Genomic DNA, 228498 nt, shown 5'->3' with positions numbered 1-228498 from the left:
CGGCAAAGGCAATCGAGGCACTGCGCGCCGCAGGCGCCATCGTGTACACCGACGGCGCCGGGGTGCCGCTGCCTCCGGCCCGGCCGGTGAGCGGTTCGGTCCGCTGGCAGATTTCCCCGGACGAGGCCCGCTGGGTGCCGCCGGTGGCCGCGGTAGCGGCCGCGGTGCGTGCGGCAGGCAGTATCGGCCGTGCGTCCGGCAGTGTCAGCAAGCCGCATGTGGTCGAGATGGCGTGCTGAGCTGAAGCCCACTGCCTGAAGCCCACTGCCTGAAGCCCACTGCCTGGAAACCATTGCCTGGAAACCACTGCCGGAGCGCGCTTCCGAGGTTGTCAGTGCAGGTAGGCCGCGCTCTGGGCGGCAACCAGATCCACCAGATCCCGCTGTGCGAGATTGAAGTCGAGCAGGTGCAGTCCCCAGGTGTCGTTCGGGAGTGCGGGCAGCAGTGCGGCGCCCGGCCCCGCGACCATCAGTACGTGCGGTCCGGCTCCACTGGTGCACTGGGCGGTGAATCCGCTGATGATGCCGTGGATCGGGGCCTCGAGATTGTCGTGCAGGGCGGCCGGATCGGTGCACAGCACCTCGTAATCCGGTCCGTACGGCAGACTTCCGCGGACGGCCGAATCATCGGGGACCTGCGGCGCAACGCCGAAGCGGGTATCGGCCGGCGGCGTTTTCGAGAAGGACGAATACGCGATGACGCAGCCGATCTGATGTGGATCGGTGCACGCCGGAACGGACGCGAAATCGCCGCCGGACGTCGATCCCTTCCGGACCAGTACATTGCCGCCCAGCAGCACCGCCGAAATCAGTTGTGACTGCACAGGTTTCCCGTCGATCCGATTGTGGATCAGGGTCCGCAGCATCCGGGCGCCCTGTGAATGCCCGATGAGCACCACCCCGCGCCCATTGTTGTGGTGGGCGAGGTAGTCGTCCCACGCGTTTTCGACGTCCTGATACGCAAGGTCCGACGCCGCGCTGCGGTCCTGCACGGATCCGGTGAACAATGCGCGCAGCGTCGCCTGCCGGTACACCGGAGCCCACACATTGCAGTCCGCGCCGAACGGCCTGGCCTGTGCCCGGGCGACTTCCCGCAGTTCCGGCGAGGGGTCGAAGTTCGCGTTCGTGGTCTGCTGCAGCGAGGCGGTGGGATAGACGTAGAAGCAGTCGACGGGTGCGGCCGAACGGCCGCCGCACGGGTCCCCGGCTTGGCCGGGGCTGCACAGCCAGGTGGTTTCCGGTGCGGCCGCTGCGGTGGGCGCGACCGCGAAACCGGTGACAACCGCGAGGACCGCGCTACACCAGAGCGCCGCCGAGACCGGGATGCGAATCAATTGCGAAACTCCTTGCCGTAGTGCCCGAGATCTGTGGTGAGACCCGGCACGGGACCAAGTACGCCGTCAGTTTAAGCGCGCAGGTGTACTAGCTTGCCGGCATGAAGTTTTCGCTCCCGGCATTGGCCGGTGCTGCCGTGGCTGCGCTGACTGCCGCTGCCGCACCGGTCGTCCATGCCGATCCCGGCGCGGGCTCGTCCGATATCGCGGGCGGGTGTTCCTGGTCGATGGAACTGTCGCCGCGCACCCTGGGCACGCTGAACTTCGCCTACCCCGACAGCGGTGCGTCGTACTGGATCCTGCCCTACCAGATCAGTCCCACGCTGAATATCACTGTCTCCGGCCAATTCCCGGATGCGCGATACATGTCGTTCGATACCTACGACGGTAGGTTCAGCAGCTTCACCGCCGCGGGCATCGATTCCGCGCTGCCGGACGACCACATCGCCCCCGCCGCCGATGCGGTCAACCCGTGGCAGCGCGCGGCCGCGCCCGGCGGCGACTACAGCATTACGGTGCGCGCGGATGCGAGCCCGGGACAGCCGAATGTCCTGCCACTCGCCCCGACCGGAATCGGCAGCGGGATCGGATATCTCATCTATCGCGTGTATTTGCCCGTCGGTGGTCCTGACGCGGTGTCCCTGCCCAGCGTGACCCTCACCGATCACGGAACGTCGAACACCCTGCGCCCCTGCGTCGGCGGCGTGGCGGGCGAGGCGATCGGGAAGGCGCTCGGTGCGGCCGATGATCTCATCGCGCTGCGTTCGAAGCTGCCGTCCGCACCGTCGGCGCCGACCGGTTTCCGGCGGGTCACCGGTGCGGGTGCGTTCCCGAATGTCGACAATGCCTATCTGGCCGATGCCCTCGATCGGCCCGCGGACGGCCAGGTGCTGGTCATCCGGGGCAAGGCCCCGGCCGTTCCCGCCGGCCCGCATCCGGCGCCGTGGCCGAATTCGAGCGCCGCCGTCCGCTACTTCTCGCTCTGCGTCAACCTGCTCGACCTGCCGGGCCCGGTGGTGCGGAACATATTGTCCGACAACACTGTTGATGTCGGCTGCCGTAAGGACACCGATACCCGGATCGACCCGAGCGGTGACTACACCTACGTGATCGGCACCGAGCAGCAACGCTCCGCCATCGAGGCGGTTCCCGGTGTCACCTTCGTGCCCTGGTCATCACAGAGCCCGAATGCCCGGCATGCGATCCTGCTGCGGAATATGCTGCCCGACAGCACCTTCGGCGAGGCTGTGCAGCAGGTGGCGCCCAACTCCGATCCGGCGGCCGCCGCCGCGGTCATGGGCGACTACTACCCGCGTACCGCCACCTGCACCCTCGAAGCGCTCCAGGCCGGCGGCTGCTCGGCCTGAAAGTCCCACGGTGCGGATTCGGTACCCGCCGATCGGCAGTCTCAGCTGACGCCGCGATAGATCTGCGCGACGCGCCGGGGCGACCGGTTCTCCCACGGTGCGCGCCGATGGGCTGGACCATGGAGACATGGTGACTATCCGGAAGTGTCAGCGTTCTGCCTGTACAGCGACCGTTTTCGTAGCCATGGGCGCCGCTTTGGCGTTCACCGCAGCGCCCGCGCTCGCCGCGGGCACCATCCAGATCGCCGGTGCCGCGGCGGACGAGGTCGGGGTCCGCTACACCTGTGATGCTGCCGCGGGAGTGGCGAGCATTCAGGTGATGGCCGGGGATCCCAATGCCAGCAGCGCGGCGGCCACCGGCGCGCAGAACAATCCGACCTGTGACGGCGCCGAACACACCGGCACCGTCACGCTGTCCGCGGTCGCCGACCAACCGCCGCTGGCGAAGGGCCAGAGTGTGCAGGTACGGGCCGCCCTGGTCGATCAGAGCGAGACCGTCATCTCGGGCACGGCCGCTGTAATCACGCTGGACTGATCCTTCGGTTCAGGGGATCAGAGGCCGCAGCTGGGCCACGCCGTCGGTGAGTGCCGCGCCGGCGGCGGACCAGCTGATATCGGCGGGCTGGGACGTCAGCACCACCACGGCGTAGCGCAGCGGCTGCAGTGGGCCCAGGCCGACCAGTCCGGAGGTGTCCAGCGTGGTGGAGCTGTCCAGGGACATCCAGCCCTGTTTGACGGCCCAGTCGTCACCGTTGAGCCCGTCCGGAATGCCGAAGTACTGATCGGTGCCGTCGGCGGAGATCTGCGTGGTGCCCCGCAGCGCCGTGAGGATCAGGTTGCTCGCCGAGGGCGGGGCCTGCGTGGTGAGCCACTGGTAGAGCGTCACGACATCCTGTGGGGTGGTGAGGGTTTCGCCCCATTCACTGGAGTCCTCCGGCGCGACCGTGCCGGGCATGCCGACAAGATTCGCCATCCGGTTGACGATGGCGTCGCCGCCGTCGGCATCCCACAGCGAATCGGCGATATCGTCGTCACTGGTGGCGAGCATCTGCTGCAGCTGCGCGGTGGTACCCGAATCGGGTTGCCAGCCCTGGCTTTGCATATCGTCGAGAGCGATCAGAACCTTGACCACCGATGCCGTGTAGAACTGCTGATCGGCATTCAGGTTGGCGAGCACCGCACCGGTCTGGGTATCGACCACATCGATGCCCACGGTGGTGCCGGGTGAGGCGGCCTGAATGGCCGACTGCACCTGCAGGGCGATCGCCTGCGGGGACGGGCCGGGGAGGCCGGGGGCGGCGGCCACGGGCGCCGCTGTCGTCACCGGGGGAGCGGTGACGGGTTGCTGCGTTGTGGCGATCGGGGGGTGGACGGTGGCGAGCGCGTTGGGTGCTGCGCACAGGGCCACGGTGACCGCGGCGATGATGACGCCGATGGTAATCCACAGCCACCGTACCTGCGGTGATCGAGACTTGCTCTGGCTCATGCTCAATTAATCGCCGTGAAGCTTGGCGGCCTTGGTGACCGAGCTGTCAATTCGCTGTCAATCGTTTGACCGGGCGTAATAGGCGGTGTGCATGAGTAAATACCGACGGGTCTCATTTCAGTGACGCATGGGTTCAGTTAACCAATAGCGAACTAGCATCACTGGTAGGTCGGGGTCGACCAGTTGGAGGCAGTGATGCATTCACGCCGCAAAACCATTCGAAATGCCCTGGTTAGGTTTCTCGCTCTCGCCGGACTGGGCGCAGCTTTTGCACTCAATCCCTTCACCGCGCCCATTGCGTCCGCGGATGCCGATTACGGCGGCGGCTGCGTCCTGTACGACGGGAACCCTGCGGCAACAATTGACTCACTGCGTTTTCGGTGTGGCCCTGCGCAGCAGGACAATATCTTCCGCGATGCCGCGCAGGGGGCGGTACCGATGGGAGTGAAGAACGGCTGGGTGATCCGGCCGCTCGATATGGCGGCCTGGACGCCCGCGGTGTGGATCGGCAAGACCTTCTACACCGGTCCGGACGGCGGTTATCTGATGAACCGCATCACCCCGGCCGGTATCGAGGGCTGGCCCGCGAATGTGTACAGCGCGCCGGCCATTCTCGACGGCCGCCCGACCTGGGCGCTGAACTACGCACCCTCGCCCACCCCGCAGATCTACGACGAGATTCGTGAGATCACGCCGGGCGTCTGGTTCGGCTACTCGTGGTCGCGTGATCCGGGCGGACCGGTGGCGCTGCTGACCTTCGCGCTCGCCTGAGCGTTCAGAGGTGTGCCGACACCACGCGCGGCATGGCCGCCACGGTGCCCGGGCACGGTGCGGGGCACGTGGCTCCGGCCAGTGCGGTGTGCGGACTGCGATGTCGCACGGAACCGACCATGGCGATGGTTTCCAGCGCGATAACGATCGCGCCGTAGGCGTACGTGGTGGTGGCCAGGCCCAGCCGGGTCTGGCACAGCCCGGCGACCACGGTGGGCACGCTCAGTGCCAGATAGGAAACCACATAGATCGCCGTCACCACCTCGGCGCGATTCTCCGCGGGGGACAGGCCGGTGAGCAGCCGCAGGGCTCCGGAGAAGGACGGTCCGAAGCCGATCCCGGCGATAATGCTGGCGGCGAAGAACAGTGCCGCCGAATGTGCCGCCACGCCCAGCATTGCCACGGCGACACCCGTGATCAGCAGCAGCGGCCCCCGCCGCAGCGCCTGATCGATGGTCCAGTCGCGCGCCAGCAGTGCGGTGACCGCCGAAGTGCCCTGCAGTGCAACAACTACCAGCCCTCCGGCGAGCGGGCTGGAGAGATGGAACTGCACCCGCATGAGGGCGCTGCCGAGGGCCAGATACAGTCCGCCCAGCGCCCAGGTCGCGGTGATCGACGGGAGCAAGGTGATGAAGGCGGCTCGAACCTGCGGTGGCACCGAAACTTTCGGCCGGAGCGAGGCCAGGGCGCGGCCGTCGGGCGCCACGGTCTCCGGAATCGCCAGCACGCCGAGGGTGATCACCACGAATGCCGCGGCCAGCAGCCAGTACACCAGGTGTGTGGGCGCGGGAGCGTAGGAGACCAGCAGCCCGGAACAGATTGCGCCCAAGGCCAATCCGCCGCCCGCCGCGACATTCGTCATCAGCGCCCCCAGCCGCGAATCCGCGGGTTGCAGATCGATGAGCGTCGCGCTGATCGCGCCCGTCGCCATACCCGTGGCAATGCCCTGCAGAATGCGAGCCGCGAAAAGCCATGACACCGAATGCGCTTCGGCGAATACCAGGGTCCCGGCGAGCTCGAGCAGCACCGCTCCCACCAGCACCGGTCGCCGTCCGACATGATCGGACAGCGATCCGGCGAACAGCAGTGTCACCAGCAGCGCCAGCGCATTGACCGCGTACACCGCCGTGGAGACCAGCGGCGAGTAATGCCACATCTGCTGATACACCGGATACATGGGCGAGGGCGCCGCCGAGGCGAACAGCAGCAGTGCCAGCGCCGTCGACAGCAGCCAGAACGCGGCGGACTGCGATATCCGATAACGCTCCGAAGCCCGCACGGCCCCGGCTCTCTCAGGAAGGTCTTGCATCGCCTCAGACTTCCAGAGTTTCGGGCAATCGGCCGGGTATCGCGCTACCGGCCGATCACCGTTGGGGCCTGAAGGAGCGACAAACTCTGCCCGGCAAGGGAATAGGATCCGGGGTCCGGGGGTTGACTGCGGGCATGACTTACGCATTCGATCCGGAGCTGGCGCCGTGGGTGGATCGGCTGCGGCCGGCGGACTATGGAGATGTTCCGGCGGCGCGCGCTCAGATGCGGGAGCTGTTCGCCGGGCGACCGCAGGTGGCGGTGCCGGATTCGGTGCGGATCCGCGATCTGGTTGCTCGCGGTGACGATGCCGCGATAGAGGTGCCGGTGCGGGTTTATACGCCGGTGGACGGGGCGGAACCGTTGCCCGCGCTGCTCTACGTGCACGGTGGCGGGTTCGTTCTGGGTGACCTGGAGATGGTGCACGCCAAGATGATTCGGTTCGCCGCCGAATTGGGCATTGTGGTCGTGTCGGTGGACTATCGGCTGGCGCCGGAGCATCCGTTCCCGGCCGGGCTGCAGGATTCCTATGCCGCGCTGCAGTGGGCGGTGCGGGAGGCGGGCGAACTGCGGATCGATATCGCGCGGATCGGGGTGGCCGGTGACAGTGCGGGCGGAGCTATCGCGGCGGGGCTCGTTTTGTTCGCGCGGGATCAGCACGGGCCCGAATTGTGCTTCCAGCTCTTGGATTTCCCGGCGACCGACGATCGCCTGCAGACTCCGTCGGCCACCGAATACGACGACACCCCGAATGTGGACGGGCCCAGTCTGCAGGTGATCTGGCGGCACTATCTGGGTGCGGACGTCGAACCCGGCAGTGCGGAAGTGTCCCAGTACGCGGCCGTTGCGCGGGCGACCGATCTGTCCGGTCTGCCGCCGACCTACATCTCGACCAGCCAGTTCGACCCGGTTCGTGATGACGGCATCGACTACGCCCAGCGCCTGGCCCGGGCCGGGGTGCCGACCGAATTGCATTTGTACCCGGGCACTTTCCACGGTTCCGGGCTCGTCGCCGATGCCGCGGTGAGCCGTCGCGCCGCCGCCGATCAGCTCGACGCACTGCGCCGGGGACTGCGGGTGGGGGCATCATCCTCCGAGCACGCCGGGGTGTAGCAGTACTCGGTCGCGCCGGGTGTTCTGCTACGCCAGCGGCGTGCATCGGCCCGGCACTCCGGGGGAGTTCGGCCCCGCCGTTCTACTCGGTGAGGGTGCGTACCGACAGCCGCGCGCATTCAGCCGCGAGTTCGGCGGTGGACAGCGGCAGGCTGCCGTCGAGCCAGCCCTCGATCAGCTGATTGACCCCGCCGGTGATGAACAGCGCCGCGCGGCGCAGTGATTCGGGGTCGTCGACAGGTGGCCGTCGCGTAGCTGCACGGGAGTCAGTGGTCGCCGGAGCCGTCGCCCTGGATGCGATGGGTTTCCAGGGCCAGGTACATCTCGGTGGCCGCACGCGGTTCGGTCAGCCGCCGCCCGGTCAGTTCGGCGACGCGATTGAGCCGGAATCGCACGGTATTGCGGTGGCAGAACAGGGCAGCGGCAATGGCCGACACCTCGCCGTCGTGCGCGAACCAGGTGCGCACGGTGTCCAGCAGCACCTCGCGGTCGTGCTGGGGCAGGGCGAGTATCGGGCCGAGTACCGCGCGGGCGAGCGCGCTCGCGACCTCGGGCGATCCGGCCAGCAGCACCGGGATCAGCGCCTCGTCGTAGCGCAATACCTGCTTCGATCCGGATTGAGTTGCGGCGCAGGCGAGTTCGGCCTGTCGCAGCCCGGTGACGGCCTCGGTCAGCGGACCGAACGCAGCGCTGACACCGGCCCGCCCCACACTGCGCTCGGCCAGCAGCGCCTGCAACCGCGCTTCGGTGAATCTGGTTGTCAGCGCGACGATTCCGATATGACTGTCGGCCCGGACCCGCCAGGCCGACGCGACGCCGAGCACGGACAGCGCCTCATCCACACCCGGCAGCGCCTCGGTGGCGGCGGTCCCGGTGGTGGCCGCGACCACCACATACGAACCCTGCGCGGGCAGCCCGAGAGTGTGGGCGCACTCCCACAAACGCGCGCCGTCCACCTGCCCGCTCAACAGTGCGTCGAGCGCGGCATCGTGCGCGCGAGCATCGCGACGCACCTGCTCGGCCACGGTCTCCTGATACCCGTCCGTCAGCGCCTGCGAGTAGTCGTCGACAAGCTTCCACACCAGCGAGGCGATATTGAGCAGCTCCCGCCCAGCCGTCGGATCGTCACCGGCCATGGCCAGCAACTCCTCCCACACCACGCCGGAGCCGATGCGGTAGGCCCGCAAGACCGCCGGCAGCGGAACGCCGGTCTCGGCCCGGCGGTGCCCTGTGCTGCGTGGCGCGGCGGTACCGGCTTCGGGATGCCCGGACAGATGGCTGAGGATGGCCTCCAGATTGGCGCGATTGGTGCGGCGCAGTTCCTCGGGCGGGACCCCGCGAGAACTGCCGTAAACCGGTTCCGCGCGTTCGATTTCCGCGGCTACCCGATCGACCACCTCGTCGAGGCGCTGCAGCAGTGCGGTGCTGGCGCGGGTGACGAACCCTTCGGGCCGGGTGCGCGGGGTGCTCATGGCAGACGATCGTACTGTCCGGCATTGTCGCTGTGCACAATGACGTCACAACCCGAGCTGCCGTCTCATGGAATTTTGCCGCTTCCATTGTGCTGAAGCACAATCTGGTCCGGAATCCGAGGCGAACTGTGTATCGGTTCCGAATGTGCGGTTGCCCCAGTCGAATCCGTCCTGCGGGCGTGTCGCGAAGAAACACTCGCTGAGCGTGTCCCCAAGGGGTAGCGCACAATTGGGATGCTTCGCCGGGTGCTAGTAGGGGATGGTTATGAAGGCATACAAAGGGCTGATGATGGGCCTACTCGCGCTCGGATTGTCGGTGGCGTGTTCGACGCACCCCGCAAATACTGTGGCGCAGAATGTTTCGCAGGGACCCGCGAAACAGGACGTGCCATCATCCATACCGGTCGGTCCGGGTCCGGTCCAGTACACCGTGCAGCAGCAGCCTGCTCCGGGTAGTTGCCACTACGGTAAAGCCGCTGACGGGCAGCCACTTCCGGATAGGACGTGCACACCGGGTGCGACGAATCCGAAGGTGACGGCCGCAGACCTGTCCGACACCATCTGCAAATCCGGTTACACCGGCGGGATTCGGCCGAATTCGAATATCACCGGCGCTGAGAAGGCCGCGAATATCAAGTCCTACGGCTACACCGGCGATCCGCGCGATGCCGAGTACGACCACCTGATCTCGCTCGAACTGGGCGGAGATCCGGACGATCCGCGCAATCTCTGGGTGGAACCGCCGTCCCCGGGCCACAAGCAGGGCGGCGGCACCGCCAATCCGAAGGACACCGTCGAGAACCAGCTGCACTCGCTCGTCTGCGGCAACAAGGTCGGCCTCGTCGATGCGCAGGTTGCCATTGCCACCGACTGGACCACCGCCCTGGCCAAGGTCGGACACCCCGACGGTAAGTGACTACCTGTCCTCGGGCGTGCCGCACCGAAACCGGCTCTGCACGCCCGGCTTCAGGCTTACCATCGACGCATGTCAGCCCCGCAGAACGGCTCGACGATGATCGAGGGTCGGGTCGTTCACAAAACCTCGAACGCTCTGAAGATCACCTTCCGAGCCGGGCCCGGGGACCCGATGGCGGTCGGGGTGCAGGGCGCCGGTGACGGGTTCGGCGGGAAGATGGCCATGCTCTTCGGATTCAAGAACGGGGGGACCGGCCGGCACTCGATCACCTATGCCGACGGCACCGTGGTCTGGGTGCAATCGAAGGATTCGGCGCCGACCGTGCTGAGTCGCGCCGACGGCACCGCCATCGGAACCATTACCCGCTCGGACACTTCCACGGCCGTGGGTTCCACCGCGGGCACGCTGCTGCACTTCGTTGCCACCGACGATGCGAAGACTCCGGAGCTGTTCCGCATGCGCATCCTGGACCGCATGGGCGAGGAATTCGGCCGCCTCGATGTGGTGCGCACCGTCGGCGGCTGGACGCTCGGCCATATTGCCGATGAGCTGTACAACACCTATATCTGGTGGGACCACGCCGGGCAGCCGCTGCCCGTGCCGCTGCTCGGCACGCGGCTCATCCTGAAGCGCAGCCCCGATGCGGTGGAACGTGATGTCCTACTGGGGGCCTGCGTCGACATCACCCTGGGTCTGCGGCCATATGTCACGGCCATGCGCTGACTGCCACGGCCATGCGCTGACCCGGGGCGGTGTCGCTGCGATCAGTCGGCGACCTTGATGACCAGCTTGCCGAGATTCTTACCGGTGAGCAGCCCCTGGAATGCCTCTACCGTGTGATCGAGTCCGTCGACGACGTCCTCCAGATAGGTGAGCCGCCCGTCGGCCAGCCAGCCCGTGACCTCGGGGTAGAACTGGCCGAACTGATCGAGGAATTCGGTCTGGATGAAGCCGCGCAGCGTCAGGCTCTTGCGCAGGATCAGCGACATGAGCAGGCCCATGCGATCGGGTCCCGCGGGCAGCGCGGTGTCGTTGTACGAGGCGACCAAGCCGCAGACCGGGATCCGGGCGAACTTGTTGAGGCGGGGGAGCACCGCGTCGAGGACCGCACCGCCGACATTTTCGAAGTAGACGTCGATGCCGCCGGGTGTCGCGGCGGCGAGCTGTTCGGCGAAATCGGGTGCGCGGTGATCGATGGCGGCATCGAATCCGAATTTTTCGGTCAGCAGGGCGACCTTCCGCGGTCCACCGGCAATGCCGACCGCCCGTGCGCCCTTGATCTTCGCGATCTGCCCGACTGTCGCACCGACCGGACCGGTGGCTGCGGCGACCACCACGGTCTCGCCCGGCTGCGGGCGGCCGATGGTGAGCAGTCCGGAGTACGCGGTGAAGCCGGGCATACCGAGTACGCCGAGTGCGGTGGTCAGGGGCGCTGCGGTGGGATCGAGCTTGCGCAGGTACCGGCCCTGTTCGACGGAGTGCGTCTGCCAGCCCGCGTAACCCAGGACGAAATCGCCGGGATGCAGTTCCGGATCCGCGGATTCGAGCACCCGGGAAACGGTGGCGCCGCACATGGTCTCGTCGACCGCCACCGGTGGCGCGTAGGACGGCGCGTCACTCATGCGCCCGCGCATATACGGATCCAAGGAGAGATACAGCGTCTGCAGCAGCGCGTGACCGGGTTCGAGCGGCGGCAATTCCGCCGTCTCGGTGCGGAAGTTCTCCTGCTGCGGCATACCGGCCGGGCGGGAGGCCAGGACGATTCGGGTGGTCTTCATCGGTGCGGCGACCTTTCGATGGGCGACCGCCCCATTGTGGGTCACCGCAGTGCCCGCTATGCCGGATTGCTACGCGTGTCCTGGTGAGCGGTGCTCGGCGCGCCAGGTATCGAAACTGGTCATGATGTGATGCCGCACCGTGCTCCACTCCGGGACCAGGCCCGCGGCGGCGGGTACCGACGAGGTCAGCAGCACCCCCGCGATGGTGATGACCGTGATGCGCAGCCAGTCCCGGGCGCCGGGCAGATCGGCGAGCTCGCCGAGCACCTGGCGGGCCACCTCGAAGATCGTGGTCTCGATATGTTCGACGAGATGCGCCACGGTATCGGCCATTTCGGGATCGGTGCGCGCGGTGCCGAGCAGCTCCAGGCCGACGCTGATCGGTGCCAGTTGAGCCAGCGACCACAGCTCGTCGACCAGTTCGGCGACCCGTTCACGGTCGGTTCCCGTTATCTCCGAATAGGTTTCGACGACGGCCTGGGCGCTCTGATCGGCCATCCGCCGGACCGCGGCGTCCAGCAGTTCGCCGCGGGTGGGGAAGTAGTGCTGCACCGCGCCCTGGCTCAGGCCCGCTCGCTCGGCCACGCCACGCGTGGTGGTGGCAGTCTGACCGTGCTCGATCAGGCTGGCGATGGTGGCGTCGAGGATCGCGATACGGGTGTCCGCGCGCTGTTGCGCCCGGCTGCGTTTGCTTTTTCCCGCCGTGACCGACACTCGCCCACGATACCGGTCGGGCCACGAACAAGTCACACGACTTGTCAAGTCGTCCGACTGGTCAATACGCTTGTGGCGCAGCCGATATAGAGCACAAAGAGGTGATCGGCCATGAATACTCGCGCCAAAGCGCATCAGAATGCCCGCATCTGGCGGCGCGGTCCCGCGCCCACCCCCGCCGGGCTCGATGAGAATCACGATTACGGCTACTTCGGCCCAGGATCCCAGGTGTGGCGGGTGCTGTTGCATCCGGCCGTGACCGCTTTCCTGGCGCCGGTGACCGCACTGCTCGAACTGCCGCACATTCCGCTGCAGGCGGTGATTCTCGATCACGATCCGCTGGCCGTCACCGGTCGCCGCAGCCGGAGCATGAGCCCGATCATGGCCGTGCGGCGGGCGCAGCGCACCGTCGGTGTTCCGGTCCCGATCATCCTGGGCGATAAGGCGACCGCCGATCGGGTGGCGGCACACCTGCGCCGCTATCACGCGCCGATGACCGGCACCGTTCCCGGCACCGGCGAGCCCTATGCCGCGCAGGGTCCGGAACTGGTGCTGTTCGCACACGTCACGATCATGCAGGCGGCACTGCTGGTCTATGAGAACTTCGCCTTCGAAGGGCTGCGCCCACCGCACCGGCTCACGCCCCGTGATCGCGACCGATTCTGGTGGGAGGCCAAGCAATTCGGCGTCCTGATGGGTGCGCGGCCCGAGGAGGTGCCGACGACCTGTCGCGGAGTGGCCGAGTACTACGCCGGAATCGCCGATACCTACGGTGTCATCGACGGATTCGGCGCCGATCTGGTCGTGCGTCCCACGCTGGCCATGATGCGCGGATTCGCCCTCACCCACCTGCCGGAGCTCGCGCCGATGCTGCTGGCCGGTGTGCTCACCCCGCAGCTGGTCGCCATGCTGCCTCGCCCGGCACGCCGAAACCTGGGTGTGCCCGCGGTTTTGGATCCGCTACTGAACGCATCGCTGTGGTTCACGCGTCCGGCCGCCCTGGTCTTCACGGTGCACCGCTTCGCCGATGCCGTCGAACGCCGCATCAGCGGACCCGATGCCATGTCCCTGGTGGCGCACGCCCGCCGACTTCAAGCGACTGCGGCATAGCGTCTTTCGGCCACCCGGACTTTTCGGGTAGCGGTCTGTCCCTCGGCGGCGAGACAATTTCGCTCATCGGCATGGTCGTGCCGGGCGCGAGAGCGAGGACCTGCCATGCCGGATCGACAGCGATACGCCGATATTCATGTTTGACCGATTACGCGCACGCCTGGCCGCGGACGGACTGCTGTCCGTCCTGCGCGATATCGGCTTCGTGAGCCTCGGAAATTACGGGCAATTCCTGGTCACGGCCGTGACGGTACCGCTCACCGCGCGCACGCTCGGCGTCGGCGGTGTCGGGTTGCTGGCCATCGGAATGTCCTCGTATTTCCTGGGTTCGCTGCTGGTCGATCTGGGGATCAATACCTTCCTGGCGGCGCTGCTGGACGAGGAGGGCCTCGATGAGTTGCGCGGCAGTTATCTGGCGGTGCGGGCGAGCATTCTCGGCGTGATCGCCGTGGCGCTGGCCGCGGGACTGAGTTTCGGGGCCGGGCCGCATCTGCGCATGATTCTGCTCGGGCTGTTCGTCGGCGGGTTCCTGTCCATGTCCGAGGACTGGCTGCTGGTGGGGCAGGGGCGTTTCGGTGCGTCCACGTCGTATCAGATCGCCGGGCGCGTGGTGTATCTCGGACTTCTGGTGGTGCTGCTGCCGCGACTGCCGAATCCCTCGATCGTGCTGCTGTGCCTGCTGCTTTCGTCCACCGTGACGGTCGCGCTGACCTGGCGGGACGCCCTGAAGAAGTACGGGCGCCCGGCCCGGCCGGCGCGGATCGCGGTCATCCTGCGCAAGGGCGGGCCGGTGCTGGCCTCCCGATTGCTGGTCACCAGTTACGGGCAGGGGACCGCGACGGTCTACTCCTCGGTCCTGGACGCCGCCTCGCTCGGGTTGTATTCCTCCAGCGACAAATTGGTGCGTGCCGTGCAATCGCTGCTCGATCCGATCGGGCTCGCGCTGCTGCCCCGGCTCGCGCGTGAGCGCACCGATTCCCGCTTCTGGCGGCACGAAATGCGCGCGCTGGCAGCCTGTGTCGCGGTGGCGGGAGTCGCGGCAGCAGGGGTGTGGATCACCGCACCACTGGCCGTGCACCTGATCTTCGACGACGACTTCCGCGGTGTGGTGCCGATCCTGCGGGTGGAGGTGTTCATTCTCTTCGCCACCGCCACAACATCATTCATCACCACGGCCACCCTGCCGGTCCGGCAGGACACCGTGGGAATCATGATCGGTGCGGTCATCGGGACGGCGGTGGCGGCCACCGCGTTGCTCATCACCCTGGGCACCCACTCGGTGTGGACCCTGGTGTGGGGCACGGTGGGCGCCGAATTCTCCGTCGCCGCCTGGTATCTGGTGCGCACCGCGCAATTGGCCGCCCGGGAGCGAGCGCAGCGCGCAACAGTTCCGCTGATGTAGAGCGTCCCCTAGTGCAGGGCGCTACCCGCTACCCACTGATCCCACGGCAGTCCCCAGTCGCCGTTCTGCCAGACATCGAGCGTCGGGCCACCGGTATTGCGTACCTCGACCACATCGCCGGGCTGCGCGAAGTTGAAGAACCACTGCGCATTGTCGGCATTGAGATTGAGGCAGCCGTGCGAGGTGTCGGTATTGCCCTGCGCCCACACGGTGGTGTCCAGCTCGTGCAGATAGATGCCATCGGTACTGATGCGGGTGGCCCAGGAGATGGCCTCCTTGTAGCCCAGCCGCGAATTGATCGGCAGGCCGTAGCTGGAGGAGTCCATGATCACCGGATTGGCCTTGTCCATCACGGTGTAGACGCCCGGCTGGGTCCAGAAGTAGAAGGTCTTGCCCGCGATGACCTCACTGCCGCCCCGGCCCATGGAGGTGGGCATGGTGCGGATCAGATTGCCGTTCTCGAACACCTGCACCTGGTGGGTGTTGTCATCGGCGATCGAGACGTGCGACGCCCCGATGGTGAAGGAGGTCTTGCTGTCCTCCTGGCCGAAGAGCCCCGGACCGACCTCGATGCCGTAGATGTTCGCCGCGACGCTCACCTTGGTGCCCGGTGCGTAGTACTCCTTGGGCCGCCAGTGTGCGTTCTGGCTGTCCATCCAGTACCAGGCACCGTCGACCGGCGGGGTCGTGGTGACGGTCAGATGCTTCTCCGCGGCAGCCTTGTCCGGGATGGGCTCGTCGAAGTGGGCGACCACGACCGTGCCGACACCGTAGGTGCCGCCGTTGGCGAGGGCGGCCCCGCCGGTGGTGTTGAGATACACCTTGGTCTGATTGCCCGGCTTGATGGTGGTGAAGCTCGAGGTGGCCGGGCCGGTGGGACCGGTCACATCCATACCCTCGGCTTTGAGGGTGTAGGTGCGGCCGTAGCCCAGCTGCTCGTTCGGCTTCCACGCGGTCTTGTCCGGGGTGAAGGTGCCGTCGATGACCTTGCCGTCGTCATTGGTCAGCGTGACCGTGCTGAGCACGCCGCTGGCCGTGGTGACCTGAACCGGGGCGGCCGGATCGACCTTGTCCGCACCCTGGACCGGCGCGATGGTGATCGGCGACGGAACGGGCGGCACACTGCCGAGTGTGCTGCTGATCGTCGAGGACGACGAGCATGCCGTGACCACCATGAGTAGCGCCGCCAATAGGCTCACAGCGGCGGAGGATCGAAAACGGTGGAGTGGCAAGGCTCTCCCTCCTGTAATCGCCGTGCGCCGCACTGCTGCACAGCATCTTGTACCAGCTCAGCGTAGTAGATTACCCGCAATAATCCGCGCCTTCGCACGCGCGGTGGCAGGGCCCCGGCGCGGCGGCCCTGACACGGCGTGTTTCCTCATGTCAGCGGCTGGTCCTTGATCGCCAGCTGCTGCTGTCCGCGCTGGTGGGTGACCTCACGAATGCCCAGCGCAGCGTGCAATTTGCCGGCGGGCAGCGTCACCGGTTTCGGCGCCGGGCCGTCGCCGGGCGCCGGCAGCGGATAGGCGGTGGTGGTGCCGCTGTAGAAGGTGACATTGCCCTCGGTCTTCGTGAACAGCTGGTGCACATGACCATTCAGGCAGGTGACCGATGCGAAACGGGCGAGATAACTCAGCATCTGGGTGGCATCGTCTGTGCCCCAGCCCCATTGCGGATACATGGCGAACAGCGGGATATGGCTGAACACGATGATCGGTGTGTCGCTGGACAACCCGGACACATCCTTGCGGACGAAGTCCAGCTGATCCTGGCCGAGGTGACCCAGCGCCCGCAGATTCAGTGTATTGACCAGTCCGATCACATGCACGCCCGCGATATCGAAGCTGTACCAGCCGTCGCCGCGGGTGCCCTTACCGAACGCCGAGCGATAGCGCTGGCCACCGTCGTCACTCGAATCATGCTCTCCCGGAACGGTGAACACGTGCGGGGTGTGCAGTCCGCCCATGAGCTGTTTGACCTGATCGAACTGCTCCGGTGTGGCCAGATGGGTGAGATCACCGGTGTGAATCACGAAATCGGGGGTGTACCCGAGCGAATTCACCTGTCCGATGGCCTCGGTGAAGGTGTCGGTGACATTGGCGTTCGCCGCACCGGTGAAACCGATGTGACTATCGCTGACCTGCGCGAATCGCAGGGTCGGGCGGCCGGTGGCGGCCGCGGCGGTGCCCGCGATATGCGAGACCACCTCCCCGCCCACGACCGCCAATCCCACCGCCGCGCCGAACCAGGCGCTGTGCCGCATGAGCTGGCGGCGGGTCATGGCCTGCGGATCGCGTGGATCCATCTCCCGGCTCATCCCGTCACCACCACGGTGCCGTGCATGAACGGGTGGATCGAGCACACGTAGGCGAAGGTCCCCGCCTTGGTGAACTTGAACGTGTACGTGGCGCCGGTGCCCATATTCGGTGATTTGAAGCCGCCGGTGGCCGGGGAGATATTGTGCGGCTCCTCATCGCGATTGGTCCACGTCACCGTGGTGCCCACCGGGACGGTCAGGGTGGCGGGGGAGAACGCGAAATTGGTGATGGTGACGGCGTTCGGACCGGCCGGTGCGTCCGCAGGCGCCGTTGCCGGTGCGGATGTGCTCGGCATGGTCATACCGGGCATGCTGGGCATGGCCGATCCGGTGCCGTCCGGCACCATACCGGGCGTATCGGTGCCGGAAGCGAAAACGAAAGTGGGAGCGGCATTGTCGGGTGCGTTACCGCCGCTGCCGCACGCACTCACCGACAGCAGCGCTGTCGCCGCGGCGGCGACGGCGAGCGCCGTCCGCCGCGGGCTGCGGATAAATCTCATGGGTCCGGGCCTCCATCCGGGATGTGTCCGTCCGCTGCTGCGGGACCGGTCACATGGAGATAGCGACCCGGGTTACACGGTCGGCGCGAAAACCTCGATGGCGCCGTTGTTTTCCCGCACCTGCAGGTGCGGGAGCGGTGCGGGGGAGATGGGCAGCTGATGGGACAGCACGGCCCCGCTGATGGAGAAGGAGGTCGAATGGCAGGGGCAGCGCAGCCGATCGGCCGGAGCGTCCAGCCACAGTTTGCAGCCCTGATGGGTGCAGATCCCCGAGACCGCCACCGGAATTCCGTTGGCGCGCCGCACGAATCCGTTGAGGGTGCCGACATCGAACGAGACCGTGCCGCCCTCGGGCAGGTCGGCGCTGGCCGCGATGGGCCGCCACGAGCCGTTGGTGGGCGTCAAGGTCGACTGTGCGGCAGGCGTATTCGGCTCCGCCTCATGGGTGATCATGCGATCGACGACCACTCCGGCGGTGGCGGCCGCCGCGGCGGTGGCGGTGCCGATGAGCACCTGCCGCCGGCGGGTGGTCCCGCGGTGCGGAGGCGACTCTTCTTGCGGCTCAGCCATTTCGGCCGCGAGCCGCTGCTGCAGTCCGGACAGGAAGTCCGGGCTGGGCGCGGTGCTGCCGAGCCGGGCGGACTGCAGCCCGATGGCGGTGCGCATCTCCTCGGCATCGTTCTCATCGGGCCGGAACGCGCGCGGTCGGCGCCCGGCCAGGAGCTCCTCGACGTAATGCCGCACTTCCCGCTCGCTCACCGCGCACCTCCCTCGTTCAGCCGCGCCGCCATCTGCAACGCCCTGTGCTGCAACACCTTCGCATTGGCGACGCTGACACCCAGGTCCTGCGCCGAATCCTTGACAGACAGGCCCTGCAGGAATCGCAGTTCCAGTATTCGCCGATAATTCCCGGACAGCTGCTCGAGCACTGCGCGCGCCCGCAGCTCGGCGCGTCCGTCCGATACGCCGTCGGGCGGATCGTCCGCGAAATCGTCATCGATCGTGGTGATCTCACGCCCCATGCGGGTACGCCAGTAGCCCGCGAGCACCGTCCGCGCGGTCGCTCGCAGGTAGGCCCGCACCTCCGGCACGGAAGCCGAGATCCGCAGTGGCTTGAGCGCCACCGTGAACACCTCGGCCGTCAGATCCTCGGCATCGGGCCGGTTGCCGACCTTGCCGAACATCAGCGCATACACCCAGGTGACATTGTCTCGATAGAGCGCTTCCCACCCGGAGTACCCGTCACCGGACACCAGCCGCAGCTCCCGGCCGGAGCTCACGCCTTCGTCCGCCCGCGAGCGATCGGACCCTGTCCGACGCACCATGAATCGACGCTCCCCGAATCCACCAACGACGTGTCTTCACGTCTTTCAGTAGATAGCGAGCGGGGTTACACCGCGCCCGTTTTCGGGATCCTCATTCGTGCGCCTCGACCGGAGCGGCCTGCTCCAGCTCGGCGGCAACCGTCTCCGGGAAGACGAACTTGCGCATGGCCCACCAGCGGAATGCCGTCGCGAGCAGGGTGCCGAGCACCGTGGCGCTGATGAAATCGGCGATATTCTCCACCAGCAGCGACACATGTGGCGTGCAGAGCAGGAACACATACCGCGACACCCACAGCGGCAGCACCGTGATCCCCGCGCCCAGACCGGCGACCACGAAGAACAGCGTCGCCTCATGCCTGCGCTGCCGCCCGCCCCGCGCGGTGAAGGCCCACTCCCGGTTCAGCACATACGACACCACGGTCGCGATGACAGTCGCGACGATATTCGCGGTAATCGGCTTCTCGTGCAGAATCGTCCACTTCAAGCCGAAGAAGAGCGCCGTCGTGGTGACGAACGCGATGCCGCCGACGGTGAGAAACTTCAGCAACTCCGCGTTCCGCACAAACACCGACAGCATTCGTCTCGGGAGCCGCGCGGCAACAAATTCGACCATGAACACCGAGTCAGGCTAGCCGAGCCCGCACAACGCCAACCACCCGCCAGAAGCGGGGGTCTCAGGACGCCCGCCCAGGCACCCAGCTGTTCCCGGGCTCCGTCCACCCCCGATTCTTCACCATCTTCCGGGCGGCCCGCCTGTTCCGGCCGATGAGTCGTTGCAGGTAGAGGTGTCCGGTGAGGTGGTCGATCTCATGCTGAAAGCAGCACGCGAGATAGCCGCGGGCCACCACGGCAACAGGCTGCCCGGCAACATCGACCCCGGTGACCCGCGCTCACTCCGCCCGTCCGGTGGGAAACCACTCACCGGGAACCGACAGACACCCTTCGAGATCGTCTTCCGGGTCGGGCATCATCTCCGGAATCTCCGAGGTCTCGAGCACCGGATTGATGACATGCCCGCGGTGCCGGACTCCGGAGTCGATCAGGTCGTACACGAATACCGCCCGCGGATCGCCCACCTGGTTCGCCGGAGTCGACATCCGCCCCGACCCGGTAGATCTCGCCCTCGTAGTCAGCGCCGACCTCGACCGCACCCTCCTCCGCGGCTACTTCGAAGACCGTGTGGCCGCCCTCCAAGCAAGAGTCTCCAGAATCAAACACCACCCGGACCGTCAGTCCCCCAACCAAACTCGCGCCGAAGACCTCATAGTCGACCACGCCCGAATGCGCCTGCAATCCGAGATCGTCTGGCACCAAAAGGTTCTCGCGGACATAGAAACCTTGGAACTGACCGCCGAGCGCGTTTCTTCATCGGAGTAGACGTCGCTGCTGCCCTGGCAGCCGGGCTTCCAGTGGGAAGGCTGCTGTGGTCCCGTTCTAGAGAAACAAGAGAGCGAGGTACAAGAGATAAAAGATGCCTGGACGAGAAGGAGAGAAAACGGCAAAAGAACAAGACGGAAAAGAGCAAGAGGTGCGAAAGAGGCTGGTCGGTCCGTCGGTCTGAATATTCTTATATCACAACATGATTCGCCTTTCCTGGCCTATGGTGCGGCGGTAGGATAGGGGTATGAATTCAGGGGGAGAATCCGCGAATACCGGCAGTGCCCGTGCACTGTCGGTGGCGGTCGATCACCTCCTGAACGCTTGCCTGGTTCCGTTGCAGGATGATGAATTCATCGCGGTGATGCGGGAAGTGGAAACGTGTAAACGCAAACTCGAAGCCGTGCAGACCCGTTTCGTTGTGGAGACCACCAGCCGTGGGTTGGCTCAGCGTGGTGGTGTTGCGTCTGCGAAGGTGTTCCTGCGTCAAACCTTGGGTATCTCCCGCGCTGATGCTGCGTCCCGGGTGGGTATCGCGGTGGAGACCGGTCCGCGCATCGTCTCGGGTGTGGAACTCGAACCGACCCTTGCGCATGTGGCTGCCGCGCATCGTGAGGGGGTGATCGGTGTGGATCATGTGCGTCGGATCATGACGGTGATGAACCGTTTGCCCGGCAGCCTCGACGCCGATGTGCGTGAGGCCACGGAGTTGCAGTTGACCGAGTTCGCGCCCACCGGTTACCCGGAAGGGTTGCCCGTCATGGGGGAAGTGCTGCTCGCGGGTTTGGATCCGGATGGTTCGTTGAGTTCGGAGGCGGATCGGGACCGGATGCGCGGGCTGACCCTCGGGGCCGAGCGTGCTGATGGGATGTCGCCGTGGAACGGGGAGATCAACCGCAAGCTGCGGTCGGTCCTCGAGCCGATGTTCGCCAAGCTCGCCCGCCCCGGTATGTGCAACCCGAAGGACCCGCAGAGTCCGTGGGTGTCGGACCACAAGCTCAGCGCACAGGAGTTGGCGGCGTGTGTCGAGCGTGATACGCGTTCTCCGGCGCAGCGTAATCATGATGCGTTGCTGGCGTTTTTGCGTCCGGAGTTCGGTGGCCCGGCCAAGCTGGGTAAGCATCGGGGGTTGCCGGTGTCGGTGATCGTGACGATGAGCGTGTCCGATCTGGAAGCCGAAGCCGGTGTGGCCACGACCGCCTCGGGTGGGATCGTGTCGATCCCGGAAGCCTTGGAGTTGGCGGTGAAGTCGAACAAGTATCTGGCGGTGTTGAATCCGGTGGGGTTGCCCCTGTATCTGGGTCGGGGTGAGCGGTCGGCGGATCTGGAGCACACCCGCAGTTCCTCGGGTATCGAGAGCGGCATCGCGGGTGAGTCCCGTTCGGGGAGCCCCGATCCCGGTGCTCGTTGCGCGAGCCCCGAGCGTGTTTCGCGGGCCGGCGGTTCCGGCCACGACCTGTGCTTGTTCGGCACCGCGTGTGAGTCCTGCTCGACCACCCTCGACCACGACTCCCACTCCTCGGGTACCGAGCGGTGCACCGAGCGTAAGTCTGGGTCGGCGGGCCTCGGTGCAGGCACTCGGCCCGCGTGTTTGGTGTTCGGTCCGCGAACCTTCGGTGCCGACCCGGTTCCCCGGCTGGCCAGCCCCGCTCAACGACTGGCGCTCATCGCCTCCGAAAAAGGCTGCACCCGGCCCGGGTGTGACGCCCCGGCGACGATGTGCGCGGTGCACCACATCACCGAATGGGCCCAGGGTGGGCCCACCGATATCGACAACCTCACCCTCGCATGCGATCACTGCCATGCCCAGGTGCACGACGGGCCCGGAGGGTGGAAAACGGTTGTGATGGGACCGGATTCGGAGTTCGCGGGGCGGACCGGATGGATCGGGCCCCCGCACATCAACCCGACCGGGGAACCACACGTCAACCACCTGCACCATCCGTTGGAGCTGAAAGCTGCTGCGCTGGCGCGGATCCGGGCCCGCAACGAACGAGAATGGCAGCACAACCGGCAATAGGCCGCCACCCACCCGCCAAACACCTGTTCCACCGCCGGGGCTCCTGCCCGCCGGTGCTACAGGTCGTTGTGCGGGCAGGCGTTTCGGGTTCTCGGTCTTCGGGTTCTTGGTCTTTCGGGTTTTGTCTTTTCGGGTTTCGTCTCTGAAACCGGACCACAGCCGGTCGACCCTGCTGGTACCGCAGGTTCCTCCCCTGCCGGGGAGCCAAGGTTGGAGCCAAGGTCGGGTACCCCACCCGACGCCACCAGCACGGCCATCCCGGGCCCTGCCCGCACCCCGGGGACCCAACACCGCCCCCTCGGCGCACGCAACCCAGGTGCACCGGCCTCATCTCGGCCTCGAATCCACCCGAAGGGCATCACACCTGCTGCCCGACTTGGCTTTTCGGATTCCCAATCCTCGATCCTCCGCCGAGACCGACCATTCCCTCCGAATGATCCGGAAGGACCGCGGAAGGCCTCAGCGGATTAGAACCGTTGAGGCCTTCGGCATTCCGGGGGTCAGGGGGCGGGGTGGAAGAGGGTGCCGTGGTAGATGCCGCGGAGGGTGTGGAGGGCTACGAGGGCCCAGGCGGTGAGGAGGAGGGTGAAGAGGGCTACTGCGGTGATGGCGAAGATATTGGCGCCGGTGTGGGTGTAGAGGACGGTGCTGCCGGTTACGCAGGTGCCCAGGGGGAAGGTGAAGCCCCACCAGGTCATGTTGAAGGGCATGGTCTTTCGGGTGTGGTAGGTGACGGCGATGGCGAGGGAGAGCCAGAGGAGGGCGAAGCCCCAGGTGGGGACGCCGAAGATGAGGGCGAAGACGTCGAGGCCTGCCGATTCGCGGTCGGGAAGTGCGGTGGGGGCCACGTTCGCGAGTTGGCCTGCGGCGGTGACGGATTGGCCGAGGGGGCCGAGAACCAGCCAGACAGTGGCGACCATGCCCGCGGCGGGGAGACCGTGGTGCAGCAGCCGCGACCAGATCACGGTGATGGTGGCGATGGCGGCAATGAGGCTCAGTCCGAACATGGCCAGACAGAGGAACAGCATGGTCATTCGGGGCTGGCCGGCGGGGATGTGAGGGATGAGCAGGGCACCGGTGGCGGCCGAGACCATGGGAGGCACCACGGGCATGAGCCAGCCACCGAAGGCTGCATCGGCGTCGAAATTGTGGCGGGTCATCATCCGGAAGGGAATGGCGCACGCGGCAAGCAGCCCGAGCGCCGTGCCCACCGACCACAGCACCCAGTCGATGGCCACGGCGGCCGGCATTCCGATCACATCACTGCCGAGCACAAGGGTGCCCGCGCCGACGGTCAGCAGCGCCATGGGAGGAGCCCCGTAGAACTGCATCATCACCGGATGCGCCCCGTGCGAGCGAGCGATCTCGGGGTACCGCCGCCAGTGCGCCACCCATGCGACGGACAGCACAACCAGCAGCAGCGCGGCCAATGCCCACACCACGGTGGCAGCGGCCCGCAGGCCGGGGAACTGCAGCGGGAGGGTGGCGGCGGAGTTGGCGACAATGCCGGTGCCCATCACCACGGCGAACCAGTTGGGTCCCAGCGAACGCAGGGCATCGCCGGGTGCAGGGGAGGGGCGGACAGCATTGCGCGACTGCACAGGCGTACGCGCGGCGGCAACCGAGGAGACGGTATCGGTGCTGCGGCGGAAGGTCACTGTGGTCATGTATCCAGCATCGGCCCGGCAAGGATTCCCCGGTACCGGCCACAGCTCGATGGATGCATAGAACTGTTCTATGTCCACCCGAAACTCGCTCTATACCCCTTTCAGCGCTGCGGTCGCCAATGTCTCGGTGAATATTCCGAAACCGCAGCTTATGAAGTTTCGTGTCCTCGTGGCGGCCACAGGCATTCTCGGCGCGGTACTGCGGGCGCAGTGTGGTGTCCGAGCGTCCGGACAATGCCGGTCTGCTCGCACTCGAACTTCTCGACCGCATCGATGAGTTGGTGAGCGACTTCCTTGTCCGGCACCGCTTCAGCTGACGACCGAGAACCGCCGGGGGACGGGCGTGGTCCGCACCTGCCGCGCCAGGCCGAGATCCGTCGGCTGGGCACTGCGAGTGTCGAACCGCTCGAACACCGCGGCCAATTCCGGCGACCAGCGCGCGAATTCACCGCGCACCGGCCCTTCGGTATCCAGCTGGCACACCACACCGACAGCGGTGAGCAGCGCGCGGGCGAAGGGCGTGACGTAGGCCGGAATGCTCATCTGCCGATGCGCATTCGTCAGCCGCAGATCCATGACGTGCCGTACCCGATGCCGCAACCATTCGGTGCTGAATCGGAAATCGTGCTGTGTGAAGGGTTCGGTGGTCACCGCGATCCCCTCGGCGATGGTCGCCACATCGTAGGCGCGATCGGCCTCGACGAACCCGTGCCGCCGCAGCGCGGTATCGAGATCGGCCATGGTGCCATTGAGCGCGGCGTCCATGACCTCACTGACCAGATCCTCGAATCCGACCGCCGGCCAGACGACACACGCGCCGAAGTCGACAACCCCGAGCCGACCGTCCGGCAGCACCCGGAAATTACCGGGATGCGGATCGCAGTACAGCAATCCGGTGCGCGTCCAGGACGACAGCAGGAATCGCAGAATGAGCATCCCGACGCGACTGCGCTCCTCCGGCGCCCCGGATTCGATAATGCGCGAGACCGGTGTGCCGTGCAGCCATTCGCTCACGATCACATTGCCGCGCTGGGTAATGACCCTGGGCACCACGAAATCTGGATCGTCGGCATAGGCATCGGCGAAGACACGCTGGTGTTCAGCCTCGGCGGCATAGTCGAGCTCCTCGGCCACGGAGGTGCAGATGGCCTCGGTCACCGCCGGCACATCGGCGCCGGGCACAAGAACGGTGGCCAGCACCGACAGTCGCCGCAACTGTTCGAGATCATTGAGCACGGCCTCGTGCGCGCCCGGGTACATGACCTTCACCGCCGCCTGCCGCCCGTCGCGCCACACCGCTCGATGCACCTGGCCGATGGAGGCTCCCGCTGCCCGCCGATCGTCGAACTCCCGGAAGTTCCAGCGCCAGCTCTCGCCCAGCTCCGCGGCCATGGCCTCGTGCACCCGGGACGGCAGCATGGTCGGCGCCGAATCCTGCAGTTGCGCCAAGGCCTTCCGATACGGCTCGGCCAGATCCGGCGGCAGCGCGAGTTCGTACAGCGCGAGCAGCTGTCCCAGTTTGGCGGCGCAACCCTTGAGTTCGCCGAGCACCTCGAAAATGTGCTGCGCCGTGCGCATTTGGATGTCCTGGCTGACCTCGGCGGAAGATCTGCCCCGCGCCCGCTGCGCGACACCCGCCGCCCGCCGCCCGGCGAACGCAATGGGCAGGGCGGCGATTTTGGCATTGCGAACCGCGGTCCGAACCGGCGGCGTGCCACCGGTACCCCTTGAACGACTGCTGGTTCGCCGCTTGGTCATTGCTCACCTCATTGTGTACGCGGCGCGCGGCGGTTTCCGTGCAGCCCGCCGCGGTGTGCGCACGTGCAGTTTGGCATATGAGAGCCTAAACTGTCTGGGACGTATCCGAAAGTTGTCGAAAGGTGACAGGATGGGTGCCCAGACGGTCGTCGCGGATGTCGCCGACGAGCTGGCTCGCCGCGTCGCGACCGGGGAATACGCGCCCGGTGATCTGATGCCGTCCGTTCGCCAGGTCGCCGAAGAATTCGGGATGAATCGGGCAACTGCACAACTGGTGCTCGGCCGCCTGGAGTCTTACGGATTCGTGGACGCGCACCGCGGCCGCGGCTTCACGGTGCGGGATGTGCGCCGTGCCGGCGGGCTGGACGTCTACCGCCGGTTGTTCCGGCTTTCCATGCACGCACCCGAGCTGGCCGCCGATATGTTCCGCAATATCGTTGCCGCCGAACGGGTCATCGTGCTCGAGGCGCTGCTGGACTACACCGAGGGTGACGGCGGCGTCGACCCGGTGGCGCTGTACGGCGCCATCGATGAGCTGGAGTCCCTGGCCCGCGGCGAGAATCCCGATCATGCCGCCATGCTCACCATCGAAATCGGTCTGGTGCGCACCATTCTCACCGACCTCGGGCACAGCGTGCAGCGCGCGGTCCTGAACTCGGTCGGCGAAATGCTGTTCGAGGTGCCGGCGGCGGTGCGGGCGTATTTCGCGGCCTCGCCGGATCTGCATGTGCTGCTGTGGCGCTCGCTGCTGGCGGTCTGGGAGTCCGATTCGGGCCCGTCCGAACCGCAGTTGTCGCTGTTCGAGGACCTGTTCGCGCTCTACCACGAGAAGGTGGTCGCGCACTTCGAGGAATTGGTCGGCGCCGGCGCGGAGGTTGCCGGAATTTCTGCGTGACAAGCCATTTGACCAACCGTCTGAGACACTCTAGTCTTCGATTCGTGTCCCCGGGGACATGCTCTGTCACCCTCGCCGCGGCGAGTAATGGCGATACGAATCGAGGAACCATGGCGGGCAAGAGACGAACCGGTCTGACCCGGTCGGCGAAGATCGCGGCACTGCCGATGGGCATTATGGCCCGGCGCATGACCGCCACCGGCAAAGCCATCATGACCGGCGCCGATCGCGGCACCATCGACGACGCGCTGATCGACAAGGCCGCCGATGAGGTCTTCCGGGTGCTCGGCGAACTCAAGGGCGGCGCCATGAAACTCGGGCAGGCGCTCAGTGTCGCCGAGGCCGCGGTGCCCTCCCGCTTCGCCGATCGCTATCGAGATGCCCTGTCGCGCTTGCAGAATCAAGCGCCGCCCATGCCGACGGCGCAGGCGCACCGCGTGCTCGATGAACAGCTCGGCACCCGCTGGCGCGAGCGCTTCACCACCTTCGAGGACGAGCCGGTGGCGGCGGCGAGCATCGGCCAGGTGCACCGGGCGGTCTGGAAGGACGGCCGCACCGTCGCGGTGAAGATCCAGTACCCGGGCGCGGATATCGCACTCATGTCGGATCTCAAACTGCTGCAGATGCTTTCGGGCACCTTCGGGGTCTTCATGCCCGGCGTGGACGTCCGCGCGCTGATCGACGAATTCGTCGCGCGCACCGAGGATGAGCTCGACTACCGGCTCGAGGCCGATCATCAGCGGCACTTCGCCGCCGCCTATGCCGGTGACCCGAACTTCTTCGTACCCCGGGTGATCGCGAGCGCGCCCAAGGTCATGGTCACCGAGTGGATGGCGGCCACCCCGTTGTCGAAGATCATTGCCGAAGGCACTGCGCAGCAGCGGAATCGGGCCGGAGAGCTGCTGGTCGAATTCGGCCTGAGCTCACCCAAGCGGGTCGGCGCCCTGCACTGCGATCCGCATCCGGGCAACTATCAGCTGCTCGACGACGGCAGGCTGGGCATTATCGATTTCGGCGCCACCATCGCCCTGCCCGACGGTCTGCCGCCGGCGGTGGGGGAGCTGGCCCGGCTCGCGGTCGCCGAGGATTACGACGCGCTGATGGCCGCCCTGCACGCGAACGGTTTCGTGCGCCCCGGCCATCACATCGACCTGGAGCCGATCAAGCGCGTGGTGGCGCCGATCGTCGCTGAATTGCAGGGAGATCGGCTGCGCATCACGCGGGACCTGTTGCAGGGTCATATGTCGCGCGCCATGGAGATGCGGAACATGTCGGTGAACAACACTTTCGCGGTGCGCACGCCGCCGGAGCTCCCCGATCTGGTCATGCTCGGCCGCGTACTCGGCGGTGTCATCGCGGTCTGCGCGCAGCTGGATGCCGAGGGGGCCTACCTCGGATTGGTGGAGCGCTGGCTGCCGGGCTACCTGCAGGAGGGCGAAGCCGCCTGAACGACAGACGATTTCGGCCTGGCGCACCCCGCTGCGCCAGGCTGCCATGGCTGTTCAGCCCCGGCGAGGCGGTTGTTCAGCCCCCGACGAGCGCGGCAGCCGCGATCAGCGCCGCGATCACGGTGAGGGCGAGCGCCGTCAGAATCACCAGGTTCCGGGGAGTGGGCGGCTCGGCTGGGGGAGTCGGTCGATCGGCCATCGGGTTCATCTCCTGATCGGTATGGGTGGTGGCGGGTCATCGTATTCCGGTGGTTCCCAATAGGTTTGCAGTCCGGGGCGCTGCGGCATGAGCTCGGCGGCCTCCCGGGCCACCCCGACGAAGCCGGGGTGATCGATGACGAAGCGCACCGCCCGCTCCACCTCGGGCCCGCTGCCCACTCGCATGAGCGCGCGGGTGAAATTGGGGAAGGCGCGGGTGAAGTAGTAGATCAGCCGCGATTCCGCGCGCAGGGGCAGCATGGCCCGATCGGTGGCGGCCGCCTCGACGATCTTGCGGCCGGCCTTGTCCGGATGCATGCCCAGCAGCGTCATCCCCTTCACCACGATCTGCCGGGTGATGGCGACCTGCTCGGTGCTGAGGGTGGCCAGCGTGGCGGTCGCGGCCAGATTGGTGGCGATCAGGCCGGGGCACACCACGGTGACACCGATTCCGAGCGGCGCCATTTCGACCCGCAGCGTTTCGCTGAGATGCTTCACCCCGGCCGCGGTGAAGCCGTAGGGCGTCCCCATCCGCATGGGCGCGAAGGCCGCGACGGAAGAGATGTTCACCAGTTGCCCGCCGGTGCCGCGCTCGGCCATCTGTGCGCCGAACAGCCGGCACCCGTGCACGATCGCGGTCAGATTGACATCGACAATGCGCTGCAGATCAGCGGGCCGGATATCGAAAAATGGCCCGCCGACCACGATTCCGGCATTATTGACCACCACATCGGGCACACCGTGCGCGGTCTTCACATGGTCCGCCAGCGCTTCGAGCGAGAGCGGATCGGCCACATCGAGGGCATAGGGAAAGGCCGAACCGCCCGCCGAACGGATCAGTGCCGCAGTATCTTCAGCGGTCGCGAAGTTGATGTCCGCGACAATGACCTCGGCCCCGCGAGCCGCGAGGGCCTTGGCGGTGCCGCGGCCGATGCCACTGCCCGCCCCGGTCACCACGGCGAGGTGCGGGTGGAACGGTTTCATCTGTGGTCTACTCCTCCGCTGGAGAGTTGGAGTGTACACTGTCTGGGACAGTAGGTGGAAGTATGAGAACGCAGCGCCGCAGCCGCGGAATCAGGGGACCTCACATGGCAGGCTTCGAGAACGAGGTTGTCGTCATCACCGGTGCCGGTGGCGGTATCGGCCGCGCGGTGGCGCAACGCTTCGCGCGTAAGAAGGCCATCGTCATCGCCGCCGATCTGGATAAGGCGCGGGCCGTGCACACGGTGGAATCCATCGAAGCATTCGGCGGTTTCGCCACACCTTATGCGGTGGACGTCGCCGATGGAGTGGCTATGGAATCATTCGCCGAGGACATTCACACCGAATTCGGGACGCCGAGGGTATTGGTCAATAATGCCGGATATGTCACGGCCGGTCCGTTTCTGGAGCACACGCTGGAGGATTGGGAGCGGCTACTCGGCGTCAATGTGTGGGGATTGATTTACGGCTGCACCCACTTCGGACGGCAGATGGTCGAATCCGGGCGCGGCGGGCGCATTATCAATGTGACCTCGGTGGCGGCCTTCACGCCGATTCCACTGAGCACCGCGTACTGCGCGAGCCGGGCGGCCGCGCAAATGCTCACCGAGGGATTGCGCTTGGAGTTCGCCGGCACCGGTGTGGGTGTGACGGCGGTCTGTCCGGCCCTGGTGCACACCGGAATTTACGAGGACGGTGACACCGACCCGGAGAACATTGCGCGCACCATCGTCCGGGTGGCGGCCCGCAATCCCGCCGTGGTGCCGACGCCGATCGAGGCGCGAGCGCTGTACCTGGCAACGCGCGTCTCGCCCGGCGGCGCGCGCCTGGCCGCACGAGTTCTGCGGCCGGACAGGCTGACCGGATTGCGCACACGCGTGCTCCGGCCGTCGGTGCTGACCAGGATCGACGACTATCTGGCGCGGAAGCTGGAGGGTCCGGACCGCCGGTAGCCCGGCGCGGGATCCCGGCGGGCGCCGGGATCCGCACGGCCGCGGCCACTCAGATGCGAGAGGCCAGACCCTTGATGCCGAGGCGGGCGAAGGGCCGGATGAACGGTGCGGCCCAGCGCAGCGGCAGGAACGACCCGATACGAGGCTGGAATGCGATGGTCCAGGTCAGGCGGGTGCCGTCCGCGGTCTCGGTGAGCCGGTAATCCTCGGCGAATGCCTTGATCAGGATCGGAATCGAGATCTTGGTGCCGGAGACGGTGAGCTGCTGGTTCGGCGCCATGATGATCACCCGCTCCTGCACGGCGAACAGCAGTCCGTCGAAGGTGCGCAGCGCGCCCTCGCGGCGGTAATCATCGCGATAGCGAATGCCATTGATCAGCGGGATCCAGGAGAAGGTCCCGTTGAGCTGCAAGGCGTCCCACACCTTGTGCGGCGGGAACGGGAAGTCGCGACCGGCGGTGACGGTGAAGGCGGCGCGTTCGATGAATTCGCCGGCCTCCGCCGAGCTGACCGGCCGCACCTCGAATCCGTTGTCCGCCAGCACATCTTTGGTCCACAAGCGCATGAGCAGTGCGGTGATGCCGCCTGCGATCGCGCCGAGGACGACGATGACCGCCACGACGATGATGACTGTGACCATGACGTTGTTTCCTTCTCGACGAACGGCGAATGGGCGTCAGAACCGACTGGTGCCGTGGGGATTCCGGCGCGCGAAGATCCGGGCGGCGCTGCCCACGGTGGCGGCCGCCGAGGCTGTGGCGCGGACGGTGCGCATGCGGTGAATCTGCCAGATTCCGACCAGCGCGGCGATGCCGGCGGGAATCAGTATGAGTGCCGAGGTGGTCAGCAGGGCTGCCCAGTTCGGCATCCACTGTGTGAACAGCTCGGTCAGGAAGCGGAAGAAGTAGATGGTCCCGTAGGCTGCCGCGACGAGCGCGAAACCCAGTGCGGCAAGCGCGATTACGCCGCGGGCCACTTCGGCGGCCAGAAATTTCCCGGCCCGGTAGAGCTTCGGACCGAGCCAGGCAGCCAGCTCGGCCGGTAAAATTCGGACAATCTGCTCGATCGGGCTCGGTTGCGGTTTGAGCGCCGTGCTGTAGCCGGAGTGATCGGTAGCCATCCGCGGCCCCCTCGGTGGATGTGATCATCGGCGACCGCCTGCCGCCGGAACTGTCGCATCCTAACATGGTCGCGTAGATTGTCTCAGACGGCAGATTTCTTCCGAGGAGTGTGACATCGCATGGCCAATGTGTTCTCGGCCGGGACGACTACGGCGAGCCTTCCGCTCATCGCACGGCGCTGGACCATCGACGACATCCCCGACCAGACCGGTAAGACCGCGGTGGTCACCGGCGCGAACAGCGGTCTGGGTCTGCGCACCGCGGAAGCCTTGGCCGCCAAGGGCGCTCACGTGCTCATGGCCTGCCGTAATGAACTCAGGGCCGCCGCGGCGCTGGAATCGGTGGCCGCCGCCGCGACCGGCCCCAAACCCGAAGTGCTGCCGCTGGATCTGGCCGACCTGACCTCCGTCCGCCGCGCCGCCGACCATCTCGACGTGCGCGGCAATGCCATCGACGTGCTGGTCAACAATGCGGGTGTGATGGCGCTGCCGCGGAATGTGCGGACCGCCGAGGGGTTCGACGCGCAATTCGGCACCAACCATCTGGGTCACTACGCGTTCACCGGTCTATTGCTGCCCGCTCTACTGCGTGCACCCGACCCGCGGGTTGTGACTGTCTCCTCGATCGCGGCGTGGGGCGGCGTCATCAACTGGCCCGATCCGAACTGGCGAGTGCTCTACGTTCGCTGGCTCGCCTACAGTCAGTCCAAACTCGCGAACCTGCTCTTCACCGCGGAGCTGAATCGCCGTGCGCGCGAACACGGTGCCGCCCTGATCGCGGTATCCGCGCACCCCGGCCTCTCCGCCACCAACCTCTACGATTCCGAAGCCGAGAAGGGGGTGGGCGGCCGCCTGGCCGCCCTGCAGCAGCGGGCCCTCGTCGGTCTCGCGCAATCCGATCGCATGGGTGCGCTGCCCCAGCTCTATGCCGCCACCATGCCGGGCCTCCCCGGCAACTCCTACCTCGGCCCGGCCTTCGAGACCTTCGGCTATCCCCGGCGAGCGTTCCGAAACCCATTGGCGTGCAGCCGAACTCAAGCGCGAGCGCTCTGGCGCCTGAGTGAATCCCTCACGGACGTGAACTACCCCTGGCCCCACTGAAGCTGCTCGGCTGAACTATTTCTTGCTCGACTGAGCAAACAGCAGGCCGTTCATGCTCGTCGCGGCCCGGGCGGTGGTGACCGCGAAGGTCGGCGCGGCGGGCGCCCAGGAGTGGGAGGACCGCTGGCACGCCGAGGCCGGCTTCCGCAGGCACATCCGGGTTCTCACCGCGGTGTGGGGCGCGGGTTTCGCCCTCGACGCCGTGGTGCGGGTCGTGCTGGCCCAAACGCTGCCGATCGATGCGGTGCCGCTGGTGACGGGTCTGCAATGGGTGGTCGTGCTCGGTGTGCTGTTCGGTTTCCACGTCTTGTACTCCGGGTCCCGCGCTGGATCGGCGGTTGAGCGAGCTCGCCCGGACCGCCGTCCGCGGCCTCGAGCACGGCACCGCGGAGCATTACCGGCGCACGGTGTCGCTGGACGGTGATCCGGGTGTTATCGAAATCAGCGTGGACCCCTCGGGTCAGCCGCTGCTGCTCGCGCACCTGCCGCGAATCGAAGGTCTGCTGCATGTGGTGGCCCGGGTGCAACGGCTGCTCGGTGGCCAGGCGTGGGATCCGCACGAGGCCGGTGTCCGAAATATGGTGACGGACAGGGTCGGCGCGGCGGCCGCGCCCGGCGTGCTCGCCGAAATCGTCGAACGGCACGGCGTCCCGATCGAGGGATTGGGTCGATTCGGCCTGACCCACCTGTTCCCCACATCCGCCGCTCTCGCCGATGCCTACTCGGGAACCTGATCTCCCGACCAACCGGCGGCAGCGGGGCTACCGTGCGAGAATCTGGCTGCTTGATTGCTCGATTGCCCCGATAGTGCGCGAGGAGACATTGTGAGTGTGAGGTTTCTGATCGGTTTGCCCGCGGCGGTGCTGGCGGTGGCGCCGGTGTTCGCTCTGGCCGGGACCGCGCCCGCGCAGGCGCTGCCGTCACACCCGGGTATTGCGGTCAACTACAGCTGCACCGCGCAGACTTGGGCCGGGGATCCGCTGCCGACCGTATCGGTGACGGCGACCCAGGGTGTGCGCCAGGCGCAGGGCCAGGCGAAGACCATGTGGAGTGGAACCGCCAAGTTCTCGACCATCACCTGCACTCCGGTCTGAGCTGCACTCTCCGATAGTGCGGCGCTGACACCTTCAGATGGCGCGGCGGTGGTTCAGGTAGGCGAAAGAGGCCAATCCCAGCGGGATCTGGAACCAGAAGGTGAGTAGCCGGAACCCCAGGGCCACCGCGACCGCCACTCCGCCGGTCAGTCCGGCAATGGCCGTGAGTCCGGCAGCGAGGGTGATCTCCTTCGCCGCCACCCCGCTGGGGGAGGGCAGCAGCGGGCCCAGCGCCACCGTGACCAGCTGAACCACGAAGGTATCGGCCAGGCTCAGATCGGCGCCGACGGCATGCAGCACCGCCCAGAGTGCCACCACCATGAGCAACGGCTGCACCAGCGCGGCAACCCACAGCGGTGCGGCGCGGCCGGGCCGGAGCGCGGTGGCCGCCACCGACTTCCACGCGAATTCCGCATCCGTCCGTCCGGAACGGACCCGGTGCGCCAGCTCCCGCCAGCCACCGCGGGCCGCCACCCGGCGACGGACTGTCACCACTCCGAATGCCGCCAGCGCGCCCACGACGACGAGTATCGCCGCCACCACCGCCCCTGTGCGCCAGGGACTTTCGGTGGCGTGATGCCACCACGCCGAGGTCCGCGCGCCCAGATCGTGCCAGGGCGACTGGGACCCGGTCCGCCGCACCAAACTGGGTGTGGCCAGCAGTGCGATGATCACCAGCGGAATCCGCACCACCAGCGCGGCGAAGCCCAGCAGCGTCATCGAGGCGACCGCGGCACTGTGGCTGAGACCTTCCCGGCGCAGAAATCGGAGCCGGATGAGCAGCGAGGCGGCCGGTACCAGTCCGATCGCGGGCACGGCGAGTTGGAGTGCGAAGAGCCGGCGTGCGGAGGGCTGTGCCGGAATGGATCCGCGCAGCATCCACACCGAGGTGGGCCAGAGGCCGAGGGTGGCCAGGGCCGCCAGCGCCAGCCAGCGCGGATCGGCGCCGAGCAGGGCACGCATGCCCGCCGCGACCGTCGCGTGCTGCCAGATCGCGGCGGCGATCACCACGACCGAGAAAACGACTGTGGGGAGCGCCTTTCTCGCTGATGCGGGAATGGCCGGGACCATCTGCTCTCCTTGGTTCGCGGACGCGGGAATCGAACTGTGCATCGCAGAGGTGATGCCCGAGGTTAACGTGCCCGGGGCGCGGTCGGCCACCCTTCCAGCGCAACAGGGGTGCTGCCGGACCGGAGGAATTGGGTGGACCGTCCCCGATTGCCCGGAGTCAGTGGCAGGAAACCTCCCAAAATGGACGACTCATACCGGGACGTCTGCGGTCGCCGGGCGCACCGGCGCTGGGTGATCGTCGAATTCGGCGAGTCCGATTCGCGCATGCAATCGCTTGGCCCACCGCGGCGCCCACCAGGCGGTATGCCGCCGGTGCTCATCCAGATCGGGTCCACCGAGGTACTGCGCGCCGATGCCGACAAACTGGCGGAGCGCTGCGCGTCGGCCGGGGTCGAATGCCGGGTACAAGTCTGGGACAAGGGAATCCACGTCTTCCATGCCGCCGCCGATATCCTCCCCGATGCCCGCGAGGCCATTCGGGAGATCGGCCGATTCGATCAGCGGATCGGGCACGGTGAGGTGGCCGCCTGGCTCGCACCGTGGCCGCGGCTGCGGGATCGGGTCCGGCGCCGGCGCGTTGCTGCATAACGGTCGTCTTGTTCCAGGGCCGGGCGGCCGAGGCACGATCCGGGTAGGCTCGCGGACAACGGATTCGGCCGTCAAGTGCAGACAGAGGACCACGCCTGTGGCGAAATCCATGACCCCGGTGCAATTACTCTCCGAGCTCGAGCCGGTTGCGGAAGCAAACCTGAACCGGCACCTCTCCCTCGCCAAAACCTGGCATCCGCACGACTATGTGCCCTGGGGTGAGGGCCGCAATTTCGCGGCCATGGGCGGAACCGATTGGGGCCCAGAGCAATCCAGGCTCAGCCCCCTCGCGCGCGCCGCCATGGTCACCAATCTGCTCACCGAGGACAATCTGCCCTCCTATCACCGGCTGATCTCGGAGTCCTTCTCCCGCGACCGCGCCTGGGGCACCTGGGTGGATCGCTGGACCGCCGAGGAGAACCGGCACGGCATTGCCATCCGCGACTATCTGGTGGTCACCCGCGGCGTCGATCCGGTCGCGCTGGAGCACGCCCGGATGATCTGCGTTTCGCAGGGTGTCGACGATCCCACCGGCACCGGCGATAACGCCGTTCTGCACGGCGTCGCCTACGTGACCTTCCAGGAACTGGCCACCCGCGTCTCGCACCGCAATACGGGCCGCGTCTGCGAAGACCCGATCGCCGACCGCATGCTGGCGCGCATTGCCGCCGACGAAAACCTGCATATGGTCTTCTACCGCAATATCTGCGGCGCGGCCCTGGACCTGGTCCCCGATGACGCCATCGAAGCCATCGCCGAGGTGATCCGGAATTTCCGTATGCCCGGCGCGGGCATGCCAGACTTCCGCCGCAATAGCGTGCTCCTCGCCAAACACGGCATCTACGACCTGCGCCAGCACCTCGACGAGGTGATCATGCCGGTCCTGCGCCAATGGAACCTGTTCGACCGCACCGACTTCACCGCCCGCGGCGAACAGATCCGCGAGGACCTGGGCGCGCATCTGGATCAACTCGCCAAGGACGTCATCCGCTTCGAGGAGCAACGCGACCGCTCGCTGGCCCGCGAAGCCGCCCGGCGCGACCGCGAATCCGCCTGACCCACCGCTACAACGAGCACGGGTGGGCTCCGGCGGTGGCAGCACGCCGAGAGAGCCCACTGCCGAAGCCCACTCGACGACGGATCCCGACGATCCGACGTGTCGGCGCTCATGCTCCGTGCGTACTACGGCGCCGGTTGGCAGCTGGTCGGCTGATCCGGCTGTGGATAGCGGGTTGGCTATCCACAGATTCGGTTTGGGCCGATCGGGCGGGGCGCGATCGGATTAGGGTTGAGCTCGACAGAAGGGGGGCTCATGGGGGATATGTTGCGTGCCGATGTGGAGGCGCTGCGGGCTATGGCGGCGGCGGTGCGAATGGAGGCCGAGACGATTGCGGGGATCGATCCGGTGGGTGTGATCGCGAAGGTCGGCCGGGCCATGCCGAACTCGGCCATTGGCGCGGCGGCGGCAGGGGTGGGGGAGCCGTTGCGGTCCGCGCTCGGGGGGATGGCCGCTCGACTGGTCGAGCTGGTCGAGGTGTCCGAGCATGGGGCGCGCAGTTATGCAGAGTCCGATGCGGCGTTCACGGGTCAGCTCGACAGTTATCTGCAGGGGAGGCCGTAGGTCCTCGGAGGGGGTTGCAGGCGGGGAGGAGCCGGGAGGGAGCGTTGTCGAGAGCGACCATGTCACAGGTGCGCGGGTGGGATCCGGCGGCGGCCGGAATCGCGAGTGATGCTGTGGTGGAAGGGAATCTGCGTTTCGGGGGCGCCATGCGGGCGGCCGGCCGTCATGTGGATGCTGCCGTCTCGGGGTGGCGGGGTGCGGCGGCTACCGCGGCGGCCTTGCACGCACTGAGCTCCCAGTTGACCGCGAACCATATCGGGGCGGCTGCGCTCGATATCGCTGATGCGCTCGCCGACGCTGCCGCACTGGCGGGAGTGTGCGCGACGGTTCGCGATATCGATGACGAGGCCGCGGCCAATGGATGCGTGATCGCCGATGACGGGACGGTCACGGCGCCGCATGCCGATACCGGCAATGCCGTATTGGATCTCGTATTGCAGGCCTGCTTCGACGGGAAGGCACTGGCTCTACAGGCACGGCTGCTGCCGCTGCTGGACTGTGCCGGAGAGACCGACCAGTCGATCGGGAAGCGACTCACCGCTGCCGTCGAGGCGCTGGTCGCTTTGCGCGGTGCGCCGCAGGGCGGGCCGATCAGTACGCGGGTGGCCGCCGTTCTGGACGGTGATGCCTTCCTGCCCGAGGACCCGAAAGCCCTGCGCGCGCTGTGGGAGTCGCTCGCACCGGCGGACCAGGACGCACTGTTCGCCTTCGACCCCGCGATCGGCAATCGGGACGGTATTCCGGCAGTCGCCAGGGACTGCTACAACCGGATGGATCTCGAACGCCTCCGTGCGGCCGCGGAATCGGACCTGCGCGGCCTGGACGCACAGCATCCGGACTGGGCGCGCCGGGAGAACCTCCCGGACACCGCACATGACTGGATCGCGCTGCACCGCTGGGACGCTGAACGTCAGCAGATCCACACGCAGTTGGCCGCATACACGGCCGCCGCCGATGCGGCGGGTGGCGCCGGGCGCTATCTGCTCGGTGTCGACAATGACGGGCACGGGGCGATCGCCCTCAATAATCCGGACGCCGCGAGCAATATCGCCACGTTCGTCCCCGGCACCGGCGCGTCGCTCGACGGCATCGGCACCGGAACAGGTCGTGCTCGCGCTCTGCTGGCCGCCGCTACCAAGGCCGACCGGTCGGCCCGTACATCCGTCATCGCCTGGTACGGCTATGAATCGCCGCCCGGACTGGGAAACGCGCTCTCGGGCCGGTACGCCGACGAGGGCGCTGTGGCCCTGGGCCGCTTCGAATCGGGCCTACGTGCCACCCATGCGGGCGTGCCCGCCGACCTCACCGTGGTCGGGCACAGCTACGGCACCACGCTCATGGGAATTGCTGCCGGGCATGGCAATTCATTGGCGGCCGACAATCTGATCTTCGTGGGCAGTCCGGGCGTGGAGGTCCACGGTGTCTCCGAGCTGCGACTGGACGGCATCCCCGTGGAACACAATCACGAGCATGTCTACGCCACCGCGGATCCGGCCGATCCGGTGTCGTTCTATGCGCGCTGGATCCACGGCACCGATCCGGTCGATCCGGATTTCGGCGCGACCGTCTTCCCCTCCGCGGGCGCGAAGCTGAATCTACTGCTGCTGCATGCGCTGCCCTACGGATCGCTGCTGCCCTTCGATCCGTGGGCGCACGGCAATTACTGGGGAAACGGAAACCCCGGTCTGGAGACCCAGGGCGAGATCATCACCGGACGCTATCGGCCCTGATATTCGGCGACTCGATGGACGGCCGCCAGGGGTGCGCATATGTGTTGCGGATGCATAGCGGAAGTGCGGGTCAGGGCCTATCTGGCCAGGTGACCAACTGGATTTGAAACGGTTGGGTTCATGCTAGGGTTCCCGGAAGTATGGCGGGAAAGCGGGGATAAATGCGCACCGAGGACATCAACAGGAAGTTCAAACTGCATGACGAGCGCCGGGCCGCGGCGCAGCTTCCGGACCAATTGCAGGGGCTCGATGTTGTCGGATTTGTTAGGACCGACGAGTTCCCTGTGAAGTTGCTGAGTGCATTCGGAGAGTTCGCGAGCGCTGCCGTGCCGCCGCATACGCGCATCTATCGCAATGCGCAGCCCAATCGCATCGACGCCTGGTTGCTGGACCTGCTGCGCCAGGCTCGAATCGGTGATCGCTTCTTCCTGCGGACCGGTCTGGAATACTTCCCGTGGGCCGATTGCCGCGTTCTCGACCACCGCTGGCTGGAGTCCCTGCGCCGCGTGATCGGCCCCAGTCAAGGCTTCATCGCCGCGGACAAGGACTCGGTGGTCATGACCATTGGCGCCCAGTACGAAATGCTCGGCTTCGCGAGCCCGACGCCGCCCGCGACCATGCCCGATTCGGTGCGCACGGAGGACACCGCGCTGGGGCTGACCGAGGTCATCGCCTCTACGCGGCCCGAGGCATCTACTTCCGCGCACACGATCGATCAGGTGCCGCTCGCCGATAGCGCACGGCCGAATGAACCTGCGCCGCACAGTGAGCCGGCTATGATGGACGATCACGCTCAGCAGAGCGATGCGGCGACGACGGTCATCAGGCGGTCGGCTCCCGAGCGGCCGGACGATGCCGAAGCCACCGTGCTCATGACGCGAGTGCAGGCGCCGACCCCGCCGGTCGGCCCGGAACACGGTCCCGACGGCAGTCCGGCGCGCAACGAACAGCTGTAGTACACCGCCTCTGTGGTACACCGCGTCGAATATCGGCGCACGGGCGAACCCACAGCGCTCCCCATACGTGTCCTGACTGACAACGGACCGAATCGGGGAGTCGAATGTCGACAATCAGTGGGTTGCCCGCACACGTATTGCTGGTGCACGCCATTGTCGTTCTTGTGCCATTGACGGTGATACTGCTTATCGCCTGCGCACTGTGGCCCGCCGCGCGCCGTCGGTGGATCTGGCCTGCGGTCGGCCTGACGGTGCTGGTGGTCGCCCTGACTCCGCTGACCACCGAGGCGGGGGAGTGGCTGCAGCGTCGACTGGGTTCGACGCCGGCCATCGATCATCACGCCGGCCTCGGCAGGGAAATGCTGTATTTTGTTGCGCCGCTGCTCATTCCGGCCGCACTGCTGGCCTGGACGCAGGTGCTGGAGGGCCGGGGGAACTCACTCGGCCGAGCGGTGAAGGTGCTCGTCGCGGTGATCGCGCTGGCGGCGGGAGCCGCAGCGGTGCTGCAGACCTATCGCGTCGGAGATTCCGGGGCGCATGCGGTCTGGGGCGGAACCGTCTCGTAGCGCACGGCGGCTCGGGGTGAGTGTCGTGACCCGGCGCCCGGTCTGCGGGCGGGCGCCGGGCCACGGCAGTCCGGCACGGTCAGATCTTGCGAATGACCGTGACGACCTTGCCGAGAATCTGGGCGTCATTGCCCGGAATCGGCTCGAACAGGGGGTTGTGCGGCATCAGCAACACCGTGGAACCGGTGCGCTTGAACGTCTTGACGGTAGCCTCGCCGTCGATCATGGCGGCCACGATATCGCCGTTCTCGGCGACATTCTGCTGACGGACGACCACCCAGTCACCGTCGCAGATGGCGGCGTCGATCATGGACTGGCCCACGACCTTCAGCAGGAACAGCGAACCGTCGCCGACCAGTTCGCGCGGCAGCGGGAAGATGTCCTCCACCGCCTGCTCGGCCAGGATCGGACCACCGGCGGCGATGCGGCCCAGTACCGGTACGAAGATGGGCACCGGACGATCGGCCGAGCTCTCTACCTCCGCCGGGACCGAACGTAGCTGCGGCGCACCGGCTGCGGCGCGCATGACGGTTTCGTCCAGCCCGCGGACATCCACTGCGCGCGGGCGATTCGGATCGCGGCGCAGGTAGCCCTTGCGTTCCAGCGCACGTAGCTGATGCGCCACCGAGGAGGTGGAGGTGAGGCCTACCGCATCACCGATCTCCCGGATGCTGGGCGGATACCCGCGGTCGCTGACCGAGCTCCGGATGACATCCAGCACTCGCCGCTGGCGGGCCGTGAGATCCGCCCCCTGGCTGGATGTCTCGGTGCCGTCCCCGATTTGGTCGGCCGGACCGTTGTCACCCTCCACAGCGCTGTGTTCGCTCACCGCCGCAGTCCTCCGTTCACTGCTGTGTCTCACCGGAATTCGTCCCCGGGCGCTGTTTGCCGAACGTCCGGGAAGCTCGTGACTGACTGTAGTCCGAGACTCCGGACTGATCAAACATCTGTTCGACGCATGTCGCGCAAATACGCGACATTGTCGGTCGGCCGTGGTAGAAATTCGAACATCAGTTCTTCGAACACATGAGCGAGTCAACTGTCCAGAGTTATCCGGCAAGCCCAGCATGGAGGATTCTTCGATGCGCACTGTGACCAGCGATTTCGACACTCGTGCAAGCGATTTCGGCTTCAGCGGCATCCCGTGGGAGCTGCGCGCCGACCGTGCCCCCGCCCCTGTCGCACACGGCGTCTGGCGGCCCGCGGCAGACCGGCAGCCGTGCCGGGCGCGGCTGCAACCCGTACCGCGTGATCGCGCGCGTGCCGGGCGGGCGCACATCGTGGCGCGCCGCGCCGGGCGCGCGCGTGGCGCGCACCCGATCACTCGCGTGCAGCGCGCGCAGCTCGGTTTCGCTGCGCTCGCGGTAACCGCCCTGATGACAGCGCTGGCCGTCGCCGGTCTGATTGCGCTGGCGCAGTTGCGGTCCGGCGACTTCGGTTCGCAGACCACGTCGGTGGTCCAGGTCGCGCCCGCCCCGCCCCGCTAACCGATTGCCCTTCGGTGGCCACGGAGCGGTGGCGCGGGGAAGCGTCGCGGCCCGAAGCTTCCGAAGTGCCGTTCGCCCGGCGATAGCCGGGCATGGAGTAGGGATGGTCGGCCACGGGGATGGCCGAAAAAGTAGATTGAAAACTGAAACACGTTGCTACGGTGCCCTGAGATGTGACGGAGGTTACTCCGAAACAGCATGTTCCTGCACCACAAGCGTCGGTGTGGGACACGGTCCAACCCCCGTGCCGAAAGGCGTTGCGGGTAGCCGTGACACACATGAATCTTCGCTGTCCGCTGTTCCAACGCTGGACAGCAGGAGATCTATGTAGACGCTACATTCGTGCCGGCCCCGAGTGGACCGGCGTGCATTGCACAAGGGGGCACAATGGCGCAGGGCACCGGCGGCACGCGACAGTGCGCGAGCAGGCCACTCCCACGAGGCGCGCGCGGACCGTACTCGCGCGGTGCGGCCGGGCCGTACCGCGGCCAGAGTCTGATCCGACTCGCCGGGCTGCTGACCTGCCTGGTGCTGGGATTGGTCGCGGTACCGGCGGCACACGCCGAATCCACCTACGCCGCCTATCTGGATCTGCCGTCGGTCAATGGCGACGGTTCCGGTGGGGGCGGCTTGAATCCGGCCCTACCGCTGGACCCCGCACAATTGCGCACCGCCCTCGACGAAGCGCGGGCCGCGGGTGTGGCGCCGCGGCATTACGCCACACTGCTGCACCAGTATTGGCTGACCGTCGCCACCCGGAATGCCGATATCGATCTGGCCGCCTGGGACCCGGCGCGCGGCGTGGCGGCGAACTCGCGCACCTTCATCCAGGTGTACGTGAACTACCTGCGGCTCAATAATCAGCACCCGGATTTCTACTGGACCGGGCTGGCCGGGCTCGCGGGCGGATCATTCGCCTCGGGCTTCTTCGATATGGGTGATGTCGCGAATATCGTCAGCGTCCCGGGTATCCATCAGGTGGGCGGTGCGGTCGCCGATCTGCTGCGCGGCACGCCCGCCGATCTGCTGAATCTGCTGCCCGCCGATATCAAGGCGCTGGGCACCGAGGGTGAGCGGCTCACCGCCGCCGATCTGACCTGGTACCAGACCCGGCTGATGATCATGCAGAAGCACATCTTCATCGATCAGGTGCCCATGCACGAGGCCTATGTGGCAGACGGCCTGGCCGGAGTCGAGGAGATGTTCCAGGCCGGCGTACTCGACGACAATGCCGTCACCGCCTGGCGCGAGCTCGACGGTCGCACCCCCGCCGGACTGGCCGATGCCGCCTATCGCATGACCGACCGGGAGCAGAATCAGATCATCGCCGACCAGTGGGATGCCACCTCCTCCGGTCGCGGCGTCATGGGACGGGTCATGACCTATGTGAGCACCGTCGCCGGTAAGGCCGCCGTCCCCGGCGTGCGAGCCCCGGGTGTGTTCGCGCCCACCACGCTCACCGCGGGCGCCATGTCGCTGCGCACGCCGCTACCGAATTTCAACTGGGCCGACCGCGACACGCGGTGGACCTACATAACGAATGATCTACTGCCTCGTTACCTGGAGCTTTCCGCGAATCAGGTCGTTGCGAGACCGGTGCTGGCGGAGCCCTTCTCGGACAAACTGGCCGAAGGAAGGCTGCTGCGGCGACTGCCCGATCTGCTCGGAGATCTGACCGCTGAGTGGCAGCTGACCACCTGATCTGGGCCGCTCGCACGGGCGGACGCACGCCGATCGCCGCAGTCCGGGTATCCTCGAGATTGCTGAGGAGCCCAGGCCCCGACGAAGGATCACGGATGCATTGCCCGTACTGTCGCCACCCCGATTCCCGGGTGGTCGACTCGCGTGAAGCCGAGGAAGGCAGCGCCATCAGGAGGCGTCGTGCCTGTCCCGAGTGTGGGCGACGGTTCAGCACGGTGGAAACCGCGATTCTCTCGGTGGTCAAGCGCAGCGGAGTGAGCGAGTCGTTCAGCCGCGAGAAGGTTATTCGCGGTGTGCGCCGCGCCTGTCAGGGCCGCGAGGTCGATGACGACGCCCTCAACCTGCTCGCGCAGCAGGTGGAGGATGCGGTGCGCGCCAAGGGTGCTCCCGAGGTGCCCAGCCATGAGGTCGGTCTCGCCATCCTCGGCCCGCTGCGCGATCTCGATGAAGTCGCCTACCTGCGCTTCGCCTCGGTCTACCGATCCTTCAGCTCCGCCGAGGATTTCGAGCAGGAGATCGCCTCACTGCGCCAACACCGCGCCGAACACGCGGTGGGCGTCGCAGCCGAGTAGCTGATTCACCCACGGCGCGATCAGCGTTTGGCGGGTGGCTTGCGCGCGGCGTCGATCGCCTTTTCGATGCGCTTGGCGGAGACCGCATAGGGCGTGCCGAGCTGCTGGGCGAAGAGACTGACGCGCAATTCCTCGATCATCCACCAGATTTCGGTGATATCGCGGCCGGTGCGGCGGCCCTCGGGCAGCAACTCGAGCAGGCGGTCGTAGGCGGCGTGCACCCGATCGAGTTCGGCCATGCCCGCTCGGTCGCGGTTGGCGGATGCGGGCAGGGCTTCCAGCCGCAGTTTCGCCGCTTCGAGATACCGCGGCAGTTCGCGCAATCGCACACTGCCCCATTCGGAGACGAAGCCGCGGAAGACGAGATCGTCGAGCTGGTGCGTGACGTCCTGTGCGGCTTCACGATCACGGGAATCGGCGAGGGCGGCACGTACCCGGTGCGCTTCGGCGAGCACGGGCACCACCAGTCGCACGATCTGTACGACGGCGGAGGTGAAGTCGGGTCGCACCTTCTCCACGAGCGCCTTGAACTGCTCCGGACTGCGCACCGGCCCACCCGCACTCGTGATGAGCTGATCGGCGGCGCAGGCCCGGCAGTCCTCGATCAGCGCGTCGAGCGAACCGTACGGATTCTGGCTCAGCGCAAGGCGATCGGCCGGCGGCAGCCCGGCGGTGACCGCTCGTGCCGAACTGGGAAGCGCATTGAGCAACAGCGTGCGGGTACCGGTGCGCATGGCCGCGGCCTGCTGCGCCAGTGAGCTCAGCACCCGGACCGCCACCCCGTCGCCCTCGGGAACCAGTGCGGGATAACCGGTAATCGTCTGCCCGCCGACCTGCCTGCGCACCGTCGGCTCCAGCGTGCCGAGCGATTCTGAGGTCCACACCGCGGCCGGGGCGCGCTCGGCGGCGGCGGTCGCGCGGGCCACCGTCTTCGACACCTGGGTCGCGAGACGGGATTTCAGCTCGGCCAGATTCTTGCTGCGATCGATCAGGGTTCCGGCGGCGTCCGTCGCGGCGAACGTCATGCGCAGGTGATCGGGCAGGGCGACCGGGTCGATATCGGCGGGTGCGATGGTGACCGAGCCCAGGCGCGAGAGCTCCCGTGCCAGGGCGGTGCGCAGTGGTTCGGCACGCGGAGTCAGCTGTGCCAGTGCGGCTTTCGCGAAATCGGGGGCCGGAACGACGGCGCGCCGCAGCTGTTTGGGCAGCGTCTTGATGAGTGCGGTGGCCAGCTCCTCGCGCATACCGGGCACCAGCCAGTCGAAGCCGACGGCCCGCACATGCGCCAGCTGCGCGATCGGAATGTGCACGGTGACACCGTCATCGGCATTGCCGGGCTCGAATTGATAGGTGAGCGGGAAGATCAGCTCACCCTGCCGCCAGCTGTCCGGGAACGCGGTCGGATCCAGCAGCGCCGCATCCTCGTTCACGACGGTGGCGGCCGTGAAGTTCAGCAGCGTCGGATCCTGCCGCTGCGCCCTGCGCCACCAGCTGTCGAAATGCCGCACCGACACCACGTCGGCGGGAATACGGCCGTCGTAGAAGTCGAACAGCACCTGATCGTCGACGAGAATGTCGCGCCGGCGCACTCGATGCTCCAGATCGGCCACATCGTCGAGCAATTCGCGATTGCGCTCGAAGAATTCGTGCCGGGTCTGCCATTCGCCCTGCACCAGCGCATGCCGGATGAACAGCTCGCGCGACAGCTCGGTATCGATGCGCCCGAAATCCACCCGCCGCTGGGTGACCAGCGGAATCCCGTACAGCGTGACCCGCTCGTACGCCAGGGCGGCGCCACGCTTGGAGGACCAATGCGGTTCGGAGTAGGTACGTTTCACCAGATCCCCGGCCAGCCGCTCGGCCCACTCCGGCTCGATCCGCGCCGCCGTCCGCCCCCACAGCCGCGAGGTCTCCACCAGCTCGGCCGCCATCACCCAGCGCGGCGCCTTCTTGGCCAGCGAGGACCCCGGAAAGATCATGAACTTGGCATTGCGCGCGCCCAGGAATTCCCGGCTCTCGGCCTCCCGCACACCGATATGCGACAGCATCCCCGCCAGCAGCGCCTGATGAATCGACAGCGAATCCCACGGCAGCGCCTCATCGGCGGTAGCCGCCAGCGCAGCAAGCCGCGCAGCCGAATCGGCCCCGCCGGACGCACTCCCACCGGATTGCCCACGCCCACCGCGTACGGCCTTGCCCGCTGCGGAGGTCCCGCCACTCGCGGAGGTGCTGCGCATAGCTGAGCCTCCGCCGGACGTCGCGTTGCCGCCGAACGTGGCAGTGGTGCCGGACGTGGATGTCGGGCCCGTGCCCTGGGTGGAAGCCGCAGCGCCCCTACCGGAGTCACCGGAATTCCCCGCGGCATTTCTCCCTGCGGCGCTGGTATTTCCGCCGCTGTCCTTGCCTGAGGCGGCGACGTCTCCGCTGCTGCTTCCGGAGTCGGCAATGATGCGACCGGTGGCGACTCGGCTCGAGGTCTCTGTTCCGGCGGCCCGGACGGATGATGTTGAGCTGTCAACTCTTTCGCCGCCGCGTCGGTTTCTGCCGCGTCGGCGCGAATTGCCGCGGGCGTCGGAGCCAACCGATTCGGAATCGGTTTCGGGGGTGTCGTTTTCGGACGATCCCGAGTCGGTCGACCAGCCGAGGCTGCGGGTGATCGTGCGGAGCTGGCCGTGCAGGTCCTGCCATTCGCGTATGCGCAGGTAGTGCAGGAACTCGTCGCGGCACATGCGCCGGAACTGGTTGGAGGACAGCGATTGTCGCTGCTCGCCCAGGTAGTCCCAGAGTTTGAGGTAGGCGAGGAAGTCGGAGCCGTCGACGTGGAAGCGGGCATGCTTGGTATCGGCGGCCTGCTGGAATTCCACCGGCCGCTCGCGCACATCCTGAATCGACAGTGCCGCGACAATGATCAGCACCTCGGCCAGGCAGCCGGTGCGGTTCGCCTCCACCAGCATGCGCGCCATGCGCGGATCCACCGGCAGCTGCGACATTTCCCGGCCGATCGCCGTGAGAGTCAGTCCGGCATCGGGGATTTCGGAGCGATCGGCGTCGTCGCTACGCCGAGCCAGCGCGCCGAGCTCCTCGAGCAGCGAGATGCCGTCGCGAATGGCGCGATTGTCCGGGGCCTCCACAAACGGGAAGCTCTCGATATCGCCCAGTCCCAGCGCGGTCATCTGCAGAATGACGGCGGCGAGATTGGTGCGCAGAATCTCCGGTTCGGTGAACTGCGGCCGTGATTCGAACTCGTCCTCGGAGTACAGCCGAATGGCGATACCGTCGGCAACACGACCACAGCGCCCGGAGCGCTGCCGCGCCGACGCCTGCGAGATAGGCTCGATGGGCAGCCGCTGCACCTTGGTGCGCAGCGAGTACCGCGAAATGCGCGCGGTGCCGGGGTCCACCACATAGCGAATGCCGGGCACCGTCAGCGAGGTCTCGGCGACATTGGTGGCCAGTACCACCCGGCGACCGGCGTGGTTGCTGAACACCCTGTGCTGCTCGGCCGCAGAGAGCCGCGCGTACAGCGGCAGGATCTCGGTGCGCGGCAGTTTCATATCCCGCAGCGTGTCCGCGGTATCGCGGATCTCACGCTCACCGGATAGGAAAACAAGGATGTCGCCGTCGCCCTCGTCGAGCAGTTCGCGCACCGCATCGCCGATGGCATCGGTGGGATCGCGGTCGACGACCTGGGTGTCCTCGTCATCGGGATCATCGGAGGTGAGCGGAACCTCCAGTGCCAGTGGCTGATACCGGATCTCCACCGGGAACGAGCGGCCGGAGACCTCGACAATCGGTGCCGGAGCGCCGTTCTCGTCACTGAAGTGCCGGGCGAACAGCTCCGGATCGATGGTGGCGGAGGTGATGATGAGCTTCAGATCCGGCCGCTTGGGCAGCAGCTGCTTGAGATAGCCCATCAGGAAGTCGATATTGAGACTGCGCTCGTGCGCCTCGTCGATAATGATGGTGTCGTAGCGGCGCAGTAGCCGGTCCCGCTGGATCTCGGCGAGCAGAATGCCGTCGGTCATGAGCTTGACCAGGGTCCGATCCGAGGCCTGATCGGTGAATCGGACGGTATAGCCGACCACATCGCCCAGTTCGCCGCCGAGCTCCTCGGCGATGCGCTCGGCCACCGTGCGCGCGGCAATGCGCCGCGGCTGGGTGTGCCCGATGGTGCCGCGAATGCCGCGCCCCAGCTCCAGGCAGATCTTGGGTAGCTGGGTGGTCTTACCGGAGCCGGTCTCGCCGGCGACGATCACGACCTGGTTCTCGGCGATCGCCTTCGAGATGTCCTCGCGGCGCGCGGAGACCGGTAGCTGCTCCGGATACCTGATGGTGGGTAGCGCGGCGCGACGGGTGTCGACGCGCCGCTGGGCGGCGTCGATTTCGGCTTCGAGTGCGCTGAGGTCGCCGCCGCGGACCTGGTCGAGGCGTCGACGTAAACGATATTCGTCGCGGATCGAGAGGTCGGCCAGGCGGGAACGAAGCTCGCGAACGGTGGCGGCAGTCCTGGTCATTGCACCGTCAAGCCTAGCGAAGTCCTGACCCGGCCGGTCGGCGTGGTGGCACAGATCGTCGTAGCGAGGGTTGCCTGAAGTGTGCTGTATCGGCGTATCGTCCGCGTTTCGGGCTGCTCCCGTGCGAATATCAGGCCATGAACAGCACTGCCGGACCGCCCGCGTGGATTCGAGCGCTACGCATTGCCTTCGGTGTTTTCGGCATCGTCGCGCTGGTGTGGATCCCGATCGAGAACATCGGCGTCGCGGGGTACTCCGAAGCCAATTACTTCAGCTACTTCACCATCCAGTCCAATATCGTGGGCGTGGTGGTGCTGCTGGTGGGCGGACTGCGTGCGCCGATCAGCCGGGGCTGGCAGCTGTTCCGCGGCGCGGGCACCCTCTATCTGGTCATCACCGGCATCATCTATGCGCTGCTGCTGTCGAATATCGATGTCCAACTGGGCGAGCACTGGACCAACACAGCACTGCACCGGGTGATGCCTATTGTCGTGCTGGCGGATTGGCTACTGGTTCCCGCCGCGATCAAGCTGAGCGCGCGGCTCATCGGCATTTGGCTGATCTACCCGGTGCTCTACGGCGTGTACACACTGGTCCGCGGTCCGATCGTGGACTGGTATCCCTACCCCTTCATCGATCCGCGCCATCAGGGCTACCTCGAAATGTCCTGGAAGCTGGCGCTGATGGTGGTGTTCTTCGCGATTCTGGCCGCCGCCGTGGTCGCGCTGAACGGTTTCCTCGCGCGCTTCTGGCGCGAAAGCCGTACGCACACGTCTTGATCCGGCTCAGCGTGATCCGGCTCAGAGCGTCCGAGTCATGAACACGCTGTGCGGATCATCGGTGTACTCCGCGAACGGTCCGCACAGCGCGAACCCGTGCCGCTCGTACAGCCGGACCGCGGGCCGGTAGAACTCCGAGGACCCGGTCTCCAGGCTCAGCCGCGTATATCCGCGCTCGCGTGCCACGCCGAGAATGTGCTCCAGCAGCAGTGTCGCCACGCCCCGGCCGCGCCACGTCTCGACCATCCGCATGGATTTGATCTCGCCGTGCGTCGGATCGAGTTCCTTCATCGCTCCGCAGCCCGCGATATCGTCGCCCTCCCACACCGACCAGAGCGTGATCTCCGGCTTGCGCAGCGCGTCCACATCCAGCGCGTGCATGCTGTCCTCGGGGGAGTTGTCCAGCATTTCGGCCACATGGGTCTGCAGCAGTTCGATCACCTCGGCACCGGACAAATCGTCCACCACAATCCGCATACCCCCAGGCTATCGATGCCGGTCAGTCGGTTGTCTGGGTGGTGCGAATGTCCTGATTCCGCGCCGGTCGGAGCCAGGAATTCACTGATGGGCGCCGGAAATTCAATGGCTTCGGCGCAGCGCCGAACCTAGCCAGAGACGACCTTGCGGCAATCGGAAAGGATGCCTTGGAAGCGACAGTGATGGTGACCCCGGATCAGTTGCCGGAGTTGCTACTGCCCGTCGCGGTGGTGCGCCCCCGCGGCCCGGTCTTCCGGATGCGCTGAGCGGCGGTGGAGCTGAGCGCCGGTGAACTAGGCAAGTCGGGCGGGGCATGGCACGATCGGTGAGGTGACCAGCAGTCCATCCGGGGCAGAGCGTCTGCGCGATCTCGCGCGGCTGCGCCGTGTGCGCGACCGTATCGACCGGGAGTACGCGCAACCGCTGGATGTCGAGGCGCTCGCCCGGGATGCGCACATATCGGCCGGTCATCTCAGCCGGCAGTTCAAGCTCGCGTACGGCGAGTCGGTGTACTCGTATCTGATGACACGCCGTATCGAGCGGGCGATGGCCTTGCTGCGGCGCGGCGATCTGAGCGTCACCGAGGTCTGTTTCGCGGTCGGCTGCTCGTCGCTGGGCACTTTCAGCACGCGTTTCACCGAATTGGTCGGGGTTCCGCCCAGCGTCTACCGGCGTGAGGCGACCGCGACCTCGGGCATTCCCTCGTGCGTGGAGAAACAAGTAACCAGACCGATCAGGAATAGAGAAGCGGCGGCTACCGAGTCGCAACTAGCCTGATCTTCATGGACATCACCATTCACGCGAGTTTTCTCCCGCAGGACGATCCGGAAGCCGCGCTGGCCTTCTATCGCGACACCCTCGGTTTCGAGCTCCGGAATGACGTCGGATACAACGGCTTGCGCTGGCTGACCATCGGCCCTCCCGGACAGCCCGATACCTCGATCGTGCTGCATCCGCCGGCTGTCGATCCCGGCCTCACCGAGGACGAGCGGCGCGCCATTACCGAGATGATGGCCAAGGGAACCTATTCCAGCATCCTTTTGGCTACTAAAGATCTGGACGGCCTTTTCGAGCGAGTGCAGGCCAGCGACGCGGAAGTCGTCCAAGAACCGACCGACCAGCCTTATGGCGTCCGGGACTGCGCCTTCCGCGATCCCGCAGGCAATATGGTCCGCATCCAGCAACTGGGCTGAGCCGTCCGGCATTCCTCCGCCACCGACCCTGAATCACGGAGACACGATAAGCATGGCCACCAAGAGGACGCCCGCGCCCGCATCGCATGCCGCCGATAGTCACGAGCTGATTCGCGTGCTCGGCGCGCGGGTCAACAATCTCAAAGACGTCAGCATCCAGATTCCCAAACGCCGGTTGACGGTGTTCACCGGCGTATCCGGATCCGGGAAGAGCTCGCTGGTCTTCGGTACGATCGCCGCGGAATCGCAGCGGCTGATCAATGAGACCTACAGCTCGTTCGTGCAGGGTTTCATGCCGACGCAGGCGCGGCCCGAGGTCGACGTACTCGAGGGGCTCACCACCGCGATCCTGGTCGACCAGCAGCGGATGGGCTCGGACCCGCGCTCCACGGTCGGCACGGCCACGGATGCGAATGCCATGCTGCGCATTCTGTTCAGCCGGCTCGGGAAGCCGCATATCGGTTCCCCGCAGGCGTTCTCCTTCAATGTCGCGTCGATCAGCGGTGCCGGTGCGGTCGCGATCGAGCGCGGTGGCAAGACGGTGAAGGAGCGCCGGAGCTTCAGTATTACCGGCGGTATGTGCCCGCGCTGCGAGGGCCGGGGTTCGGTCAATGACATCGATCTGACGCAGTTGTACGACGACACCAAATCGCTCAATGAGGGCGCGCTGACCATCCCCGGCTACTCCATGGACGGGTGGTTCGGCCGGATCTTCACCGGGTGCGGGTTCTTCGATCCGGATAAGCCGATCAAGAAGTTCAACAAGCGCGAACTGGCCGATCTGCTCTACAAGGAGCCGACCAAAATCAAGGTCGATGGCATCAACCTGACCTACGAGGGCATTATCCCGCGCATTCAGAAATCCATGCTCTCCAAGGATGTCGATGCGCTGCAGCCGCATATCCGCGCGTTCGTGGAGCGGGCGGTCACCTTCGATATCTGCCCCGAATGCCACGGCACCCGGCTCAGCGAGGGAGCTCGGTCCTCGAAGATCAAGAAGGTCAGCATTGCCGATGCGTGCGCGATGCAGATCAGCGATCTCGCCGAATGGGTGAAGGGGCTGGACGAACCGTCCGTCGGGCCGCTGCTCGAGACGTTGCAGCGGACGCTCGACTCGTTTGTCGAGATCGGGCTCGGCTACCTCGGTCTGGAGCGCACGTCGGGCACGCTGTCGGGTGGTGAAGCGCAGCGCGTCAAGATGATTCGTCATCTGGGGTCCGCGCTCACCGATGTCACCTATGTTTTCGACGAGCCCACCGCGGGGCTGCATCCGCACGATATTCAGCGCATGAACGATCTGCTACTGCGTCTGCGGGACAAGGGCAATACGGTGCTCGTCGTCGAGCACAAGCCGGAGACCATCGCGATCGCCGATCACATTGTCGATCTCGGGCCCGGTGCGGGTGCGGGTGGCGGCACCATCTGTTTCGAAGGCTCTGTCGATGGGTTGCGGGGCAGCGGCACCATTACCGGCAAGCATTTCGACGATCGGGCCGCGCTCAAGAAAACGGTGCGAAAGTCCACCGGGGCCTTGAAGATTCGTGGCGCGAAGACGCACAATCTTCGCGGTGTGAATGTCGATATTCCGCTCGGGGTGCTGGTCGCCATCACCGGTGTCGCGGGGTCCGGAAAGAGTTCACTCGTGCACGGATCGATTCCCGCCGGTGAGAATGTGGTCTCGGTCGATCAGGGTGCGATCAAGGGTTCGCGACGCAGTAATCCGGCGACGTACACCGGACTGCTCGAGCCGATCCGCAAGACGTTCGCGAAGGTCAATGGCGTGAAGCCGGCGCTCTTCAGTGCCAATTCCGAAGGCGCCTGCCCCAATTGCAATGGCGCGGGTGTCATCTACAGCGATCTGGCGATCATGGCCGGCGTCGCCACCACGTGTGAGGTGTGCGAGGGCAAGCGGTTCCAGGCGGCGGTGCTGGACTACCACCTCGGCGGCCGCGATATCAGCGAGGTGCTCGCCATGTCGGTGAGCGAGGCCCTGGAATTCTTCGCCGCCGGCGAATCGAAAATCCCCGCCGCACATGCCGTCCTCGAGCGGCTCGCCGATGTCGGTCTCGGCTACCTCACCATCGGCCAGCCCCTCACCACCCTGTCCGGCGGCGAACGCCAGCGCCTGAAGCTGGCCACCCATATGGCAGACAAGGGCGGCATCTACATCCTCGACGAGCCCACCACCGGCCTGCACCTCGCCGACGTGGAACAGCTGCTCGGCCTCCTCGACCGCCTCGTCGAATCAGGCAAGTCGGTCATCGTCATCGAGCACCACCAGGCAGTCATGGCTCACGCCGACTGGATCATCGACCTCGGCCCCGGCGCCGGCCACGACGGCGGCCTCATCGTCTTCGAAGGCACCCCCGCCGACCTGGTGGCCGAACCCGCCACCCTCACCGGCGAACACCTGGCGGCCTACGTCGGCAGCTGACCGAGGTCCTCGGAGACCTCGCGAGGCCCCTCACCCGCAGCCGAGTCACCGCACCGTCGAATTCGACCGACAGGTGCGGTGATTCGCGTTGTGTGCGTGAGGCGTCCTGAATTATGCGAGTGAGTCGCCCTCGTCATCCGGCATGCGAACCCCGTCATCCCGGCATGACCTTGGCCGGGATCCACACCCGCAGCGTGTCAACGGTTTCCGTGGATCACGGCCAGAAGCGCGCCGGGATGACGGGCGGTGTGCTCGACGGCGGGCCGTCGCAGTCGCCCTGCCGATTTCTCGCGCCTTCCCATCTCGTCCGGTCGCGCTGTCCAGGCGGGAGCCTGTGCCGGGATCAACCGAAACGTGGGGGGTGCCGCAGAACACCGCTGCTGCGTGGCAGCTGCCTGCTGGTTTGCCGCGGAGTGGCGGTGGGATGACCTTGGTTCGGCAGGGTAAGGGCGGTGCCGACGGGTGGGGGCGGTGCCACTATGGAGGGAGGCAGGACTCCGCGCTGAGAGGTGGTGGGGCATGGCGGGATTCGTGCAGGACAGCGGGATGCTGCGGTGGCTGGTGGTGGCCGGATTCGTGATGGCTGCGGTGATTGTGGTGGGGCGGCTGGCCGCGGTGCGGCCGGTGGGTGGGGGAGAGGTGCTGGCGGGGAACGGGTTTCGGGTGGATCAGGAGTCGGATGCGGCGCATCTGCTCATGTGCCTGGTGATGCTGGCCATGCTGGTGTTTCCGGCGGCGGCCGATCCGCGGGCGCTGCGCGGTGTGCTGACGGCGATGATCGTGGTCTACGCCGCAGTTCTGATGGGTCGAATCCTGCGGTGGCGCAGTGTGAGTGTCGCGACGTTCGCCTATCACCTGCTGGCGGCGGGGGCGATGTTGTACGCGATGAGCGGGCATGCCGAGCGCGGGATGCATATGCACATGGCGGGTGGGCCCGCCCCGGCGCCGATGCTCGTGCTGGCCGCACTTTTCACCGCGGATGCGGTGGTCATGGCGGTTCCGGCGTCGCGGCGTGCGCTGTGGCACATGTTTCCGCATGCGGTCGGCACCGGTTCCAAGGCGGTGTTTCCGCATCTGGTGATGGATCTGGGCACCGCGTACATGCTCGTGCTCGCCGCGGCGGGCTGACACCTCGAGTGCCGGGGGCCGTTCGCGCTGCTCCGGGCGGTGATGGTGTGATGGTGTGGTTGGTCGACATGCCCGGAAAGTGGCAGTCGGTGTCGGTGTGACGGAGGTGCGGGATGGGTTCGCTGTGGCATGGCTTCGCCGATATGGGTGCGGTGGAAGACGGCGGTGCGTTCGTGGTGGCGCGCGGCGACGGCGCTTATATCTGGGATGAGGGCGGCACCCGGTACCTGGATGCCACCGCCGGACTGTGGTTCACCAATGTCGGGCACGGCCGCCGCGAGATCGCGGATGCGGTGGCCGCGCAGCTGAGCAATCTCGCGCACTATTCGAACTTCGGTGATCTGGCCTCCCCGGTGCTGCGCGATCTGGCCGAGCGGCTCGCTGCCATCGCGCCGGTGCCCGGCAGCAAGATCTTCTTCACCTCCGGCGGGTCCGACGGCATCGATACCGCGGCCAAGCTGGCGCGCCGCTACTGGAACGTCGTGGGCAAGCCGGGTAAGACCATTATCGTCGGCCGTGAGAAGGCCTACCACGGCATGCACGTGGCAGGCACCTCGCTCGCGGGCATTCCGGTCAACCACGAGGGCTACGGCGAGTTCATGCCCGACGCCCGCACCATCGGCTGGGACGACCCCAAGGCACTGCTCGCGCTCATCGAAGAGGTCGGCGCCGAGCGCATCGCAGCCTTCTTCGCCGAGCCGATCATCGGCGCCGGCGGCGTGTACCTGCCGCCGGAGGGCTACCTCGCCGAGGTGCGCCGCATCTGCCGCGAGAACGACATCCTGTTCGTGGCCGACGAGGTCGTCACCGGCTTCGGCCGCATCGGCGGATCCTGGTTCGCCTCTTCACGTTTCGACCTGCAGCCGGACATCATGACCACCGCCAAGGGCCTGACCTCCGGCTACGTGCCGATGGGCGCGGTGTTCATCGCCCCGCGGATCGCCGAGCCGTTCTTCGCCGGCGGCACCTGGTTCCGCCACGGCTACACCTACGGCGGCCACGCCGGCGCCGCGGCCGCCGCCATGGCCACCCTCGACATCATGGAGCGCGAAAACCTGCTCGACGCCAGCAAGAACCTGGAATCCCTGCTGCACAAGCACCTTTCGCCACTGGCCGAGCACCCCCGGGTGGCCGAGGTCCGCAGTGGCCTGGGCGCGGTCGCCGCCATCCAGCTCGCCGATCCCGCCGAGGCCATGCCGTTCGTGAAAACCCTGCGTGCCCAAGGCATCTCGGGCCGCGCGGCCGGTCAGGGCGCCCTGCAGATCTCCCCGTCCTTCGTCATCACCGAGGAGCAGGTCGCCGAACTGGCGGCGGGCTTCGCCCGCGCACTGGGTTAGTCCTACCTGGCGGCCAGACGGTCGGCACGGGAATTGAGGTAACGCTGCTGCGGGACGGTTCCCGTCAGCTGAGCGGCGTGGCGGTAGTCGGAGATCGCGTCCGAGTCGGCTCCACTCAGTTCCCGCAGATGTGCGCGTACGGCATAGAACCGATGGTCGGCACCTAGCCGGCCATCGGTTTCCAGTTCTGCGAGCATGGCCAGCCCGGCCTCGGCGCCGCTCGACATCCCCACCGCGACTGCACGATTCAATGCCACTACCGGGTTGTCGGTGAGTGCGTGCAGTGCCGTGTAGAGGGCGGCGATCTGCGGCCAGTCGGTGTCCTCGGCGGTGGCCGCCTCGTCGTGCACGGCCGCGATGGCGGCCTGCAATTGATACGGTCCCGGCGGATCGCCGCGTGGCAGTGCCAGAGTGATCAGTGCGATGCCCTCGGTGATGAGGCTGCGGTCCCAATGCGATCGATCCTGTTCGGCCATCGGAATCAGTTCGCCGTGCGGCCCGGCGCGGGCCGGTCGGCGGGCATCGGTCAGCAGCATGAGGGCGAGCAGGCCTGCGACTTCGTCATCTTGGTCGAGTAGGCGATACATGATGCGCGCCAATCGAATTGCCTCGGCGGACAGGTCTGTGCGGTACAGGTCGGGTCCGGCCGTGGCGGCATAGCCTTCGGTGAAGATCAGGTACAGCACGTGCAGTACGGCCGCGAGCCGGGCGTCTCGCTCCTGTGGCAGCGGCATGCGGAAGGGTGTGCCTGCCGATTTGATCGTCCGTTTGGCCCGGCTGATGCGCCGGGTCATGGTGTCCACCGGTACGAGGAAGGCGCGCGCGATTTCCGCGGTGGTCAGGCCGCCGACCGCGCGCAGAGTCAGCGCGATCTGGGAGGCGGGGGCCAATGCCGGATGGCAGCACAGGAACAGCAGGATCAGGGTGTCGTCGGCGTCCGCGACGCGGTCCTCGACGGCTGGGAATGCCCACTGGTCGGACGGAAGTGCCTGCGCCACAGCATCTTCGCGGCGCCTTCGCGCCTGCTCGGTGCGCAGCAGGTCGATGAGTCGCCGGGCCGCGACGGCGATCAACCAGGCTTTCGGATCGTGCGGCACACCCGTCTCGGGCCACTGTGCGGTCGCCGCGACCAGGGCCTCCTGCACCGCATCCTCGGCGGTATCGAAATGCCCGTAGCGCCGCACCAGCGCACCGAGGACTTGCGGTGCGAGTGTGCGCAGCAGCTCCTCGGTGCGGGTGTCGGTCATCAAATCTCCAGGGAATCAGCGCTTTCCGTGATCGGCCGCACATCCACGTAGGCGCGCGCGGCTATCGCCGCGGGGCCGGGGCATTCGGTGATTTCCGCCGCGATCTCGGTGGCCCGGTCGAAGCTCTCGCACTCCACGATCCAGTATCCGGCGAGTACCTCCTGCGTTTCCGCATACGGTCCGTCGGTGATCACCACGGGCAGGCCCGCGCGGGTGCTGCCGCTGATCCTGCGGGTGTGGACGGGATCGACGAGGCCGCGGGTGTCCACCAGCTCTCCGGACGCCTCGAGCTTTGCCGTGAAGTCCCGCATGAACTCGGTCACCGCGGCGAAGTCGCCGGGTGACCAGGCGTAATCGCCCGTCGCCTTGCCGGTCATACCGTCGTAGTCTCGCTGCGAACCGTAGGACAGAATCATGTACTTCATCGGTCTCACCTCCGTTGTCGGCGCCTCGGTGGCGTCTGTACCCGAGACGTCGGAGCCACTGCACCGGATCCGGACATCCACTCCGAAGAATATTTTCCCGCGCCGCGACCGGCGGCCGAAGCGGTCAGATGACGACCGGGTGATCCTCGACAACGCGCCCGCCCAGCCGCACCCAGCCGTCGGAGTCCCATTCGGTGAACAGCTGCGAACCCGCGCCCTGGGTGATGTACAGCCCGCGCTGTAGTTTGGCCGTGAGTGCGATGGCTGCCGCTCCGGTCGCCTCGTCCTCGGCAATTCCCATGGCGGGGGCGAACATTCGGGTGCGCACCTGACCTCGGGCCTCGTCGTGCCAGGTCCACGCGTAGTGCGAGCCCTCGGGGAAGTCGGCCGGGTCCAGCGTGGCCAGCAGTTCGGCACTCTCGATTTCGTGAAAGGTGAAGGCGGGGGCCCATTCCGAGCGCGCACGCACCCACGCCATACCCTCGGTGACCGAAACGTCCACGGGTCCGGCGGGCACATCGATCACCGAGACCGGACGGCCCCGCAGGTACAGCCACCAGCCGGTGCCGACGGTCGGGTGCCCGGCGAACGGCAATTCCACCGACGGCGTGTAGATGCGCATGCGGACCCGGCCGTTGTCCGGCTCCTCGAGGACGACCGTCTCGCTGTAGCCGACACGTGCGGCCAGGGCCTGATGGTCGGCGCCGGCCACATCGGCGGCGCGCGCGATGCCGAGCGGATTGCCGAAGCGGCCCGTCGCATCGGTGAATACGCGAACCACTTCGATCTGTGCGCCATCGCTTTCCGGGGTGCTCATAGGTGCCGAGCTTACCGCTGGTTACCGCGCAGGGGGAGGTGAGCATGCTCCCAGCATGTCTGCCAGGGCGCTCTTCTCGGTGGCCTGTACGGTGAGTCCCCAGCGGGATTTCACGGCCACCCAGCGACGTGCGTACTCGCACCAGAACTGTGCGCGCGGACGCCACTGATCCGGGGTCTTCGAGCCCTTGTCCTGATTGGCCTGCTTCTGCACGGCCAGCAGATTGCCCACGTCATTGGCGAAATACTGGCGGCGTTCCGCATCCCAGTCCGAGGCGCCGGACCGCCAGGCGTCGCCCAGCGCGACCACATGGTCGATCTCGATGTCGGAGGCCTGGAACCGGTCGTAGGGCAGTTGCTCGCCCGCGTACGGATCGTTCAGTACGCCGGACAGCACCATGCACGAATTACTCTCCGCCAGTTTGACTTCCGTCAGATCCCGCTTCATCACGTCCTCGCGGGCGGTGCATCCGTCGGAAAGTACGGGCTCACCGCCGCGCCCGGACCAGCCGGGCCCGAAGGCATTGCGCTCGTAGGATTCCCAGTTCCGATTCCAGGCGATGGTGAGCCGGTCCAGGTCGGCCTGCGCGTGCTGCAGGTCGGGGAGCGGCGTGCTGGTGGGATCGGCCGCGGCGGTGTCGGTGTTCTTGTGCGCCGGTTCCTGCCGATTGCTCCAGAGCGCGAGCCCGGTCGCGGCCACCGCGACGAGGACGACGGAGGTGGCGAAGAATCTGCGCCAGCGGCGCCGGGCGGTGGTCCGGGAACGCTCGGGCATGCGGGGGAGTCTAGGGGTGGAAACCGGATGAAACGGGCAATGTTGCCGACCGGTGACCTGATTTCAGCTAACTGATAGCAAATAGAAACAGGGGTGGTGCACCGAATCGGTGCACCACCCCTGTCAGCAGTGCTTCAGATCGAAAAGCAGGAGATCAGACCGCGGCGGCAGCCAATGCCTCGGTCGAGGCCACGGCCTGGCCGACACCGGCAACGATCGCGGCGGCACGCAGTGATTCGAAGATCACCTCACGGGAGACGCCCGCCTCGCGCAGGGTGTTCTCGTGCGCCTCCAGGCAGTGCTGGCAGCCGTTGATCGAGGAGACCGCGAACGACCACAGCTCGAAATCGGCCTTGTCCACGCCCGGTGTGCCGATGATCTGCATGCGCAGACCGGCCCGCAGGTCGTCGTACTTGCCGTCCAGGAAGGCCTTGCCGCGGTAGAACACATTGTTCATGCCCATGATCGAGGCGGCGCCCAGCGCGGCGTTGTACGCCTCGGCCGACAAAACGTCGGCGGCCTCCTCGGCAATTTCGCGCAGCGTGGTGGCCGACCGGGTGGCGGCGGCCGATGCCAGCAGTGTGCCCCACAACTGCTGCTCGTTCAGCACGGTGGTGCGAGCGATCGAGGACAGATTGAGCTTGAGGTCCTTGGCGTACTCGGGTAGCGAGTTCTTGAGGGTCTCAATGGTCACAGTGCGAAATCCTTTGTATCAGAGCCGAATTGGAAGTGTTTAGACCGAAGCGGTCATGAGCTCGCCGGCCTTGATGGTCGGGTCGCCCTTCTTCCAGTTGCAGGCGCAGAGCTCGTCGGACTGCAGGGCGTCGAGCACCCGCAGCACCTCGTCGACATTGCGGCCCACGGAACCGGCGGTCACCGAGACGAACTGGATCTCATTGTTCGGATCGACAATGAAGGTGGCGCGGTCCGCGACGCCGTCGGCATTGAGAACACCTGTGGCGGCGGCCAATTCACGCTTGAGGTCGCTCAGCATGGGGAACGGGAGGGTCTTGAGCTCCTCGTGCTGCGCACGCCACTGGAAGTGCACGAACTCGTTGTCGACGGACGCGCCGAGCACCTGTGCGTCACGATCGGCGAACTCTTCGTTCAGCTTGCCGAAGGCGGCGATCTCGGTCGGGCAGACGAAGGTGAAGTCCTTCGGCCAGAAGAAGACGATGCGCCACTTGCCGGCGTGGTCGTCGCTCGAGATCTGGGTGAAGTAGTCGTCGGGCTGCTGAGCGTTCACCTTCGAGAGATCACCGCCGATGACCGCGGTCAGGTTGTAGGCGGGGAACTGGTCGCCGATGGTCAGCAGTGCCATGCTTGCTCCTCTGTGTAGTCGAATCGATCGTGTCGTGACTGCTGTAAACGATCTTGCCCGAACCTCGCTTAAAGGCAAAGGTGATGGGTCGCACTAGACTGATAGGCGTGACTGATCAAACTTATCAGCCGACCCTGTCGCAGCTGCGTGCGTTCGTGGCGATCGCGGAATATCGCCACTTCGGCACCGCGGCGGCCCGGCTGAGCGTGAGCCAACCCACGTTATCGCAGGCCCTGGCATCACTGGAAAACGGACTGGGTCTGCAATTGATCGAGCGCAGCACGCGCCGGGTGCTGGTCACGCCCGCGGGCAAACGGCTACTGCCGCAAGCCATGGCGACGCTGGAAGCCGCTGACCGTTTCGTCGCTTCCGCGGCCGGATCCGGGCTCGGTGGAACCATGCGATTGGGCATCATTCCGACCGTCGCCCCCTATGTACTGCCGCGGCTGCTGCCCGAGCTGCGCACGCAGCTCCCCACACTGGTGCCGCATGTGATCGAGGATCAGACGGCGCGACTGGTGGACGGGCTGCGCTCCGGCGTCCTCGATGTCGCGGTGCTGGCGCTGCCGGCCGATGCCACCGGACTGGTCGAGATTCCGCTCTATACGGAGGAATTCGTCCTGGTGGTGCCGCGCGGGCACCCGTTGGCTCGCCGCACTGATCTGAAGCCCGCCGATCTGGACGCGCTACCGCTGCTGCTGCTCGACGAGGGGCACTGCCTGCGTGATCAGACGCTGGATCTGTGCCGCTCGCACGATGCCCATCCCGGCGCGGTCGGCGATACCCGTGCGGCCTCGCTGGCGACGGTGGTGCAGTGTGTGGCAGGCGATCTGGGTGTCACCTTGATTCCGGAGATGGCGGTGGAGTCCGAAACCTCGCGTGGCACTCTGGATATCGCGCGTTTCGCCGCACCCGCGCCGGGGCGCACGCTCGGACTGGTCTATCGCACCTCGACCGCGCGCGGTGAGGATTACGAGCGTCTCGCGGAGATCATCCGAAGTATTCGGCCGCGCTGACCGCAGTGTCGGGTGAGGTCTGGAGCACCCCCAATTGACCGGTTCGTGCACGTCTGGGACGCTCGGCTCCATGCGCATTCACCAATAGATCTGGCAACTCTGTACATCGGCAACTCAGCACGTAGGCCAACTGCATTCGTAGGCGACTGGATACTTGGGGCAAATGAGAATTCACCATCTGAACTGCGGCACCATGGCCTTCGGCCTGGTCGACCACTGCCTGCTCGTCGAGACCCGGACCGAACTCGTGCTGGTCGACACCGGATACGGGCTCGGTTGCGTGCGGGAGCCGGGAAAGATGCTGGGCGCGAGCCGATTCGTGATGGGGCCCAAGCTCACCGAGAAGGAGACGGCGATCTGGCAGATTCAGGCGCTGGGCTACGACCCCCGTGATGTGCGGCACGTCATTCTCACCCATCTCGATCTCGATCACTCCGGGGGCCTGTCCGACTTCCCGGAGGCGACGGTGCATGTGCACGGTCCCGAATTCCGGGCCGCCACAGCGACACCCACACTCTCCGAACGCCTGCGGTATCGCGCGGCGCAGTGGGCGCACGGACCCAAGTGGATGGTGAACGAGGTCGAGGGCGCGCAGGAGTGGTTCGGTTTCACCGCGGTGCGTGACCTACCCGGCCTGCCCCCGGAGATCCTCGTGGTGCCGCTGGCCGGTCACACCCGCGGTCATGCCGGTGTCGCGATCGACAGCGGCAACGGCTGGCTGCTGCACGCCGGAGATTCCTTCATGCTGGAAAGCTCCATCGACCCCGAGAGTCCGAATACTCCCTTGTGGCTGCGTATGTACGAACAGGGAGCAATAGTCCGCGATGCGTATCGGGAGAATCAGCGTCGTCTGCGCGAACTCAGGCGCCTGCACGGCCATCAGATCAGCGTCGTCAATTCCCACGACGCGGCGCTCTTCCATGGGATGACCGCCCGGTGAGTCCCTGGCGCCGGGCCCGCCCCCTCCCCTCCGGCCCCGCCCCGCTATTCGTTTACGGCACCTTGCAATTCCCCGAGGTGCTGATCGAATTGCTCGGCCGCGCACCGGAATTGGAGCCCGCCCGAGTGCTCGGGCAGCGTGCGGCAGTCCTGCCCGACCGGGTGTATCCGGGACTCACCTCCGCCAACGGCAGTGTGACGCAAGGTTTTCTGCTCAACGGGCTCACCGCCGACGAGTGGCAGATACTGGATACCTTCGAGGACGACGAATACGAACTACGCCCCATCCCCGTACACACGGGGAATCGGCACACCTACGCGTGGACCTACGCCTGGACCGATGCGGTGACACCGGGGGAGTGGTCGGCGCAACGTTTCGCCGCCGATCACCTCGCCGATTACATCGCCCGATCCGCAACATGGCGCCGAGACCTCTTGCAGGGCAGCTAGGTTCGCAGCCCGTCCAGGATAGCGAGTACCGCCGCCTCGGATTCGATTCGGGCGGCGGCCGGATCATCGGAGCTCGCTATGAGCAGACCGGCCTCGCCCAGGGCGGCGATGATCATGTGGGCGAGGGGTCGCAGCGGCACGTCATTGCGCAGGGCTCCGGAATCCACGCCCAGTTGCAGAGTCGCCGCGACCATGCCCAGTGCGTACTTCTCGTCGAGGGCGCGCCACTCCTGCCAGCCGAGGACCGCCGGCCCGTCGATCAGGCAGATGCGGGTGCGTTCGGGTTCCATGCAGGACTGCAGGAACATGCGCAGTGCGGCCTCGAAGGCGGTGAGCGGATCGGTGGTCTCGGTCCGCGCCAGTTCGTCGGCGATCTGCTGCATGAGTTGCTGCTGGATCTGCTCGTATACCGCGCGGAAGAGCTCCTGCTTGTCCTTGAAGTGGTGATAGAGCGCGCCGCGGGAGCTGCCGGCGTGCTCCACGATCTCGGGGGTGCCGACGGCCGCGTAGCCGCGCGCGGCGAACAGTTCGCGCGCCGCATTGATCAGGCTGGTGCGGGTCGTCTCGGATCGGGCGGCTTGCCTGCTCATCGGTGCTTTCCGTTCGGGTGTCCTGGGCATGACTCATCAACACTTACAAACAGGCAGACTGTTTGTTATTGTCGGTGCTGTAGCTATTGTCGCTGAATCCAGGGGGTTCCAGATGATCGACTCGACTACTACCGCACGCGCATCCTGGCGGGCTGCCGATCTGGGTGCGCGCCGCGAGATTTCACTACCTCAGGGCCGAATGGCCGTGTTCGAGTCCGGAACCGGTCGTCCGATCGTGTTCGTGCACGGGCTACTGGTCAATGCCAATCTGTGGCGGCGGGTGGTGCCGCGGCTGGCCGGTGAATTCCATTGCGTGACATTGGATATGCCGTTCGGGTCACACGCGCTGTCCATGCCGGGGGCGGATCTCACGCCGCCGGGGATGGCGGAGTTGGTATGCACCGCGATCGAAGCGCTCGAACTCGGTCCGGTTGTGCTGGTAGGCAATGACAGTGGTGGCGCTCTGTGTCAATTGGTCGCGACGAGTCGGCCGGACCTGGTGGAACGGCTGGTGCTGACCTCGTGCGACGCCTACAAGAACATGCCGCCACTGCTGGTGCGCGCTATTCGGCTCATCGCGCGTATTCCGGGCGGGTTGGGCCTGCTCATGTCCGCGCTGCGGTTGCCTTGGGTGCGCAACTCGCCGATTGCCTTCGGCGCGTTGTCGATTCGGCCGATCGAACCGCAGGCGGCTGAGTCGTATGTACTGCCGGCCGGGATCGCCCGGGATATTCGGGATGATCTGCGTCGTGCGCTGTTCGGACAGCATCGACGCCATACCCTGAGTGCGGCAGCATATTTCGCCGAGTTCGACCGTCCCGTGCTGATCGCCTGGTCGGGTCGTGACCCCATCTTCCCGATGGCCCATGCGCTGCGGCTGGCGACCGATTTTCCCCATGCTCGGCTCGAGGTGATACCCGAGGCGCGGGGATTCTCGCCGGAGGATCAACCGGTTCGGCTGGCGACCGCCATCGCGGAATTCGCGGCTGTGTCGCGTTCGGCCGACGTCCGATGAATATCGAGCGCATGCCCGAGTTGCCCGGGGTCGAACACCACTTCATCGATGTCCGCGGACTGCGTATGCACGTCGCGGTCGCCGGGAGCGGGGAGCCGCTGGTGCTGTTGCACGGCTGGCCGCAGCACTGGTGGGAGTGGCGTCGGGTCATCGGGCCACTCGCCGAGCACTATCGGGTGATCTGCCCGGATCTGCGGGGGCTCGGCTGGACCGGCGCTCCACCGGAGGGTTATCGGCCCGAGGTGATGGCCGACGATATCGCCGGATTGCTCGACCGCATGGGGGTGCACAGGTTTCGCCTGGTCGGCCACGATTGGGGTGGTCTGGTCGGCTATCAGCTCGCGCTGCGCAGTCCGGATCGGGTGTCGCACTACATCGCGGTCAATACGGCGAGCCCGTTTCTGCGGCCCACGCCGCGGGTGCTGCTCAATGGGGTTCGGGTATGGCATATTCCGCTCAATGCGGCGCCGTTGATCGGTCGCCGTATGTCCGGGTCGGTGGTGCCGAGGTGGGCATTGCGGCATTGGACGTATCGCTCGGCGGCGTTGACCTCCGAGGATGCCCGGATCTTTCTGGCGCAGTTCCGGGATCCGGCTCGGGTGCGAGCCACCGTGTCCTACTACCGGAACATAGTGCGGCGCGAACTGCCGCTGCTGCTGGTCGGCAAGTACCGCTGGTCGCGGCTCACTGTTCCGGTGCTGGTGCTGTCGGGGGATCGTGATCCGCTGCTGTCTGCCGGGCAGATGACCGGATTCGACCGGTGGGCAACGGATTTGCGGGTGGAGTCGATGGTGGATGTGGGGCACTTCCCGCCTATCGAGGATCCGGACAGTTTTGTGGCCGGGGTGCTGGGGTTCTGTGGGGATCCTGCTGACCGGGACTGCGTGACGCCGGACACAGTTTTGGGGTAGAACGTGTTGGCATGGAGACAGCTGGTGTGGTTGCGGCGGCGCGTAGTCAGGCGATAGGGGATCTGTTGCGGCGCAGTGCTGCTCGGGTTCCGGGGAAGACGGCGCTGGTGTGGCGGGGGCGGCGGGAAAGTTTCGGCGGGCTCGACGAGGCCGTCAATCGGGTGGCGCACAGTTTGGCTGATCGTGGTGTGGTGCAGGGGGATCGGGTTGCGGTGTTCTCGCATAATTGCCGTGAGTTCGTGCTGTTGTACTTTGCGCTGGCGCGGCTCGGGGCGGTTTCGGTGCCGATCAACTTCATGCTCACCGCTGAGGAGGTCGCCTACATTCTGGGGCATTCCGGAGCTGTCGGGCTGATCGCCGAGGATGCGCTTGCCGGAGAGGCCGAGGCGGCGGTGAAGCAGTTGGGGGACAACGGTATTCGATTGTTCGGCTGGATCGGACTGAGTGGGCAGCCGGTGGCCGCGGGGTGGGAGGATGTCGCGGCGTGGGAAGAACATGCCGAAGCTTCCGAACCCGCGGTGCTCATCGGTGATGACGATCCGGTGCAGCTGATGTATACCTCCGGCACCGAATCGCGGCCCAAAGGCGCGATCATGTCCCATCGCGGGCTGATCGCACAGTATGTGAGCGCGATCGTGGACGGGCGGATGACCGCCGAGGATATCGAGGTGCATGCGCTGCCGCTCTATCACTGCGCTCAGCTGCACTGCTTCCTCACGCCCGACATCTATTTGGGTGCGACCAGCATTCTGTTGCAGGGGCCCGACGCGGCCACCATTCTGCGGACTGTCGAAACCGAGCGGGCCACCAAGCTGTTCTGCCCGCCCACCGTGTGGCTGTCGCTGCTGCGGCATCCGGACTTCGACAACTATGACCTGTCCTCGCTGCGCAAGGGGTACTACGGGGCGAGCATCATGCCGGTCGAGGTGCTGCACGAGCTGGCTGAAAGGCTGCCCGTGGTCGGGCTGGTCAATTTCTACGGGCAGACCGAACTCGCCCCGCTGGCAACGGTTCTCGCACCGGAGGATCAGCTGACCAAGCCCGGATCCGCCGGGCGGGCGGCGCTGAATGTGGAGACCCGCGTGGTCGATGACGACGGTGTGCCGGTGGCTCCGGGGGTCATCGGCGAGATCGTGCACCGGTCGCCGCATGCCATGCTCGGGTACTGGAACGATCCGGAGAAGACGGCGGAAGCCTTCCGCGACGGCTGGTTTCACAGTGGGGACCTGGGTGTGCTGGACGCCGACGGGTACCTCAGCGTCGTCGATCGCAAGAAGGACATGATCAAGACCGGCGGTGAGAATGTCGCCAGTCGTGAGGTCGAAGAAGTGCTCTACCAGCACCCCGATGTTTCGGAAGCCGCCGTGGTCGGCATTCCGCGTCCGCACTGGATCGAGGCGGTCACCGCCGTGGTGGTCACCCGTGCCGGAACCGCCCCCAGCCCGGCGGCCATCATCGCCCACTGCAAACAGCATCTCGCCCCCTTCAAGGTCCCCAAGTTCGTGACCTTCACCGAGGCGCTGCCGAAGAACCCCAGCGGCAAGATCCTCAAACGCGAATTGCGTTCGGAATATGCGACTCTCGCCGATCAGCCGAACTAGTCGGCGATCCGGTCCACATACTCGACGTTCGCGATATCGCCGGGGTCCGCACTCGCAACCCCGGCGAACCACGCGTCCAGAATCTCCGTGAGCAGCGCCCGCGAGGTCAACCGCAAACTCAGCGCCAGCACATTCGCATCGTTCCACCGCCGAGCGCCACCGGCCGTATACCCGTCCACACACAAAGCCGCCCGAACCCCCGCCACCTTGTTCGCCGCGATCGAGGCCCCCGTGCCGGTCCAGCAGCACACCACGGCCTGCTCAGCCCGCCCGTTCGCGACATCACGCGCCGCCGCGGCGCTGGCCCAAGCCCAATCATCCCGCTCATCCGGATCCAGTGCCCCATGCACCGTCACCTCGTGCCCGCGCCGCCGCAACTCCTCCACGACCGCCCCCGCGACACCGGTGTCCTCGTCCGCCGCAACCGAAATCCGCATACAGCGATTGTGCCTACTCGAAGATTTCCGCTATTTCGGCCGAGGTCACTGCCCGCCGAGCCCACACCTCGAGTTGATCGACATCCGTACAACCCTCGATTCGACCGCGAACCTCAGCGGAAACTACGAACCCCCGCGCATCAAGAATGGCTTCCAGAATGCGGACCTCTCCATCGAGCCGGCCCCGTTCCAGCCCTTCTTCCAGCCCTTCTTCCAAGCCTTGCTCGCGGCCTTGCTGTAGGCCCTCTTTCACGAGATTGCGGAACGTATCGCTCAGATACTCACGACGGGCCGCGGTAGTCATCATCGCCTCCAAGCATGATCGGGCCGCACGGTTCAGGGTCGACGTCACGAGGTCGTAGTACACGGTAGCCCGCTCGGTCCCGCGACTTCCGGGTTCGGCGGCGAGCTTGTCGAGTGCGGCGAGCGTCGCACCGAACACCTTGGCGCGGTCGCTGTGTTCCTGGTGAGCGATGGCGGACAGCACGGAAAGTTCGGGCAGGCGGACCGCACTTTCAGGGTCTGTGACCACCGGGATCTGTTCCGGTCCCAGGACGACGGGCCGCACGGTGGCGACTCCAAATCCCAGATCGATAGGCTTGGATGCCCACATCGTTGTTCGACTGTCCGGGGTCAGCACCAAGAGCACCGTTGGGCAGCGTAGCCGCGCTCGGAGCGTGGCCACATACACCGGCCAAGTCCAGCGTTTGTCCGTGTCCGGGCGCAACTGGACCTCGACGACCACCGCCAGCACCGGTTCCTTCGAATTCGAGAGCACGATCACCGTGTCGGCGCGGTATTCGGTCGGTGCTTTATCGGTGAGGTCGGTGCAGGCGGTATTCGCCTCCTCGTACTCGGGTAGGTCCCAGCCGAGCGCGGACAGCAGGCTGGCCGCGAGGCCGGGTTGATTCGTGAAGAGCTCCAGCAACACCTCATGCAGTGCAGATGGCATGGAGTGACGGTATGTAGCCCGAGCGATATGTGTTGCTGGATTTGGTGATTCGCTCCGAATTTTCAGAATTCGGTGGTGACCAGGGGTCTATTTCCCGGCCGCTCGGGCCAGGTGTTCCGGGTAGCGGGCGCCGGCGATGGATTCGGCGGGGGCGGCGGCTTCTATGGCGGCCAGATCCTCGGGGGTGAGGGTGATGTCGGTGGCGGCTGCGTTCTGCTCGAGGTAGGTGCGGCGTTTGGTGCCGGGGATCGGGACTACGTCGTCGCCGCGGCTCAGGACCCAGGCGAGGGCCAATTGGCCTGCGGTTACGCCCTTTTCGTCGGCCAGTTTGCGGAGGGCGGTGACGATGGCGAGGTTGCTGTCGAGGTTGCCTTCGGCGAAGCGGGGGAGATTGCGGCGCATATCGTCGGCGGGGAGGTCGGCGGTGGAAGTTATTGCGCCGGTGAGGAAGCCGCGGCCGAGGGGGGAGAAGGGGACGATGCCGATGCCCAATTCGCGGCAGGTGGGCACGATTTCGGCTTCGAGGTCGCGGGTCCAGAGTGACCATTCGCTCTGCAGTGCGGTGATCGGGTGCACGGCGTGTGCGGCGCGAATCGTTTCCGCGGAGGCCTCCGAGATGCCGAGGTATCGGACCTTGCCCGCGGTCACCAGGTCCGAGAGTGCGCCCCAGGTCTCCTCGATCGGCGTATTCGGATCCACCCGGTGCTGGTAGTACAGGTCGATATGGTCGACGCCGAGCCGGGCCAGGGACTCATCGCAGCTCTGCTTCACGAAGGCGGCATCACCACGCGCTCCCATCGACCCGCCCTCGCCCCACACGATCCCGAACTTGGTGGCCAGCACCACCCGATCGCGCCGATCGGCAATGGCCCGCCCGACCAGCCGCTCATTGGTCTCCGGCCCATACACATTCGCGGTATCGATCAGTGTGACGCCCAGATCCAGCGCCCGATGAATGGTGGCAATCGATTCGGCATCATCGGTGTACACCCCGTACGCGGAACTCATGCCCATGCAGCCGAGACCTTCCGCGCCAACGGTCAGCTCGCCGAGTTTCCTGGTAGCGATCATGCTGGGATTCCTCCTAGGGTCGCACTCGATGTCAGGTGAGCGACGCTCACCACTCGAACCTACGACCTGGAGCGCACTCCAAGTCAACTATCGAACGCCCCGGACCGTGCGGCAGCCTCGAATACATCCCAGTCGACCGGCGCGAACACCAGCGCCGGGCCGGAGGGGTGCTTGCTGTCGCGCACGCCGACCTACGCCCTCGCTGAGGACGACCTGCACGACGGTGGGGCGCGCTGAGCGAGTGATCAACGCCTGCCTGCGAATCCGGATGCGCACGCGAGCTGCGATCTCGGCGTCGTTCGCTTCAGGAACGGTGTCACGTGTCAAAGCGCGTGCGTATTCCGGCGTTTGCAGCAGCCCCGGCACCAGGTCGGGTTGATACGTCGTCAGTCCTCGCGCGCCGGCTTCGAGGCCCAGATAGATGCTGAAGTTTTCGGGAATCAGATCGCCGAACTCGTGCCACCAGGACTTGACCGCGGCTTGCGGGGCAAGTCCTACCATCGCTGTGGTCATCGCCTCGTCGAACCCGTAAATCGTGCACAGTTCGCGCACATCGACGATTCGCACCCGATCGGATTGTCCGGGCTCCAGTGTGCTCTTGCCCCACTGCAGGAGGTCTGCGGCCGCGACAATCGTGAGCCCCATCGTCTCCCGTCCTTCGCGCAGGTACCGGCCTAATTGCCGGCGCGGGAAAGTGCTGTCGACGGTATCGGACGTGCTCCCACCCTGAAGTCGTCGTGGTGACCATCCTGGGAAAAGTGTGAGCCCAAAAAGGGAGCCTTGCACGCAGTTTCATGCAATTTCTCTGGGTTCCCGGCAGGGTCTCCCAGTTCGGCGCGCTGCGGGTGTGCTCTGGTGTTGCGCCCGAACGCGCTCGCCGGGCACGTCACCGAATCCGCAACTCGAATCCGAGGTGATCGAGATGTCTTGGGATGCATGGGCACTGCTGTCGATATTAGTACTGTGCGGTTCGGTTATCGTCTGGTCCTGCTGGGGGTTCTATCGTGAAAGTCAGGCGAGACGTGCGGAGCTACTTCTGCTGGAAGGCGGGGGATGCCTGGTTGTTCGTCGTTCGAATGGCGCTCCAGCGGGCGGCACAGGGCTGATCAGAGGTAGAAGTGATTGGCCTGCACAGCATCTCAGTTTTCGCCGGTCAATTCCCGAAAGACCTTGGCAGCCACCAAGTTCCAGCTTGGAGACGAGAGCAGCACCTGGTCGGTCCCGCTGCCAGGTGAGGCTCAGCGTCCTCTCAGCGAATGTGTGACAGCTTGTGGCACGTACGTCCGCCCGCGAGAAAGTTCCCGATGTCGACCTTCAACAGTCTCCCGGCCCACATCCTGCTCGTGCACTTCATCGTGGTGCTGGCCCCGTTGACGGCGGTGCTGCTGACCATGTCGGCGTTCTGGCCGACGGCGCGCCGCCGTCTGGTCTGGCTGAGCCTCGCGCTGGCCGTGATCGTGGTGATCCTGACCCCGGTCACTACCGATGCGGGGGAGTGGCTGGAGAAGCGCGTCGGGCGAACTCCCGATCTGCGCACGCACACTGACCTCGGCGATACGTTCATCTATTTCGCACTCGGGTTGCTTATGGTGGCGGCTCTCGTGGCGTTCGTTCACGTACGCGAGGCCCGCGGTCGCGCGCTGTCTCGATTGCTTGTGGGCGGCGTGGCGGTCCTCACCCTCGCCGCGAGCGTGGCGGCGACGGTGCAGGTGTACCGCATCGGAGAGTCCGGCGCCCAATCGACCTGGCACGGTGTGTCGGCACAGCCGCCGAGCACCCACCTCACCACGACGAAGTGACCAGCGCAGATTGAAATGATCACGACCAGGAACTGAGGGCGGCAATGGTCGGGAAGGGCCGCCACCGGTTCCTGGTCGGTGTTACTCACCTCAGTCCTGCAGTGCGGCGGATTCCTCTCGCGCCCTGCGCAGGTTCTCCTCGACCTCGACGGTCCAGGCCTCGTTCGCCTTGGAGGTGTCGACCTCGAATTCGAAGCGCTGCGTCGACTTGGGGTCGATATCGGCGACGTCCACGTAGAACTGGTCGTACCAGCGGCGCAGCTGGTAGACCGGGCCGTCTTCCTCGGTGAGCAGTGGGTTGTCGATCTTGGACTTGTGCTTCCAGATCTCGACGTCCTGCAGGAAACCCTCGCTGATGCCGTCGGCCAGTTGGACCGCCATATCCTGTGATGCGTTGTCCGGCAGGCCCTTCGGCTTCTCCAGCGAAACACCCCACTGCAGGACGAACGAATCCTGCGTGACCGGGTAGTGGCAGTTGATCAATACGCTCTTGACCTCGAATCCGCCGTAGATGTTCACCAGCGGATTGACCATGTACGACGGGCCGAAGTACGAGGCCTCCGAATTGACCATCGTGTCGCCGTCGATATCGGCGGCCATCCCGATGTCTTTCCGGCCCACCGACTCCAGGTACTGAGTGGCGACGTGGCCCTCGAAGACGTTCTTGAAGAAGGTCGGGAACGTGTAGTGGATGTAGAAGAAGTGCGCCATATCCACGACGTTGTCGATGATCTCGCGGCAGTTGGCGCCCTCGATCAGCATCGAGTTCCAGGTCCACTCGGTCCACTCGCCGGACAGTTCCTCGAGCGGGTTGCCCTCGGCGTCCTTGTAGGCGCCGTCGATGTAGGGAATCGTCACCTCGTCGGTGGGCTTGCTGCCCTCGTGGTCGTGCCACACGAACAGCTGTCCGTTGCGCTCGAGGGTGCTCCACGAGCGGGTGCGAGCCAGCGGGGGCACGCGCCGGGCATACGGAATGCCCGTGCACTTGCCGTCGCCGCCCCAGCGCCAATCGTGGAACGGGCAGGCGATGGAATCGCCCTTGACCTCGCCCATGGACAGGTCCCCGCCCAGGTGGCGGCAGTAACCGTCGAGGATCTTCAGATCGCCCCTACTGTCGGTGAAAACGACCAGCTTGGTGCCGAAAGCGTTGACCGCGTGCGGCTTGCCATCACGGAAGGTGCTGGCGAGACCCAGGCAATGCCAGCCCCGGGCGTAGCGAGTGGGCGCCGCGCCCACGTCGATCTCGCGAACCTTCCCACGGGGCCCCGGTGGGGTTGTCGACATTGTGATCCTCCTCTGGAAGTACTAGAACAAGTTACAAAGGAGAACGAACTGATGCCAGTCGAGTGACCGCAGGCTGGGATAAGAGCCTGTGGGGCAAGCGGATTGATGCGCCGAGGCAGCACGTCAGGATCAGGGCACCCAGAGATACCACTCCGCCCACTGGCTCTGAATGGGTGCGGTGTTCGCGAAGAGTTTGGCCAGGCCCATGCCGACCCAAAGGTCAACGGTGACAGTGGCGCCCGCGTGGGGGCCGTCGGAGTGCATGTATACGTCCTGGGAGCGGCCGCCCGCTGAACCCAGCCAGCCCAGTGACACGTGGTTGCCGCACGGGCCGTTCAGATACCCCAGCGGCGTGACCTGCGCCAGCACATGGCCGGGCATGTGCGGCGTGGCCTCCAGCACGACATTGATCATCCCGGCGCAGAAGTTCGCATCACCGAAGGTGAAGAGGGTGGTCCCGAAGGGCGCCCACTGTGGCAGTGGATCCGCCTGGGCCGGTGTAGCACCGATTCCGCATACCAGCGCACCGATTCCCGCCGATGCCAAGACCCCCGCCATCCATCGCCGCACCCTCATCAGCCGATGTCCTTCCCGCGTAATGAAACTCGCGGCCGTACCACCGAGCAGCCATACGGCCTCGGACGGACTCCAACGACATCGCAGCGGTGCGCAGCTGGAGTCGTTCCACCTTTCAGCGTATCTATCCACCCAATTCGGGGGGTGGGTCGAGCGGTTCTCGCCGCCGGACCGTTGCCTGTGTTCCACTGGTAGCGGCGCAATTTCGGGCGAAGGAGCATGCCGTGACCGACAGCCATCAACCATTCTTCGATCAGCTCGATTGGTTCGACGAGCAGCACTGTGCCCGGCTGGACGAGGAATTGACATGGGCCCGCGCGCAGTGCCCGGTCGTCCACACCGGCTTCGGTGGCGGGATGCATATCGTCACGCGGTACGAGGATCTGGTCACGGTGGCGTCGCATCCCGAGGTGTTCAGTTCGACCATGCCCGGACTCGCCACCGTGCCGGTCGCGCTCCCGCCGATCGACGCCGATCCGCCGCTGCACAGTGACTTTCGGGCGTTCTTGAACGGCCCGTTCACGCGGGCCGCCCTGGCGCGCTACGAGCCGGTTCTGGAAATGCATGCCGACGCGCTGATCGACGGGTTCGTGGCGGACGGGCAGGTCGAGTTCGTCAGCCGCTTCGCCGTTCCCTTCAGTGCGGGTGCGCTGGCGAAGGTGGTGCTCGACGACGACAACGAGGAACGCTTGCAGCGCGCGGTCGATGCGGTCACCGCGGTCTCGGTGCAGAACACGCCCGAGAGTTTCGCCGCCGTCGCCATGCTCGCCGCCGAGCTGATGGCCGAACGCGAGCGTGAACCGCGCGACGACTTTTTGCAGTCGGTCGTCGATGCCACGGTGGAGGGCGGGCGGCCGCTGACTCAGGAGGAGCGGCTGGGTGTGGTCACCGTGCTACTTCTGGGTGGTCTGGACACCACGCGCGGAGCGCTGTCCTACATCGCGAAATTCCTGACCGAGGAGCCGGGCCTGGAGGCGCGTCTGCGCGAACCCGGCTGGGCCAAGGGCGATTTGGATGAACTGCTGCGGTACACCTCGACGGTGAGCGTGATGGGCCGGGTGGTCATGGCGGACAACGATCTGCTGGGAGTGCCGCTCGCGAAGGGCGATCGTGTCGCGGTGCACTGGCGTTCGGGCAATCGCGACACCGCGAGGTTCGAGCATCCCGACAGCCTCGACTTCGACCGAAATCGCAACCCGCACTTGGCCTTCGGCATCGGCATCCACCGCTGCGTGGGCCGGCACTTCGCCCGCCTGCAATTGGAGATCGGCATCAACCGTCTGCTGGCCCGGCTGACGAACTTCCGCCTCGTACCGGACTCGGACGTCCGCGCGGCAGTGGGTATCAGCGTCGGCGCGCCCGAAGAACTCCACCTGACCTTCGATCAGATAGGCGCACCGGACACCGCAGCACCGTAAAGCCCATCACACGACTGTGCCCGCACAGATCGGGGATCTGTGCGGGCACACCGCGGGTGGAGAGGTTGGCTAGCCGACCGTTGCGCCGACGCGCAGGGCGTGCGGCTCGATGGCGCCGCGGATCAGCGCCTGCTCGTCGATGGTCTCCGCCTTGTAGGGGAGGGCCGAGAGGGTCGCGGTCATCTTGGCCACCGGGTCTTCGATCTTCTTGACGACGCCGAAGATGAAGGTCCACTCGTGCTCGTCGCTGACGTACGGGACGACGGTTTCGAACAGGTTGTGGAAGCGGGACCACGAGCGCTTGAGAGTCTCGTTGCGCCACATGGTCTGACAGCCGGCCTGCGCCGCCATCACGCCGCCGTCGGACAGCAGTGCCTTACATCGATTGAGGAAGTCATCCTCGTACAGGCGGTTGTGCTGGGCATCCTCGACGCGCTCGTCCGGCAGATCGATGATGATCATGTCGTAGCGCACGCCCGCGGCCTCGGCCTTGGCCAGGAAGTCCCAGCCGTCGGCGTAGTGCATCTTGATCGGGCCGGTCTGCGCGACCGCCTCGGCCAGATCGGCCTGCGAGTAGCCGTAGGGGAGGTGCTCGGCGCACAGCTCCACCTCCAGCTGATCGATGTCCACGTGATCGACGAGCGACGCGCCCGCGGCCACCGACATCTGCGAGGCGACACCCTCACCGGAACCGATGATGAGCACCTTGTCCAGCTTCTCGGCCAGCGCGTACCCCGGGACCAGCATCGCCTCGTGGTAGGTGAGCTGCGAGAACTCGGTGGACTGGCGATCGTCGTCGGAGAACAGGGACAGGCCCTGCTCGGTGCGCGCGATGATCATGTGCTGGTACGGGGTATTGGTGTCCACCACGACCTCGGACATGTTCCACACCCGGGTCAGACCGTCGCCGACCGGCTCATGGATCCGGCGGGCGCTGTGGCCGCGCTGGATGACCTCCATATTCACCGACTTCGGCGCCAGCTCCTGCTGCAGCAGCTCGACGGCCTTGGTGGCGCCGGCGCCGATGCTCCCGCAGGTGAAGACGTCGACGAAGATGTCGCCCGATTCGGGATAGGTGTGGATCGAGGCGTGTGACTCGGCCAGTAGAGCCAGGATGGTGACACCCTGCGGCTCGAACTGCTTGCGCACGACATCACAGATGGTCACCCCCGCGGCGACCAACGATTTTCGAAGTGCGGCTTCGAGTCGTTCGAGGTCGTCGCAGAGGGCCGCGTCGACACCACCGAACTCGGCCAGCACATGCCAGCCGGTGAATTCTGCCGTCATGGCTAAACTCACTCTCGCTCAGCGCCAGTGACATGAACAGTCAAAGGCGGAAAACCGTTGAAGGACACCGACGAATAACTCGCCGTATAGGCACCGGTCTTGAGGATCCGAACAGGATCACCGGCTCGCAACGTGGTCGGTAGAAGGACCCGCGTGCGCTGATACAGTACATCGTCGCCGTCACAGGTTGGACCGGCGACCACCGCCTCGTCCATCGGATCGCTGTCGCGGTCGGTCTGGAAGCGGTAGGCGATGTACTCGTTCTCGGTTTCGGCCATGCCGTTGTAGCGGCCGATATCGAGGTATATCCAGCGCCGTCCGTCCGGCGCCTGGCGAACATTCACCACCTCGGCGTGAATCACACCGGTGTTACCCACAAGGGCGCGACCGGGTTCCACGATGAGTGCGGTGTGTTCCGGGAGATGGCGGGTGGCGGCCGCGGCGATGACCGCGCCCAGCTCGTCCACGCCGGGGGCCGCGTCGGCATACGAAATCGGTAGTCCCCCACCGATATTCACCGTCGATACGGCAATATCCTTGACCGCCAGCACTTCCGCGATCTCGCCGGCCTGTTCGATACCGATCTGCCAGGCGATGGGATCGAGCTGCTGTGAGCCCACGTGGAAGTACGGTCCGCCGACCTTCAGGCCCAGATCGTGCGCGCGCACCAGTAGCTGCGCGGCTTCGCCGGGGGCGCAACCGAACTTGGCGCCGAACGGCGTCTGCGACTGCGGCGCCGAAGCCAGGAATCGGACCTCGACCTCCGAGCCCGGCGCCTGCTCGGCAATGCGTTCCAGATCGCCCTCGGAGTCGGAGGCGAAGCGCCGCACCCCGGCCGCGTACGCGGCGGCGATGTGGGAGGCCTTCTTGATCGGGTTGCCGTAGCACATGACCGCCGGATCAACCCCCTGCGCGAGGCACAGGTCGATTTCGCCGACGCTGGCGACGTCGAACTCGGCGCCTTCGTCATTGAGTAGCCGGATGATCTCCGGTAGGGGACTTGCCTTGACGGCGAAGCGAATTCGCGCTGCGGGTAGCGCGGCATGCAGGGCGCGGTAGTTGGCACGCACCAGGTTCAGGTCGATGACGAGACGGGGCGACTCGGCCGAGTTTGAAACGGTCAATCTAAGGGAACTCCCCACTGTTCGGGCCGCCGAAACGGCCTCGGGCAACAGCCAGCGAGAATAGCAGCGGTTGGCCCTGGAAAACGAACTGGCGAAGGTTCGATTACGTCACCTTAACGCGGCGGACCCGCTGTGAACGGGCCCGCGACCTTACGAGAGTGTGACCGCTGCGGCGTGAGCGTGCGTCCGCGGCAGTGCGAACGTCGTCAGCCCGCTACGACCGTCACTTCGTCGAACACCACTTCACCCGCGGCATCGGATTCGGCCAGATCAACGACCGCGTCGATGGACCAGCCGTGGTCGCCGGCCGGATCGTCGAGCACCTGGCGCACATGCCAGAACTCGCCCCGCTGCTCCACCTGGAACAGCTTCGGGCCGCGCGCGTTCGGGCCGGTGCGAATTTCCTCGTACTCGTCGAAGTACGGCTCGAGTTCGGTCTCCCAATCCAGCTCGTCGCCGAACTCCTCCAGCGCGTTCCAGCGTTGCAGCGCGGCCAGATCGACCCGGCGGAACAGGGCATTGCGGATGAGCACCCGGAAGGCGCGCTCATTGGCCGAGATGGGCCGGACGGTCTCCGCGCCGAAGGCGACCTGTTCGGTATCGGTCTCCGCGCCCGGATTGGTGAGTTGCTCCCATTCGTTCAACAGGCTCGAATCGACCTGCCGGATGAGCTCGCCCAGCCATTCGGTGATGTCGTCGAGCTCCTCGGTGCGCGCCTGCTCCGGCACGGTCCGCCGCAGCGCGCGGTAGGCGTCGGCGAGGTAGCGCAGCACCACGCCCTCCGAGCGCGCCAGCTCGTACTGCGAGACCAGTTCGGCGAAGGTGAGCTGACGTTCGACCATCTCCCGCACCACCGACTTGGGGGAGGGCTCGAACTCCGAAATCCACGGATGACCGGCCTTGTAGGTCTCGTAGGCCGGGTAGATGAGCTCCTCGCCGAGCGGCTTGGGCCAGGTGACCTCCTCGAGGAGCTCCATACGCTCCTCGTATTCGATCCCGTCGGCCTTCATCTCCGCGACCGCCACACCACGCGCCTTGTGCTGCTGTGCCATGAGCAGCTGCCGCGGGTCTTCCAGGGTCGATTCGATGAGCGAGATCACATCCACGGTGTAGGTGGGCGACTCCTTGTCGAGCAGTTCGAACGCGGCCAGCGCGAACGGCGACAGCGGCTGATCGAGCGCGAAATCGCGCTGCAGATCCACCATGAGCCGGGCATGCCTGCCGAACTCGTCGGGCTCGTCGAGCTGCTGCACGACCCCGGCATCGCGCAGTGCGCGATAGAGCTTGATGGCCTTCAGGATGTGCTTGCGCTGCGCCGCCCGCGGTTCGTGGTTGTCCTCCAGCAGATGCCGCATGGCGTAGAAGCAATTGCCCTTGCGCGCAATGACATTCAGCAGCATGGCATTGGTCACATTGAAGCGGGAGACCATAGGCTCCGGCGCGGCCGCGATGAGCCGGTCGAAGGTCTCCTCCGACCAGGACACGAAACCCTCGGGCGGCTTGGTCTTCTGGACCTTCTTGAGCTTCTTCGGATCATCGCCCGCGCGGGCGATGCGGCGGGCGTTCTCCACCTCGTGCTCGGGCGCCTGCACCCAGACGGTGCCCATACTGTCGAATCCGGCGCGACCCGCGCGGCCCGAAATCTGATGGAACTCACGGGCATTCAGGCGGCGGGTGCGCACACCGTCGTACTTGGTGAGCCCGGTGAACAGCACGGTACGAATGGGCACATTGATGCCGACGCCGAGAGTGTCGGTGCCGCACACCACCTTCAGCAGTCCGTCCTGCGCCAGCTTCTCCACCAGCCGCCGATATTTGGGCAGCATGCCCGCATGGTGGACGCCGATCCCGTGCCGGATGAACTTCGAGAGGGTCTTGCCGAATCCGGTGGCGAAGCGGAATTCGCCCAGCGCCTGGGCAATCGCGTCCTTCTCCGCCTTGGACGCGAAGTTCACGCTCATCAGCGCCTGTGCCCGCTCCATGGCCGAGGCCTGGGTGAAGTGCACCACGTAGACCGGGGCGAGGCTGGTGGTCACCAGATCCTCGAGGGTCTCGGTGATGGGGGTCTTCACATACGAAAAGCTCAGCGGCACCGGTCGTTCCGCGCCGGAGACAATGGCGGTATCGCGTCCGGTGCGGCGCTGCAGATCCTCGCCGAAGAATTCCATCTCGCCGAGAGTGGCGGACATGAGCAGGAATTGGACGCCCGGCAGTTCGATGAGCGGCACCTGCCACGCCCAGCCGCGATCCGGATCGGCGTAATAGTGGAACTCGTCCATGATGACCTGGCCGACATTGGCGCTAGAGCCCTCGCGCAGGGCCAGATTGGCCAGGATCTCGGCCGTGGCGCAGATGATCGGCGCATCCGGATTGACCGCCGCATCGCCGGTGACCATGCCGACCTTGTCCGCGCCGAAGACCTCGCACAGCGCGAAGAACTTCTCGCTGACAAGTGCCTTGATCGGCGCGGTGTAGTAACTGCGCTGCCCGCGATTGAGCGCGGCGTAGTGCGCGCCGATCGCGACGAGCGACTTACCGGAGCCGGTCGGCGTGGCCAGAATGACATTCGCGCCGGTGAACAGCTCGAGCAGCGCTTCCTCCTGCGCCGGATACAGGGTCAGACCCTGCGACCCGGACCACTCGGAGAAGGTTTCGTACAGCCAGTCCGGGTCCACATCGGGTACGGCTTGGTCGGGGACGAGTTCGGATAACTGCACGGGGCACTACGTTACTGGGCGGTCTGCCCGACTTCGGCCGCCACTACCCGGCGTCGGCCGGCAATTGCTCAGCGCGGTTCGCCGGCCATTGCCGAGCGCGGCTCGACAACGGCTCAGCGCGGCTCGCCGCCGTCGGTGCTCTCGCCCTCGGTGAACCCGGACTGCTCGGCCAGGAAGCGTTCGAACTCCGCGCCCAGCTCATCGCCGGTGGGCAGATCGGCATCGCTGGCAAGCAGGCTGGACTGCCGTTCCTGCGCGGTCACGAAGCTGTCGTATTGCCGCTCGAGCGCCTGCACGACATTCTCCACCTCGGAATTTCCGGAAATGTGCTCGTTGACCTGCTCGCGCACCCGCGCGGCCGATTCGCTCAGCGCCGCCAGCGGAAGTTCCAGGCCCGCGTTCTCGGCCACATTCTCCAGCAGCGTCTGCGCGGCCTCGGGGTAGGCGGTCTGGGTCAGGTAGTGCGGCACATGCACCGAGAAGCCGACCGACTCGTGTCCGTGCTGAGCCATCCGGTACTCCAGCAGCGAGGACGCACTGCCCGGAACCTGCAGCTCGCCCGGCCAGCGCTGGTGATCACCGATCAGATCGCTATTGCTGGCGTGCGCGGTGACCCCGAGCGGACGGGTGTGCGGAATGGCCATGGGGATGGCGCTAAGGCCGATGGTGCGGCGCACGCCCAGCTGCTCGGACAGCAGGCGCACCGCGGTGACGAACTTCTCCCAGCGCAGATCCGGTTCCAGCCCGGACAGCAGCAGGAACGGGGTACCCGCCGTGTCCTTGAGCGCCCACAGATTCAGCTCGGGCTCGGTGTATTCGGAGAAGTGATCGGTCTTGAACATCATCAACGGCCGGCGCGAGCGATAGTCCAGCAACTCGTCCATATCGAACGAGGCGACCAGTTCGCTCTCGAGGCTTTCCCGCAGATGCGTGGTGGCCAACTTCACGGCGTGACCGGCGTCGGTGAAACCCTCCAGCCCGTGCACCAGTACCGGACCAGCACCGTCGGCGGACGACAGCTGCGGAGCGGGGAACTCCAGCTCGTACATTCGCGACTCGTAGTCCATCGCGTGCTCCTTCCTGCGTGGCCCACATGCGCGACCTAGAAACCATTGTCCCTCATGCGCCGAGCGGTCGTGCACTGCCCGCACCGGGAGTGCAACGCGTGACACCGGGACACGCATTCCCGGCAGGCTCGCCGCGCGGCGTGGCATTCGCTGTGATCAGCAGAAATTCGGCATAGTGGACACGTGATCGCGCCCTGCCGCAGGCCTGCCCACCCGCTGTGCCGAAGGCCTCTCCGTGCCCTCGGGGTCGCGATTGTGGGTGTGGCGCTGGCGGCCTGCGGGACCACGGTATCGGGCCATCCGGTCGGTAACAGAAATTCGGTGACAACAGTGCAAACCGATAGTGGACTGGCTCGGCTACTGCCGGAAGCGTCCCAATTTCCCGCCCGCTACACGGCGGTGACGCTGCCGATCGATGCCGCCGGCCAAGCCGCAGGCGATCTGGACGGCATTCTGCCCGGGGCTCAGATCGATCCGGCCACCTGTGCGCCGAGCGCCCCGACCGCGGGACCCGCTGTCTCCGTCGGCACCGACGATTCCACCCGCGCGACCCTCACCGTCGAATTGGTGCGCACCGATCAGCCGCTGTCCACGCTGCGAGATCAATTGCAGCGCTGCGGGACCGTGCGCGTCGGCCACTCCGGAACCACCGCGACCATCACCACCGAACTGGACCCGCCGCCGCCGTTGAACGCCGACGACACCCTCGCGCTGCGGCGCACCGTCCAATCCGAGTCCGGCAGTGCGGGTATCACCCGGCATATGCAGACGCTGCTCGGTCAGATCGGGAATGTGCGGATCAATGTGACCTCTATGTCGTTCACCGACGGCAAGGCCGATACCGAGGCCCTCGATGCCCTGTTCACCATGGCGGTGAGCAAGGTGCGCAAGGGCTGAATCCCGGTCGGGGACAAGCGCGGATGTCCCCCCCGGGGAGGAGCCGACCCCCTGCCTGTTCCGGCTCCCGCGTACCGAATCAGCAGGCGGAGCCGCTGCCGGCCGAACCGCTGCCCGCGGATCCGCTACCCGCCGAACCGGTTCCGCCCGACAGGCTGGAAGAACCGCTGCCGCCGGAACCACTCGCCGAACCGCTGCCGGCCGAACCGCTGGGCAGCCATGAGCAGGCCGAACCGCCACCGCCGACGAGATAGCTGACCGCCGACGAGGAGGTGCCCTGCGTCGCTCCGACCATGACCGGGCCCGGGCTGGTCGGGTGCCAGGCGAAGGTCGCGGTGACCACGCCGGAATTCGCTACCGGCGTGGCGGATCCGACGACTGCGCCATTGATCAGGAATTGCACCTGGTCGTAGCGGTTGTTGCCGGACACCCCGGCGATGATGGTGCAGCCGTCCGTCACGGTGCACTGCGATCCGGGGGTGACACCGACCACGCTGACATCGGTGATATCGGCGGCGGCGGGTCCGGCCAGCAGGGTGGGCCCCGCGAGTGCGGTGAGCACGGCGGCAACGCTCGCGGTGCGAAGTGTTCTCGTCATTGCGTACTTCCTTCCGGCGCCTCCGACAGGCGCCGGGCGGACTGTAACAGCGAGTGAGCCTGATATTTCGTGAAATGAAAAGTGCTGCAACATAATTCGGTTATGGCATGACCGTGGAACGGGCGTCTCGCGGCAGCCGGTAGCGCTCCGAGAGTTCGGTGCCCAGCCGGGCCAGTTCGGCGCGTACCGACTCCGGCTCGGTCACTTCCAAAGCCGTTCCCCAACCGGCCAATTGCTGGGCGATCATGAGCGGCGTGGGCGCGGTGATGCGTACGCTCACGCGGCCGTCGGGTAGGGGACCGTCCACCACGCAGTGCCGCCCCTGCTGGTGGCGCAGCACCGAAAGCAGCGTGGTGGGTACCAGCACGGTGGCGGACAGCGTCGACCGGTGCTGCTCCACCTGCTCGACCACCTCCGACCAGGCGGCGGAGAGATCGAAATCCGCAGGGCGCTGCGCGGATTCGGCGGTCACCTCGACGTCCGTCATGCGGTCCACGCGAAAAGTCCGCTGCCCCCGGTCGGTTCCGGCCACGAGGTACCAGATGCCGTCCTTGTCGACCAGACCCCACGGGTCGACCGTGCGCTGGGTGCGAATGCCCGCACGCCCGTAGTCGAATCGCACCCGGCGCCGGCGGACCACCGCGGCCTGCAGTCGATCGACCGGTGGTGGGGCCTGTTCGTCGCGTTCGCCCCAGCGCGCCGGATCCACGATCACCGCGCCGGCGGCCGCCTCCGCCTCGAGGCGGAACGGTGGTGGCAGGGCGCGCAAGAGTTTCCGCAGTGCGGATCGGGTGGCAGGGGTGGCGGTGACCATCGGGCCCAGGAGCAGGAACAGGGACTGCGCCTCGGTGGCGGTCAAACCGCTCAGGTCCGTACGCGCTCCGCCCACCAGTGCCCACCCGCCGCCGCGCCCCGGCTGCGGGTACACCGGAATCCCGGCCGTGGACAGGGCTTCCAGATCGCGGCGGGCGGTGGCCACCGAGACCTCCAGTTCGGTGGCGACCTCGGCGGCGGTCACCCGGCCGCGGGTCTGCATGAACAGCAGCGTGGCTACCAATCGATCGGCTCGCATGAGAGAAATTCTCCCAATAAAAGTGCTCATTCAGTGAGCACTTTGCGGCCGATGATGGATGTATCGACCAGCGGAACCCAATGAGGAGATCGACATGCTGCGTGGAATGGCCACCGTCAACTACTTCGCCGACGACCTGGAGGCAGCCAAGGACTGGTACAGCGAATTCCTCGGCGTCGCACCGTATTTCACCGTTCCCGGCGGGTACTACGAGTTCCGCATCGGCGACTACCAGGCCGAACTGGGCCTCATCAATCGCAAGTACGCGGCCACGACGCCGGACCGGCCGGGCGGTCAGATCGTGAACTGGCATGTCGATGATGTCGCGGCCACCTTCGAACGGCTGCTGGAAATGGGGGCGAAGGAGTACGAGCCGATCACCGCGCGCGGCGAGGGCACCGGATTTGTCACCGCCGCGGTGGTGGATCCGTTCGGCAATGTACTGGGCATCATGACCAATCCGCACTACCTCGAGATCCTGGCCGCCGCGCGTCCGGAGTAACTTCCGAGCGGGACTGTAGCAGCGGGGTGAGGGGCGATCGGGTGAAATGAAATGAATATGTTTCATTTCTTCCGATCTGCCCGCACGGTAACAACGGGGTCCGACAGATATCCGCTGCCGGGCTCCGCGCCACGCCGAATTACGCACGGCGCGACCGGTTGTCCACAGGCCGGGCAAAACCGCTGGTGGATGTCGCGGTGGTGACGGCGCCGCCGCGCACGCTCGACTCCATGACCACTCCCGCCGAACCAACGCCTCCCGGCCACACCGATCCCGAGCACGGCGATCCCGGCCTCATCGGTCCGGAGCACACCGATCCTGAGTACACCGATTCTGACCGTATCGGTCCCGAGCACAGCCATCCCGGTCATAGCGAGCGTGACCATGGCGATCCCGAATTCATCGATCCCGCAGACGGATCCGAACCGGAGCCGCATCTGCGGAATCCGGGCGACTTCATCGCGGCGGTGCCCGCCATGCTCGGATTCATGCCCGCCCGGTCACTGGTGGTGACCGTGCTGCGGGAGGCGGTGGACGAGCCCGGCACGGCCACAATCGATGTGGTGGCCCGGATGGATCTGGACAGTCCCGGCCGCGCGGCCACCGGACAGCTCGTCGAACGGGTCGCGGGGGTCTGCGTGCGCGATACCACCGCCGCGGTGCTGGCCCTGATCGTCGACGATCGCGCCACCGCGCCGGTCGAACGGCACCGAGGGGTGCGGTCGCGCCGGCATCGAGATCTGGTGTGTGCGCTGGAACATCGCCTGGACGCCGCGGCGGTGCCGCTGGCCGGGGCGTGGGCCGTGCGCGCGATCGGCCCGGAGCTGCCGTGGTGGAGTCTGCTGGGTCCGGCGCGGCGCGGTCGGCAACCGGATCCGGCGACTTCGCTGGTCACCCTCCGGCAGGTGCTGGCGGGTCGGCCGCTGCGCGGCTCCCGGGCGGAGCTGACCGATGTGGTCGAGGTGGACGCGGCTGTCCGGGAACGATTCCGGCCGCTGCTGGACGCCGCCGCCGAGGCCGCCGCGCATCGGCTCGCCGAGGCCGTGCGGCGCGACGAACCGGAGTCCTACGGCCGCGCGGCCGTCCGGAACGTGCTGAGGTGGCTGTCTGCCATCGAGGCGGGAACGCTGCCGAATACGCGGGAACTGGCAGAAATGGCTGTCGCACTGCGTGATTCGACGGTGCGCGATATTCTCTTCGGTCTCGTACCAGGTCCGCATGCCCGCGCCGCCGAAACCCTGTGGCTGCAATTGACGCGGGCGCTGCCCGATCCGGATCGTGCCGAGGCGGCCATGCTGCTGGGCTACGCCGCCTATGCGCGCGGGGAGGGTCCGCTCGCCGGTATCGCCCTGGAAGCCGCGCTGAATTCCGATCCCGCGCACCGCATGGCCAACCTGCTGGATATCGGATTGCAGACCGGTATGCCGCCGCAGCGGCTGCGCCGGCTCGCCGATGCCGGCCGCGAGGCCGCCGCGGATCTGGGTGTCGATCTGCGTTCCGAGCACCCGTGAGATCCGCGGCGCCGCGCGGTGATTCGGTGCTAGCGGGCGCTGTGCGCGCGATTGCCGAGCGAGCGCAGGAACTCCCACGCGTCGGCGACGATCTCGTCCAGATCGGTGTGCTCGGGTCGCCAGCCGAGTTCGGCCGTGGCCAGCGCACTGGAGGCGACGAGCACCGCCGGATCGCCAGCCCGGCGCGGCGCCTCCACCGAGGTGATCGGCAGGCCGGTCACGCGCCGGCAGGAGTCGATCACCTCGCGTACCGAGAAACCGGTACCGCTACCGAGATTGAAGATGCGGTGCTTGCCCGGCTGTGACTGCGCCAGCGCCAGCAGATGCGCCTGCGCCAGATCGCGAATGTGAATGTAGTCGCGCACCGCGCTGCCGTCCGGCGTCGGATAGTCGGTGCCGAAGACCGAGATCGATTCCCGATGGCCCAGCGCCGTCTGCAGCACGAGGGGGATGAGATGGGTTTCCACCATGCGGTTCTCGCCGAGCCCGGCGTACGCGCCGGCCACATTGAAATACCGGAGGCTGGTGGCCGCCAGCCCGTGCGCCGCGGCGTACGAGGTGATGGCGTAGTCGATCGAGAGCTTCGACGCACCATAGGGATTGGTCGGGCGCTTGGGCGCGTCCTCGACGATCGGCACCTGCTCAGGTTCGCCGTACACCGCCGCGGTGGAGGAGAACACCAGGCGCGGGGTGCCCGCCTCGCGCATCGCCTCCAGCAGTGCCAGGGTCTTCACCACATTGCCGTGCCAATACTTCTCCGGCTGCACCACCGACTCGCCGACCAGCGATTGGGCCGCGAAATGCAGCACGCCGTCGAAGGATTCGGACCCGATCAGCTCGACGCCCACCGTGGCGATATCGCCCTCGATGAACTTCGCACCCCCGGGAACCCCGTCGGCATTACCGGTCGAAACATCATCGACGACAACCACCTCATGGCCGTCTTCGAGCAGAACCTGCGCGCAGACGCCACCGACGTAGCCCGCGCCTCCGGTTACGAGAAGTTTCACGGATCAGACCAACTTCACCTGGACGGCATGCGCCATCTCATCGGACAGTTCATAGCCTTCGTGGCCCGGAACCAGAATGACGACCGAACCCGGCCGGGTCTCCACATTGACGCGGGCGTCGGGCACCACGCCCGCTTCGCGCAGCTGGCCGATGACCTCGGGATCGGTCTGGATGTGCTCGGACAGACGGCGCACGACCACCGCGGCGGCCTGGCCCGAGGGCAGGTCCGAGAGGCGGATCAACTTCTCCTCGGCGCCCGAGCGGGGCGGCACGCCCAGTTCGTCCAGTCCGGGAATGGGATTGCCGTAGGGCGAGGTGGTGGGGTTGTTGAGCACCTCGACCAGGCGGCGCTCGACCTCCTCGCTCATGACGTGCTCCCACCGGCAGGCCTCGGCGTGCACGTTCTCCCAGTCCAGGCCGATGATATCGACCAGCAGCCGTTCGGCCAGCCGGTGCTTGCGCATGACGGAAACCGCCATGCCCCGGCCCTTATCGGTCAATTCGAGGTGGCGGTCACCGGCAACGGTCAGCAAACCGTCGCGCTCCATCCGCGCGACTGTCTGGCTCACCGTCGGACCGCTCTGCTCGAGGCGCTCGGCAATGCGAGCGCGCAGGGGCGTGACACCCTCCTCCTCGAGGTCGTAGATGGTACGGAGGTACATCTCCGTGGTGTCGACCAGATCCTTCACCTGTTAACCCCTTCGTCGGCACGAATTCTACCCATGCGCGGCGGCTACACCGGGCTGCAGCTTATTTCGCGAACTCCGAGTCAACACCGAGGACGGCCTGCGTGTTCCCCATGGGTTTCCGGCGTCACAGTGTCCATAGCCTCCGAGTGCAGCGGACGCACTAGCGTGGCAAGTATGCCTGGCCGCGCGCGTGAAGACGGAACCGTCATATGGACCGATCGGTTCCTCGATTACACGTGGACACCGGAGCACCCGATGCGGCCGGTCCGGCTGCAGTTCACCATGGCTCTGGCCCGCAGTCTGGGACTGTTGGAGGGGGTGGAGACCCTGACCCCCGTCGCGGCCGGGGATGCGGAACTGCTGCGGGTGCACACCCATGACTACATAGAGGCCGTCAAGCACGCTCAGCAACCGGCGGGCGTTATGCCCGCCGCACCGCCCTACGGGCTCGGCTCGGCCGACAATCCGGTCTTCCCGCATATGCACGAGGCGGCGTCGGTGATTGTCGGCGGCACCCTCGCGGCGGCACAGGAGATCGCGGCCGGCCGCACCCGCCGGGCGGTCAGCATCGGCGGCGGCATGCATCACGCCATGCCGGATTCGGCGGCCGGATTCTGCGTGTACAACGATGTGGCGGTGGCGATTTCGTGGCTGCTGGACAATGGCTTCGATCGCATCGCGTACCTCGATGTGGATGTGCACCACGGTGACGGCGTGCAGCGCGTGTTCTACGGCGACCCCCGGGTATTGACGCTGTCGATCCATCAGCATCCGGCGACGCTGTGGCCCAATACCGGATGGCCGGAGGAGACCGGCGCGGGCGCGGCCGAGGGCACCGCCATCAATCTGCCGATCATGCCCGGCACCCGGGACCCGCTGTGGCTGCGCGGTTTCCATGCGGTCGCCCCCGGCGCGCTGGCGGCCTTCCGGCCGCAGATCGTGATCAGCCAGTGCGGTGTCGACACCCATCGGGAGGACCCGCTCGCCGATCTGGAATTGAGCGTCGACGGGCAGCGTGCGGCCTTCATCGCCATGCGTGATCTGGCCGATCGTTATGCCGAGGGCCGCTGGCTCGCGGTCGGCGGCGGGGGATACGGGCTGATCCGGGTGGTGCCGCGGGCCTGGACGCATCTGCTGGCCACCGCGCTGGACCGGACCATCGATCCCGATACCGTGATTCCGCGGGAATGGCAGGAACTGGTCGAGGCGTACGCGCCCACTGTCGCGCCGCCCGGCACCATGGGCGACGGCGCCGATACCGGTTTCGAACGCTGGGACGGCCCCGGCGGTGGCCGGGAGACCGGCGATGAGCGGACCGACCGCGCGCGGCGCGCCCTGGACACATCCGTATTGGCAACACGCCGCGCGACTTTCGGGCTGCTCGGCCTGGATCCGGAGGATCCCCGTGACTGAATCTGCCGATCCGGCGGTCCCCTCGACCCCGCCGCTACTGCCCGCGGACACGCCCGGCACACCGGCGAATCCGCCGCCGCCCCCGCAACATTGGTTCGCCGCCGTGCTGGCCTCCGACGGCGGCGTGGTGCGGCTGCGCCCGATCACGCCCGAGGACGCGGCCGGTCTGGAGCGCTTTCACACGGGGCTCTCCGACCGCACCCGCTATCTGCGCTACTTCGGGCCGTACCCGCGGATGACGCCGAAAGACCTGTACCGCACCACCCATGTCGACTACCGCGACCGGGTGGGCCTGGTCATCGAGCTCGGCGATGACATCATCGCGGTCGGCCGCTACGAGTATCTGCCCGATCGGCCAGGGCCGCGTTCGGCCGAGGTGGCGTTCGTGGTCGCTGATCACCATCAGGGCCGGGGTCTGGGTTCCATCCTGCTCGAGCATCTCAACGGGGCTGCCGCGGAGAACGATATCGAAACCTTCGTCGCCGAGGTGCTGGCCGAGAACAACGCCATGGTGCAGGTGTTCCGTGATGCCGGATATCAGGTGCAGCGCAGTCGCGACGGTTCGGTGCTGCACCTCGAATTCGCCATCGACCCCACCGAAGCCCTGCAGTCGGTGCGGGATTCGCGCGAACACGCCTCGGAGGCGCGCAGTGTCGGCAATCTGCTGACGCCGCGCTCGGTCGCGGTCATCGGCGCGACGCCGTCCGGCACCCGGGTCGGCGGCGCGGTGCTGGCCAATCTGCTGTCCGGCGGCTTCCAGGGCCCGGTGTTCCCGGTGAATCGCACGCGCACCGCGGTGCGTGGGGTACGCGCCTATCCGACCGTGCGCGATATTCCGGACGAGGTCGATCTTGCCGTCATCGCGGTGCCCGCGGCCGAAATCGGTTCAGTGCTCGACGACTGTATGGCCAAGGGCGTCAAGGGATTGGTGGTGCTCACCGCCGGTTTCTCCGAGACCGGCCCGCACGGCTTCGCCGCCGAACGCGAACTCGTCGATGCCGTGCGCGCACACGGCATGCGGGTGGTGGGGCCCAGCGCGCTGGGGATCGCCAATACCGATCCGGCGGTCGCGCTGAACGCCACGCTCGCGCCGGTGCTGCCCGGGCGCGGGCGCATCGGATTCTTCTGTCAGTCCGGACCTTTGGGTGCGGCGATCCTCGGCGAGGCGGCGGCGCGGCAGCTCGGGCTGTCCACCTTCGTCTCGGCCGGTAATCGCGCCGATGTCTCCGGCAATGATCTGCTGCAGTACTGGGACAGCGATCCGGGCACCGATGTGGTGCTGCTGTACCTGGAGACCTTCGGCAATCCGCGCAAGTTCTCCCGCATCGCCCGCCGGGTGGCGCGCACCAAACCCATTGTGGCCGTGAGCAGTGGCCGCAATGTGGTGCGGGTGGAGGGGGAGCAGGATCTGGATCGCTCGCTGGTGCGCAATCTGTTCGCGCAGGCCGGGATCATTCAGGTCGACTCCATTACCGAACTCTTCGACTGCGCCATGCTGCTGGCCTATCAGCCGCTGCCGGCGGGACCGCGGCTGGCGGTGATCGGCAATAGCGCGGCTCTGAACTGGCTCGCGGTTGATGCCGGACGCAGTGAGGGGCTCACCGTGCAGGAGCCCATTCACCTGGGGCCGCAGGCCGGTCCGGCGGACTTCCTGACGGCGGTGGCGGCGGCGGTCACCGATGGCGCGGTGGATTCGGTCATCGTCGTCTACTCGCCGCCGGTGCCGGTCGCCGTGGCGGCCTTCGCCGAGGCCATTCGCGCGGGCGCGCAATCCGATCCGGCGACACCGGTTCTCACCACCTTCGTCGCCGATCAGGGCATGTCCAATCTGCTCGCGACCCGTGGGCCCGGCGGCATGCTGGAGCGCGGATCCATTCCGTCCTACGGTGATCCGGAGCGTGCGGCGCGGGCGCTTGCCCGGGTGCGCCGCTACGCCGATTGGCGTACGCGGCCGGTATCGCAGGTCGCCCGCCCCGGCGGTGTCGACACCGTCCGGGCTCGTGAACTGGTCGCCGCATGGATGTCCTCCGAGACCGATCACTGGCTCGCGGATCTGGAGGCCGCGGAGCTGCTGGGCTGCTACGGAATTCGCATTGTCGAATTCCGGGAGGTGCTCGATGCCGAGACCGCGGTGCTCGCCGCCGAACAGTTCGGATATCCGGTGGCGGCCAAGGCGACCGGCGAGATCTGGCGCAATCGGCCCGACCTGACCGGGGTGCGGCTGGATCTGTGGCGTCCGGACGAGGTGCGGCGGGCCTTCACCGAACTGGCCGAGATCTCCGGCAATCCGGTGCACATTCAGCGCATGGCCACCAAGGGTGTGGGCTGTGGCTTCCGGGTGCAGGACGATCCGTCGTTCGGCTCGGTGATCAGTTTCGGCCTGTCCGGCACCATTATCGATCTGCTCGGTGACCGGGTGTACCGGGCGCTGCCGCTGACCGAGGACGAATCGGCGGAGTTGATCGACGCACCGCGTGCTGCCCCGCTGCTCTCGGGGACCGTGCGCGGCCGCGATATCGGCAAGCCGGTGGACAAGGATGCGCTCGCCGAACTGGCACAGCGCATCTCGGCGCTCTGCGATGACCTGCCCGAGGTGCGGGAACTGCAGTGCGAGCCCATTATGGCCTCACCGGAGGGCGCCGCGGTGCTCTACGGGCGGGTGCGCATCGGGCCGGAACCCAACAGGTTCGAAAGCGGTCCGCGCCGGATGGGTTGAGAACAGCACGGACCGAGAACAGCACGAATGGGTTGAGAACCAACAAAATTCGCTGTGTGGAGAGGTGAACGTAGTGCGAGAAGATCAGATCGAGACGGCCACCGCGCCGCTACGCGACGATATCCGGTTCCTGGGCGGGATTCTCGGGGACACCATCCGCGACCATGAGGGTCCAGAGGTCTTCGACCTCATCGAGCGGGTCCGTGTGGAAGCCTTCAAGGTGCGCCGGTCGGAGGTGGAGCGCAGTGCCGTCGCCGACATGCTGCGCGGGGTCGATATCCATACCGCCATTCCGGTGATCCGCGCCTTCAGTCACTTTCTGCTGCTGGCCAATCTGGCCGAGGATCTGCAGCGTGACCGGCGCCGCGCCGTGCATATCGCGGCGGGGGAGTTGCCGCAGGATTCGAGCTTGGCGGCCACCTACCGCAAGCTCGACGCCGCACCGCCTGCTGCCGATACGGTCGTCGATCTGCTGACCGACGCCCTGGTCTCGCCGGTCATCACCGCGCATCCGACCGAGACCCGGCGGCGCACCATCTTCGATGTGCAGTCGCGCATCACCGAACTCATGCGGCAGCGGCAGCGCTACAGCGAGCACGAAACCGAGTTCGCCGTCATCGACACCGATATCCGGCGGCAGGTGCTGCAGCTCTGGCGGGCGGCGCTGATTCGGTTGGCGCGCTTGCGGATTCAGGATGAGATCGAGGTCGGCCTGCGGTACTACGACCTCACGCTGTTCGAGGTCATTCCGAAGATCAATGACGAGGTGCGGGCGGCGCTGCGGGCCCGCTGGCCGGAGCATGCACTGCTGTCGCGGCCGATCCTGCGGCCGGGCTCCTGGATCGGCGGTGACCGGGACGGCAATCCGTTCGTGACCGCCGAGGTGGTGCACCGCGCCACCCATCGCGCGGGCGCCCTCGTCTTCGAACGGTATCTGAAATCCATTGTGGAGCTCGAGAAGTCGATGTCACAGTCGGCGCGGCTGGTGCCGGTGACACCGGAGCTCGCGGCGCTGGCCGGCGCCGGATTCGATGACTCCCCGCAGCGCGCCGATGAACCGTATCGCCGCGCATTGCGCGCCATTCGGGCTCGGCTGAGTGCCGCAGCGCGCCGGTCGCTCGGCGAAATCCCTTCGGACGGAATAGATGTCGTCGCTGAGCCGTACGCGGGGCCCGAGGAGCTGCTCGCGGATCTGAATGTGGTCGACGCCGCCATGCGCGCCTCCGGTGACGGCCTGCTCGCCGATGATCAGCTGGCCGCGCTGCGCGGCGCGGTGGAGACCTTCGGCTTTCATCTGCAGGGTTTGGATCTGCGGCAGAACTCGGACATGCATGAGCAGGTGGTGGCCGAGCTGCTCGCCTGGGCCGGAGTGCACGCGGACTACGCCTCGCTCGACGAGGAGCAGCGGGTGGAGCTGCTCGCGGCCGAATTGACCACGCGCCGCCCGCTGGTCGGACCCATGGCGCAGCTCAGTGAGCTGGCGGCCAAGGAACTCGCGGTGGTGCGCGCCGCCAGGAGCGCCATCGATGATCTGGGCCCGGATACCGTGCCCAACTACATCATCAGCATGTGCACCTCGGTCAGCGACATGCTGGAGGCGGCGCTGCTGCTCAAGGAAGCGGGCATTCTCGATCCCGGCGATGCGAACACCCCGCCGTCCAGCACGGTCGGCGTGGTGCCGCTGTTCGAGACCATCGACGATCTGCGCGGTGGCGCCGAAATCCTTTCCGCGGCACTGGAGGTGCCCGCCTATCAGCGCCTGGTCGCGGCGCGCGGTATGCAGCAGGAGGTGATGCTGGGTTACTCCGACTCGAACAAGGACGGCGGGTACCTGGCCGCCAACTGGGCGCTGTACCGGGCCGAACTGGATCTGGTCGATACCGCCCGGAAGACCGGAATTCGCCTGCGGCTCTTCCACGGTCGTGGTGGCACCGTCGGCCGCGGCGGCGGTCGCAGTTATGACGCCATCCTCGCCCAGCCCGCCGGGGCCGTGCGCGGCTCGCTGCGCCTGACCGAACAGGGCGAGATCATCTCGACCAAATACGCCGATCCGGGCACCGCGTACCGAAATCTCGAAGCTCTGGTCGCGGGCACGCTCGAATCCACCCTGCTCGACGTGGAGGGTTTGGGCAGCGAGGCCGATGCTTCCTACGAGGTGCTCGACGAGCTGGCCGAACTGGCTCGCCAGGCCTATGCGCGACTGGTGCACGAAACCCCCGGATTTGTCGAATACTTCCGTGCCTCAACGCCTATCGCGGAGGTCGCCGACCTCAATCTGGGTAGCCGGCCCGCCTCCCGCAAGCCCACCAACTCCGTCTACGACCTGCGCGCCATCCCCTGGGTGATGGCGTGGAGCCAGTCCCGGGTCATGCTGCCCGGCTGGTACGGCACCGGCACCGCCTTCGAACAGTGGATCGGCGATGATCCGGCCCGCCTGGCCGCACTGTCGGATCTCTACCGGCGCTGGCCGTTCTTCCGCACCATCATGTCCAATCTGGCCCAGGTCATGGCCAAGGCGGATATGGACATAGCCGCGGCCTACGCAGATCTGGTTCCCGACAAAGCGCTGCGGGACACCATCTTCGGCATGATCTGCGACGAGTTCGCCCGGACCGTCCGCATGCACGCCGCCATCACCGGCACCGGCGAACTACTCGCGGACAACCCGGCCCTCGCCGAATCCATCCACAACCGCTTCCCCTACCTCGAACCCCTCAATCAACTACAGGTGGACCTGCTGCGCCGCCGCCGTGCCGGAGACGACTCCGAATTGGTGGAACGCGGCATCCTGCTCACCATGAACGGCCTGTCCACAGCCCTGCGCAACTCCGGCTAGGTCCTATCGCAGCGCACCCGCTCGATCATGAGCCTCGGCTGGGTGGGCATGCGCGACGGCCTGGAGAAGGTGGTCGCCGCCGCGTAGTCGGTCAGCGACGGGAAACGGCCCGCACCCGAATGGGGGTGCGGGCCGAAAGCCTGATGGGGGAGAGGCTCCGAAGTTATTGCGCGGGTGCCTTTTCCGGCTCCTTCGCAGGAGCCGCGGCCGGTGGACCCGCTTGGCGTAGCGGAACTTCGACCAGGAACAGCGCCGCGACCAGGCCTATCGCGCAGAGCACGGCGGACCAGGTGAAAATGCTGTGCATGCCGGAGGCCACCCCGTGCAGGTAGGCATCACGCAGGGCGGTGGGGAGCGAACCCAGCTTGGCCGGATCGAGTTGCCCGCCGTGGCCACCGTGTCCGGTCATCGAATTGGTGATCTGCCGGTTGAACAGTGCGCCGAAGAGTGCCACACCGAATGATCCGCCCAGGGTGCGGAAGAGGGTCGCGGTGCCCGAGGCGGCCCCGATGTTCTTCATCTCCACGCTGTTCTGTGCGATGAGCACCGTCATCTGCATGAGGAAGCCCAGGCCCGCGCCCAGCATCGCCATATAGATGCCCGAGGTGAGCCGGCTGGTGCCGGTGTCCATGGTGGCCAGCAGAATGCTGCCGCTGGTGAGCAGTACGCCGCCGAGGATCGGGAAGATCTTGTAGCGGCCGGTCCTGCTCATCACTCGGCCCGCGATCTGCGAGACCACGATGATCGGCACCATCATGGGCAGCAGCAATAGTCCGGAGTTCGAGGCCGAGGCGCTCTGCACGGTCTGCTGGAACAGCGGCAGGAAGCTGACCGCGCCGAACATGGCCACACCGACCACCACCGACAGCACCGAGGTGAGCACGAAGTTGCGGTTGGTGAACAGGCTCAGCGGGATGATCGGTTCCGGTGCGCGGGTCTGCGACCAGATGAACGCAGGCAGGCCGAGCGCCGCGACGGCGATCGTCGTGAGCACTTGCGGTGAGTCCCAAGCGTATTGGGTGCCGCCCCAGGTGGTGACGAGCACGATCGCGGAGATGGTGACGGTCAGTAGCGCCGCCCCGAGGTAATCGATCTTGGCATTCGGGCGCCGGGCGGTCAGGTGCAGCGTGGTGTAGCACCACACCAGTGCGATCAAGCCGAGGGGCAGATTGAGGTAGAACGCCCACCGCCAGCCGGCGTGATCGGTGACGAAGCCGCCGACCAGGGGGCCGCCGATGGTGGCCAGGGCCATAACCGAGGCGGTCATGCCCATGTACTTGGCGCGTTCCCGCGGCGGGATGAGTTCGCCGATGATGGCGAACGCGCCGGCGGCCAGACCGCCCGCGCCGATGCCCTGCAGTACGCGGAAGCCGATGAGCTGATCCATGTTCTGCGCGGCGCCGGCCAGGCCGGAACCGATCAGGAAGATGACGATCGAGGCCAGGAAGTTGTTCTTGCGGCCGAACAGATCGCCGAGCTTGGCCCAGATGGGTGTGGAGGCGGCGGTGGCCAGGGTGTAGGCGGATACCACCCACGACAGGTGTTCGAGGCCGCCGAGTTCGCCGACGATCGTCGGCATGGCGGTGCCGATGATCATGTTGTCGAGCATGCCCAGCAGCATCGCGAGCATGACGCCCAGCAGGATCCAGCGCACATTGCGCGGTGCGGTCTGCGGTGCGGAAAGCGTGGTCATAGCGGTCCCTCCCTTCGTTGAGGTCTGGTTCGGGCGCCGATCGGCGTCCCGGCGACTCCAGAAAACCATAACGAATTAAGAAATTCAACCGCTCAGAAAATTGTATGACTAAGAAAACCTCGGTAGGGTGTGCTCATGACCGGACTTCGCGAGCGCAAGAAGGCGCAGACCCGCACGGCCCTGGCCGATGCCGCGCTGCGGTTGTTCCTCGAACGCGGCTACGACGCGGTCAGTGTGAAGGAGATCGCCGAGGCCGCCGAGGTGTCGGTGCCCACGCTCTTCGCGCATTTCCCGGACGGGAAGGAATCGCTCGTCTTCGATCTCGACGCGGATCGCGAACAGAGCCTGGTGGCGGCCGTCCGCGATCGCGCGCCGGGAAAGAATGTGCTCGAGGGGCTGCGCGATGCCTTCCTGGCCACACCCCGGCCCGCCGAATCGGCGGAGATGCAGGGGTTCATGCAGTTGGTGGAGAGCACGCCCGCGCTCTCCAGTTACTTCCGGCGGATGTGGCAGCGGCACGAGGGCGCACTGGCCCGGGCCATTGCCACGGATCTGGGCCGCGATCCCGGTGATATCGAGGTGATCGCACTGGCGCACTTCGTATTCGGGGCGCTGGAGGTGGCGCGGCGCGGCGCCGATCCCGCGGCCGATCTCACCCGCATCTTCGAACTACTCGAAACCGGTTGGGGCGCACTCGTTACGAAGTGAAGGCGGTGGCATGGTCGCGCACCCAGTCGGCATAGCTGCGCGGTGCGCGGCCGAGCACCTCCCGAACATCCTGGGTGACAATGGCATTGCCGCCCGCGCGCACATACGCCTGACCCTGTAGCGCGCCGTCGGCGAACTCCGGGGACCGGCCCGAGGCCACCATGAGATCGCGCGCCGCCTCGAGCGGTATGTCGTCGACCTCGATCGGACGGCCCAGAGCCGATGCCAGCGCGGCCACCTGGTCGTGGGTGCTCAATGTCTCGGGACCGGTGAGGGTGTAGATACGGCCGGAATGCGCGTCCGATAGCAGCGCCTCGACCGCGACCGAGGCGACATCACGGGGATCGACGACACCCTGCGTGCCGTCCCCGGACATATTCGGGACCGGCTGACCCGCCTGTATCGAGGCGATCCAGCTCAGGGTGTTCGTGGCAAAACTGCTGGGGCGCAGGATGGTCCACGCCACCCCGCTGTTCTGCACCGCCTGCTCGCCGGGCACATGCCAGGTGCCGACCATGCCGATATCGGCGGTGCCGGTGCCGATGGCCGACAGCTTCACCAGCCGCCGCACGCCGGCATCGCGGGCGGCCGCGGCCAGGGCCTGATCCAGTTCGACATAGTCCGGACCCAGCAGGCCGACCAGGAATGCCGCCTCCGCTCCGGCGAAGGCCGCCGCCATCGATGCGCTGTCGGCGTAGTCGCCCTGCACCACCTCGGCCTCGGTGGGCAGCTGCGCCCGCTGCGGATCACGGGTCACCGCACGGACTTTCACACCCCGGGCCACTAATTGCCGGACAACTTCACTGCCGATGGTGCCCGTGGCACCGGTGATTACGATCATGCCGACAACGATGCCGCGCCCGCCCGGCCGCGCTCTAGGAAAAACCGGCACACTCCGGGGCGCGCGCCCCGCCTACAGTGGATGCGGTGACCGTCATGCAGAGTCCGGTAGCCGTCCAGACCGCAGACGGCTTCGAGGAGTCGGTCCCCGCCCCGGAGTCGCTGCGCCCGTGGATTGCGGAAGTCGGCCGCATTCCGGTGCTCACGCACCTGCCCACGCACTTCACTCACGTTCCGCAGGCCGTCACCACGCTGGTGCTGCGCACCGAGCCGTCCGGCCGCCGCGACGCCCTGGTTGTCGGCCCCCGCACCCGCGCCACCTACGCCGGTGCGAAAGAGCCCGCCGGTTGTCTGCGCCTGCGATTGGCCCCGGGTGCTGTCCGCCCCCTGTTCGGTGTCGCCGCAACCGATCTCACCAACCGCGTCCTGAGGTTGGCTGATATGCCCGGCCCGGCGGCCGAGCTCGCGCGCGAGATCATCGAGATGGACCTCGGCGACATCGTGCTGTTCCTGGAATCGACTCTCCCGCAGGTTCTTTCCGAAAGCCCGACCCGCCGTGAGCACCGCCGCCTGCTCGATTCGGCCGTCGCGGCCATCGACGGCGACGCCGCGCCGCTGCGGGAGGTCGCGACCCGTCTCGCGGTCAGCGAGCGGCAACTCCGCAATCTCTTCACCGCCGGCGTCGGCGTCTCACCCAAGCACTATGCCCGCATCACCCGGGTCCGTCAGGTGATCGATGCCGCCGGCAACACACCCTGGTCCGATATAGCCGTCGCCACCGGCTATTACGACCAGTCTCACCTGACCGCCGACTTCCGGTCGCTCATGGGCGTGACGCCGGATCGGTTCTTCAAGGGCAAGCTGCCCGCACCCACCGCGTGCCAATCGGTGACCACCCTCGCCGGGTAGCGAAACGAAAAGAGTAATGTTTGCGACGCTGATGCCGCGGTAATCACTACCACGACATATGTCCGCATCCGTCTGTCCGACAGGGAGGCAATCACGCCCGAGCGAGACCGGATCTGGTTTTCGAGAAGCATCCAGACCTCAACGACGAGGAGATTGGAATGACTTTCGACCTTTCGGACTCTTTGTTCTCTGATTCGATCGACGCTCTGCTGGAGCGCCCGAATTCTGTTTCACAGCTCGCGCACGGCGATTTCTACGAACGGCCGCTGCACATTGTTCTGGTGGCGCCGCCGTATTTCGACATCCCGCCCGCCGGATACGGCGGGGTCGAGGCGATGGTAGCGACCCTGGCCGATGCGCTGGTCGAGCGAGGACACCGGGTGACCCTGCTCGGAGCAGGTCGAGCGGGTACGAAAGCCCGGTTCATCCGGGTGTGGGACGAGGTGCAGACCGCGCGTCTGGGCGAGACGTTCCCGGAAATCGTCAACGCCATGCGGGCCTGCCGGATTATCGAAGAACTGCATGCCGAGGATTCGGTCGATATCGTGCACGACCATACATTCGCCGGTCCGCTCAATGCGGCGGCCTACCGGATGCTGGGAATCCCCACGGTGGTCACCGTCCACGGGCCCGTCGAACCGGATATGTACGAGTACTACCGGGCCTTCGACCACAGCGTGAATCTCATCGCCATCAGCGACCGGCAGCGGGAATTGGCCCCCGACCTGAATTGGATTACCCGCGTCCACAATGCGATTCGGCCCGAGGAATGGCCGTTCCGCACCGAAAAACTGGACTATGGCCTGTTTCTGGGGCGCTATGCCCCGTCCAAGGGCCCGGATCTGGCGCTCGAGGCCGCGCACGCCGCCGGTCTGCGGTTGATTCTCGCCGGTAAGTGCAATGAACCGCCCGAGAAGGCGTACTTCGAACAGCGGATCCGCCCGCTGCTGACCGCCGACGACCAGGTATTCGGCGAGGCGGACGCCATTGCCAAGCGGGAACTGCTGGCGGGCGCGCGCTGCCTGCTGTTCCCGATCCAGTGGGAGGAACCGTTCGGTCTGGTGATGATCGAGGCGATGGTGTGCGGTACGCCGGTGATCGCCCTGCGCGGCGGTGCGGTCGCGGAGGTGATCGAACACGGTGTCACCGGCTGGATCTGTGAAGATCCCGCCGAACTGCCCGCGGCGATCGCGCGAGCCGGCGAGATCGATCCGCATGCCTGCCGGGCGCGCGTGGAACGGCTGTTCGCCTCCACCCGCTTCGTACAGGGCTACGAAGCGGCGTATTACGGAGCCATAGGCGACCTTTCGAAGCGGGTGCCACTGCGTTTCGCCGGCGATCACGCGGTGATCAGGACAGCGGCGATCGCACCGCCGGAGGTCGTGAGCAGGAGTCGCGGGTGAGCGTTTTCAACGCCGGCCCTCCATCACCGGTCGACGGTCGCGGCATCGTCACCCTGGTGGAGGCCGGCACGTTCTGCCTCTCCGATCAGCTGGGCGATATCCATCCCGGGTCCGCCCAGGGGCTGTTCTACCGTGACACCCGATTGCTGGCGCGCTGGGAGCTGCGATTGGACGGCCATCCGCCGGAACATCTTTCGGTCATGATGGCCGAGGCGTTCCGGGCCCGCTTCGTGACGCGGAAGCCCCCGAATCAGGGGGTGGCCGATGCCACGGTGCTGGTATCGCGGCGGCGGATGATCGGCGAGGGGATGCGCGAAACGATCACGGTGCACAATCTCGGCGATGAGGACACCGCCATGACGGTCACCCTCATCGCCGACTCCGATTTCGCCGATCTGTTCGCGGTCAAGGAGGGCCGGGTGCACAGCGGCAGCTGCGAACTCGCCACCGCGGAGGGCACCCTGCGGTTGACCGACCGCAATGATTCGGGGCGCGGGCTGGTCGTCATCGCCAGTGGCGATCCGGCCGCGCAGCCCGGATCGCTGAGCTGGCGGATCGTCGTGCCACGGCATTCCACCTGGCAGACCGTGGTGCTGTGTCAGCCGATCATCGGGCACCATGCCGTCGCGGTGAATCTGGACGACGATTCGGATGACAACCCGTCCAACAAGATTCGGCAATGGCGGGCCACCGCGACCAGCCTCACCGCCAGCGGTGCCGGTCTGAACGCCATTCTGCAACGCACCGAGAGCGATCTCGGTGCGTTGCGGATGGACGATCCGGGCGGCGGCACCGCCTATGTCGCCGCGGGTGCGCCGTGGTTCATGGCCCTGTTCGGCCGCGACAGTCTGCTCACCTCGTGGATGGCGCTGGTGCTGGATTCGGATCTGGCCCTGGGCACGCTCCGGCAGCTGGCGAAACTGCAAGGTACACAGAGCAATCCGCTCACCGAGGAGGAGCCCGGCCGCATCATGCACGAGATGCGGCACGGCCCCGGCGGCGATGCGGTGCTCGGTGGCAGTGTCTACTACGGAACTGCCGACGCCACACCGCTTTTCGTCATGCTGCTGGCCGAGTGCTGGCGGTGGGGGGTCGATCCGGCCGCGATCCGGGAACTGCTGCCCGCCGCGGACGCGGCCTTGTCCTGGATCGACAATTTCGGCGACAGCGACGGTGACGGATTTGTCGAATACCGGCGCAAGACCGATCGCGGGCTGGCCAATCAGGGCTGGAAGGACAGCTGGGACGCCATCAGTTTCGCGGACGGCCACCTCGCCGATCCACCGCTGGCCCTGTGCGAGGTCCAGGGTTACGTCTACGCCGCCCGGCTGGGCCGCGCCGATCTGGCCGAGGCCTTCGGTGATATCCCCACCGCGCAGCGATTGCGCGCACAGGCCGCGGAGCTGAAACAGCGGTTCGGCGAAGCCTTCTGGATCCCGCACGTCGGCCGCTACGCCCTCGCCCTCGACGGGGCGAAGCAGCAGGTGGATACCGCGACCAGCAATCCGGGCCACTGCCTGTGGACCGGCATTGTCAGCGACGAACACGCCGCCGCTCTCATCGAAGGCCTCGGCGGCGCGGATATGGACAGCGGCTTCGGCCTGCGCACACTGTCTTCGACGGCCCGCCGCTTCAATCCGATGGGATATCACACCGGATCGGTCTGGCCGCACGACACCGCCATCGTCGTCGCGGGCCTACTGCGCTATCGGCACATTCCGGGCGCTTTGGAGCTGGCCGAACGACTGGCCGGTGGCCTCCTGGAAGCCATCGCGGAATTCGACGCCCGCCCACCCGAGCTGTACTGCGGCTTCCCCCGCACCGAATTCCGTTCCCCCATCCCGTATCCCACCTCGTGCTCCCCCCAGGCGTGGTCCAGCGCGGCCCCACTCCTGCTGATGCGTTCGTTCCTCGGCCTCGTCCCGGACGTCCCGCACCGCACCCTGACGGTCGCACCCCGCCTGCCCGACCGAGCAGGCCGAGTACGACTGGCGGATCTGCGACTGGGCACGGCGACGGTGACCATCGAGGCGCAGGGCACCACGATCTCCGTCAAGGGCCTACCCGGCGACTGGCAACTCATCCAGGCATGAGAGGCAAACGAAAGCGGCCGACCGGAATTCGGTCGGCCGCTGGGGGTACTCAGCTGGCGTAGGCGCGGAGGCGGTCGGCGCGCTCGCCCTTGCGGAGCTTGGACATGACCTCGCGTTCGATCTGACGGACCCGCTCGCGCGAGAGGCCGAAGATCTTGCCGATCTGGTCGAGGGTGCGGGGCTGGCCGTCGTCGAGGCCGTAGCGCAGGCGGATGACCTGCTGTTCGCGCTCGTCCAGGGTGGTCAGGACCACGCGGACGTCACGGTGCAGGAAGCCGGCGATGACGGCGTTCTCGGCCGAGGTGGCTTCGGAATCCTCGATGAAATCGCCGAGGGGGGCCTCTTCGTCATTGCCCACCGGCATATCCAGGCTCACCGGGTCGCGGCTGTGGTCGAGCAGATCGGCGATCTTCTCTTGCGGAATACCGGACTCGTGGGCGAGCTCCGCGTCGGTGGCCTCGCGGCCGAGCTGCTGATGCAGTTCGCGCTTGATGCGGGCCAGCTTGTTGACCTGCTCGACGAGGTGGACGGGAAGCCGGATGGTGCGACTCTGGTCGGCCATACCGCGGGTGATCGCCTGACGAATCCACCAGGTGGCGTACGTCGAGAACTTGAAGCCCTTGGTGTAGTCGAACTTCTCCATGGCGCGGATCAGACCAAGATTGCCCTCTTGGATCAGGTCCAGCAGCGGCATGCCGCGGCCGGTGTACCGCTTGGCCAGAGAAACCACGAGGCGCAGGTTGGCTTCGAGCAGGTGCTGGCGAGCCGACTGACCTTCGCGCACGAGGATCGCGAGATCCTTCTTCTTGGGCGCGGACAGTCGTTTGGTCGTCTCCAGCAGGTGCTGAGCGTAGAGGCCCGCCTCGATGCGCTTGGCCAGCTCGACCTCGTCGGCAGCCGTGAGCAGCGCCGTTTTGCCGATTCCGTTCAGGTACACGCGTACCAAGTCGGCGGCGGGGCTTGCGGCGTCGAGGTCCTGTTCGCTGATGCGCACGTCAGTGGTGGCGGGGCTTGTCATGACTTGCCTCCTGTCGGTGGTGTCTCGCTCCGTACAACGGGCCCGACATCAGGAAAGTTCCCCGCAACGGCGGACATAAACCGTATCTGAGCTGCGGTTTTTGCGACCCACGGCTGAGAAGTTCCTGAGAAGCGTGCGTACTGGGGAACGCGCGCCTCCGGCCGGCGGCTGTCGATGTCCGGTGAGTTGCCGCCTTCGGCGTCGAACTTCGGAGCGCGGCAACCGAATACGTGTGTACGGGCCTTGCATTGCCGGCGTTCGTTCGAGCGGATGTTCCGGTGCTGTGCGGTTCGGCGGCCTCCTCGAGGTACCCGCCGGCGGCGTTCGAAACATGAGATAGCTCACTTTATGAAGATAAACGCCAGGTCACGGCCCGGAAACGACTCGGCCGCCGGGCAGGGATGCCCGGCGGCCGAGGGGAGGTGCGGCGCGGAGGAACGCAGTGCGGCGCGGAGGAATGCACTGCGGCGCGGAGGAACGCAGTGCGGGGGGAGAGGGAACTCAGCGCGGATGGATCAGCCCGTGGCGAACCAGGCTGACCACCACACCCAGCACCGCCGATTCGAATTCGGGAGTGGCCGCGTCGCCGGTATCGCTGAAGGACAGCAATTCCACCAGCTCGCTCAGCGGCAGTCCGTCCGGGCGCATACCGGCCAGCAGCGCCGCCGTGGTGTCGTCCACCTCGTGCTGCCAGAGCGGTCCGTCGCCCCGGTGCAGCCGTGCGACCCGCTGCTGCCAACCCTCCGTGCTCGGCAGCGAGACCCGCTCCAGTGCGGTGGCCGGATCAACCTCGAAGCGCGAGGACAGGACGAGGCCCGGATCGGTGGCGACGGCGCGCAGCCATGCCGAGCGCTCGAAGTAGCGATGGGTCTCCTGCCCCAGCGGATCCTCGAAGGGATGTGTGAGGTCCTCGGCGAGCATTTCGGTGGGTCCGTCTATATCGCGCATATAGACGACACCGAATCCGATGCCGTCGACCTCCGCGGCGGCGAAGGCTTCCAGCCACCGTTCGGCACGGGCCTGTGCCGCGGGCTCGCGCGGATCCAATCCGGCGTCGCGCAGCCAGGTTCCGACATACAGGGCCGGATCGGCGATGTCGCGCTGCACTATCCAGGCGTCGATGCCGTGGTCGGGCAGCCAGCTCGCGACGCGCGAGCGCCAGTCCTGTCCATTGATATGGACCCAGGAGGCCAGCAGTGCCGCGGTGCCACCGGGATTGAGCATGTCCGGAATGCCGGAGATGACGAGTTCGCTCGCACCGTCCAGCGCCAGTCCGGAGTCCCGGTAGGTGTGCTCGACACGTGCCGGGCCGACCACGAACGGGGGATTGGCGACCACCTGATCGAAGCGGCGTCCGGCGACCGGTTCGAACCAGGAGCCCTCGCACAGCTCGATATCCAGATCATTGAGCGCGGCGGTGGCCGCGGCCAGCCACAGGGCGCGCGCGTTCACATCGGTGCCGGTGACGGTGCGCCCGTAGGACTTCGCGTGAATGGCCTGCACACCGCAGCCGGTGCCGAGGTCGAGCACGGTGCCGACCGGACGGGTCGGGGTGGCGCGCAGCAGCGACAGTGACGCCTGACCCACGCCGAGGACGTGATCGGCGTCGAGGGTGCGCCGGCGCATGGAGTCGTCGAGGTCCGACAGGACCCAGCGGGTGCCCTCGCCGAGATCGAGCGGGCGCAGGTCCAGGGCCGCGCGTATTTCGTCGCCGTCGCGTTCGAGGAGTCCGGCGGCGATCGCACGCTCTGTATCCACCGGCGCCAGCGCGGCGGCCACCTCGCGCTCGGGCATGGGATCACCGAGTAGCAGCAGGCGAATGAGCGTGCCGAGTTCTCCGGCGTCGCGGGCCGCGCGGCGTACCGGCACCGGCTCGGAGCGCCACAGCGCCGCGTGCGCCGCGTCCCCGAGTGCCGCAACAAGATTGTCGGAGCCGTATCCGACCCGGGTCAGCGCGGTGCGCAGGTCCGGGGCGAGGTCGGCGAGCAGGGACGAGGCGGTCGTCGAGCGCTGGTCGAGGGATCGATTCGTCGGCATGGCATCGAACTCTGCCATCGCGACCGTTCGGTACCTCGCAGTGGTCCCGGTTCGGTCCGGCGTCCAGCCCCATAGCGTTCGCCCCGAACTGTCTGTGGGCCGTGTTGTCGAGGGTGCACGACGAACTGTGTTGATTCTGAATGGAACCGTGGTCCTTGACCAGGACCAGAGCGTAAAATGCTGCGCGGCACCGATATAGAAGAATGGTCGCTGAAATGTCGCTGAAAGGCGTTCTGTCATTTCAAGATCAACATTTTGAAGATCAAAAATACTGCTACGCAACGGGGTTCGTCTGTGTATGCTACTGATCATGCACAGCCCCACTACGAGGTGGGATTGAGGGCGAGGCGGTGTCGATTAGTGGACGTCAACAGGCTCCGGATGCGGCGGGCGGCGGCAATTGCAATCGCCTTCGGCGTACTGGCTCTGATGGCCACCGGTGCGCTTGATCGATTGATGCTCGGCGTATTCATGTGCGCCGGACTGGCACTCGGTGGGATCAATGCGCAAATAACGTGGATGTCTATTGTTCGCATCACCGATGCGGAAACTCCTAGCAAACAGAAGCTCGCGCTCTCTTCTGCGGCGCGATTGCTCATACTGACGGGCCTGTCGATAGTCGTCGCGTTCTTCACGCGTCCGTACGGTGTCGGTATCTTCTTCGGGTTGGCCGTCTTTCAATTGATTCTTGTGCTCCACACGGTGGTGCCCGAAGTGAAAGGCCTTCGACAGCAGCCATGAGCCATTCCGTCGCTTCGATTGCCCAGATGACCGGAAATGTGACCCTGAGCGCCGAAGATGCTCCAGCGGCGCCGTCGAAGATTCATGTTGGTGACCATGTCACCGCGCACTTCTTCGGCCTGGACTTCAATATCGACACCATTGTGTCGACCTCCGTTGCCGCGCTCATTGTGCTCGGTCTGGCCTTCTACCTGCGGGTCAAGATAACCTCGGGCGTCCCCAACGGTGTGCAGTTGTTCTTCGAGTCCGTCACGGTCCAGATGCGCAATCAGGTCGAGGGCGCCATCGGCATGAAGGTCGCGCCGTTCGCGCTGCCCCTGGCCGTCACCCTCTTCACCTTCATTCTGCTCTCCAACTGGTTGTCGGTGCTGCCGGTCCAGTACGGCTCGGGTGAATTGATTGCGCCTCCGGCCTCGGATGTCAACTTCGTCTATGCCTTGGCGCTGTTCGTGTTCATCGCCTATCAGGCCGCCGGTATCTGGCGGCGTGGTCCGGCGAATCACCTCAAGCAGACGCTCAAGGGCCATGCCGGTTGGGGCATGATCTTCATCAATGTGATCGAGGAAGTCGCCAAACCGCTGTCGCTCTCTCTGCGACTCTTCGGCAATATGTTCGCCGGCGGTGTGATGATTTCGGTGATCACGCTGTTCCCCTTCTGGATCAGCTGGGGCCCGAATGCCATCTGGAAGATGTTCGACCTCTTCGTCGGCGCCATCCAGGCATTCATCTTCTCCCTGCTGACCGTTCTCTACTTCAGCCAGTCGATGTCGCTGGAGAGTGAAAATCACTGATCGGCACCGCTGTTCGGTGGCAATCTCAAAAGGAAGTGAAAAATGGCAGATCCAGCAACCGCGAGTATCGTCCAGGGCGCTCTCATCGGCGGCGGCATCATTCTGGCGGGCGGTGCCATCGGTGCGGGAATCGGTGACGGTCTCGCCGGCGCCGCGCTGATCAATGGCGTCACCCGGCAGCCCGAGGCCGAAGGCAAGTTGCGCGGTAACTTCTTCCTGACCGTCGGTCTGGTCGAGGCGGCCTACTTCATCAACCTGGCGTTCATGGCGCTCTTCGTCTTCGCGACTCCCGGTAAGTAGACGAAATCATGTCTCCGAGAACAGATGTGGAGGCCGCGGGGAACTTCCTGATCCCCAATGGCACCTTCTTCGTTGAGCTCGCGATCTTCCTGATCGTGCTCGGAGTCATCTGGATTTTCGTTGTTCCGCCGATCCGAAAGGTGCTGGCGGAACGGGAGGCGCGGGTCGAGGAGACGGCGAAGATCAGTAAGTCGGCGACCGAGATATTCACCGAGGCCGAGGACCGCTATCAGACGGCCCTCGACAAGGCCCGCGCGGAAGCGGCGGAAATCCGCAATGACGCACGGGCGCAAGGCCGGGAGATTCTCGAGGAGCTGCGCGGCGAGGCCCAGCGCGAGGCCGATCACATCGTCGCGGAATCCACGGCACAACTGCGTGCCGAGGCTGATCAGGTTGCTGCCGAACTCCGTGAATCCGTCGAACCGCTGGCCCAGAATCTGGCTGATCGCATGCTCGGCGTCAAGAATCGTCCCCGGTCCAGTGCCGGAAATCAGAGAGGACGGGGGACGCCCTGATGCCAACGACCGGCGTGCTCGCCGAAGGCTACAACATCACCTTCGACTGGCCCGTCTTCTTCAGTCAGCTATTCGGTTTCATCGTTATCATCTGGCTTTTCGTGAAATACCTGCTCCCCTTCGTGAAGAAGATGATGAACAAGGCACAGGACACCATCAGGCGGCAGCTCGAAGAGAGCGAAGCGGCAGCGGAGCGTTTGACCGCGGCCAAAACCGCCTACGACAGCGCGGTCGCCGAGGCGCAGGCCGAACTCGAGCGTATGCGCGAGGAAGCCCGCGCCGATGCCGACCGCATCATTGCGCAGATGCGCGAGGCGGCCACCGCGGAGGTCGAACGTGTCCGCCGTGTCGGCCGTGATCAGATCCTGCAGTTCCGCAGGCAGATGATGCGCGATCTGGAGGCCGACCTGTCGGCCGCCATGCTCGCCCTCACCGAGGAAAAGGTGCGTGAGCAGGTCGGCACACCGCAGGCCAGATCCGAGAGCATCGAGCGTTTCCTCGACGATCTCGAAATGCTGGCCAATTCGGCTCCGGCGGCGCGGCAGCAGCCGCAGACCGGCGCCAACTGACAGCAGCTCAGGCGGGTTCCCGGCCGGTCAGACAATATGTCTGACCGGCCGGATCTGTCATGACCAGCCACCGGCTGCCCCGATCGACCCGGCGCGCGCCCAGCTTTTCGTGCCAGGCGGCGGTGACTTCGATATCGGTGCAGGCCAGATCCAGGTGCGCGGCGGTGGGCCGGTCCTCGCCGAGCCGCTGCAGCAGCAGATCGATCGGCACGCCGGGCCGGGCCGAGAGGCGGGCGAACTCCGGCAGACTGCCGGGCCGCCAGGCCCAGCCGGTCAGATCGGCCCAGAAGCGCGCCTCGGTGCCGTAATCGGACGCGCCGATATCCAGGCATACCTGATCCAGCCGGCTGCGATCACCTTCGGGTCCGGTGACCGTGGGTGCGAGTGCGCCCGCACCGTCGCGAAAAGGTGTGAAGCAGAAGGTCATTCCGTGCGGGGACCGCAGGACGGCATAACCGATGCGCTCGGTCAGGATGTAATCCCCGACCAGTGTGGCGCCGAGCCGCACCGCGCGCTCGGTGGCCTCCACGACATCGTCGACGTCGAGATCGAGGTGTACGCGCGACTCGCCGTCGATGGTCTGCATTTTCACGGTGGGCGCACCGTAATCCGGTAGCAGCGTGACGAATTCGTCGTGCTCACCCCGGGTCGGCGACAGTGTGGTGCCGGTGACCGTGGTCCAGAATTCGGTGCTCGCCCCGAACTGCGCCGCGGGTCGGTCGATGAAGGCCCAGAGCCACCGAATCATGCTTTCTCCCATTGGTCCCGCTTCCAATCTTCGCGAAAGGTCTTGCGATACGCCAGCGGCGGTACGCCGAGTTCGGAGCGCATGTGATGGCGCAGCGAGGCGGCGGTCCCCATGCCGGCCGCCCGCGCCACCTCGTCGATTGCCAGCCGGGTGGTCTCCAGTAGATGCCGGGCATGCCGCAGTCGCTGCTGCAGTACCCAGGCGCCGGGCGCCATACCGGTCTCGGCCTTGAAGCGCCGAGTGAAGGTGCGGACACTCATACAGGCGTGCGCGGCAAGGGAATTGAGGTCCAACTCGCGGTCGAGATGGTGCAGCGCCCACATGCGGGTCGGCGCGGTGCCCTCGGCGCCCGGTTCGGGAATGGGCTGTTCGATGAACTGGGACTGACCGCCCTCGCGCCACGGCGGCACCACGCAGTAGCGGGCCACCCGGTTGGCGGCAGCGCTGCCGTGATCGGTACGGATCAGATGCAGGCACAGATCGATGCCGGACGCGAGACCGGCTGCGGTCCAGACGTTTCCGTCCTCGACGAAGAGCAGGTTCTCATCCAGCAGCACAGCCGGATAGAGCGATCGGAACATCTCCGCGAACTGCCAGTGGGTGGTCGCGCGCCGTCCGTCCAGCAGGCCCGCCGCGCCGAGTACGAAAGCGCCGGTGCAGATCGAGACGATCCGCGCGTCCGGCCGGATCATGGCCAGCACGGGCGCCAGTTCCGGTGGCAGCACGCCCTGGGTGCGCGGTCCCGATATCCGGGTGCCGGGCACGATCACGGTATCCGCGCGGGCCAGTAGCTCCGGCCCGCATTCCGGAACGATGGTGAAACCCGTCGTGGTGGCGATACCGCGGGGATGTGCCCCGCAGACGTGCACCTCGTACAGCGGGTGTCCGGCGTCGTCGACCGCCGAGCCGAGCACCATGGGCGGGATCGTCATATCGAATCCGACAACGGGTTCCAGCGCGAGCACGGCCACCAGATGAGGCGTGGGCATCGGCTACCCCCTCTCCAAATACGTTGGCCAGATCTTGACGCATTGTGTCAGTCAGGCCACTCGTGCGCGAGTGCGAATTCCGGCACGCTTCAGCGGTGAGTGAAATCGGTACCGATCCCGTCATCGAATTGACCTCCGGCACAGCCGCTTCGCGTGGCACCGCAGCAGATGGAGCGGCGGGCGGGCCGCAGGCCGATGCGGTTGCCGGGCCGCAGCTCGACGGGACTGGTGAACCGCCGCGGCAACCGGATGGTGGAGCGATGGAGCGGCTGGAGGCCATCAGGGCGTCGGACCGGAGTGCGGACTCCGGAGCGGCACGGCCCGCGACGGAATCAGTGCCCGGTGCGCCGACATCGTCCTGGGGGATGGTCGGAGGCCGGCTGCATCCGGCGTGGATTGTCGCGGCTGTGGGATTTGTCGCGCTGATCGGTGCGGCCGCGTTCCGGTCGGTGCCCGGGGTGCTCATGGAGCCGCTGCATGACGAATTCGGCTGGTCACACGGGACCATCGGTGCGGCGGTTTCGGTGAATGTGCTGCTCTATGGGCTGATTTCGCCGTTTGCCGCGGCGCTCATGGACCGGTTCGGGATTCGTGTGGTGGTGGCGAGTGCGCTGCTGCTCATTGCCGCGGGGAGTGGGCTCACCGTCTTCATGACGCAGCCGTGGCAATTGATGGCCACCTGGGGGCTGCTGGTCGGCATCGGGACAGGGTCCATGTCGATGCCGTTCGTCGCGACCATTACCGGCCGCTGGTTCGTGCGTCAGCGCGGGCTGGTGACCGGTGTGCTCACCGCTGCGGGCGCTGCCGGGCAGCTGGTCTTTCTGCCGCTGATCGCCCGGCTCGCCGGTGATCACGGCTGGCGGACACCGGCGCTCCTGGTGGCGGGCGCCGCGCTGGTGGTGGTGCCGCTGGTGCTGCTGTTCATTCGCGACTTCCCGAGTGATGTGGGCGTCACCGCGTACGGCGCCGAGGCCGGCAGCGTGGTCGGCGTGCGCACCGCGGCCGTGGGCGGGGCCGGACGTGCGCTCGGCGTGCTGTTCACCGTGGTCCGTAAGCCCGTATTCTGGTTGCTGGCAGGCGGTTTCGCGATTTGCGGTGCGTCCACCAATGGTCTGGTCGGCACGCATTTTGTCAGTGCCGCGCACGATCACGGTATGCCGGCCACCACGGCCGCCGGGTTGCTCGCGCTGGTCGGGCTGTTCGATGTGGCGGGGACCATCGCCTCGGGCTGGTTCACCGATCGGGTCGACTCGCGGTATCTGCTGGTGGCGTACTTCTCACTGCGCGGGGTTTCGCTGCTGATCCTGCCGAACCTGTTCGGGCCCGATGTGCAACCGAGCATGTGGGCGTTCGTGGTCTTCTACGGCCTGGACTGGATCGCCACCGTGCCGCCCACGGTCGCCCTGTGCCGCGAGCACTTCGGCGCGGACGGACCGGTCGCCTTCGGCTGGGTCTTCGCCTCGCATCAGGTCGGTGCGGCGATCGCGGCCGTCGGCGCGGGCATCATCCGGGATATGCGGGGCAGCTACACCCTGGCCTGGTACATCGCGGGCGGGCTCTGCGGTTTCGCCGCGCTCATGTCGGCGAGTATTCGACGTAAGCGGGTGGAGCCGTCAGCCGTCGATGGCTTTGTGCGGGCGTGAGTCGAGCGCCTTCTGATTGCGCCGGCCGTCCCAGCGGCTGGGCTCGTCCTTGCTGCGCGGCGGCCGGTCATTGGCGCCGAGCACGGCGATCCACGGCAGCGGAATGGAGACGCCGATGATCAGCATCGAGATGACCCAGTTGCCCCAGATGCTGTAGGCGACGGCCGAGAGCACCAGGCAGGGAATGCGGAACGCCATGATGATCGTGTACCGGCGGACCCGATTGTGATGCTGCTGTTCCAGTGAGACCGCGGCCTCGGTGATCAGCGTGGGCTGTTCCTTCTCACCCCGGAAGAAGCCCGCGGGTTTGCGCTCCGGCATGGGATTCGAACCGGCTGGACGGAATTCGACCTCGGGGCGATCGCCGCCGCCGCCGACGCCGGCGTCTGAATCCCCATCACGCTGCATACTTCGAGTCTTGCACTACCGCCCGTCGAATGCACATGTCGGTTGCCTCGCCCGCGAGGCCTGGCATTATGGAGTGCGTGAGCACAGACACCCTGGTACGTCCGGAGACGACCACAGACGAGTCGACGGACAACGACACCCCCAAATTCTTCCACTACGTGAAGAAGAACAAGATCGCCGAAAGCGCCGTCATGGGCACCTTCGTGCAGGCCCTGTGTGGCGAGGTCTTCCCGGTGACCCGTTCGGCCAAGCCCGGCTCCCCAGTCTGCGAAGAGTGCAAGCGCGTGTACGAGATGATGAAGAAGGACTAGCTGTTTCCGCTGGTCAGCGGGTTTTGGACTGCTGAACTAAGGTCGCAGTGTGCGAGTTTGGTGCCATTTTGAACGGGTTCAGCAATTCCAGCACGTCGGCGTTGTCCACGTCCACCACGTGGCGAATGCCCTGATGGATGTAGTGGCACTGAGTCATCGACTTGCCGCCGTCCATGTGCCCCAACTGGGCACTGACCCGTTCGTCGTGGCCGGTGACCATGGCGATATGGGTGGCCACTGTGTCCCGCAGGTCCGACAGTCGGAAGGTATGGAAGCTGAGATTTCGCTTCCGGCCGAGACCCGATTGGTAGATCTTCGTGGACGCAATCTTCGCTGAGGTCGAAGATCGGCGGCCCCAGCGGATCCATGTCGGGATGTAGCAGTACCGGCAGGCGCGAGGGGCTGAGCGGAAACATCACCATCCCCGCGACCAGACACCGGCAATGCTCGCCACGGGGCGAGCCCGGCCCGCCGACGATGACGACCGGCTCGTCGCAGGTAACGAGGATCTGCGGCGTCGCGACCACCATCCATCGGCGCTCGAGCAGATGCAAGGCGGCGGTAGTCCGAGGTGCCGACAAATCGCCGCCGCACTCGTGGTCGACGGCCGGCATGCCAACATTCTTGACTGGGGCAACCAAACCCTGAAAGTCCTCGGCCCCGACTGGGCTGCGGAGTTGTTCGCTTCTCGTTGTTCAGTGTCAGCGCCATCGACACTGAACAACGGCCGATGCGCGGCAATGTGGCGGTCGGCATGATGGAATGCCCGCCGCTGACCCTGGAGTGGACACGCATCTAACGGCGAACGGAAAACCCGTGCAGCACTTAACAAAACCGGTTGTGTACTGAACGCTCGCTGTCTATCCAACCTGCCGGGCCGGTGTCAGGATCGATCGAACCTCCACCGGTCCTCTTCGCTGCGGTCTGAGCTCCCCAGCGGGGAAGATTTCGCGTGTTATCGTTCAACCGGTTCCGCAGGGGTGCGTTCTTTACCGAATATGGCAGTGGGCGTACAGGATTCGAACGGGGGATGACATGCAGGTGTCGCCGGAGGAACTGCGGAAGGCCGCCGCGACCGTCGACGGCTTCGCCGACAAAGTCGGCAAAGCGCCCGTACGTGATGGGGAACCGCTTGTCGACACCGTCGCCGGGGTGCTGCGGGGTGGTCCCGCCATCGCCGCGGCCCTGCATACCGTGGACCCGGCCATGAAGAAGGCGGTTACGGTCGCGACTGGTCGGTACCAGGAAGTCGCATCAATTTTCCGCACCTCTGCCGATGAGTATCACGGCACCGATATGGATTCGGCGGCCCGGTTCGACGCGATCGGGGATTTGAACTCAGGTGTGGCGCCGGCGTGACGATCCCGACCCCGAAACAGGTCGATGTGATCGTGCTGGATCTCGATGAGGTCGCCACCCGGGCCGAGTCGATCGCGACCACGCTCCGCGATACGGCCGATGACCTGGACCGCTGTATCGACGGCATGAACTGGTCCGGCGAAGGACGCAAGGGCGCGGAACACCGCGCCGGCAGCGAGCGGCAGCAAATGCGCACCCTGGCAACTGCATTCGAGGACCTGACCACCGTGTGCCGTACTGCGCAGGCCACGATGTCGCCGACCCTGGACACGCTGAGAACATCGCTGACCTGGTTGCGCAACAACTTCTACGGGATCGCTGACGACTGGTCGGTCACCGACAAGCTCAATTACGCGGCCGGGTTCGCGATAGCGAAAGGCGACCAGCCCGCGACTGACCGACTCACCAAATATCAGACCGACCGTTCCGACGAGGCCGCCAATCAGACGGTCGCGCTGCAACGGCTGGCAGCCAGCTACGGCGCCGACGACGACTCCTGCGCCCAAGCGATCGGCAAGGCGGTCTCCGACATGGCCACGCTCGCCCCGGCCTCGGCGGGGCTGAGCCCCTCGCTCGCCGATTCCGACCTGGCGGCATTCGAAAAGGGCCAGGCCACACCGGAACAACTCGCGCGCCTCCAAGCTGCCACCCACCTGACCGGCCAGCAGCTCGACGATCTGCTCAACGGCAGACAGGTCAACATCCCCCAGGGCCAATTCGACTACGCGCGTGAGGTCATGCGCGATCTCGACGGCTCCAGCGTCGAGCAGATCGACCACCTCGCCGACAACCTGCCGCCGAGTCAACAGCAGACCGTTCGGGCTGGAATCGCCGACGCACTGCAGATGATGTCCAACCCGCAGATCGGCACCAGCGGCGGCGGTGAGGATGGGGGACAGGCCGAGCGAACCGATCACGGTGGCATGGCGGTGCTGCCTACCCAGGTCCGAACTCTGCTGACCGACAATCCCCAAAAATACAAGAGTCTGGAGCGTTCGGATACTGCGGGCGCCTCGATCGAGGTGCCGCGCCTGAACGATTTCAAGGCGTTGAACGACCTATTGGGCAAGGGTGACTGGCAGCTGGCCCGCGGCACCGATATCGATCGCGGCCTGCTCAAACAAGGTGCGGAGATCGCGGGCAGCAACGCGCAGCACATCTACGGCAATTCCAGCGATACGCCGAGCTCGGTGGCCGACATGTTGTTGAGTCGCGCCGGGATCGACAACACTGCCGTCAACGACTTCTTGACCGGCGGACCCACCCTGCCCGACGGCACCCACCGCATGGATGTCACCGTCTCCCCAGGCGGACATTACGACGTCGAGTCGCATATCGCCGATGTGATCCATCACGATTGGGGCGGACACGACGCCGGCATCTCGAAGGTCATCACCACTGCGGGCCAATTCGCTACCGACCCCACCAATGCCACCCTGCGGACGGAGTCCGGTGCTTCGGTGCACGCGCTGGCCAGCTATGTCGGTCAGCACGGAGACGACCTGCTGCACATCAATACCCTGACCGGGCCGAAGGAACTCGGCGTCGCCAACCCCGGGATGACCCAGGCACTGGCATCCACCCTGTCGCCCTACATTCCAGATATGGTGAAGGTCGGCCCAGATCTCCTGCACACGAGCGGATTCAACCACGACATCAATTCGGAGCAGTTGAAGAACATATTCGCGGTGGTCGACTCCAACCAGGCGGCTGCGACCCAGTTCAACTCTTCAGCCTATGCAGCTGTCTCGCAGCTGAATCAAGAGTTCGGGACAACCGGCGCACACGACTACAGGTTCGCTGAATGGGCTGGAAAGATCGATGCGGGGGCCCGGGACGGCATGCAATTCGAACTCAAGACCAGAGGACTCCAAGCAGCCGATACGCTGAAGGCTGAAACGATGATCTTCGATTCGGCCAGGGAAGGCGCGACCTTTACGGCCAAACAAATTCCCCTCATCGGAAGTGCGGTGGAGTTGGAGCTGAAGGCGTCCACACCCGAAGTGAAGGCATGGTTGCTCGGGTCGGTGCCCGACGTGCACGCCACCGTCGATCTAACCTCGGATGCCAACCCCTCTCAGCGGTATTACAACGTCCTTGAAGGTATGGCCCAAACAGGCGATCATCGGGACTTCCGATCCGACCCGGACGTTGGAAAGTATTTCGACCCGGATACCGGCAAGCTGAGGTCATTCGAGCAGATTGCCGGCACGGAACCGGGCGACAGTTTGCCCGAATTCGATAGTGCTATGCGGAATCTACTGCCGGGCCTGGCCAATTACGACGAAAGCTGGGCTGTCGGACACGAACCGAATGGAGTCCAACACAAATGAGATCTGGCCTGCACCGTGAACTCACTCGCCGCGTGACCGCGGCAGCCTTCGCGGCCCTGCTGCTGGCCGGATGCTCCGACGACCACCAATCGGCGACGCCGTATCAGCTTCCTGACAATGTGCAGTTCTCCTACCGATGGACCGCCACGCCTGGACTTGATCTCGAGTCCGACCCGGCGATCGTTACCCGCGCGACCATCGAATCCGCGTTCATCGCGACCGTCACCCGGACGACCGACAAAAGTGATATCGCCAAGTACACCTACCCCGGATACATCCGCGCCGCCGACCCAGCTGTCAGGAGCAAGGAGCCCAACCTCTACACGCTTTGGGATGCAGGCACTTTCGATACCTGGGTGCCTGTCCATGGCACCGCCTACGCCTATCTCGTCTCGCTGCAGAAGTCATCCGGCGATCCCTCGGCTCGGGCGATGGATGCCTTGGCGTGCGTGTGGTTGAACGGCTTGTCTGTCAGCTTTCAAACGCCCAACTACAGGTCGTTAATGGACCCGGCACTCGTACCCCAAGCCGTCACGCTGAAGCTTCGCGCCCCGCAGGACGACACGTCGAAACTCACCGCGCTCGGCCACGGTCCCGCCCGATACCCAACCGCTGACGTATTCGGGCAGTGGTCAGTGGAATCGATCACAGTGAACAGCAGCAGGATTCAGGCCGTTCCGTATCAAGACCCGTGCGCTGGATTGCCGAACAATCCGGTTCCACTCGAACTGCTGAACACCACCAGCCTGACCTACTACCCGAAGCATCTCCCGACGCTCGACCCAGATCCCGGTTGGGCGGCGACCACCGTTGAACCGCCCAAACCGTAAGGGCCAGGGCGAAATCGCATGAGCCTCGACGACCTGCCGCCGGAGTTGCGTGCCGCACTGCTGTCGACGCCGGAGGATACGCATCCGAACCCAGCTCTCGAGGCACCAACGCGACCGGCTAAACGCGAATCTGATTGGGACTGTCACATATTCGAGGAACCGCCACGCATCCGAGTCGACAGCTGGGACGACATGCCGCCCATGCTCGTCATACCTGACACTGTTCGCCTGCGGCCATTCACCATCCTCGACAAGGGCAAGGATGACGACGAGTAGACCGGTCCCGGATCGACCCGGAAGTTATCGCCGACGGACCGTGTCCGGCGGCCGAGAGTGCCTTCCGCATCGTGCTTTTCAACCGTGCGGTGAGCGCTGTGGGGTTCTTTCCCCGCCTCATTTCATGCTGCGTGCCAGGTCGATCGCTGAGGCGATGAGTGCGCGGTCGTCCGTGCCGATTGTCGTGCCGGGCGTGATGACACCGTACTTGCGGCAGCCGTCATAGCAGAGCGTGTTGTAGTAGGTGGAGACGACGATGCGGTCGTCGACCATGGTCTCGAGCGCCAGGCCCGAGCCGTCCCGGTGCCCGCGCGACAGAGTGCCCGGAAAGAGAGGATTCGAGATAAGGGAAAGCCTCGCCGGGCTGTTGTCGGTTGTGAATTGTGCCACCGATTCGCGGTTCATCTTCGTGAACGACACCGTCAGCAGCAGGTGTTTCGTGCCGCCGACGAAGTCACATGAGGTCAGGACGGCATCGGCCCGCCCCCGTGCCAATGTCACCGGGCCGATGATCGTTCGAATACCTTGAATCTGATCGCAGAGCGCGGGGACATCGCGAGGCGCGTCCGGAATCGACTGCGGCAGTTTGCCGACCATGTCCTGGGCTACCGCTGTCATACCGGCGTCATCCAGTTTCTTGCCCAGGATGTCGCTCAACCCCGAGTTGGTGAGCAGCAGTTGAGCGTCGCCGTGCTGGAGCGCCAGGGTGCGGTCCCCGCCGATCGAGCTCACGCCGATGAGGCCGTGATCTGCTCCCACCGAAACCTGGTGGCGTTGCTCGAGATAGCTCGGGAGCAGAGCGTCGAGGCTCGGGAAGGGCTGGCCCACAACGATGCCGACCGATATCGGTGCGCCACCGCGGAAGCCCGCATGGCACCAGTCGGTGCGGCCATCGACCGGATCGACGTCCCTGCTCGGACCGAGCTCGTCGAACTTCAGGATGCCGTCCGCTTTCAGCTTGCCGATGTCGATCAACGTGCACGGATCGAACGCTTTCGGCGGTTGCGCGTCCCCGGCGACCCGCGCACATCCAGCCGCCACGGCGACTGCCACGATCAATGCACTCAACATAGTTCGACGCATTCGACACCCTCCCTCTGCCTGTCAGCCCAGGTCGTATCGTAGGCGCGCCGGACACTCCCGGCAGGCGGCGTCGATGGGGTTCTCGGTAGAACGCGTGTCGTCCTCCGGCCGGATTTCGGAGCCATCGGTATGAGAAACCGCGATATCGGCGATCGAACTCGCCAGTGTGGTGCGCGAATCATGGTGTGTAAGAGGCGAGTTCGGCTGTTTGTCTGCCGACGCAGATGACCAGGATCGCTCCGGGCACGATCCGCAGGGGAGTGCCTTGGCAGTCTCGAGTGCCGCGGGTGATGGGTTGCGTTTGCACAAGTCGGCCGTCGTCGCGACTCCAGGCGCGCACCGCCCTGCTTTCCGAGTAAGAGGTTTCGACGATCTGAGTGGGCAGGAAGGCGTCGTGGCCGGAGTCCCGGCCCCATCCGTCCATGCCTGGGCACGTGTACTTTTCGAAACCGGTGGTGGAGTCGACAACCGTGAACGGGCCGGATGTATGCCAGCCGCCGCTCCACAGATCGCTCAAGAGAATGTCGGGCCTTTCAGGATCCGCGGCGATCGGTTCAGGGCCGCGGCCTCGGCTGATCGGTGCAGTGGTGAGCTGGTCGTAGGAAGGTTGACGAGTACACGGGGAAACGGTTCGGATTCTTCGCCGATCCCGATTCGCACCAGACGCTCAAAGCCATGTACGGCTCGGAATCCTTTGCGCGGCAACAGCTATCGGATAGATTGCCGCCGCGCAATCTACTGACGCTCGGCTTCGCCGCGCTCGCGGCCGGGGTGCTGTGGTTCATCACCCTCGCCACTCCGCGCGGGTCCATTCCGCTGATGTGCGTGATGTCCGTGGTCTGCGGCATCGCCAGCTCCTGCATCTGGGCGCCGCTTCCCGCGACCGCGCTGCGGAACCTGCCGCTGCGGCAGCTGGGGGCGGCCTCGGGCGTCTACAACACCACCCGTCAGGTCGGTTCGGTACTCGGCAGCGCGGGCATCGGGGTACCGCTCACCGCGCGCATGACAGCCCACTCGGTGCCCACCGCCGAACCGGGTCACCTCCCGGCCTCCCTGAAAGCGCCGTACGCCTCGGCCCTGACCGGCACGCTGTATCTCACGGTGGCCCTCCTGGTGATCCGCGCCGTCGCCGCCGCGTTCCTCACCCCGATCGGGACGGCCCTCGGTTCTGCCTCGCCTCCGCCGGTGCTCACGCGGAAAGCTGCCGCCTAACCCGCAGTGTGACAACGTGTTTCGGTCTCCGCGAGCAGCTGCTGTGAGATCAGTTGTGGTGCAGGAGGGGGAGGAAGATCGTGTCGATGATTTCCTCGAGGACGTGGTCGGGGGCGGGCGCGAAGGTGGTGAGGAATTCGTTGCGGAGCAGGTCGAAGGGGAGGGATTTGATGCGGTCGGTGAGGTGTTCCGGGGCGATCTCGCCACGGGCTACGGCGCGGTCGAAGAGGACGTCGACGGCTTCTTTTCGGCCGGTGGAGAGCGGGTCGCGCGGGTCGCTGGGGTTGATTCCGGTTTCCTGGTAGTAGCTGGCCAGCTGCACGCTCATGACGAGGAAGAGTTGGAGGCGGGTGGCGTTGATCTCGCGCATGAGGGTGAGGACGTCGCCGCGCAGGGTGCCGGTGTCGGGGACGCCGAGGCGGGATTTGCGCAGGATGTGGACGAGCGTGGCCCGGATGAGTTCATTGCGATCGGACCAGCGGCGGTAGAGGACGGACGGGCTGGTGCCCGCGCGTTTGACGACGGCGTCGACGGTGAACCTGGCGTAGCCGTTATCGGTGAGCTCATCCCAGGCCGCGTCGAGAAGCGCCTGTTCCAGTTCGGCTCCGCGGCGGCGCTCGGGCATCTGTCGATCTCCTTTAGATAGGGTTGTCTATCTTATCGTAGCGCGGTACCGTAGCGGAAATAAGATAGAACTCTCTACCTTAAGGAGCTACGTGAACACCCGCGCTGTCCCATCGCCACCTCCCGCGGCGGACCCGGATCGCCTCGATCCGGCTCTGCGGCGCATGACCTTCACCCTGATCATCGGCGCGCTCGCCGTCATCTTCGACACCACGATCATGAGCGTCGCCATCAACAGCCTCGCGGGGCAGATGCATGCCTCGCTCGGCGCCATCCAGTGGGTGAGCACCGCTTATCTGCTGGCCCTTGCCGCCACCATGCCGGCGGTCGGATGGGCGCAGTCGGTCCTGGGCGGCAAACGCCTGTGGGTCGCCGCGCTGGGAATGTTCCTCATCGGCTCACTGCTGTGTGCCGCGGCGTGGAATGTCCCGAGCCTCATCGCTTTTCGCGTAGTCCAGGGCATCGGCGGCGGCATCATGATGGTGCTGATGACCACGCTGATCATGCAGGCCGCCAAGGGGCGCAGCATCGGCAGGGTCATGTCGCTGATCACCGTGCCCACCGCCTTGGGGCCGGTGCTCGGCCCGGTGCTCGGCGGCGTCATTCTGCACCTAGGGGACTGGCGCTGGATCTTCCTGTTCAATGTGCCGTTCTGTGTTGCCGGCGGCTACCTGGCGATGCGTAACCTCCCCGAGGACGCCCCCCGCCCCGGACCCCGCGCCCGCCTGGATGTTGTTGGCATGCTGCTGCTTTCGCCCGGCATCGCCGCTGTCATCTACGGCCTCACCCAGCTCGGTGGATCCGGTGGGCTCGCGAGCCTCGAGGTCGGACTGCCGCTGATCGCCGGGCTGGCCCTGCTCGCCGGATATGTCGGCTGGGCACTGCGGCGCGGATCGGACGCCCTGATCAATATTCGGCTTTTCCGCCACCGCTCTCTCGCCGCCTCGTCGGCGCTGGTCTTCCTCACCGGCGGCGCGCTGTACGGGACCATGCTGCTGCTACCGCTGTACTGGCAGCAGGTGCGTGGCGAGGACGCGCTCGGTGCGGCGCTGCTGCTCATCCCGCAGGGGCTGGGCACCCTTGTCTCCCGCTCGCTGGCGGGCCGGTACATGGATCGCTTCGGCGCGCGTCCGGTTGCCATCGCCGCCTTCGTTCTCACCTGCGCGGCCACGGTGCCGTTCTGCTTCGTCACCGCGACCACGAGCAATATCGCGCTGATGGCCGTGCTGTTCGTGCGCGGTGTCGGACTGGGCGCGGCCATGATCACGCTGATGGGCGGCGCCTTCGTCGGACTGCGGCCCGAGGAGATCCCGCAGGGTTCCAGCATCAGTCGCGTCGCCCAGCAGGTCGGTGGCTCCGCGGGGACCGCAGTCCTCGCAATGATCCTGCAGCGCACCGCAACCGGCGCTCACACCCCGGCAGCCCTGGCCTCGGGTTTCGGTCACGCCTTCTGGTGGGCGACCGCGTTCACGATCGCGGCTGTCCCGCTCTGCCTGCTGCTTCCGGGCCGGGCCGCCCTGCCGGCGCAGGACCAGCCCGCTACCTCCGATGCGGAGCCCGTCGAGGTCTGAGATCGATGCCCTCGTGATATGACTGCTGTGCCATCGGTCCAGGCGAAATCATCAACGACACAGCCGTGAACCCCCGGGCCCATGACGTTGTACCCGAGGTGCGCGAGGCAGTGACCGAGTAGGCCGAATCGGGCTCCTGCGCAGCCGTTGTGGAGTAGTTTCGCAACACGTTCCAGTTTTGCCGGTGACTCGCGGCGAAACGGATTGGGCAGAAGGGCTGGCGTGGCGATGGCGGACTACATCATCATCGGTTCCGGGAGTGCCGGCGCCATCATCGCTCGCAGGCTGGCCGATACCGGCGCCGATGTGACGCTGATCGAGGCGGGCCGGCGGGACAACACCAGGCTGGTGCGCAAGCCGGGCATGATCGGCCCGCTGCACAGCGTGCCGCAACTGAAGAAGATGGTCGACTGGGGGCACTACACCGTCGAGCAGAAGCATGCGCTGGGCCGCGCGATTCCGCAGACGCACGGCAAGGTGGTCGGCGGTTCGAGTTCTGTCAACGGCATGGTGTTCGTGCGCGGCAATCGGCGCAACTTCGACGATTGGGCGGCGGAGGGCAATACCGGCTGGTCGTATGACGAGGTGCTGCCGAGCTTCAAGAAGTTCGAATCCTTCGAGGACGGCGCGAACCGGTTCCGCGGTGATTCCGGTCCGATCAAGGTGATCCGCGCCCGCGAGCTGCGGCCGGCGTCCGAGTCGTTCATGCAGGCGCTGGTCGAAACCACCGGCGCGGCAATCAATCCCGATTACAACGGCGCCGAGCAGGACGGCGTCTCGATCCTGCAGCAGAGCAACAGCAATGGGCTGCGCTACAGCACTGCGGTCGGATATCTCGACGATCGACCGAAAACCCTCACCGTGCTGCCGAATACGCAGGTCGTGCGCATTCTGATCGAGAACGGCCGCGCCACCGGCGTGGAGTATCGGACCGCGCACGGCACCGAGGTGCTGCGTGCCGAGCGTGAAGTCATCGTCAGCGCAGGCACATTCGGCTCTCCGCAGCTGCTCATGCTCTCGGGCCTCGGCCCGGCGGATCATCTGCGCGCCTTCGGCATCGATGTCGTCGCCGACCTCCCGGTGGGCGACAACCTGCACGATCATCTGTTCGTGCCGATGTCCTTCGCCATGCCGACCGCTGTGAACCGTTCGGCGCCAGGGTATTTCGCCCGTGCCTTCGTGCGGGAGTCTCTGCGCAACAACAGCACCTGGCTGGCCCGCAGCGTTTTCGAAGCGGTCGCGTTCCTGCGCACTCCGTACGCCGCGGCCGCGCCCGATCTGCAACTGCACGTCCTGCCGTGGGGCTATCCCGGCCCGAATCAGGACGCCCCGATCCGCCACACCCCCGATCCGCGCCAATCCTTGACCGTCCTGGTCACGATGATCTACCCGCAGAGCCGCGGCACCCTGCGACTGACCTCGGCCGAGCCCACCGCCGCGCCCGCCATCGATCCCAACTATCTCGCCGAGCAGCAGGACCTGAACACGCTGGTGCACGGTATGGAACTGACCCGGGAAATCATGTCCGCGAAGTCGATCGCCGCAGACGTGGATGCCGAAATCTCCCCGGGCCCACAGTATCCCGGTCGTGCAGAGCTGGCCGCCGAGGTCCCGAACCGTGCAACCACCGTCTACCACCCCGTCGGCACCTGTCGCATGGGCGTGGACGAGCGCGCGGTGGTGGACCCCCTGCTGCGGGTGCGCGGAGTGGAGGGACTGCGCGTCGCCGACGCCTCGATCATGCCCAGCATCGTCGGCGGCAATACCAACGCCGCCACCATGATGATCGGCGAACACGCCGCCTCGATCATCCTGGGCTGAATATCGTTGTGCCGGTGACGGAAACGCCCGGGCCGGCGTGAATGCCGGTCCGGGCGGGGTCGTTCTACGTCAGTTGATGGTGAAGCTGCCGGCCATCGGGGGAGTGTCGCTCGCTCCGGCGGCTACGGTGCCGATGGGATCGCCCGAGCAGTCGCCGCTGGCGTAGAAGGTGGCGTCCTGGTCGGTGGAGTTCGCCACCACGGTGCTGCTCTCGTCGGTCAGCTTGATCCGGACGCATCCGGTCGGATCGACGAGGACCCTGCCGTTCTCGACGAGCGTTCCGGTTGCCGCACCGGCGGTTCCGGGTGCGAGCACCGCGACCATTCCGGCCACTGCGGCGGCGCCCAGCAGTCCAGCAATGCGCAACTTCATTGAATCCTCCGTGGTGAATCTGCACCCGATGACTCCGGGCACCGTGAACCCGGCAATCTACCGTGACCCGGTGTGCCGCCGTGTATCCACGAGAATACGGTGGCGTTTCCGCGAGCTGTGAACTCAGGCGATGCCGTCTTTGAGGCTCTGCAGGCCGATGTCGACGAGGCGGGAGAGTTCCTGGACATTGAGATCGCCCCTGGCGAACCAGGTTTCGGTGGCGGTGAACATGACCGCGGCGACGCACTGTGCGGTGATGGAGATTTGATAGGCGGCGTCGGAGCCGGGGGCGGCGCCGGTGCGGTCCAGGAGGAATTGGGCTATCTCGCGGGAGAATTCGGCTTGCACGGTTTTGATGTGCGATTGGACGAGGTCCTGCTCCAGGTGATTGCTGCGCAGGATCGCGATCTGGTGCAGCGCGGCATCGTAGGGAAAAGATTCGACGGCGATGCGGACCGAGGTGGTGACCGGTTCGCCGGGCGGGCGCAGGGACAGGGCCTGGCGGAACCAGTCCAGCCGGGCATCGTAATCGGCGAACAGGACGTGCTGCTTCGAGGGGAAGTGGCGGTAGAAGGTTCGTTCCGTGACGCCCGCGTCGGCGGCGATATCGGCGATCGTCGTCGCCTCCACGCCGTACTCGAGGAAGCGTGCCAGCGCGGCATGCTGCAGCGTGGAGCGGGTGCGCTCGGCTTTGGAGGGTGACGGCGCGGCGGGCATAGACCGCATTCTAGGGTCCTACTTCGCCTCATCCAGCGCACGGTGCGCGGCGTTGTAGCCGGGAATGAACGATACCGACGGACCGCCGTGGCATCCGGCGCTGCCGAGGTAGAGCCCGGTGACGGGCAGGGGCAGGTCCCGGAAGCCGGTCGGGCCGGGGCGGCCGGGGCCCATCTGTTCGGGGTGCACCAGGCCGTGGCAGTAATCCCCGCCCGGGGCTCCGAACATTCGATCCATGTGGCGGGGGGTGAAGACGATCTGCCGGGTGATCAGGTCTGCGAAATTCGGTGCGAGGGTGCAGATTCGGGCTGTGACCCGCTGTGCCATCTCGGCCCGGAGTCTTGCGCGGTCCTCCCGCTGCCCCTCGATGGGGAACCACAGTGCGAATGCGGATGCGGCGTGTTTACCCGCGGGCGCGACCGATGGATCGTGGACCGAGGGCAGCTGCAGGACCACGGCCGGCTCCTGGGGCACTATGCCCCGCCGGCAATCCTCCCACTGCTGTTGCAGCTCTTCGGGAGTGCTGTAGAGGCCGATCGCCGACTGCATGGCCGGATCGTCGAGCATCCGGTACGGATCGGCGAACTCCGGGAGGCCGTCGAGTGCGAAATGCAGTTGCAGATAGCTGCCGCGGTGATCGGTGCGAGCGAATCGGGAGAGCGTGTCCGCGGACACCACCTCCGGATTCAGCAGCTGTCCGACGGTGAGATCCGGTGCGATACAGGACACTACGATCGGCGCGGTCACCTCGCCGCCGTCGCCGGTGCGCACTCCGGTGACCCGCTTTCCCTCGGTGAGTATCCGCGTCACCGGGGTACGCAAGCGGACCTGACCACCGGCGGCTTCGAACCTTTCCCGCAGATGTGTTGTCAATGCCCCGATTCCGCCGCGGATCTTGCGCATCAGCGTGCCGTCGCCCTCGGGAGTAGCCAACCCGAACGCCAATGCCATTGCGGTGCCGGGTGTTTCGGGGCCACGAAAAGTCATGTTCAGTCCGAGGAAGGACATCATCCCACGTAGCGCACCGGTCTTGTCGCTGCGGGGTACATAGCGGTCGAGCACCTCCGATAAGGACCCGAACAGCATGTCAGAGATCGCCGCGCGTTCGAATTCGTTTGTCGCGCAAGCGAACATCTCATCGATGGTCTTCGGCTCCCGCCGTATCTCGAACCGGCCGAGCGCCCGGGCCGGAGCCTGCGCCCAGGTCATCAGCCCGGCGAGTCCGGTCAGCATCTCGGCGCCGTGCACGCCGCTCACATGCTCGAGCAACTTCATCGGATCGGTGTAGTAGATGAACGGCGGATCGCCTCTGCCGAGCGTCGACACCGACATGACCTCGAGCGGCACGGCGGGCACCGCATCGAGCTCCAGTTCGGCGCTGAGCTGCGCGGAGGTGGGGAATTGCTCGGATCCGGCGATCTCGAATCGGTACCCGTGGATCAGCTCGACCGTGGAGGCCATTCCACCCGAATAGTGATTGGACTCGAGGCAGATCGTCCGCAGGCCGGCGTGCTGCAGTATCGCCGCGGCCGCCAATCCGTTGTGCCCGGCCCCGATCACGATCGCGTCATAGTCCGACATAAGCCGAAACGGTCCCACCGGACCAGCAAAATGTCAACAGTGACAAAATATCTGTCAAATCTGTCATGAGTGACAATTATCGGTTCTAGAATCCGCCCATGTACGTTCTCAGTCTCACCGTCCACGCGATCCTCGGCATCGCTGTCACCGCCTGGATCATCGGCGAGAACCGGGCGCTGTTCGTCTCGGTGCCGGGACGGCCCCGCATCAGCGCGGTCGAACTCGCCTACTGGGCAATAGGTATCGGCTCGGTGGTGCTGGGCTGGTACTTCAATATTCGCTTCGTGCTCGAATATCACCACGACGGCACGAATCCCCTCTGGGGGCCGGGGGCCAGCTGGGCGGAATACATCTATCTCATGTTCCCGAACTGGGCCGCCGACTCCGCCTCCCAGGATTACGTCTTCCTCAACGTCCTGATCCTGCCGATCATGTCGATCGCCGGTGGCCTTCGTAAGGGCCTGCCCAAACCGTGGCTCTTCTTCGCCAGCAGCCTCTTCACCAGTGCCGCTTTCGGATTCGTGCTCTATCTGATTGTCGCGGAACGGCGGCGGCGCGCAGTGCTCGTGGATGCGGTCCCGACGCTGCCGACGCTCGGCGGGCGCTAGCGGAGCCCGGCGAAGAGGTCGGATTCCAGCGCGGGGGCCGTGTCGACGCGGTTGAAGTGCCGCACGAAACTCTCGGACGCGAAGACCATCTGCTGGATGTCCTCGGGCAGGCGCAGGAACGGCATGCTGTCGCCCTGACTGCCGTGGGCCTCGAGCGCCTTGACCTTGCGCCGGACGTACGGGGCGACGTCCACCACGGCGGTGATCTGATCCATCGGGGTGCCGAAGTCCTCCGGCGGCTCGAAATCGCCCATGTCCTGGCCGCTGGCCTTGAAGGCCTCGAACATCTCGCGGGCGCTCTCGCGCGGAATCGCGGTGTAGTACAGCTTTTCCGGGATGCCCGAGGATTCCGTCGCCGCCAGGGCGATGCGGTTGGCCTGGATATGGTCGGGGTGACCGTAGTTCCCGTTTTCGTCGTAGGTGACGACGACCTGTGGCCGGTAGTGCCGCATGAGATCTTCCAGTCGCGCCGCCGCCTGCTCGACCGGGGTGTTCCAGAACGCCTCGGGATCGTGATTGCCGTCCCAGCCGTCCATGCCCGAGTCGCGGTAGCCGAGCAGTTCGACATGTTCGATGCCCAGGATCGCCGCCGACTCGCGGAGTTCGGCGAGCCGCAGCGCACGGACCGCGTCCGGATCGTGGCCCGGCTGCCCGGGCTTGACGCCGCCGGGCCCGTCGCCCTGCTCGCCGTTCGTACAGGTCACCAGGACAGTTCGAATGCCTTCGGCGGCATAGCGCGCGAAAAGGCCACCGGTACTGATGACTTCGTCGTCGGGATGTGCGTGTACAGCCATGATGGTCAGTTGCTCAGCCATGAGTCCCCGTGGGTCGATGCGGTGGTTTCGGTTCCACTGTAGGAAGCGCCGCGGTCTCCCGTTTATGCCTGCGGGCCTCGAACCAGGCCCGGACCTGGGTGAGGCGGGTGGCGCGCGCGGGCCAGAACTCCTGAATGCTGGCATTGAATTCCGCGCCGAGGATCACCGCGAAGCCGAGGAAGAACGTGAACAGCAGGAAGGCGATCGGCGTGGCCAGCGCGCCGTAGGTGACACCGGTCCGGGTGACCCAGGCCAGATATCGGCGCAGTCCCTCGCTGGCGGCCATGAAGAACACGCCGGCGACCAGGGCGCCGCCGAAAAGCCGATGAAAGGGCAGCGTGCGGTGCAGGGCCAGCTTGTACAGCGCGGTCAGGCCGATGATCAGCAGCAGTCCGGCGCCCGGATAGTAGAAGGTGTCGATCAGCCTGAGGCCGGGCTCTTTCCAGCCGCGCGGCAGCACCCGGCCGATCAGCGACGGGCCCAGCGCGACCACCGGCAGGATCAGCACCGCGGCGATCAGGAATTGCACGTACAGCCACAGCGCGAAAATGCGCTGCCAGACCGGGTGTCGCGCATTGGCCTGACCGTGTGCGGCGGTGATCGCGTCCACGAAGGTCGCCATCGCGGATGATCCTGCCCACAGGGAGAGCACGAAGCCCACCGACACCACGCCGCCGTGCCCGCGCTCGAGCACATCACTGGTGGTCGGTTCGATCAAGTCGTCGACCACGCTGGAACTGAACAGGTTGCGGCTGAAGGTGATGATCTTGCCCTCGACGATGTCGACCGTGTCCGGGCCGAACCAGTGCCCGACATAGCCGAGCGAGCCGAGCAGCCCCAGCAGCAGCGGGGCCAGCGACAATGTCTGCCAGAACGCGGCCGCGGCGGACTTGTTGAAGATGGAATCGCCCCACGCTTTGACCGCCACGTGCACGATGAGCTCGCGAATCCGGCCCCGAAGTGTGACGACGACCACGTCGGTCTCTGGCGGCGCGGACACGTCGGCGTGTTGCGGCGGATTGTCGTGCTCGTTCATGGTGGCTACAGCATCGCTCACCAGCGTTTCAAATGGGCGGGGACCGGCGATGTGTCGTGCGGCACTAGTTGGTGCTGTGTCGAATTGGTGTGTTGTCGGTCGGCATCGCTAATCTCTACCAAGTGACTTCGGGTGGTGGCGGTTCATTACGTGCTTGGCAGCGCAGGGCTCTCACCAAATATCTGACGAGCAAGCCTCGCGATTTTCTTGCGGTAGCCACCCCCGGCGCCGGTAAGACGACTTTCGCGTTGCGTGTGGCGGCGGAATTGCTGGCCGACCGCACCATCGATCAGGTGACGGTCGTCGCGCCGACCGAGCACCTCAAGCATCAGTGGTCCGGGTCGGCGGCGCGGGTGGGCATTCAGCTCGACTCCAACTTCTCCAATTCGACGGGTTCGACCTCCTCGGACTACCACGGTGTGGTGGTGACCTATGCGCAGGTGGCCTCGCATCCGTTCAAGCATCGGGTGCGCACCACGAACCGGCGCACGCTGGTGATCATGGACGAGGTCCATCACGCCGGCGATGCGAAGAGCTGGGGTGAGGCGGTCGAGGAGGCCTTCGGGGACGCGACCCGAAGACTCTCGCTGACCGGTACGCCCTTCCGCAGCGACGACTCCAAGATTCCGTTCATCACCTATGAGGCCGATGAATCCGGATTCGAGAAGTCGCGCGCCGATCACACCTACGGTTACTCCGAGGCGCTGGCCGACGGCGTGGTGCGGCCCGTGGTCTTCCTGGCCTACTCCGGTGAGGCGCACTGGCGTGACAGCGCCGGCGACGAGTACTCCGCCCGCCTGGGTGAGCCGCTGAGCGCCGAACACACCGCCCGCGCCTGGCGCACCGCCCTGGACCCCGCGGGCGACTGGATGTCGAAGGTGCTCATTGCCGCCGACACTCGGCTGCGACAGCTGCGCGCCACCGGTATGCCCGATGCGGGCGGCCTGGTCATCGCCACCGATCAGGACAAGGCGCGCGACTACGCCGAACTGCTGGAACATATTTCGGGGACCAAGCCGACCATCGTGCTCTCCGACGATCCGGCGTCCTCGAGCCGGATCGGCGAGTTCAGCGGGAACACCGACCCGTGGATGGTCGCGGTGCGCATGGTGTCCGAGGGCGTCGACGTTCCGCGTCTGGCCGTCGGCGTCTATGCCACCAGTGCCTCGACCCCGCTGTACTTCGCGCAGGCCATCGGACGTTTCGTGCGTGCCCGCAAGACGGGGGAGACCGCCAGCGTCTTCGTGCCGTCGGTGCCGGTGCTGCTGGACCTGGCCGCGCAGCTGGAGGTGCAGCGCGACCACGTCATCGGTAAGCCGCACCGGGAGAAGAGCGATCTCGACGACGAACTGCTGATCGACGCGAACAAGCAGAAGGACGAGCCGGGCGAGGAGGAGAAGAAGTTCATCGCCCTGGCCGCCGACGCCGAGCTCGATCAGGTCATTTACGACGGCGACTCCTTCGGCACCGCCACCTTCTCCGGCAGCGATGAGGAAGCCGACTACCTCGGCATTCCAGGTCTCCTCGACGCCGACCAAATGCGCGCCCTCCTCAACGACCGCCAGTCCCGCCAACTCCAGGACCGCAGCGCCGCAGCCGAATCCGGCCGCCCCCTGCTCACCAATGCCGCGTCCGCCGAGCGCACCGCCACCTCCGACCGCCTCGGCGAACTCCGCCGCGAACTCAACAGCCTGGTCGCCATGCACCACCACCGCACCGGCAAGGCCCACGGCGTCATCCACGGCGAGCTACGAAGAGAGTGCGGTGGTCCGCCCACCGCCCTCGCCACCGCCGACCAGCTCACCGAACGCATAGCGGCCCTGCGCCGCATGTAGCGCAGTCACGACGCGATCACCAGATCGATATGGACCGGGTCGCCATCGGCCAGCCCCTCGGCGATCCGGACCGGCTTCTTCACCGGCAGTACGTATGTGGCGCGCTTGCCATCCGGAAAAATGGATGTGGACCACCGGCTGCCGCCGACGGTGACCTTGACCCGCAGCGAGCCGAAGCCACCCGCCAGCGCGCCGTACATCGCTTCGATCTCATCGGATACCGCCTCGGGCAGACTGACGAAATACCGGGACGCGCGCGCCTCCCATTTCCAGAGCTCGCTGGTGAAGGTGTACTGCGCGTTCGCCATTCGCCCACGGTATCGGGCCCGACCGGCAGATCGCGCCGACGTGCGGTTCAGTTGCTCACCGGCCGAACAGTCTTCGCCACCATGGGTGATCGGCCGGGGGAGTTGATGCTGGGATGGCCTGGGTCCGCGCGGCCCGTGCCTCGTCTCGGTCGGTTCGCCAGGTGTCGACGACGTCGTCCGTGCACAGCGGTGTGATCGGTACTCGCGGCCCGACCGGATTTCGCATGTACTGCACGATGCGCTCGTTGAGGGCGGCGACGGTCTCGCGCACCTCTCGCTCCGACGGGACATCTCGCACCGTGTCCTGGATCTGCTCGCGTTCGCGGCGCAGGACGATGGGTTCGGGCAGGAGGGCGTCGGCTCGAAGGCCTTCGCGTTTCAGGAGATTGAGCACCCACCAGTTCTCGTCGGCGGGGCCCGCTGGAATGGGTTGCCCCGCGCCTGGCAGCTGGTCGAATTCGCCCCGCTCGGTCGCCTCTCGAATCTGCCTGTCGATCCACGATTCGAAGGTGAGGCCGGGCGGCTTTCGCTCGGTCACACTGTCGAGGGTACCGGCGTTCGGCGGTGCGGGTCAGCGGGCGAAGTAGCGGCCGGGTGAGACGCCCACCTCGCGGCGGAAGGCGGCGACGTAGGCGCTGGGGGTGGCGTAGCCGACGCGGGCGGCAATGCGGGCCAGGGGCATGGCGGCGGCCAGGTGGGGGAGGGAGGCGGCCAGGCGGACCTGGGTTCGCCACTGGCCGAAGGTGATTCCGGTTTCCGCGACGAAGGTGCGGGCCAGGGTGCGCGGACTCGCGGCGGCCGCGACGGCGAATTGGTGCAGGGTGCGGGCATCGGCGGGGTCGGCGACGAGGGCCTCGGCCACGTGCCGGGCGCGCGGATCCTCGGGCATGCGCGCCCCGATGGGTATCACCTCGACCGGGTGGAGCAGATCGAAGACCACGCCCTCCGCACGTTCGCGTTGGACGGCGGTCGTCGTATCGGCGGTGAGGTGCTCGAACAGTTCGTGCAGTAGGCGCGGCACCCGCAGCATGGTCGGCACGGGGAAATTCGCGGGGCTGCGATCCGGTTCCAGGAAGATGCCGCTCATGACCGCGCCGTCGCAGGTGCCGGTGCGATGGTGCACGCCGCCGGGAATCCACAGTGCGCGGGTGGGCGGCAGCACCCACCTGCCCGCACCGATCTCGACCGTCATGACTCCCCGTGCGGCCCAGACGATCTGGTGCTGTGGATGCTCGTGCTCCTCGAACCAGTGCCCGGCGCGCAGCGAGCCCACGCCGAACCACATGGCAGTGGGCCCGGTGGGTGCGTCGAAAACGGGGGCTTGGCTGTCTGGCGACACAATCTGTCACCGTAGTCTCTCGTGGTCGCCGCGAGACCCGCCTACCGTCATAACCATGGCAATGAACATCTTCCATCAGCTGTTATGCCGTTCCAGCGCGTGGGAACGCATCAGTGCCACCCGCATCGTCCCGTGGGCCCTGGGCGGGGTGGAACTCGGCGACAGTGCGCTCGAGGTCGGCCCCGGTTACGGTGCGAACGTGCGCACCCTGGGCGAGCGCACCGCCGCGCTCACCGGTCTGGAAATCGACCCCGCCCTCGCCGCCCGATTGCGTGCTCGCCGCGGTGAACAGCTGCGGGTCCTGGAGGGCGACGGCACCGCAATGCCCCTGCCGGACAAGGAATTCAGCTCGGTGGTCTGCTTCACCATGCTGCACCACGTCCCGTCACCCGCGCAGCAGGACGCCCTGTTCGCCGAGGTCTTCCGGGTACTGCGCCCCGAAGGCGTCTTCGCGGGCAGTGACGGCCTGGACAGCCGCGTCTTCCGCCTCATGCACGTACGCGACACCTGTGTCCCCGTACCACCGGCCACCCTCACCGATCGCCTCGCCGGCATCGGCTTCACCGATGTCGAGATCAGCACCGCCGCACACCAATTCCGCTTCCGGGCGCGCAGGCCCTGAGCCCGCGGTCAGCAGCCCAGCTGGCCGGCCAGATCGAGGAAGTCGCGCGCATTGATATCGAAGTCGTCCTCGTAGCTCACGTCCACGGCGCCGTCCGGGCCGAACTCCAGCGGCCGGGCGACGAAGGCGGTCCGGAAGCCGAGCGCACCCGCCGCGCGAATGTCGTACTTGTGGCTCGCCACCATCATGATTTCCGCCGGCGCGAAACCCAGGTACCGCGCCGCCATGGCATAGATGGCCGGGTCCGGTTTGAAGGCGCCCGCCATTTCCGCCGTGAACACCGCATCCCACAGCAGCCCCGCTCGCTTCGAGATATCCACCACGGCAGCGACATCCGCATTAGACAGCGTGGCGAGGGTGAAGCGGGTCCCCAGCCGCCCCAGTCCCACTACCGTATCGGGCCACGCCACCATGCGCCGCCAGGACAGCGTCAGCTCGTCCCGCTCATCCGGGGTGAGGGCGAGGCCGTCCTCGGCCAGCAGCCGGTCCAGCGCATGGCGGTACACCGAGTGCACCGTCACCCAGGCCGTATCACGCCGCGGCGTCGCGGCTTTGAGCGCCGTGAAGTACTCCGCCCGCCATCGATCCGTGAATCCGGCCCAGTCCACGTCCGGATACCGGGCGCCCGCAATACGTCTCGCCGCAGCGGTCACCACCGAGTGGAAGTCCACCGTGGTGCCCTGCACATCGAACAGCAATGCCCGCAGGTCCGCATTCCCCTGAATAGTCACCCTCGCATCCAAGCACTCGGCGCGGGCGCTACTACCCGGTGGTGACGCCGAAGAACGTAGCGGGATCGAGCGTATCGATCGAGGTCCACCGTGCCGGACCGGTCTCGCCGGTCGCCGACGCCGCTGTGGCGCCGGTGCGATAGCCCTGCAGATCCAGTGCCAGCCAGGGCGTTTCGTCGACCCGCCGGGCCAGCGCGTAACAGGTGGCGAGCATATGGACGCAGCGTTCGGTGCGGGCGCGGCAGGAGCAGTCCGTCCGCGCGAGCTGGGGTTTGACGGTGATGCCGTGCTCGGCGAGCGCGGCGCGATGTTCGTCGGTGAGCGTCAGGGTCTCCGCCGGAATCAGTTTCCCGATGGCCGTGATGGTCGCGGCGGACAGCGGCGTCAGCTCCAGATAGGTCACCGAGGCCTCGGCGCCGCGGTGGATGGTGGCCCGCACGATGGTGTTCTCGATGTCGGTCTGCACCAGGTTGTTGCGGGCGATGCTGTAGGCGCGGGGGAGCAGCGGCTCCGGTTTGCTGACCTTGAGCGGCTGGGCCAGCCGGACCCAGTCCATGCCCCAGCTGGTGTACCCGAATTCATTGTCGGCCATATCAGTTGCCTCGCTTCCGGCGCAGGAGTTCGAACAGCCGGTCGTCGTCGAGCCGGGCCAGCCCGGCGACACCGGCGGAATCGGTGAGATCGGTGAGCGCGGATTTGCGGTCGTGCATGCCCGCGATGTGCTCCTCGATGGTGGTGCCCGAGGTGAGCGTGGTGACGGTGACCGTGCGGGTCTGCCCGATGCGGTGCGCCCGGTCGGAGGCCTGCGCCTCGACGGCCGGATTCCACCAGCGGTCGAAGTGGATGACATCGGCGGCCCGGGTGAGCGTGAGACCGGTGCCCGCCGCCCGCAGGCTCAGCACCAATACCGGTGGCCCGTCCGCGGATTGGAAGTCGGTGACGATCTCGGTCCGCTGCGCCTGATTCAGCCCGCCGTGGAAGAACGGCACGGTGATCCCGAGCTCCTCGGCGCAGTGCCGCACCAGCAGTTCGCCGGTGCGCCGGTACTGGGTGAACACCAGCGTGGGCGCGTCCGCGCCGACATTGTTGGCGAGAATATCGGCGCACACATCGAACTTGCCGGAGCGCCCGGACAATTCGTCCAGATCGCCGGTGACCAGTCCCGGGTGATTGCACACCTGCTTCAATTCGGTGAGCACCGCCAGCAGCCGGGTGTGCCGCTGCCCGCCGGACCCGAAGCCCTCCTCCTCGGCCCGATCGAGCAGCTGGTCGTAGATCCGGTCCTGCTCGCGAGTGAGATCGCAAACCAGATCGCAGTGGATCTTGGGTGGCAGCGAGCCCGCCACCTCGGACTTGCGCCGGGCCAGCACCACCGGCTCGATGGCATCACGTAGTCGCAGCACCGCCGGCCCGGACCCCTCGTTGATCGGCCGCACGAACCGCCGCCGGAACTGGGTCTTGTGAGTGAACTCGTGCGGCACAACCAGATTGAGCAGCGCCCAGAGCTCTTCGAGATGATTCTCGACGGGTGTGCCGGTCAGGGCCACCCGGGCGTCCGCCGGAATGGCGCGCGCCGCCTTGGCGACCTGGGTGCGCGGATTCTTCAGTACCTGAGCCTCGTCGAAAACAATGCTCGCCCACCGCATTCCCTGCAGCGCGGGCCCGTGCCCCCGCAGCGTCGGATATCCGGTGACCAGAACCGTGCCCGCCGCGGCCTCGGGTAGCTCGCCGCCGCGCCAGCCGATCGCCCGCAGCCCGGGCCCGAATCGCTCGATCTCGTGCACCCAGTTGCCGACCAGGGAGGTCGGGCACACCACCAGGTGCGGCCCCGCCTCCGCCCGCCCGAGCAGATACCCGATCGCCTGGACCGTCTTGCCCAGGCCCATCTCATCGGCGAGCACCGCACCGCCGTGCGTATCGGTGGTCTCGTGCAGCCAGGCGATGCCGCGCGCCTGATAGGGCCGCAGCTCGGCCTTCAGGCTCGTGCGCAGCTCACCGGACAGCGCCACGGTGTCCTGTAGGACCCGCAATGCGCGGGCCGCGGCAACAATGGCCGTCCCGCCCGCATTGGGCGTGGCGTGCGCGGCAGGCGGCAGCGCCGGCTGCTCACCCTGCAGCGCGGCCCGCCAGGCCAGCGCCGAGGCCCCGGCATCGGGCAGTTCGAGCCCCAGATAGCGCTCCGGCTCGACCAGAACGCACGGCACCTCCGCGACCGCGATACCCCGGCCGTCCGGCACGGCCAGCGCGACCGCCTCGGGATCACCGGGGATTTTCGGTACCTCACCCACCGCCGACCCGTCCCAGGTCCACAGGGCGAACATGTGACGATCGGGCAGGTAGGTGGCGTGCGCGGTAGACAAGTGAGCTCCTCCGGGCGGGGTGGATTCATCCCGGGACACAACAAGACGATTTTGCGCAAGTCGAGACCCGGAAACTGAACAACGGGCGACCCGTATGGGCCGCCCGCAGTTCATGGGGGTAATTCTGTTGGGAAGATTCAATTTTCGAGCGGACCCCCCGAGGTGGTGAACCATCCCCGAGGTGGAGGAGCTGTTACAGCGCCGGTGCCGACTCCGTGTTGATCACGGCTTCGAGCGCACGAAGACGATCCATGTGCTCATTGGCGTGATGCTGGCAGAAGAGCAACTCACCACCCGCGGGAAGGACTGCGCGCACGCGCGCCGCCGCCCCGCAACGGTCACAACGGTCGACCGCAGTCAGTGGGGTGCTAGTCAGGGTTCCTGGCATGACTCCTCCGTCCTGGCTCCGGAATGCTCGCACATCCTTTGCCTGGTGTGGGGGCTCGCGATCCACTTCGCGAGCCTCGCTACCGCTACTTCCCAGCAGTGGTTGATGACTACTCTGTCAGACGTTCGGGGAGCGGTCTTTGTTCCCGGGATGTTTCCCGTGTGTTTTGCCTAACACGACCTGCGATTTCGCTGAAAGCGAACAGGCCTTGGCTGGTACCCGCGAAACCCCTCGGGCCGCCCCTCCGAACACCCTGATCAAGTTGTCTACCGGGAGACTACCCGCGGGCCCCGGCACTCACACTCCGATTGCATAACCCTCCAGACACGCTTAGCAAGCTCATAGCCAAGCGGCGTTCAGATCGAGCGTGGTGCGGTCGCGGGAATCGAGGAGATCGAACATCGCAGTGGTGCGCGGCAATTCCCATCGGAAGAAGTATCGGGCGGCGGCGCGCTTGCCGAGTCCGAAGGTTTCACCGCGCGCCGTATGGGGTGCGGCGGCGAGGGCTTGTTCGAGCCAGATCCAGGACAGCACCACATGCCCGAAGGCCTCGAGGTAGACGGCGGAGTTGGCGAGCGCCGACTCCGGATCGAGGTCGCGCCACAGTCCGGAGGTGGTGGCGGCGATTCGTCCGGCGGCGGCTTCCAGAGCGTCGGCGAATTCGGACAATTCGATATCTTCGCTCGCGCGTGCCGCGGCGATGGTAGCCGCCATGGTCGTCAGCAGTGCGGTGAGCGCCACGCCATTGTCCAGGGTCACCTGGCGGCCCAGCAGGTCCAGGCTCTGAATGCCGTGTGTGCCCTCGTGAATCGGATTGAGGCGATTGTCGCGGTAGTGCTGTTCGACGTCGTAGTCGCGCGTGTAGCCCGCCCCGCCGTGCACCTGGATGGCGAGGTCGTTGGCGGTCAGGCACCACTGGCTCGGCCAGCTCTTGGCGATGGGGGTGAGGATGCGCAGCAGGGTTCCGGCGGCGGCGCGGTCCGACTCGGTGGCGGCGGTGCGCTGCTCGTCGACCAGCTTGCCGCAGTAGAACTGCAGTGCCAGAGCGCCTTCCACATACGATTTCTGCGCGAGCAGCATGCGCCGCACATCCGGATGCTCGGCGATCGGCACCTGGGCGCCGCCGCGGGCGCCCAGCGGGCGGCCCTGCGGACGGGTGCGGGCGTAGTCGAGGGACTTCAGATAGCCGGTGTAGCCCAGGGCGGTGGCGGCCAGGCCGACGCTGATGCGGGCCTCGTTCATCATCGTGAACATCTGCGGCAGACCGTGATTCAGCTCGCCGACCAGATAGCCGATCGCGCCGGGCCGATCACCGGGGGTGAAATTGCCGTCGCCGAATATCGGGGCGGTATTGACAGTGCCGCGCCAGCCCATCTTGTGATTGATTCCGGCCGGAACCACATCATTGCGGATCGCCGGGGCTCCGTCTTCGCCGGGCAGGAATTTGGGCACCAGGAACAGTGAGATGCCACGGGTGCCCTCCGGCGCGCCGGGGACGCGGGCCAGTACCAGGTGGACGATATTCTCCGAAAGTTCGTGGTCCCCACCGGAAATCCACATCTTGCGGCCGAAGACGCGGTAGCTGCCGTCGTCCTGCGGGACCGCGCGGGTGGTGATGTCGGCGAGGCTGGATCCGGCGTGCGGCTCCGAGAGCGCCATGGTGCCGAGGTAGCGGCCCTCCAGCATGGGCCGGACGAAGCGGTCGATCTGCTCCGGACTGCCGTGTGCAGCAAGGAGATTGGCATTGCCGGTGGTGAGCATGGGATAGGCCGCTGTGCCGGCATTGGCGGCATGGAACCAGGACATGCAGGCGGTGTAGACCACATGCGGCAGCTGCATGCCGCCGATCTCGTAATCCATTGCCGCGCCGATCATTCCGGCGTCGGCGAAGGCCTGCACGGCCTTGCCGACGGCGGGAATGATGTGTACCTGCTCGCCGTCGAACTCCGGTTCGTGCAGATCGCTCTCGCGATTGTGCGAGGCGAAATAGGTGGTGGCCAGGTCCTGGCACAGGCGCAGCACCTGATCGAAAGTGTCGCGGGAGTGGTCGGTGAACCGCTCCCGGCCGGTGAGCGACTCCACATCCAGCCAGTCGTAGAGCAGGAACTCGATATCGCGGGCGGACATGATCACGGACGGGTTCATGGTTCCTCGAACGGTCGGGTGCGGGGTGTACCCGACGGTCTACCAGATGACGCCCCTCGTACCCATGACCCCCGCCCCGCCGTGCCCGCGACCCCGTGCCGCCGGACGGCTGTTCGGCTAGGAGCGCACCGACGCGCGCCCCCGATGCAACCGCCCGAAATGTCCTGGTGACTGGCCTTTCCAGGTGCGGAACGCGGAGGCGAAGGCCGATACGCTGGAGTAGCCGAGCCGCTCGGCCGCCTGCTCGACGGTGAGCCCGGCAATGAGCAGTTCCTCCGCGAGCAGGCCGACCGTCTCGGTGCTGAGCTCGCGGAAGGTGGTGCCCTCCTCGGCGAGGCGGCGGCGCAGGGTGCGCACGCTGACATCGAGGTCTCCGGCGATCCGGGCCTGATCGGCCGAACCGCCGTGCCGGATGAGCAGCTGCCGGACCCGGCCGCTGAGACCGGTGCGGCTGTGCCGGCTCTCCATGAGATCCGCGCACTGCTGCTCGTAGAAGCGGGCGGTGGACATATTCGCCTGCGGCAGCGGGGTTTGCAGAGTGCTCGCTTGAAAGCTGATGCGGGACTGTGGCATCGAGAACGCGACCTCCTCCACGCCGAAAACGGCGCCGAACATCTCGTAGATCGGATGGGCTTCCACATCGAGCTCCACGCGCACGGCCGGAATTCGCATGGGGAGCAGGTCCTGCTGGATCGTGGCGATGGCCGCCAGATCGCGTTCCAGGGTGAAGCGGCGGATATCGGCCGGTAGCGCGGAATCGTCACGCACCACGCATACTTCGGCGCCGCGCTCCTCGATGAAATGGCGCGCGGCGGTGAAGGACAGATCGGCGTAGCGCAGCGCGATATCCATGGCCTGTTTCAGGTTGGAGCTGCTCATGAGGGCGAAGCCGAGCACGCCCATGGTGGGCGGATGGCAGAGCAGGCCCGCCAGCAGCCCCAGACCGGGCTCGTCATGGATGCCGGCGACCACATTGCGGGTCACCGAAAACTCCTGGGCCAGCGTGATTTCGGTCGAGGGGTCGCGCAGATCGATATCCCGGATGCCGGTCGCCTGCAGGGTGGACCGCATTGTCATGCCTCGGCCCAGGGCGAAGTCGGCCAGCAGGGCGGTGCTGGTGATGGACCGCAGTTGCGCCAACTCTTCCGTCACTCAGGAAGTCTCGCAAACTTTCGGCGTCTGCGGGCCGTTACCGGCCGGTAAGTTGCCTGGGTACGGCCCATATTCGTCGATTCCTGGCCCATTGCCAGCTGGTCGCTCGAAAACCTCAGCCATACGGTGAGTTTCATGCGCACAGCGCAAAACGCATACTTCGCCGAAAGTCCCCGCCAGGTGCCGTCTTCAGGAAAGGTCGGCCCGCCGATGCTCATCGTGATCGCTCCCGCCGACGGACGGGTCGTCGACACGGTCCCCGCCGATACGCCCGACCAGGTGCGTGATGCCGTCGAACGGCTGCGCGACAACAGTGTGCTGTGGCGGTCACTGGGTGTCGTCGGCCGCGTCCACTGGCTCAATATGCTCCGAAACTGGTTGCTGGACAACCACGATGGGCTGGTCCTGCTCTTGGGTCTGGAGACCGGCAAATCCGAGACCGAGGCCGAGACGGAGTTCGCGCTCACCATCGACGCCCTCGACCACTACCGCGCCAATGCCGCCGACTTCCTCGGCGGCAAACTGCCGCAGGCGCCCATGCGGCCGGGCGCGATCATGCAGCTGACCATCGCCCAGCAGGCGTCCGCGGTGGTCGGGGTGATCGGGCCGTGGACATATCCGTTGGCGCTGACCATGATCGACGCGCTGCCGGCGCTGGTGGCCGGGGCCGCGGTGATCGTCAAACCCTCCTCCCAGACTCCGCTCACCCTGCGGGCCGTCACCGCGGGCTGGGCAAGTCTCGGCGCCCCAGCGGTTTTCGAATCGGTCGCCGGGCACGATGCCGGTCCGGCGATCCTCGATCGTGTCGATTACATCCGCTTCACCGGGAGTATGGAGACCGGGAAGGTGGTGGCCCTGCGCGCGGCCGCCCGGCTGATTCCGTGCTGCCTGGATCTGGGCGGGAAGTCGGCGGCGGTGGTGCTCGCCGATGCGGATCTGGGCAAAACGGCCGCCAGTATTGCGCTGGGCGGCTTGGCAAATAGCGGGCAAAACCCTAACGGCATCGAGCGCGTCTATGTCGAAAACGCTGTCTACGACGCCTTTGTCGACAAACTGGTGGATGAGGCCGCCGCGTTCGGCCCGACCCTCGGTGAGGAGACCGGCTTCGCCGTCATGACCTCCGCCAAACACATCGAGTTCGTCCGCGACCAGGTCCGCGACGCCCTCCTCAAGGGAGCCACCCTGCGCTGCGGCGGCGCCGCGGTCGGCCACAGCTTCGAACCCACCGTCCTGGCCGATGCCGACCCCACCATGTCCGTCCTCACCCAGCAGACCCTCGGCCCGATCCTGCCCGTGGTCCGGGTCGCCGACGCGGGCGAAGCCTTCGAACTGGCCCTGCGGACACCCGCCGGACCGTGCATCAGCGTCTGGACCGCCGACGCCGCCGTAGGCGCCCGCGCCATCGGCAGATTCGCACCCGCTCGAGTCGGCGTCAACGACGTCTCGATCCACCTCGCTCATCCGGCGCCCTATTGATAGTGCGCTCGACTGAACCCTTTGCCGTGCTGAACCTTGCGCTCTGCTGAACCCTGCGCCGTTTCTGCGCACTGCTGAATCCAGCGCTGTGCTGAATCCGGCGCCCTACTGAACTAGGTTGGCCGGGTGGGAACCGAAACGGAGTCGACGCCGAAAAGCCTGGTGCACATGTGCGCTCGCGAGGAGTGGGAGGCCGCGCGGGCGGTGGGGGAGTATCGGGCGCTCTCGCTGGCGGAGGTGGGGTTCATTCATCTGTCCGCGCCGTATCAGGCACACCTGCCCGCCAACCGGATTTTCGCGGGGCGCACGGATCTGGTGCTGCTGTGGCTGGATCCGGAGCGGCTCGGCGCGCCGGTGAAGTGGGAGCCGGGGGTGCCGGCCGATCCGGAGTCCATGACGTTCCCGCATCTGTACGGGCCGCTGCCGGTCGACGCGGTGGTCGAAGTGGCCTCCTACCTGCCGGGATCCGACGGTATTTTCGCCCCGCTCACCGCTGACTGAGCTGCTCCGCCGGTATCGGGGCAGTCTGTCCTAATCTGGACGGGTGAACGTCGATGTGACAGCCCTGCCCGGTATCGGTGTGCGGAAGGATTTCGAGGTCCGTGCCGGGCGCCGGATCGGAGTGGTGGCGCATAAGGACGGCTCCATCGATCTGATCGTCTCCCAGCGGGACGATCCGGATGCCTGCCTGGCGCAGGTGCCCCTGACCGCCGACGAGGCCGGGGTGCTGGCCAATCTGCTGGGCGCGCCGCAGCTGGTGGAGAAGCTCAAGGAGGATCACCGGGACCTACCGGGGATCACCACCCGGCAGCTGCCCATCGGCGGCAGTTCGCCCTATCGCAGCCGCATGCTGGGCGAGACCGGACTGCGCACCCGCACCAAGGCCTCCATTGTCGCGGTCATGCGCGCCGGGCAGCTGCACCCCTCACCCGGGCCGGATTTTGTACTCGACTCCGGAGATCTGCTGGTAGTGGTCGGTACCCCGCACGGGCTGGACGCGGCCGCTCGCATCCTGGCCGACGGCTGAAGCGGTGGATTCGACCGGCCTAGCCCTGATCGAGCTCGGCGCGATCTTGTTCGCGCTCGGCATGATGGGCCGCTTCGCCGGCCGCTTCGGCATGTCCCCGATTCCGCTCTATCTGCTGGGCGGGCTCGCCTTCGGTGACGGCGGCATCGTCCAGATGCGGGCCGCCACCGAATTCGGCCACCTGGCCGGTGAGATCGGGGTGGTGCTGCTGCTCCTACTACTCGGATTGGAGTACACCCCAGCCGAATTGATGACCGGACTGCGCCGCGACTGGCTGGCCGGCTTCCTCGATATCGCCGCCAATGCCATACCCGGCGTGCTGGTGGCGCTGTTTCTCGGCTGGGGTCCGGTGGGGGCGGTGACCATGGGCGGCGTCACGTATATCTCGTCGTCGGGCATCGTGGCCAAAGTGCTCAATGATCTGGGCCGCCTGGGTAACCGCGAAACGCCGGTCATCCTGTCCATTCTGGTGTTCGAGGATCTGGCCATGGCGGTGTACCTGCCGATCCTCACCATGATGCTGGCGGGGCTGAGCTTCTTCAGCGGGCTGAAATCGCTGGCAATCGCATTGGTGGCCATCACGGTGGTGCTGGTGGTGGCGCTGCGCTACGGCCGCTACGTCTCGAAGATCGTGGACAGCAATGACAATGAGGTGTTCCTGCTCAAGCTGCTGGGCGCGGCGCTGCTGGTCGCCGGTGCGGCCTCGGCTCTGAATGTGTCGGCGGCAGTGGGTGCGTTCCTACTGGGCATCGCCATCTCCGGAAGTACGGCGCAGGAGGCGGCGAAACTACTGGAACCGCTGCGAGATCTGTTCGCGGCCATCTTCTTCGTGGCCTTCGGGCTCAATACCGATCCGCGCGCCATTCCGCCGGTACTGGGCTGGGCGATCGCGCTGGCGCTGGTGACCGCGCTGACCAAGATCGGCACCGGTTGGTGGGCGGCGCGGCGGCAGGGCATTCGGCGGATGGGCCGGGCCCGCGCCGGTGCCGCGCTGGTGGCCCGCGGCGAATTCTCCATCGTCATTGCCGGACTTGCGGTTTCGATGGGCGGGGTGAACCACCGGCTGGCCGCGCTAGCCTCGGCCTACGTGCTACTGATGGCCGTATTAGGCCCGATCGCCGCCCGCGTGGTCGAGCCGACCGTCCGGCTCCTGCAGCGCGACCGGGGCGGTCTCGACCCGGTCGGGAAGTAATGTGACAGCGGCCTTTTCGGTGGCGCGGCGGGCCGAGGACTCCCGCCAGGCCAGCAGGCGGCGGGAGATCAGCACCGCGATCCCGCCGACCGCGAAGCCGATGATCAGCGCCGAGAAGTGGCCGTAATCGGTGAAGGTGCGGCCGTTCCAGACGCCGTAGCCGTACCAGAGCAGCAGCCCGGTCGCCCAGAGCAGTCGCGGATAGCCGCGCAGCCGGAAGGCCAGTACCGCCAGCATGGTCGAAATCCCGTAGCTGGGGCCGACATCCGAGGCGACCGTCACCCGGAACGGGATGAGATCCTTCTGCACGGCGTGCGAGATGCCCACGACGGTGATCAGGGTCGCGCCGATATGCCCGATGGCCACCACCAGAATCCAGCGCAGTGAACCCAGCCAGCGTTCCGCCAGTGCCATCAGCGTCAGCAGCATGACGATGTCCCCCCACGGGAAACCGCCGCCCTCGGTCCAGAACGCGGAGGCGAGCAGCACCTGGATCGGATCCCGCTGCATATTCTTGAGATTGGTGGAGGCGGACAGGATCAGTCGGCGGCCGACCAGATCGCTGGCGCCGCGCAGCGTCCACCAGGTCACGAAGAGGGTGAAGGCGTAGGCGATGCAGGCCGGGGTCACCGCCAGCAATCGCTGATAGGCGGTGACGGCACGCCGCAGCCGCTGCGGGCGGGCCCACCATGCGCTCAGGGCGTGCACCTCGTCGGTGATGCCGACGGTGTCGAGCCAGGGTGGCTGATTGGTGCGCAGAGTCATCTGATGCGGTCCGTTCTCCCGTGCGCTGCTGGTCGTCACCGTCCGAACCGACGCCCGCGGGGGTGTCGGTGCCATGGTATCCCGAGGTCAAGCGGGCCTGTGCCATGCGGCGGTGAGTCGAGAAGTTACGCGTGGTAATGCCCCGGGAAAGTCGCGGTTACACCCCAGCAACATGGGCTCCGGAGGATTGGGCCATGTACCACCAGCGAATCGGCGGCGCGACCTACAGTTTCGACGGGCTGGTCGAGCTCTTGGCCAAGGCGACTCCGCGTCGCAGCGGCGACGAATTGGCCGGATGCGCGGCCGAATCCGATGCCGAACGCGCTGCCGCGCAGTGGGCGCTGGCCGAGGTGCCGCTGCGCACCTTCCTCGAGTATCCGGTGGTGCCGTACGAGACCGACGAGGTCACGCGGCTCATTCTCGATACGCACGATCGGGTTGCGTTCCAAGCGATTTCGCATCTCACCGTGGGCGGGCTGCGGGACTGGCTGCTCGGGGTCGCCGCCACGGCGGAGGCGGGGCGCACGCTGGCCGCGGTATCGCCCGGGCTCACACCGGAAATGGTGGCCGCGGTCAGCAAGCTCATGCGTAATCAGGATCTGATCGCGGTCGCCAAGGCCGTCGAGGTGCGTGCCGGGTTCCGCACCACGGTCGGGCTGCCCGGGACCCTCGCCACCCGATTGCAGCCCAATCACCCCACCGATGATCCGCGCGGTATCGCGGCGGCCGTGCTGGATGGATTGCTATTGGGTTGCGGTGATGCGGTAATCGGGATCAATCCGGCTACCGATTCCCCGCGGGCCACCGCTGATCTGCTGCACCTGCTCGACGAGGTGCGGCAGCGGTTCGATATTCCCACGCAGTCGTGTGTGCTCTCGCATGTCACCACCACCATGCGGCTCATCGAGGCGGGCGCGCCCGTGGATCTCGTATTCCAGTCCATTGCGGGGACCGAGGGTGCGAATTCCGGCTTCGGCGTGAATATTTCGCTGCTACGGGAGGCCAATGAGGCCGGGCGGTCGCTGCGGCGCGGCACCGTCGGCGACAATGTCATGTACCTGGAAACCGGTCAGGGCTCGGCACTTTCGGCGGGTGCGCACCTGGGTACCGGCGGACGGCCCGTCGATCAGCAGACCCTCGAGACCCGCGCCTATGCCGTGGCGCGGGAGCTGAATCCGCTGCTGGTCAATACTGTGGTCGGATTCATCGGGCCCGAATACCTCTACGACGGTAAGCAGATCATCCGGGCCGGGCTCGAGGATCACTGCTGCGGCAAACTGCTCGGGCTGCCCATGGGCGTGGACGTCTGCTACACCAATCACGCCGAGGCCGACCAGGACGATATGGATAATCTGCTCACGCTGCTGGGTGCGGCGGGCTGCGCCTTCGTCATCGCCGTTCCGGGCGCGGACGATGTCATGCTCGGCTATCAGAGCCTGGCCTACCACGACGCCCTCTACGCCCGAAAAGTATTGGGCCTGCGGCCCGCTCCCGAATTCGCCGCCTGGCTCGAACGCCTCGGCATGATGGGAACCGACGGCCGCGTCCTGCCGGTCCCGCCCCTCTCCTCACCCCTGCGCGGACTGGCGAGCGCCTCGTGAACGAATCCCCGCGCCCCGCCGGCATCGAAGACATTGCGGCCCGGGCCTTCTGGGCCGACCTCCGGCGCACCACCCAGGCGCGCATCGGACTGGGCCGCACCGGCGACGCCCTACCCACCGCCGACGTCCTGGAACTCCGCGCCGCCCACGCCGCCGCCCGCGACGCCGTACACAACCCACTCGACGTGAATGCCCTTGCCGCCCAAGTGAATGCCCTCGGCCTGGGCGAAGCGGTCCACATCCGCAGCCGCGCAACCGACCGCTCCGAATACCTCCGCCGCCCAGACCTGGGCCGACTGCCGTCCGATACGGCGACCGCGTCCGATACGGCGACCGCGTCCGATACGGCGACCGCGTCCGATACGGCGACCGCGTCCGATACGGCGACCGCGTCCGATACGGCGACCGCGTCCGATACGGCGACCGCGCCCGATACGGCGACCGCGCCCGATACGGCGACCGCGCACGGTGGGGCGACTGTGTTCGGCACGGCTAGCGCTTCCGGTGGGGCGGCTGCATCCGGTACAGCTACCGCGCACGGCACGAATACCATTCTGCGCGAAGGCATTTCGGCAGTGCAGTATACCGGTGCGGATATCGGCATTGTGCTCGCCGACGGCCTCTCGCCGCGCGCCCTCACCGACCACGGCGTACCCATGCTCGCCGCCCTCGCCGAAATCCTCGGCGACCGCTACACCCTCGCCCCGCCGGTCATCGCCACCCAAGCCCGCGTGGCGCTGGGCGACCATATTGGCCAAGCCCTAGGCGTAGGCACCCTCCTGGTTCTCATCGGCGAGCGCCCGGGCCTCTCCGTCGCCGACAGCCTCGGCATCTACCTCACCCACCTCCCATGCCCAGGCCGCGCCGACTCCGAACGCAATTGCATCTCCAATATCCACCCACCCGAAGGCCTCGGCTACGCCCGCGCCGCCCAGGTCGCCTCCGGCCTCATCGAAGGCGCCCGCCGCCTCGGCCGTTCCGGCGTCGACCTGAAGGACACCTCCGCCGACACCGCACTGACCAGCGGCGCCGCATTGGTTCTGGAGGCGGCCGACCCGGTATAGGTCGCAACATGCCGCACACTGGTGCCGACGGCCGCGACACTGCGGCCTTGTCGTCGGCGCCCGCCGAGGTGATCGCCAAGGGCCGGGGTCGACAGTTGCTGCGCGGGTGGGGCGGCTGCGGTGACCTCCGGCGTGCCCGGCGCAACTATTCTGCACACTGCGCATAGCGTGACGGCTGCGACCGAGGCACAGCCGGTGCCGCGCGCCGAGGGGAGGCTGCCGTGAGATCACCGATCGTGCTGGCGCTGCTATTGGCCGGCGCTGTGCTGCTGGCGGCGCTCGGGGCGTTCCGGATCATCAAGGACCCGCGGCGCGTCTCGACCGGATTCATATTGCTGGCGGCGATCGCATTGCTCGCGGTGTGGGCACTGCTGGCGGTGCACGACTGGGATCCCACGCTCGCTCTGGAAATCGCTCTGGCGCATGTCATTCTGCTGCCACCGGTGTCGCTGCTGGCCGCGGGGATCGGATTGGTCGCCAACGGTGTGGTGCTGACTCGGCGCGAGGGGCTGCGCATCGCGACCGCCGTCGCGCCCGTCGCAGGTATCGGACTGCTGGTTTTGCCGCTGCTGGCATATCGGATCATGGATCCGGGCCCGGAGACCTCGATCTGGCAGGAGGCGGTGGTCGTAGCGTTCCTGCTGCTCGGACTGCTCCTGCTGGTGCAGTTGCTGGCGTTCGCCGGCTACGCGGTGCTGTACGCGCGACTTCCGCGGCAGCCCGGCTCCGATGCGGTGGTCGTGCTCGGTTGTGGATTGGCCGGCGGGCGCGTCACTCCGCTGCTGGCCTCACGGCTGGACCGCGCGATCGAGGTGTACCGCGATGAGGTGGCGGCGGGTGCGGATCCGCTGCTGGTGACCTCGGGTGGACAGGGACCCGGCGAGACGGTCGCTGAAGCGGATGCCATGGCCGATTACCTCGAGGCCGCCGGACTGCCCGCCGCGCGCATCGTCCGGGAGAATCGATCCCGCAATACCCGGGAGAACCTGCGCTTCACCGCGGCCCTGCTCCGCGAGCGCGGTTGCGCACCGGAAGAATTGCGAATGGCGGTGGTGACCAGTGACTTTCACGTCATGCGCACCGCCGCGCTGACCCGCCGGCTCGATCTGGACGCTCAGGTGACGGGCGCCCGGACCGCACGCTACTTCGTGCCCGCGGCCTTCCTGCGCGAGTTCATCGCCATGCTGTCCACGCATCGGCGGGCCAATCTGGTAGTCGCGGGCGTGCTCGTCGCGCTGATAACCGCGGCGGCCGTCTATTCGTATCTGCCTGTCGGGCTCGATGTTCCGGATTGACGCCGCGAGCTACGGCCGACCGGCCTTCGTGCGCAGATCCAGGCGGCGCATCACCCGATCCACCACATCCGGTGCGATACCGGGCTCCCGGCGCGCAGCCAGCGCCTCGGTGCGACCGGCCTCCAGCACCTCATCGCTGATGGCGCGTATCTGCTTGGTGAACGCGACGGTGCGGTCGGTGGCAATGCGCGCATTGCTGTCCGCCGCTTCGGGATCGGCCTGCGCCAGGCGGCGTTCGAAGCCGTCCCGCAGGCGCTCGTAGATCTCCTCGGGCAGTCGCTCGGTGGTCGAAATCTCTTTGAGCCGAGCGAGTTCCGCCTGCAGGACCCGGGTCCACAACTGCCGCTCCATCTCCCGTTCGCGCCCGGTGTCCGCGTGCACACCCGTCGCGCGCACCACCGCCGGAAGCGTTGTGCCCTGCAGCAGCAGCGTGAAAAGCACGACGGCGAAAGCGGTGAACAGGATTTCGGAGCGGCCCGGGAACGGCGCACCGGAATCGGTGGTGAGCGGGACGGCCAGCGCCAGCGCCACCGTGGCCACCCCGCGCATACCCGCCCACCACGTCACAATGGTTTCCCGCCAGGTGTAGGGCTCATCGGCATCGTGTGTGCGCCAACGGTTCCGGAACAGGGCGGTGGTGCACAGCAGCCAGATCAGCCGCAGCCCCACCACCACGCCGATCACCGCGGCCGCACCGCCGAGGAAGCGCGGCCAGTCCGGTCCCGCATCTCGAAGCACCGTGCTGAGTTCCAGGCCGATGAGCCCGAAAGCGAAACCGGTGACCAGCATTTCGGTGATCTCCCAGAAGGAGTCACCGACCAGCCGATAGTCGCTGTCGCTGAAATCCGTTGCCGCATCGGTGAGATACAGCGAGCACACCAGCACGGCCAGCACCGCGGAACCGCCGCGTGCTTCGGCGAGCGCATAGGCCGCGAACGGCAGCAGCAGGCCGAGCGCCACCTGCCAGGGCGCCTCACCGAGCCGCCGCATGAGCTTGCTGCCCAGCCAGCCGAGCAGCAGGCCGACCAGCACACCCACCACAGCGGAGATCACGAAATCCCCGGCCGCGTGCCAGGCCGAGAACTTTCCGGTGACCACCGCCTGGATCGCCGCCGCGTAGATGACGATGGCGGTCACATCGTTGAACAGGCCCTCACCCTCGAGCACCGCCACCAGGCGGCGGGGCAGCCCGAGCTTGCCCGCCAGCGCCGATACCGCGACCGGATCGGGAGGGGCGACCAGAGCGCCGAGTGCCAGCGCCGCGCCGATCGGGACGGCCGGATACCAGGCGCGGAAGACCAGGGCCACGGCCACGGCCGTCACGGCGACCAGGACCACCGCCCGCAGGCTGATGGCGCCCCAGTTTTCGGAGAAGGCCCGCCAGGAGGTGCGCCGGGCCGCGGCGTACAGCAGCGGCGGCAGCACCAGCGGCAGGATCAGCTCCGGTTCGATGCGGACATCCGGGACCTGCGGAATCAGCGCCAGGACCAGGCCGAAGACGGTCATGAGCACCGCGGGCGCCTGACCCAGCCGCCGGCCGAGTGGCTGCGCGATGATGGTCGCGAGCAGGACGACGAAGATCAACTCGAATTGGTGGTGCACGCCCGTCAGTTTGCTGCCGATATGCCTGAAAGTCGACCAACCGGTCCGTGTTCTCAGCAGTTACGCTGCGAGACTCTCAGGAAGGCGAAGGTCCGGCCGGCGGCATTCCGAGACCGCCCTGCGGGTAGGCGCCGGGCCGTTCGGGGGCGTACAGCGGCGGTTGGCTCGGGTAGTACGGCTCGGGCTGCTGATGCGGGGTCGGATACTGCGGCACCTGCCGGTAATCCTGCTTGACCACACCGAATCCGTTCGACGCGGACCGGGCGCCCGGGGTCATCGAATTGTCCGTGCGGGCAATGGAACTCGACCGAAGCGACCAGGGGTCGTGCTGCGCCGGTTCCGGCCGCACCGGTTCGGCAACGCGACTGGCCTCGTCCACCTCGGTCAGCCCGACGTGAATGACCAGTATCAAGGTCACCATTGTCACGCTGACCATCAGCGGGGCGAGCAACTGGAACGGGATCACACCCGAAGGCGGGGTCGGATTGTCCATTTGATGCGCGCTCATCGACGCCATGCCGGTGTAATGCATGCCGCAGACCGCGACACCCATGATCAGCGCGGCGCCGACGGTCGCGAGAATCCTGTTGATATTCAAGGTGAACCACAGCGCCACGATCGACGCCACCACACCGATCACCACCGACAACGCGACCAGCCCGGGGCTGTAGTCGATCACCGCGTCCGAGTTCATGGCGTACATGCCCGCGTAGTGCATGGCACTCACGCCCAGCCCGGTCACCGTGCCGCCGGCGAGCAGTTCCCAGCCACCCCACCGTGTGGAGGCCACGATCCACAGCCCCGCCCACACCACCGCAATGGCGATCGCCGCGCTGAGCAGTGTGATCGGCACGTTGTAGCGAATATTCGCTCCGTGGATCGAGAACCCCAGCATGGCGACGAAATGCATCACCCATACGCCGGTGCCGCCGATGGCGACCGCGGCGGCGATCAGCCACCCCCGGCGGCCTTCTCCGGATCGCGCGCGAACAGTGCATCGCAACCCGAGCAGGCAACCGATGACGGACATGATGTAGGCCACTACGGGGGTAACCCACCCGTAAGTGAAGTGGTGAATTTCCAGCACTCGAACTCCATTGCCAGAACAGGGGTTTCGCGGATCGCGTTTGCGAGCGAAGAGTACCGGTCACCTGCCCGATTGGGAAATTGAAACATTATGGTTTCTGAAAGTTAGCTGGCTGAGATTGCAGACGTCGGCAACCGTTTGAATCTCCCTGAGCCGGACCGGTTTCTTTGCCCCAGGAAATGCCTACCGTGAGTCGCGGCACATATAGGGATTGACGCATACCGAGCGCAAGGGGCCACTGTGACCGCCACCGAGCAGTACCTGCAGAACAATTCGACCTACGCCGGCACCTTCACCGGCCCGCTACCGCTGCCGCCGTCGCGGGGTGTCGCCGTCGTCGCGTGCATGGATGCGCGAATCAACGTCTACGCGGTCCTCGGCCTGGCTGACGGTGAAGCGCATGTGATCCGCAATGCGGGCGGCGTCATCACCGCCGACGAGATCCGTTCCCTCGCGATCAGCCAGCGCCTGCTCGGCACCCGCGAGATCATCCTCATCCACCACACCGACTGCGGCATGCTGACTTTCACCGACGACGACTTCAAAGCCGCCATCCAGCAGGACACCGGCATCAAGCCGGAATGGGCCGCGGAGTCCTTCACTGATCTGGAAACCGATGTCCGCCAATCCATCTCGCGCATAGTCGCCAGCCCGTACATCCCGCACAAGGACAATATCCGCGGCTTCGTCTTCGACGTCGCGACCGGCAAACTGAATGAAGTAGTAGCGGGCGACCGACTCACCACCGTCGTCTGAAAGCCTGAAACAGGGCCGCCGCGGAATGCGCAGGCGGCCCCTGTGTTGCCCTGCCGGCTACTCGGCCTGCCAATCCCTGCTGAACAGCGACAGCTGCGACGGATCGCTCTCGCCCTCGCCATAGAGGCTGCGCAGGCAGCGCACGCATGTGACATCCGCGCGAGTCGGCTGCAACGCATTGGGAGACCACCCCGCAACCCCGGTGTGGCACAACAGCTCCGGTACCTCCTCGGTGCCGACCCACTGTCCGAGTCCGACGGCGTGCACGGTCCGCCCGTTTCGGACGATGGCGTGCACGCCGGGGTCGCCGAATTTCGCCCGTGCGAACGCGGCCAGGGGAGCGATATCGGTCATCCTCCGGACAATACGGTTCGACTACGACAGTGCGGGCTCGGCGCGGCGTAGTCAGCCGTGCGACTATGCCGGAATTCATGTGAATTGAATGTATTCCAAATCACATCCCGGCCATGAACCCTTATCCCGAACGGTGCGAACCGGATTCGCCGCGCTCATCGCGGCGGCCCCGCCCCTCTTGATGACGCCGTCGGCCAGGAAATACCCATCGCTGCCGGGAACAGTGCCGTCGCCACTTTCGCCTGGGATCCCGTCAAAGCCGGTGCGACCACGCTGACCGTCAGCCAGGGCGGATCCTCGAAATCTGTCACTCGCGTCATCTGCCCGTCGGGCGTGTCCTCAGCAGGGACAATCTGCCTCACCTTCATGCAGGGTGCAGGCTCGGGGACCGGATCGGCCGCAGCCCTCATACCGCTCCTGAGTGGTTCCGAGGATCGAGAACCGGCTACCGCCGGTCCTGCCACCCTCCTTGGGAGTCGCGCACCGGGGCGGGTTGCGCTCTGTTGTGTTGTGGCACTGCGGAATCCGGGTGGCGATCGGGGGCGCGGAGGGGAGCGCCGACGTGGTGCAGGTGCGTCAGTGCTTCGCGATAGGAGGAGATCAGGCCTGTTTCGTAGTACGGCACGCCGATTTCGGTGCAGTAGTCGCGGACGATCAGCCGGGCGCGGCGGAGGTTCGGGGTCGGCATGCTCGGGAACAGGTGGTGCTCGATCTGATAGTTGAGGCCGCCGAGGGCGAGGTCGGTTAATGCGCCGCCCCGGACGTTGCGCGAAGTCAGGACCTGGCGACGGAGGTAGTCGGGGCGGTCGTCGCCGGTCAGGGTCGGCATGCCCTTGTGGTTCGGGGCGAACAGGCAGCCCATGTACAGGCCGAAGAGGCCCTGATGGACGGCCAGGAACGCAAAGGCTTTGTCGGCGGGCAGAACTGCGAACAACGCGGCCAGGTAGACGGCGAAGTGGGCGAACAGCAGCGCGCCTTCCCACCCGCGGTGTTTGACCGATCGATTTCCGAGCGCACGCACGCCGGCCACATGGAGGTTCAGGCCCTCCAGCAAAAGCAGAGGAAAGAACAGGAACGCCTGCGCCCGCCCGATGAGACGGGCCAGACCCCGGCTGGACCGTGCCTGCCGTTGCGACCAGACCAGAATGTCGGGCGCGACATCGGGATCGAGCTCCTCGTGGTTCGGGTTGGCGTGATGCCGGGTGTGCTTGTCCTGCCACCAGCCGTAGCCCAGACCGATGCCGGCATTGCCGACGAATCGTCCGACGAGCTCCGTCGGCCGCCGGAGCCGGAAGACCTGGCGGTGCGCGACATCATGCATGACGAGTGCGACCTGAGCGAACGTCACCGCCATGAACCCCGCGACCAGCAGCGTCCACCACGAATCGCCGATGAGGACAAAAGCGGCCCAGCCGGCCACGAACGCGACCCCGACGAGACTCAGCCGGCTCGCGTAATAGACGGGACGCCGTTCCATCAGCCCCGCATCGGAGATCCGACGCAGCAAACGGGCGTAATCACCATCAGCGCCGCGCCGCGGCGACCGTGGAGAGGACTCGGGGACGAACGCAGGTGTCGTCATAGATCTTCCTGAGAGCTGAGCCCGAGACGCCATCTCCGTCCGTCGACGATGCCGGCCGGTCGATGCCGGAGCAGGGCGCCGATTTCGATACCCCGAAGCTATCGCCCCAATTCTCGTTGCCTGTAACCCCTTGGTATGACACGGAATAGGACTCCAGTGTGATACCCGCCCTCGGTGAGGGTGAAGAAGAAGGGCGTGTTCTTGTTGCCGCACTTCGACATTCGGCAAATACGAGAAAGGCCCCCGAAGCGTCAGCTCAGGGGGCCTTTCTCGACAAACAACCTAGTCCAGGTAGTCGCGCAATACCTGGGAGCGGCTGGGGTGGCGCAGCTTGCTCATGGTCTTCGACTCGATCTGGCGGATGCGCTCGCGCGTGACGCCGTAGACCTGGCCGATCTCGTCCAGGGTGCGGGGCTGGCCGTCGGTGAGGCCGAAGCGGAGTCGGACTACACCTGCCTCGCGCTCGGAGAGGGTTTCCAGGACCGACTGGAGCTGGTCCTGCAGCAGGGTGAAGCTGACGGCGTCTACCGCGACGACGGCTTCGGAGTCCTCGATGAAATCGCCGAGCTGGCTGTCGCCTTCGTCGCCGATCGTCTGATCGAGGGAGATGGGTTCACGCGCGTACTGCTGGATCTCCAGCACCTTTTCGGGCGTGATGTCCATTTCCTTGGCGAGCTCTTCGGGAGTGGGCTCGCGGCCCAGGTCCTGTAGGAGCTCACGCTGGATACGGCCCAGCTTGTTGATGACCTCGACCATATGCACCGGGATACGGATGGTGCGGGCCTGATCGGCCATGGCGCGGGTGATCGCCTGACGGATCCACCAGGTGGCATACGTGGAGAACTTGTAGCCCTTGGTGTAGTCGAACTTCTCGACCGCGCGGATCAGACCCAGGTTGCCCTCCTGGATGAGATCCAGGAACGCCATACCGCGGCCGGTGTAGCGCTTCGCGAGCGAAACCACCAATCGTAGGTTGGCTTCCAGCAGGTGGTTCTTGGCGCGATTGCCATCGCGCATGATCCACTGCAGGTCGCGACGCAGCTGAACGGTGAGCTTCTCGCCCTTTTCGGCGAACTCGCGCAGCTTCTCGGTGGCGTAGAGGCCGGCCTCGATGCGCTTGGCGAGCTCGACCTCCTCCTCCGCGTTGAGCAGCGCGACCTTGCCGATCTGCTTGAGGTAGGCGCGCACCGAGTCGGCGGAAGCGGTGAGCTCCGCGTCCTTGCGAGCCTGCCGCAGGGCCTCGGATTCCTCCTCGTCCCAGACGAAGTCGCCCGACGCCTTGTCCTTGGCGGTGGGCTCCTCGGCCTCTTCGGCTTCCTCGCCCGCCGCCGGGGTCTCGGCCTCTTCGGCATCGTCCTCGGCGAGATCCTCCTCGACCAGGTCGGTCTCATCGACCTCCAGGTCGCCGAGGTCAGCGAGGTCCACCGACTCTTCGTCGGTGCTCACATCGACGTCGCCGTCGTCGCCCTCGCCCTTGCTGCCGGCCTTCTTGGCTGCCGCCTTCTTGGCCGGAGCCTTTTTAGCAGGGGCCTTCTTGGCTGCGACTTTTTTGGCCACCGCCTTCTTGGCCGGAGCTTTCTTAGCGGCAGCCTTTTTGACCGGCCGTGCTGCGGTGATGTCTGCGGAGTCGGCTTCGTCGGCCGATTCGGCGGTCTCTCGGGTATTCGTGGCTACCACGTACGCCCTTTCGTGACGGTCTCGTGCGGCGTCACGCCAGAGTGGTGATCCGGCGGAGCGGTCTGTAGGGGGGTAACCGGCGCTGGTGCCGGGTTGTTTTCACCGGCGCACCGCCGGAGCTTCTTCCATTGTAACGATCGAACCAGCGTACTTATGGCGCGATACCGGCAGACACGGCCATTGCCGCTCCCACGATGCCCGCGGTGTTCTTCAAATCGGCCGCGACGACGGGGGTTCGGTTGGTCAGCAACGGAATCCATTCAGCGTAGTCGCGACTGATGCCGCCACCCGCCACGAACACGTTCGGCCAGAACAGATTTTCCAGCGTGACCAGCACCTTACTGACCTCGACCGCCCATTGCGCGTAGGTCAGGCCGTCGCGATCCTTGATCGATGCGGCGGCCCGGTGCTCGGCCTCCTGACCACCCACCTCGATATGCCCGAGTTCGCTGTTGGGCATGAGCACGCCGTTGTACATCACGGCCGATCCGATGCCCGTGCCGAAGGTGAGCAGCATTACCAGACCGTCGAGATCCTTTGCCGCGCCGTAGCGGTCCTCGGCCATGCCGGCGGCGTCCGCATCGTTGAGCACCGTCACCTCACGGCCGCCGAGCGCCTGCGAGAAAAGCGCCCGGGCGTCGATGCCGATCCAGGACTTGTCGATATTGGCCGCGGTGCGCACGACACCGCCGATGATCACGCTCGGCATGGTGATGCCGACCGGACCGTCCCAACCCGATTGCGCGACCACCTTCGCGACGGTCTCCGCGACCGCGCCCGGCGTGGCCGGATGCGGCGTCGCCACCTTGATGCGCTCCTGGATCAGCTCCCCGGTGGCCAGATCGACCGCAGCGCCCTTGACGCCGCTACCGCCGATGTCGATACCGAACCCGTGCCCCCGAGCGGACATGACAACTCCTCGTTCTCCCAGTGATGTGCCCGACAAGCCTAATGCGAGGTGTGCGGGATCTGTGCTGCGATGGTCCACGTGCCGGAATCCGATTTCACCTCCACCGCATCGAACACCACCCTGACCTCCGACGGGACCGACATCGCCGAACTGCGGCGCGTGGCGGTACATCTGGCCGAAACCGCCGCCGCACATGTGCGGGCGCGCCGCCCCGAGGTCTTCGGGCCGGGCGCTGTCGCGGATGACGCCGTGCAGTCCAAGAGCACCCCCACCGACCCCGTGACCATCGTCGATACCGAGACCGAGGCGCTGGTCCGCAAGCTCGTCGCCGAACTGCGCCCGGGCGATCTCGTCCTCGGCGAGGAGGACGGCGGCACCCTCGCCGATGATCCGGACGCCGTCCAGTGGGTCGTCGATCCGATCGACGGCACGGTCAATTTCGTCTACGGCATCCCCGCGTACTCGGTCTCGGTGGCGGCCGTGCGCGGCGGCCGATCGGTCGCCGGAGCCGTGGCGGATGTCGTGGCCGGAGCGACCTACAGCGCCGGGCTCGGCCTGGGCGCGCACCGGACTCCCCTTGGCGGCGAACCGATTCCGCTGCGCTGCAATCCGGTCGAGTCGGTGTCCATGGCCCTGCTCGCCACCGGATTCGCGTACGCCCCGAAGCGTCGCGCGAGGCAGGGCGAACTGATCGCGGAACTGTTGCCACAGATTCGCGACATTCGGCGCCTCGGCTCGGCCGCACTCGATCTGTGCATGGTGGCGGAGGGGCGCGTGGACGCCCACTACGAGCACGGCCTGAACCTGTGGGATTGGGCCGCAGGCGCGCTCATCGCCGCCGAGGCGGGCGCGCGGCTGACCCTGCCGGCGCCGACGGCGTCCGGTTCGGCGGGCGAATTGGTGGTGGCCGCCGCGCCCGGAATCGCCGACGAACTGAGCGGTCTACTCGAGCGAATCGGTGTCACCACCCCTATCCCGGAGCGATGACAGCGGGCTAGACAAGCTGGATGTCCTGAAAGCGGAATCGCCGCGCCCAACAAGGGCGCGGCGACATGGACACATCAAGCGACACAGCGCTATTGGTTCGCGGCCGTCTCGTTCTGGACTGAGTGGAGCGGGGGAGCGAAGCGGAGGAGCGGAGGGAGGGAAGAACGAGACATCAGGGCCGCGAACCCGCCGGAGCGAAGCGGAGGCAAATCAAACACAGCACCCCGCCGGAGCGGAGCGGAGGCAAATTGGATTCAGCACTTCGCGTGCCGGGCCGCGTCGAGCAGCTTCGGATCGATGGCGGGAGCGCTGCCCGGCGCCGGATTCTTCAGCGATTTGAGCACCTCCTCGGCATCGGTCCCCAGCTGGATATCGCGGAACAGCGAGCCGAGCACCATATCCACGGTGTCGTCGGTGCGCTGATCCTCGATGAGCTCGGCGCACGGCGTGACCAGCTGCGCGGCCGCCGCGGCGGGCCGCCCGTTCACGCCGAAGCGGATCTGGCCGGTGCACTCCAGATCGCCGTTGACGTAGACCGGGTCATTGCCCACCTGAACGTCCGGTGCGCTGGCAAAGCCGAGATCGCCCAGTTCGGAGGCAACGTGCGCTGCCTGCCCGCGCTGGCCGTTGGCATTGAACACGCGCACTTTCGCCTGCGCCAGCGGTACTGGTTCGACGTCGCGCAGTCTGGAGGGTGATACGCGCTGCCCCAGCGGCGCCGGCGCGGGCGCCGAGGTGCTGGAGGCGGGACTGGGCGAATTGCACGCCATTGCACCGGGATCGGCCTCGGTCGTCGTCAGTGCGCGAAACCACACACCGACGCAGATCACGGCGATGACGGCCACCATGGCTGCCCACGGCTCCCAGCGTCGCCGAATGAAGGGCCGCCCCTTGGGGTCGGTCGGTCTGCCTTGGGTGATCAGTGAAACCACGGTCACACTCTACGAAAAACCTGGGGCAAGTTGCGTGCAAGGTCTCGGTAAGTCCACCGAAGGGTCTCGGTTACGGGCCCGAAGGTCTCGTTGTGTGCCCTGGTCGGTGACGATTGCCCGTCATTTTCGAATCACGCGTGTTTTGATTGCGACTTTTGCCGTGGGGTCCGCTATTGTCTGGCGGCCGCGATCGTATCGCCCGGGTTGAATCGGGGGTTCGATTTCGGGAACAACAAGGGCTTGTCCTGCGTTGACCGAGCGCGATCAGGTACGGACCAGGAGTATCCGGCCAGGTCGGTGACTGGTGTACACGTGACGTACACCACGGGCGGGGCGGCTATCCCGGCCCGGTTCCTGCGGGAATCGGGACGGAACCAGCCGGTCCGGGATATACGGAGTAAGGACGAGGGGAAGACGACATGGCAACCGACTATGACGCACCACGGCGCAGTGAAACCGACGAAGTGTCGGAGGACTCGCTCGAGGAGCTGAAGGCTCGTCGCAACGAGGCCGCGTCCGCCGTCGTGGATATCGACGAATCCGATACCGCGGAGTCGTTCGAGCTTCCTGGCGCGGATCTTTCGGAGGAGGTGCTCTCGGTTCGGGTCATCCCGAAGCAGGCCGACGAGTTCACCTGCTCCAGCTGCTTCCTGGTGCACCACCGCAGCCGGCTCGCCAGCGAAGCTAGCGGGCAGCTGATTTGTATGGACTGCGCGGCCTGATCCAGGTCGTTCAGCCCGCAGGAGTATCCGTCAGCCCGCGCTCGGTTCGCCGAGCGCGGCAAGGGGATTCGTTCGGCTCGAGCACGGCGCTGACCAGTCTCAGTTACGGGGCTGACCAGCGTTTTTGACGCCGAGCGCTTCCAGGATTCGATCGGGCCGACGCGTACTGACCAACCAGTACGGTGTCGGGTCGTCCGGATCGTCGAGCACGAGCAACAACATCGGGCCGACCCAGGCCCGATGCTGAACGTACGCGGCGGGATCGAGTTGCCGGCCCAGCGCCGCGCTTTTCGCGCTGGTGGGCACTCCCGCGGCGCGCGCCACGAAGGTGGCGGGCAGATGCGCGGTATCGATGCGCAGTTCCGGCGTGCCATCCGCGTCGCGGGCCACCTCCACCCGATGCCGGGACATCCACAGCAGCACCCACACGGGAATCGGGAACAGCAGGACGTAGGGCAACCAGGCCCGCACACCCGGTGCGCCCATGTGGATTTCGGCTGCCAGCAGTCCGGTGACTGCCAAACCTACGGGCCACCACCACAGTGGCACCCAGAGGCGCTCGGAGTAGAGGGGCGTGGTCTGCTGCTGAGGTTCCATGGTCACCTGAGGGGGCTGGTCGGACACGACATCAGACTAGGTCAATGGCTGCGGGGGTGAACGCGTAGGCTCGGCCGACGTGACCGGTATTCCTCCAATTCCCCTGCTGCGGCTCGATCCCGCGATGCCTGTACCCACGCGCGCCCACGAGGGCGACGCCGGGGTGGATCTGTGTACCACCGAGGACGTCATCATCGAACCGGGGGAGCGGGTGCTGGTTGGTACCGGCATCGCGGTGGCCCTCCCGATCGGAACGGTCGGTCTCATCCATCCCAGGTCCGGCCTGGCCGCGAAGACCGGCCTGTCTGTCGTCAACACCCCCGGCACGGTTGATGCCGGCTATCGGGGCGAGATCAAGGTGTGCCTGATCAATCACGATCTGCGCACTCCCATCGAGCTCCGCCGCGGTGACCGCATCGCCCAGCTGCTGGTGCAGCGGGTGGAGCTGGTCGACTTCGTCGAGGTGGACAATCTCGACGAAACCCAGCGTGGCGCTGGAGGATACGGATCCAGTGGTGGGCACGCCAGCCTGGTGGCCGGCAAGGAGGCATGACGATGTTCGGACGCAAGAAGCGCAACGGTGAGTCCGGCGACGCCGCCGCACCGTACGACGACGAATACACCGAGTACGACGAATACGACGACGAAGCGGACGAGTACGAGGAGGAGGCCGAATACGAGGCCGCCGCCGTGTACGACGACTCCGATGAGGATACCGGCGAATTCCCCGTGGTCGCGGGCGAGCGCACCGGCCCGTACAACTACGAGGACGTCGTCGATCAGATCGAGAGCATCGGCGAGCAGCGCCTGGATCTGGGTTCGGTCATCGTGCCGGTCCCGCCGGGCGGGCAGCTGCAGGTCGAGATGACGCCGGAGGGTGCGCCGCAGGCGGTGCATCTGGCCACCGAGCACGGCCGCATCACGGTCGCCGCGTATGCCGCGCCCAAGTCGCCGGGCCAATGGCGTTCGGTCGCAGCGGATTTGGCGGAGACGCTGCGCAAGGACGGTGCCCAGGTCTCGGTGCAGAAGGGTCCGTGGGGCCGGGAACTGCACGCCGTCACCGAGGGCGCGGATCTGCGTTTCATCGGCGTGGACGGGTACCGCTGGATGGTCCGCCTGGTGGCGGCCGGCCCCAGTGGCGCCGCCACCGACGGCACCGCCCTGGTGGCCGCGGCCCGTGCCATCCTCGGTGAGACCGTGGTCCGCCGCGGAGACGAGCCGCTACCGGTGCGGGAACCCCTTCCGGTGGTCCTACCCCAGGAGCTCGCCGATCAGCTCGCAGCGGCTCATCAGCAGCAGCTGGATGCCCAGCAGCAGGCGGTGGCCGCGCAGCTGGCCGCCATGCAGGGCGGACCGCAGCCGATCCAGGCTCCGGACGGCGAACCGCGTCGCGGCGCGGAGGGTTCCGCGATGCAGCAGCTGGGTCTGAACTAGCCGCCGGGCTCGCCACCGCAATAACGACGAACGACCTTCGCGCCGCCCGCTTTTCCGCGGGGTGCGGAGGTCGTTTGCTGTCTGCGAGTTTCGAGGCTCTTGTCTGCGCGATTCAGGCAAGGAGATTTGCGACGCGGAGATTCGAGCTGCGGACATTCGCGGCGCGGTGATCCGAGCGTGCGTATGTCTCAGGGTGTGGCGATGCGCCGGGCGAACAGTGCCCGAATGCCGCGCTCGCCCAGAATCGCCGGATCGGCGCCCAGTTCGTCGAGCGTGATGCGGTGCAGTTCACCGTGCGGGATGAGCTCGGCCCACTGCTCGGCCACCGCGAAGGGATGCACCGGATCGTCGATCGCGCCGACGACCGACACCGGCACTGTGACCGTCGTCAAGAATTCGGCCTCGGGCCAGGCGTACGCGGCGGTCTCCTCCAGCGCCGCGGGCAGCTGCGGCCACTGCGACCGCCAGGAGCGGGTGAGCGCCTCGGCCAGCCAGGCCGGGCTCGAGGCCCGCATACGGTCGATCATGGCGTCGATGCCGTCCGCCCGCAGCTGCGCCGCCGTCGCCGCGGCGCTGAGCGCCGCCGGGCAGCCGGTGGTGTCGGCCCCGGTCCAGGCGGGGAGCGCGGCCACCACGCCGAACACGGAATCGGGATGCCGCGCCGCCCAATCCACGGCAACGGCCGCACCGAGCGAAATACCGGCAATGAGCACCGGCCCGGATCGCGCGGCGGCATCGAGCGCCGCCTGATAGCTCGCAATGACCCGCTGCGGGTCCGGGTCCACCGCGTGCAGCGGCAGATCCATTGCGGCGCAAGCGGTTCCGAAGGCCCGTGCGGCGAAGTGCGCATCGGAGCCGGTTCCAGGCAGGGCGACGGCGACCGCCGGATGTGAGAGATCTGGCACCCGCCGAGCGTACTGGGACGGGCGCGCGTGGCGAGTACACCCCGTCACCTCTACAGTGGCGGTGTGTACGCCGCGCCCGAGTGGGAAACCTACGAGGTATGCGGAGAGAAGAACGACGTGAGACCCACGCCGTATGGCTCTACAGGAGAGCGTGCGAGATGCCATCCTCGGGTGGGAAGGAAGCCCCGTCAGGCTATTTCCGGCGATTGAGCCGGCGCCTGACGGAGGATCTGGATCGTTTGGATGCCGAGGAGCTCGCCGAGACGTCGGAGGCGTCGGGCGCGTGTGCGGCATCGCAGTGTCGCCGAGGTGAGGAAGTCACCATGCTCGGCCGCCTGCGCAGCGTCGAGGCCTGCCCCAAATCGGCGGGCGCCGAGGTGGAGGCGGAGTTCTTCGACGGCACCGACAGTGTGGCGCTGGTCTTCATCGGCAGGCGGCGCATCCCCGGAATCGAGCCGGGTCGTCGTATTCTGGTCCGCGGCCGCGTCGGTGAACGTGATGGCGGCAAGGTCATCTACAACCCCTACTACGAACTGCGTGAGAACTCCTGACTCCTATGCCGATACCCAGCAGCAATGACGACGGCCGCATATCCGATGGCACCTACGGCACGTCCCCCGGCGAGCTGGAACACGCCTTCGAGGCGGAGTTGGCCGACCGTGAGGACGAACTCGCGCACGCCTTCGCCGATGAGGTGGAACAGGAGCGGGAAGAGGAGATCGAGCAGACCCTGCTCGAGCAGCTGGGCGGCTTCAGCGGCCTGATCTACTCCTCGCTGCCGGTGCTGGTGTTCGTGCCGGTGAATTCGCTGCGCGGGCTCACCACCGCCATCTGGGCGGCCCTGGGCGTGGCGACCGCCATCCTGATCTGGCGTCTGGTCAAGCGCGGCCCGATCCAACCGGCCATCTCCGGATTTCTCGGTGTGGGCGTATGCGCGCTCATCGCCTATCGGATGGGTGAGGCCAAGGGTTTCTTCCTGTTCGGCATCTACGCGAGCCTGATCTACGGCGGAGCGTTCCTGATTTCGCTGCTGGTGCGCTGGCCGCTGGCGGGTGTCATCTGGGGTGTGCTGAACGGGCACGGCACCGAGTGGCGTTCCGATCGCCGCGCCATGCGCCTCTACGATCTGGCCACCGCGGTGTGGGCGATCGTGTTCGTGGCCCGCTATCTGGTGCAGAACCACCTCTACGACTCCAACAGCACCGGCCTGCTGGCGGTGGCGCGCCTGGCCATGGGCTGGCCGCTGACCGCCGTCGCGCTGGTGGTCACGGTGTGGGCGGTGCGCAAGGCGGGCCATATGCCCGCCGCGAAGGCCACCGAGGCTGCTCCGAACTGAGTCTTGCCCATGTAGGCGCCGAGTCATCTCGGCGCCTTGTCGCGTCGATATCTCGGCGCCTTATCGCGTCAAACTGCCCTCGTGTAAACACCTTCGGGATGATTCGGGGGTGACAGGGGGTGGCCACCCCACCCCTGGGGTACCTATTTCGGCGGCTCCGATCCACGCACGATCGTTGTATAGCGAACGGCGAAAGGATCTCGAGTTGATTACCGACGGCAAGGCAGTGGCATCGCAGGACCGTGGCGAGGGGCTCGGCGCGGCGGTGCAGACAACGGCCGCGCGCCGGCATTCGGCGGGGCGGGGAACCAAGGGCAGTACCGCGGCGACGTCGGAATCCCGGCGTGCGGCAGCGGAACTCGAGAAATTGATCGCCCCGGCGGCGGCGGGCGACCGGGCGGCGGTGACGGAGATTCTCCGGATCGTCTACCCGCTGGTGCGGCGCTACTGCGCCGCGCGCATCGGTGGCGCGGGCCATCTGCATGTGACGGCCGATGATGTGGCACAGGAAGTGTGCCTGGCCACCGTGCAGGCCATTCCGCGCTACCGGGATCAGGGCAAGTCGTTCCTGGCGTTCGTGTACGGCATCTCTGCCAACAAGGTCGCCGATGCCTTCCGCCGGGCGCAGCTGCATCCGGCCTATCCGGTCGCGGAATTCCCGGACGCCACCGATACCGAGGCCGGACCGGAGGAGCGGGCGCTGCAGTCCGAAACCCGTGCCGCCACCAGGGAACTCATGAAGGTGCTGGCGCCCACCCATCGCGAGGTGCTGGTCATGCGCATCGTGCTGGGCTGGACGGCCGCGGAGACCGCCGAGGCCCTCGGGACCAGTCCGGGCGTGGTGCGGGTGATGCAGCACCGCGCCCTCAACAAGCTGCGCGCCGAACTCCGGTCGGCGTCGTAGTGCGGGGTGGCCGCCCGCATCGGCCTTATCAGGCGGTTGTGCCGACCGGGTTGCCGAAACCGTTGACGCCGAGGGCTTTCCGAAGATCGTCCTCGGCTTCGACGGAGGCGACGAACAGCAGTTCGTCGGAACCCTCCAGTGGATCGTCCGGCTGCGGCACGATGACTCGCCCGCCGCGCAGAATGGTCACCAGCGCCGCATCGCGCGGCAGCTTCAGCATGCGAACGGCCTTGCCCGCCAAGGGCGTATCGGTCGGCAGCGTGATCTCCACCAGATTGGCCTGGCCCTGACGCAACGTCATGAGCCGCACCAGATCTCCGACGGAGACCGCCTCCTCGACGAGCGAGGCCAGCAGGCGCGGCGTCGAGACGGCGACGTCCACACCCCACGAGGTGTCGAAGAGCCATTCGTTGCGCGGATCGTTGACTCGCGCGACCACCCGGCCCACGCCGAATTCGGTCTTGGCGAGCAGGGCGAACACCAGATTCACCTTGTCGTCGCCGGTGGCGGCGATGACCACGTCATAGGTTTCCAGCCCGGCCTCCTCGAGCGTCTCCAGCTCGCAGGCATCGGCGTGCACCCACACCGCGGCGGGCGCGCTGACCGGGTCGATATGGTCGAGGCGGCGTTCCAGCAGCATGATCTGGTGCCCGCCGCGCAATAGCTCCTGTGCGATGGATCGGCCGACGGCGCCGGCGCCCGCAATGGCTACCTTCATGATCAGTCCTCGCTCGCGGGGGGATTTCCAGCCAAGGCGACCGCTTCGCCGACGGTGCCCGAGGTGGCCGCGATGTACACCGTGTCGTCGGCCTGCATCAGCGTCTTCGCGTTCGGCAGTACGCCCTGGCCGAACCGGATGAGGAAGGCGACGCGGGCGCCGATGGTGCTCTCCAGCGAGTGCACGGTGCGTCCGTACCACTCTTCGTGCAGTGCGAGTTCGGTGACCGCGACGGTGCCGGTGGGGTCGCGCCAGGTGGTGGTGGACTGATCGGCCACCAGCGCGCGCAGGAACCGGTCGGTGGTCCACGGCACGGTGGCGATGGTCGGAATGCCCAGGCGCTCGTACACGGCGGCGCGCTTGGCGTCGTAGATACGGGCGACCACGCGGTCGATGCCGAAGGTCTCCCGCGCCACCCGCGCGGAGATGATGTTGGAGTTGTCGCCGGAGGAGACGGCCGCGAAGGCCTCCGCCCGTTCGATTCCCGCGCGGGTCAATACATCCCGGTCGAATCCGACGCCGGTAATGCACAACCCGGGGAAGTCACGGCCCAGCCGGAGGAAGGCGCTCGAATTCTGATCGATCACCGCGACGTCGTGGCCGATGCGGACCAGGGCGCGAGCCAGCGAGGATCCGACTCGCCCACACCCCATGATCACTACGTACACCCTGCGAACCCCATTCCCGAAAACCGTGGTGTGCGGTCTGGTTGCCTGCTTGTCGAAATCACAGCCGGTTGGCAACCGTACCGTTCGAGTTTTTCCGAGGCACTTTCCCCCTCTGGTCGGTATTCAAACCGGAATCGGAAAAAGCCCACACTGCGCAGCAGGGGAAACTCACCGTGTTCAGGGGCCACACTACGGTCCCGGACCGGAACCTGCCGCGCCGTGGACGCGGCGGGGTCCGCGCTCCCTTATGCTCACCAAAGTGTCGAAGTTGACGACGGCCGCCAAACGCATGCTGGTTGGCCGCCCATTCCGTAGTGATTCCCTGGGCCATACGCTGCTGCCCAAACGGATCGCACTCCCGGTCTTCGCCTCCGATGCTTTGTCATCGGTGGCTTACGCACCCGAGGAAATCTTTCTGGTGCTGTCGGTGGCCGGGCTCTCGGCGTACACGTATGCGCCGTGGGTCGGGTTGGTGGTCGCTTTGGTGATGGCCGTTGTGGTCGCCAGCTACCGGCAGAATGTGCACGCCTATCCCTCCGGCGGCGGTGATTACGAAGTCGCCACCAAGAACCTCGGCCCGACCGCGGGACTGACCGTCGGCAGTGCGCTGCTGGTGGATTATGTGCTCACCGTGGCGGTATCGATTTCCTCGGCGGCCTCCAATATCGGTTCGGCGGTGCCGTTCGTCTCGACGCACAAGGTGTTGTTCGCGGTCGCGGCGATCGTGATCCTCACCGCTATGAATCTGCGCGGTGTGCGGGAGTCGGGCACGATGTTCGCGATTCCCGTCTACGCCTTCATGATCGGCATGTTCGTCATGCTGGTCTGGGGGTTCACCCGGATCGGGATCCTCGGCCAGGACGTGCACGCGGAGTCCTACGGGTTCGGCCTCAAGGCCGAGGAATCGCATCTGCTGGGAGTTCCGCTCGTCTTCCTCATCGCCCGTGCCTTCTCGTCCGGTTGTGCCGCGCTGACGGGTGTGGAGGCCATCAGCAATGGTGTTCCGGCGTTCCGGAAGCCCAAGTCGCGCAATGCCGCGACCACGCTGCTGCTGCTGGGCAGCATTGCGATCACCATGTTCATGGGCATGATCGTGCTCACCCAGAAGGTCGGCGTCGTTTACGCGCAGCGCACCGACGATCTCACCGGCGCACCGGCCGGCTATGAGCAGAAGACATTGGTCGCGCAGCTGGCGGGCGCGGTGTTCCACGGCTTCCCGGCCGGGTTCTACTTCATCACCACCGTCACCGCCCTCATCCTGGTGCTGGCCGCGAACACGGCGTTCAACGGTTTCCCGGTGCTGGGCTCGATCCTGGCGCAGGACCGCTACCTGCCGCGCCAGCTGCACACGCGCGGTGATCGGCTGGCCTTCAGCAACGGCATCATTTTCCTGGCCGGCGCGGCCATCGCGTTCGTGGTGCTGTTCGGCGCCGAGGTGACCCGTCTGATCCAGCTCTACATCGTCGGCGTCTTCGTCTCGTTCGTGCTCAGTCAGACCGGCATGCTGCGGCACTGGACGCGGCTGCTGCGCACCGAGACCGATCCGGCACAGCGCGCGCGCATGAAGCGGTCCCGGGTGATCAATGCGATCGGCCTGAGCATGACCGCGGCCGTGCTGATGATCGTGCTCGTCACCAAGTTCCTGGCGGGCGCCTGGATCGCGATTGTCACCATGGCCGCCATCTTCGGCATCATGAAGCTCATTCGCCGCCACTACGACACCGTGTCCAGAGAGCTGGACGAGACCGAATGGGACGGTGTGCTGCCCAGTCGCACGCACTCCATCGTGCTGGTGTCGAAATTGCATCTACCGACCAAGCGGGCCATCGCGTATGCCCGCGCCACACGACCCGACACCATCGAGGCCATTACCGTGAACGTCGACGAACCAGACACCCGGGCGTTGGTGCGGGAATGGGAGCGCAGCGACATTTCGGTGCCGCTCAAGGTGATCGAATCCCCCTACCGTGAAATCACCAAGCCGGTGGTCGATTACGTGAAGCGCGTCCGCAAGGATTCCCCGCGCGATGTGGTGACCGTGTTCATCCCCGAATACGTGGTCGGCCACTGGTGGGAACAGTTGCTGCACAACCAGAGTGCGCTGCGCCTCAAGGGCCGCCTGCTGTTCGAGCCGGGTGTCATGGTGACCTCCGTGCCGTGGCAGCTGAGCTCCTCCGCCAAGGCCCGTGCGGGCCGTGAAGTCAATGCGCCCGGTTCGGTGCGGCGTGGTTTCGGAGACGAGTCATGAGCAGTGGCGAGAATTGGCGCGGTGCGGTGTACGAGGTGCGTCTCGGCCCGCCCGGACACGGTGGTTTCTGTGTGGCCCGGCACGAGGGCCGGGTGCTGTTCGTGCGGCACGGGCTGCCGGGGGAGCTGGTACGCGCTCAGGTGACAGAGGATCGCGGCGGTTCGTTCTGCCGCGCCGATGCCATCGAGATCCTGGAGCCTTCGGTCGATCGAGTCGATCCGACGTGCCCGGTGTCCGGACCCGGTGGCGCGGGTTGCTGTGATTTCTCGCATGCCACACCGGAAGCGCAGCGTGCGCTGAAGGCGTCCGTGGTCTCCGAGCAGCTGCGCCGTCTTGCCGATTGGGAGACGGATTTCGAGGTCGAGGTCATTCCGATTCCGCCGCGCGGCACGGCGCCGCGACGGGTGGGACGCAGCGGTATCGCTACCGGCGGTGTGCGCGGCATTGCGGCCGGGCGGGTGCGCAGCGCCGCGGCGGGCCGCGTGTCTGGCACCGCGGCGGGCCGCGTGTCTGGCGCCGCGGCGGGCCGCGTGTCTGGCGCTGCGGCGGGCCGCGTGTCTGGCGCTGCGGCGGGCCGGGTGTCCGGCAGTGCGGTGCATGACGAGGCGAACAGCCTCACGGTGAGTGACCTCGACGTGAATGGCATTGCGCCGCTGTCGGCTTCCGGCGGCTGGCGTTCGCGGGTGCGTCTGGTGGTCGATGCCGAGGGCCGCGCCGGTGTGCACGGCTACCGCAGTACCGATGTGATCACCGATCTGCGCTGCCCGCAGCCGATCGCCGGAGCCATGACCGGCATAGCCGATCGCACCTGGACTCCCGGCGCGGATCTTGTTGTCGCCGTGGACGGTGACGGCGTGCGGCACATTGTCGAGCTGGCCCCCGCCGAGGTGCGGTCCGGTAGCCGCCCGGAGGCCCGCGATCGCCGCGGTGGCCGCAATTCCGCCGCGGCCCGCCGTGCGGCCGCCAGCCGTGCCCGCACGGAGCGCGTGATCGAGGGCAGCGGCGTGGCCGTGCAGTATGTCGCGGGCCGTCGCTGGGAGGTCTCGGCCACCGGGTTCTGGCAGCCGCATTCCGGTGCGGCGCAGATGTATTCGGATGTGGTGGCGGACTGGTCCGATGCCGCGCCGGGCACGCTGGGCTGGGATCTCTACTGCGGTGTCGGCGTCTTCGCCGCACGCCTGGCCGATCAGGTCGGTGCGGACGGCGCCGTGCACGGTGTGGAGTCCGCGCGTTCCGCGGTCGAGGAGGGCGAATCCGCCCTGCGTGATCTGCCGTGGGTGCAGTTGCAGGCCGAGCGGGTCGAGCGCTGGATTGTCGAACAGCCCGACACCGCACCGGATGTGGTGGTGCTGGATCCGCCGCGCGCGGGTGCGGGCAAGGATGTCATCGCCGCTCTCGGTGAACGCGGGCCGCGCCGGATCGTCCACATCGGTTGTGATCCAGCCGCTTTCGCCCGTGATCTAGGTCTCTACCGCAATGCCGGGTACAAGCCCGGCGGCCTGCGGGTATTCGATGCCTTCCCGGCCACCCACCACATCGAATGCGTGGCTCTGCTCGAGCGCTGAGCCGAATCGCGGTGCGGGAGTGCCGCTCTCCGCCGGCCCGCTGGAAACGGGCTGTGCGGCGGCCGATTCGGGGCATCGGTCAAGATGAGGATCATGACTACGCTGTCGGATCCGACGCTTTCGGCGGTGCTGGAACTCATCTACGCAGATCAGTCCAAGTTCCACTCGCTGGAGGGGCTGCTGCTGAGTGTGGATCTCAAGCGCCCCGAGTACACGGCGGCGATGTGGGTGAATGCCGAAAGCTATTGGGGCAGGCTGGTCACCCCGGTGTACGGCGCGCGCCTGGCCGCACTGGCCGGGAGCGCGGAGGCGGATCAGGCGCTGTTGAATCTGGCCGAACTCACCGCGCAGAAGTTCCTGCGCGGTGAGTCCACCGAGCGCAAGCAATTACCGCCCTGGCTCCCCGGCTTCCGCGCGGCCCTGCTGACCGACGGCTACCAACTCCGCATCGAGCGCAGCGGCGACCAGCCGGGCGAGGCAGTGATCCGCTGCCGCCTCAGACCCACCCACCGCCTGCCCCTGCAGCTGGCCGAGCAGATCGCCCTGATCGAAACCGAACTCGAACTCCGCGGCCAGCACACCCCGCTGGACCACCTCCAGCAGGCCACCCGCTGCTACTCCCGCCGCGACTACGCCGCCTGCGAGGAACACCTCCGCGCCACCCTCGACCACCTGACGGCCTACGCGGTGGGCACCCCAGAGCCGGACAGCACCAAAAACGTCCGCCACCTCGTAGACACCTCCCGGCTCACCGTCCGCGACGGCACCCGCCTACTCCGCGACCTCCGCATCATGACCGCCACCAACCCCCACCCGCACCGCACCCGAGCCGACGCCACCCGCTTCCGCATCCAACTCACCGCCACCCGCGCGAAAACCCTGCTCTCCCACATCGAATTCTGAAGCAGCGCAACAGCATCAATCTGAGCCCGGAGCCAAGACACTCCGCCCCGGCTCTTCGCCCCGTCATCCCGGCGTGCTTGTGGCCGGGATCCACCAGCGGAGGGAGATTCCGGCCAAAACCATGCCGGGACGGCGGGGGAACTCATGCCGGGATGGCGCTGCGCAGCTCTGTGTGTGCTCAGGCGTCGGCACTGAGGCTGGGCTCAGCCCAGGAGCCAGGTCACCCGGATCGTGGCGGACAGTTCGCTTTCCCCGAGTTCCATCGGCACCGGGGGTGCGCCGCCCATATCGCTCTTGGCGGCGGCGAAGGCTATGCGGGGCATGGGTGTTGAGGATCCGGAGGTGTTCTCGGTGATTTCCAGGACCGGGCCGAGGGTGCGGCCCGCGCGGGTGGCGTACTGCTCGGCCTTGGCGAGGGCGTGATCCCAGGCGGCGTCGCGGGCGCGAGTGAGCAGGCTCTCGGGATCGCTGACGGTGAGTGCCAGCCCGCCGAGCCGCACATCGTCGCCACCGGCTTCGACGGCATGCGCGATGATCGCGGCCGGACCACCGTCCGCGGTGCCCTTCGCCGCTCCCGACGGTGTGGCGATATCGCGCAGCGTCACCGTCAGCGAGGTGCTCGCCACATATCCGACGATCTGTTCCCGATTGCCTTCCGTCCATACGGTTTCCGTGCGCACCGACAGCCCGCTGGTCGAGATGTGCCGCCCGGGTACCCCGTCGCCGCGCAGTGACCCGATGAGCGCGTCCGCGCGCTCGCCGGCTTTCGCGTACGCGGTCGCGACACTGTCGGCCTTGGTCTCGATCGACATGGTCACCCGCATGAGATCGGGTGTGCCGCTCGCGCTCCCGGCGCCGAACGTCGTAATGGTGCCGGAATCGATGGCAGTGCTGGTCACGGCGTCCTCCTCGATCGGTGCCAGGGCACCCCGATGCTACCGACGCCCGACACACCGAACGCCGCGCCGCGCGGTCACTCCGGCGGGGCTAAACCCCGCCGTGTGCGGCCAGCGCTCGCACCGCGGCATCGGCCTGCGCGTACGCCGCCGTCGCGAGCCGTTCCAGCAGCGCCAGCTTCACCTCGGGCGCCTGACCGGTGAGCTGATCGAATTTGTCCGGCGGCAGCACCGCGAGCCGCACGGTTGTCTCGGCATAGATGTCATTGCTGAACTGCACCCCGGTCAGCAGCGAGATCTCACCGAACGACATGCCCGGTGACAATGAGATCAACCGGTGCCGCCGACCGTCGCGATCCTCGAATGTCACGCGCACTCGCCCATCGAGGATCAGGAAAAGTCCGGCGCGCGGACTGTCGCGCGCCACGATGCGCTCCCCACGCGCGACGGTCCGGATCTCGAATTCCTTTGCCAGCCGCTGCCTTTCATCATCGGGCAGATCGGCGATGGCCGGATGCTGTTCCACTCGCAGCGCCGCCGCGGGCGTGCAGTCCTCCGGCCGGTACCGGTCGACAATGAGCTGCTCACACCATTCGGTGGCGCTGTCCCGGTCCGCGAACACCCGCCCGCGCGGGTCCTCGGGATCCAGGCTCGAGGTCATATGCCCGAGCTTCGCCTCCGGATCGACCAGTGCGACACGGCATCCGGCGGCGGCCAGTTCGGCTTGCAGATCATCGATCATGCGCACCGCGATCTCGCTCACATCGGCCACTTCACGCAGATCCAGCACCAGCGCCTCCAGCTGCCCGGAGGTTTCCTCCACGGCCCGCACCGTGGATTCCGCACCCGCGAACAGCAGATCGCCGTGCAGTTCGAAGATGCGGGCGCGGTCGCCCCACTCCCGCAGTACCGCAAGCTCATCCGCGTCCCGGCGCAGTCTCGAGGGTGCCTCGGCCACCGAGTACGCGGTCCGAATGGCGGTGTGCGCGGCGCGTGTCACATGCAGGAAGTGCAGGCCCAATCGGTGTGAGAGTTCCCGGCAGGCCTTCACCCCGCGCACGCTGCTCCCGTGTGCGTCGAGCCGCGGCGAGTACACCGCGATACCGATCTGCCCGGGCAGCACGGCCAGGATGCCGCCGCCCACACCGCTTTTCGCGGGCAGTCCGACGGTGGTCACCCAGTCGCCCGCCGCGTCGTACATGCCGCAGGTGGTCATGACGCTGAGTACCTGCTCGACCAGCGGTCCGGTGAGCGCGCGTTCGTGCGTGAGCGGATTCACGCCGTTGTTCGCCAGGGTGGCGGCCATCATGGCGAGGTCGCGGCAGGTGACATCGATGGAGCACTGCCGGAAATACCGGTCCACGGCTTCTTCCGGATCACCGTCGATGATGTTCGCGCCGCGCAGCAGATATCCGATGGCGCGATTGCGGAATCCGGTGCGCGCCTCGGAGGCGTAGACATCCTCGTTGAGTTTCAGTTCGCGCCCGGCGAATCGGCTGTAGCTGCGACGTATCCGGGCAAACCGGTCGGCCGCATCACGGCCTTCGATCAATCCGGCCGCGGCAATGGCGCCGGCATTGATCATCGGATTGCGCGGCCGCTGTGTCTTGGGGTCCAGACTGATTTCGTAGAACGGTTCCCCGGTGGGTTCCACATCGATGCGCTCGGCCATCGCTGCGGTTCCGTGATCGGCGAGTGCCAGTGCGTAGGTGAACGGTTTCGAAATCGACTGAATTGTGAAGGAGGTGTCCAGATCTCCGCTGCCGTACACCTGCCCGTCGGCCGTGGCCAGGCAGATGCCGAACGAATCCGGTTGTACCGCTGCCAGTTCCGGGATGTAATCGGCCAGCTCTCCGGAGGTGTCGGCGCGGCACAACTCGTATACTTCGTCGATGATGCGAGCCACCACGCCGTGACCGGTCTGCGGCGACTCGCCGTTGGCCGAAATTGGGGGGACCACGGGCCCACTGTATCCGCGTAATGTGTGTGGAGCCTCACATTCCCTGCGGATGTCGCAGGTGACAATTAGTTCCTGGGGTCGGGGGCCGCTGCAGGCTCCGTAGACTGTTGCAATCACAGGAGATATCCGGAGGGAGCAATAGCCGTGGGAGTGCTTTCCCGGGTCGACATGCCCGAGGATCTGCGTCGGTTGTCGATACCGGAGCTACGCGAGCTGGCGGAGGAAATTCGCGAGTTCCTGGTGCGAAAGGTCGCCGTTACCGGCGGGCACCTGGGCCCGAACCTCGGTGTCGTGGAGCTGACCATCGCGCTGCACCGGATCTTCGATTCGCCGACCGACCCGATCATCTTCGATACCGGGCACCAGTCGTACGTGCACAAGATTCTGACCGGCCGCAAGGACGGGTTCGACACGCTGCGCAAGAACGGCGGCCTATCGGGCTATCCGTGCCGCGCCGAGAGCGTGCACGACTGGGTGGAGTCCTCGCATGCGTCGGCCTCGCTGTCGTATGCGGACGGACTGGCCAAGGCGTTCGCGCTGACCCGGCAGAAGCGGCATGTCGTCGCGGTTGTCGGTGACGGCGCGCTGACCGGCGGTATGTGCTGGGAGGCGTTGAACAATATCGCCGCCGGCCAGGAGCGCTCGGTCATCGTGGTGGTCAATGACAATGGCCGCTCGTATGCGCCCACCATCGGCGGTCTCGCCGAGACGCTGGCCGGACTGCGCATGCAGCCCGCCTACGAGCAGGCGCTGGACGCCACCAAGCGCATCGTGCAGTCCATTCCGCGCGTGGGGGATTCGGCCTATTCGATGCTGCACGCCCTGAAGACGGGCATCAAGGACGCGGTCGCGCCGCAGGAGCTGTTCGGCGATCTGGGCCTGAAGTACGTGGGCCCGGTCGACGGTCACGACACCGTCGCGGTCGAGGCTGCGCTGCGGCGCGCCAAGGACTTCGGCGGTCCGGTGGTGGTGCACGTGGTCACCCAGAAGGGCCGCGGCTACAAGCCGGCCGAGGACCATGTGGCCGACCAGATGCACGCCATCAACCGCATCGACCCGGAAACGGGTGAGCCGGTGGGTGCTTCGACCGCGCCGAGCTGGACCTCGATCTTCTCCAAGGAGTTGATCGAACAGGCCGAGCGGCGTGACGACATTGTCGCCATCACCGCCGCCATGCCGGGTCCGACCGGATTGTCGGCGTTCGGAAAACGCTTCCCGGAGCGCATGTTCGACGTCGGCATCGCCGAACAGCACGCCATGACCTCCGCGGCCGGTATGGCGCTGGGCGGTCTGCATCCGGTGGTGGCCATCTACTCCACCTTCCTCAACCGCGCGTTCGATCAGCTGCTCATGGATGTGGCGCTGCTCAAGCTGCCGGTGACCCTGGTGCTCGATCGCGCCGGTGTCACCGGTGACGACGGCGCCAGCCACAACGGCATGTGGGACCTGTCGGTGCTCGGCATCGTGCCCGGTATCCGGGTGGCGGCCCCGCGTGATGCGGCGACGCTGCGCGAGGAGCTGGGGGAGGCCCTGCGCATCAGCGACGGGCCCACGGCCGTGCGCTTCTCCAAGGGCAGTGTCGCCGAAGATATTTCCGCGGTCGAGCGCTTCGACGGCGTGGATGTGCTGCGCCTGCCCGAATCCGGTGACGCCGCCGCGCAATCGGTGCGCGCCGATGTCCTGCTGGTCGCGGTCGGCGCTTTCGCGGACCTCGCCCTGAAGGTCGCGGATGTGCTGGAGGCGGAGGGTGTTTCGGTCACCGTCATCGATCCGCGCTGGGTGCTCCCGGTCTCGGACGCGGTGGTGAAACTGGCCGAGAACTACCGGCTCGTGGTCACCCTCGAGGACAGCGGCCTGCACGGCGGCATCGGCTGTACGGTCTCGGCGCGCCTGCGTGAGGCCGGGCTCGATGTGCCGACGCGGGATATCGGTGTGCCGCAGCGCTTCCTGGACCATGCCACGCGGGGCCAGGTGCTGCAGGAACTCGGTCTCACCCCGGCCGATGTGGCACAGCGCATCGGCGGCTGGCTGAGCGGAAGCGCACAGCAGGCGGTCGAGGAGCAGGTGCCCGGGACGGGCCTGCGGTTGGCCGAGGTTGCCGAGCAGGCGACCGCGGTGGAACTCGAACAGGACAGGGTACTGGCGGAATAGGCGGCCCGGCGCGGCTTTTCAGGGATTGGGATCGAGCGTAGGCAGCGCTGAGCTTCTCGCGTACATTCTGTAACCGGTTGCAGTTTTTCCGGTCAGGAGTTCGCATGTCGCCAGAGTTCGTGCTCGTCGAGAAGCCGCGCCCAGGTATCGCACTGGTCACCCTCAACCGCCCCGAGCGGATGAATGCCATGGCCTTCGATGTCATGGTGCCGCTGCGCGAAACCCTGGAGGCGGTCGCCGCCGACAATGACGTGCGCGTCGTGGTGCTCACCGGCGCCGGCGACGGCTTCTGCTCGGGCGCGGATCTGACCCATGCGGGCCGCGTGCCCGGCGTGGAGGGCCTGACCAAGACCAGCGTCGCCCGCCGCTCCATGGAGCTGCTCAACAATGTGATGCTCACCATCCGCCGCATGCATCAGCCGGTGCTCAGCGCCATCAACGGCGCGGCCATCGGCGGCGGTTTCTGCCTGGCCGTCGGCACCGATCTCCGCATCGCCTCCGAGGACGCGTACTTCCGCGCCGCAGGCATAAACAATGGCCTGACCTCGGCCGAACTCGGCATCAGCTACCTGCTCCCGCGCGTGGTCGGCACCACCCGCGCCTTCGAGATCATGCTCACCGGCCGCGACGTGGATGCCACCGAAGCCGAACGCATAGGGCTGGTTTCGCGCGTCGTTCCCGGCGACAAACTTCTCGAGGCCGCCTACGACACGGCCGATCAGATCATCCGCTGGAGCCGCGTAGGCACCGAACTCACCAAGCGCATGCTCTGGAGTGGCATGGAAGCCGGCAGCTTCGAATCCCACATGCAGCACGAGGGCACCGCCCAGCTCTACGTCCGCCTGACCACCGAAAACTTCGACGAAGCAATCCGCGCCCGCAAAGACCGCCGCCCACCGGTCTTCGAAGACTGAAGAAGGCTCGCGCCGACCGAAGGAAGCCTCGTCGCCGATTGCCGCAGCCGCGTCTTGTCGCCGACTGCCGGAGACGTGCCCCACCCTCGTCTACTGTCGGGGACCGCTCCCGTCATCGTCGATCACGGGGGATGCACCCCCGTCATCGTCGATTGTCGGAGACCATCTCGTCATCCCGGCATGCTTTTGGCCGGGATCCACACGTGGGACTGATCAGCCGACCTCGATGGATCTCGGCCGAAAGCATGCCGGGGTTGGCGGGGTCGTGTGGCTCAGGCTTCTTTGTCGTCGGCCGGGAAGAGTGCATCGGCCAGTCGCGAGACGGCTAGTTCCCGCTGCCACGGTCTTGCTCCGCCCGCGGACAGGAAGTCGTCGATCAGGGCCGGGCCTTCGCCGTCCGTGACCGTGCGCGGCAGGCCGTCCCAGCACATGCGCCGCAGCAGGTCCGGCATCAGCAGGTTCTCTACAGGAACCGAAACTTCGCTGGAGAGCTCGCTCATGGCCGCGCGAGCGTGCTGCAATCGCGCGGCGGCGGCCGGATCCCGGCGTTCCCACCGGTTGACCGGCGGCGGGCCGTCGAACGGTTGCGTGAGCGGCGGCAGCTCGCTCTCGGGCAGGGCCCGGGCACGTTCGACCGCGCCCAGCCACTCGCGCGAGTAGCGCCGCTGCCGGGGCCCGCCGAACACCGGCAGCGCCCGCAGCTGGGCAATGGACTTGGGCTCGCTATTGGCCGCGGCCACGATCGCCGAATCGGGCAGAATGCGCGCCGGCGCCACATCGCGGAGCCGGGCCAGCCGGTCGCGGGTGGTCCACAGTTCGCGCACCACACCCAGCTGCCTGGTGCGTCGCAGCGTGTGGATGCCGGAGGTCCGCCGCCACCGATCCGATTTGGGCGCGGAGGGTTCGGCCAGCCGCACATGCTCGAATTCCTGTGCCGCCCAATCGGTCTTGCCCTGCTCCTCGAGCTCCTGCGCGACCGCGTCCCGCAGCTCCAGCAGCAGTTCCACATCGAGCGCCGCGTAGTTGAGCCATTCGTCGGGCAGCGGCCGGGTCGACCAGTCAGCGGCCCCGTGGCCCTTGCGTAGTTCGCGCCCGAGCAGCTTCTCCACCATGGCGGCGAGTCCGACCCGCTCGTACCCGGCCAGCCGCCCGCCCAGTTCGGTGTCGTACAGCCGCGCCGGGTACAGCCCGAGCTCCGCGAGCCCCGGCAGATCCTGATCGGCGGAGTGCAGCACCCATTCCAGATCATTGATCGCGTCGGCGAGCGGGGTGAGGTCACCGTCCACCGGAATCGGGTCGATGAGGAAGGAGCCGGCGCCCGCCCGCCGCAGCTGAATGAGATAGGCCCGATTCGAGTACCGGAAGCCGGAGGCGCGTTCCGCGTCCACCGCGAGCGGCCCGGTGCCGGCGGCGAGCAGCCGCGCGGCGTCCGTTATCGCGGCAGCACTGTCCAATACCGGCGGCACACCCTCCGCTGGCGCGAGCAACGGTACCGCGGCAGTGGCTTCGGGCTCTTCTGGTACGGACATGGTCTTGAACTCTACGGGTAGGACAGTGGCGATCCGCGTCACGTCGGATAAACAAACAAGGGCGACTCGGCGCCGGACTTTCGGGAATGCTAGTTGCCCGGCGCCGATTTCGTTGCAGTACAGAAGTTCTCGCGAGCCTAGTCGGAATCGATGTCGCCGCGCCGGGTATCCAGTCGGGTTACCCCCGCCGGCGGCAGCCCCGCGGCGTACGCGAGGACTTCGCAGAAGGCCTCCACATGCGGCCGCATAGCGGTATCGCCGACCGTCCACGAGGCCCGCAATTCGAGCTGATGCGCGCGCGGCGGCCCCGCGATATCCCCGTATCGCACCGAACTGGTCGAGGTGACGGTGCCGCCCAGCGCCGTGAACGGCGTCCGCGAATCGAGCGAGTCCACCAGCCAACTCCATGCCACCTCGGGTAGCAGCGGGTCGGCGGCGAGCGCGGAGTCGATATCGGCCTGGATATAGGCCACCAGCCGGAAGACGCCGTTCCAGGCCTCCTGCCCGTTCGGGTCGTGCAACAGGATCAGGCGGCCGAAGGCATCCCCGTCGGAATCGACCGGAACCACATTCGTGTCAGGGCGAGTGACTTCCGCTCCTAGTGCATAGGAGTAGGGAGCCAGGCGCTGTGGAGGGCGGATCGGAGCTAGCTCGATCCGGGGGTGCATTGTTGCGGTTCCCATCGCATCGACCGCGGCTCGGAACCTTGCGGGTTCTTCGGGCTCCGGGGTCGGTGCGGCGCCGTCGCGGAAGTCGAGCGGTGTCACGTATGAGGACGGTAGACCTCTCCGGCGCGGTGTAGTGGAAGGCGCGCCGCCCGCGGCCTTTACGATGAGCCGTGATGAGCACTCACTCCCGCCGCCAGCTGACCGATGCCCCCCTCCTCGTCGCCGCCACCGGTGGCGTCCCGCATCGTCGTCCGGTGTGGTTCATGCGCCAGGCAGGCCGTTCCCTGCCCGAGTACCGCGAACTGCGCGTCGGGGTCGGCATGCTGGAATCCTGTTTCAATCCGGAGCTGGTGTGCGAGATCACCATGCAGCCGGTCCGCCGCCACGACGTGGACGCGGCAATCCTGTTCTCCGACATCGTGGTTCCGCTCAAGGCAGCGGGCATCGACCTCGACATAGTCGCCGGCGTCGGCCCCGTCGTGGCCAACCCGATCCGCACCACCGCCGACGTGCACGCCCTCCCGCGCCTGCGCGCCGAGGAAGTCGGCGCGGTCACCGCCGGCATCGGCCTGCTGCTCGACGCACTGGACCGCACCCCCCTCATCGGCTTCGCCGGAGCCCCCTTCACCCTCGCCTCCTACCTGGTCGAGGGCGGGCCCAGCAAGAACCACGAGCGCACCAAGGCGATGATGCTCTCGGATCCCGAGACCTGGCATCAGCTGCTCGGGGTCCTGACCGACATCACCATCGAATTCCTGCAAGCGCAGATCGCCGCCGGAGTCGACGCGATCCAGCTCTTCGACTCCTGGGCCGGCGCCCTGACCCTCGCCCAATACCGCGAGTACGTCCTCCCGCACTCCGAACGAGTCTTCGCCGAAGTCGCCTCCGCCGCCATCCCACGCATCCACTTCGGCGTCGGCACCGGCGAACTGCTCGGCGCCATGGGTGAAGCCGGCGCCGACGTCGTAGGCGTCGACTGGCGCGTCCCACTCACCGACGCCGTCCGCCGCGTCGGCCCCGGAAAAGCGTTGCAGGGCAACCTGGATCCCGCCGTCCTGTTCGCCGGATCCGCCGCGGTCGAATCCGAGGTCCGGCGAATTGCGCACGAGGCCGACGAGGCAATTACATTGGGCGCCACCGGGCACATCTTCAATCTCGGGCACGGGGTGCTGCCGAATACGGATCCGGCGGTAATCACCGAAACGGTGAAGTTGATTCACAGCCTGCCCGCGCCGCTCTGAGTCGTCGCGGTTCGGGGGACAGAGAGACAAAAGAACAAGAGATAGAAGATGCCTGGACGAGAAGGAGAGAAAACGGCAAAAGAACAAGACGGAAAAGAGCAAGAGGTGCGAAAGAGGCTGGTCGGTCCGCCAGTCTGAATATTCTTATATCACAACATGATTCGCCTTTCCTGGCCTATGGTGCGGCGGTAGAATAGGGGTATGAATTCAGGGGGAGAATCCGCGAATACCGGCAGTGCCCGTGCACTGTCGGTGGCGGTCGATCACCTCCTGAACGCTTGCCTGGTTCCGTTGCAGGATGATGAATTCATTGCGGTGATGCGGGAAGTGGAAACGTGTAAACGCAAACTCGAAGCCGTGCAGACCCGGTTCGTGGTGGAGACCACCAGCCGTGGGTTGGCTCAGCGTGGTGGTGTCGCGTCTGCGAAGGTGTTCCTGCGTCAAACCCTGGGTATCTCCCGCGCTGATGCTGCGTCCCGGGTGAGTATCGCGGTGGAGACCGGGCCGCGCATCGTCTCGGGGGTGGAGTTGGAGCCGACCCTTGCGCATGTGGCTGCCGCGCATCGCGCGGGTGTGATCGGTGTGGATCATGTGCGTCGGATCATGACGGTGATGAACCGGTTGCCCGGCAGCCTCGACACGGACGTGCGTGAAGCCACCGAACTGCAGTTGACCGAGTTCGCCCCCACCGGTTACCCCGAAGGGTTGCCCGTCATGGGCGAAGTCCTGCTCGCAGGTCTGGATCCGGATGGTTCGTTGAGTTCCGATGCCGATCGTGAACGCATGCGCGGGTTGACGTTGGGTGCCGAGCGTGCGGATGGGATGTCGCCGTGGAACGGGGAGATCAACCGCAAGCTGCGGTCGGTCCTCGAGCCGGTGTTCGCCAAGCTCGCGCGCCCGGGTATGTGCAACCCGAAGGACCCGCAGAGTCCGTGGGTGTCGGACCACAAGCTCAGTTCGCAGGAGTTGGCGGCGTGTGTCGAGCGTGATATGCGTTCTCCGGCGCAGCGTAATCATGATGCGTTGCTGGCGTTTTTGCGGCCGGAGTTCGGTGGCCCGGCCAAGCTGGGTAAGCATCGGGGGTTGCCGGTGTCGGTGATCGTGACGATGAGTGTGGCCGATCTGGAAGCCGAAGCCGGTGTGGCCACGACCGCCTCGGGTGGGATCGTGTCGATCCCGGAAGCCTTGGAGTTGGCGGTGCAGTCGAACAAGTATCTGGCGGTGTTGAATCCGGTGGGATTGCCCCTGTATCTGGGTCGGGGTGAGCGGTCGGCGGATCTGGAGCACACCCGCAGTTCCTCGGGTATCGAGAGCGGCATCGCGGGTGAGTCCCGCTCGGGGAGCCCCGATCCCGGCGCTCGTTCCGCGAGCCCCGAGCCTGGTTCGCGGGCAGGCGGTTCCGGCCACGACCTGTGCTCGTTCGGCACCGCGTGTGAGTCCTGCTCGGCCACCCTCGACCGCGACTCCCACTCCTCGGGTATCGAGCGGTGCACCGAGTGTGAGTCTCGTTCGGGGAGCTTCGATCCCGGAGATCACGGTGCTCGTTGCGTCGGTGCCGAGCGTGTTTCGCGGGCCGGTGGTTCCGGCCACGACCTGTGCTCGTTCTGCGACGAAGGCGATTCCGTGTCGGCGGGGGTCAGCGCTGGTACTGGCCCTGCCGATCCCGAGTTCGGTACACGTCCGGCCGGTTCCGCCGACGACCTCCGCTCGTCCGGTACCGAGCACGATTCCCGCTCGGCCACCCTCGAGTCCCGCTCGGCCACCCTCGGTGACCGTGCGCGGCCCACCAGCCCCAAGCGTGGTTCGCGGACAGGCGGTATCAACTACGACCCGAACGCATCCGGCAGCGATGGTGAGTCCGGGGCGGTGAGCCCCGTCAACGGTGCTCGGCCCGCGTGCTTGGTGTTCGGTCCGCGCACGTTCGGTGCCGACCCGGTTCCCCGTTTGGCCGGCCCCGCTCAACGACTGGCGCTCATCGCCTCGGAAAAAGGCTGTACCCGGCCCGGGTGTGACGCCCCGGCGACGATGTGCGCGGTGCACCACATCACCGAATGGGCCCAGGGTGGGCCCACCGATATCGACAACCTCACCCTCGCATGCGATCACTGCCATGCCCAAGTGCACGACGGGCCCGGAGGATGGAAAACCGTGGTCATGGGACCGGACTCGCAGTTCGCGGGGCGGACCGGATGGATCGGGCCCCCGCACATCAACCCGACCGGGGAACCACAGGTCAACCACCTGCATCATCCGTTGGAGCTGAAAGCTGCTGCGCTGGCGCGGATCCGGGCCCGCAACGAACGAGAATGGCAGCACAACCGGCAATAGGCCGTCACCCACCCGCCAAACACCTGTTCCACCGCCGGGGCTCCTGCCCGCCGGTGCTACAGGTCGTTGTGCGGGCAGGTATTTCGGGTCCTCGGTCTTCGGGTTCTTGGTCTTTCGGGTTTTGTCTTTTCGGGTGTCGTCTCTGAAACCGGACCACAGCCGGTCGACTCTGCTGGTACCGCAGGGTCTCCCGGTAACCGCGGAAGGTAAACCGGGTACCTCTCCCGACGCCACCAGCACGGCCATCCCGGGCCCTGCCCGCACCCCGGGGACCCACCACCACCTCTCGACGCAACCAACCCAGGTGCACCGGCCTCATCTCGGCCTCGAATCCCCCTCAAGCCGGGCACCGCCCAGCCCTTCCCGACCGCACAGCAGGTGTCCGCACCGCACAAACCCCATAACCGCTGTGCCGCAGAGACACCCGCTCTTCCGCCGCCAGCTACGGACCCAGCTGATCACCCCACACAAGACCGCAGGTTCCTCCTGACTGGGAGCCGAGGTCAGGTTCGTCTCCCCGCGTTCCCATGCTTCTTCTTGTTCTGCGTGACACCGGGAGCAACACCGGACACAGCTCACACCGCCCGTGAAGGTAGGTTGCAAACAGCGGAACAGCCCATACGAACGAGGAGTGATCAATGCGGATCGCAGTAGTCGGCGGCGGCATCAGCGGCCTCGTGGCGGCCTATCGCCTCCGCAAAGCCCTGGGCCCTGCCGCCGAGCTGATCCTCCTCGATCGCCGCAACCGCCTCGGCGGCATCCTCCGCACCACGGACATCGAAGGTGATCCCGTCGACCTCGGAGCCGAGGCTTTTGTAGGCCGCCGCCCCGAAATCCCCCAGCTGATGCGGGAATTGGGCATCGCGGATCAGCTGGTGCACCCCGCGGGTCGCCGCCCTCTGGTCTGGTCGGAAGGTGTTCCCCACCCCTTGCCGGGGAACACCCTCATGGGCATCCCGGCATCTCCCGAGGCTATGTCCGGCCTGGTGGACGCCGAAACGATCGCCCGCATTGCCGCCGAACCGGACAGGCCACTGACCTGGGAGTGCGGCAGCGATATCTCTGTCGGCGCCCTGGTCGCCGACAGGTTCGGCGAGCAGGTGGTTCGCCGGAGCGTCGATCCGCTACTGGGCGGTGTCTATGCCGGTACCGCAGGCTCGATCGGAGTCCGCGCAGCTCTCCCCACCCTGGCCGCAGCACTGGACGCCGGAGCACGCAGCCTCTCGCAGGCGGTCGCCGACGCTCTGCCACCGCCATCCGATACCCCGGTCTTCGGCGGTATCCGCGACGGCTACCGCGTGCTTCTGGATGCCCTTCGCGCCGCGGCCGACGTGAAGGTCGAAACCGATACTCCCGTAACGCGACTCACGCGCACCGCCACAGGCTGGCAACTCGACCCGATCGGCGCGGTCGATGCCGTAGTCCTGGCCACCCCCGCCCCCGTGACTGCCGAGCTGCTGCGAGAGGTCGCCCCGGAAGCCGCCGAGCTGACCGCCGGAATCGAATTGTCCTCGTCTGCGGTAGTGGCGCTGGCACTCCCGCAGGACACCGCACTCCCCGACAACTCAGGAATTCTCGTAGCCACCGGTGAATCGTTGCGCGCCAAGGCATTCACCCTGTCCAGCCGCAAGTGGCCGCACCTGGCCGCCCGCGAGGTAGCCCTGGTACGCGCCTCCTTCGGCCGCTTCGGCGACGATTCGATGCTGTCCTGGCAGGACGAGGAACTGATCCAGGCCGCCGTCGAGGACCTGACCACGGTGACGGGCGCCGGCATCAACCCATTGAGCGCAGTAGTACAGCGGTGGCCAGGCGGCCTGCCGCAGTACGCACCCGGCCACACCGCGCGTATCACCGAACTCCGCGCTGCCACAGCCGATCTCGACGGCCTGGCACTAGCTGGAGCGTATCTCGACGGCGTAGGCGTCCCGGCATGCGCAGCCTCCGGCACCACTGCCGCCGCACGCATCACCGAGCAACTGACCTGACCTTCTCGAGCCCACCGCCCAACCGGGTCGGCCACCGCCTGACCGGGTCGGCTACCGCCTGACCGGGTCGGCTACCGCCTGACCGGGTCGGCCACCGCCTGACCGGGTCGGCCACCGCCTGACCGGGTCGGCCACCGTCCAACCGGGTCGGCCACCGTCCAACCGGATCAGCCACCGCCTGACCGGATCAGCTCACCGCCCGATCGGGTCAGCCACTGCCCAACCGGGTCAGCCTGCTGCCGAACCGGATCAGCCACTGCCCGACCGGATCGGCGCACTACCCGGTCGGATCAGCTCGTCAGTCCGGCGCGTCATCTGACCAGACAGTTGCCCGACCCCGGCCGCCCCAACGGCACCATTCCCATGTAATCGGCTCTACCCGAGTCCCATGTGCTCGGGCTCCACCTGAGACATTTTCACCGCTCGATCGGCACGGTTCAGGCTGATCGGGGTGCGGGGCCAGCGTCTCATTCCGCAGCAGGCGGTGCGCTATCCCGCCAGGTCGGACGGATCGGTGTTCGCTCCACACACCACTACGGCCACCCGCTCGTCCGGTTCGGGCACATAGGCTCCCGACCGCAGTGCCGCCAGCGCGGTTCCCGCCGCATGCTCGACCGCGAGTCTGCGGTCATCCCACAGGAATTGGCGTGCCGCGATGATCTGCTCATCCGTCACCAGTACCGACCGCACGTCACACTCGGCGGCTACCGCGATCGCCATTTCACTGGTGCGCCGCGCACCCAGCGAGTCTGCGCCGATGGAGTCGATCGGCACATCCACCGGATGTCCTGCTGCTAGACCGGCATTGAAGGCCCGGCAGTACTCGGGTTCGACAGCGATCACCCGAATGCCATGGTGCGCAGCAGCTGTCGCCACCCCGGTCAGCAGCCCGCCGCCGCCCACCGCCACGACGACCGTATCGGTGTCGGGCGCCTGCGCGACGATCTCCTCCAGCAGTGTCCCCGCTCCGGCGGCGATGTAGGGATCGTCATAAGCGTGTGATCGCAGCGCTCCCGTTGCCGCAGCGTATCTTTCGCATTCGGCCGCGGCGTCGGCGTACGACTCTCCACCCGACATAACCTGTGCCCCCAGCGCCCGCAGCCGCGAAACCTTCACCGGCGGTGCGGAGTCGGGCAGGAATACCGTGGCCGCCGAATCGACCATCCGCGCGGCCCAGGCGCAGGCGACGCCCGCATTACCGCCCGAGGCGATGGTCACCCCGATCCGGGGCAGCAGCCCCTGTTCCCGGTGCGCCAGCATGAAATTCACCGCGCCGCGCGCCTTGAAACTGCCGGAGTACTGGAGATGTTCGAGTGCCAGTCGCCACTGCCGCCCGCCCGGGCCCGCTTCGCCCGGGGTGAGCACGACCGGTCGCACGTGTGCCGATATGCGGTCGGTGGCCGCCTTCACGTCGGCGTAAGTCGGATGCACTGCACTTCCTTCGCTGGATCGGTTCGGGCGGGTTGCGGTGGCGGATAATTACACTGTAACTTACGCTGGTTTCATGCCACGGACCTCGAAGACGCTCGAGCAGGCGACCCCGGAGGCGATTGCGCGCGCCGGGTTGGCGATCATCGAATCCCGCGGTGCGGCGCAGCTGAGTTTCCGTGCCATCGCGTCCTATCTGAAGGTCTCGCACACCACGGTTGTACGCCGCGGCGGTGGCGATCTGAACGGTCTGCTCGACCTGCTCGCGGATCATCTCGCCGCCGATCTGCCCGATGTCGCCCCGGGCTCCCTGCCTTGGGCGCAGGCCACCGAAAGGCGTTTCTGCGCCTGGTACACCCTGATCGCCGCCCATCCGGTGCTCGTGCTGCTGCGCGAACGGCGCTCCCTGCTCGGCCCCCGCCTCCTGGCTCGATTGACCGAACCACAAGTGGCCGACAATCTTTCGCTCGGTCTCAGCGTGACCGATGCCCTCCGAGCGTATCGGGAGATGTACCTGTTCACACTCGGTTGCGCCGCACTGGTCGAACACACGGATCTGAAAGCCGTTCAGCTGCGCACCCGTACGCACCTCGCCGCCCTGGATCCGGACGAATATCCCCTGCTCTCAGCGCATATGAACGCGGTCGCGGACGCCGTCACCTCCGAGGACCCGTTCCGCGACGGCCTGCGCCGCCTCATCGACTCCTGGGCCGCGACCGCGCGCTGAGCCTGTCCGAATCCAGCGGGTCCGCCGCTTCCCCCGGTGCGGGCGAATGGCACGATGGGGGTATGGCGCGACTCGACTACAAGTCCCTGAACGACACCATCCGCTATCTCATGTTCTCGGTGTTCCAGGTGGAGCCCGGTGTGCTGGGGGAGGATCGGGCGGCTGCCATCAAGGAGGCCCGGGCCTTCTTCGATTCGCTGGAAGAGCGCGGGGTGGTGGTGCGCGGGCTGTACGACGTCGCCGGTATGCGCGCCGACGCCGATTTCATGATCTGGTGGCACGCCGAGCGGATCGAGGATCTGCAGGCCGCCTACTCCGACTTCCGCCGCGTCACCGAGCTCGGTTCGGTCTCGAACCCGGTGTGGAGCAATGCCGCCCTGCACCGCCCGGCGGAGTTCAACAAGAGCCATCTGCCGGCATTCCTCACCGGCGAGGAGCCGGGCAACTACATCTGCGTGTACCCGTTCGTGCGCTCCTACGACTGGTACCTGCTCCCCGATGAGGAGCGTCGCAAGATGCTGGCCGATCACGGTAAGGCCGCCCGCGGCTACCCGGATGTGCGCGCCAATACGGTGGCCTCGTTCGCCCTCGGCGACTACGAGTGGATCCTCGCCTTCGAGGCCCCGGAACTGCACCGCATCGTCGATCTCATGCGTGACCTGCGCGCCACCGAGGCCAGGTTGCATGTGCGCGAAGAAGTCCCGTTCTTCACGGGCCCGCGCGTCGAGGTCGAGCAGCTGATCGCGGCTCTACCGTAAGCAACCGTCAGTCATCCGGGCCGCTGCCCGGAAAATTTGGGGCATGCACGAAACCGTGTATGCCCCATAGTGTTTCTCCGACTAGCTTGTTGCGCTGTCCGAGGGGTGCAGGCGCAGCGAGATGGAGTTGATGCGGTACCGCAGGAACATCTCCGGGCCGTATGGCCGGGTAGATGAGGCTTTTTCGCTGGTGAGACAGTTTTTGACGTTCGGTGGGCAGGTGCCGGAATCACTGGGCGTTCGAACAGATCACAGGAGATCAGCCTGAATACGTTCGCGAAAACGTTCGCGACGATCGATTGGCCTTCGGCGTGTCGATTAGTGGCGCGCCGAAGTTTTTGGCCTTGGCAACTTTCTGGCAAATTGATCTGCCGTCCGGTCTCATCCGATCTGACGCAGTCTCACTCGAGGTGATCCAACGACCCGGTTGTCTCGGTCGACCTGATGCATCGCAGATCAGGGCGACGAGGCTCCGCGGGTGCAATGTCGTCGGGTCTCATGCCAGTCGAGACGCCGTATCCGTGACCGTCTCACTTGATCTGATGCACTCCAGGTTGGCGAGCTCGCCGTACATCGGATCGATTGAGACCGGACATCCGCGGCGGTTGGGTACTTCGAACAGAGCATCCCCAAGGCGCTGGCTCTATGGGCCCACCGCCCGAGAAGGAATTTGTGCCGGGCGACTGCGGCCTTCATCCGGCGTCAGCCAGGGCACCTCGCTACGGGGAGTGGCGGGTCGGTGCGCAGCGTCTCGTCGAGGATGGCATTGAGCCTGGTTGCGTCCGTGCGGACGCGTTGCAGCTCGTCCGGGTTGCGCAGCAGCGAGAGCATCGTGCCGAGGATGAGGTTCGATGTGGTTTCGTGTCCAGCGATCAGCAGCAACGAGACCGTCGACAGCGCTTCTTTGAGATCTATCGTTCCGGTCGACATCTGGAGTGTCAGCGAGGAGGTCAGATCATCGCGAGGGCGGAGTCGACGGGAGGCGAAGGTCGGCAGGATCAGTCGAGCGAAGGACCGACACCGTCCGTGGGCAAACACGCGCGCGCATACCGAGGGTGAGTTCGGCATGGATTCGCCGGTAGCCGTAGGTGCCGCGGGAGACGACGTTGGACCTCGCGGATCAGCCCGGTGATCCACTGCCGCCGCAGCTGGCGGGGTGTGGCCGGGGTGCGTTTGTGCGTAGTAATTCTGCCGGGCAACTCCGAGAATCCGGCAACATCTGTCCACCCGTGCCCCGGCATCGACGAGACGGTCGATCACCGGGTAGAGCCCTTTTGGGAGGGGCTTGTCCTCACCGAGGAACTTCGCGGCCTGGCGGACGATGGCCAGTTCGCCCTCCAGTTCGCGAATCCGCCGGCGCGCGGCGCGTAGCTCGGCTGACTCGGCCGAGGACTTGCCCGGTCTTAGACCGTGATCAATGTCGTCCTGGCGCAACCACTTCGACGGCGTCACCGGATGAATTCCCAGCTCGACGGCTGTCTGCTTCCTTGGTCGCGGGCTGATATCCCCAAACCGCTTGTCCTGGAAGGGGATGCGCTCGATCCGATCGGCGGCGGGTGCGCACTCATCGGGTACGCGAGGGTCCCTACCACCGGCCAGCTGCTGGACCGCCAGCTGCACGCCCTCGCCGCCGCCGGATGCCAGAAGACCTACGCGGATAAGAAGTCCGGCAAGGACGCCGCTCGCGAAGAACTCGGAAACTGCCTGCACTACATGCGCGCCTGGCGACACCCTCGTCATGCCGTCCCTCGACCGGCTCGGCCGCTCCGTGCAGGACCTGATCTCGATCGTGTCCGGGCTCTTCGCAAGCGCGACATTGGATTTCGGTCCTTGTACGAGGTGATCGACACCACCACCCCGGGCGGCCGGCTGGTGCTTCATGTCCTCGCCGCCTTGGCCGAGTTCATCCGGGAGCTCATCGTGCAGGGCACCAACGAGGGTTTGGCCGCCGCGCGTGCCTGCGGGCAGCGCCTTGGGCGCCCGCCGGCCGTGACGGACGAGTAGATCCGTCAGGCCCGCGCCATTGTCACCCGGCCGGAGGAGGCGGTGTCCTCGGTCGCCCGGCTGCTCGGAGTCTCGCGGTCCACGATCTACAAGTACGTGCCCGAGCTCACCGAAACCCGCACGGTGACAGCGGAAGCGGCCGACCGTACTACGGAGATGCGGTCCTGGCCGAGGCCCTTCAGCGATCTGGCGGTCACGGGGCCATGGTCGCTCTGGTGGGTTCTTGTATGTGGTGCCGACATGAAGCAAAACGCCAGCCCCTGCGGATATGACCCGCAGGGGCTGGCGTTTTAGGTGCTTTCGGGCTATCGGCAGCGCGGCGGCGGCGAGGCCGGTGCGCTCTCGACAATGACGACGACCCAGGGCATCGCGGTGAGTGTCGCGGTCACGGTCACCGGCGGCATCGCGGTGAGTGTCGCGGTCGCGGTCACCGGCCGCAGTGTGGCGATTCCGCCGGTACCGGTCGCCGGCGCCGGCTGGTGGCAGTGCGGCGGCGCGGCCGGCGCGCTCTCGACAATGACGACCACCGGCGAGGTGTTGCCCGTGTGCTCGGCGGACAGGTATGCCTTGTCGCCCGCCAGAAGGATGGCTCCTGCGGCCAATGCGGGGAGGAAGGCACCGGCCTCCCACCGACGGTGCCACGTCCGATTGCGAGGTGTGGCACCGGGTTTCGGTGTGGGCTCGGGGCCCGAGGATCCGAGATCTTCCGGATCGTTGGCCATGGATCGTTCCTTTCGAGGCGTCACTGATCTGGGCGGGGCCACAACGTCCCGACAACCCTCCGTCAGCCTAGTCGGCCAGACCTAGTTGTACAAACTAGGTCTAGTTATTACGCTAATCTAATTACTGCGTAGACTACTGCCGAGCGCAGAATGGAACTAGGCCACAGTTTGATAACTTCTCGTAAACCTCGCTTCCCAAAGATGCAAAGTTGGAGAAACAGAGGGGGAGTAAGCTATAAATAGACGGATGAGACTAGTCGTCTCATCGGAGCTATCTTTCGGGTTAGGGGTTCCTTGACCAGGGGGTGTGATGTTGGCGGGTGAAGGGGCCTTCCACGGTCGCTCTCTCTGTCGGCGGGGGGCGCTGAGCTCGCAGTTTGCAAAGGCAGTTGGGATATGAAGCAAAGCGACAGCATGGTGAACGTCGACAACGAGGTGGACACCCCCGAGGGCGGCGTAGCGGAGCAGCAGCTGAACGTGAAAATTCCGCGCACGACCGCGACCAGCGCGAAGCGCTTGGCCCGTCGGCACGGAATGCAGTTGAACGTGTGGATCACCAAGTTGATCAACGATGCGGTAGCAGCGGAGGCCGAGGAGATGGCCGCACAGTTCGACGACGAGCAGCAGAAGGCGATGGCCGAGTACGCCGAGATGCAGGCCTACCTCAAGGAGATGTCCGAGGTGGCCAAGGCCAAGGCCGCGAAGGCCGAGCAGTCGGACACCGCGAACACCTAGATGGGTTGATAGGTGAAGGGCCGGAAAGGAATTCCTTTCCGGCCCTTCACCTATCAACCCACCTGGCGACTTTCGGGCCATGTCACCTGTCGAGAGGGTCGTAGGCCAACGCCTGCTCGATCACACTGTCCAGCAGGCAGACCGCAGCAGCGCGAGCGAGCAGGCGGTCGGCTCCATCGGGACCGATAGGCAGGGATTGGATGTCGAATTCCGTGGGTGGCTGGCCGCGCACGGCAAAGGCCTGCACCAACTCGCGTCGCGCTGTCTGCATGTAGTGGGTGGTGCGCCGGGCAGGATCGGGATCTGCCAGCTCGCGTGGTAGATACAGCAGCAAGAACCCGGGATCGATCACGTTGCACACGTGGGCGAGTGCCCGGCCGAGGAAGGATCCACTGCGGGACAGCACCCGGCGCGCATGCCAGGGGTCCAGTCGCTGGGCTGCCTGTTCGAGGGTGTCGGTGTCCTCGGCGTGCAGATCCCTGCGCAGGCTGTTGACCGTGGCGAAGCCGTCCACATGGCCGGCGAGTCCGCATGTACACCGCGGTGATTGCCGATCCAGACGTCGTGTACCGGGTTGCCCGACAGTCAATTTCGGTGAGGCCCCCGGCCGGTGCGCGACCAGCAGGTGGCCGATTTCCATCGCGCGGCCGGAGTGACCGCGGCGCAATCGCCCGTCCATGATGAGCCCGCCACCGACGCCGTTGTCCAGGACGACGGCGACAGCCAGATCGGCGACGTCATACCCGCGATCACGCCACGTCAGGGCGGCCAGGCAGGCCGCGTCGTTCTCGACCAGGATCGCCGGAGGCAGGCCGGGGGCTCCTGGCGGTGGGGCGAACAGCGTCCGCAGCGCGGTGGCCAAGGGGATGTGGAAGTTGGCGCCGATCGGACGCACAGCTCCGTCGATGACTGGTGCGCCGACCTCGACTGCCACCCCGAACAGAGCCGGTTCGAACCCGCTGTGCCGATCCTGAAGACTACGGCGCAGATCATCGACACTGGCGCGGATGAAGTGGGGCAGCATGTGCCAGCTGCGACATTCCTCGGTGAAGTCCCGGGTGTGCTCGGCGCGTATGGTGCGACCGCTGATGTCGCAGAGCGCAACGAGCATCCCGGAGGGTTTGTCCTTGTCGAGCTTGAGGTGGATCGCGGCGGTGACGAAGCGGTCGCCCAGATGCAGTTGGTCGATGTTGTGTTTGTCTCTGCGCACGGGCCGACCGGTCTCGAGCAGTTCGTGCGATTTCAACACGGTCACCGCCTTGCTGACCGTGCCCGGAGCAATACGGCGGTGGTCGATCGGCCGCTGGGACTCGGACCAGGACGTATCGCCCGCGGAGGTCGTGGCGCGCGAGATCGTGGCGCGCGATATTCCATCGGAGCGGGCGGCGACCCGCGCCAGCACAGTGCCGAGGATGCCTGCACCTACCCACGCCGCGACGCGGCGCTCGGCGTTGTCGTTCTTGCCGATCTCCGCCAGCGCGATCAGCGGATTGGAGTTTCTGGGGTCTTCGGCACCCATATCGTCCTCCGATACCGCGGATCAGATCTTGATCATGGACATCATCAAGGTGTCACGCACCGCCGGATAGTGCGCCCCGAGCAGGAAATGGTCCGGTTCGCACAGCGCGGTGCAGATGCCGAAACCCGGCCCGCTGAGCTCGTAGCCCAGCCAGAACACGGTCATGCGCAGAAAGCCCAGCGCGGCGCGGGCATGGGTGCGCGGCGACCAGCCCGGGTTGTCCAAGTCCCGCAGACCCAAGGTCATCATCGCGATGCCCGCCGGCACGATGGTGTCGCGCGCATCCCTCTCGCGCATCCGTAACCACTGCTCCCACAGGGGCTCGATCCGGGCGAGTGTCACCGGCGGGGTCGTCTGCAGGTCGTTCAACCGCCGAAAGCCCCACCACTTTCCAGCTTGCCGCAGCTGGTATTCGATCACGTCGCGCACTTCATCGAGTGTCGATTCCGGTGCGATGAACCGGTCGAGATGAGGCCAGTCGATCCCGTCGACCGACACCAGCACATCCTGTTTGTCGGCAATTCCGTGCTCGGCCACGGCCACCTCCCCTCCCAGAGAAGTACCGAGTGGTGGGGTAGGGAATCCGCGAGAATTCCGGGGCCACCTGGTCCGACGAGTTCGAACATGAGGGTTACCTCATGAAGTTCTGTCAGAATCTGGTGATCCTTCACAGTGTACGCGGCCTCACAAATCATGTCCGCGTGAGGTTCCGGTCACAAACCGGCCGGACCCTTATGAAATCCCCTACGACGCACCGCAGTAGCGCACGCGAGGCTCAACCTGCTTCTCTAGCCGACGGTTTCGGGTCCAGGGAATCCCTCGGGCCGGAAATCTGGATCGAGTTCGGTCATCCCCTCGACGATCGCCAGGAAGCCCGCCGCTACGGGGTGCCAGTCCGTAGTGGTGCCGCCTATCCCTGCCAGCCGCAGCGGATCGGTTTCGCGGTGCCCCAGCGTGTATCGGATCGCGGTCCCACCGATCAGGCCCATCACCGTCTCGGCGAATATGTTCGCGTCATAGCCTGATTTGAAACGAAATCCGTGGATTCCCAGCATCATCGCGTAGAACCCAGCAAAGATCTCCGCAGTTTGTCCATCTGCGGCCACGAGGATTTCACGAGCGTCGTCCTGGATGTGTATCTTCCCCATCGATGGCATGCTCGCGGTCAGCACCGCGTAGGTGCGCCACGCAACGGACCGATAAGTGGTCCGAAAGTAGTGCGTGATCGCCTCGCGGACCGTCTCCCGCAGCACTTCCCGCCGCCGCCCCTCATCGGCCATGAGCACCGAATGCTCCACGAGCACAGCCTGCGCGCGGCGCACGCTCTCCTCGTCCAGGATCTCGGACCTGATCCGTTCCGGGTCGACAAGGGCACGGATCACATCGAGATAGAACGTCTCGTTCGTCCAGCCCCGTCGAGTTGAGCTACGGGGCACGCCGGCCAGCTCGATCAGCCGATCCACCTTCAGCTCCACCGTGATCGGCAACTCACCGGACTCGATCAACTCGACCGTCACTGCCAGAACCCTGGCCCTCTTCTCCTCCTTCGATAACCGCTTCGCCGGTACGACCCCCGAATTCGAAGACGCGCTCAACCCACCGGCGGGACCCGCCATCGCCATCCTCCGTACACCCCATGACTCAGTGCACAACAGTTTGAGCGCTTACCACCGCGGTGGCGCAGGTTTTCGTATGACCGATCGTGCCTGTTTGGCCACCACCGCGAGCCTGATATCGAGCTATCGTCGGCGCCGTGATCATTCTTGGCGCCCGGCACTTGTTTACCGGCCGGCGCGGGCCGACCCGGACCGCAGGATCGGCTCGAGCCGCGGTTCCGGACTACAGACAGGCAGGTCCGCTCGAGACTCGACGCGGACCAGGTCGGCCGCGAAATCATGGCCGGCACAATACATACCGCGTGGAATTGCTCCCGCCCACCCGTGTGGCAACGTCCTGTGGATTCGGTGAAGTGACAGTAGTGCCCTCGGTGCATCGACATACTTGACCGCATCGCTCGCACCGATCGCGCCGCGGTGCTAGAAACGGACGTACCGCGTGGGCGGCTCAGCCGAAAGGGTATGGCGGGGGTGCAGTTACAGCAGGGCTCGGTATTCGCCGGCTATACGATCGAACGGCGACTCGGGGCCGGTGGGATGGGTGTGGTGTTCCTGGCTCGGCACCCGAGGCTCGATCGATCGGTCGCACTGAAGGTTCTGGCCGAGGCGAAGGCCGCCGACCGAGATATCCGGCATCGCTTCGACCGTGAAGTCGCCGTGGTGACGCACCTCGACCATCCCAATATCGTGCCCGTTTACGACCGCGGCGTCGAGGACGGGGTGCTCTGGTTGTCGATGAAATACGTTGCGGGAGGCGATGTCGCGAACCTGCTCGCCCGCGAAGGCGTGCTGGCACCCGGCAGAGCCGTAGCGCTGATCGCCGATGCCGCGGCCGGTCTCGACCATGCGCATCGGCGCGGTGTGGTGCACCGGGACGTGAAGCCCGCCAACCTGCTTCTCGACTCCGACGGCACCGCCGAGCGTGCTGTCGTGGCCGACTTCGGCATCGCCCGCACCCTCGACTCCACCAGCACCGCTTCCGGCCTCATGGCAAGTTTCGCCTACACCGCTCCGGAACGGTTCGCCGGCGACCTCGCCGATCACCGATCCGACGTCTACTCCCTCGGATGCACATTGTTCGAATTGCTCACGGGCCGAACTCCTTTCCCGAACACGAATCAGGCCGCGGTGATGGCAGCGCACCTCGGATCGCCCCCACCTCGCCCCAGCGCGCTGCGACCGGGACTGGGTGCTGGGCTCGACATGGTCATCGCGACCGCATTGGCCAAACATCCTCAGGATCGGTACACCGACTGCGCGGCCTTGGCCGAATCCGCGCGCCGGGCGCTCACCACCACCGATCGTGAAACCCCTGTGCCCCTGCCGGATTCGGAACCGGCACACTTCCCGAGATGGACGCCTGCGCCGCCTGCCGCAGTGGTGGAGAAGCCAATTGTCCAGGAGAGATCCTCCCCTGATCCGCCACGCCGGCGATACCGGATTCTCGCCGCGGCCGCAGTCATGGTGGTTGTGGCGGTATCGGTTTCGACCCTCGCCATCATCTGGAACGACCGCCACTACGTTGGTGCGGCGACACTTTCGACCTCACCGCCGGCCGCGTCTACTGCGGTTCGGGCAGGTGTGCCAACCACCGTGACGCCGTCCACGACCCTCCCGGCCCCGGTCATCGCCCCTCCATCGGTCATCGCCCGCTGCAACGCTACCCCCGAGATCCGGCCGGTCCGGCTTTCATCGCTGCACTGCGGCACCAACGCCGATATCTGGATCGACAATCTCACCTGGACCCGCTGGGACGAGAACACTGCGGTCGCCTCGGGCACCGAGCACTTCAACACCTGCGAACCTTCGTGCTCGGCCGGCAACGAACGCCTCGACGCCGTCACCGTCACCCTCGACAATGTCGCTCCCTTCGACAACGTCTACACGCGAATCACTCTCGCGGGTGACTACCCCGAGACAGACACATTGCCCACCGCGTGAATTCGGCTTTCCGGCACTCTGCGTTCGTAACAAGATCCGTGACCGGTGTCGATACGAATACCAGATGATCAGCCATGAACGTCCATCACAGGAGATGTGCACATGAAAGCTCGATCTACGCTGCTCGTCGGCTTGGCCAGCGCAGGGTTGCTCGCCGGAATGTGTACCGGTGTGGCCGGTGCCGACCTCATCGACCCGACACCGTACGTGGACGGCAACGGTGTGGCCTGGTTCAACATCGCGGGCAACAACTGTTCCATCACCCCCGATGGCACGGTCGGTTGTGATCTCCCCTCGCCCGCACCGGTCATGCAGATGATCGTGTGGGGGACAACCCTGCCGGTGCCGTACGTGCCCGCCGTTGTCATCGACAGCAACGCCGTGCCTGCCCATCCACAGTGGAACAGCAACGGCAGTCACACCCAGCCGGGCGGCAACCCTCCGATCGTGCCCGGCGTCAACCAATACACGACGAGCATCTTCTACGCTGGCACCACCTGTACGGTCTCGGTCCGCAACGATGCCGTGTGTTCGGGTATGAGCCACGAGTTCCGCATCTCGGGGACCACGGTCTCCGGGGTCTGAGATAAGGATTGCGCCGGGTTCACCCGCGTGTCGTGAGGACGTACGAAATGCTTGCCGGGAAGCCTGTTCCAGGCAAAGCATTTCGGAGTCAGGGACTGGCGGCGCCGCGCTCCGATACGCGAATCCCGCCGCCAACTGCATCAATCCGGACAGGGCGATCAGCGAGATCACCAGTCCGAATCAGTTCCCTCAACCGACGCCCACCCCACTTCGGAGCTACGCGCCAGATCGCGTGAGAACATCAGCCGCAATGGGCGGGTTACCGCGACGGGGTGGAGTGTGTGTGATGCGGCAACGTCGCCGCGTCGGTGGCGCGATCGTGGCGCAGTGCCGTGAGGAATTGCCTGAGCTTGCAATTTGACCTCTGACTGATGTTTGCGCAGTTCGGCGAGGCCGAGGCAGCTCGTGCCTGGCTCACCTCGTACGAGTCGCACCCCGGGAAGCGGCCGCAGAATGGCCGGTCATACCGGAACGAGATTGAGCGATCGACGAGCGTTCGAGCCAAGACGGACAAGTTCGTGATCGTCGGTTCGACGCTCGGGCGCATGAAAGCCGTCGACGTCAAGCCCTATCACATTCGGCTCCATCTCGAGCAATTGAACTGGAGCACAACGAAACAAGCGGTCCACAAAGCGCTCCTGCGCATGACGTTCCAGATGCTGGTAGAAGATGGGTTGCTGGATTTCAACCCTGTTGTCATGGTGAAAATCCATGGGCGAGTTGGGGCTCGACGGAAGGCTGGATGGGCCGGTGCGGTCAACCCGTACTTCCCGGACGAGCCGCAGCCTCTGACACCCGACGAGATGCGCCGGTACTGGGCGCTGGAGGCGGCGCGATTCGCCGATCCCGCCAACCGACGGCCGAAACGGTACCGGGACTACACGATGCTGGCATACGCGCTGGCAGCGCGACCCAGCGAAGCAGTGGCGGTGCGGTGGGACGATGTCGACTTCGCCGCTGCAACGGTGACCATCGCCGGCACGATTGTCGATTGCTCGCTGCGAGTGTGGCAGGTCCGCAAGGTCATCGACGATTACGAGCTCGCTGCCCACGAGATCGTCGTCCGCGGCGATTGGCGCGAGCTTGACGAGCAGGCCCTGGTGACGGTGGCCTTCCGGCAACCGTTCACGAAGACTCGTGGTTCCATGCGGACAATCAAAGTCGGCGCGGAGTGCCTCGCAATGCTGCGCGAACGGAAGCTCGCCGCGGCGCCGGGGCAGGCGCTGGTCTTTCCGAGCCGGGCCGGAAAGATCCTGCGCACCAACAAACTGTCGACCGTATGGCACTCGATCGTCAAGGACACCGAGCTGTCATGGTCGACGCTCAAGACCCTGCGCAGCACCCGCGCGACACGGGTGGCGGAGGCTCATGGAATCGCGGCGGCGCGGCTGATCCTGGGCCACGATGAGAATTCGGCAATCACCACGCAGGCGTACGTGAGCCTGCAACGACCGGTGGTCGATTTCGCGGACGCCGGGTGAAAACGTTCGCAAAGCGTTCACACGGCGCTTTCGAGCAACCGAGCGCCAGCATCTCAGCTGGTAGAGCCCCCAGCAGGGTGCAAACGCAGCGAGATGGAGTTGATGCAGTACCGCTTGTCCGTGGGCGTGGGGTAACCCTCGCCCTCGAACACGTGGCCCAGATGGCTGTGGCAGTTGGCGCACAGCACTTCCACGCGGTGCGCGCCGAGCGAATCGTCGGCGCGCAGGATGACCGCCTCCGACTTCGCCGGATCGAAGAACGACGGCCACCCGCAGTGCGAATGGAATTTCTCACCGCTGCGGAACAATTCGGCGCCGCAGGCCCGGCACTCGTAGATGCCGTCGGTTTCGGTATCGGTGTATTCGCCGGTGTACGCGCGTTCGGTGCCGGCCTCCCGCAGCACGCGGTATTCGTCCGGGCTCAGCTTGGCCCGCCACTCCTGCGGTGTGAGCTGAATGCGCGGTGCCGGTAGCGAGGTATCAGCGTCGGAACTCATGGCTCCACGCTAATACCTCGCCTGCGCGGATGTCAGGTCGTGACGGTCTCGGGAACAGCGTGCCGGGCATGCCCGTTGTGCACGCTGGCCTGGTCGGCCGGGGCCGGCTCGGGATGCATCCACGCGGGATCGAGCGTCTTGCCGACCTCCAGCCGTCCCTCGCGCCGCGCGGCCAGATAGCGGTCGCCGAGCACGCAGAACGCGACGATGAGCAGCAGCCCCCACCCGAAGGTGATGCGCAGGTATTCCAGATCGCGCCCGATGCTCTGCCAGCGATCCGAAAGCCACTTGTCATAGGACATGAACCCGAATACCGCCACCCACGCCGGCCAGTTCCGCATCACCGAATTGCGTTGCACCACGGTCATGATCATGGGGATCAGGAACATCGAGTAGTACATCTGCCCCAGCGAGCCGAGCAGCATGGTGCCGCCGAAGAGAATGCCCGAGGCGGTGCAGATGAAGAAGACCTCGTCCTCGCGGTAGTACCGGTACAGCAACCACAGCGAGATCAGCACCATCACGCCGAGGACGATGCGGACAGTCCAGGTCAGCCACTCCGCGACGCCGTAGTACATGGCATTGCCGACGATCGCGCTGTTGAAGTAGTCCCGGGACTCGGCCAGGTACGGCAGCGTATGGCTCCAGAACCGCCCGTAGTCCACGATCAGCGGCCACGCGAGCAGGTTGAGCACCACCGGGATGCCCAGCGCGGTGATGAACACCTTCCACTGCCCGCGCACCAGCGGGATCAGCAGCAGCGGGGCGATCAGTGGGCCCTTCACCGCTATCGCCAATCCCAATGCCACACCGGCCCACAGATCCCGGCGTTTGAGCAGCAGGTGGATGAACGCGACCATCGCCATCAGCAGACAGCCGTCGATGTTCGTGAAGACCAGTGTGTTGATCACCGTCTCCGACATGAACATGGCCAGCAGCAGCGCCGGTGCGGCAACCGAATTCAGCGTGAAGTTGAACAGCTTCAGCAGCAGATACCAGGCCACCAGAATGGCGATCGCATTGATCAGGATGAAGCACCAGCGGGACTTCTCCGGATCGATGATCGCCAGCGGCGCGATCATGAGCGTGCCGCTCGGCGGATACAGGTAGTGCGGGTCGGTCGAGTTGAAGTTCTCGGCGTAGATCGCCCGATGGTTCAGGAACGCCAGCGAAGCGTTGTACACGGGCTTGAAGTCATCGGTGATCGTCACATTGACGGCCTTGATGAAGACCCGATGCAGCACGGTCAGGACCGCTAACGGCCACAGAGCGAAGTTCAGGACCTCGGCGGTGGTGCGAGCGGTGCGGGGCTCGAGCTGGCGAAGGAACACTCGGGCACGGTACACCGAATACCCCGGTCACGGTTGCGCGGACCCGCCGCGACGGGCCCCGCCAAATGTTGGCGGGTCGTCTCGTTCCGGAGTGGTTGCCGAGTAGAACCAGCTAGGCCGGGCAGGCGGTGCCGTCGTCGGGCAGCGTCGCATCTTTCAGGTAGTCGGTGACAGCCTGCTGAACACACCCGGAGTGCGCGAAGGCCGGGTGCCCCCAGCCCTGCCATTCCACGGTGGAGGTGCGCGCCCCGGCCGCGCCGAGCACACCGGTGACGGTGGGCCTGCTGTCGACTCCGGCGACCGGATCGGCGTCGCCGCCGACCACGAGCACGGGTCGATCGAACTTGTCCGGCATGGCGATCGCATTGGCGCTCGGCCAGGCCGAGCAATCCATCAGATCGATGGCGGCGAACCTGCCGAACACCGTGTACTTGCCCGCCCACTGGCTCTCGAGCTCTTTGGCGCGGACCGGGGTGGTGGGTTGCAGATTGTCACTGCAGCGGTTCACGAATTCGCCGTCATTGTCGACGGCCGCGGTCTGGCGCAGCACGATCGGCGTAATGGGTCCGCGATCCCCGCGCCCGAGAGCCGACAGCGCATCGGCGAATTCGGTCAGCTGCGAATTCTGCAGCGTGCGCGGATCACTGAGGAAGCCGTTGAGCGTAGTGACCAGCGCCGACGCGGACAGATCCCCGAATTCGCCATTGCCTGCCCGATTGACCAGCGTGACGATGGCGGCATGCGGATCGCTGCCCAGCGAACAGTTCAGCGCCGCACAGCGTTGCGCGAAGCCGGTCAGTGCCGCCTCGGCCCCGCGCACCTGCTGTTCGCTGCGCCCGATGGCGTCCAGACCGACCGCCTGCGGTGAATCGAGCACCACCCGGCCGAGGTGATCGCCGTACTTGTGCGCATAGCTGAGCGCGACCGTCGCACCGCTGCCGGTGCCCATGAGCGCGATGTGATCGACCTGCCAGGCCTTGCGCAACTGGTCGATATCGTCGGCGGCGTGCGCGGCATCGAAGGTGCCCTGCGCGGGGGAGAGGAAGTCCAGGCACGCGATGGTGGCGTCCTGACTGGCCTTGGCCACCGCATCGACCGGATCGGTTGTGCCGCGCGTGAATTGGCCCTGATCGGTGATCGCCTTGCGAATATCGTCGGTCAGGCAGCTGACCGGCTGCGAACTGCCGATACCGCGCCGATCGATGGCCACGATGGGCCGCGCCGCCAGCAGCGCCCCGGCGGGACTCGCCGCGAGACCCGCCAGCGTGGCGGTGGAGGCCCGGTCGTACCCCGACGTCAGCACCAGCGGCACGGCATCTTTCGGCGTCCGGTCGTAGCGGGCGCGCATGGCCGCGGTGCGGAAATTACCGCCGACCGCACCGCCGGCATCGACCTCGGTGCTGAATTCGGCGCAGTCGAGAATGAGACCCTGCGGCGGTGTGCCCAGCGACAGCAGGCTGAAGGTGGGCGCGGTGCAGTCGTGCCACGCGAGATCGGTCTTGGGCAGTTCGGGTGCGGGCGGCGTGGGTGGACCCGAGGCGGTGGTCACCGCGACCCCCGCTTGGTGGGGATGTTCCACGGCGACGGCGGGCCGGTCGGAGGGCCCGGCGCCACAGCCGGTGGTCACCAGGATCGAAAGTGTGGACGCCAGCAGAGCGGCCCGAGTCCAGCGCATGCGGTACAGCCTGCCAGGTCCGGCGTCCGGTTTCAGCTACAGGGTGTGATGGGCGACCCAGCGAGTCAGGATGGTGCCGTCGTCGTCGAAGAGCAGATGACGGCAAGTCATGGGCGTGGGCATGGCATTGGGGGACACGGCGATTCGCCGCTCCGTCCCCGCGACCAGCATCGGAGACAATGTGAGGCACAGTTCGTCGACGGCCTGGGCGACGATGAGATCACCGAAGAGCGCGGGCCCGCCCTCGCACAGAACCCGTCTCATCTCGAGTTCCTCCAGGGCGTTGCGCAGCCCTTCGGCGGTGACACTGGTCTCGCCTGCTTCGATCACCTGGCCGCCCGCACCGGTGATCGCCTGCTTGCGGTCGGCGGGCGCGGCGGCGGTGGTCAGTATGATCGGCCGCGCACCGGTGTCGGTGAACAGCCTGCTGGTCGGATCGAGGTCGGCGGAGGCGGTCACCACCGCGATGCGCGGCGCCGCCCCCGTCGGATCGCCGCCGAACCCGTGATGGTGCAGTCGCATGCGCAGCTGTGAATCCGTATGTGCCGCACCGTAATTCTCCGAGCGTGCGGTGCCCGCGCCGACCACTACCACATCGGCCAGATCGCGCAGGATCTGGAAGACCTTCTTATCGGCGGGCGTCCCCAGGCCGCCGGAGCGTCCGTCGATGGTGACTGCCCCGTCGATACTGGTGACGAAGTTGACCCGAATCCACGGCGCCGCGGGCCCGGCCGGGTACGCGTACAGCGCCAGCAGGTCGTCGTGGTTGAGTTCTGTGAGCTGGATCGCATTGGGCATACGCTGCATGAGAACCGATTCCACCACGTAACTACGCTGTCGCCGTGCAACAACGCCTTGTCGATCGCCATCCGGAGGTTCCGGCAGACCAGCTCGTGGCGCAGATGGTTCCCCCGCCGACCTTCGACGAGGTGAGCTTCGCCAGCTACATCCCGGATCCGAAGGAGCCGTCGCAGGCCGCGGCCGTGCGCAAAGCGGAGGAATTCGCCGCGCAGGTCACCAAGCTGCATCAGGCTGCTTCGAAGAAGCCCCTGTTCGGCAAGAAGAAGCCGGTCTCTGGCATCGGCCTGTATCTGGACGGCGGCTTCGGGGTGGGCAAGACCCACCTGCTGGCCTCGATCTATCACAGCGTGCCGGGGCCGAAATCCTTCGGCACCTTCGGTGAGGTGACCAATCTGGTCGGCGCACTGGGCTTCAACAATGCCGTCGAGCGCCTCGCGGGCAATAGCGTGCTCTGCATCGACGAGTTCGAACTCGATGATCCGGGCGACACCATGCTGGTTTCGCGTCTGCTCGCGGAGTTGACCGCGCGCGGTGTGTCGATTGTCGCAACGTCGAATACCTTGCCCGGTCAGCTGGGCGAGGGGCGTTTCGCCGCCTCCGATTTCATGCGCGAGATCAAGAAGCTGGGTTCGCTGTTCGAGCCCATTCGCGTCGACGGCCCGGATTACCGGCACCGTGATCTGCCGCCCGCCCCGGAGCCGACCGCGCCCGAGCATCTGGCAGAGAAGGCCGCTGCCACACCGGGTTCCACGCTCGATGACTTCGATGCGCTGCTGAAGCATCTGAGCACGCTGCACCCGTCCAAGTACAACGCGCTGATTCAGGGCGTGTCGGCGGTATTCATCTCCGATGTGCACACCGTGACCGACCAAGCGGTCGCTTTGCGTATTGTGGTCTTGGCCGACCGGCTCTACGACGCGGGAACTCCCGTCACCGTTTCCGGAGCCAAGTTGGACCAGATTTTCTCGCAGGAAATGCTCGATGGCGGATACCGCAAGAAGTATCTGCGTGCCATTTCGCGCCTGCTGGCGCTGTCCCGGTTCGAAACCCCGGCAGCCACTTCGTAATTGCCCTGGCCGCGCGCCGGGTGCTCGAGAAAGGGAAGTTCGTATGATCCGACCTCGTCTACTCGGCGCGTCGCTGGTGCTGGCCTCCGCGCTGTCCTTCGGCTCGCTGCCCGCCATGGCACTGGCCGACCAGCCCGCGCCCTCGGCGGTGCAGCCGCCCGCGACCACCGGCAATGTGGTCCTGAACACGGCCGACCGCTCGCTCAACCTGCAGGGCGTGGTCAATGCCCGGGACGCCGGCGGTTACAAGACCACCGACGGGCACACGGTGCGCACCGGCCTGGTCTACCGCACCGGCGATCTGAGCAAGGCCACCGATGCCGATCTGGCCGATCTGTCGGGTCGCGATGTGAAGGCCGTGCACGATCTGCGCACCAGCTATGAGCAGCAGTTCATGGGCGTGGACAAGGTTCCGGCCGGCGCCACCGAGTACCACAACGACATTATCGGCCAGGCTCCGCCGCAGGTCATGGCGTCCACGCTGATGGCGGGCACGGACCTGTACCGCGCGTTCATCACCGCACCGGGCGCGAGCCAGGGCTTCGCGGACGTCCTGCGCGATATCGCCTACAACGATGGCGCCGTGCTGTTCCACTGCAGCGCGGGCAAGGATCGCACCGGCTGGACTTCGGCTGTGCTGCTGACCATTCTGGGCGTCGATCACGACACCGTGCAGTACGACTACCTGCTGTCGAACTACTACCGCGGTGCCAAGGACGGCGACATGCTCAACGGCGTCACCGCCTCGGCGCTGGCGGCGGCGTTCGATCAGGTCGACCAGAGCTACGGCAGCTTCGACAACTACGTGCACGAGGGCCTGAAGCTCACCGACGCGGATGTCTCGAAGCTGAAGGCGAAACTGCTGTCCTGACAACAGCTTTCACCGTGTGAATATCGAAAGGCCGGGCCGGAAGCATACTTCCGGCCCGGCCTTTTGTATAGGCCCGGTCCTGGTGTTCGAGGTGTTTCCGCGGTGTTCATCTGTCTTGTGCGCAACGTGAACGAACAAGCATTTGCTTTGCGTACTGTGTGGCCGACCGGCGGCATGCCGGGTCTCCACGAAAGGGAACCACCTATGATTCGCCCCCGCCTGCTAGGCGCCTCGCTATTGCTGGCTTCCGCGCTGTCGATCGGCTCGATGCCCGCCGCGGCGCTGGCGGATACCGGCTCCGCGGGCTCGGGTTCGTCCTCCGGCTCGTCCTCGTCGTCGGTCCAGCCGCCGATCCCGACCGGCAGCGTCGTGCTGAGCATCACCGACCGGAACCTGAACCTGTCGGGTGTGCAGAACGCACGTGACGCGGGCGGCTACCGGACCACCGACGGCCACACCGTCCGGCCCGGTCTGGTGTACCGCACCGCCGCGCTGAACGGCGCCAGCGATACCGATCTGGCCAATCTGGTTGCGCGGAATGTGAAGTCGGTCCACGACCTGCGCACCAGCGCCGAGCAGTCGCTCTCGGGCGCGGACAAGGTTCCGGCCGGGGCCACCGAGTACCACAATGACATCATCGGCCAGGCCTCGCCGCTGGTGGGGCTGTCCACGGGCTCGGGTGGCGGCGCCCTGTACCAGGCGTTCATCACCGCGCCGGGCGCGAACGCGGGTTTCGCCGCGGTACTGCGTGATATCGAAACCAACCCGGGCGCGGTGCTGTACCACTGCACGGCGGGCAAGGATCGCACCGGCTGGACTTCCGCTGTGCTGCTGACGATCCTGGGCGTCGACCATGACACCGTGGTGTACGACTTCATGCTGTCGAACTACTACCGCGGCGCCCAATCCGGCGACACCCTGAACGGTGTGACCGCGTCGGAGCTGGAAACGGCCTTCTCCCAGGCGAATACCACCTACGGCAGCTTCGCCAACTACGTCAGCACCGGCCTCGGCCTCACCGCCACCGATATCGCCACCCTCAAGGCGAAACTGCTCGTCTGACAGCAGATATCAGCGCGCGATACCCGAAAAGGCCAGGCCGGAAACACATTCCAGCCTGGCCCACTGCTATACCGGAATTCCGATTCCCGAACTCTCGTAACCCCGGGCCCGAACTCTCGTAACCCCGGGCCCGAACCCTCGTAACCCCGGGCCCGAACCCTCGCAACTCCGGGCCCGAACCCTCGCAACTCCGGGCCCGAACCCTCGGAACCCTGAGCCAGAACCCTCGGCGTCCCGGTCCTGCCCCTCGTCATCCCGGTGGCCGGGATCCGCATCCCGATCAGCTGGCCTCTGCGACCTGATTCTGCTTGCCGCGCAAGCTGTATCGCTCCCGCGCCTGCGCCGGCGTGATCGTCTCCAATGTGGTAGGCAGTTCCTTCGACAGGTGCTGCTTCAGAATCTGCCCCGCCATCGGCGCGATGGACGGCGCGGCCGTGAGCAGCCCGAACGATCCGAACAGCGTGAACAGCCACACGATGATCTTCGCGGGCAGCTTCACCAGCGGGTCGGAGATGCGAGGCACGTTGTAGCGCCCCAGCTTTCGCATCCACATCGGCGTGAGCGCGGAGGTGGTCAGCGAGAGCGCGATGCTGCCGAGCGCGTAGATGATGCCCGCCCCATTGCGCGGTGAGGTGCGCAGCAGCTGGTGCATACCCTCTTCGGCGCGGACCGAGCTGCACAGGCGCGGTTTCACCTGCTCGAAGTAGGCGCGGATGCCCTCGCGAGTGCGCGGCACGTCCTCGGGTTTGCAGGTCTGCAGCTCCGCCGCGATCGCGCACTCTTCCCAGTAGCGCAGCTCGTCCTCCGGGCTGAGCGGTCCGGGCCCGTACACCTCGTACGCCTTGAGTACCGAGTGCCAGCCGGTGATGTGGATCCACAGCTGCGTTTCCGGGCTGTTGGCGGCGTAGCGCTTCCCGGTGATGGGTTCGATGCCGGTCATCGGGGCGTGGATCTGCATGAGGTGCTCGGAGGCCTGGATGGCGGTGCGCCCGTCGCCGATCGCGACCAGCAGGAAGTACGCGAAGGTGTGGTCGAGCCGCTGCCGGGGGTTGGTGTAGATGCGGCGGGTATCGGCCACCGCCGCAGTCAGGAACGGGTCGAAATGCTCGAGGACGACCGCGCGCTGGAAGCCGATGACCGCGGTCGGCGCGGTCCAGATCTTCCAGCTCGGGGAGTCGGGCCCGAAGAACCCGTAGTCGTCCCGGCGAAGGGTGGTCGGATCGAAGCCCATCGGTTCACTCCCTTGTGCGCTGCCCGCCTCAGCGGCGAATACAACGCCACCGTAGCAATTGGTCGCGGGTAATACAACGGTCGCGTAGGATTTCCTCGGGAAGGCCAGTCGTGGAGGTGTGGCAGCAGTGACGGAATCGGGAACGGCGACCGAACGGCCGCGACGTCGCTATGCCCCGCGCCTGCCACCCGAGCAGCGCCGGGTGCAGTTGCTCGACGCCGCCTTCGAGGTCCTGACGCGGGTGGAGCTGCACGAACTCAGCATGGAGGCGGTCGCGCAGGCGGCGGGCGTGGGAAAACCGGTGCTGTACACCGTGTTCAAGACCCGTGCCGATCTGGTCGAGGCACTGCTCGAGCGTGAGCGTGAACTGGCGCTCGAGCAGGTGGTGACCACCCTGCCGACCGATCTGCTCGGCGCGGATCCGGTGGTGGCGGCCTCCTCGGCAGTCGAGGCGTTTGTCGGTGTGGTGCTTGCCAATCCGACGCGCTGGCGTCTGATCCTCGCGAGCCCCGGCAGTGCGCCCGCGGAATACCGTGCGGCACTGCGCAGTTCCCGCACCGGCATCTTCGAACAGGCCGAGGCGCTGGTCCGCATGGGCGCGGCCCTCGATCCACGCTGGGCCACGGTCGATTCCGGCCTGCTCACCAACTCCCTGCTCACCGTCGCCGAGATGCTCGGCGGGCTCGCGGTCAGTGAGCCGGACGAATATCCCAAGCAGCGATTGGAAGGGTTCGTCCGCGCCATCGTCCAGCTGTTGACCGGCGGCCGCGAATAGTCGCTGGAGGGCTGCTCTGCCGCGGTTGTCTACGGCAGTTCGCCGAGCGCCCGGATGATCGCCCACGCCTCGTCCTCGGGCGCGGATGTCCAAGGGGCGGTGGGCTTGTGGATCCGGAGCGAGGCGATGCCGTGCAGGACGCTCCAGATCCGTAGCGACAGTGTGCGATCGGCGCCGGCGCCCGCGACCTGGAGTAGCTCGGCGAGCCGGTCGAGCAGATCCAGGCCCGGCCCGCCGCCGGAATCGATTGCGGGATCGGGCCGTTCGAAGAGCAGCTGGTACGCGCCCGGGTAGTCCCGGGACCACTGGAGATACGCGCCGATCAGCGATCGCAGCCGTGTCTCGGGTGTGCCCTCGGCTGTCTCACCGGCATCCAACGCGGTGCGAAGGCGCCCGAACAGCTCCTCGGTGACGGCGTACATCAACGCCTCCTGCGAGGGGAAGTGCATGTACACCGCACTCGGTGCGACCCCGCTGGCGCGAGCAATGGCCCGCAGCGACGGCGCGGGCACCGCCTGTGGCTCCAGCAGTAGGTCGATGGCGGCCGTGACCAGCTCGCCGCGCAGTTGCTCGCCTTCGCCGCGCACCCGCCGTGGTCGCGCAGTACTCATCGAACCTCCTTGACAGCAATCACTGAACAGGTGTTAAGTTTAACTCACTGAACACCTGTTCACCTTCAGGAGATGATCATGGATCAATGGAACGGTTCGACGGCGTTAATCACGGGTGCGAGCAGCGGAATCGGCGCCGAATTCGCCACCGTGCTCGCGCAGCGGCAGTGCAATCTGGTGCTCGTCGCCAGGCGAGAGGATCGACTGCGTGAACTGGCCACCCGCATCGAGGGCGAGTACGGCGTCCGGGTCCAGGTGGTGAGCGCCGACCTGTCGCTGCCCTCGGAGGTGGATCGCCTCGCCCAGACCCTCGCCGCCTCGGGCACACCCATCGATGTGCTGGTGAACAATGCCGGTTTCGCCACCCACGGCACATTCTCCGAGCAGGACGCCACCCGGATGAACAACGAGATAGCGGTCAATGTGGCTGCGGTAGTGGCTCTTACGCGAGCCTTGGTGCCGGGCATGGTGTCGCGCGGCCGGGGAGCCGTCGTGAATATCGCCTCGACAGCGGCATTCCAGCCCATCCCTTTCATGGCCGTCTACGGTGCGACCAAGGCGTTTGTCCTCTCGTTCACCGAGGCGCTGTGGGGTGAACTCGAAGGCAGCGGAGTCGATGCCCTGGCACTGTGCCCCGGCGCGACCGATACCGAATTCTTCGATGTGGCAGGCGAATCCGCGAGCGTGGGCAAGCGCCAAACCACGTCCCAGGTCGTCGAGACCGCCATGCGCGCACTGGATCAGCGCCGGCGCCCGCCGAGTGTGGTCTCCGGCTGCGCGAACCGCTGGTCGTCCCGGCTGCCGCGAGTGCTCCCGCGCCGCGCCACCATTCGGGTGACGCGAAATCTGGTGGGGGCCAGGTAATCATGTACGCCCTACGGCCCAGCTACGTCGGCGATATCCCGGCAATGCGTCACCACCTGCACAGCGAACGCCTGGTCTCGGCATCTGCGGAACGCACCTTCGCGGTCCTGGCCGCCGGTGAAGGCCAGCGGGATTGGGCGGAGGGCTATCGGGCCACCACCTGGTACGGCACAGCCCCGCACGATGCCGCGACGGTGCGTGACATCCACCTGCGCTGGATCACCGTCCGTGAGCGCTTCCTGGCGTGGGAGCCCGGTGTCAGATTCGCCTTCTCCACCGATGCCATGTCGATTCCCCTGGCACACAGGATGATCGAGGACATCACCTTCGAGCCGGTGGGCGCCGATCGGTGCAAGCTGATCTGGCAGGTCCACCTGGATCCCGCCGCGGCCTTGCGGCCTATCGAATCCCGTCTGGTACGAACAGTTTTCCAGCCGATGTTCGAATCCTTCGCCGCCGGTCTCGCCCGCTATGCGAGCGCCAACCCCGCCTGACCTGACAGCTCAGAACGCCCGCTGCATGACGTAATCGTGGTGCAGCCGGGAGCCGACGGTGAAGGTCTTGGCGCCCGCGATCTCGAATCCGTGTTTGCGGTAGAAGCGCTGGGCCCGCGCATTCTGCTGATTCACGCCCAGCCATACGCCCGCGCGCCCGGCCGCACGGGCGTGGTCGAGCGCGGAACCCATGAGCGCCCCGGAGACGCCATTGCCGTGGTGCCCGGGCAGCACATACATCTTGCTGATCTCGGTGACCGGCCGCAGATCGATCAGGGCCGCGACATTCGGATCGGCGGGCTCCGCCGTGTGGAGCAGGGAGTAGCCGACGATCCGCGCATCGGAAACCGCCTTGAGCACGGTGCGATCCGGGTCTGCGAGGTATTCGCCGAATCACGCGGGGGAGAGCACGTCGTCGATGAAAGCGGCGATATCGGCGGGTGTGGATTCCGGCGGGCAGGCCAGCGGAAAGGTGACCGCCGCGACGTCACCCAGCGCTACCGCATCCGCGGGTACCGCCCGCGCGACGGTGACTGGGGAGTTGCTCACCCGTCCAGTGAAACATGACCGGTCACCGGTTGCGCTGTGACCTCTGCCGCTCCCGCACGGGTGTGGAAGGCCCGCGCGCAGCCGATCAGCACCACCGCGAAAATCAGCGGCACCGCGAATCCGGCGCGCAGATTCGAGGCGTCCGCGATCACGCCGACCACCACGCCGCCGACGATGGTGCCGCCGTAATTGAAAAGGTTGAGCCGGGCGATGAGTGCGTCCAGGCCGCGTCCGCTGGTGAGCTGCCCGGCCTCGCTGAAGCAGAGCGGCACGATCAGCGGCAGCCCGATACCGGCGACCAGGAATCCGGCAATGGCGGCAATCGGGGCGGGCGCGGTGACAACCACAAGCAAGCCGATCGAACCGACCACTGCCGCACCGCGCACCACCGCGCGCGGTCCGAACCGCCGTACCCACAGATCACCGGTGAGGCGGCCGACCAGCGATGCTCCCTGATACGCGGCCAGCGCCAGGGCGGCGGTAGCGGAGGAGGACAGCAGCACATCGGTCAGGTACAGCGCCGACCAGTTGCCGACCGCGAAGTCGATGGCGAAGGCGAGCGCCACGATCACACCGAAGGCCAGGAAGATGCGCACCGGCACCGTGCCGACAGGCTCCGGTTCGGCGGGCCCGGCCTCGGCTTCCTGGGTGCCGAGCAGGCGCGGCCCCGCGAGTAGCGCCCCGGCCAGCACCACCAGCACGGCCGTCAGGATCGAGATACGCAGGGATACATGCAAACCCTCGAAGGCCGCGACGAACAGCGCACCGCTGATCGACCCGGCACTCCACGCCGCATAGAACGAGGACAGCACGAACCGGCCATAGCCGTGTTGAATGAATACCGCCTGCATATTCGTGCCCGCATCGACGATGCCGACCGCCAGGCCGTACACGCCCAGCGTCACGAACAGCACGATCTTGTTCGGGGAGAACGCGACTCCGACCCCCGCCGCGGCAATGAGCAGCAGGCCGATGCGCAGTGCGGTCCGGCTGGAAAAGTGCAGTGCGATCTTCTCGGCGGTGATGCTGCCGACGCCCGCGAGCAGTGAGAGAAGCGCCACAGCCGCCACGATCAAGGTATCGGTGAGGCCGAACTTGTCACGCTGCTGCGGCAGTTCGGTCAGCACGACGGCCAGGAAGAATCCCTGCAGCGCGAACGCCACCGAATTCGCCGCGCGCGCCGCGCGGAGCAGCGGGTTCGTGGTCTGCGGGGGGAACATCCCGAAAGAGTAGCGGCGGCAAAGCAGTCCGGCATCCCGGGCACGGGTAACAATCCGCGCGGCACTTCATTACGTACCGCTCGCGGTTGGATAACGAATCTTGCCGCTTTCCTGCCGAGGGGGCTGTGCACTGCGGCACTCTGGAAGGTACGGCGTGGGCCGGTGGTTTCCGGGTACATCGGAAGCGGCCCATGGAGAAGTGGCTGGGGCGGTGATCGTGTGAGCACGAGGCGAGTGGAAGTTCCGCGCGGGCAATCGGTGGCTCTCGCCGATCCGGAACCGAATCAGAAATCAGCGGTGACGGATTCGCGCGGGCATCGGCCGGCGGACCGCTGCCGGGAACCCGGCTGCCCGGACTGCCGATGGGACGAACAGCGGCTGAAGTTCTGGCTACGCGCCCGGCTGCTGGCCGCCGGCGTGGAGAATGTGCAGGTCGATGCTCCGATCGGAACACTGACCCCAGATCTGCTGTGGCGCATGGACGATCGTGTCTGTGCCATCGAGGTATCCACTACGCCACCGGATTTGGTGCGCGCGAAGCAGCTCACCGCGGCGCTGCGCACCGGCGGCTGTAGTGAAGTGCTGTGGATCACACCGCCCGGATTCTGGACCTCACAGCTGCCCGCGCTGGGCCTCGACGACTTCGCCCCGGCCTCCTGCGACTATCGTGCGCTGGGCGGCCTGCTGGCCGCGGGCCCCGGTGGGGTGGTGTCACCCAGCCAAACCGCCTGTGAATTACGGGATTTCATCACGGGATGGGTCGCGCAGGAGCTCGCGTACGGCTTCCGCGACGAGCACACGGGAGGTTGGGCGATGGTGACGGACTGGGAACGGCACACGCGCACACAGGCCACGGTCATCGCGCGCCAGCGCCAGGAAATCATGAACCAGCGCACCGCACTGGCCCTGGCCCGCAAGGCCACCCGCGACAAGACCAAGCAGATGCTGAGATTGACCGGCCGCCTCGAGCGCGCCGAGGTCTCGGCCCAGCAGCAGGCCGACGATCTGGCCCAGGTCCGCCGCCGCCTCGCCGATCACGCGCGAGTCGACGCCACCCTCCGAATCACCGTGGCAGCTCAGAAGACAGCGCTGGCGCACTGGCAGCTCATCTCCTGGTTCGCCCTGCTGATCATCGTCGCCTTCATCGGTGCGGGCCTGCTGATCAAATAGCTCACCGCAACCCATGCCCCGCGCCCTGGCGTGGGCCCCTCGGCATCCCAGCACGCCTTCGGCCGGGATCCACAGTTGGATCCCGGCCGAAACGCGCAGGGATGACGAGGAACTGGTCCCGGCGGTGCGGGCCGGACGCAGCGCGTGCTAGCGGCTGAGCCGGAACGGCCCACGGTCCCAGCGCCATTGGTGCCGCAGCACCATGGCGGCGAGGTCCAGCAGCTGAATGCCGGTGTCGTCGCGATACCGGCGTAGCTCCGTCCAGTCGACCGGCCCTTCGGCCAGCCGGTTCCGCAGCATGTTCTCGTGCCGCGCCGCGACGCTGTGCTGTGCGAGGTCGGTGACGCCCCAGTCGGTTCCGGTCCACACCAGCCATCCCCATCCGTGTGCGTGGGCATACGCGCGCCCGGCGGTGGACTTCACGCGATTGACGTGAAAGGCGGTGTGGCCCAGTGGTATCACATCGATGAGCACCACTCGGCCATCGGTGAAGCGGACGGCGGCGGTCGGGTAGTGCAGTCGTTCACCGCCGTCGATCTCGTAGCCGATCTCGACCGGGTACTCCTGAAAGGTCTCGACCCGCTCGCTCCCGTCCAGCAGCCGAAACAGCCGCGCCTGCAGTCCGGTATCGAAAGTTGTTTCCCGGCCGAGCTTTTCGGAGTACACGAATCCCCGTCCGTCATCACCGAGATCGAGCGTGCGGGCCGGTGCGGCGGGCAGCTCAGCAGGCGTCCCGTCACCCCATTCGACCCGGTGCAGCCAGGGATTCCAGACGCCCGCGGGCACTTCGTCCGCCTGCTGCGACGGCAGCAGATGCCAGCGCCCCTTCTGCTGCCAGCCCGCGATGCGCTGGAATACGAAGCCCGCCAGCCGTTTCGATTCCTGCAGATCGTGCCCCGCCAGCCGCAGCTTCAGATACGCGCGGTCCTGTGCGGCGATATCGCTGTCGGTGGCATACGTTTCGGCGAGCAGTGTGCGGACCAGCCGCTCATCGCTCCAGCCGACCGGATACCGCTCGGTGAACACCCCGAGATCGTGCACGCCCGTATTCTGCGCCTGCCGCACCATATTCCCGACCGCCCGGGTGTACAGCTGCCGCGCCCGATCCCGCGATACCCCGAACCGCGCGCCGAGCAGGGTGAGCGTCTCCGGCGGCTCCCCGTCCAGCCCGAGCCGGCAGGTGATGAGCTCGCCCTCGCGCGGCCGATCGACGGCCTGCTCACCGGCCATCGCGGCCAGCACCTCGTCGATATCCTCCAACCCGAAGGAGATCGCCTCACGCTCGCTCGTCCGCTCACTACTCGTCACAGTGGCCCCTGCCTTTTCGCCAGTCTGTTCGACGAGCCTAGCGGTGCGGGCCGACAGAGCGGGGGAAGCTGGAATCGTCTGAGTCGCCCCCCCGGCTCACTGCAGGTCGGAGAAGTGCACGTTCTGCGCGGCGGCGGTCACATGCAGGCCGTCGGGGCCCGGCTGGATCGCCGTCAACCGCGCACCGAGCGGCAGCCGCTGCAGCGGCACGGTGAAGGCGAGGGTTTGGCGCAGCAGTGCCAGCGGAATCGCGGGTCCGCCCGCCGCGGCCTGGACCGAGACCGGAGTGACCTCGATACCGTCGGCCGTCGGTGCGACGGTCACGACAACGGTCCCCGGCACTGAAAGCCCCTCTACCGAGAAGGTCCCCGTCACTCGCAGCCCGTCCGGACTGTTCGAGATCGACTCCACGCCCGACGGCGCGAATCCCTTCACGGCGTCGTAGGGGACCACCGCGGTCGCCGTCGCGGTGGCCGCGACGAGGTTCGAGGTGCGATTGTGGACCAGGTCGGCCAGCGGCGCCGACACATCGGTCAGTTGGACGTCGAGATCGTGAACCGTGAGATTCTGCTCGCTCCAGTCGCCGACCCGAATGCCGATGTCGTGATACTTGCCGTCGGCGGCCTGGGTCAGGAACGGAATACCGCCGATCGTGACCCTCGGTTGCTGCGGCAGGCTGTAGTCGGCGGCGATCTTGCGCCCGATCTCGTTCTGCGCCATCACGACTGCCACCCGGTCGCCGATCACCGCCCCGATCCCCAGCAGAACGATCAATGTCACCAATGCGCGCATGCGCTCACCCGCTCAACCATCCCACCATCATGCTGTGGATCCCGGCCGGCCGGCGCCCCCGACCCGCCCGCCGGCCGGACCCGGACGGTGTCACATGTGGGCGCACAGCCAATCGGTGCCGTAGTGGGCGGCATTGCCGCCGTCGAGATGCACCCAGTGACCGTCGCCCTCACAGGATTCGCCCTCGGTGTGCGAGGGTCCGGGAGGCGGGGTGGCGATGACGCCGGGCAGCCCCCGGAACACGCCGTCGGGCAGCGGAATCGAAATACCCGGCACCGGTTGCCACACATCGGCATTCGCGGTCGCGGTCATCAACATCGGCGCCGCGAGGACGGTGCCCACCGCTGCGGTCAGTATCGCTACACGCTGCTTCATCGATCCTCCTGTGGAAACGGTTCGGAATTGCTCGGGGACTACCCACTTATCTGTAGCTGAACAGTAACTGTTAGGGATTGTTGATCGGGATCACATACACCCGCGACCTGGGTAGAAGAGGCGTGCATAGGTTCGTGTCAGAGGTTTTTGATCAACTCCCTGTCGCACCGGGCACGAGCGACGAGATCTCCAGTAGATGGACGTCGGTGTTGGCGCACGCACTGATCTGCGCGGGCAGGAAGATCGATTCTGTGTTGTCCGGCGGGTAGATTCGCAGGCCTGCGGCGGTGACCGGCCGGCATCTGTCGCCGTAGTTTCCGGCGTCGGTGATGCGGAGTAGGGCTGAGGCCTGCTCGTTGACTCCCAGGGTGATGGTCGGCTTCGGTTTGTCTCGGTCGGCGGGGGCTCCGATCGGGTCGCCGGTACTGCTGTCGGCGAGCGAGACGCCGGGGAATCCGGTCACGGTGCAGGGCTTCGGGCCGGCGTTCGTGAAGATGAGTGGGGTGTACGTGCTACCCGCTGTGCCGTCGGATCGGCCTTTGGACAGTTTCAGATCGGCGGTGCGGCAGAGTCCGAGGCCGGCGGGGGTGCTCGCGGAGGTGATGGCGCTCGGGGCGCCGCCGTCGGTTGCGGTGGTCGGCGCGGTGGTGGTCCCGGGTGCGGTGCCGATCGACGGTCCGGCGCCGGTGCTGCCGGAACCGCATCCCGCCAGTGCCAGCGTGCCGACCGCGAGCAACGCCGCGGCAGTGGTTTTCAGAGCTGTCATCAGTCTCTCCATCTCTGATCGCAACCGGCACACCGTGATTCGGATCCGATACGCAGTCGGCACCACGAATAGCGGTGCTATACCTGCCTATCGGATGCGGACCCGCGCGCGTAACACCGTGTCGGCAATCCCCATCACCGATCTGCACCGCTGCGGGTAATGTCCAAGATTGGTCGGGACAGAACATCGAAGGGAGAAACGAATGAAAATGCGTGTCTTCGCAGGTATGGCCGTGGCAGCAGCAGCGATTTCGATGGTTGGTACGGGCACCGCCAATGCCGATGCGGTGAATCCGAACGATTATCTGATCGGTGACACCGTCTACTTCAATGTGGGTTACGCACAGTGCTCGATCAAGCCGGATGGCACCGCGGGCTGTGACATCCAATCCGGTATCGCCAAGTGGCTGAACGTGATTCCGGTGACGGATCTCGCCATCGACGTGGCATTCCTGCCCGCGCACCCGACCTTCGGCGTGTTCGGCCCGTACGGTCGCTCCGATGCCAGGTCCCTCCCGAACACCGAGATCAGCTCGACCATCACCTATGCGGGCGCCACATGCTACGGCGGCGGACGCGGCGCGATCGGGTGCAATTCGAAGGGCCACAGCTTCAGCTTCGGCTGGTCGGGCACCACGACCACCTAGACTGGATTACCCAGCAAGCCTGAGCATTTGACCATCGGTCAGCCCGACGACTTTTCCGGCTCGCATGACGTCGGGTTGCCGATCGTCTCCCTCTCGTCCGCCGTCGCCTCCCGCAGGAAGCGCCACGGATTCCCCTCCGGAGCGGATTCCACATCGCCGGGGCAGTGACTCGCCTCCACCCGCCAGCGGTTCCGGTAGACATTGCCGTCGAATATGACATCGAACGGCCCACGCCCGCTCTGGCCGCTCCAAGCTTCGACCATCCGTACTCCTCACCTCATTGTGCTGTGGCGTTGTGGAGGGCTTCGGCTCGAATCTACTCGTCGGCAGTGCCAGTCTGCTGTGAACTACAGCGTCGGCTCCGCCGCCCGCCGCGCTCGCCTGCCGCGTAGCCATCGAGCCGCCCGAAATGCCAACCAGCCCAGCCCGATCAGCAGTATCAGCACCGCGATGAATGCCACCACCGGTACCACCAGCGCCAGGATCGTCAGCACCAGCGAGGTCCCGTCCTCGGCGCTGGAAACCACCGGATTCCCCAGCCCCGCAGTGGTGCCCGTGACAAACGGCCGGGCCACCGACCTCCCCACGTGCACACTGCCCGCGGTGACAGCGCCGAGAACAGCGGCGACGGCAGGCGACAGATGCGAGGACAGACTGCTCTCAGCCGTGAAGAGAATCGCCCCGGACGTCGGAGCCACCAGTGTCCCGATAGCGTGCAGCGCCGAATCCAATGCGGGAATCTTGTCCCCGACAAGATCGAGCAGGAATACCAGCCCGATCCCGATCAATACCGGAGTCGACGACAGCCACCCGTACGAACTGCCCAGATCGATCCATCCGGCCCGATCGGCCACTCCCACCACCAGCAGCGGCAACCAGGCATTGAGCCCCGCCGCCCCGGACAGCCCGAAGGCACCGAGAATCGCCCCGACGGCCGATGTGATCTCCATGCCAAGAGTGTGACGCCACGGTCCGACATGGGCCGGTATTCAGCCCCGAGCCGTACTACCTGATACGCAACGACCGAACCTGTCGCCGATCAGGCCGGATCGGCGATGAGCTGCAGATACGCGGTATCGAGCGGAATATCGACCGCGAACCACGCCGCGGGCCGATCATCATCACGCGGGCACCAGGCGGTCGCAATGCACAGCCGAGCCACTTCCGTGCTGGCCAACCCGGGCAGATGCCACGCGATCCGAGCCGGATCCGCGTACCGCACACCGTATTCGGAGTCATCCTCATCGGTCGGCAGCTGCCGCGCCCAGCTGGTGGGCATCAGCCGTCCGTCCGCCGCCTGCAGGGCGAGCAGCTCGGAATCCGGCCCGCCGATCGACACCATGAAGTGCTCGTTCTCGACACTCACCGCCGCAAGGCATTCGCCGGAGTCCTGACCGCCGAAGGCATCAGCGGGCAGATCGGTCATTTCGGCCGAGACGACCAGTCCGGATACCCGCGCCCGCGCCTGCACCTGCCAGATTCCGGCCCACACCGGCACCGGCGCGCCGCCGTCCCAGGCCGGCACCTCGATGCTTCCGATCAGCAGATCGACCGTCGCGGTGCGATGCTGCCAACGGTGCAGATGTGACCCGTTCGGCAAGCACCACAGCGTATTCGGCGCCGCGGGTAGCGCGTCCGATCCGAGCGTGAGCGAGAACCCGACGGTGCCGAGGGGCGTGTCGATCACCGCTGGGCGACTGTCTGCCTGGGCCAGATGGTCGGTGGGAAGCATGCGTCCCATCATCCAGGTCGGCGTTCACGACGAATCTGTGGGCTGCCGCAACCGCCACCGCGGAAACGTGTTGTTCACGGCCGCCCAATCGATGATCGTCCAGGGTCGACCGCGGCGCCTTGGCCTTGCGGCCTGAGATGTCCTCAGCCCGTTGACCTTCGGACCGCGCGCACTGCCCGATCCGAACACCGCCCTGCGCGGCGGCAGGCGTGCTCTCCCTGTGGAAGAGTGGTTCCCGCTCCTGAATTCGGTTCTCCGGATCCGGAGCCGCTCGAACGATGAAGGGAAGCCTTGATGGAGACAGCATTCGACGTAGCCGGGCTGATCGGCTACCGCTATCGCGCCGATGACTACTACGAGGTCGGCCGCGAGAAGATCCGCGAATACGCGCGAGCTGTCCGGGCCTACCATCCAGCGCACTGGACCGAATCCGCCGCCGGCGAATTCGGATACACCGGTCTGGTCGCGCCGACCACCTTCACCTCGATCGTGGCCATGCGGACCAATCGTGTGCTGTTCGAGGACGTCATGACCGGCTACGACACGTTCCTGCACACCGACCAGGTCTTCGAATTCCACCAGCCTGTCGTGGCAGGTGACCGGTTGACCGTCGATGTCGAACTGTCCTCGGTCCGCCGCGTCGCGGGCAGGGACCTGCTCACAGTCACCAATACCTTCACGGACCGATCCGGGCAGATCGTGCAGATCATGCACACCACGCTCGTCGGCATCACCAGCGATGACGTCGATGCCGATATCAGCGATGCCATCGAGGGTGTGGTCATGAGCGGTGTGGACGTCGCGCCCTTGTCGCCATACGCCGGACCCGAGACGACGGATCAGCCCGCGCCCCGCTCCTCGCACATCTCGCGAACGCGTTTGCCGCACACCGCAATCCGCTTCGAGGACATCGCCGTCGGCGACGAGCTACCCGCCCGGACCGTCCGGCTGACCCGCGGCGACCTGGTGAACTACGCGGGAGTCGCCGGCGACGCGAACCCGATCCACTGGAACGAGGAGGTCGCCGCACTGGCAGGCCTCCCCGATGTCATCGCGCACGGCATGCTCACCATGGGCCTCGGCGCCGGTTTTGTCACCGATTGGCTCGGCGACCCCGGTGCCATCATCCGGTACACAGCCCGCCTGTCGAACTACACCGTCGTCGAAGCGGTCTCGGCCGGAGACGTGGAATTCAGCGGCCGAATCAAATCGGTCGACCCGGAAACCAGAAGCGCCACAGTCGTTCTCCTCGCAAAGTCCGCCGGCCGCAAGATCTTCGGCCTGGCCACTACGGATATCCGCCTCCAATAGCGGGTGGCACTCAGTCGAGGCAGAACTCATTGCCCTCGATATCCTGCATCACCAGGCACGACTCATTGACGCCATCGGCGCGCAGCAGCCGCACGCGTACCGCGCCGAGCGCAACCAGTCGTGCGCATTCGGCCTCGAGCGCGGCCAGGCGCTCGTCACCCCCAAGCCCGGTGCCGACCCGCACGTCGAGATGCACCCGATTCTTGACGACCTTGCCTTCGGGAACCCGCTGGAAGTACAGCCGCGGGCCCACACCCGAGGGATCAACGCACGCCGAACCCTGATATTCGTACCCCAGCACCTCACTCCAGAACCGAGCGACATGCTCAGGTTCCGCGCAGTCGAAGGTGACTTGGACCTGTCTCACCGATGCCATCGCTCCACCGTAGCGACGGCCTTTCGTCTCGGTGGCGAGTGTGGCGGGAGGTTCGGTGTCGCCGAGCAGCCCGCAGGGGCCGTGGAGCGCGGGCAGAGGTCTCACCCTGCTCACCTGGGCCAACAGCCGACCGATAACCGCCTCCTCGGCCGGTTGCACCCCACCGGAGTGGGCGCACCGTCCGACTCGAGATGTGACCGCGGATGGTTGTCGGCTAGAGGCGAATCGCCGTACGAACGAGGTCGGCGACGGCTGTGGATCTGCTGTGCGGCGGCCAGGCGATGACGGTTGTGACCGCCGGTGCGTCCGGCACCGGCACGATGGCGTGATCGTCGCGCAGCTGGGCGCGGAGCGATTCGGGCATCACCGCGCAGGCCCGTCCGAGCGTGATCAGCTGGGTCAACTGGGTGTGGTCGCGAACCTGCGGGCCGGGGCCGTCCGGATAACTGCCATCCGGTCGGGGCCAGCGCGGCAAGGGCAGGTCCGTCAGGGCTTCGACCTCGGCCATCGATATGTGGGTTCGGTTGGCGCAGGGGTGCCCCGCGGGCAGGACCACGATCTGCCGTTCGGTGTGCAGGTCTTCGGTGTCGAGTCCGGCGGTCGTGTCGTAGGGCCGGTGGAGCAGAGCAACATCGGCACTTCCGTTGCGCAGCAGCCTTTCCGGTTCGCCGGGCCCGCACAGCATCACCTCGACCGCGACAGCGAAGGGCTCGGCGGCGTAGGCGTCCAGCAGCTTCGCCAACAGTTCGCTGGACGCTCCTGCCTTGGTGGCCAGCACCATACCCGGCCGGTCGGCAGCCGCCCGGCGGGTGCGGCGCTCGGCGGCTTCGACCGCTTCGAGTGCGAGCCGGGCCTCCCGCAGTAGCACCGACCCGGCCTCGGTCAACGTGATCGCGCGCGAACTACGGTGCAGCAGAACAACTCCGAGCCGTCGTTCCAGCTGCTGGATCGCCCGCGACAGCGGTGGTTGCGCCATCGAGAGCCGTTGTGCCGCCCGGCCGAAGTGCAATTCCTCGGCGACGGCGACGAAATATCGCAACTCCCGCGTCTCCACCGTGTCATCGTATCCGGCGCTCACCACGACCGATACCCGTGCGGTATCGCCGCCCACCCAATCGGTCTTGGACGGCACACCCGAGCCCGCAACATGATCAAAGGCATGAGTGAACGGACGATCGCGCTGGTGACCGGCGCGAATAAGGGAATCGGATACGAGATCGCCGCGGGCCTGGGCGCCCTCGGCTGGCGAATCGGTGTGGGCGCGAGGGATCGACAGCGTCGCGACACCGCGGTGGAGAAGCTGCGCGCGGCCGGGATCGATGCGTTCGGTGTGCCGCTCGACGTGACCGACGACGCGAGTGCGGCCGCGGCGGCCGAGCTGATCGCCGACCACGCCGGAGGGCTCGATGTTCTGGTCAACAATGCCGCGATCGTCGGCGGTATGCCACAGACGCCCACCACACTCGAGCCCGCGATCGTGCGAACTGTGGTGGAAACCAATGTGATCGGCGTCATCCGGGTCACCAACGCGATGCTGCCCATGCTGCGCGCCTCGGCCTCACCGCGAATCGTCAATATGTCCAGCAGCGTCGGCTCGCTCGCCGTGCAGACCACACCCGGCATCGACATGGGCCCGCTTCCCGCCGCGTACTTGGCGTCGAAGACTTTCCTCAACGCCCTCACGATCCAATACGCCAAGGACCTGAGCGACACCAACATCCTGATCAACTCCGGCTGCCCCGGTTTCACCGCCACCGACCTCAACGGCTTCCAGGGTGTCCGCACACCAGAACAGGGTGCGGCGATCGCGATTCACCTCGCGACCCTGCCCGACGGCGGACCGACCGGCGGATTCTTCGATGACGAGGGAACAGTGCAGTGGTGACGGGCACGACAAAGGCTGTCAGGTACGACGAATTCGGCGGCATCGACGTCCTGCGGATCGAGGAGGTCGACCGCCCCGTGCCCGGGGCAGGGCAGGTCCTCGTGCAGGTGAGAGCGGCAGGCATCAACCCCGGCGAGGCGGCACTACGCATCGGCGCGATGACGCATATCTTTCCCTCGACGTTTCCCTCCGGGCAGGGCAGCGATCTCGCCGGGGTCGTCGCCGAGATCGGCGCCGGAGCCGGCCGATTCGCGCCCGGCGACGAGGTGATCGGATTCTCCGAGAAGCGGTCCGCCCAGGCCGAATTGGTCCTCGTCGACGTCACGAACCTCACCCCCAAACCGAAGAACGTCCCCTGGGAGGTGGCGGGCGCCCTATACATTGCGGGCGTAACCGCATGGGGCGCAGTGCATTCCGTCCAGCTCGAGCAGGGCGAGACCGTCGTCGTCTCCGGAGCGGCCGGGGGAGTCGGCTCGATCGCCGTTCAGCTCGCGCGCCGTGCCGGAGCCACGGTCATCGGCCTGGCGAGCGAGCGCAATCACGAGTGGCTGCGAAGCCACGGCGTAATCCCCGTCGCCCACGGTGACGGCGTCACCGACCGGATCAAGGCCGCCGCCCCGGGCGCCATCCACGCCTTCATCGACACCTACGGCGACGGCTACGTCGAACTGGCCCTCGGTCTCGGGGTCGCAATCGACCGGATCGACACCCTCATCGATTTCCCAGCAGCCGCAAGGTACGGGGTCAAAACCGAACCAGGCCCCCATGGCAGGCAGGGTGTGGAGGCCCTCGCCGAACTGGCTCGCCTGATCGCCGACGGACACCTCGAAGTCCCGATCGCAAACGTCTACCCGCTGACGCAGGTCCGCCAGGCCTACGCCGAACTCGAACGCAGACACACCCACGGCAAAATCGTGCTGAGGCCCTAGCCGGCGCAATGTGGCGCGCTTCCAGGGCTGCTCAACCGCAGGAGCTGATTCCTGTCAGCGCGGTTGTCTGCAACCACGACACTGCCGGCTACACATCCGGCATTCGGCCAGCTCGAGACTGGTGCCAGGATTGGATCCCTGCCAGATCAGTGCGTCTGCCCGGCGCCAGATCTCCGCTGCCCGTTGTTCTTCCGGCAGCACGGGTGGCCTATTCGCACCGCGCCCTTCAGCATGAGCCGCAGCACCTCTTGGAATTATGGAGGGGCCCAACGACATTCAGCTCGTGGCGACGAGATGGGCACGGAAGTTGTCCGCCGCACCGGGTACGGTCATCTCCGCTGGTCGAGATCGAGAGGGTTGACGTGGGGCGGGATATGACCGGGCCGCCGGGCTCTACCGCCTCGTCGCCAAGAACCGGCATCGCCTCCCCGGCGGCACCCCCGCCTGTGCCTTCCCGAACCCGACGCAGAACTGAGGCTGTACCGCGTACAGAACGCGCTCAATCGCCCTTGACCGCGCTGATCGAACGAGCCAGCCCGGGGATGCCGAGGATCGGCGGTTCAGTATCCGGCGTTGTCCATGGCTTCGCGTATCGCTTCCCACAGTGGGTAGCTCAACGCGTGTGGCGGGAGCAGTGAAAGACCGTGAGCCACAGCAGGGTACCGACCAACGAGATGACCAGCAGGAGTGCCGAACTCGTGACCATCCCAGCGCTCACACCACACATCGCGTCACGCCCTCGCCCCCGTGTAGCTGACACCGGGCGCCATCCCCCGGGCTGCGAGTCACGTGTTCGAGGTGCAGAGCACTTCCACGACTTCTGCCTGCGACAGTTCCGCGGACCCGGTATCGGCAAGTATCGCTCGCGGATAGTGGCGGGCCAGCCCGATGTACGCACGGCGTAGCGCGGTGTCTCGGTCATCGCCCACACCCGCGCCGACGCCATGGCTCGTGTCATCGCTGGTGTAGACCAGCGCACCGCAGCCATCGGCCCAGTGCACCAGGACAACACAATCGGTAGCGCCATCCCAGCCGCAGCTGTCCAGCGCCTCGTCGACCGCCGCCTCGCCACTCACCGCATCGACGCTGGTGCCGTAGTTCCACTCCTGCATACTGAAGGCGATTGCACCGAACAACTCCGACCCCTGTGCGGTATCGGCCGCTTTCGCCGCACCGGCACCGATCGCAGACCCGGCCGCAAAGCCCAGCGCCGCGACCGCGACAACGGCTTTACCCATGAACTTCATCAAGCACATTCCCCTGAGAACACTCGCAAACATGAACTCGACGATCATCGCCGATCAGCGGCACGTTCTCGCAATCAACCTTCAAGATCACAGTCCCCGAGGCGAACCCCTGTGCTTCCGAAGCGGTTCGGGCCATGTCGATGGATGCTGCTGGTTGAGCTTCCGATGCATTGCGCCGGCCGGTTCAGTCAGCGCGGCTCGCGGCAATCGAGTGCGTTCGAGCCGATTGGACATGTCTGGCCGGGATGAACTGCCACGCCTGCATTTACACAGCCGGCGTATCGAGTTCGCGTGTCAGCCAGATCGAGTCACCGCGTTCGGGATCCAGATCGACCCGCCCGCTGCGGTCGAAGCCGAGTTTCTCCAGAACGCGGAACGGAGCGGTATTCCATTCCAGCACCGTCGCCCACAATCGCCGTCGTCCCGTGTCGGCAGCGGCCTCGACAACTGCCCGGGCGGCCTCGGTGGCATACCGGCGTCCGTGGGCTCGCTGGGCAAGCTCGTAGGCGATCTCCGGTTCGTCATACGACGCTTGGCCGACGATCAGACCGCAGTAGCCGATGAACTCGCCGGTGTTTCGAAGCTCGATGGGAAGCAACCCCAGACCAGGATCGGCTCCAAGAGGGTTGGCTACCAACCACTCACGCATTTCCTCGACCGTCGGCCGCCCGTCCGCGTCGATCCTTCGCAGAGCCCGCACATCGCGCTCCGCCCACAATGCCCGGTGCGCCTGTGCGTCCGAGGGACGCCAGCGCCGCAGCCGGAGTCGCTGAGTGGACAGGCTCTCCGGGAAGTCCTTGTACGCCATCATGATTCGAATTCAGGCGACGTCCCGCCGACGGATCATCGCAATTGACCCCAAGACATACAGGGGAGTGTTTGGGAGTATGTCGTCGGCGGTATTGCGGGTCGACACAATCGCGGAGCCGTCGAAGCGCAAATGCTCGCCCCGCGGAAAGAGATTCCTCCGCGCCATAGGAAGCAGTCACGTTGATATGAGCGAAGAGCCGACCACCATCGAACTCGACGAGGCCGTCTTCATCGGCCCGCCCAAGACTCTGGCAAGCGGCCTGGTCAAAGCCCTGCGGCCGCGTCAGTGGGTGAAGAACGTTCTGGTGCTGGCCGCACCGCTGGCCGCAGGCACGATTCCGGGTACCGACACCTTTGCCATCTCCGATCTCACGCGCGATCTGCACATCGGTATCGCGTTCGTGGTGTTCTGCCTGGCAGCGTCGGGCATCTACCTGGTCAACGACTCGCTCGACGTGGAAGCCGACCGAGCGCATCCGACCAAACGCTTCCGCCCGATCGCCGCCGGGGTGGTTCCGGCGCGTCTGGCCTACGCGCTGTCGGTGGTGCTGCTGACGGCCTCAATCCTGTTCTCGTTCCTGGCGACGTGGCAGCTGGCCGTGGTAATGGCTGCTTACGTCGGCATCCAGCTGGCCTACTGCTTCGGTCTCAAGCACCAGGCCGTCCTCGACATCTGCATCGTGTCATCGGGCTTCCTGTTGCGCGCGGTTGCCGGCGGCGCGGCGGCGAGTATTGATCTGTCGCAATGGTTCTTGCTGATCGCGGCGTTCGGTTCGCTGTTCATGGCGGCGGGCAAGCGCTATGCCGAGTTGAAACTCGCGCTGGACACCGGCGCCAAGATTCGTAAGTCGTTGCAGTACTACACACCCACCTATCTACGTTTCGTCTGGACCTTGTCGGGCACCGCGGTCGTGGTCTTCTACGGGCTGTGGGCGTTCGAGCCCGATCACAGGGACAACCCGTGGTTCGCAATCTCGATGATTCCCTTCACAATCTGCATCCTGCGTTACGCGGTCGACGTCGATGGGGCCGGCGCCGGTGAACCCGAGGAGATCGTGCTGGGCGACCGCACCCTGCAGTCATTGGCCCTGGCGTGTGCCGCAACAATCGGTGTGGCCGTCTACCTCACCTGAGCGTTCGGGAGCTGCCTGGCGGCCGGTCATCGCAGGTGTTGCGATGACCGGCCGTTTTCGCGGCAGGGGGCGTCGACCACTGCACTCGGTCCCTTCCACTGTCCCAACGGGTCGGTCAGAGTTGCGTGTGCCCGGAGCCGCTGAGGATGATCAGTGGCATCAAAAGAGCGCCGAGAACATCGTTTCCGGTGCACTGGGCCGAGGCGCTGGAGCTGCCGGTCGGCTGGCTGCCGCAGTTCTGCACTGTCATGGACTTGGTCGACGAGCCCTGCGTGGCGGTGAGGTTATAGATGCCTTCGGCAAGCTTCGAGTGATAGACGTACTGGATGATCCCGGTGCCGGCCGTGGATCCGGCCTGCGGGGTGAAGGTGCCGACGTTCTGCCCGTCCAAGGTGACCGTGACCGGTGCCAGGGCGTCCGCGCCGCTGGTGGTAACCAAGATCGTGCAGGTATTGCCTGCCCCTTCACATTCGCCGATGCCGGTGTAGACCCGTGTCAGATTCACATTGTCGACCGTGGCCGACGCCGTTGCCGCCGCGACGACCGGTATCGCCAGCATGGCCACCGCGGCGGCGGCCCAATTCATTTGCCTCATCTGTACTTTCCCGTTGGAGTAGTCGTTGCCGGCACCTGAGTGCCGCTCCGACGGTAACCGCGCAGTGAGTCCCCGCGCGTACAAATTGAAAAGCCTGTACTTCAATATGTCGCTGCGTTTCGCGTGCGCGTCATCGTGGCTACTTCATGCGCTGCGAGCGCCTGGCTGCCGGGAGCGGCGTCCATGGAATCGACTCGGGGCGTGATGCCCTCGAAGAGGCCGGTGGTCCCGTCTCTGGCGTAGCGCTCGGCGGCGGTGACGCTGCCCTTCAACCGCCCGCTGGCTGGTTCGGTCAGCTGGCGGGCCTCGGAAGGTGGACGTCTGGCCAGGCTCGTTCGGCAGGCGCGCCACGCACTCGTCGGCAATGATCTCGAACATGACAGATCCGACGCCTGAACAGGCACCGTCCAACGCACAGGGCACCAGAGCTCGAGGGCAACGGCATCCGCGGTGTGAGTTGTGCGGCGGCCCCCAGGTCGGCAACCTCGGTGTGGGCGGCCTGATCGGAATACACCCGATCGGCCGCCAGCAATGGGGGCCGCCGCTTTCGGCATTGCATGCGGTGGTGTGCCTGCAGTGCGGACATGCCAAGCTATTCGCCACGCAACTCGCAAAGGTCCAGGCCGAAGCAGAGAAGCACCCCGAGCGATTCACTTGGTGATACATCTGAGCGCGAATTGCCAACGAAGACGAAGTCTTTCGGAATGAATGCTCATTGCGTATGACTCATACGATGCTCTGCCCGTCGATCTCCCGAGGCCCCGCGCTGGCCGTTCCGAACAGCGCGGCATGCGGGAAATAGCGGATGTTCGCGTTCCTCGGTCGGTCCCGGTGAACTTTTCGTGCAAGTCGCGCGTGGATTTGCGGAAACCCGTCCCTGAGGGCCATGGATTGCAGGGGAAGTTCACCTCAGACCGATGCGCTGCATTCGGCAATACGGGGTGTTCTGGCTCGTACCAGCTCCAGTCATTGACTCAGAGCTGCCACACATGATGCAGTCACAAAGCTCGCGAAGATGCCGGCCAACTGAAGGGGAGAGGCCATGGGCGACAAACAGAAGACCTCCGATTGGGTTGCGGAAAGCGGCGCGTGGGCGCTGGAAAACGGACACCGAACCTTGTTGAAGCTGACCGGCGGTCGCTGGCCGCACAGGCTCGGCTCGATGCAGGCGTTGGAGCTGCACACCATCGGTCGCAAGACCGGTCAGCGGCGCTCCACGTTGTTGAGCTCGCCCATTTCACTCCGGAGCGGATCGTCCTGATCGCCGCGATGCCTGCGTGTCGGGTTGTTGCCGAGGCTTCCGATTAATGGCCATGGCCAGTACACCTAGTCTCGTGAGTTGGGGATTGTTCTGGCGGGTAGGGCCGGTTGCTACCTCAGTGGTAGTGATTTGCGCTGCGGCAGGCTGTGGTTCGGCGGAGCGGCCGCCGGCGTTGCCCGATGTGCCTGAGCAACTGAGCTTCACTGGGAGCATCTCGGGTGAGCTGGATCGAGCGGTGGCGGTTGCCGCCGTGGCGACCAGCGATCCGTTGCCGAAGCTTCGGCAGGGCGGCGGTCAGCCCATCGATCTGATGCCGACGAGAACGCAGTGCGCTGAATTTATGCCCGATATCGGCATTGGACCTGACCGTGAGATCCGATACGACTATCTAGCGACGATTGTCGGTGACGTTGCAGCACATCGCGTTGCTCTGGTTGTCAGGCTCGGCCACGGTGTGGTGAAAGTACAGCCGACGGAAGTTCGGTCGGGGTGGTTGGAACTGTTCATCGAAGGACAGGAGGCCGCGCCGCGGCAGCAGCTCCCGCCGATTTCGATCACACTCGATGCTGATCGAAAGGGTGGCACGGTCGATGGGTGGCTCGGTCCGGGGGAACCGGGTACGACTACCGCGACACATATTGCCGGGCAATGGAAATGCGGCTGACCGCTCTCAGCCGGGTGACAATTGCAACACCATGACGGAAGTGTAATCCGGCGATTGTGACAGTCGGTAATTCGTGACCAACAGTAGTTCGGAGGCGCAGCCCGATCCGCGGTGACGACCCAAGGGATTGTGTGCGACCAGTTCCGGGAAGTCCTGGCCCGCTGATTTTTCGGAAGCCCTCATCGGCCAGTTCTAACAGCGCGGTCAGTCACCAGTCACCGTCATCGACGATCTATGGCAGCCGCTGGATCGAGATTCAGAATCCTTCGGCACCGCAGGACTCCGCAGACCGGTGGCCGGCGGTCGGCACCGAGTTCGAGGTCGTCCCGAGCTCCGCGCAACCGGCACCGTGTCCTGTAATCGGCACGACAGTGTGTTCGTGCCTCCGTATTCACCGTGGCAACGCGGCCGAATACCGTCAGATTGCTGCCTGCACCGCTGCGAGAAGGTCGTTGGCGGGTTGGGTGAGTGGGCCGAGTGCGCCGGGGGTGAGTGGGGACATTGCGGCGATCGCGGTTCGCAGGGAGGTGACTGCGGGCTTGGTGCCGGCCGCGACGGCGTCGACCGCCGTTGTGATGGGGGCGGGTTCCGGCGGATCGGACTGGGGGGCTTGGGCGTTCGCGTCGGGGATGGGTGCGGCGGCCGGGGCTGGGTCGGTGCCGGAGCCCAATGCGCTACCTGCGAGTCCGCCGATGACTGCGCCGCCGACGAGGCCGGCGATGTCTACGGGAATGGCTACTGCCAGGCCGCCGAGCAGGCAGCCGGATACGCCGCCGACCGCCGCGCCGACGGGGGCGCCCGCACCCACGGTCGGGAGGGCGCCGATGACGGCACCGGCGACGGCGCCGACCGCTGTGCCGACTCCGCATCCCACGATCTCGAGTGGGAAGACGGCAACCTTGCCGATGAGGGCGCCGAGGACTCCTCCCGCCGTGGTGGAGGTGCTGCGGCGGTCGGATTCGCTTTGGGGGAAGCCAATGTTGTTGTAGGCGGTGGTGATCTGCTGCTGCACACCGTCCACATAGCTCTGGGCCTGGTCGCGGAGCTGGGGGTCGAGGCCCTCCGGTAGTTGGACGGCCACGGGTGCAGGAGGCGGGGAGCTGGGATCCGCTGCTGCGGTGGGCATTTCGAGCAGACTCGTCGCAGGCCGGGGGAGGTCGGCGGATTGTGCTGCGGCCGTGCCGGATCCGAACGCGAGAAGTGCGGGTACTGCGGTCAAGGCTGCGTACGTGCGCAGGTCGGACATCGGCGCATCCCTCGATCTGGCGAACCACCGTCGAGCCTCTCGGGTGCGGACCCGAACTACGATGGCCACGCTGCCAGTCGATCTTACCCCGGACGCCTTACCGAACAGGGCGCCTTCTCAGTTGCGGGAGCGAGCGCGCCCTCAGACCCTGACAGCGAACCTCGCGATCGGCAGATCCCCTCAATCCTCTTGCCGCTGAGGCAAGATGCCTCGCATGAAGGTAATCCTTTTCGGCGCGACCGGCATGATCGGGCAGGGGGTGATCAATGAGTGCCTCCGGGACGAGCGGGTGCAGCAGGTGCTCGCCGTCGGGCGCAACTCGCTGGGGATCGAGAACCCCAAGCTGCGCGAGCTGGTCCAGCCCGATCCGACCGATCTCGCCGCGATCGCCGGTGAGCTGGCGGAGTTCGACGCGTGCTTCTTCTGCCTCGGCGTCTCGTCGGTCGGCATGAAAGAGGCGGACTATCGCCGGATCACCTACGACCTGACGCTGAAGGTCGGTCGCACACTGGCGGCCGTGAACCCGAAGCTGGTGTTCATCTACGTCTCCGGGCAGGGCACCGACAGCACCGAGCAGGGTCGCTCCATGTGGGGCCGGGTCAAGGGGAAGACCGAGAACGACCTGCTCGCACTTCCCTTCCAGGCGTACATGTTCCGGCCCGGATTCGTGCAGCCGATGGACGGCGTCATCTCCAGGACCCCGCTCTATCGCGTCGCGTACGCGATCACCGGACCGCTGATCCCGCTGTTCAAGCGACTGGCGCCGAACGCGGTCAACGACAATCGGGAGATCGGCCGAGCCATGATCGCCGTGGCGGCCTCCGGGGCGAACACACATGTGCTCGAGCCCCGGGAGATCAACGCACGAGCCAAGTCCTAGCGGGAGGAGACAGCTCTCGGGGCAGAGAGTCGATCAGCCCGGCTGACTGCCCGGCAGGAAATAGACCACCTCCCACAGATGCCCGTCGGGGTCGCCGAAGTACCCGGCATAAATCCCCCACGGTCGCTCGAGCGGCGCCCGCACCACGGTGCCTCCGGCCTCGAGAGCGCGCTGAAGGGTGCTGTCCACCTCCTCGCGACTGTCCACGAAGTACCCCAGGCTCATCGGTGAACC

General features: G+C 66.4%; 223 protein-coding genes and 7 pseudogenes (2 of these 230 running past the window's edge). 116 read left to right on the top strand and 114 right to left on the bottom strand.

All coding sequences use genetic code 11. The annotated features are described in order from the left end of the window. On the top strand, positions 1-239 hold the final stretch of the coding sequence (locus tag OG716_RS19460; protein WP_405138938.1) for a hypothetical protein. Its footprint begins 262 nt before the window's first position; 239 of the gene's 501 nt are visible here — the last part of the coding sequence; its start codon lies off the left edge, out of view; the stop codon is at positions 237-239. Between the two features lie 92 nt (positions 240-331). On the opposite strand, the gene OG716_RS19455 is transcribed toward OG716_RS19460, so the two are convergent. Next, positions 332-1333, bottom strand: coding sequence for a DUF3089 domain-containing protein (locus OG716_RS19455; protein ID WP_405138937.1), 1002 nt, complete (start codon positions 1331-1333; stop codon positions 332-334). A gap of 101 nt (positions 1334-1434) precedes the next feature. Here OG716_RS19455 and OG716_RS19450 point away from each other — a divergent pair, with 101 nt between their 5' ends. Then, positions 1435-2700: a hypothetical protein gene (locus tag OG716_RS19450; RefSeq protein WP_405138936.1), complete on the top strand. Its 1266-nt coding sequence runs from the start codon at positions 1435-1437 to the stop codon at positions 2698-2700. A 184-nt stretch (positions 2701-2884) separates the two neighbouring features. Beyond that, positions 2885-3235 carry a hypothetical protein gene (locus tag OG716_RS19445; RefSeq protein WP_405138935.1) on the top strand — a complete coding sequence of 117 codons (351 nt, stop codon included), beginning with the start codon at positions 2885-2887 and terminating at the stop codon, positions 3233-3235. A 9-nt stretch (positions 3236-3244) separates the two neighbouring features. Here OG716_RS19445 and OG716_RS19440 read toward each other — a convergent pair whose 3' ends face one another. Beyond that, positions 3245-4186 (bottom strand): hypothetical protein, encoded by a 942-nt coding sequence (locus tag OG716_RS19440; protein WP_405138934.1) that lies wholly within the window; start codon positions 4184-4186, stop codon positions 3245-3247. A 195-nt stretch (positions 4187-4381) separates the two neighbouring features. On the opposite strand from OG716_RS19440, the gene OG716_RS19435 reads away from it, so the two are divergent. Continuing rightward, the gene (locus tag OG716_RS19435) at positions 4382-4957 is read left to right on the top strand and encodes a hypothetical protein (protein WP_355129673.1); all 576 of its coding nucleotides are present in this window, start codon (positions 4382-4384) and stop codon (positions 4955-4957) included. Positions 4958-4961: 4 nt separating this feature from the next. Here the strand turns inward: OG716_RS19435 and OG716_RS19430 are convergent, their stop codons facing one another. Then, positions 4962-6413 (bottom strand): MFS transporter, encoded by a 1452-nt coding sequence (locus OG716_RS19430; protein ID WP_405138933.1) that lies wholly within the window; start codon positions 6411-6413, stop codon positions 4962-4964. On the opposite strand from OG716_RS19430, the gene OG716_RS19425 reads away from it, so the two are divergent. After that, on the top strand, positions 6401-7378 hold the full coding sequence (locus OG716_RS19425; protein ID WP_405138932.1) for an alpha/beta hydrolase: 978 nt from the start codon (positions 6401-6403) through the stop codon (positions 7376-7378). The genes OG716_RS19430 and OG716_RS19425 overlap by 13 nt on opposite strands. A gap of 266 nt (positions 7379-7644) precedes the next feature. Here the strand turns inward: OG716_RS19425 and OG716_RS19420 are convergent, their stop codons facing one another. Beyond that, complete coding sequence (locus OG716_RS19420) at positions 7645-8850, bottom strand: PucR family transcriptional regulator (RefSeq protein ID WP_405138931.1); 1206 nt, start codon at positions 8848-8850, stop codon at positions 7645-7647. A gap of 265 nt (positions 8851-9115) precedes the next feature. On the opposite strand from OG716_RS19420, the gene OG716_RS19415 reads away from it, so the two are divergent. Together OG716_RS19415 and OG716_RS19410 are read left to right on the top strand one after the other, a co-directional pair. Continuing rightward, positions 9116-9766 (top strand): hypothetical protein, encoded by a 651-nt coding sequence (locus OG716_RS19415; protein ID WP_405138930.1) that lies wholly within the window; start codon positions 9116-9118, stop codon positions 9764-9766. Positions 9767-9835: 69 nt separating this feature from the next. After that, positions 9836-10489, top strand: a complete 654-nt coding sequence (locus OG716_RS19410) for a hypothetical protein (RefSeq protein WP_405138929.1) — start codon at positions 9836-9838, stop codon at positions 10487-10489. Between the two features lie 41 nt (positions 10490-10530). Here OG716_RS19410 and OG716_RS19405 read toward each other — a convergent pair whose 3' ends face one another. Then, positions 10531-11544 carry an NADP-dependent oxidoreductase gene (locus tag OG716_RS19405; protein ID WP_405138928.1) on the bottom strand — a complete coding sequence of 338 codons (1014 nt, stop codon included), beginning with the start codon at positions 11542-11544 and terminating at the stop codon, positions 10531-10533. A gap of 69 nt (positions 11545-11613) precedes the next feature. Then, on the bottom strand, positions 11614-12258 hold the full coding sequence (locus OG716_RS19400; protein ID WP_405138927.1) for a TetR/AcrR family transcriptional regulator: 645 nt from the start codon (positions 12256-12258) through the stop codon (positions 11614-11616). 111 nt (positions 12259-12369) lie between these two features. On the opposite strand from OG716_RS19400, the gene OG716_RS19395 reads away from it, so the two are divergent. Together OG716_RS19395 and OG716_RS19390 are read left to right on the top strand one after the other, a co-directional pair. Continuing rightward, entirely contained in the window at positions 12370-13368 is a 999-nt protein-coding gene (locus OG716_RS19395; RefSeq protein WP_405138926.1) for an oxygenase MpaB family protein, read from the top strand. Between the two features lie 136 nt (positions 13369-13504). Next, positions 13505-14770 carry a lipopolysaccharide biosynthesis protein gene (locus tag OG716_RS19390; protein ID WP_405138925.1) on the top strand — a complete coding sequence of 422 codons (1266 nt, stop codon included), beginning with the start codon at positions 13505-13507 and terminating at the stop codon, positions 14768-14770. Between the two features lie 8 nt (positions 14771-14778). On the opposite strand, the gene OG716_RS19385 is transcribed toward OG716_RS19390, so the two are convergent. From OG716_RS19385 to OG716_RS19355, 7 genes and pseudogenes are all read right to left on the bottom strand, one after another. Beyond that, positions 14779-15945, bottom strand: coding sequence for an Ig-like domain-containing protein (locus OG716_RS19385; protein WP_405139769.1), 1167 nt, complete (start codon positions 15943-15945; stop codon positions 14779-14781). A 203-nt stretch (positions 15946-16148) separates the two neighbouring features. Continuing rightward, positions 16149-17087, bottom strand: coding sequence for a metallophosphoesterase family protein (locus tag OG716_RS19380; protein WP_405138924.1), 939 nt, complete (start codon positions 17085-17087; stop codon positions 16149-16151). Beyond that, positions 17084-17434: a cupredoxin family copper-binding protein gene (locus OG716_RS19375; protein WP_405139767.1), complete on the bottom strand. Its 351-nt coding sequence runs from the start codon at positions 17432-17434 to the stop codon at positions 17084-17086. The genes OG716_RS19380 and OG716_RS19375 overlap by 4 nt, the downstream gene beginning before the upstream one ends. Positions 17435-17659: 225 nt before the next feature. Further along, a complete protein-coding gene (locus OG716_RS19370; protein ID WP_405138923.1) occupies positions 17660-18346 on the bottom strand; it encodes a Rieske 2Fe-2S domain-containing protein in 687 nt (228 codons plus the stop codon). Next, complete coding sequence (locus tag OG716_RS19365) at positions 18343-18912, bottom strand: RNA polymerase sigma factor (protein WP_405138922.1); 570 nt, start codon at positions 18910-18912, stop codon at positions 18343-18345. The genes OG716_RS19370 and OG716_RS19365 overlap by 4 nt, the downstream gene beginning before the upstream one ends. A gap of 91 nt (positions 18913-19003) precedes the next feature. Then, positions 19004-19525 (bottom strand): GtrA family protein, encoded by a 522-nt coding sequence (locus tag OG716_RS19360; protein ID WP_355129738.1) that lies wholly within the window; start codon positions 19523-19525, stop codon positions 19004-19006. A 61-nt stretch (positions 19526-19586) separates the two neighbouring features. Continuing rightward, positions 19587-19997 (bottom strand): annotated as a pseudogene (locus tag OG716_RS19355) (peptide deformylase); the annotation flags it as partial. Positions 19998-20536: 539 nt separating this feature from the next. Here OG716_RS19355 and OG716_RS19350 point away from each other — a divergent pair. Next, positions 20537-22309, top strand: a complete 1773-nt coding sequence (locus tag OG716_RS19350; RefSeq protein ID WP_405138921.1) for a DUF222 domain-containing protein — start codon at positions 20537-20539, stop codon at positions 22307-22309. A 500-nt stretch (positions 22310-22809) separates the two neighbouring features. On the opposite strand, the gene OG716_RS19345 is transcribed toward OG716_RS19350, so the two are convergent. After that, a complete protein-coding gene (locus OG716_RS19345) occupies positions 22810-23976 on the bottom strand; it encodes a TDT family transporter (RefSeq protein ID WP_405138920.1) in 1167 nt (388 codons plus the stop codon). 161 nt (positions 23977-24137) lie between these two features. On the opposite strand from OG716_RS19345, the gene OG716_RS19340 reads away from it, so the two are divergent. Beyond that, positions 24138-24293 (top strand): hypothetical protein, encoded by a 156-nt coding sequence (locus tag OG716_RS19340; RefSeq protein ID WP_405138919.1) that lies wholly within the window; start codon positions 24138-24140, stop codon positions 24291-24293. On the opposite strand, the gene OG716_RS19335 is transcribed toward OG716_RS19340, so the two are convergent. Further along, the gene (locus OG716_RS19335) at positions 24286-25734 is read right to left on the bottom strand and encodes an ABC1 kinase family protein (protein ID WP_405138918.1); all 1449 of its coding nucleotides are present in this window, start codon (positions 25732-25734) and stop codon (positions 24286-24288) included. The two genes, OG716_RS19340 and OG716_RS19335, sit on opposite strands and share 8 nt — an antisense overlap. Before the next feature lie 130 nt (positions 25735-25864). Between OG716_RS19335 and OG716_RS19330 the strand changes: the two genes are divergently transcribed. Together OG716_RS19330 and OG716_RS19325 are read left to right on the top strand one after the other, a co-directional pair. Next, entirely contained in the window at positions 25865-26629 is a 765-nt protein-coding gene (locus OG716_RS19330) for a winged helix-turn-helix domain-containing protein (RefSeq protein WP_405138917.1), read from the top strand. 110 nt (positions 26630-26739) lie between these two features. Further along, positions 26740-28077 (top strand): ABC1 kinase family protein, encoded by a 1338-nt coding sequence (locus OG716_RS19325; protein WP_405138916.1) that lies wholly within the window; start codon positions 26740-26742, stop codon positions 28075-28077. Positions 28078-28153: 76 nt separating this feature from the next. Here OG716_RS19325 and OG716_RS19320 read toward each other — a convergent pair whose 3' ends face one another. Both OG716_RS19320 and OG716_RS19315 read right to left on the bottom strand, forming a co-directional pair. After that, on the bottom strand, positions 28154-28276 hold the full coding sequence (locus OG716_RS19320) for a hypothetical protein (RefSeq protein ID WP_355121232.1): 123 nt from the start codon (positions 28274-28276) through the stop codon (positions 28154-28156). 5 nt (positions 28277-28281) lie between these two features. Then, entirely contained in the window at positions 28282-29259 is a 978-nt protein-coding gene (locus OG716_RS19315; RefSeq protein ID WP_405138915.1) for an SDR family NAD(P)-dependent oxidoreductase, read from the bottom strand. A gap of 104 nt (positions 29260-29363) precedes the next feature. On the opposite strand from OG716_RS19315, the gene OG716_RS19310 reads away from it, so the two are divergent. Then, positions 29364-30209, top strand: a complete 846-nt coding sequence (locus OG716_RS19310; RefSeq protein WP_405138914.1) for an SDR family NAD(P)-dependent oxidoreductase — start codon at positions 29364-29366, stop codon at positions 30207-30209. 49 nt (positions 30210-30258) lie between these two features. Here OG716_RS19310 and OG716_RS19305 read toward each other — a convergent pair whose 3' ends face one another. Next, entirely contained in the window at positions 30259-30849 is a 591-nt protein-coding gene (locus tag OG716_RS19305; protein ID WP_405138913.1) for an SRPBCC family protein, read from the bottom strand. A 36-nt stretch (positions 30850-30885) separates the two neighbouring features. Next, positions 30886-31329 carry a phage holin family protein gene (locus tag OG716_RS19300; RefSeq protein WP_405138912.1) on the bottom strand — a complete coding sequence of 148 codons (444 nt, stop codon included), beginning with the start codon at positions 31327-31329 and terminating at the stop codon, positions 30886-30888. Between the two features lie 120 nt (positions 31330-31449). On the opposite strand from OG716_RS19300, the gene OG716_RS19295 reads away from it, so the two are divergent. The 4 genes from OG716_RS19295 (at position 31450) to OG716_RS19280 (ending at position 33524) form a co-directional block, all read left to right on the top strand. Beyond that, positions 31450-32430, top strand: a complete 981-nt coding sequence (locus OG716_RS19295; RefSeq protein WP_405138911.1) for an oxidoreductase — start codon at positions 31450-31452, stop codon at positions 32428-32430. 52 nt (positions 32431-32482) lie between these two features. Further along, positions 32483-32854, top strand: a complete 372-nt coding sequence (locus OG716_RS19290; RefSeq protein WP_405138910.1) for a hypothetical protein — start codon at positions 32483-32485, stop codon at positions 32852-32854. After that, positions 32769-33164: an AlkA N-terminal domain-containing protein gene (locus tag OG716_RS19285; RefSeq protein ID WP_405138909.1), complete on the top strand. Its 396-nt coding sequence runs from the start codon at positions 32769-32771 to the stop codon at positions 33162-33164. Before OG716_RS19290 ends, OG716_RS19285 begins: the two co-directional genes overlap by 86 nt. A gap of 90 nt (positions 33165-33254) precedes the next feature. Next, positions 33255-33524 carry a hypothetical protein gene (locus OG716_RS19280; RefSeq protein WP_405138908.1) on the top strand — a complete coding sequence of 90 codons (270 nt, stop codon included), beginning with the start codon at positions 33255-33257 and terminating at the stop codon, positions 33522-33524. Between the two features lie 33 nt (positions 33525-33557). Here the strand turns inward: OG716_RS19280 and OG716_RS19275 are convergent, their stop codons facing one another. Next, the gene (locus OG716_RS19275; protein ID WP_355121212.1) at positions 33558-34595 is read right to left on the bottom strand and encodes a YbhN family protein; all 1038 of its coding nucleotides are present in this window, start codon (positions 34593-34595) and stop codon (positions 33558-33560) included. Between the two features lie 180 nt (positions 34596-34775). Here OG716_RS19275 and OG716_RS19270 point away from each other — a divergent pair, with 180 nt between their 5' ends. The 6 genes from OG716_RS19270 (at position 34776) to OG716_RS19245 (ending at position 40056) form a co-directional block, all read left to right on the top strand. After that, complete coding sequence (locus OG716_RS19270; protein WP_405138907.1) at positions 34776-35183, top strand: alpha/beta hydrolase; 408 nt, start codon at positions 34776-34778, stop codon at positions 35181-35183. Between the two features lie 109 nt (positions 35184-35292). Next, positions 35293-36240 carry an acyl-ACP desaturase gene (locus OG716_RS19265; protein WP_405139765.1) on the top strand — a complete coding sequence of 316 codons (948 nt, stop codon included), beginning with the start codon at positions 35293-35295 and terminating at the stop codon, positions 36238-36240. 255 nt (positions 36241-36495) lie between these two features. Further along, on the top strand, positions 36496-36804 hold the full coding sequence (locus OG716_RS19260; protein WP_405138906.1) for a hypothetical protein: 309 nt from the start codon (positions 36496-36498) through the stop codon (positions 36802-36804). A 44-nt stretch (positions 36805-36848) separates the two neighbouring features. Further along, positions 36849-38534 carry an alpha/beta hydrolase gene (locus OG716_RS19255; protein ID WP_405138905.1) on the top strand — a complete coding sequence of 562 codons (1686 nt, stop codon included), beginning with the start codon at positions 36849-36851 and terminating at the stop codon, positions 38532-38534. Between the two features lie 161 nt (positions 38535-38695). Continuing rightward, positions 38696-39490, top strand: coding sequence for a hypothetical protein (locus tag OG716_RS19250; RefSeq protein ID WP_405138904.1), 795 nt, complete (start codon positions 38696-38698; stop codon positions 39488-39490). Between the two features lie 104 nt (positions 39491-39594). Further along, a complete protein-coding gene (locus OG716_RS19245; protein ID WP_405138903.1) occupies positions 39595-40056 on the top strand; it encodes a DUF2231 domain-containing protein in 462 nt (153 codons plus the stop codon). Between the two features lie 79 nt (positions 40057-40135). On the opposite strand, the gene lexA is transcribed toward OG716_RS19245, so the two are convergent. After that, positions 40136-40837 carry a transcriptional repressor LexA gene (gene lexA / locus OG716_RS19240; RefSeq protein ID WP_355121327.1) on the bottom strand — a complete coding sequence of 234 codons (702 nt, stop codon included), beginning with the start codon at positions 40835-40837 and terminating at the stop codon, positions 40136-40138. Between the two features lie 301 nt (positions 40838-41138). Between lexA and OG716_RS19235 the strand changes: the two genes are divergently transcribed. The 3 genes from OG716_RS19235 to nrdR all read left to right on the top strand — a co-directional run bounded on the left by OG716_RS19235 (position 41139) and on the right by nrdR (position 43816). Continuing rightward, positions 41139-41543, top strand: a complete 405-nt coding sequence (locus OG716_RS19235; protein WP_405138902.1) for a hypothetical protein — start codon at positions 41139-41141, stop codon at positions 41541-41543. A gap of 387 nt (positions 41544-41930) precedes the next feature. Continuing rightward, positions 41931-43244 (top strand): hypothetical protein, encoded by a 1314-nt coding sequence (locus tag OG716_RS19230; protein ID WP_405138901.1) that lies wholly within the window; start codon positions 41931-41933, stop codon positions 43242-43244. Positions 43245-43339: 95 nt separating this feature from the next. Beyond that, entirely contained in the window at positions 43340-43816 is a 477-nt protein-coding gene (nrdR, locus tag OG716_RS19225; protein ID WP_405138900.1) for a transcriptional regulator NrdR, read from the top strand. Positions 43817-43836: 20 nt separating this feature from the next. On the opposite strand, the gene hrpA is transcribed toward nrdR, so the two are convergent. Then, a complete protein-coding gene (gene hrpA, locus OG716_RS19220) occupies positions 43837-48330 on the bottom strand; it encodes an ATP-dependent RNA helicase HrpA (protein WP_405138899.1) in 4494 nt (1497 codons plus the stop codon). 137 nt (positions 48331-48467) lie between these two features. On the opposite strand from hrpA, the gene OG716_RS19215 reads away from it, so the two are divergent. Next, the gene (locus tag OG716_RS19215) at positions 48468-49109 is read left to right on the top strand and encodes a Pr6Pr family membrane protein (RefSeq protein ID WP_405138898.1); all 642 of its coding nucleotides are present in this window, start codon (positions 48468-48470) and stop codon (positions 49107-49109) included. A gap of 21 nt (positions 49110-49130) precedes the next feature. On the opposite strand, the gene OG716_RS19210 is transcribed toward OG716_RS19215, so the two are convergent. Beyond that, a complete protein-coding gene (locus tag OG716_RS19210) occupies positions 49131-49586 on the bottom strand; it encodes a GNAT family N-acetyltransferase (protein WP_405138897.1) in 456 nt (151 codons plus the stop codon). Between the two features lie 330 nt (positions 49587-49916). Between OG716_RS19210 and OG716_RS19205 the strand changes: the two genes are divergently transcribed. The 5 genes from OG716_RS19205 (at position 49917) to OG716_RS19185 (ending at position 55678) form a co-directional block, all read left to right on the top strand. Next, a complete protein-coding gene (locus tag OG716_RS19205) occupies positions 49917-50363 on the top strand; it encodes a helix-turn-helix transcriptional regulator (protein WP_327145105.1) in 447 nt (148 codons plus the stop codon). 5 nt (positions 50364-50368) lie between these two features. Further along, on the top strand, positions 50369-50779 hold the full coding sequence (locus OG716_RS19200) for a VOC family protein (RefSeq protein ID WP_405138896.1): 411 nt from the start codon (positions 50369-50371) through the stop codon (positions 50777-50779). A gap of 52 nt (positions 50780-50831) precedes the next feature. Next, positions 50832-53213 carry an ATP-binding cassette domain-containing protein gene (locus OG716_RS19195; RefSeq protein WP_405138895.1) on the top strand — a complete coding sequence of 794 codons (2382 nt, stop codon included), beginning with the start codon at positions 50832-50834 and terminating at the stop codon, positions 53211-53213. 519 nt (positions 53214-53732) lie between these two features. Further along, entirely contained in the window at positions 53733-54341 is a 609-nt protein-coding gene (locus OG716_RS19190) for a DUF5134 domain-containing protein (protein ID WP_405138894.1), read from the top strand. A 113-nt stretch (positions 54342-54454) separates the two neighbouring features. Then, a complete protein-coding gene (locus OG716_RS19185) occupies positions 54455-55678 on the top strand; it encodes an aspartate aminotransferase family protein (protein WP_405138893.1) in 1224 nt (407 codons plus the stop codon). A 2-nt stretch (positions 55679-55680) separates the two neighbouring features. Here the strand turns inward: OG716_RS19185 and OG716_RS19180 are convergent, their stop codons facing one another. From OG716_RS19180 to OG716_RS19155, 6 genes are all read right to left on the bottom strand, one after another. Further along, positions 55681-56925, bottom strand: a complete 1245-nt coding sequence (locus OG716_RS19180) for an RNA polymerase sigma factor (RefSeq protein WP_405138892.1) — start codon at positions 56923-56925, stop codon at positions 55681-55683. Then, positions 56925-57350 carry a YciI family protein gene (locus OG716_RS19175; protein WP_405138891.1) on the bottom strand — a complete coding sequence of 142 codons (426 nt, stop codon included), beginning with the start codon at positions 57348-57350 and terminating at the stop codon, positions 56925-56927. Before OG716_RS19175 ends, OG716_RS19180 begins: the two co-directional genes overlap by 1 nt. A 124-nt stretch (positions 57351-57474) precedes the next feature. Then, positions 57475-58167: a PhzF family phenazine biosynthesis protein gene (locus tag OG716_RS19170; RefSeq protein ID WP_355121146.1), complete on the bottom strand. Its 693-nt coding sequence runs from the start codon at positions 58165-58167 to the stop codon at positions 57475-57477. 21 nt (positions 58168-58188) lie between these two features. After that, entirely contained in the window at positions 58189-58941 is a 753-nt protein-coding gene (locus tag OG716_RS19165) for an HNH endonuclease family protein (RefSeq protein ID WP_405138890.1), read from the bottom strand. 154 nt (positions 58942-59095) lie between these two features. Continuing rightward, the gene (locus tag OG716_RS19160) at positions 59096-59635 is read right to left on the bottom strand and encodes a carboxymuconolactone decarboxylase family protein (RefSeq protein WP_355121142.1); all 540 of its coding nucleotides are present in this window, start codon (positions 59633-59635) and stop codon (positions 59096-59098) included. A gap of 39 nt (positions 59636-59674) precedes the next feature. Continuing rightward, positions 59675-60262, bottom strand: coding sequence for a peroxiredoxin (locus OG716_RS19155; protein WP_153806595.1), 588 nt, complete (start codon positions 60260-60262; stop codon positions 59675-59677). Positions 60263-60369: 107 nt separating this feature from the next. Between OG716_RS19155 and OG716_RS19150 the strand changes: the two genes are divergently transcribed. From OG716_RS19150 to OG716_RS19140, 3 genes are all read left to right on the top strand, one after another. Continuing rightward, positions 60370-61278 carry a hydrogen peroxide-inducible genes activator gene (locus OG716_RS19150; protein ID WP_405138889.1) on the top strand — a complete coding sequence of 303 codons (909 nt, stop codon included), beginning with the start codon at positions 60370-60372 and terminating at the stop codon, positions 61276-61278. Positions 61279-61441: 163 nt separating this feature from the next. Next, complete coding sequence (locus tag OG716_RS19145) at positions 61442-62218, top strand: MBL fold metallo-hydrolase (RefSeq protein ID WP_405138888.1); 777 nt, start codon at positions 61442-61444, stop codon at positions 62216-62218. After that, a complete protein-coding gene (locus OG716_RS19140; protein WP_405138887.1) occupies positions 62215-62667 on the top strand; it encodes a gamma-glutamylcyclotransferase family protein in 453 nt (150 codons plus the stop codon). Before OG716_RS19145 ends, OG716_RS19140 begins: the two co-directional genes overlap by 4 nt. Here OG716_RS19140 and OG716_RS19135 read toward each other — a convergent pair. Further along, positions 62664-63257, bottom strand: coding sequence for a TetR/AcrR family transcriptional regulator (locus tag OG716_RS19135; RefSeq protein WP_405138886.1), 594 nt, complete (start codon positions 63255-63257; stop codon positions 62664-62666). The two genes, OG716_RS19140 and OG716_RS19135, sit on opposite strands and share 4 nt — an antisense overlap. A 112-nt stretch (positions 63258-63369) precedes the next feature. Here OG716_RS19135 and OG716_RS19130 point away from each other — a divergent pair, with 112 nt between their 5' ends. The 3 genes from OG716_RS19130 to OG716_RS19120 are packed head-to-tail and all read left to right on the top strand — an operon-like array spanning position 63370 to position 66784. Beyond that, entirely contained in the window at positions 63370-64272 is a 903-nt protein-coding gene (locus OG716_RS19130; protein ID WP_405138885.1) for an alpha/beta fold hydrolase, read from the top strand. An 11-nt stretch (positions 64273-64283) separates the two neighbouring features. Next, positions 64284-65183, top strand: a complete 900-nt coding sequence (locus OG716_RS19125; protein WP_405138884.1) for an alpha/beta fold hydrolase — start codon at positions 64284-64286, stop codon at positions 65181-65183. A gap of 11 nt (positions 65184-65194) precedes the next feature. Continuing rightward, the gene (locus tag OG716_RS19120) at positions 65195-66784 is read left to right on the top strand and encodes an acyl-CoA synthetase (RefSeq protein WP_405138883.1); all 1590 of its coding nucleotides are present in this window, start codon (positions 65195-65197) and stop codon (positions 66782-66784) included. Here the strand turns inward: OG716_RS19120 and OG716_RS19115 are convergent. From OG716_RS19115 to OG716_RS19095, 5 genes and pseudogenes are all read right to left on the bottom strand, one after another. After that, positions 66781-67221, bottom strand: coding sequence for an RpiB/LacA/LacB family sugar-phosphate isomerase (locus tag OG716_RS19115; protein ID WP_405138882.1), 441 nt, complete (start codon positions 67219-67221; stop codon positions 66781-66783). The two genes, OG716_RS19120 and OG716_RS19115, sit on opposite strands and share 4 nt — an antisense overlap. A 13-nt stretch (positions 67222-67234) precedes the next feature. Then, on the bottom strand, positions 67235-68173 hold the full coding sequence (locus OG716_RS19110) for a hypothetical protein (protein WP_405138881.1): 939 nt from the start codon (positions 68171-68173) through the stop codon (positions 67235-67237). 87 nt (positions 68174-68260) lie between these two features. Then, positions 68261-69244, bottom strand: coding sequence for an aldo/keto reductase (locus tag OG716_RS19105; RefSeq protein WP_405138880.1), 984 nt, complete (start codon positions 69242-69244; stop codon positions 68261-68263). An 83-nt stretch (positions 69245-69327) separates the two neighbouring features. Beyond that, positions 69328-69429 (bottom strand): DUF397 domain-containing protein, encoded by a 102-nt coding sequence (locus tag OG716_RS19100; RefSeq protein ID WP_405138879.1) that lies wholly within the window; start codon positions 69427-69429, stop codon positions 69328-69330. A gap of 58 nt (positions 69430-69487) precedes the next feature. After that, a pseudogene (locus OG716_RS19095) lies at positions 69488-70030 on the bottom strand (Scr1 family TA system antitoxin-like transcriptional regulator); the annotation flags it as partial. A 518-nt stretch (positions 70031-70548) separates the two neighbouring features. Between OG716_RS19095 and OG716_RS19090 the strand changes: the two are divergent. Beyond that, positions 70549-71043 carry a DUF2231 domain-containing protein gene (locus OG716_RS19090; RefSeq protein ID WP_405138878.1) on the top strand — a complete coding sequence of 165 codons (495 nt, stop codon included), beginning with the start codon at positions 70549-70551 and terminating at the stop codon, positions 71041-71043. A gap of 90 nt (positions 71044-71133) precedes the next feature. Here the strand turns inward: OG716_RS19090 and OG716_RS19085 are convergent, their stop codons facing one another. Both OG716_RS19085 and OG716_RS19080 read right to left on the bottom strand, forming a co-directional pair. Next, entirely contained in the window at positions 71134-72327 is a 1194-nt protein-coding gene (locus OG716_RS19085) for a Rieske 2Fe-2S domain-containing protein (RefSeq protein ID WP_405138877.1), read from the bottom strand. Positions 72328-72456: 129 nt separating this feature from the next. Next, positions 72457-72903: a hypothetical protein gene (locus tag OG716_RS19080; protein ID WP_405138876.1), complete on the bottom strand. Its 447-nt coding sequence runs from the start codon at positions 72901-72903 to the stop codon at positions 72457-72459. A 224-nt stretch (positions 72904-73127) separates the two neighbouring features. On the opposite strand from OG716_RS19080, the gene OG716_RS19075 reads away from it, so the two are divergent. Continuing rightward, positions 73128-74321 carry a cytochrome P450 gene (locus OG716_RS19075; protein ID WP_405138875.1) on the top strand — a complete coding sequence of 398 codons (1194 nt, stop codon included), beginning with the start codon at positions 73128-73130 and terminating at the stop codon, positions 74319-74321. Positions 74322-74390: 69 nt separating this feature from the next. Here OG716_RS19075 and speD read toward each other — a convergent pair whose 3' ends face one another. The 4 genes from speD to OG716_RS19055 all read right to left on the bottom strand — a co-directional run bounded on the left by speD (position 74391) and on the right by OG716_RS19055 (position 80516). Next, positions 74391-75608 (bottom strand): adenosylmethionine decarboxylase, encoded by a 1218-nt coding sequence (speD, locus tag OG716_RS19070; protein WP_405138874.1) that lies wholly within the window; start codon positions 75606-75608, stop codon positions 74391-74393. Positions 75609-75616: 8 nt separating this feature from the next. Further along, positions 75617-76780: a type III PLP-dependent enzyme gene (locus OG716_RS19065; protein ID WP_405138873.1), complete on the bottom strand. Its 1164-nt coding sequence runs from the start codon at positions 76778-76780 to the stop codon at positions 75617-75619. A gap of 158 nt (positions 76781-76938) precedes the next feature. Continuing rightward, positions 76939-79449 (bottom strand): DEAD/DEAH box helicase, encoded by a 2511-nt coding sequence (locus OG716_RS19060; RefSeq protein ID WP_405138872.1) that lies wholly within the window; start codon positions 79447-79449, stop codon positions 76939-76941. A 113-nt stretch (positions 79450-79562) separates the two neighbouring features. Next, positions 79563-80516 carry a PAC2 family protein gene (locus tag OG716_RS19055; protein ID WP_327145135.1) on the bottom strand — a complete coding sequence of 318 codons (954 nt, stop codon included), beginning with the start codon at positions 80514-80516 and terminating at the stop codon, positions 79563-79565. A gap of 321 nt (positions 80517-80837) precedes the next feature. Here OG716_RS19055 and OG716_RS19050 point away from each other — a divergent pair, with 321 nt between their 5' ends. Continuing rightward, the gene (locus OG716_RS19050) at positions 80838-81413 is read left to right on the top strand and encodes a DUF5642 family protein (protein ID WP_405138871.1); all 576 of its coding nucleotides are present in this window, start codon (positions 80838-80840) and stop codon (positions 81411-81413) included. Positions 81414-81492: 79 nt separating this feature from the next. On the opposite strand, the gene OG716_RS19045 is transcribed toward OG716_RS19050, so the two are convergent. Together OG716_RS19045 and OG716_RS19040 are read right to left on the bottom strand one after the other, a co-directional pair. After that, positions 81493-82011 (bottom strand): hypothetical protein, encoded by a 519-nt coding sequence (locus OG716_RS19045; protein ID WP_405138870.1) that lies wholly within the window; start codon positions 82009-82011, stop codon positions 81493-81495. Positions 82012-82111: 100 nt separating this feature from the next. After that, positions 82112-83083, bottom strand: a complete 972-nt coding sequence (locus tag OG716_RS19040) for a helix-turn-helix transcriptional regulator (RefSeq protein ID WP_405138869.1) — start codon at positions 83081-83083, stop codon at positions 82112-82114. Between the two features lie 94 nt (positions 83084-83177). Here OG716_RS19040 and OG716_RS19035 point away from each other — a divergent pair, with 94 nt between their 5' ends. Both OG716_RS19035 and OG716_RS19030 read left to right on the top strand, forming a co-directional pair. After that, positions 83178-83585 carry a VOC family protein gene (locus OG716_RS19035; RefSeq protein ID WP_405138868.1) on the top strand — a complete coding sequence of 136 codons (408 nt, stop codon included), beginning with the start codon at positions 83178-83180 and terminating at the stop codon, positions 83583-83585. A 158-nt stretch (positions 83586-83743) separates the two neighbouring features. Continuing rightward, positions 83744-85096, top strand: a complete 1353-nt coding sequence (locus OG716_RS19030) for a DUF4192 domain-containing protein (RefSeq protein ID WP_405138867.1) — start codon at positions 83744-83746, stop codon at positions 85094-85096. Between the two features lie 29 nt (positions 85097-85125). Here OG716_RS19030 and galE read toward each other — a convergent pair whose 3' ends face one another. Together galE and OG716_RS19020 are read right to left on the bottom strand one after the other, a co-directional pair. Next, positions 85126-86106: a UDP-glucose 4-epimerase GalE gene (gene galE, locus OG716_RS19025; protein WP_355121098.1), complete on the bottom strand. Its 981-nt coding sequence runs from the start codon at positions 86104-86106 to the stop codon at positions 85126-85128. Positions 86107-86109: 3 nt separating this feature from the next. Then, entirely contained in the window at positions 86110-86796 is a 687-nt protein-coding gene (locus tag OG716_RS19020) for an iron dependent repressor, metal binding and dimerization domain protein (protein WP_355121096.1), read from the bottom strand. A gap of 174 nt (positions 86797-86970) precedes the next feature. Here OG716_RS19020 and OG716_RS19015 point away from each other — a divergent pair, with 174 nt between their 5' ends. The 3 genes from OG716_RS19015 (at position 86971) to ppc (ending at position 93761) form a co-directional block, all read left to right on the top strand. Further along, on the top strand, positions 86971-88209 hold the full coding sequence (locus OG716_RS19015) for an acetoin utilization protein AcuC (RefSeq protein ID WP_355121094.1): 1239 nt from the start codon (positions 86971-86973) through the stop codon (positions 88207-88209). A 37-nt stretch (positions 88210-88246) separates the two neighbouring features. Then, a complete protein-coding gene (locus tag OG716_RS19010) occupies positions 88247-90925 on the top strand; it encodes a GNAT family N-acetyltransferase (RefSeq protein ID WP_405139763.1) in 2679 nt (892 codons plus the stop codon). Between the two features lie 73 nt (positions 90926-90998). Next, positions 90999-93761 (top strand): phosphoenolpyruvate carboxylase, encoded by a 2763-nt coding sequence (gene ppc, locus OG716_RS19005; protein WP_405138866.1) that lies wholly within the window; start codon positions 90999-91001, stop codon positions 93759-93761. A gap of 163 nt (positions 93762-93924) precedes the next feature. Here the strand turns inward: ppc and OG716_RS19000 are convergent, their stop codons facing one another. Next, entirely contained in the window at positions 93925-95454 is a 1530-nt protein-coding gene (locus OG716_RS19000; RefSeq protein ID WP_405138865.1) for an MDR family MFS transporter, read from the bottom strand. A gap of 135 nt (positions 95455-95589) precedes the next feature. Between OG716_RS19000 and OG716_RS18995 the strand changes: the two genes are divergently transcribed. Continuing rightward, entirely contained in the window at positions 95590-96162 is a 573-nt protein-coding gene (locus OG716_RS18995) for a TetR/AcrR family transcriptional regulator (protein WP_405138864.1), read from the top strand. On the opposite strand, the gene OG716_RS18990 is transcribed toward OG716_RS18995, so the two are convergent. Next, positions 96152-97003 (bottom strand): SDR family NAD(P)-dependent oxidoreductase, encoded by an 852-nt coding sequence (locus tag OG716_RS18990; RefSeq protein WP_405138863.1) that lies wholly within the window; start codon positions 97001-97003, stop codon positions 96152-96154. The genes OG716_RS18995 and OG716_RS18990 overlap by 11 nt on opposite strands. A gap of 95 nt (positions 97004-97098) precedes the next feature. On the opposite strand from OG716_RS18990, the gene OG716_RS18985 reads away from it, so the two are divergent. From OG716_RS18985 to OG716_RS18975, 3 genes are all read left to right on the top strand, one after another. Next, positions 97099-97911, top strand: a complete 813-nt coding sequence (locus OG716_RS18985) for a helix-turn-helix domain-containing protein (RefSeq protein ID WP_405139761.1) — start codon at positions 97099-97101, stop codon at positions 97909-97911. Positions 97912-98069: 158 nt separating this feature from the next. Then, positions 98070-99314, top strand: a complete 1245-nt coding sequence (locus tag OG716_RS18980) for a glycosyltransferase family 4 protein (RefSeq protein ID WP_405138862.1) — start codon at positions 98070-98072, stop codon at positions 99312-99314. Then, entirely contained in the window at positions 99311-101407 is a 2097-nt protein-coding gene (locus tag OG716_RS18975; RefSeq protein ID WP_405138861.1) for a glycogen debranching N-terminal domain-containing protein, read from the top strand. Before OG716_RS18980 ends, OG716_RS18975 begins: the two co-directional genes overlap by 4 nt. A gap of 49 nt (positions 101408-101456) precedes the next feature. On the opposite strand, the gene OG716_RS18970 is transcribed toward OG716_RS18975, so the two are convergent. Together OG716_RS18970 and OG716_RS18965 are read right to left on the bottom strand one after the other, a co-directional pair. Further along, positions 101457-102425, bottom strand: a complete 969-nt coding sequence (locus OG716_RS18970) for a sigma-70 family RNA polymerase sigma factor (protein ID WP_327145152.1) — start codon at positions 102423-102425, stop codon at positions 101457-101459. Positions 102426-102926: 501 nt separating this feature from the next. After that, complete coding sequence (locus OG716_RS18965; protein WP_405138860.1) at positions 102927-104462, bottom strand: methyltransferase; 1536 nt, start codon at positions 104460-104462, stop codon at positions 102927-102929. A 360-nt stretch (positions 104463-104822) separates the two neighbouring features. Here OG716_RS18965 and OG716_RS18960 point away from each other — a divergent pair, with 360 nt between their 5' ends. The 5 genes from OG716_RS18960 to OG716_RS18940 are packed head-to-tail and all read left to right on the top strand — an operon-like array spanning position 104823 to position 107378. Beyond that, entirely contained in the window at positions 104823-105203 is a 381-nt protein-coding gene (locus OG716_RS18960; RefSeq protein ID WP_355121072.1) for a hypothetical protein, read from the top strand. Positions 105204-105229: 26 nt separating this feature from the next. Further along, the gene (gene atpB, locus OG716_RS18955) at positions 105230-105994 is read left to right on the top strand and encodes a F0F1 ATP synthase subunit A (RefSeq protein ID WP_405138859.1); all 765 of its coding nucleotides are present in this window, start codon (positions 105230-105232) and stop codon (positions 105992-105994) included. Positions 105995-106036: 42 nt separating this feature from the next. Further along, positions 106037-106294 carry a F0F1 ATP synthase subunit C gene (locus OG716_RS18950; RefSeq protein ID WP_327145156.1) on the top strand — a complete coding sequence of 86 codons (258 nt, stop codon included), beginning with the start codon at positions 106037-106039 and terminating at the stop codon, positions 106292-106294. A gap of 8 nt (positions 106295-106302) precedes the next feature. Further along, a complete protein-coding gene (locus tag OG716_RS18945) occupies positions 106303-106809 on the top strand; it encodes a F0F1 ATP synthase subunit B (protein WP_355121068.1) in 507 nt (168 codons plus the stop codon). Further along, the gene (locus tag OG716_RS18940; protein ID WP_405138858.1) at positions 106809-107378 is read left to right on the top strand and encodes a hypothetical protein; all 570 of its coding nucleotides are present in this window, start codon (positions 106809-106811) and stop codon (positions 107376-107378) included. The genes OG716_RS18945 and OG716_RS18940 overlap by 1 nt, the downstream gene beginning before the upstream one ends. A 7-nt stretch (positions 107379-107385) precedes the next feature. Here OG716_RS18940 and OG716_RS18935 read toward each other — a convergent pair whose 3' ends face one another. Next, the gene (locus OG716_RS18935) at positions 107386-108126 is read right to left on the bottom strand and encodes a VOC family protein (protein ID WP_355121064.1); all 741 of its coding nucleotides are present in this window, start codon (positions 108124-108126) and stop codon (positions 107386-107388) included. Further along, a complete protein-coding gene (locus OG716_RS18930) occupies positions 108123-109115 on the bottom strand; it encodes a GlxA family transcriptional regulator (RefSeq protein ID WP_405138857.1) in 993 nt (330 codons plus the stop codon). The genes OG716_RS18935 and OG716_RS18930 overlap by 4 nt, the downstream gene beginning before the upstream one ends. 365 nt (positions 109116-109480) lie before the next feature. Between OG716_RS18930 and OG716_RS18925 the strand changes: the two genes are divergently transcribed. Beyond that, complete coding sequence (locus tag OG716_RS18925; protein WP_405139759.1) at positions 109481-110758, top strand: MFS transporter; 1278 nt, start codon at positions 109481-109483, stop codon at positions 110756-110758. Here OG716_RS18925 and OG716_RS18920 read toward each other — a convergent pair. Beyond that, positions 110729-111079 carry a DUF3099 domain-containing protein gene (locus OG716_RS18920; RefSeq protein ID WP_405139757.1) on the bottom strand — a complete coding sequence of 117 codons (351 nt, stop codon included), beginning with the start codon at positions 111077-111079 and terminating at the stop codon, positions 110729-110731. The genes OG716_RS18925 and OG716_RS18920 overlap by 30 nt on opposite strands. Before the next feature lie 164 nt (positions 111080-111243). Here OG716_RS18920 and OG716_RS18915 point away from each other — a divergent pair, with 164 nt between their 5' ends. Then, the gene (locus OG716_RS18915) at positions 111244-111477 is read left to right on the top strand and encodes a DUF3039 domain-containing protein (protein WP_327145161.1); all 234 of its coding nucleotides are present in this window, start codon (positions 111244-111246) and stop codon (positions 111475-111477) included. Between the two features lie 13 nt (positions 111478-111490). On the opposite strand, the gene OG716_RS18910 is transcribed toward OG716_RS18915, so the two are convergent. Beyond that, positions 111491-111715 carry a hypothetical protein gene (locus tag OG716_RS18910; protein ID WP_405138856.1) on the bottom strand — a complete coding sequence of 75 codons (225 nt, stop codon included), beginning with the start codon at positions 111713-111715 and terminating at the stop codon, positions 111491-111493. A 797-nt stretch (positions 111716-112512) separates the two neighbouring features. Here OG716_RS18910 and OG716_RS18905 point away from each other — a divergent pair. Genes OG716_RS18905 through OG716_RS18890 form a run of 4 tightly spaced genes read left to right on the top strand, consistent with a single transcriptional unit; the run spans position 112513 to position 116275 of the window. After that, positions 112513-112836, top strand: a complete 324-nt coding sequence (locus OG716_RS18905; RefSeq protein ID WP_405138855.1) for a type VII secretion target — start codon at positions 112513-112515, stop codon at positions 112834-112836. Positions 112837-112862: 26 nt separating this feature from the next. Next, positions 112863-115169, top strand: coding sequence for a hypothetical protein (locus tag OG716_RS18900; RefSeq protein ID WP_405138854.1), 2307 nt, complete (start codon positions 112863-112865; stop codon positions 115167-115169). Positions 115170-115201: 32 nt separating this feature from the next. Beyond that, on the top strand, positions 115202-115999 hold the full coding sequence (locus OG716_RS18895; protein WP_405138853.1) for a hypothetical protein: 798 nt from the start codon (positions 115202-115204) through the stop codon (positions 115997-115999). Positions 116000-116017: 18 nt separating this feature from the next. Then, complete coding sequence (locus tag OG716_RS18890; protein WP_405138852.1) at positions 116018-116275, top strand: hypothetical protein; 258 nt, start codon at positions 116018-116020, stop codon at positions 116273-116275. 117 nt (positions 116276-116392) lie between these two features. Here OG716_RS18890 and OG716_RS18885 read toward each other — a convergent pair whose 3' ends face one another. Further along, a complete protein-coding gene (locus tag OG716_RS18885; protein WP_405138851.1) occupies positions 116393-117250 on the bottom strand; it encodes a hypothetical protein in 858 nt (285 codons plus the stop codon). A gap of 783 nt (positions 117251-118033) precedes the next feature. Here OG716_RS18885 and OG716_RS18880 point away from each other — a divergent pair. Further along, on the top strand, positions 118034-118570 hold the full coding sequence (locus OG716_RS18880) for an MFS transporter (RefSeq protein WP_405138850.1): 537 nt from the start codon (positions 118034-118036) through the stop codon (positions 118568-118570). A 49-nt stretch (positions 118571-118619) separates the two neighbouring features. Here OG716_RS18880 and OG716_RS18875 read toward each other — a convergent pair whose 3' ends face one another. Next, entirely contained in the window at positions 118620-119195 is a 576-nt protein-coding gene (locus OG716_RS18875; RefSeq protein ID WP_405138849.1) for a TetR/AcrR family transcriptional regulator, read from the bottom strand. A gap of 91 nt (positions 119196-119286) precedes the next feature. On the opposite strand from OG716_RS18875, the gene OG716_RS18870 reads away from it, so the two are divergent. Beyond that, entirely contained in the window at positions 119287-120765 is a 1479-nt protein-coding gene (locus OG716_RS18870) for an MDR family MFS transporter (protein ID WP_405138848.1), read from the top strand. 228 nt (positions 120766-120993) lie between these two features. Next, entirely contained in the window at positions 120994-122586 is a 1593-nt protein-coding gene (locus OG716_RS18865) for a GMC family oxidoreductase (RefSeq protein WP_405139755.1), read from the top strand. A 69-nt stretch (positions 122587-122655) separates the two neighbouring features. Here the strand turns inward: OG716_RS18865 and OG716_RS18860 are convergent, their stop codons facing one another. The 3 genes from OG716_RS18860 to OG716_RS18850 form a co-directional block, all read right to left on the bottom strand. After that, positions 122656-122958, bottom strand: a complete 303-nt coding sequence (locus OG716_RS18860) for a hypothetical protein (RefSeq protein WP_327145166.1) — start codon at positions 122956-122958, stop codon at positions 122656-122658. Positions 122959-123081: 123 nt separating this feature from the next. Beyond that, positions 123082-123675 (bottom strand): TetR/AcrR family transcriptional regulator, encoded by a 594-nt coding sequence (locus OG716_RS18855; RefSeq protein ID WP_405138847.1) that lies wholly within the window; start codon positions 123673-123675, stop codon positions 123082-123084. Positions 123676-123693: 18 nt separating this feature from the next. Continuing rightward, positions 123694-125256: a phytoene desaturase family protein gene (locus tag OG716_RS18850; protein WP_405138846.1), complete on the bottom strand. Its 1563-nt coding sequence runs from the start codon at positions 125254-125256 to the stop codon at positions 123694-123696. A gap of 98 nt (positions 125257-125354) precedes the next feature. On the opposite strand from OG716_RS18850, the gene OG716_RS18845 reads away from it, so the two are divergent. Then, entirely contained in the window at positions 125355-125864 is a 510-nt protein-coding gene (locus OG716_RS18845) for a DUF2834 domain-containing protein (protein WP_405138845.1), read from the top strand. On the opposite strand, the gene OG716_RS18840 is transcribed toward OG716_RS18845, so the two are convergent. Further along, the gene (locus OG716_RS18840) at positions 125861-126679 is read right to left on the bottom strand and encodes a PIG-L family deacetylase (protein ID WP_405138844.1); all 819 of its coding nucleotides are present in this window, start codon (positions 126677-126679) and stop codon (positions 125861-125863) included. The two genes, OG716_RS18845 and OG716_RS18840, sit on opposite strands and share 4 nt — an antisense overlap. Next, positions 126672-127715, bottom strand: a complete 1044-nt coding sequence (locus OG716_RS18835) for a YihY/virulence factor BrkB family protein (RefSeq protein ID WP_405139753.1) — start codon at positions 127713-127715, stop codon at positions 126672-126674. The genes OG716_RS18840 and OG716_RS18835 overlap by 8 nt, the downstream gene beginning before the upstream one ends. Positions 127716-127837: 122 nt before the next feature. Between OG716_RS18835 and OG716_RS18830 the strand changes: the two genes are divergently transcribed. Next, entirely contained in the window at positions 127838-129550 is a 1713-nt protein-coding gene (locus OG716_RS18830) for a DEAD/DEAH box helicase (protein WP_327145183.1), read from the top strand. Between the two features lie 5 nt (positions 129551-129555). On the opposite strand, the gene OG716_RS18825 is transcribed toward OG716_RS18830, so the two are convergent. From OG716_RS18825 to OG716_RS18815, 3 genes are read right to left on the bottom strand one after another with little or no spacing between them, the layout of a single operon-like run. Continuing rightward, the gene (locus OG716_RS18825; protein WP_405138843.1) at positions 129556-129858 is read right to left on the bottom strand and encodes a DUF1905 domain-containing protein; all 303 of its coding nucleotides are present in this window, start codon (positions 129856-129858) and stop codon (positions 129556-129558) included. Positions 129859-129913: 55 nt separating this feature from the next. Next, positions 129914-130396 carry a DUF1992 domain-containing protein gene (locus OG716_RS18820; RefSeq protein WP_405138842.1) on the bottom strand — a complete coding sequence of 161 codons (483 nt, stop codon included), beginning with the start codon at positions 130394-130396 and terminating at the stop codon, positions 129914-129916. A 33-nt stretch (positions 130397-130429) separates the two neighbouring features. Next, positions 130430-131197: an AraC family transcriptional regulator gene (locus OG716_RS18815; protein ID WP_405138841.1), complete on the bottom strand. Its 768-nt coding sequence runs from the start codon at positions 131195-131197 to the stop codon at positions 130430-130432. A 55-nt stretch (positions 131198-131252) separates the two neighbouring features. On the opposite strand from OG716_RS18815, the gene OG716_RS18810 reads away from it, so the two are divergent. Continuing rightward, positions 131253-131819 (top strand): class I SAM-dependent methyltransferase, encoded by a 567-nt coding sequence (locus OG716_RS18810; protein WP_405138840.1) that lies wholly within the window; start codon positions 131253-131255, stop codon positions 131817-131819. An 8-nt stretch (positions 131820-131827) separates the two neighbouring features. Here OG716_RS18810 and OG716_RS18805 read toward each other — a convergent pair whose 3' ends face one another. From OG716_RS18805 to OG716_RS18780, 6 genes are all read right to left on the bottom strand, one after another. Continuing rightward, on the bottom strand, positions 131828-132550 hold the full coding sequence (locus OG716_RS18805; protein WP_405138839.1) for a haloacid dehalogenase type II: 723 nt from the start codon (positions 132548-132550) through the stop codon (positions 131828-131830). 31 nt (positions 132551-132581) lie between these two features. Beyond that, positions 132582-133142 carry a hypothetical protein gene (locus tag OG716_RS18800; RefSeq protein WP_405138838.1) on the bottom strand — a complete coding sequence of 187 codons (561 nt, stop codon included), beginning with the start codon at positions 133140-133142 and terminating at the stop codon, positions 132582-132584. 1 nt (position 133143) lies between these two features. Then, on the bottom strand, positions 133144-134871 hold the full coding sequence (locus OG716_RS18795) for a DEAD/DEAH box helicase (RefSeq protein WP_405139751.1): 1728 nt from the start codon (positions 134869-134871) through the stop codon (positions 133144-133146). Between the two features lie 232 nt (positions 134872-135103). Then, positions 135104-135298 carry a hypothetical protein gene (locus OG716_RS18790; RefSeq protein ID WP_327145189.1) on the bottom strand — a complete coding sequence of 65 codons (195 nt, stop codon included), beginning with the start codon at positions 135296-135298 and terminating at the stop codon, positions 135104-135106. Between the two features lie 339 nt (positions 135299-135637). Beyond that, positions 135638-137443 carry an acyl-CoA dehydrogenase gene (locus OG716_RS18785; protein ID WP_405138837.1) on the bottom strand — a complete coding sequence of 602 codons (1806 nt, stop codon included), beginning with the start codon at positions 137441-137443 and terminating at the stop codon, positions 135638-135640. A gap of 117 nt (positions 137444-137560) precedes the next feature. After that, positions 137561-138595 (bottom strand): AraC family transcriptional regulator ligand-binding domain-containing protein, encoded by a 1035-nt coding sequence (locus OG716_RS18780; RefSeq protein WP_405138836.1) that lies wholly within the window; start codon positions 138593-138595, stop codon positions 137561-137563. A gap of 135 nt (positions 138596-138730) precedes the next feature. Here OG716_RS18780 and OG716_RS18775 point away from each other — a divergent pair, with 135 nt between their 5' ends. From OG716_RS18775 to OG716_RS18760, 4 genes are all read left to right on the top strand, one after another. Beyond that, entirely contained in the window at positions 138731-140071 is a 1341-nt protein-coding gene (locus OG716_RS18775) for an aldehyde dehydrogenase family protein (RefSeq protein WP_405138835.1), read from the top strand. A gap of 168 nt (positions 140072-140239) precedes the next feature. Next, on the top strand, positions 140240-140572 hold the full coding sequence (locus OG716_RS18770; RefSeq protein WP_405139749.1) for a DUF952 domain-containing protein: 333 nt from the start codon (positions 140240-140242) through the stop codon (positions 140570-140572). 43 nt (positions 140573-140615) lie between these two features. After that, positions 140616-141098, top strand: coding sequence for a cation:proton antiporter regulatory subunit (locus OG716_RS18765; RefSeq protein WP_355121003.1), 483 nt, complete (start codon positions 140616-140618; stop codon positions 141096-141098). A 4-nt stretch (positions 141099-141102) separates the two neighbouring features. Beyond that, complete coding sequence (locus OG716_RS18760; protein WP_405138834.1) at positions 141103-142290, top strand: cation:proton antiporter; 1188 nt, start codon at positions 141103-141105, stop codon at positions 142288-142290. Here the strand turns inward: OG716_RS18760 and OG716_RS18755 are convergent. Then, positions 142204-143094, bottom strand: a complete 891-nt coding sequence (locus tag OG716_RS18755) for a rhomboid-like protein (protein WP_405138833.1) — start codon at positions 143092-143094, stop codon at positions 142204-142206. The genes OG716_RS18760 and OG716_RS18755 overlap by 87 nt on opposite strands. Positions 143095-143249: 155 nt before the next feature. On the opposite strand from OG716_RS18755, the gene OG716_RS18750 reads away from it, so the two are divergent. From OG716_RS18750 to OG716_RS18735, 4 genes and pseudogenes are all read left to right on the top strand, one after another. After that, the gene (locus tag OG716_RS18750) at positions 143250-144656 is read left to right on the top strand and encodes an ethanolamine ammonia-lyase subunit EutB (protein ID WP_405138832.1); all 1407 of its coding nucleotides are present in this window, start codon (positions 143250-143252) and stop codon (positions 144654-144656) included. 23 nt (positions 144657-144679) lie between these two features. After that, a pseudogene (locus OG716_RS18745) lies at positions 144680-144964 on the top strand (ethanolamine ammonia-lyase light chain EutC); the annotation flags it as partial. A 258-nt stretch (positions 144965-145222) separates the two neighbouring features. Continuing rightward, a pseudogene (locus OG716_RS18740) lies at positions 145223-145720 on the top strand (ethanolamine ammonia-lyase light chain EutC); the annotation flags it as partial. A gap of 221 nt (positions 145721-145941) precedes the next feature. After that, on the top strand, positions 145942-147015 hold the full coding sequence (locus tag OG716_RS18735) for a YdcF family protein (RefSeq protein ID WP_405138831.1): 1074 nt from the start codon (positions 145942-145944) through the stop codon (positions 147013-147015). A gap of 9 nt (positions 147016-147024) precedes the next feature. Here OG716_RS18735 and OG716_RS18730 read toward each other — a convergent pair whose 3' ends face one another. Both OG716_RS18730 and OG716_RS18725 read right to left on the bottom strand, forming a co-directional pair. After that, positions 147025-148617, bottom strand: coding sequence for a Na+/H+ antiporter (locus OG716_RS18730; RefSeq protein ID WP_405138830.1), 1593 nt, complete (start codon positions 148615-148617; stop codon positions 147025-147027). Between the two features lie 76 nt (positions 148618-148693). Beyond that, positions 148694-149704: an MHYT domain-containing protein gene (locus OG716_RS18725; protein WP_405138829.1), complete on the bottom strand. Its 1011-nt coding sequence runs from the start codon at positions 149702-149704 to the stop codon at positions 148694-148696. 240 nt (positions 149705-149944) lie between these two features. On the opposite strand from OG716_RS18725, the gene OG716_RS18720 reads away from it, so the two are divergent. Next, positions 149945-150460, top strand: a complete 516-nt coding sequence (locus tag OG716_RS18720; protein WP_405138828.1) for a beta-class carbonic anhydrase — start codon at positions 149945-149947, stop codon at positions 150458-150460. 57 nt (positions 150461-150517) lie between these two features. On the opposite strand, the gene OG716_RS18715 is transcribed toward OG716_RS18720, so the two are convergent. The 4 genes from OG716_RS18715 to ppgK form a co-directional block, all read right to left on the bottom strand. Continuing rightward, positions 150518-150814 (bottom strand): hypothetical protein, encoded by a 297-nt coding sequence (locus OG716_RS18715; RefSeq protein ID WP_355120987.1) that lies wholly within the window; start codon positions 150812-150814, stop codon positions 150518-150520. Between the two features lie 445 nt (positions 150815-151259). Continuing rightward, positions 151260-152396, bottom strand: coding sequence for a fatty acid desaturase family protein (locus OG716_RS18710; RefSeq protein ID WP_405138827.1), 1137 nt, complete (start codon positions 152394-152396; stop codon positions 151260-151262). 282 nt (positions 152397-152678) lie between these two features. Next, entirely contained in the window at positions 152679-154073 is a 1395-nt protein-coding gene (locus OG716_RS18705) for an RNA polymerase sigma factor (RefSeq protein WP_355120971.1), read from the bottom strand. Positions 154074-154224: 151 nt separating this feature from the next. Then, the gene (gene ppgK / locus OG716_RS18700; RefSeq protein ID WP_405138826.1) at positions 154225-154983 is read right to left on the bottom strand and encodes a polyphosphate--glucose phosphotransferase; all 759 of its coding nucleotides are present in this window, start codon (positions 154981-154983) and stop codon (positions 154225-154227) included. Between the two features lie 69 nt (positions 154984-155052). Here ppgK and OG716_RS18695 point away from each other — a divergent pair, with 69 nt between their 5' ends. Continuing rightward, entirely contained in the window at positions 155053-155970 is a 918-nt protein-coding gene (locus OG716_RS18695; protein WP_405138825.1) for an inositol monophosphatase family protein, read from the top strand. 254 nt (positions 155971-156224) lie between these two features. On the opposite strand, the gene cei is transcribed toward OG716_RS18695, so the two are convergent. Beyond that, positions 156225-156902: an envelope integrity protein Cei gene (gene cei / locus OG716_RS18690; protein ID WP_327145209.1), complete on the bottom strand. Its 678-nt coding sequence runs from the start codon at positions 156900-156902 to the stop codon at positions 156225-156227. 419 nt (positions 156903-157321) lie between these two features. Between cei and OG716_RS18685 the strand changes: the two genes are divergently transcribed. Further along, positions 157322-157624, top strand: a complete 303-nt coding sequence (locus OG716_RS18685; RefSeq protein ID WP_327145210.1) for a DUF4193 domain-containing protein — start codon at positions 157322-157324, stop codon at positions 157622-157624. Positions 157625-157723: 99 nt separating this feature from the next. On the opposite strand, the gene OG716_RS18680 is transcribed toward OG716_RS18685, so the two are convergent. Continuing rightward, entirely contained in the window at positions 157724-158221 is a 498-nt protein-coding gene (locus tag OG716_RS18680; protein WP_327146493.1) for a DUF3093 domain-containing protein, read from the bottom strand. A gap of 79 nt (positions 158222-158300) precedes the next feature. On the opposite strand from OG716_RS18680, the gene dut reads away from it, so the two are divergent. Continuing rightward, on the top strand, positions 158301-158774 hold the full coding sequence (gene dut, locus OG716_RS18675; RefSeq protein ID WP_355120963.1) for a dUTP diphosphatase: 474 nt from the start codon (positions 158301-158303) through the stop codon (positions 158772-158774). 2 nt (positions 158775-158776) lie between these two features. Beyond that, the gene (locus tag OG716_RS18670) at positions 158777-159655 is read left to right on the top strand and encodes a DUF3710 domain-containing protein (protein WP_355121309.1); all 879 of its coding nucleotides are present in this window, start codon (positions 158777-158779) and stop codon (positions 159653-159655) included. A gap of 188 nt (positions 159656-159843) precedes the next feature. On the opposite strand, the gene OG716_RS18665 is transcribed toward OG716_RS18670, so the two are convergent. Continuing rightward, positions 159844-160560: an alpha/beta hydrolase gene (locus tag OG716_RS18665; protein ID WP_405138824.1), complete on the bottom strand. Its 717-nt coding sequence runs from the start codon at positions 160558-160560 to the stop codon at positions 159844-159846. A 158-nt stretch (positions 160561-160718) separates the two neighbouring features. Here OG716_RS18665 and OG716_RS18660 point away from each other — a divergent pair, with 158 nt between their 5' ends. The 3 genes from OG716_RS18660 to shbA all read left to right on the top strand — a co-directional run bounded on the left by OG716_RS18660 (position 160719) and on the right by shbA (position 162800). Continuing rightward, positions 160719-161111 carry an OB-fold nucleic acid binding domain-containing protein gene (locus OG716_RS18660; protein ID WP_327145214.1) on the top strand — a complete coding sequence of 131 codons (393 nt, stop codon included), beginning with the start codon at positions 160719-160721 and terminating at the stop codon, positions 161109-161111. Positions 161112-161122: 11 nt separating this feature from the next. Next, entirely contained in the window at positions 161123-161896 is a 774-nt protein-coding gene (locus tag OG716_RS18655; protein WP_405139746.1) for a DUF3159 domain-containing protein, read from the top strand. 265 nt (positions 161897-162161) lie between these two features. After that, a complete protein-coding gene (gene shbA / locus OG716_RS18650; protein WP_405139744.1) occupies positions 162162-162800 on the top strand; it encodes an RNA polymerase sigma factor ShbA in 639 nt (212 codons plus the stop codon). Positions 162801-162828: 28 nt separating this feature from the next. On the opposite strand, the gene OG716_RS18645 is transcribed toward shbA, so the two are convergent. Both OG716_RS18645 and OG716_RS18640 read right to left on the bottom strand, forming a co-directional pair. Continuing rightward, a complete protein-coding gene (locus OG716_RS18645; RefSeq protein ID WP_327145216.1) occupies positions 162829-163518 on the bottom strand; it encodes a TrkA family potassium uptake protein in 690 nt (229 codons plus the stop codon). Positions 163519-163520: 2 nt separating this feature from the next. Then, positions 163521-164186, bottom strand: a complete 666-nt coding sequence (locus tag OG716_RS18640; RefSeq protein ID WP_327145217.1) for a TrkA family potassium uptake protein — start codon at positions 164184-164186, stop codon at positions 163521-163523. Between the two features lie 259 nt (positions 164187-164445). Between OG716_RS18640 and OG716_RS18635 the strand changes: the two genes are divergently transcribed. The 3 genes from OG716_RS18635 (at position 164446) to OG716_RS18625 (ending at position 168902) form a co-directional block, all read left to right on the top strand. Then, positions 164446-166434, top strand: coding sequence for an APC family permease (locus OG716_RS18635; protein WP_405138823.1), 1989 nt, complete (start codon positions 164446-164448; stop codon positions 166432-166434). Next, positions 166431-167999, top strand: a complete 1569-nt coding sequence (locus OG716_RS18630) for a class I SAM-dependent RNA methyltransferase (RefSeq protein WP_405138822.1) — start codon at positions 166431-166433, stop codon at positions 167997-167999. Before OG716_RS18635 ends, OG716_RS18630 begins: the two co-directional genes overlap by 4 nt. 93 nt (positions 168000-168092) lie before the next feature. After that, positions 168093-168902 carry a hypothetical protein gene (locus OG716_RS18625; RefSeq protein ID WP_405138821.1) on the top strand — a complete coding sequence of 270 codons (810 nt, stop codon included), beginning with the start codon at positions 168093-168095 and terminating at the stop codon, positions 168900-168902. 203 nt (positions 168903-169105) lie between these two features. On the opposite strand, the gene OG716_RS18620 is transcribed toward OG716_RS18625, so the two are convergent. Together OG716_RS18620 and glsA are read right to left on the bottom strand one after the other, a co-directional pair. Continuing rightward, positions 169106-169801 (bottom strand): SIMPL domain-containing protein, encoded by a 696-nt coding sequence (locus OG716_RS18620; RefSeq protein WP_405138820.1) that lies wholly within the window; start codon positions 169799-169801, stop codon positions 169106-169108. Between the two features lie 88 nt (positions 169802-169889). Further along, positions 169890-171758 carry a glutaminase A gene (gene glsA / locus OG716_RS18615; RefSeq protein WP_405138819.1) on the bottom strand — a complete coding sequence of 623 codons (1869 nt, stop codon included), beginning with the start codon at positions 171756-171758 and terminating at the stop codon, positions 169890-169892. 144 nt (positions 171759-171902) lie between these two features. On the opposite strand from glsA, the gene dxs reads away from it, so the two are divergent. Continuing rightward, on the top strand, positions 171903-173909 hold the full coding sequence (gene dxs, locus OG716_RS18610; protein ID WP_405138818.1) for a 1-deoxy-D-xylulose-5-phosphate synthase: 2007 nt from the start codon (positions 171903-171905) through the stop codon (positions 173907-173909). A gap of 104 nt (positions 173910-174013) precedes the next feature. Then, entirely contained in the window at positions 174014-174823 is an 810-nt protein-coding gene (locus OG716_RS18605) for an enoyl-CoA hydratase (RefSeq protein WP_405138817.1), read from the top strand. Between the two features lie 272 nt (positions 174824-175095). Here the strand turns inward: OG716_RS18605 and OG716_RS18600 are convergent, their stop codons facing one another. Together OG716_RS18600 and OG716_RS18595 are read right to left on the bottom strand one after the other, a co-directional pair. Beyond that, entirely contained in the window at positions 175096-176352 is a 1257-nt protein-coding gene (locus OG716_RS18600) for an HRDC domain-containing protein (protein ID WP_405138816.1), read from the bottom strand. A 137-nt stretch (positions 176353-176489) separates the two neighbouring features. Further along, on the bottom strand, positions 176490-177119 hold the full coding sequence (locus tag OG716_RS18595) for a DUF3000 domain-containing protein (RefSeq protein WP_405138815.1): 630 nt from the start codon (positions 177117-177119) through the stop codon (positions 176490-176492). A gap of 74 nt (positions 177120-177193) precedes the next feature. On the opposite strand from OG716_RS18595, the gene hemE reads away from it, so the two are divergent. The 3 genes from hemE (at position 177194) to OG716_RS18580 (ending at position 182574) form a co-directional block, all read left to right on the top strand. Further along, on the top strand, positions 177194-178261 hold the full coding sequence (gene hemE / locus OG716_RS18590; RefSeq protein ID WP_405138814.1) for a uroporphyrinogen decarboxylase: 1068 nt from the start codon (positions 177194-177196) through the stop codon (positions 178259-178261). Between the two features lie 201 nt (positions 178262-178462). Beyond that, positions 178463-180589: a DUF222 domain-containing protein gene (locus OG716_RS18585; RefSeq protein ID WP_405138813.1), complete on the top strand. Its 2127-nt coding sequence runs from the start codon at positions 178463-178465 to the stop codon at positions 180587-180589. Between the two features lie 638 nt (positions 180590-181227). Then, on the top strand, positions 181228-182574 hold the full coding sequence (locus OG716_RS18580; RefSeq protein WP_405138812.1) for a protoporphyrinogen oxidase: 1347 nt from the start codon (positions 181228-181230) through the stop codon (positions 182572-182574). A 489-nt stretch (positions 182575-183063) separates the two neighbouring features. Here the strand turns inward: OG716_RS18580 and OG716_RS18575 are convergent, their stop codons facing one another. Continuing rightward, positions 183064-184005 carry a threonine/serine dehydratase gene (locus OG716_RS18575; RefSeq protein WP_405138811.1) on the bottom strand — a complete coding sequence of 314 codons (942 nt, stop codon included), beginning with the start codon at positions 184003-184005 and terminating at the stop codon, positions 183064-183066. Positions 184006-184078: 73 nt separating this feature from the next. On the opposite strand from OG716_RS18575, the gene OG716_RS18570 reads away from it, so the two are divergent. After that, entirely contained in the window at positions 184079-184729 is a 651-nt protein-coding gene (locus OG716_RS18570; protein ID WP_405138810.1) for a hypothetical protein, read from the top strand. Between the two features lie 62 nt (positions 184730-184791). Then, complete coding sequence (gene hemQ, locus OG716_RS18565; protein ID WP_297609242.1) at positions 184792-185487, top strand: hydrogen peroxide-dependent heme synthase; 696 nt, start codon at positions 184792-184794, stop codon at positions 185485-185487. Positions 185488-186189: 702 nt separating this feature from the next. On the opposite strand, the gene OG716_RS18560 is transcribed toward hemQ, so the two are convergent. Then, on the bottom strand, positions 186190-186417 hold the full coding sequence (locus OG716_RS18560) for a cytochrome P450 (RefSeq protein ID WP_405138809.1): 228 nt from the start codon (positions 186415-186417) through the stop codon (positions 186190-186192). 79 nt (positions 186418-186496) lie between these two features. Beyond that, positions 186497-187029: pseudogene (locus OG716_RS18555) on the bottom strand (IS3 family transposase); the annotation flags it as partial. Between OG716_RS18555 and OG716_RS18550 the strand changes: the two are divergent. The 3 genes from OG716_RS18550 to OG716_RS18540 are packed head-to-tail and all read left to right on the top strand — an operon-like array spanning position 187019 to position 187785. Further along, positions 187019-187330 carry a recombinase family protein gene (locus OG716_RS18550; protein ID WP_405138808.1) on the top strand — a complete coding sequence of 104 codons (312 nt, stop codon included), beginning with the start codon at positions 187019-187021 and terminating at the stop codon, positions 187328-187330. The pseudogene OG716_RS18555 and the gene OG716_RS18550 sit on opposite strands and share 11 nt — an antisense overlap. Continuing rightward, positions 187318-187491, top strand: a complete 174-nt coding sequence (locus tag OG716_RS18545) for a recombinase family protein (protein ID WP_405138807.1) — start codon at positions 187318-187320, stop codon at positions 187489-187491. The genes OG716_RS18550 and OG716_RS18545 overlap by 13 nt, the downstream gene beginning before the upstream one ends. Continuing rightward, positions 187492-187785, top strand: a complete 294-nt coding sequence (locus OG716_RS18540) for a helix-turn-helix domain-containing protein (RefSeq protein WP_405139742.1) — start codon at positions 187492-187494, stop codon at positions 187783-187785. It begins immediately after the preceding gene. An 11-nt stretch (positions 187786-187796) separates the two neighbouring features. Here OG716_RS18540 and OG716_RS18535 read toward each other — a convergent pair whose 3' ends face one another. Further along, entirely contained in the window at positions 187797-188213 is a 417-nt protein-coding gene (locus OG716_RS18535; protein WP_405138806.1) for a hypothetical protein, read from the bottom strand. A 396-nt stretch (positions 188214-188609) separates the two neighbouring features. Between OG716_RS18535 and OG716_RS18530 the strand changes: the two genes are divergently transcribed. After that, positions 188610-188948: a hypothetical protein gene (locus tag OG716_RS18530; RefSeq protein WP_405138805.1), complete on the top strand. Its 339-nt coding sequence runs from the start codon at positions 188610-188612 to the stop codon at positions 188946-188948. A gap of 82 nt (positions 188949-189030) precedes the next feature. On the opposite strand, the gene OG716_RS18525 is transcribed toward OG716_RS18530, so the two are convergent. The 3 genes from OG716_RS18525 to OG716_RS18515 form a co-directional block, all read right to left on the bottom strand. After that, positions 189031-190467, bottom strand: a complete 1437-nt coding sequence (locus OG716_RS18525) for an ROK family protein (protein ID WP_405138804.1) — start codon at positions 190465-190467, stop codon at positions 189031-189033. A 21-nt stretch (positions 190468-190488) separates the two neighbouring features. Beyond that, a complete protein-coding gene (locus OG716_RS18520; protein WP_405138803.1) occupies positions 190489-191004 on the bottom strand; it encodes a hypothetical protein in 516 nt (171 codons plus the stop codon). Between the two features lie 251 nt (positions 191005-191255). Then, positions 191256-192083 carry a hypothetical protein gene (locus OG716_RS18515; RefSeq protein ID WP_405138802.1) on the bottom strand — a complete coding sequence of 276 codons (828 nt, stop codon included), beginning with the start codon at positions 192081-192083 and terminating at the stop codon, positions 191256-191258. A 462-nt stretch (positions 192084-192545) separates the two neighbouring features. On the opposite strand from OG716_RS18515, the gene OG716_RS18510 reads away from it, so the two are divergent. From OG716_RS18510 to xerC, 3 genes are all read left to right on the top strand, one after another. Beyond that, positions 192546-194024: a serine/threonine-protein kinase gene (locus OG716_RS18510; protein ID WP_405138801.1), complete on the top strand. Its 1479-nt coding sequence runs from the start codon at positions 192546-192548 to the stop codon at positions 194022-194024. 102 nt (positions 194025-194126) lie between these two features. Next, complete coding sequence (locus OG716_RS18505; RefSeq protein ID WP_405138800.1) at positions 194127-194609, top strand: hypothetical protein; 483 nt, start codon at positions 194127-194129, stop codon at positions 194607-194609. Positions 194610-195154: 545 nt separating this feature from the next. After that, positions 195155-196090, top strand: coding sequence for a tyrosine recombinase XerC (gene xerC / locus OG716_RS18500; protein ID WP_405138799.1), 936 nt, complete (start codon positions 195155-195157; stop codon positions 196088-196090). Positions 196091-196143: 53 nt separating this feature from the next. Here xerC and msrB read toward each other — a convergent pair whose 3' ends face one another. The 4 genes from msrB to OG716_RS18480 all read right to left on the bottom strand — a co-directional run bounded on the left by msrB (position 196144) and on the right by OG716_RS18480 (position 200400). Next, the gene (gene msrB, locus OG716_RS18495) at positions 196144-196587 is read right to left on the bottom strand and encodes a peptide-methionine (R)-S-oxide reductase MsrB (protein WP_405138798.1); all 444 of its coding nucleotides are present in this window, start codon (positions 196585-196587) and stop codon (positions 196144-196146) included. Positions 196588-196619: 32 nt separating this feature from the next. Continuing rightward, positions 196620-197918 carry a glycosyltransferase family 87 protein gene (locus tag OG716_RS18490; RefSeq protein ID WP_405138797.1) on the bottom strand — a complete coding sequence of 433 codons (1299 nt, stop codon included), beginning with the start codon at positions 197916-197918 and terminating at the stop codon, positions 196620-196622. Positions 197919-198030: 112 nt separating this feature from the next. Continuing rightward, the gene (locus tag OG716_RS18485) at positions 198031-199593 is read right to left on the bottom strand and encodes an alpha/beta fold hydrolase (protein WP_405138796.1); all 1563 of its coding nucleotides are present in this window, start codon (positions 199591-199593) and stop codon (positions 198031-198033) included. Positions 199594-199629: 36 nt separating this feature from the next. Beyond that, positions 199630-200400: a pyrimidine reductase family protein gene (locus OG716_RS18480; protein WP_405139740.1), complete on the bottom strand. Its 771-nt coding sequence runs from the start codon at positions 200398-200400 to the stop codon at positions 199630-199632. 35 nt (positions 200401-200435) lie between these two features. On the opposite strand from OG716_RS18480, the gene zapE reads away from it, so the two are divergent. From zapE to OG716_RS18465, 3 genes are all read left to right on the top strand, one after another. Then, positions 200436-201461, top strand: coding sequence for a cell division protein ZapE (gene zapE / locus OG716_RS18475; RefSeq protein ID WP_405138795.1), 1026 nt, complete (start codon positions 200436-200438; stop codon positions 201459-201461). Positions 201462-201504: 43 nt separating this feature from the next. Further along, positions 201505-202332: a tyrosine-protein phosphatase gene (locus OG716_RS18470; protein WP_405138794.1), complete on the top strand. Its 828-nt coding sequence runs from the start codon at positions 201505-201507 to the stop codon at positions 202330-202332. Positions 202333-202536: 204 nt separating this feature from the next. Next, a complete protein-coding gene (locus OG716_RS18465) occupies positions 202537-203394 on the top strand; it encodes a tyrosine-protein phosphatase (protein ID WP_405138793.1) in 858 nt (285 codons plus the stop codon). Between the two features lie 280 nt (positions 203395-203674). On the opposite strand, the gene OG716_RS18460 is transcribed toward OG716_RS18465, so the two are convergent. Beyond that, positions 203675-204625, bottom strand: coding sequence for an oxygenase MpaB family protein (locus OG716_RS18460; protein ID WP_405138792.1), 951 nt, complete (start codon positions 204623-204625; stop codon positions 203675-203677). Positions 204626-204752: 127 nt separating this feature from the next. Between OG716_RS18460 and OG716_RS18455 the strand changes: the two genes are divergently transcribed. Further along, positions 204753-205400 carry a TetR/AcrR family transcriptional regulator gene (locus OG716_RS18455; protein ID WP_405138791.1) on the top strand — a complete coding sequence of 216 codons (648 nt, stop codon included), beginning with the start codon at positions 204753-204755 and terminating at the stop codon, positions 205398-205400. A 29-nt stretch (positions 205401-205429) separates the two neighbouring features. On the opposite strand, the gene OG716_RS18450 is transcribed toward OG716_RS18455, so the two are convergent. Next, positions 205430-206011: a TetR/AcrR family transcriptional regulator gene (locus OG716_RS18450; RefSeq protein ID WP_405138790.1), complete on the bottom strand. Its 582-nt coding sequence runs from the start codon at positions 206009-206011 to the stop codon at positions 205430-205432. Positions 206012-206089: 78 nt separating this feature from the next. On the opposite strand from OG716_RS18450, the gene OG716_RS18445 reads away from it, so the two are divergent. Both OG716_RS18445 and OG716_RS18440 read left to right on the top strand, forming a co-directional pair. Further along, positions 206090-206875 carry an SDR family NAD(P)-dependent oxidoreductase gene (locus OG716_RS18445; RefSeq protein ID WP_405138789.1) on the top strand — a complete coding sequence of 262 codons (786 nt, stop codon included), beginning with the start codon at positions 206090-206092 and terminating at the stop codon, positions 206873-206875. A 2-nt stretch (positions 206876-206877) separates the two neighbouring features. Further along, complete coding sequence (locus OG716_RS18440) at positions 206878-207369, top strand: SRPBCC family protein (protein WP_405138788.1); 492 nt, start codon at positions 206878-206880, stop codon at positions 207367-207369. A 9-nt stretch (positions 207370-207378) separates the two neighbouring features. Here the strand turns inward: OG716_RS18440 and OG716_RS18435 are convergent. Together OG716_RS18435 and OG716_RS18430 are read right to left on the bottom strand one after the other, a co-directional pair. Continuing rightward, positions 207379-207918: pseudogene (locus OG716_RS18435) on the bottom strand (GNAT family N-acetyltransferase). Continuing rightward, positions 207915-209138, bottom strand: a complete 1224-nt coding sequence (locus tag OG716_RS18430) for an MFS transporter (RefSeq protein ID WP_405138787.1) — start codon at positions 209136-209138, stop codon at positions 207915-207917. The pseudogene OG716_RS18435 and the gene OG716_RS18430 overlap by 4 nt, the downstream one beginning before the upstream one ends. A gap of 219 nt (positions 209139-209357) precedes the next feature. On the opposite strand from OG716_RS18430, the gene OG716_RS18425 reads away from it, so the two are divergent. Then, positions 209358-210308, top strand: coding sequence for a hypothetical protein (locus tag OG716_RS18425; RefSeq protein WP_405138786.1), 951 nt, complete (start codon positions 209358-209360; stop codon positions 210306-210308). 147 nt (positions 210309-210455) lie between these two features. Here the strand turns inward: OG716_RS18425 and OG716_RS18420 are convergent, their stop codons facing one another. From OG716_RS18420 to OG716_RS18405, 4 genes are all read right to left on the bottom strand, one after another. Continuing rightward, positions 210456-211616, bottom strand: coding sequence for a hypothetical protein (locus OG716_RS18420; protein WP_405138785.1), 1161 nt, complete (start codon positions 211614-211616; stop codon positions 210456-210458). 96 nt (positions 211617-211712) lie between these two features. Continuing rightward, positions 211713-212408 carry a DUF2993 domain-containing protein gene (locus OG716_RS18415; RefSeq protein WP_405138784.1) on the bottom strand — a complete coding sequence of 232 codons (696 nt, stop codon included), beginning with the start codon at positions 212406-212408 and terminating at the stop codon, positions 211713-211715. Positions 212409-212498: 90 nt separating this feature from the next. Next, the gene (locus tag OG716_RS18410; RefSeq protein ID WP_405138783.1) at positions 212499-212783 is read right to left on the bottom strand and encodes a hypothetical protein; all 285 of its coding nucleotides are present in this window, start codon (positions 212781-212783) and stop codon (positions 212499-212501) included. Positions 212784-212934: 151 nt separating this feature from the next. After that, the gene (locus tag OG716_RS18405) at positions 212935-213549 is read right to left on the bottom strand and encodes a DUF4232 domain-containing protein (protein ID WP_405138782.1); all 615 of its coding nucleotides are present in this window, start codon (positions 213547-213549) and stop codon (positions 212935-212937) included. A 202-nt stretch (positions 213550-213751) separates the two neighbouring features. Between OG716_RS18405 and OG716_RS18400 the strand changes: the two genes are divergently transcribed. Then, a complete protein-coding gene (locus OG716_RS18400; protein WP_405138781.1) occupies positions 213752-214195 on the top strand; it encodes a hypothetical protein in 444 nt (147 codons plus the stop codon). A gap of 38 nt (positions 214196-214233) precedes the next feature. Here the strand turns inward: OG716_RS18400 and OG716_RS18395 are convergent, their stop codons facing one another. From OG716_RS18395 to OG716_RS18385, 3 genes are all read right to left on the bottom strand, one after another. Beyond that, a complete protein-coding gene (locus tag OG716_RS18395) occupies positions 214234-214458 on the bottom strand; it encodes a hypothetical protein (protein ID WP_405138780.1) in 225 nt (74 codons plus the stop codon). An 84-nt stretch (positions 214459-214542) separates the two neighbouring features. Continuing rightward, positions 214543-215145, bottom strand: a complete 603-nt coding sequence (locus OG716_RS18390) for a DUF4126 domain-containing protein (RefSeq protein WP_355120883.1) — start codon at positions 215143-215145, stop codon at positions 214543-214545. 89 nt (positions 215146-215234) lie between these two features. Further along, the gene (locus OG716_RS18385) at positions 215235-215927 is read right to left on the bottom strand and encodes a hypothetical protein (protein WP_355120881.1); all 693 of its coding nucleotides are present in this window, start codon (positions 215925-215927) and stop codon (positions 215235-215237) included. 294 nt (positions 215928-216221) lie between these two features. Between OG716_RS18385 and OG716_RS18380 the strand changes: the two genes are divergently transcribed. Further along, positions 216222-217238, top strand: a complete 1017-nt coding sequence (locus tag OG716_RS18380; RefSeq protein WP_405138779.1) for a fused (3R)-hydroxyacyl-ACP dehydratase subunits HadA/HadB — start codon at positions 216222-216224, stop codon at positions 217236-217238. A gap of 10 nt (positions 217239-217248) precedes the next feature. On the opposite strand, the gene OG716_RS18375 is transcribed toward OG716_RS18380, so the two are convergent. Next, positions 217249-217614 (bottom strand): VOC family protein, encoded by a 366-nt coding sequence (locus OG716_RS18375; protein WP_405138778.1) that lies wholly within the window; start codon positions 217612-217614, stop codon positions 217249-217251. Positions 217615-217828: 214 nt separating this feature from the next. Next, positions 217829-218746 (bottom strand): LysR family transcriptional regulator, encoded by a 918-nt coding sequence (locus OG716_RS18370; RefSeq protein WP_405138777.1) that lies wholly within the window; start codon positions 218744-218746, stop codon positions 217829-217831. A 27-nt stretch (positions 218747-218773) separates the two neighbouring features. On the opposite strand from OG716_RS18370, the gene OG716_RS18365 reads away from it, so the two are divergent. Then, complete coding sequence (locus tag OG716_RS18365) at positions 218774-219499, top strand: SDR family NAD(P)-dependent oxidoreductase (protein WP_405138776.1); 726 nt, start codon at positions 218774-218776, stop codon at positions 219497-219499. Beyond that, positions 219493-220428 carry an NADP-dependent oxidoreductase gene (locus tag OG716_RS18360; protein ID WP_405138775.1) on the top strand — a complete coding sequence of 312 codons (936 nt, stop codon included), beginning with the start codon at positions 219493-219495 and terminating at the stop codon, positions 220426-220428. Before OG716_RS18365 ends, OG716_RS18360 begins: the two co-directional genes overlap by 7 nt. Positions 220429-221213: 785 nt before the next feature. Here the strand turns inward: OG716_RS18360 and OG716_RS18355 are convergent. Together OG716_RS18355 and OG716_RS18350 are read right to left on the bottom strand one after the other, a co-directional pair. Next, on the bottom strand, positions 221214-221675 hold the full coding sequence (locus tag OG716_RS18355; RefSeq protein ID WP_405138774.1) for a DUF4189 domain-containing protein: 462 nt from the start codon (positions 221673-221675) through the stop codon (positions 221214-221216). Positions 221676-221940: 265 nt separating this feature from the next. After that, complete coding sequence (locus tag OG716_RS18350; protein ID WP_405138773.1) at positions 221941-222486, bottom strand: GNAT family N-acetyltransferase; 546 nt, start codon at positions 222484-222486, stop codon at positions 221941-221943. A gap of 184 nt (positions 222487-222670) precedes the next feature. On the opposite strand from OG716_RS18350, the gene OG716_RS18345 reads away from it, so the two are divergent. Continuing rightward, positions 222671-223618, top strand: a complete 948-nt coding sequence (locus OG716_RS18345; protein WP_405139738.1) for a decaprenyl-phosphate phosphoribosyltransferase — start codon at positions 222671-222673, stop codon at positions 223616-223618. 115 nt (positions 223619-223733) lie between these two features. Here OG716_RS18345 and OG716_RS18340 read toward each other — a convergent pair whose 3' ends face one another. Continuing rightward, entirely contained in the window at positions 223734-224213 is a 480-nt protein-coding gene (locus OG716_RS18340) for a hypothetical protein (protein WP_405138772.1), read from the bottom strand. Positions 224214-225255: 1042 nt separating this feature from the next. On the opposite strand from OG716_RS18340, the pseudogene OG716_RS18335 reads away from it, so the two are divergent. After that, a pseudogene (locus OG716_RS18335) lies at positions 225256-225485 on the top strand (nitroreductase family deazaflavin-dependent oxidoreductase); the annotation flags it as partial. A 170-nt stretch (positions 225486-225655) separates the two neighbouring features. After that, positions 225656-226138, top strand: coding sequence for a hypothetical protein (locus tag OG716_RS18330; protein ID WP_405138771.1), 483 nt, complete (start codon positions 225656-225658; stop codon positions 226136-226138). A 418-nt stretch (positions 226139-226556) separates the two neighbouring features. On the opposite strand, the gene OG716_RS18325 is transcribed toward OG716_RS18330, so the two are convergent. Further along, positions 226557-227384 carry a hypothetical protein gene (locus tag OG716_RS18325; protein ID WP_405138770.1) on the bottom strand — a complete coding sequence of 276 codons (828 nt, stop codon included), beginning with the start codon at positions 227382-227384 and terminating at the stop codon, positions 226557-226559. Between the two features lie 214 nt (positions 227385-227598). Between OG716_RS18325 and OG716_RS18320 the strand changes: the two genes are divergently transcribed. After that, positions 227599-228264: an epimerase gene (locus OG716_RS18320; RefSeq protein WP_405138769.1), complete on the top strand. Its 666-nt coding sequence runs from the start codon at positions 227599-227601 to the stop codon at positions 228262-228264. Between the two features lie 33 nt (positions 228265-228297). On the opposite strand, the gene OG716_RS18315 is transcribed toward OG716_RS18320, so the two are convergent. Further along, a protein-coding gene (locus OG716_RS18315) for a VOC family protein (protein WP_405138768.1) crosses the window boundary here: on the bottom strand, positions 228298-228498 show its final stretch. The gene runs 240 nt beyond the window's last position; 201 of the gene's 441 nt are visible here — the last part of the coding sequence; the start codon falls outside the window, past its right edge — the gene reads right to left on this strand; it ends in the stop codon at positions 228298-228300.

The organism is Nocardia sp. NBC_01388 (assembly GCF_045040085.1).
GTDB lineage: Bacteria > Actinomycetota > Actinomycetes > Mycobacteriales > Mycobacteriaceae > Nocardia.
This window is presented reverse-complemented; position numbering and strand designations above follow the sequence as displayed.

What these genes read in the sequence shown, in the direction of transcription:
- OG716_RS18855 (WP_405138847.1), bottom strand. Translation starts at nt 123,675, where the DNA reads ATGCCCGCCGCGCCGTCACCCTCCAAAGCCGAGCGCACCCGCTCCACG.
- OG716_RS19175 (WP_405138891.1), bottom strand. Translation starts at nt 57,350, where the DNA reads ATGAAGTACATGATTCTGTCCTACGGTTCGCAGCGAGACTACGACGGT.
- OG716_RS18550 (WP_405138808.1), top strand. Translation starts at nt 187,019, where the DNA reads ATGCGCTCGATCCGATCGGCGGCGGGTGCGCACTCATCGGGTACGCGA.
- OG716_RS18460 (WP_405138792.1), bottom strand. Translation starts at nt 204,625, where the DNA reads ATGGGCTTCGATCCGACCACCCTTCGCCGGGACGACTACGGGTTCTTC.
- OG716_RS19345 (WP_405138920.1), bottom strand. Translation starts at nt 23,976, where the DNA reads ATGACCACAGTGACCTTCCGCCGCAGCACCGATACCGTCTCCTCGGTT.
- OG716_RS19145 (WP_405138888.1), top strand. Translation starts at nt 61,442, where the DNA reads ATGAGAATTCACCATCTGAACTGCGGCACCATGGCCTTCGGCCTGGTC.
- OG716_RS19305 (WP_405138913.1), bottom strand. Translation starts at nt 30,849, where the DNA reads ATGGTCACAGTCATCATCGTCGTGGCGGTCATCGTCGTCCTCGGCGCG.
- OG716_RS18530 (WP_405138805.1), top strand. Translation starts at nt 188,610, where the DNA reads ATGAAGCAAAGCGACAGCATGGTGAACGTCGACAACGAGGTGGACACC.
- OG716_RS18965 (WP_405138860.1), bottom strand. Translation starts at nt 104,462, where the DNA reads ATGCCGACGAATCGATCCCTCGACCAGCGCTCGACGACCGCCTCGTCC.
- OG716_RS19000 (WP_405138865.1), bottom strand. Translation starts at nt 95,454, where the DNA reads ATGACCACGCTTTCCGCACCGCAGACCGCACCGCGCAATGTGCGCTGG.
- OG716_RS18535 (WP_405138806.1), bottom strand. Translation starts at nt 188,213, where the DNA reads ATGGCCAACGATCCGGAAGATCTCGGATCCTCGGGCCCCGAGCCCACA.
- OG716_RS18795 (WP_405139751.1), bottom strand. Translation starts at nt 134,871, where the DNA reads ATGTTCGCCCTGTGGACCTGGGACGGGTCGGCGGTGGGTGAGGTACCG.
- OG716_RS19440 (WP_405138934.1), bottom strand. Translation starts at nt 4,186, where the DNA reads ATGAGCCAGAGCAAGTCTCGATCACCGCAGGTACGGTGGCTGTGGATT.
- OG716_RS18560 (WP_405138809.1), bottom strand. Translation starts at nt 186,417, where the DNA reads ATGTCGACCGGAACGATAGATCTCAAAGAAGCGCTGTCGACGGTCTCG.
- OG716_RS19430 (WP_405138933.1), bottom strand. Translation starts at nt 6,413, where the DNA reads ATGCGTAAGTCATGCCCGCAGTCAACCCCCGGACCCCGGATCCTATTC.
- OG716_RS19245 (WP_405138903.1), top strand. Translation starts at nt 39,595, where the DNA reads ATGTCGACAATCAGTGGGTTGCCCGCACACGTATTGCTGGTGCACGCC.
- OG716_RS19415 (WP_405138930.1), top strand. Translation starts at nt 9,116, where the DNA reads ATGAAGGCATACAAAGGGCTGATGATGGGCCTACTCGCGCTCGGATTG.
- OG716_RS18925 (WP_405139759.1), top strand. Translation starts at nt 109,481, where the DNA reads ATGGTCGGAGGCCGGCTGCATCCGGCGTGGATTGTCGCGGCTGTGGGA.
- nrdR (WP_405138900.1), top strand. Translation starts at nt 43,340, where the DNA reads ATGCATTGCCCGTACTGTCGCCACCCCGATTCCCGGGTGGTCGACTCG.
- OG716_RS18465 (WP_405138793.1), top strand. Translation starts at nt 202,537, where the DNA reads ATGATTCGCCCCCGCCTGCTAGGCGCCTCGCTATTGCTGGCTTCCGCG.
- OG716_RS19210 (WP_405138897.1), bottom strand. Translation starts at nt 49,586, where the DNA reads ATGCGGATTGTGGTGGACGATTTGTCCGGTGCCGAGGTGATCGAACTG.
- OG716_RS19410 (WP_405138929.1), top strand. Translation starts at nt 9,836, where the DNA reads ATGTCAGCCCCGCAGAACGGCTCGACGATGATCGAGGGTCGGGTCGTT.
- OG716_RS19200 (WP_405138896.1), top strand. Translation starts at nt 50,369, where the DNA reads ATGGACATCACCATTCACGCGAGTTTTCTCCCGCAGGACGATCCGGAA.
- OG716_RS19115 (WP_405138882.1), bottom strand. Translation starts at nt 67,221, where the DNA reads ATGCGGATTTCGGTTGCGGCGGACGAGGACACCGGTGTCGCGGGGGCG.
- OG716_RS19035 (WP_405138868.1), top strand. Translation starts at nt 83,178, where the DNA reads ATGCTGCGTGGAATGGCCACCGTCAACTACTTCGCCGACGACCTGGAG.
- OG716_RS19165 (WP_405138890.1), bottom strand. Translation starts at nt 58,941, where the DNA reads ATGCCCGAGCGTTCCCGGACCACCGCCCGGCGCCGCTGGCGCAGATTC.
- OG716_RS19185 (WP_405138893.1), top strand. Translation starts at nt 54,455, where the DNA reads ATGGGTTCGCTGTGGCATGGCTTCGCCGATATGGGTGCGGTGGAAGAC.
- OG716_RS18570 (WP_405138810.1), top strand. Translation starts at nt 184,079, where the DNA reads ATGCCACGGACCTCGAAGACGCTCGAGCAGGCGACCCCGGAGGCGATT.
- OG716_RS18580 (WP_405138812.1), top strand. Translation starts at nt 181,228, where the DNA reads ATGCGGATCGCAGTAGTCGGCGGCGGCATCAGCGGCCTCGTGGCGGCC.
- OG716_RS18875 (WP_405138849.1), bottom strand. Translation starts at nt 119,195, where the DNA reads ATGCCCGAGCGCCGCCGCGGAGCCGAACTGGAACAGGCGCTTCTCGAC.
- OG716_RS19230 (WP_405138901.1), top strand. Translation starts at nt 41,931, where the DNA reads ATGGCGCAGGGCACCGGCGGCACGCGACAGTGCGCGAGCAGGCCACTC.
- OG716_RS18380 (WP_405138779.1), top strand. Translation starts at nt 216,222, where the DNA reads ATGGAGACAGCATTCGACGTAGCCGGGCTGATCGGCTACCGCTATCGC.
- hrpA (WP_405138899.1), bottom strand. Translation starts at nt 48,330, where the DNA reads ATGACCAGGACTGCCGCCACCGTTCGCGAGCTTCGTTCCCGCCTGGCC.
- msrB (WP_405138798.1), bottom strand. Translation starts at nt 196,587, where the DNA reads ATGAGTTCCGACGCTGATACCTCGCTACCGGCACCGCGCATTCAGCTC.
- OG716_RS19250 (WP_405138904.1), top strand. Translation starts at nt 38,696, where the DNA reads ATGCGCACCGAGGACATCAACAGGAAGTTCAAACTGCATGACGAGCGC.
- OG716_RS19425 (WP_405138932.1), top strand. Translation starts at nt 6,401, where the DNA reads ATGACTTACGCATTCGATCCGGAGCTGGCGCCGTGGGTGGATCGGCTG.
- OG716_RS18340 (WP_405138772.1), bottom strand. Translation starts at nt 224,213, where the DNA reads ATGAGGCAAATGAATTGGGCCGCCGCCGCGGTGGCCATGCTGGCGATA.
- OG716_RS19295 (WP_405138911.1), top strand. Translation starts at nt 31,450, where the DNA reads ATGGCCAATGTGTTCTCGGCCGGGACGACTACGGCGAGCCTTCCGCTC.
- OG716_RS19190 (WP_405138894.1), top strand. Translation starts at nt 53,733, where the DNA reads ATGGCGGGATTCGTGCAGGACAGCGGGATGCTGCGGTGGCTGGTGGTG.
- OG716_RS19405 (WP_405138928.1), bottom strand. Translation starts at nt 11,544, where the DNA reads ATGAAGACCACCCGAATCGTCCTGGCCTCCCGCCCGGCCGGTATGCCG.
- OG716_RS18995 (WP_405138864.1), top strand. Translation starts at nt 95,590, where the DNA reads ATGACCGGACTTCGCGAGCGCAAGAAGGCGCAGACCCGCACGGCCCTG.
- OG716_RS19105 (WP_405138880.1), bottom strand. Translation starts at nt 69,244, where the DNA reads ATGATCGCTACCAGGAAACTCGGCGAGCTGACCGTTGGCGCGGAAGGT.
- OG716_RS19235 (WP_405138902.1), top strand. Translation starts at nt 41,139, where the DNA reads ATGCGCACTGTGACCAGCGATTTCGACACTCGTGCAAGCGATTTCGGC.
- OG716_RS19390 (WP_405138925.1), top strand. Translation starts at nt 13,505, where the DNA reads ATGTTTGACCGATTACGCGCACGCCTGGCCGCGGACGGACTGCTGTCC.
- OG716_RS18905 (WP_405138855.1), top strand. Translation starts at nt 112,513, where the DNA reads ATGCAGGTGTCGCCGGAGGAACTGCGGAAGGCCGCCGCGACCGTCGAC.
- OG716_RS19155 (WP_153806595.1), bottom strand. Translation starts at nt 60,262, where the DNA reads ATGGCACTGCTGACCATCGGCGACCAGTTCCCCGCCTACAACCTGACC.
- OG716_RS19320 (WP_355121232.1), bottom strand. Translation starts at nt 28,276, where the DNA reads ATGGCCGATCGACCGACTCCCCCAGCCGAGCCGCCCACTCCCCGGAAC.
- OG716_RS18800 (WP_405138838.1), bottom strand. Translation starts at nt 133,142, where the DNA reads ATGGCCGACAATGAATTCGGGTACACCAGCTGGGGCATGGACTGGGTC.
- OG716_RS18775 (WP_405138835.1), top strand. Translation starts at nt 138,731, where the DNA reads ATGCGCACAGCGCAAAACGCATACTTCGCCGAAAGTCCCCGCCAGGTG.
- OG716_RS18445 (WP_405138789.1), top strand. Translation starts at nt 206,090, where the DNA reads ATGGATCAATGGAACGGTTCGACGGCGTTAATCACGGGTGCGAGCAGC.
- OG716_RS18990 (WP_405138863.1), bottom strand. Translation starts at nt 97,003, where the DNA reads ATGATCGTAATCACCGGTGCCACGGGCACCATCGGCAGTGAAGTTGTC.
- OG716_RS18585 (WP_405138813.1), top strand. Translation starts at nt 178,463, where the DNA reads ATGAATTCAGGGGGAGAATCCGCGAATACCGGCAGTGCCCGTGCACTG.
- OG716_RS19090 (WP_405138878.1), top strand. Translation starts at nt 70,549, where the DNA reads ATGTCGACCTTCAACAGTCTCCCGGCCCACATCCTGCTCGTGCACTTC.
- OG716_RS18890 (WP_405138852.1), top strand. Translation starts at nt 116,018, where the DNA reads ATGAGCCTCGACGACCTGCCGCCGGAGTTGCGTGCCGCACTGCTGTCG.
- OG716_RS18970 (WP_327145152.1), bottom strand. Translation starts at nt 102,425, where the DNA reads ATGACAAGCCCCGCCACCACTGACGTGCGCATCAGCGAACAGGACCTC.
- OG716_RS18810 (WP_405138840.1), top strand. Translation starts at nt 131,253, where the DNA reads ATGGCAATGAACATCTTCCATCAGCTGTTATGCCGTTCCAGCGCGTGG.
- hemE (WP_405138814.1), top strand. Translation starts at nt 177,194, where the DNA reads ATGAGCACTCACTCCCGCCGCCAGCTGACCGATGCCCCCCTCCTCGTC.
- OG716_RS18480 (WP_405139740.1), bottom strand. Translation starts at nt 200,400, where the DNA reads ATGCAGCGTATGCCCAATGCGATCCAGCTCACAGAACTCAACCACGAC.
- OG716_RS18685 (WP_327145210.1), top strand. Translation starts at nt 157,322, where the DNA reads ATGGCAACCGACTATGACGCACCACGGCGCAGTGAAACCGACGAAGTG.
- speD (WP_405138874.1), bottom strand. Translation starts at nt 75,608, where the DNA reads ATGACGGCAGAATTCACCGGCTGGCATGTGCTGGCCGAGTTCGGTGGT.
- OG716_RS18515 (WP_405138802.1), bottom strand. Translation starts at nt 192,083, where the DNA reads ATGGCGGGTCCCGCCGGTGGGTTGAGCGCGTCTTCGAATTCGGGGGTC.
- OG716_RS19130 (WP_405138885.1), top strand. Translation starts at nt 63,370, where the DNA reads ATGATCGACTCGACTACTACCGCACGCGCATCCTGGCGGGCTGCCGAT.
- OG716_RS18825 (WP_405138843.1), bottom strand. Translation starts at nt 129,858, where the DNA reads ATGGCGAACGCGCAGTACACCTTCACCAGCGAGCTCTGGAAATGGGAG.
- OG716_RS18845 (WP_405138845.1), top strand. Translation starts at nt 125,355, where the DNA reads ATGTACGTTCTCAGTCTCACCGTCCACGCGATCCTCGGCATCGCTGTC.
- OG716_RS18410 (WP_405138783.1), bottom strand. Translation starts at nt 212,783, where the DNA reads ATGAAGCAGCGTGTAGCGATACTGACCGCAGCGGTGGGCACCGTCCTC.
- OG716_RS18450 (WP_405138790.1), bottom strand. Translation starts at nt 206,011, where the DNA reads ATGAGTACTGCGCGACCACGGCGGGTGCGCGGCGAAGGCGAGCAACTG.
- OG716_RS18920 (WP_405139757.1), bottom strand. Translation starts at nt 111,079, where the DNA reads ATGCCGGAGCGCAAACCCGCGGGCTTCTTCCGGGGTGAGAAGGAACAG.
- OG716_RS18375 (WP_405138778.1), bottom strand. Translation starts at nt 217,614, where the DNA reads ATGGCATCGGTGAGACAGGTCCAAGTCACCTTCGACTGCGCGGAACCT.
- OG716_RS18400 (WP_405138781.1), top strand. Translation starts at nt 213,752, where the DNA reads ATGAAAATGCGTGTCTTCGCAGGTATGGCCGTGGCAGCAGCAGCGATT.
- OG716_RS18860 (WP_327145166.1), bottom strand. Translation starts at nt 122,958, where the DNA reads ATGAAGTTGCGCATTGCTGGACTGCTGGGCGCCGCCGCAGTGGCCGGA.
- OG716_RS19365 (WP_405138922.1), bottom strand. Translation starts at nt 18,912, where the DNA reads ATGGTGCGTCGGACAGGGTCCGATCGCTCGCGGGCGGACGAAGGCGTG.
- OG716_RS19085 (WP_405138877.1), bottom strand. Translation starts at nt 72,327, where the DNA reads ATGTCGACAACCCCACCGGGGCCCCGTGGGAAGGTTCGCGAGATCGAC.
- OG716_RS18770 (WP_405139749.1), top strand. Translation starts at nt 140,240, where the DNA reads ATGTGCGCTCGCGAGGAGTGGGAGGCCGCGCGGGCGGTGGGGGAGTAT.
- OG716_RS19375 (WP_405139767.1), bottom strand. Translation starts at nt 17,434, where the DNA reads ATGGTGCCGGACGGCACCGGATCGGCCATGCCCAGCATGCCCGGTATG.
- OG716_RS18605 (WP_405138817.1), top strand. Translation starts at nt 174,014, where the DNA reads ATGTCGCCAGAGTTCGTGCTCGTCGAGAAGCCGCGCCCAGGTATCGCA.
- OG716_RS18710 (WP_405138827.1), bottom strand. Translation starts at nt 152,396, where the DNA reads ATGACGACACCTGCGTTCGTCCCCGAGTCCTCTCCACGGTCGCCGCGG.
- OG716_RS18785 (WP_405138837.1), bottom strand. Translation starts at nt 137,443, where the DNA reads ATGAACCCGTCCGTGATCATGTCCGCCCGCGATATCGAGTTCCTGCTC.
- OG716_RS18985 (WP_405139761.1), top strand. Translation starts at nt 97,099, where the DNA reads ATGCAGAGTCCGGTAGCCGTCCAGACCGCAGACGGCTTCGAGGAGTCG.
- OG716_RS18350 (WP_405138773.1), bottom strand. Translation starts at nt 222,486, where the DNA reads ATGATGGCGTACAAGGACTTCCCGGAGAGCCTGTCCACTCAGCGACTC.
- OG716_RS18440 (WP_405138788.1), top strand. Translation starts at nt 206,878, where the DNA reads ATGTACGCCCTACGGCCCAGCTACGTCGGCGATATCCCGGCAATGCGT.
- OG716_RS18850 (WP_405138846.1), bottom strand. Translation starts at nt 125,256, where the DNA reads ATGTCGGACTATGACGCGATCGTGATCGGGGCCGGGCACAACGGATTG.
- OG716_RS18385 (WP_355120881.1), bottom strand. Translation starts at nt 215,927, where the DNA reads ATGCTTCCCACCGACCATCTGGCCCAGGCAGACAGTCGCCCAGCGGTG.
- OG716_RS19315 (WP_405138915.1), bottom strand. Translation starts at nt 29,259, where the DNA reads ATGAAACCGTTCCACCCGCACCTCGCCGTGGTGACCGGGGCGGGCAGT.
- OG716_RS19110 (WP_405138881.1), bottom strand. Translation starts at nt 68,173, where the DNA reads ATGCCATCTGCACTGCATGAGGTGTTGCTGGAGCTCTTCACGAATCAA.
- OG716_RS18865 (WP_405139755.1), top strand. Translation starts at nt 120,994, where the DNA reads ATGGCGGACTACATCATCATCGGTTCCGGGAGTGCCGGCGCCATCATC.
- OG716_RS19290 (WP_405138910.1), top strand. Translation starts at nt 32,483, where the DNA reads ATGCTCGTCGCGGCCCGGGCGGTGGTGACCGCGAAGGTCGGCGCGGCG.
- OG716_RS18680 (WP_327146493.1), bottom strand. Translation starts at nt 158,221, where the DNA reads ATGGAACCTCAGCAGCAGACCACGCCCCTCTACTCCGAGCGCCTCTGG.
- OG716_RS19275 (WP_355121212.1), bottom strand. Translation starts at nt 34,595, where the DNA reads ATGGTCCCGGCCATTCCCGCATCAGCGAGAAAGGCGCTCCCCACAGTC.
- OG716_RS19330 (WP_405138917.1), top strand. Translation starts at nt 25,865, where the DNA reads ATGGGTGCCCAGACGGTCGTCGCGGATGTCGCCGACGAGCTGGCTCGC.
- OG716_RS19045 (WP_405138870.1), bottom strand. Translation starts at nt 82,011, where the DNA reads ATGACGAGAACACTTCGCACCGCGAGCGTTGCCGCCGTGCTCACCGCA.
- OG716_RS19135 (WP_405138886.1), bottom strand. Translation starts at nt 63,257, where the DNA reads ATGAGCAGGCAAGCCGCCCGATCCGAGACGACCCGCACCAGCCTGATC.
- OG716_RS18790 (WP_327145189.1), bottom strand. Translation starts at nt 135,298, where the DNA reads ATGCCAGGAACCCTGACTAGCACCCCACTGACTGCGGTCGACCGTTGT.
- OG716_RS18660 (WP_327145214.1), top strand. Translation starts at nt 160,719, where the DNA reads ATGCCATCCTCGGGTGGGAAGGAAGCCCCGTCAGGCTATTTCCGGCGA.
- OG716_RS19350 (WP_405138921.1), top strand. Translation starts at nt 20,537, where the DNA reads ATGAATTCAGGGGGAGAATCCGCGAATACCGGCAGTGCCCGTGCACTG.
- OG716_RS19040 (WP_405138869.1), bottom strand. Translation starts at nt 83,083, where the DNA reads ATGCGAGCCGATCGATTGGTAGCCACGCTGCTGTTCATGCAGACCCGC.
- OG716_RS18470 (WP_405138794.1), top strand. Translation starts at nt 201,505, where the DNA reads ATGATCCGACCTCGTCTACTCGGCGCGTCGCTGGTGCTGGCCTCCGCG.
- OG716_RS18750 (WP_405138832.1), top strand. Translation starts at nt 143,250, where the DNA reads ATGTACCACCAGCGAATCGGCGGCGCGACCTACAGTTTCGACGGGCTG.
- OG716_RS19310 (WP_405138914.1), top strand. Translation starts at nt 29,364, where the DNA reads ATGGCAGGCTTCGAGAACGAGGTTGTCGTCATCACCGGTGCCGGTGGC.
- OG716_RS19435 (WP_355129673.1), top strand. Translation starts at nt 4,382, where the DNA reads ATGCATTCACGCCGCAAAACCATTCGAAATGCCCTGGTTAGGTTTCTC.
- OG716_RS19335 (WP_405138918.1), bottom strand. Translation starts at nt 25,734, where the DNA reads ATGACCAAGCGGCGAACCAGCAGTCGTTCAAGGGGTACCGGTGGCACG.
- OG716_RS18320 (WP_405138769.1), top strand. Translation starts at nt 227,599, where the DNA reads ATGAAGGTAATCCTTTTCGGCGCGACCGGCATGATCGGGCAGGGGGTG.
- OG716_RS18695 (WP_405138825.1), top strand. Translation starts at nt 155,053, where the DNA reads ATGGTCCACGTGCCGGAATCCGATTTCACCTCCACCGCATCGAACACC.
- hemQ (WP_297609242.1), top strand. Translation starts at nt 184,792, where the DNA reads ATGGCGCGACTCGACTACAAGTCCCTGAACGACACCATCCGCTATCTC.
- OG716_RS18485 (WP_405138796.1), bottom strand. Translation starts at nt 199,593, where the DNA reads ATGCGCTGGACTCGGGCCGCTCTGCTGGCGTCCACACTTTCGATCCTG.
- OG716_RS18880 (WP_405138850.1), top strand. Translation starts at nt 118,034, where the DNA reads ATGTACGGCTCGGAATCCTTTGCGCGGCAACAGCTATCGGATAGATTG.
- OG716_RS18930 (WP_405138857.1), bottom strand. Translation starts at nt 109,115, where the DNA reads ATGCCCACGCCTCATCTGGTGGCCGTGCTCGCGCTGGAACCCGTTGTC.
- OG716_RS18505 (WP_405138800.1), top strand. Translation starts at nt 194,127, where the DNA reads ATGAAAGCTCGATCTACGCTGCTCGTCGGCTTGGCCAGCGCAGGGTTG.
- OG716_RS18980 (WP_405138862.1), top strand. Translation starts at nt 98,070, where the DNA reads ATGACTTTCGACCTTTCGGACTCTTTGTTCTCTGATTCGATCGACGCT.
- OG716_RS18390 (WP_355120883.1), bottom strand. Translation starts at nt 215,145, where the DNA reads ATGGAGATCACATCGGCCGTCGGGGCGATTCTCGGTGCCTTCGGGCTG.
- OG716_RS19380 (WP_405138924.1), bottom strand. Translation starts at nt 17,087, where the DNA reads ATGAGCCGGGAGATGGATCCACGCGATCCGCAGGCCATGACCCGCCGC.
- OG716_RS18945 (WP_355121068.1), top strand. Translation starts at nt 106,303, where the DNA reads ATGTCTCCGAGAACAGATGTGGAGGCCGCGGGGAACTTCCTGATCCCC.
- OG716_RS18600 (WP_405138816.1), bottom strand. Translation starts at nt 176,352, where the DNA reads ATGTCCGTACCAGAAGAGCCCGAAGCCACTGCCGCGGTACCGTTGCTC.
- OG716_RS18345 (WP_405139738.1), top strand. Translation starts at nt 222,671, where the DNA reads ATGAGCGAAGAGCCGACCACCATCGAACTCGACGAGGCCGTCTTCATC.
- OG716_RS19270 (WP_405138907.1), top strand. Translation starts at nt 34,776, where the DNA reads ATGGACGACTCATACCGGGACGTCTGCGGTCGCCGGGCGCACCGGCGC.
- OG716_RS19170 (WP_355121146.1), bottom strand. Translation starts at nt 58,167, where the DNA reads ATGAGCACCCCGGAAAGCGATGGCGCACAGATCGAAGTGGTTCGCGTA.
- OG716_RS19180 (WP_405138892.1), bottom strand. Translation starts at nt 56,925, where the DNA reads ATGACCGACACCCGCACCGAGGAGCTGCTGCGCACACTCGCACCGCAA.
- OG716_RS18935 (WP_355121064.1), bottom strand. Translation starts at nt 108,126, where the DNA reads ATGATTCGGTGGCTCTGGGCCTTCATCGACCGACCCGCGGCGCAGTTC.
- OG716_RS19195 (WP_405138895.1), top strand. Translation starts at nt 50,832, where the DNA reads ATGGCCACCAAGAGGACGCCCGCGCCCGCATCGCATGCCGCCGATAGT.
- OG716_RS19260 (WP_405138906.1), top strand. Translation starts at nt 36,496, where the DNA reads ATGGGGGATATGTTGCGTGCCGATGTGGAGGCGCTGCGGGCTATGGCG.
- OG716_RS18840 (WP_405138844.1), bottom strand. Translation starts at nt 126,679, where the DNA reads ATGGCTGAGCAACTGACCATCATGGCTGTACACGCACATCCCGACGAC.
- OG716_RS18670 (WP_355121309.1), top strand. Translation starts at nt 158,777, where the DNA reads ATGTTCGGACGCAAGAAGCGCAACGGTGAGTCCGGCGACGCCGCCGCA.
- OG716_RS19055 (WP_327145135.1), bottom strand. Translation starts at nt 80,516, where the DNA reads ATGGACTACGAGTCGCGAATGTACGAGCTGGAGTTCCCCGCTCCGCAG.
- OG716_RS18645 (WP_327145216.1), bottom strand. Translation starts at nt 163,518, where the DNA reads ATGAAGGTAGCCATTGCGGGCGCCGGCGCCGTCGGCCGATCCATCGCA.
- atpB (WP_405138859.1), top strand. Translation starts at nt 105,230, where the DNA reads ATGACCGGAAATGTGACCCTGAGCGCCGAAGATGCTCCAGCGGCGCCG.
- OG716_RS19445 (WP_405138935.1), top strand. Translation starts at nt 2,885, where the DNA reads ATGGGCGCCGCTTTGGCGTTCACCGCAGCGCCCGCGCTCGCCGCGGGC.
- OG716_RS19450 (WP_405138936.1), top strand. Translation starts at nt 1,435, where the DNA reads ATGAAGTTTTCGCTCCCGGCATTGGCCGGTGCTGCCGTGGCTGCGCTG.
- OG716_RS19120 (WP_405138883.1), top strand. Translation starts at nt 65,195, where the DNA reads ATGGAGACAGCTGGTGTGGTTGCGGCGGCGCGTAGTCAGGCGATAGGG.
- OG716_RS18395 (WP_405138780.1), bottom strand. Translation starts at nt 214,458, where the DNA reads ATGGTCGAAGCTTGGAGCGGCCAGAGCGGGCGTGGGCCGTTCGATGTC.
- OG716_RS18430 (WP_405138787.1), bottom strand. Translation starts at nt 209,138, where the DNA reads ATGTTCCCCCCGCAGACCACGAACCCGCTGCTCCGCGCGGCGCGCGCG.
- OG716_RS19325 (WP_405138916.1), top strand. Translation starts at nt 26,740, where the DNA reads ATGGCGGGCAAGAGACGAACCGGTCTGACCCGGTCGGCGAAGATCGCG.
- ppgK (WP_405138826.1), bottom strand. Translation starts at nt 154,983, where the DNA reads ATGTCCGCTCGGGGGCACGGGTTCGGTATCGACATCGGCGGTAGCGGC.
- xerC (WP_405138799.1), top strand. Translation starts at nt 195,155, where the DNA reads ATGAAAGCCGTCGACGTCAAGCCCTATCACATTCGGCTCCATCTCGAG.
- OG716_RS18355 (WP_405138774.1), bottom strand. Translation starts at nt 221,675, where the DNA reads ATGAAGTTCATGGGTAAAGCCGTTGTCGCGGTCGCGGCGCTGGGCTTT.
- OG716_RS18940 (WP_405138858.1), top strand. Translation starts at nt 106,809, where the DNA reads ATGCCAACGACCGGCGTGCTCGCCGAAGGCTACAACATCACCTTCGAC.
- OG716_RS18625 (WP_405138821.1), top strand. Translation starts at nt 168,093, where the DNA reads ATGACTACGCTGTCGGATCCGACGCTTTCGGCGGTGCTGGAACTCATC.
- OG716_RS18365 (WP_405138776.1), top strand. Translation starts at nt 218,774, where the DNA reads ATGAGTGAACGGACGATCGCGCTGGTGACCGGCGCGAATAAGGGAATC.
- OG716_RS19395 (WP_405138926.1), top strand. Translation starts at nt 12,370, where the DNA reads ATGAATACTCGCGCCAAAGCGCATCAGAATGCCCGCATCTGGCGGCGC.
- OG716_RS18835 (WP_405139753.1), bottom strand. Translation starts at nt 127,715, where the DNA reads ATGAACGAGCACGACAATCCGCCGCAACACGCCGACGTGTCCGCGCCG.
- OG716_RS19385 (WP_405139769.1), bottom strand. Translation starts at nt 15,945, where the DNA reads ATGGTGGTCACGGCATGCTCGTCGTCCTCGACGATCAGCAGCACACTC.
- OG716_RS19420 (WP_405138931.1), bottom strand. Translation starts at nt 8,850, where the DNA reads ATGAGCACCCCGCGCACCCGGCCCGAAGGGTTCGTCACCCGCGCCAGC.
- OG716_RS18950 (WP_327145156.1), top strand. Translation starts at nt 106,037, where the DNA reads ATGGCAGATCCAGCAACCGCGAGTATCGTCCAGGGCGCTCTCATCGGC.
- OG716_RS18630 (WP_405138822.1), top strand. Translation starts at nt 166,431, where the DNA reads ATGAGCAGTGGCGAGAATTGGCGCGGTGCGGTGTACGAGGTGCGTCTC.
- OG716_RS19125 (WP_405138884.1), top strand. Translation starts at nt 64,284, where the DNA reads ATGCCCGAGTTGCCCGGGGTCGAACACCACTTCATCGATGTCCGCGGA.
- OG716_RS19265 (WP_405139765.1), top strand. Translation starts at nt 35,293, where the DNA reads ATGACCCCGGTGCAATTACTCTCCGAGCTCGAGCCGGTTGCGGAAGCA.
- OG716_RS18405 (WP_405138782.1), bottom strand. Translation starts at nt 213,549, where the DNA reads ATGACAGCTCTGAAAACCACTGCCGCGGCGTTGCTCGCGGTCGGCACG.
- OG716_RS19015 (WP_355121094.1), top strand. Translation starts at nt 86,971, where the DNA reads ATGCCTGGCCGCGCGCGTGAAGACGGAACCGTCATATGGACCGATCGG.
- OG716_RS18525 (WP_405138804.1), bottom strand. Translation starts at nt 190,467, where the DNA reads ATGGGTGCCGAAGACCCCAGAAACTCCAATCCGCTGATCGCGCTGGCG.
- OG716_RS19300 (WP_405138912.1), bottom strand. Translation starts at nt 31,329, where the DNA reads ATGGCTACCGATCACTCCGGCTACAGCACGGCGCTCAAACCGCAACCG.
- OG716_RS18415 (WP_405138784.1), bottom strand. Translation starts at nt 212,408, where the DNA reads ATGCGCGCATTGGTGACATTGATCGTTCTGCTGGGGATCGGGGCGGTG.
- OG716_RS18510 (WP_405138801.1), top strand. Translation starts at nt 192,546, where the DNA reads ATGGCGGGGGTGCAGTTACAGCAGGGCTCGGTATTCGCCGGCTATACG.
- OG716_RS19215 (WP_405138898.1), top strand. Translation starts at nt 48,468, where the DNA reads ATGAACAGCACTGCCGGACCGCCCGCGTGGATTCGAGCGCTACGCATT.
- OG716_RS19360 (WP_355129738.1), bottom strand. Translation starts at nt 19,525, where the DNA reads ATGGTCGAATTTGTTGCCGCGCGGCTCCCGAGACGAATGCTGTCGGTG.
- OG716_RS19080 (WP_405138876.1), bottom strand. Translation starts at nt 72,903, where the DNA reads ATGAGGGTGCGGCGATGGATGGCGGGGGTCTTGGCATCGGCGGGAATC.
- OG716_RS18715 (WP_355120987.1), bottom strand. Translation starts at nt 150,814, where the DNA reads ATGACCGATATCGCTCCCCTGGCCGCGTTCGCACGGGCGAAATTCGGC.
- OG716_RS18325 (WP_405138770.1), bottom strand. Translation starts at nt 227,384, where the DNA reads ATGTCCGACCTGCGCACGTACGCAGCCTTGACCGCAGTACCCGCACTT.